This is a genomic window from Devosia rhodophyticola (genome assembly GCF_028816475.1).
GTDB classification, from domain to species: domain Bacteria; phylum Pseudomonadota; class Alphaproteobacteria; order Rhizobiales; family Devosiaceae; genus Devosia; species Devosia rhodophyticola.
The window spans coordinates 1028119-1258804 of record NZ_CP118247.1; the positions used below are offsets into that span (position 1 = coordinate 1028119).

192 protein-coding genes, 3 tRNA genes and 11 pseudogenes (2 of these 206 running past the window's edge) are annotated in these 230686 nt (G+C 57.6%); 105 read left to right on the forward strand and 101 right to left on the reverse strand.

Going from position 1 to position 230686, the window contains the following annotated elements:
* Window positions 1-173 carry the 5' portion of an ABC transporter substrate-binding protein gene (locus PSQ90_RS05035; protein ID WP_282212329.1) on the reverse strand. The gene continues 1126 nt to the left of window position 1, outside the view, so only the first 173 of its 1299 coding nucleotides appear in the window; it begins with the start codon at window positions 171-173; its stop codon lies off the left edge, out of view.
* Between the two features lie 199 nt (window positions 174-372).
* Between PSQ90_RS05035 and PSQ90_RS05040 the strand changes: the two genes are divergently transcribed.
* Together PSQ90_RS05040 and PSQ90_RS05045 are read left to right on the forward strand one after the other, a co-directional pair.
* Window positions 373-1377 (forward strand): Gfo/Idh/MocA family protein, encoded by a 1005-nt coding sequence (locus PSQ90_RS05040; RefSeq protein WP_282212330.1) that lies wholly within the window; start codon window positions 373-375, stop codon window positions 1375-1377.
* Window positions 1378-1400: 23 nt separating this feature from the next.
* Window positions 1401-2411: a LacI family DNA-binding transcriptional regulator gene (locus PSQ90_RS05045; protein WP_282212331.1), complete on the forward strand. Its 1011-nt coding sequence runs from the start codon at window positions 1401-1403 to the stop codon at window positions 2409-2411.
* A gap of 6 nt (window positions 2412-2417) precedes the next feature.
* Here PSQ90_RS05045 and PSQ90_RS05050 read toward each other — a convergent pair.
* The 8 genes and pseudogenes from PSQ90_RS05050 to PSQ90_RS05085 form a co-directional block, all read right to left on the reverse strand.
* Window positions 2418-2855 (reverse strand): annotated as a pseudogene (locus PSQ90_RS05050) (IS3 family transposase); the annotation flags it as partial.
* A gap of 151 nt (window positions 2856-3006) precedes the next feature.
* Window positions 3007-4083 carry an ABC transporter ATP-binding protein gene (locus tag PSQ90_RS05055; RefSeq protein WP_282212332.1) on the reverse strand — a complete coding sequence of 359 codons (1077 nt, stop codon included), beginning with the start codon at window positions 4081-4083 and terminating at the stop codon, window positions 3007-3009.
* A 19-nt stretch (window positions 4084-4102) separates the two neighbouring features.
* The gene (locus PSQ90_RS05060; protein ID WP_282212333.1) at window positions 4103-4939 is read right to left on the reverse strand and encodes a carbohydrate ABC transporter permease; all 837 of its coding nucleotides are present in this window, start codon (window positions 4937-4939) and stop codon (window positions 4103-4105) included.
* Entirely contained in the window at window positions 4932-5822 is an 891-nt protein-coding gene (locus tag PSQ90_RS05065; protein WP_282212334.1) for a carbohydrate ABC transporter permease, read from the reverse strand. Before PSQ90_RS05065 ends, PSQ90_RS05060 begins: the two co-directional genes overlap by 8 nt.
* Window positions 5822-6700, reverse strand: a complete 879-nt coding sequence (locus PSQ90_RS05070) for an amidohydrolase family protein (protein ID WP_282212335.1) — start codon at window positions 6698-6700, stop codon at window positions 5822-5824. The genes PSQ90_RS05065 and PSQ90_RS05070 overlap by 1 nt, the downstream gene beginning before the upstream one ends.
* Window positions 6701-6786: 86 nt before the next feature.
* Window positions 6787-8025 (reverse strand): ABC transporter substrate-binding protein, encoded by a 1239-nt coding sequence (locus PSQ90_RS05075; protein ID WP_282212336.1) that lies wholly within the window; start codon window positions 8023-8025, stop codon window positions 6787-6789.
* A 5-nt stretch (window positions 8026-8030) separates the two neighbouring features.
* Entirely contained in the window at window positions 8031-9035 is a 1005-nt protein-coding gene (locus PSQ90_RS05080; RefSeq protein WP_282212337.1) for a carbohydrate kinase family protein, read from the reverse strand.
* 3 nt (window positions 9036-9038) lie between these two features.
* Window positions 9039-10397, reverse strand: coding sequence for a family 4 glycosyl hydrolase (locus PSQ90_RS05085; protein ID WP_282212338.1), 1359 nt, complete (start codon window positions 10395-10397; stop codon window positions 9039-9041).
* An 83-nt stretch (window positions 10398-10480) separates the two neighbouring features.
* Here PSQ90_RS05085 and PSQ90_RS05090 point away from each other — a divergent pair, with 83 nt between their 5' ends.
* A complete protein-coding gene (locus PSQ90_RS05090) occupies window positions 10481-11320 on the forward strand; it encodes a GntR family transcriptional regulator (protein ID WP_282212339.1) in 840 nt (279 codons plus the stop codon).
* A gap of 100 nt (window positions 11321-11420) precedes the next feature.
* Here PSQ90_RS05090 and PSQ90_RS05095 read toward each other — a convergent pair whose 3' ends face one another.
* On the reverse strand, window positions 11421-12365 hold the full coding sequence (locus PSQ90_RS05095; protein ID WP_282212340.1) for a MurR/RpiR family transcriptional regulator: 945 nt from the start codon (window positions 12363-12365) through the stop codon (window positions 11421-11423).
* A gap of 244 nt (window positions 12366-12609) precedes the next feature.
* Here PSQ90_RS05095 and PSQ90_RS05100 point away from each other — a divergent pair, with 244 nt between their 5' ends.
* Genes PSQ90_RS05100 through PSQ90_RS05115 form a run of 4 tightly spaced genes read left to right on the forward strand, consistent with a single transcriptional unit; the run spans window position 12610 to window position 15918 of the window.
* Complete coding sequence (locus PSQ90_RS05100; protein ID WP_282212341.1) at window positions 12610-12957, forward strand: hypothetical protein; 348 nt, start codon at window positions 12610-12612, stop codon at window positions 12955-12957.
* Window positions 12954-14132: a hypothetical protein gene (locus PSQ90_RS05105; protein ID WP_282212342.1), complete on the forward strand. Its 1179-nt coding sequence runs from the start codon at window positions 12954-12956 to the stop codon at window positions 14130-14132. The genes PSQ90_RS05100 and PSQ90_RS05105 overlap by 4 nt, the downstream gene beginning before the upstream one ends.
* The gene (locus PSQ90_RS05110) at window positions 14129-14908 is read left to right on the forward strand and encodes an SDR family oxidoreductase (RefSeq protein ID WP_282212343.1); all 780 of its coding nucleotides are present in this window, start codon (window positions 14129-14131) and stop codon (window positions 14906-14908) included. Before PSQ90_RS05105 ends, PSQ90_RS05110 begins: the two co-directional genes overlap by 4 nt.
* Before the next feature lie 11 nt (window positions 14909-14919).
* Complete coding sequence (locus PSQ90_RS05115; protein WP_282212344.1) at window positions 14920-15918, forward strand: Gfo/Idh/MocA family protein; 999 nt, start codon at window positions 14920-14922, stop codon at window positions 15916-15918.
* A 19-nt stretch (window positions 15919-15937) separates the two neighbouring features.
* Here PSQ90_RS05115 and PSQ90_RS05120 read toward each other — a convergent pair whose 3' ends face one another.
* From PSQ90_RS05120 to PSQ90_RS05140, 5 genes are all read right to left on the reverse strand, one after another.
* The gene (locus tag PSQ90_RS05120; protein ID WP_282212345.1) at window positions 15938-17146 is read right to left on the reverse strand and encodes an amidohydrolase/deacetylase family metallohydrolase; all 1209 of its coding nucleotides are present in this window, start codon (window positions 17144-17146) and stop codon (window positions 15938-15940) included.
* A 74-nt stretch (window positions 17147-17220) separates the two neighbouring features.
* Window positions 17221-18306 (reverse strand): Gfo/Idh/MocA family protein, encoded by a 1086-nt coding sequence (locus PSQ90_RS05125; RefSeq protein ID WP_282212346.1) that lies wholly within the window; start codon window positions 18304-18306, stop codon window positions 17221-17223.
* A gap of 65 nt (window positions 18307-18371) precedes the next feature.
* On the reverse strand, window positions 18372-19532 hold the full coding sequence (locus tag PSQ90_RS05130; RefSeq protein ID WP_282212347.1) for an ABC transporter substrate-binding protein: 1161 nt from the start codon (window positions 19530-19532) through the stop codon (window positions 18372-18374).
* A gap of 63 nt (window positions 19533-19595) precedes the next feature.
* Window positions 19596-20441, reverse strand: coding sequence for an ABC transporter permease (locus PSQ90_RS05135; RefSeq protein WP_282212348.1), 846 nt, complete (start codon window positions 20439-20441; stop codon window positions 19596-19598).
* Between the two features lie 9 nt (window positions 20442-20450).
* Window positions 20451-21269, reverse strand: coding sequence for an ABC transporter ATP-binding protein (locus tag PSQ90_RS05140; protein ID WP_282212349.1), 819 nt, complete (start codon window positions 21267-21269; stop codon window positions 20451-20453).
* A 282-nt stretch (window positions 21270-21551) separates the two neighbouring features.
* On the opposite strand from PSQ90_RS05140, the gene PSQ90_RS05145 reads away from it, so the two are divergent.
* On the forward strand, window positions 21552-22472 hold the full coding sequence (locus PSQ90_RS05145) for a MurR/RpiR family transcriptional regulator (RefSeq protein WP_282212350.1): 921 nt from the start codon (window positions 21552-21554) through the stop codon (window positions 22470-22472).
* Window positions 22473-22603: 131 nt separating this feature from the next.
* Here PSQ90_RS05145 and PSQ90_RS05150 read toward each other — a convergent pair whose 3' ends face one another.
* The 5 genes from PSQ90_RS05150 to PSQ90_RS05170 all read right to left on the reverse strand — a co-directional run bounded on the left by PSQ90_RS05150 (window position 22604) and on the right by PSQ90_RS05170 (window position 29281).
* On the reverse strand, window positions 22604-24217 hold the full coding sequence (locus PSQ90_RS05150) for an ABC transporter permease (RefSeq protein WP_282212351.1): 1614 nt from the start codon (window positions 24215-24217) through the stop codon (window positions 22604-22606).
* 35 nt (window positions 24218-24252) lie between these two features.
* Complete coding sequence (locus PSQ90_RS05155; RefSeq protein WP_282212352.1) at window positions 24253-25338, reverse strand: ABC transporter ATP-binding protein; 1086 nt, start codon at window positions 25336-25338, stop codon at window positions 24253-24255.
* Window positions 25339-25369: 31 nt separating this feature from the next.
* Window positions 25370-26404 carry an extracellular solute-binding protein gene (locus PSQ90_RS05160; protein WP_282212353.1) on the reverse strand — a complete coding sequence of 345 codons (1035 nt, stop codon included), beginning with the start codon at window positions 26402-26404 and terminating at the stop codon, window positions 25370-25372.
* Window positions 26405-26573: 169 nt separating this feature from the next.
* Window positions 26574-28214, reverse strand: coding sequence for an ABC transporter permease (locus tag PSQ90_RS05165; protein ID WP_282212354.1), 1641 nt, complete (start codon window positions 28212-28214; stop codon window positions 26574-26576).
* Between the two features lie 5 nt (window positions 28215-28219).
* Window positions 28220-29281 carry an ABC transporter ATP-binding protein gene (locus PSQ90_RS05170; RefSeq protein WP_282212355.1) on the reverse strand — a complete coding sequence of 354 codons (1062 nt, stop codon included), beginning with the start codon at window positions 29279-29281 and terminating at the stop codon, window positions 28220-28222.
* Between the two features lie 128 nt (window positions 29282-29409).
* On the opposite strand from PSQ90_RS05170, the gene PSQ90_RS05175 reads away from it, so the two are divergent.
* Genes PSQ90_RS05175 through PSQ90_RS05185 form a run of 3 tightly spaced genes read left to right on the forward strand, consistent with a single transcriptional unit; the run spans window position 29410 to window position 32272 of the window.
* Window positions 29410-30402 (forward strand): extracellular solute-binding protein, encoded by a 993-nt coding sequence (locus PSQ90_RS05175; RefSeq protein ID WP_282212356.1) that lies wholly within the window; start codon window positions 29410-29412, stop codon window positions 30400-30402.
* Between the two features lie 38 nt (window positions 30403-30440).
* Window positions 30441-31457, forward strand: coding sequence for a hypothetical protein (locus PSQ90_RS05180; RefSeq protein ID WP_282212357.1), 1017 nt, complete (start codon window positions 30441-30443; stop codon window positions 31455-31457).
* Window positions 31454-32272: a DeoR/GlpR family DNA-binding transcription regulator gene (locus tag PSQ90_RS05185; RefSeq protein WP_282212358.1), complete on the forward strand. Its 819-nt coding sequence runs from the start codon at window positions 31454-31456 to the stop codon at window positions 32270-32272. The genes PSQ90_RS05180 and PSQ90_RS05185 overlap by 4 nt, the downstream gene beginning before the upstream one ends.
* Before the next feature lie 96 nt (window positions 32273-32368).
* Here PSQ90_RS05185 and PSQ90_RS05190 read toward each other — a convergent pair whose 3' ends face one another.
* The 10 genes from PSQ90_RS05190 to PSQ90_RS05235 form a co-directional block, all read right to left on the reverse strand.
* On the reverse strand, window positions 32369-33106 hold the full coding sequence (locus PSQ90_RS05190; RefSeq protein ID WP_282212359.1) for a glucosamine-6-phosphate deaminase: 738 nt from the start codon (window positions 33104-33106) through the stop codon (window positions 32369-32371).
* 103 nt (window positions 33107-33209) lie between these two features.
* Window positions 33210-34229 carry an aldo/keto reductase gene (locus tag PSQ90_RS05195; protein ID WP_282212360.1) on the reverse strand — a complete coding sequence of 340 codons (1020 nt, stop codon included), beginning with the start codon at window positions 34227-34229 and terminating at the stop codon, window positions 33210-33212.
* 33 nt (window positions 34230-34262) lie between these two features.
* Window positions 34263-35276 carry an ABC transporter ATP-binding protein gene (locus PSQ90_RS05200; protein ID WP_282212361.1) on the reverse strand — a complete coding sequence of 338 codons (1014 nt, stop codon included), beginning with the start codon at window positions 35274-35276 and terminating at the stop codon, window positions 34263-34265.
* Window positions 35273-36304, reverse strand: coding sequence for an ABC transporter ATP-binding protein (locus PSQ90_RS05205; protein WP_282212362.1), 1032 nt, complete (start codon window positions 36302-36304; stop codon window positions 35273-35275). The genes PSQ90_RS05200 and PSQ90_RS05205 overlap by 4 nt, the downstream gene beginning before the upstream one ends.
* Window positions 36304-37167: an ABC transporter permease gene (locus PSQ90_RS05210; RefSeq protein WP_282212363.1), complete on the reverse strand. Its 864-nt coding sequence runs from the start codon at window positions 37165-37167 to the stop codon at window positions 36304-36306. Before PSQ90_RS05210 ends, PSQ90_RS05205 begins: the two co-directional genes overlap by 1 nt.
* Complete coding sequence (locus tag PSQ90_RS05215) at window positions 37164-38168, reverse strand: ABC transporter permease (RefSeq protein WP_282212364.1); 1005 nt, start codon at window positions 38166-38168, stop codon at window positions 37164-37166. The genes PSQ90_RS05210 and PSQ90_RS05215 overlap by 4 nt, the downstream gene beginning before the upstream one ends.
* Before the next feature lie 77 nt (window positions 38169-38245).
* Window positions 38246-40027 (reverse strand): ABC transporter substrate-binding protein, encoded by a 1782-nt coding sequence (locus PSQ90_RS05220; protein WP_282212365.1) that lies wholly within the window; start codon window positions 40025-40027, stop codon window positions 38246-38248.
* Between the two features lie 42 nt (window positions 40028-40069).
* A complete protein-coding gene (locus PSQ90_RS05225) occupies window positions 40070-41254 on the reverse strand; it encodes an enolase C-terminal domain-like protein (protein WP_282212366.1) in 1185 nt (394 codons plus the stop codon).
* Window positions 41255-41312: 58 nt separating this feature from the next.
* Window positions 41313-41681 carry an L-rhamnose mutarotase gene (locus tag PSQ90_RS05230; protein WP_328517525.1) on the reverse strand — a complete coding sequence of 123 codons (369 nt, stop codon included), beginning with the start codon at window positions 41679-41681 and terminating at the stop codon, window positions 41313-41315.
* Window positions 41633-42421 (reverse strand): IclR family transcriptional regulator, encoded by a 789-nt coding sequence (locus tag PSQ90_RS05235; protein ID WP_282212368.1) that lies wholly within the window; start codon window positions 42419-42421, stop codon window positions 41633-41635. Before PSQ90_RS05235 ends, PSQ90_RS05230 begins: the two co-directional genes overlap by 49 nt.
* 474 nt (window positions 42422-42895) lie before the next feature.
* On the opposite strand from PSQ90_RS05235, the gene PSQ90_RS05240 reads away from it, so the two are divergent.
* From PSQ90_RS05240 to PSQ90_RS05265, 5 genes are all read left to right on the forward strand, one after another.
* Window positions 42896-43363 carry a GbsR/MarR family transcriptional regulator gene (locus PSQ90_RS05240; protein WP_282212369.1) on the forward strand — a complete coding sequence of 156 codons (468 nt, stop codon included), beginning with the start codon at window positions 42896-42898 and terminating at the stop codon, window positions 43361-43363.
* A gap of 138 nt (window positions 43364-43501) precedes the next feature.
* Window positions 43502-43825: an ArsR/SmtB family transcription factor gene (locus tag PSQ90_RS05245; RefSeq protein WP_282212370.1), complete on the forward strand. Its 324-nt coding sequence runs from the start codon at window positions 43502-43504 to the stop codon at window positions 43823-43825.
* Entirely contained in the window at window positions 43822-44232 is a 411-nt protein-coding gene (locus tag PSQ90_RS05250; protein ID WP_282212371.1) for an SRPBCC family protein, read from the forward strand. Before PSQ90_RS05245 ends, PSQ90_RS05250 begins: the two co-directional genes overlap by 4 nt.
* Before the next feature lie 35 nt (window positions 44233-44267).
* On the forward strand, window positions 44268-44507 hold the full coding sequence (locus tag PSQ90_RS05255; protein WP_282212372.1) for a hypothetical protein: 240 nt from the start codon (window positions 44268-44270) through the stop codon (window positions 44505-44507).
* Between the two features lie 544 nt (window positions 44508-45051).
* Window positions 45052-46149, forward strand: coding sequence for a Gfo/Idh/MocA family protein (locus PSQ90_RS05265; RefSeq protein WP_282212373.1), 1098 nt, complete (start codon window positions 45052-45054; stop codon window positions 46147-46149).
* An 11-nt stretch (window positions 46150-46160) separates the two neighbouring features.
* Here the strand turns inward: PSQ90_RS05265 and PSQ90_RS05270 are convergent, their stop codons facing one another.
* From PSQ90_RS05270 to PSQ90_RS05300, 7 genes are all read right to left on the reverse strand, one after another.
* Window positions 46161-46919: a GntR family transcriptional regulator gene (locus PSQ90_RS05270; RefSeq protein WP_282212374.1), complete on the reverse strand. Its 759-nt coding sequence runs from the start codon at window positions 46917-46919 to the stop codon at window positions 46161-46163.
* Window positions 46916-47803: a carbohydrate ABC transporter permease gene (locus tag PSQ90_RS05275; protein WP_282212375.1), complete on the reverse strand. Its 888-nt coding sequence runs from the start codon at window positions 47801-47803 to the stop codon at window positions 46916-46918. Before PSQ90_RS05275 ends, PSQ90_RS05270 begins: the two co-directional genes overlap by 4 nt.
* 9 nt (window positions 47804-47812) lie before the next feature.
* Window positions 47813-48757, reverse strand: a complete 945-nt coding sequence (locus PSQ90_RS05280; RefSeq protein WP_282212376.1) for a carbohydrate ABC transporter permease — start codon at window positions 48755-48757, stop codon at window positions 47813-47815.
* 62 nt (window positions 48758-48819) lie between these two features.
* Window positions 48820-50058 (reverse strand): ABC transporter substrate-binding protein, encoded by a 1239-nt coding sequence (locus PSQ90_RS05285; protein ID WP_282212377.1) that lies wholly within the window; start codon window positions 50056-50058, stop codon window positions 48820-48822.
* Window positions 50059-50095: 37 nt separating this feature from the next.
* The gene (locus PSQ90_RS05290; protein ID WP_282212378.1) at window positions 50096-51193 is read right to left on the reverse strand and encodes an ABC transporter ATP-binding protein; all 1098 of its coding nucleotides are present in this window, start codon (window positions 51191-51193) and stop codon (window positions 50096-50098) included.
* Window positions 51194-51204: 11 nt separating this feature from the next.
* A complete protein-coding gene (locus PSQ90_RS05295) occupies window positions 51205-52428 on the reverse strand; it encodes an enolase C-terminal domain-like protein (RefSeq protein ID WP_282212379.1) in 1224 nt (407 codons plus the stop codon).
* A 3-nt stretch (window positions 52429-52431) separates the two neighbouring features.
* Entirely contained in the window at window positions 52432-53211 is a 780-nt protein-coding gene (locus tag PSQ90_RS05300) for an SDR family NAD(P)-dependent oxidoreductase (protein ID WP_282212380.1), read from the reverse strand.
* Between the two features lie 136 nt (window positions 53212-53347).
* Between PSQ90_RS05300 and PSQ90_RS05305 the strand changes: the two genes are divergently transcribed.
* Genes PSQ90_RS05305 through PSQ90_RS05315 form a run of 3 tightly spaced genes read left to right on the forward strand, consistent with a single transcriptional unit; the run spans window position 53348 to window position 59771 of the window.
* Window positions 53348-54451 (forward strand): lactonase family protein, encoded by a 1104-nt coding sequence (locus PSQ90_RS05305; RefSeq protein WP_282212381.1) that lies wholly within the window; start codon window positions 53348-53350, stop codon window positions 54449-54451.
* 45 nt (window positions 54452-54496) lie between these two features.
* Window positions 54497-57124, forward strand: a complete 2628-nt coding sequence (locus tag PSQ90_RS05310; RefSeq protein ID WP_282212382.1) for a glycoside hydrolase family 38 N-terminal domain-containing protein — start codon at window positions 54497-54499, stop codon at window positions 57122-57124.
* Window positions 57125-57140: 16 nt separating this feature from the next.
* Window positions 57141-59771 (forward strand): glycoside hydrolase family 38 N-terminal domain-containing protein, encoded by a 2631-nt coding sequence (locus tag PSQ90_RS05315; RefSeq protein WP_282212383.1) that lies wholly within the window; start codon window positions 57141-57143, stop codon window positions 59769-59771.
* An 18-nt stretch (window positions 59772-59789) separates the two neighbouring features.
* Here PSQ90_RS05315 and PSQ90_RS05320 read toward each other — a convergent pair whose 3' ends face one another.
* Together PSQ90_RS05320 and PSQ90_RS05325 are read right to left on the reverse strand one after the other, a co-directional pair.
* The gene (locus PSQ90_RS05320) at window positions 59790-60803 is read right to left on the reverse strand and encodes a hypothetical protein (protein ID WP_282212384.1); all 1014 of its coding nucleotides are present in this window, start codon (window positions 60801-60803) and stop codon (window positions 59790-59792) included.
* 93 nt (window positions 60804-60896) lie between these two features.
* Complete coding sequence (locus PSQ90_RS05325) at window positions 60897-61481, reverse strand: MarR family winged helix-turn-helix transcriptional regulator (RefSeq protein ID WP_282212385.1); 585 nt, start codon at window positions 61479-61481, stop codon at window positions 60897-60899.
* A gap of 62 nt (window positions 61482-61543) precedes the next feature.
* On the opposite strand from PSQ90_RS05325, the gene PSQ90_RS05330 reads away from it, so the two are divergent.
* Complete coding sequence (locus PSQ90_RS05330) at window positions 61544-62293, forward strand: hypothetical protein (RefSeq protein WP_282212386.1); 750 nt, start codon at window positions 61544-61546, stop codon at window positions 62291-62293.
* Between the two features lie 28 nt (window positions 62294-62321).
* On the opposite strand, the gene PSQ90_RS05335 is transcribed toward PSQ90_RS05330, so the two are convergent.
* The 3 genes from PSQ90_RS05335 to PSQ90_RS05345 are packed head-to-tail and all read right to left on the reverse strand — an operon-like array spanning window position 62322 to window position 65152.
* Complete coding sequence (locus tag PSQ90_RS05335; RefSeq protein WP_282212387.1) at window positions 62322-63623, reverse strand: TRAP transporter large permease; 1302 nt, start codon at window positions 63621-63623, stop codon at window positions 62322-62324.
* Window positions 63624-63637: 14 nt separating this feature from the next.
* A complete protein-coding gene (locus tag PSQ90_RS05340; protein ID WP_282212388.1) occupies window positions 63638-64141 on the reverse strand; it encodes a TRAP transporter small permease in 504 nt (167 codons plus the stop codon).
* 6 nt (window positions 64142-64147) lie between these two features.
* Window positions 64148-65152, reverse strand: a complete 1005-nt coding sequence (locus PSQ90_RS05345; RefSeq protein ID WP_282212389.1) for a sialic acid TRAP transporter substrate-binding protein SiaP — start codon at window positions 65150-65152, stop codon at window positions 64148-64150.
* A 191-nt stretch (window positions 65153-65343) separates the two neighbouring features.
* Here PSQ90_RS05345 and PSQ90_RS05350 point away from each other — a divergent pair, with 191 nt between their 5' ends.
* The 5 genes and pseudogenes from PSQ90_RS05350 to PSQ90_RS05370 all read left to right on the forward strand — a co-directional run.
* Window positions 65344-66258, forward strand: a complete 915-nt coding sequence (locus tag PSQ90_RS05350) for a dihydrodipicolinate synthase family protein (RefSeq protein ID WP_282212390.1) — start codon at window positions 65344-65346, stop codon at window positions 66256-66258.
* Window positions 66259-66293: 35 nt separating this feature from the next.
* Window positions 66294-66983, forward strand: a complete 690-nt coding sequence (locus tag PSQ90_RS05355; RefSeq protein ID WP_282212391.1) for a GntR family transcriptional regulator — start codon at window positions 66294-66296, stop codon at window positions 66981-66983.
* A gap of 50 nt (window positions 66984-67033) precedes the next feature.
* On the forward strand, window positions 67034-69130 hold the full coding sequence (locus PSQ90_RS05360) for a glycoside hydrolase family 38 N-terminal domain-containing protein (RefSeq protein ID WP_282212392.1): 2097 nt from the start codon (window positions 67034-67036) through the stop codon (window positions 69128-69130).
* A complete protein-coding gene (locus PSQ90_RS05365; protein ID WP_282212393.1) occupies window positions 69076-69438 on the forward strand; it encodes a hypothetical protein in 363 nt (120 codons plus the stop codon). The genes PSQ90_RS05360 and PSQ90_RS05365 overlap by 55 nt, the downstream gene beginning before the upstream one ends.
* A 176-nt stretch (window positions 69439-69614) precedes the next feature.
* Window positions 69615-70031: pseudogene (locus tag PSQ90_RS05370) on the forward strand (transglycosylase SLT domain-containing protein); the annotation flags it as partial.
* A 96-nt stretch (window positions 70032-70127) separates the two neighbouring features.
* Here the strand turns inward: PSQ90_RS05370 and PSQ90_RS05375 are convergent.
* The 3 genes from PSQ90_RS05375 to PSQ90_RS05385 are packed head-to-tail and all read right to left on the reverse strand — an operon-like array spanning window position 70128 to window position 71766.
* Complete coding sequence (locus tag PSQ90_RS05375) at window positions 70128-71114, reverse strand: NAD(P)-dependent alcohol dehydrogenase (RefSeq protein WP_282212394.1); 987 nt, start codon at window positions 71112-71114, stop codon at window positions 70128-70130.
* On the reverse strand, window positions 71111-71344 hold the full coding sequence (locus PSQ90_RS05380) for a helix-turn-helix transcriptional regulator (protein ID WP_282212395.1): 234 nt from the start codon (window positions 71342-71344) through the stop codon (window positions 71111-71113). The genes PSQ90_RS05375 and PSQ90_RS05380 overlap by 4 nt, the downstream gene beginning before the upstream one ends.
* Window positions 71338-71766, reverse strand: a complete 429-nt coding sequence (locus PSQ90_RS05385) for a hypothetical protein (RefSeq protein ID WP_282212396.1) — start codon at window positions 71764-71766, stop codon at window positions 71338-71340. The genes PSQ90_RS05380 and PSQ90_RS05385 overlap by 7 nt, the downstream gene beginning before the upstream one ends.
* A gap of 183 nt (window positions 71767-71949) precedes the next feature.
* On the opposite strand from PSQ90_RS05385, the gene polA reads away from it, so the two are divergent.
* Window positions 71950-74841, forward strand: coding sequence for a DNA polymerase I (gene polA / locus PSQ90_RS05390; protein ID WP_282212397.1), 2892 nt, complete (start codon window positions 71950-71952; stop codon window positions 74839-74841).
* 279 nt (window positions 74842-75120) lie between these two features.
* Here polA and PSQ90_RS05395 read toward each other — a convergent pair whose 3' ends face one another.
* From PSQ90_RS05395 to PSQ90_RS05420, 6 genes are all read right to left on the reverse strand, one after another.
* Window positions 75121-75420, reverse strand: coding sequence for a GIY-YIG nuclease family protein (locus tag PSQ90_RS05395; RefSeq protein WP_282212398.1), 300 nt, complete (start codon window positions 75418-75420; stop codon window positions 75121-75123).
* Window positions 75421-76243: 823 nt separating this feature from the next.
* Window positions 76244-77005, reverse strand: coding sequence for an ABC transporter ATP-binding protein (locus PSQ90_RS05400; protein WP_282212399.1), 762 nt, complete (start codon window positions 77003-77005; stop codon window positions 76244-76246).
* Window positions 77005-77793, reverse strand: coding sequence for an ABC transporter ATP-binding protein (locus PSQ90_RS05405; RefSeq protein WP_282212400.1), 789 nt, complete (start codon window positions 77791-77793; stop codon window positions 77005-77007). The genes PSQ90_RS05400 and PSQ90_RS05405 overlap by 1 nt, the downstream gene beginning before the upstream one ends.
* 4 nt (window positions 77794-77797) lie before the next feature.
* The gene (locus PSQ90_RS05410; RefSeq protein WP_282212401.1) at window positions 77798-78958 is read right to left on the reverse strand and encodes a branched-chain amino acid ABC transporter permease; all 1161 of its coding nucleotides are present in this window, start codon (window positions 78956-78958) and stop codon (window positions 77798-77800) included.
* Window positions 78959-78961: 3 nt separating this feature from the next.
* Entirely contained in the window at window positions 78962-79990 is a 1029-nt protein-coding gene (locus PSQ90_RS05415) for a branched-chain amino acid ABC transporter permease (protein ID WP_282212402.1), read from the reverse strand.
* 72 nt (window positions 79991-80062) lie between these two features.
* Window positions 80063-81415 carry a substrate-binding protein gene (locus PSQ90_RS05420; protein WP_282212403.1) on the reverse strand — a complete coding sequence of 451 codons (1353 nt, stop codon included), beginning with the start codon at window positions 81413-81415 and terminating at the stop codon, window positions 80063-80065.
* A 173-nt stretch (window positions 81416-81588) separates the two neighbouring features.
* On the opposite strand from PSQ90_RS05420, the gene PSQ90_RS05425 reads away from it, so the two are divergent.
* From PSQ90_RS05425 to PSQ90_RS05445, 5 genes are all read left to right on the forward strand, one after another.
* Window positions 81589-83208: a helix-turn-helix domain-containing protein gene (locus tag PSQ90_RS05425; protein ID WP_282212404.1), complete on the forward strand. Its 1620-nt coding sequence runs from the start codon at window positions 81589-81591 to the stop codon at window positions 83206-83208.
* 58 nt (window positions 83209-83266) lie between these two features.
* Window positions 83267-83647, forward strand: coding sequence for a response regulator transcription factor (locus PSQ90_RS05430; RefSeq protein ID WP_282212405.1), 381 nt, complete (start codon window positions 83267-83269; stop codon window positions 83645-83647).
* Window positions 83644-83880, forward strand: a complete 237-nt coding sequence (locus PSQ90_RS05435; protein WP_282212406.1) for a hypothetical protein — start codon at window positions 83644-83646, stop codon at window positions 83878-83880. The genes PSQ90_RS05430 and PSQ90_RS05435 overlap by 4 nt, the downstream gene beginning before the upstream one ends.
* Window positions 83880-84002 (forward strand): hypothetical protein, encoded by a 123-nt coding sequence (locus PSQ90_RS05440; RefSeq protein ID WP_282212407.1) that lies wholly within the window; start codon window positions 83880-83882, stop codon window positions 84000-84002. The genes PSQ90_RS05435 and PSQ90_RS05440 overlap by 1 nt, the downstream gene beginning before the upstream one ends.
* 77 nt (window positions 84003-84079) lie before the next feature.
* The gene (locus PSQ90_RS05445; protein WP_282212408.1) at window positions 84080-86596 is read left to right on the forward strand and encodes an ATP-binding protein; all 2517 of its coding nucleotides are present in this window, start codon (window positions 84080-84082) and stop codon (window positions 86594-86596) included.
* Here PSQ90_RS05445 and PSQ90_RS05450 read toward each other — a convergent pair.
* On the reverse strand, window positions 86574-87881 hold the full coding sequence (locus PSQ90_RS05450; protein WP_282212409.1) for an NAD(P)/FAD-dependent oxidoreductase: 1308 nt from the start codon (window positions 87879-87881) through the stop codon (window positions 86574-86576). The genes PSQ90_RS05445 and PSQ90_RS05450 overlap by 23 nt on opposite strands.
* Window positions 87881-89245 (reverse strand): glutamine synthetase family protein, encoded by a 1365-nt coding sequence (locus tag PSQ90_RS05455; RefSeq protein WP_282212410.1) that lies wholly within the window; start codon window positions 89243-89245, stop codon window positions 87881-87883. Before PSQ90_RS05455 ends, PSQ90_RS05450 begins: the two co-directional genes overlap by 1 nt.
* A 143-nt stretch (window positions 89246-89388) precedes the next feature.
* On the opposite strand from PSQ90_RS05455, the gene PSQ90_RS05460 reads away from it, so the two are divergent.
* Together PSQ90_RS05460 and PSQ90_RS05465 are read left to right on the forward strand one after the other, a co-directional pair.
* A complete protein-coding gene (locus PSQ90_RS05460; protein ID WP_282212411.1) occupies window positions 89389-90144 on the forward strand; it encodes a gamma-glutamyl-gamma-aminobutyrate hydrolase family protein in 756 nt (251 codons plus the stop codon).
* A gap of 29 nt (window positions 90145-90173) precedes the next feature.
* On the forward strand, window positions 90174-91601 hold the full coding sequence (locus tag PSQ90_RS05465; RefSeq protein ID WP_282212412.1) for an aminobutyraldehyde dehydrogenase: 1428 nt from the start codon (window positions 90174-90176) through the stop codon (window positions 91599-91601).
* Between the two features lie 39 nt (window positions 91602-91640).
* On the opposite strand, the gene PSQ90_RS05470 is transcribed toward PSQ90_RS05465, so the two are convergent.
* From PSQ90_RS05470 to PSQ90_RS05480, 3 genes are all read right to left on the reverse strand, one after another.
* Window positions 91641-93197 carry a mechanosensitive ion channel domain-containing protein gene (locus PSQ90_RS05470; RefSeq protein ID WP_282212413.1) on the reverse strand — a complete coding sequence of 519 codons (1557 nt, stop codon included), beginning with the start codon at window positions 93195-93197 and terminating at the stop codon, window positions 91641-91643.
* On the reverse strand, window positions 93191-93976 hold the full coding sequence (locus tag PSQ90_RS05475; RefSeq protein ID WP_282212414.1) for a hypothetical protein: 786 nt from the start codon (window positions 93974-93976) through the stop codon (window positions 93191-93193). The genes PSQ90_RS05470 and PSQ90_RS05475 overlap by 7 nt, the downstream gene beginning before the upstream one ends.
* Before the next feature lie 108 nt (window positions 93977-94084).
* A complete protein-coding gene (locus tag PSQ90_RS05480; RefSeq protein ID WP_282212415.1) occupies window positions 94085-95497 on the reverse strand; it encodes an NAD(P)H-dependent flavin oxidoreductase in 1413 nt (470 codons plus the stop codon).
* Between the two features lie 196 nt (window positions 95498-95693).
* Here PSQ90_RS05480 and chrA point away from each other — a divergent pair, with 196 nt between their 5' ends.
* The gene (gene chrA / locus PSQ90_RS05485; protein ID WP_407648173.1) at window positions 95694-96920 is read left to right on the forward strand and encodes a chromate efflux transporter; all 1227 of its coding nucleotides are present in this window, start codon (window positions 95694-95696) and stop codon (window positions 96918-96920) included.
* Here chrA and PSQ90_RS05490 read toward each other — a convergent pair.
* Window positions 96917-97999, reverse strand: a complete 1083-nt coding sequence (locus PSQ90_RS05490) for a calcium:proton antiporter (protein WP_282212993.1) — start codon at window positions 97997-97999, stop codon at window positions 96917-96919. The genes chrA and PSQ90_RS05490 overlap by 4 nt on opposite strands.
* Before the next feature lie 175 nt (window positions 98000-98174).
* Between PSQ90_RS05490 and PSQ90_RS05495 the strand changes: the two genes are divergently transcribed.
* Window positions 98175-98837 (forward strand): HAD family hydrolase, encoded by a 663-nt coding sequence (locus tag PSQ90_RS05495; protein ID WP_282212416.1) that lies wholly within the window; start codon window positions 98175-98177, stop codon window positions 98835-98837.
* A 325-nt stretch (window positions 98838-99162) separates the two neighbouring features.
* Entirely contained in the window at window positions 99163-100050 is an 888-nt protein-coding gene (locus PSQ90_RS05500; RefSeq protein ID WP_282212417.1) for a cell wall hydrolase, read from the forward strand.
* A 105-nt stretch (window positions 100051-100155) separates the two neighbouring features.
* Here the strand turns inward: PSQ90_RS05500 and PSQ90_RS05505 are convergent, their stop codons facing one another.
* Together PSQ90_RS05505 and pckA are read right to left on the reverse strand one after the other, a co-directional pair.
* Window positions 100156-100908, reverse strand: coding sequence for a hypothetical protein (locus PSQ90_RS05505; RefSeq protein ID WP_282212418.1), 753 nt, complete (start codon window positions 100906-100908; stop codon window positions 100156-100158).
* A gap of 60 nt (window positions 100909-100968) precedes the next feature.
* Window positions 100969-102561: a phosphoenolpyruvate carboxykinase (ATP) gene (gene pckA / locus PSQ90_RS05510; protein WP_282212419.1), complete on the reverse strand. Its 1593-nt coding sequence runs from the start codon at window positions 102559-102561 to the stop codon at window positions 100969-100971.
* Between the two features lie 251 nt (window positions 102562-102812).
* Between pckA and PSQ90_RS05515 the strand changes: the two genes are divergently transcribed.
* From PSQ90_RS05515 to trxA, 15 genes and pseudogenes are all read left to right on the forward strand, one after another.
* The gene (locus PSQ90_RS05515) at window positions 102813-103526 is read left to right on the forward strand and encodes a response regulator transcription factor (protein WP_282212420.1); all 714 of its coding nucleotides are present in this window, start codon (window positions 102813-102815) and stop codon (window positions 103524-103526) included.
* Between the two features lie 27 nt (window positions 103527-103553).
* On the forward strand, window positions 103554-105320 hold the full coding sequence (locus tag PSQ90_RS05520; RefSeq protein WP_282212421.1) for a sensor histidine kinase: 1767 nt from the start codon (window positions 103554-103556) through the stop codon (window positions 105318-105320).
* A 9-nt stretch (window positions 105321-105329) separates the two neighbouring features.
* Window positions 105330-105800, forward strand: coding sequence for an HPr kinase/phosphorylase (locus PSQ90_RS05525; RefSeq protein ID WP_282212422.1), 471 nt, complete (start codon window positions 105330-105332; stop codon window positions 105798-105800).
* Between the two features lie 177 nt (window positions 105801-105977).
* Window positions 105978-106379: a PTS sugar transporter subunit IIA gene (locus PSQ90_RS05530; protein WP_282212423.1), complete on the forward strand. Its 402-nt coding sequence runs from the start codon at window positions 105978-105980 to the stop codon at window positions 106377-106379.
* 5 nt (window positions 106380-106384) lie between these two features.
* Window positions 106385-106696, forward strand: coding sequence for an HPr family phosphocarrier protein (locus PSQ90_RS05535; RefSeq protein WP_282212424.1), 312 nt, complete (start codon window positions 106385-106387; stop codon window positions 106694-106696).
* A 5-nt stretch (window positions 106697-106701) separates the two neighbouring features.
* Window positions 106702-107235 carry a GrpB family protein gene (locus PSQ90_RS05540; protein WP_282212425.1) on the forward strand — a complete coding sequence of 178 codons (534 nt, stop codon included), beginning with the start codon at window positions 106702-106704 and terminating at the stop codon, window positions 107233-107235.
* Window positions 107236-107280: 45 nt separating this feature from the next.
* The gene (locus PSQ90_RS05545) at window positions 107281-107793 is read left to right on the forward strand and encodes a DUF2937 family protein (RefSeq protein WP_282212426.1); all 513 of its coding nucleotides are present in this window, start codon (window positions 107281-107283) and stop codon (window positions 107791-107793) included.
* A gap of 122 nt (window positions 107794-107915) precedes the next feature.
* Window positions 107916-109319 (forward strand): adenosylhomocysteinase, encoded by a 1404-nt coding sequence (ahcY, locus tag PSQ90_RS05550; protein WP_282212427.1) that lies wholly within the window; start codon window positions 107916-107918, stop codon window positions 109317-109319.
* A gap of 430 nt (window positions 109320-109749) precedes the next feature.
* The gene (locus tag PSQ90_RS05555) at window positions 109750-112098 is read left to right on the forward strand and encodes a sensor histidine kinase (RefSeq protein ID WP_282212428.1); all 2349 of its coding nucleotides are present in this window, start codon (window positions 109750-109752) and stop codon (window positions 112096-112098) included.
* Complete coding sequence (tsaE, locus tag PSQ90_RS05560; protein ID WP_282212429.1) at window positions 112098-112538, forward strand: tRNA (adenosine(37)-N6)-threonylcarbamoyltransferase complex ATPase subunit type 1 TsaE; 441 nt, start codon at window positions 112098-112100, stop codon at window positions 112536-112538. The genes PSQ90_RS05555 and tsaE overlap by 1 nt, the downstream gene beginning before the upstream one ends.
* A gap of 44 nt (window positions 112539-112582) precedes the next feature.
* Window positions 112583-113275 (forward strand): nucleotidyltransferase family protein, encoded by a 693-nt coding sequence (locus PSQ90_RS05565; protein ID WP_282212430.1) that lies wholly within the window; start codon window positions 112583-112585, stop codon window positions 113273-113275.
* A pseudogene (addB, locus tag PSQ90_RS05570) lies at window positions 113272-115419 on the forward strand (double-strand break repair protein AddB); the annotation flags it as partial. The gene PSQ90_RS05565 and the pseudogene addB, both read left to right, overlap by 4 nt.
* The gene (locus tag PSQ90_RS05575; RefSeq protein WP_282212431.1) at window positions 115347-116267 is read left to right on the forward strand and encodes a PD-(D/E)XK nuclease family protein; all 921 of its coding nucleotides are present in this window, start codon (window positions 115347-115349) and stop codon (window positions 116265-116267) included. The pseudogene addB and the gene PSQ90_RS05575, both read left to right, overlap by 73 nt.
* On the forward strand, window positions 116264-119704 hold the full coding sequence (gene addA, locus PSQ90_RS05580; RefSeq protein WP_282212432.1) for a double-strand break repair helicase AddA: 3441 nt from the start codon (window positions 116264-116266) through the stop codon (window positions 119702-119704). The genes PSQ90_RS05575 and addA overlap by 4 nt, the downstream gene beginning before the upstream one ends.
* Window positions 119705-119783: 79 nt before the next feature.
* Window positions 119784-120107 carry a thioredoxin gene (gene trxA / locus PSQ90_RS05585; RefSeq protein WP_282212433.1) on the forward strand — a complete coding sequence of 108 codons (324 nt, stop codon included), beginning with the start codon at window positions 119784-119786 and terminating at the stop codon, window positions 120105-120107.
* A gap of 76 nt (window positions 120108-120183) precedes the next feature.
* On the opposite strand, the gene PSQ90_RS05590 is transcribed toward trxA, so the two are convergent.
* The 6 genes and pseudogenes from PSQ90_RS05590 to ubiE form a co-directional block, all read right to left on the reverse strand.
* Window positions 120184-120921, reverse strand: a complete 738-nt coding sequence (locus tag PSQ90_RS05590; protein WP_282212434.1) for a HesA/MoeB/ThiF family protein — start codon at window positions 120919-120921, stop codon at window positions 120184-120186.
* Complete coding sequence (locus tag PSQ90_RS05595) at window positions 120918-121685, reverse strand: DUF2259 domain-containing protein (protein ID WP_282212435.1); 768 nt, start codon at window positions 121683-121685, stop codon at window positions 120918-120920. Before PSQ90_RS05595 ends, PSQ90_RS05590 begins: the two co-directional genes overlap by 4 nt.
* A pseudogene (gene dut / locus PSQ90_RS05600) lies at window positions 121630-122101 on the reverse strand (dUTP diphosphatase). Before dut ends, PSQ90_RS05595 begins: the two are co-directional and overlap by 56 nt.
* Complete coding sequence (locus tag PSQ90_RS05605; protein ID WP_282212436.1) at window positions 122101-122718, reverse strand: hypothetical protein; 618 nt, start codon at window positions 122716-122718, stop codon at window positions 122101-122103. The pseudogene dut and the gene PSQ90_RS05605 overlap by 1 nt, the downstream one beginning before the upstream one ends.
* Before the next feature lie 89 nt (window positions 122719-122807).
* The gene (ubiB, locus tag PSQ90_RS05610; protein WP_282212437.1) at window positions 122808-124346 is read right to left on the reverse strand and encodes a 2-polyprenylphenol 6-hydroxylase; all 1539 of its coding nucleotides are present in this window, start codon (window positions 124344-124346) and stop codon (window positions 122808-122810) included.
* An 11-nt stretch (window positions 124347-124357) separates the two neighbouring features.
* Window positions 124358-125122, reverse strand: coding sequence for a bifunctional demethylmenaquinone methyltransferase/2-methoxy-6-polyprenyl-1,4-benzoquinol methylase UbiE (gene ubiE / locus PSQ90_RS05615; RefSeq protein WP_282212438.1), 765 nt, complete (start codon window positions 125120-125122; stop codon window positions 124358-124360).
* 96 nt (window positions 125123-125218) lie between these two features.
* Here ubiE and mutM point away from each other — a divergent pair.
* From mutM to PSQ90_RS05695, 16 genes and pseudogenes are all read left to right on the forward strand, one after another.
* Window positions 125219-126102: pseudogene (gene mutM, locus PSQ90_RS05620) on the forward strand (bifunctional DNA-formamidopyrimidine glycosylase/DNA-(apurinic or apyrimidinic site) lyase).
* A 171-nt stretch (window positions 126103-126273) separates the two neighbouring features.
* Entirely contained in the window at window positions 126274-126540 is a 267-nt protein-coding gene (gene rpsT, locus PSQ90_RS05625; RefSeq protein ID WP_282212439.1) for a 30S ribosomal protein S20, read from the forward strand.
* Window positions 126541-127432: 892 nt separating this feature from the next.
* A complete protein-coding gene (gene dnaA / locus PSQ90_RS05630; RefSeq protein WP_282212440.1) occupies window positions 127433-128869 on the forward strand; it encodes a chromosomal replication initiator protein DnaA in 1437 nt (478 codons plus the stop codon).
* 245 nt (window positions 128870-129114) lie between these two features.
* Window positions 129115-130236, forward strand: a complete 1122-nt coding sequence (dnaN, locus tag PSQ90_RS05635; RefSeq protein ID WP_282212441.1) for a DNA polymerase III subunit beta — start codon at window positions 129115-129117, stop codon at window positions 130234-130236.
* 41 nt (window positions 130237-130277) lie between these two features.
* Window positions 130278-131375 (forward strand): DNA replication/repair protein RecF, encoded by a 1098-nt coding sequence (gene recF / locus PSQ90_RS05640; RefSeq protein ID WP_407648201.1) that lies wholly within the window; start codon window positions 130278-130280, stop codon window positions 131373-131375.
* A 109-nt stretch (window positions 131376-131484) separates the two neighbouring features.
* A complete protein-coding gene (gene gyrB / locus PSQ90_RS05645) occupies window positions 131485-133911 on the forward strand; it encodes a DNA topoisomerase (ATP-hydrolyzing) subunit B (protein ID WP_282212442.1) in 2427 nt (808 codons plus the stop codon).
* 65 nt (window positions 133912-133976) lie between these two features.
* Entirely contained in the window at window positions 133977-134936 is a 960-nt protein-coding gene (locus PSQ90_RS05650) for a sugar-binding transcriptional regulator (RefSeq protein ID WP_282212443.1), read from the forward strand.
* A gap of 157 nt (window positions 134937-135093) precedes the next feature.
* Window positions 135094-136401 (forward strand): ABC transporter substrate-binding protein, encoded by a 1308-nt coding sequence (locus PSQ90_RS05655; protein ID WP_282212444.1) that lies wholly within the window; start codon window positions 135094-135096, stop codon window positions 136399-136401.
* Between the two features lie 232 nt (window positions 136402-136633).
* Complete coding sequence (locus PSQ90_RS05660; RefSeq protein ID WP_282212445.1) at window positions 136634-137506, forward strand: carbohydrate ABC transporter permease; 873 nt, start codon at window positions 136634-136636, stop codon at window positions 137504-137506.
* 11 nt (window positions 137507-137517) lie between these two features.
* Complete coding sequence (locus tag PSQ90_RS05665) at window positions 137518-138348, forward strand: carbohydrate ABC transporter permease (RefSeq protein WP_282212446.1); 831 nt, start codon at window positions 137518-137520, stop codon at window positions 138346-138348.
* Between the two features lie 10 nt (window positions 138349-138358).
* Window positions 138359-139363, forward strand: coding sequence for an ABC transporter ATP-binding protein (locus tag PSQ90_RS05670; RefSeq protein WP_282212447.1), 1005 nt, complete (start codon window positions 138359-138361; stop codon window positions 139361-139363).
* Between the two features lie 75 nt (window positions 139364-139438).
* Window positions 139439-140917: a mannitol dehydrogenase family protein gene (locus tag PSQ90_RS05675; RefSeq protein WP_282212448.1), complete on the forward strand. Its 1479-nt coding sequence runs from the start codon at window positions 139439-139441 to the stop codon at window positions 140915-140917.
* 61 nt (window positions 140918-140978) lie between these two features.
* Window positions 140979-141647, forward strand: a complete 669-nt coding sequence (locus PSQ90_RS05680; RefSeq protein WP_282212449.1) for an HAD family hydrolase — start codon at window positions 140979-140981, stop codon at window positions 141645-141647.
* A gap of 23 nt (window positions 141648-141670) precedes the next feature.
* Entirely contained in the window at window positions 141671-143350 is a 1680-nt protein-coding gene (locus PSQ90_RS05685; protein ID WP_282212450.1) for an FGGY-family carbohydrate kinase, read from the forward strand.
* A gap of 199 nt (window positions 143351-143549) precedes the next feature.
* Window positions 143550-144221 carry a TetR/AcrR family transcriptional regulator gene (locus tag PSQ90_RS05690; protein ID WP_282212451.1) on the forward strand — a complete coding sequence of 224 codons (672 nt, stop codon included), beginning with the start codon at window positions 143550-143552 and terminating at the stop codon, window positions 144219-144221.
* A gap of 42 nt (window positions 144222-144263) precedes the next feature.
* A complete protein-coding gene (locus PSQ90_RS05695; protein WP_282212452.1) occupies window positions 144264-146834 on the forward strand; it encodes a PEP/pyruvate-binding domain-containing protein in 2571 nt (856 codons plus the stop codon).
* A gap of 93 nt (window positions 146835-146927) precedes the next feature.
* On the opposite strand, the pseudogene PSQ90_RS05700 reads toward PSQ90_RS05695, so the two are convergent.
* The 5 genes and pseudogenes from PSQ90_RS05700 to PSQ90_RS05720 form a co-directional block, all read right to left on the reverse strand.
* Window positions 146928-148145: pseudogene (locus PSQ90_RS05700) on the reverse strand (ROK family transcriptional regulator); the annotation flags it as partial.
* A 60-nt stretch (window positions 148146-148205) separates the two neighbouring features.
* On the reverse strand, window positions 148206-151229 hold the full coding sequence (locus PSQ90_RS05705; RefSeq protein WP_282212453.1) for an alpha-mannosidase: 3024 nt from the start codon (window positions 151227-151229) through the stop codon (window positions 148206-148208).
* 40 nt (window positions 151230-151269) lie between these two features.
* Entirely contained in the window at window positions 151270-152112 is an 843-nt protein-coding gene (locus tag PSQ90_RS05710; RefSeq protein WP_282212454.1) for a carbohydrate ABC transporter permease, read from the reverse strand.
* On the reverse strand, window positions 152109-153038 hold the full coding sequence (locus PSQ90_RS05715; RefSeq protein WP_282212455.1) for a carbohydrate ABC transporter permease: 930 nt from the start codon (window positions 153036-153038) through the stop codon (window positions 152109-152111). Before PSQ90_RS05715 ends, PSQ90_RS05710 begins: the two co-directional genes overlap by 4 nt.
* An 80-nt stretch (window positions 153039-153118) precedes the next feature.
* Window positions 153119-154422, reverse strand: a pseudogene (locus PSQ90_RS05720) (extracellular solute-binding protein).
* 243 nt (window positions 154423-154665) lie between these two features.
* On the opposite strand from PSQ90_RS05720, the gene PSQ90_RS05725 reads away from it, so the two are divergent.
* Window positions 154666-155712 carry a Gfo/Idh/MocA family protein gene (locus tag PSQ90_RS05725; protein ID WP_282212456.1) on the forward strand — a complete coding sequence of 349 codons (1047 nt, stop codon included), beginning with the start codon at window positions 154666-154668 and terminating at the stop codon, window positions 155710-155712.
* Between the two features lie 15 nt (window positions 155713-155727).
* On the opposite strand, the gene PSQ90_RS05730 is transcribed toward PSQ90_RS05725, so the two are convergent.
* The gene (locus PSQ90_RS05730) at window positions 155728-156843 is read right to left on the reverse strand and encodes an ROK family transcriptional regulator (RefSeq protein WP_282212457.1); all 1116 of its coding nucleotides are present in this window, start codon (window positions 156841-156843) and stop codon (window positions 155728-155730) included.
* Window positions 156844-157235: 392 nt separating this feature from the next.
* Between PSQ90_RS05730 and PSQ90_RS05735 the strand changes: the two genes are divergently transcribed.
* The 3 genes from PSQ90_RS05735 to PSQ90_RS05745 are packed head-to-tail and all read left to right on the forward strand — an operon-like array spanning window position 157236 to window position 159312.
* Window positions 157236-157562 (forward strand): BufA1 family periplasmic bufferin-type metallophore, encoded by a 327-nt coding sequence (locus PSQ90_RS05735; RefSeq protein WP_282212458.1) that lies wholly within the window; start codon window positions 157236-157238, stop codon window positions 157560-157562.
* A 36-nt stretch (window positions 157563-157598) separates the two neighbouring features.
* Window positions 157599-158525 carry an MNIO family bufferin maturase gene (gene bufB, locus PSQ90_RS05740; protein ID WP_282212459.1) on the forward strand — a complete coding sequence of 309 codons (927 nt, stop codon included), beginning with the start codon at window positions 157599-157601 and terminating at the stop codon, window positions 158523-158525.
* Window positions 158512-159312, forward strand: coding sequence for an HvfC/BufC N-terminal domain-containing protein (locus PSQ90_RS05745; RefSeq protein WP_282212460.1), 801 nt, complete (start codon window positions 158512-158514; stop codon window positions 159310-159312). Before bufB ends, PSQ90_RS05745 begins: the two co-directional genes overlap by 14 nt.
* Window positions 159313-159654: 342 nt before the next feature.
* Here the strand turns inward: PSQ90_RS05745 and PSQ90_RS05750 are convergent, their stop codons facing one another.
* From PSQ90_RS05750 to PSQ90_RS05760, 3 genes are read right to left on the reverse strand one after another with little or no spacing between them, the layout of a single operon-like run.
* Window positions 159655-160713, reverse strand: coding sequence for an ABC transporter substrate-binding protein (locus PSQ90_RS05750; RefSeq protein WP_282212461.1), 1059 nt, complete (start codon window positions 160711-160713; stop codon window positions 159655-159657).
* The gene (locus tag PSQ90_RS05755) at window positions 160710-162068 is read right to left on the reverse strand and encodes a sensor histidine kinase (RefSeq protein ID WP_282212462.1); all 1359 of its coding nucleotides are present in this window, start codon (window positions 162066-162068) and stop codon (window positions 160710-160712) included. The genes PSQ90_RS05750 and PSQ90_RS05755 overlap by 4 nt, the downstream gene beginning before the upstream one ends.
* Window positions 162069-162111: 43 nt before the next feature.
* Entirely contained in the window at window positions 162112-162789 is a 678-nt protein-coding gene (locus PSQ90_RS05760; RefSeq protein WP_282212995.1) for a response regulator transcription factor, read from the reverse strand.
* A gap of 168 nt (window positions 162790-162957) precedes the next feature.
* On the opposite strand from PSQ90_RS05760, the gene PSQ90_RS05765 reads away from it, so the two are divergent.
* The 3 genes from PSQ90_RS05765 to PSQ90_RS05775 all read left to right on the forward strand — a co-directional run bounded on the left by PSQ90_RS05765 (window position 162958) and on the right by PSQ90_RS05775 (window position 166033).
* A complete protein-coding gene (locus PSQ90_RS05765) occupies window positions 162958-163950 on the forward strand; it encodes a Bug family tripartite tricarboxylate transporter substrate binding protein (protein ID WP_282212463.1) in 993 nt (330 codons plus the stop codon).
* 76 nt (window positions 163951-164026) lie between these two features.
* A complete protein-coding gene (locus PSQ90_RS05770) occupies window positions 164027-164467 on the forward strand; it encodes a tripartite tricarboxylate transporter TctB family protein (protein ID WP_282212464.1) in 441 nt (146 codons plus the stop codon).
* Between the two features lie 24 nt (window positions 164468-164491).
* Window positions 164492-166033: a tripartite tricarboxylate transporter permease gene (locus PSQ90_RS05775; protein ID WP_282212465.1), complete on the forward strand. Its 1542-nt coding sequence runs from the start codon at window positions 164492-164494 to the stop codon at window positions 166031-166033.
* A 535-nt stretch (window positions 166034-166568) separates the two neighbouring features.
* On the opposite strand, the gene PSQ90_RS05780 is transcribed toward PSQ90_RS05775, so the two are convergent.
* Window positions 166569-167897 (reverse strand): histidine kinase dimerization/phospho-acceptor domain-containing protein, encoded by a 1329-nt coding sequence (locus PSQ90_RS05780; RefSeq protein WP_282212466.1) that lies wholly within the window; start codon window positions 167895-167897, stop codon window positions 166569-166571.
* On the reverse strand, window positions 167894-168550 hold the full coding sequence (locus PSQ90_RS05785; RefSeq protein ID WP_282212996.1) for a response regulator: 657 nt from the start codon (window positions 168548-168550) through the stop codon (window positions 167894-167896). The genes PSQ90_RS05780 and PSQ90_RS05785 overlap by 4 nt, the downstream gene beginning before the upstream one ends.
* A gap of 130 nt (window positions 168551-168680) precedes the next feature.
* Here PSQ90_RS05785 and PSQ90_RS05790 point away from each other — a divergent pair, with 130 nt between their 5' ends.
* The 3 genes from PSQ90_RS05790 to PSQ90_RS05800 all read left to right on the forward strand — a co-directional run bounded on the left by PSQ90_RS05790 (window position 168681) and on the right by PSQ90_RS05800 (window position 172361).
* Window positions 168681-169151 (forward strand): DUF2271 domain-containing protein, encoded by a 471-nt coding sequence (locus PSQ90_RS05790; protein WP_282212467.1) that lies wholly within the window; start codon window positions 168681-168683, stop codon window positions 169149-169151.
* A gap of 12 nt (window positions 169152-169163) precedes the next feature.
* Window positions 169164-171320 (forward strand): PepSY domain-containing protein, encoded by a 2157-nt coding sequence (locus PSQ90_RS05795; protein ID WP_282212468.1) that lies wholly within the window; start codon window positions 169164-169166, stop codon window positions 171318-171320.
* 111 nt (window positions 171321-171431) lie between these two features.
* Complete coding sequence (locus PSQ90_RS05800; RefSeq protein ID WP_282212997.1) at window positions 171432-172361, forward strand: FAD:protein FMN transferase; 930 nt, start codon at window positions 171432-171434, stop codon at window positions 172359-172361.
* Here PSQ90_RS05800 and PSQ90_RS05805 read toward each other — a convergent pair.
* Window positions 172317-173351, reverse strand: coding sequence for a LacI family DNA-binding transcriptional regulator (locus PSQ90_RS05805; RefSeq protein WP_282212469.1), 1035 nt, complete (start codon window positions 173349-173351; stop codon window positions 172317-172319). The two genes, PSQ90_RS05800 and PSQ90_RS05805, sit on opposite strands and share 45 nt — an antisense overlap.
* A 165-nt stretch (window positions 173352-173516) precedes the next feature.
* Here PSQ90_RS05805 and PSQ90_RS05810 point away from each other — a divergent pair, with 165 nt between their 5' ends.
* Window positions 173517-174899 carry a hypothetical protein gene (locus tag PSQ90_RS05810; protein ID WP_282212470.1) on the forward strand — a complete coding sequence of 461 codons (1383 nt, stop codon included), beginning with the start codon at window positions 173517-173519 and terminating at the stop codon, window positions 174897-174899.
* Between the two features lie 131 nt (window positions 174900-175030).
* On the opposite strand, the gene PSQ90_RS05815 is transcribed toward PSQ90_RS05810, so the two are convergent.
* From PSQ90_RS05815 to PSQ90_RS05825, 3 genes and pseudogenes are all read right to left on the reverse strand, one after another.
* Window positions 175031-176980 (reverse strand): GMC family oxidoreductase, encoded by a 1950-nt coding sequence (locus tag PSQ90_RS05815; RefSeq protein WP_282212471.1) that lies wholly within the window; start codon window positions 176978-176980, stop codon window positions 175031-175033.
* A gap of 107 nt (window positions 176981-177087) precedes the next feature.
* Window positions 177088-178172 (reverse strand): annotated as a pseudogene (locus tag PSQ90_RS05820) (ABC transporter ATP-binding protein).
* Window positions 178173-178200: 28 nt separating this feature from the next.
* Window positions 178201-179691: a M81 family metallopeptidase gene (locus PSQ90_RS05825; protein WP_282212472.1), complete on the reverse strand. Its 1491-nt coding sequence runs from the start codon at window positions 179689-179691 to the stop codon at window positions 178201-178203.
* Window positions 179692-180068: 377 nt separating this feature from the next.
* Between PSQ90_RS05825 and PSQ90_RS05830 the strand changes: the two genes are divergently transcribed.
* The 6 genes and pseudogenes from PSQ90_RS05830 to PSQ90_RS05855 all read left to right on the forward strand — a co-directional run bounded on the left by PSQ90_RS05830 (window position 180069) and on the right by PSQ90_RS05855 (window position 185912).
* A complete protein-coding gene (locus PSQ90_RS05830; protein WP_282212473.1) occupies window positions 180069-181340 on the forward strand; it encodes an ABC transporter substrate-binding protein in 1272 nt (423 codons plus the stop codon).
* Window positions 181341-181488: 148 nt separating this feature from the next.
* Window positions 181489-182313, forward strand: coding sequence for a carbohydrate ABC transporter permease (locus PSQ90_RS05835; protein WP_282212474.1), 825 nt, complete (start codon window positions 181489-181491; stop codon window positions 182311-182313).
* A complete protein-coding gene (locus PSQ90_RS05840) occupies window positions 182313-183119 on the forward strand; it encodes a carbohydrate ABC transporter permease (RefSeq protein WP_282212475.1) in 807 nt (268 codons plus the stop codon). The genes PSQ90_RS05835 and PSQ90_RS05840 overlap by 1 nt, the downstream gene beginning before the upstream one ends.
* A gap of 50 nt (window positions 183120-183169) precedes the next feature.
* Window positions 183170-183724: pseudogene (locus PSQ90_RS05845) on the forward strand (TIM barrel protein); the annotation flags it as partial.
* A 206-nt stretch (window positions 183725-183930) separates the two neighbouring features.
* On the forward strand, window positions 183931-184698 hold the full coding sequence (locus tag PSQ90_RS05850) for a sugar phosphate isomerase/epimerase family protein (protein WP_282212476.1): 768 nt from the start codon (window positions 183931-183933) through the stop codon (window positions 184696-184698).
* A gap of 26 nt (window positions 184699-184724) precedes the next feature.
* Window positions 184725-185912, forward strand: coding sequence for an ROK family transcriptional regulator (locus PSQ90_RS05855; RefSeq protein WP_282212477.1), 1188 nt, complete (start codon window positions 184725-184727; stop codon window positions 185910-185912).
* A gap of 206 nt (window positions 185913-186118) precedes the next feature.
* On the opposite strand, the pseudogene PSQ90_RS05860 reads toward PSQ90_RS05855, so the two are convergent.
* Window positions 186119-186265, reverse strand: a pseudogene (locus PSQ90_RS05860) (IS630 family transposase); the annotation flags it as partial.
* A 135-nt stretch (window positions 186266-186400) separates the two neighbouring features.
* Between PSQ90_RS05860 and PSQ90_RS05865 the strand changes: the two are divergent.
* Window positions 186401-186532, forward strand: a complete 132-nt coding sequence (locus PSQ90_RS05865) for a hypothetical protein (protein WP_282212478.1) — start codon at window positions 186401-186403, stop codon at window positions 186530-186532.
* 76 nt (window positions 186533-186608) lie between these two features.
* Window positions 186609-186692 (forward strand) — tRNA-Leu (locus PSQ90_RS05870).
* A gap of 494 nt (window positions 186693-187186) precedes the next feature.
* Here PSQ90_RS05870 and PSQ90_RS05875 read toward each other — a convergent pair.
* The 5 genes from PSQ90_RS05875 to PSQ90_RS05895 form a co-directional block, all read right to left on the reverse strand.
* Complete coding sequence (locus PSQ90_RS05875; protein WP_282212479.1) at window positions 187187-189532, reverse strand: hypothetical protein; 2346 nt, start codon at window positions 189530-189532, stop codon at window positions 187187-187189.
* A gap of 116 nt (window positions 189533-189648) precedes the next feature.
* On the reverse strand, window positions 189649-190959 hold the full coding sequence (locus tag PSQ90_RS05880; protein ID WP_282212480.1) for a hypothetical protein: 1311 nt from the start codon (window positions 190957-190959) through the stop codon (window positions 189649-189651).
* A 121-nt stretch (window positions 190960-191080) separates the two neighbouring features.
* Window positions 191081-193261 carry an RICIN domain-containing protein gene (locus tag PSQ90_RS05885; protein WP_282212481.1) on the reverse strand — a complete coding sequence of 727 codons (2181 nt, stop codon included), beginning with the start codon at window positions 193259-193261 and terminating at the stop codon, window positions 191081-191083.
* 1089 nt (window positions 193262-194350) lie between these two features.
* Window positions 194351-195489, reverse strand: a protein-coding gene (locus PSQ90_RS05890) for an IS3 family transposase (protein WP_282212482.1) whose coding sequence is annotated in 2 segments (ribosomal slippage) — window positions 194351-195222 and window positions 195222-195489 — 1140 coding nt in all. Because the reading frame shifts where the segments join, the coding sequence is not laid out codon by codon here.
* Between the two features lie 209 nt (window positions 195490-195698).
* A tRNA-Ser gene (locus PSQ90_RS05895) sits at window positions 195699-195788 on the reverse strand.
* A 237-nt stretch (window positions 195789-196025) separates the two neighbouring features.
* On the opposite strand from PSQ90_RS05895, the gene PSQ90_RS05900 reads away from it, so the two are divergent.
* The 12 genes from PSQ90_RS05900 (at window position 196026) to PSQ90_RS05955 (ending at window position 207085) form a co-directional block, all read left to right on the forward strand.
* Window positions 196026-196352: a hypothetical protein gene (locus PSQ90_RS05900; protein ID WP_282212483.1), complete on the forward strand. Its 327-nt coding sequence runs from the start codon at window positions 196026-196028 to the stop codon at window positions 196350-196352.
* A gap of 45 nt (window positions 196353-196397) precedes the next feature.
* Window positions 196398-197051: a peptide-methionine (S)-S-oxide reductase MsrA gene (gene msrA / locus PSQ90_RS05905; RefSeq protein WP_282212484.1), complete on the forward strand. Its 654-nt coding sequence runs from the start codon at window positions 196398-196400 to the stop codon at window positions 197049-197051.
* Between the two features lie 3 nt (window positions 197052-197054).
* Window positions 197055-197402 (forward strand): MmcQ/YjbR family DNA-binding protein, encoded by a 348-nt coding sequence (locus PSQ90_RS05910; RefSeq protein WP_282212485.1) that lies wholly within the window; start codon window positions 197055-197057, stop codon window positions 197400-197402.
* Between the two features lie 58 nt (window positions 197403-197460).
* On the forward strand, window positions 197461-197868 hold the full coding sequence (locus PSQ90_RS05915) for a GFA family protein (protein ID WP_282212486.1): 408 nt from the start codon (window positions 197461-197463) through the stop codon (window positions 197866-197868).
* 64 nt (window positions 197869-197932) lie between these two features.
* Window positions 197933-198006 (forward strand) — tRNA-Gly (locus PSQ90_RS05920).
* A 125-nt stretch (window positions 198007-198131) separates the two neighbouring features.
* A complete protein-coding gene (locus tag PSQ90_RS05925; RefSeq protein WP_282212487.1) occupies window positions 198132-199061 on the forward strand; it encodes an ArsR/SmtB family transcription factor in 930 nt (309 codons plus the stop codon).
* 96 nt (window positions 199062-199157) lie between these two features.
* Window positions 199158-200669, forward strand: a complete 1512-nt coding sequence (gene arfA, locus PSQ90_RS05930) for an arabinosylfuranosidase ArfA (protein ID WP_282212488.1) — start codon at window positions 199158-199160, stop codon at window positions 200667-200669.
* A 247-nt stretch (window positions 200670-200916) separates the two neighbouring features.
* Window positions 200917-202836 carry an ABC transporter substrate-binding protein gene (locus tag PSQ90_RS05935; RefSeq protein WP_282212489.1) on the forward strand — a complete coding sequence of 640 codons (1920 nt, stop codon included), beginning with the start codon at window positions 200917-200919 and terminating at the stop codon, window positions 202834-202836.
* A 248-nt stretch (window positions 202837-203084) separates the two neighbouring features.
* Entirely contained in the window at window positions 203085-204089 is a 1005-nt protein-coding gene (locus PSQ90_RS05940) for an ABC transporter permease (RefSeq protein ID WP_282212490.1), read from the forward strand.
* A gap of 5 nt (window positions 204090-204094) precedes the next feature.
* Window positions 204095-204952, forward strand: a complete 858-nt coding sequence (locus tag PSQ90_RS05945; RefSeq protein WP_282212491.1) for an ABC transporter permease — start codon at window positions 204095-204097, stop codon at window positions 204950-204952.
* A 190-nt stretch (window positions 204953-205142) separates the two neighbouring features.
* Window positions 205143-206165, forward strand: a complete 1023-nt coding sequence (locus PSQ90_RS05950; RefSeq protein ID WP_282212492.1) for an ABC transporter ATP-binding protein — start codon at window positions 205143-205145, stop codon at window positions 206163-206165.
* Entirely contained in the window at window positions 206162-207085 is a 924-nt protein-coding gene (locus tag PSQ90_RS05955) for an ABC transporter ATP-binding protein (protein ID WP_282212493.1), read from the forward strand. The genes PSQ90_RS05950 and PSQ90_RS05955 overlap by 4 nt, the downstream gene beginning before the upstream one ends.
* Before the next feature lie 600 nt (window positions 207086-207685).
* Here the strand turns inward: PSQ90_RS05955 and eno are convergent.
* Together eno and PSQ90_RS05965 are read right to left on the reverse strand one after the other, a co-directional pair.
* Complete coding sequence (gene eno / locus PSQ90_RS05960) at window positions 207686-208987, reverse strand: phosphopyruvate hydratase (RefSeq protein WP_282212494.1); 1302 nt, start codon at window positions 208985-208987, stop codon at window positions 207686-207688.
* Window positions 208984-209991, reverse strand: coding sequence for an aminoglycoside phosphotransferase family protein (locus tag PSQ90_RS05965; RefSeq protein WP_282212495.1), 1008 nt, complete (start codon window positions 209989-209991; stop codon window positions 208984-208986). The genes eno and PSQ90_RS05965 overlap by 4 nt, the downstream gene beginning before the upstream one ends.
* 101 nt (window positions 209992-210092) lie before the next feature.
* Between PSQ90_RS05965 and PSQ90_RS05970 the strand changes: the two genes are divergently transcribed.
* Window positions 210093-211073, forward strand: a complete 981-nt coding sequence (locus PSQ90_RS05970; protein ID WP_282212496.1) for a LacI family DNA-binding transcriptional regulator — start codon at window positions 210093-210095, stop codon at window positions 211071-211073.
* Between the two features lie 89 nt (window positions 211074-211162).
* On the opposite strand, the gene PSQ90_RS05975 is transcribed toward PSQ90_RS05970, so the two are convergent.
* Complete coding sequence (locus tag PSQ90_RS05975; RefSeq protein WP_282212497.1) at window positions 211163-212578, reverse strand: helix-turn-helix domain-containing protein; 1416 nt, start codon at window positions 212576-212578, stop codon at window positions 211163-211165.
* Between the two features lie 146 nt (window positions 212579-212724).
* Between PSQ90_RS05975 and PSQ90_RS05980 the strand changes: the two genes are divergently transcribed.
* Both PSQ90_RS05980 and aceA read left to right on the forward strand, forming a co-directional pair.
* Entirely contained in the window at window positions 212725-212952 is a 228-nt protein-coding gene (locus PSQ90_RS05980) for a hypothetical protein (protein WP_282212498.1), read from the forward strand.
* Between the two features lie 77 nt (window positions 212953-213029).
* Window positions 213030-214313, forward strand: coding sequence for an isocitrate lyase (gene aceA, locus PSQ90_RS05985; protein ID WP_282212499.1), 1284 nt, complete (start codon window positions 213030-213032; stop codon window positions 214311-214313).
* 136 nt (window positions 214314-214449) lie between these two features.
* On the opposite strand, the gene PSQ90_RS05990 is transcribed toward aceA, so the two are convergent.
* Window positions 214450-215130, reverse strand: a complete 681-nt coding sequence (locus PSQ90_RS05990; protein ID WP_282212500.1) for a haloacid dehalogenase type II — start codon at window positions 215128-215130, stop codon at window positions 214450-214452.
* Window positions 215131-215239: 109 nt separating this feature from the next.
* Window positions 215240-215833 carry a PAS and helix-turn-helix domain-containing protein gene (locus PSQ90_RS05995; protein WP_282212501.1) on the reverse strand — a complete coding sequence of 198 codons (594 nt, stop codon included), beginning with the start codon at window positions 215831-215833 and terminating at the stop codon, window positions 215240-215242.
* Window positions 215834-215946: 113 nt separating this feature from the next.
* On the opposite strand from PSQ90_RS05995, the gene PSQ90_RS06000 reads away from it, so the two are divergent.
* The 3 genes from PSQ90_RS06000 to PSQ90_RS06010 are packed head-to-tail and all read left to right on the forward strand — an operon-like array spanning window position 215947 to window position 218491.
* Window positions 215947-216663: a CoA transferase subunit A gene (locus PSQ90_RS06000; protein WP_282212502.1), complete on the forward strand. Its 717-nt coding sequence runs from the start codon at window positions 215947-215949 to the stop codon at window positions 216661-216663.
* Entirely contained in the window at window positions 216663-217319 is a 657-nt protein-coding gene (locus tag PSQ90_RS06005; protein WP_282212503.1) for a 3-oxoacid CoA-transferase subunit B, read from the forward strand. The genes PSQ90_RS06000 and PSQ90_RS06005 overlap by 1 nt, the downstream gene beginning before the upstream one ends.
* Window positions 217316-218491: an acetyl-CoA C-acetyltransferase gene (locus tag PSQ90_RS06010; RefSeq protein ID WP_282212504.1), complete on the forward strand. Its 1176-nt coding sequence runs from the start codon at window positions 217316-217318 to the stop codon at window positions 218489-218491. The genes PSQ90_RS06005 and PSQ90_RS06010 overlap by 4 nt, the downstream gene beginning before the upstream one ends.
* A 42-nt stretch (window positions 218492-218533) precedes the next feature.
* Here PSQ90_RS06010 and PSQ90_RS06015 read toward each other — a convergent pair whose 3' ends face one another.
* The 9 genes and pseudogenes from PSQ90_RS06015 to PSQ90_RS06055 form a co-directional block, all read right to left on the reverse strand.
* Entirely contained in the window at window positions 218534-218950 is a 417-nt protein-coding gene (locus PSQ90_RS06015; RefSeq protein ID WP_282212505.1) for a curlin, read from the reverse strand.
* Window positions 218951-219135: 185 nt separating this feature from the next.
* Window positions 219136-219528, reverse strand: coding sequence for a curli-like amyloid fiber formation chaperone CsgH (csgH, locus tag PSQ90_RS06020; protein ID WP_282212506.1), 393 nt, complete (start codon window positions 219526-219528; stop codon window positions 219136-219138).
* A gap of 84 nt (window positions 219529-219612) precedes the next feature.
* Window positions 219613-220047: a curlin gene (locus PSQ90_RS06025; RefSeq protein ID WP_282212507.1), complete on the reverse strand. Its 435-nt coding sequence runs from the start codon at window positions 220045-220047 to the stop codon at window positions 219613-219615.
* A gap of 144 nt (window positions 220048-220191) precedes the next feature.
* Window positions 220192-221788: pseudogene (locus PSQ90_RS06030) on the reverse strand (TRAP transporter large permease).
* A gap of 4 nt (window positions 221789-221792) precedes the next feature.
* On the reverse strand, window positions 221793-222467 hold the full coding sequence (locus PSQ90_RS06035; RefSeq protein WP_282212508.1) for a TRAP transporter small permease: 675 nt from the start codon (window positions 222465-222467) through the stop codon (window positions 221793-221795).
* Between the two features lie 66 nt (window positions 222468-222533).
* Window positions 222534-223535, reverse strand: coding sequence for a DctP family TRAP transporter solute-binding subunit (locus PSQ90_RS06040; RefSeq protein ID WP_282212509.1), 1002 nt, complete (start codon window positions 223533-223535; stop codon window positions 222534-222536).
* Between the two features lie 200 nt (window positions 223536-223735).
* Window positions 223736-225079, reverse strand: coding sequence for a sigma-54-dependent transcriptional regulator (locus tag PSQ90_RS06045; RefSeq protein ID WP_282212510.1), 1344 nt, complete (start codon window positions 225077-225079; stop codon window positions 223736-223738).
* Entirely contained in the window at window positions 225076-226806 is a 1731-nt protein-coding gene (locus tag PSQ90_RS06050) for a sensor histidine kinase (protein ID WP_282212511.1), read from the reverse strand. Before PSQ90_RS06050 ends, PSQ90_RS06045 begins: the two co-directional genes overlap by 4 nt.
* A gap of 51 nt (window positions 226807-226857) precedes the next feature.
* Window positions 226858-227292, reverse strand: a complete 435-nt coding sequence (locus PSQ90_RS06055) for a MerR family transcriptional regulator (RefSeq protein WP_282212512.1) — start codon at window positions 227290-227292, stop codon at window positions 226858-226860.
* Between the two features lie 65 nt (window positions 227293-227357).
* Between PSQ90_RS06055 and PSQ90_RS06060 the strand changes: the two genes are divergently transcribed.
* Window positions 227358-229553, forward strand: a complete 2196-nt coding sequence (locus tag PSQ90_RS06060) for a heavy metal translocating P-type ATPase (protein ID WP_282212513.1) — start codon at window positions 227358-227360, stop codon at window positions 229551-229553.
* A gap of 19 nt (window positions 229554-229572) precedes the next feature.
* Here the strand turns inward: PSQ90_RS06060 and PSQ90_RS06065 are convergent, their stop codons facing one another.
* Window positions 229573-230686: the 3' portion of an Nramp family divalent metal transporter gene (locus PSQ90_RS06065; RefSeq protein WP_282212514.1), read on the reverse strand. It continues 230 nt past the right edge of the window; 1114 of the gene's 1344 nt are visible here — the last part of the coding sequence; the start codon falls outside the window, past its right edge; it ends in the stop codon at window positions 229573-229575.

The following is a 230686-nucleotide window of genomic DNA, read 5'->3' on the forward strand; positions in this document are numbered from 1 at the left end:
ACGACTTCGATATCGACGCCCAGCTTGGCTTCAATCGCAGGAATTGAAGCATTGAGGGCGTCGATCCTCGCCTGGCGGTGTTCAGCAATCCGGATCGTTGCAGCCGAGGCGCTGCCTATGGCGAGCGCGAGAATGGCAAGGCTGCAGCCTGTGCGCAACATGGCGAATTTCATGGCATTCCTCCCTGTGGCAGCATTGGTGCCGCCAATTTGTTTATATCACGAACATAAATGTACACGTTTACATTCCAAGAGCAAGATTGAATCGAACATTTCTTCCATTTTGTGAGGAATTGGCATTTTTAGATCGTTTTAGCATTTACGGCGTAATTCTTCATCGTGTACACGTTACCGCAAACTGGAGGAGACCAAGATGGTTTTGCGTTTGGGTGTGATCGGTGCCGGCCTCAAGGCGGCGGACTACGCGCGCGGCTGGGCGGCGATGGATGAGGTCAAAATCGTCGCTACAGCGGAAGTCAGCGCGGTGTCACGGCAGCGCTTCGGCGACGCCTGCGCGGCAGCGGGCGCGGCGCGGCCGATAGAATATCAGGATGCCGAAAGCATGCTGGGGGCCATGGCGGGCCAGATGGACGCGGTCTATGTGTCCACCCCGCACGTATTTCACGGCGCCAATGCGTTGGCGGTGATCGAGGCCGGTTATGACCTGCTGCTGGAAAAGCCAATGGTCACCACCGTCGAGGAGGCGCTGGTACTGGTCGAAGCTGAAAAACGCACTGGCCGCACTGTCGTTATCGCATTCCAAGGCGGGCTGTCACCCCTGGTCCACGACACCAAGGAGCGGGCGCGGCGCGGCGACTTTGGAGACCTGGTAAGCGTTAACGCCTCGATCTGGGAAGGCTGGGCCAAGAATTATGCCGGCCAGTGGAAGCAGGATCCAGAAATTTCCGGAGGCGGCTTCATGTTCGATACCGGTGCCCACATGATGAACACCGTCTGCGTGCTGGCCGATAGCGAGTTCGTGCGCCTCTCGGCGTTCACCAGCAATCGTGGGCTCAGGGTGGACCTTGCCAGCGCGGTGGCAGCGCGCCTCGCCAATGGTGCCCTGGTAACCTTCAACGCTGCGGGCGAAGGCCCTCCAGGATGCGCTTCGGCGATCACCTTCTTTTATTCGAGGGCCATCGTGCGCATCGATGCTTGGGGGAAATGGCGCGAAATCATGGTTGATGGCGTTTCCGAACCGCGCGAAGAGAGCGAAATTACCGATACCCCGATGCACACTTTCCGGGCAGTGCGGGACGGCCAAATGCCCAATCCCTCCACTGTCGCCAATGGGCTGCGGTTTGCCCGGCTTTGGGATGCCATCAAACTTTCTGCGTCTCGCGATGGCGAGGCAATTGGGATAGAGGACGCGCGCTGATCGGGGCGCAAGGAGGTACTGGCATGCGGCGCAAGGGGCTCACATCGGTTGAACTGGCAAAGCTTGCCGGTGTGTCCACGGCAACAGTGTCGCGCGCGTTTGCGCAAGGCTCGCGCATCAAGGCGCAAACCCGTGAGCGCATCCTGACTCTCGCCGACGAGCATGGCTTTCGCCCCAATGCCATGGCGCGTTCACTGCACAGCAACCAGTCGCGTCTGGTTGCGCTGGTAGTCAACACTATCGCCAACCCCGCTGAAGGCGAGGGTCTCACACCACTGATACACCGATTGCAGGCCATGGAACGGCTCCCCCTGCTGCTGTGCTGTGCCGACCACGAAGATCGCGCCCAACTCATGCGTGTCGTTTCGACCTATCAGGTCGACCATGTGGTGCTCTATTCTGACGCGGTTTCAATCGATGATGTGACCAACATCTTTCGTTCTGCCGTGCCGATCATTGCATCGTGTGAGCCGCTTAACGGCCGGGCGGTTTCCGAGGTGCGGATCGACTCTGCGGCCGCATCCCGCGAAGTCACCACCTATCTGGTCGAACAGGGGCACCGGCATTTCGCCTATCTGTCGGGGCGCAGCGCCAGCCATATCGATATCCAGCGCAAGGGCTGGTTCGCCGTTGCCCTCAAGGATTACAACCTGGCAATCGACAGCGCCGGACAGGGCGATTATACTTATGAATCGGGATTTCGGGAAGCGATACTGATGCTGCGCCATATGCGGCCCGACGTGATTGTCTGCGCCAACGATCTGATGGCAGTGGGGGTCAAGGACGCAGCAACCCGGCTCGGCATCCAGGTGCCTGAACAGTTGGCCATTGTCGGCCATGATGGGGTGGAACTCTCGCGTTGGGATTGCAATTCCATCACCACTATCATGCCTCCACCTGGATTGGTCAGCGATGCGTTGATCGAAGTGATTGCGCAGAGCCCAAACGCGCCGCCATTGCGGCGGACCATTACTTGCGAGGTCCGCTGGGGCCACAGCACTGGCGAAATCCCCCGCCGCGACTTGGCCCGGTAGCGGGAGGAGCCGGTCCAGCGTGCGTTTTGCAGGCAGGTGCGACTGCTCGACGAGATTGATGATCTTGAGTTTTTCAAATGCGGGATACCTCATTTGATATCTTCCCCATCCGCGATCAGACATTTTTTGAGCAGGTGTTTTCCAGCCCAGATCAGCAACGCATTCCTTCAACACACCGGGCCCAGATCCTTGACCTCATCACTGGTGGCAACGCGCGCAGAGTCGCCTGCCAGGTGCCACTTGCCGGTTTCCAGGAACTCCTCGACCAAGTGTAATAAGGTCCTGCGCGATGCCGTGCTTTGCAGCGCAGCTCGGCAATGCCGTCTTCGCCGCGCAGACCCCCGGATCTTGTCTTCGGCTGCAAAAAGTGCCGTCGGGTTGCACGGCGAATGACTCCAACACCTACTTGGCGGGCTTTTTGGTGTTCGAGGATTTGATGGTCATCTTGGTTGCTTCGTCATAGCGACGAGACCAAAACCCTCCTTAAATCTCAACCACAAATCTGGGACACAGGTGCTGACGGGAACGGCATGTAGCCTAGTATTCTTGACCGATGGCAATCGCTCCGGCGGGGTTGCAAAAATCGAAAATACGCCTAGCGGAGGCGATTGCCATCGGCATCAAAGACGCGGATGTCGTCCGTGAGAAAGCGAGCGGTGACCGTTTTAGTTTCCGGGTCGCGCTGGCCGCGCTGCTCAACGATCACCTGTTCGCCGGAGGGGCCGCGGGCATAGACGTACCGGGTTCCGCCAAGCTCCTCAACAACATCGACCGGCAATTCCATGGTTGTGGCATTGCCTTCCTGTCGCTCCATGTGTTCAGGACGAATGCCAATGGTGATCTGCTGATCGTTGCCGGAAAATTCGCTAATTTCAGGCAGTGGCATGCTGATGTCGCCGGCAAGCTCGGCCTGAAGCGTGCCATTGCGTCGGACAAGTTGGGCGGACAGCATGTTCATTTTAGGCGATCCCAAAAATCCTGCCACGAAGATATTGTTGGGATCGCTATAAAGATCAATCGGGCGACCGACTTGCTCGATACGTCCAGCGCGCATGACGACGATCTTGTCGGCAAGGGTCATGGCTTCGGTCTGGTCGTGGGTAACGTAGATCATCGTGTTGCCCAAACGCTCATGGAGCTTGGCAATTTCAACACGCATCTGCACGCGAAGTTCGGCATCCAGATTGGAAAGTGGTTCATCGAACAGGAAGACCTTGGGATTGCGCACGATCGCACGACCAATTGCAACGCGTTGTCGCTGCCCGCCAGACAGTTGGGCGGGTCTGCGCGCAAGTAATTCTTCGATCTGCAGAATCTCGGCGGCCTCGTGGACGCGCCTGACAATATCTGGTTTGGGGACCCCCGTCATACGTAGCCCAAACCCCATGTTCTGTTCTACCGACATATGCGGATAAAGGGCGTAGGACTGGAACACCATGGCCACACCGCGTTCGGCCGGGTCGACATCGTTCACGACACTGCCATCGATGGAGATATTGCCATCGCTGATTTCCTCAAGCCCGGCGATCATGCGTAGCAGAGTAGATTTGCCACAGCCGGACGGGCCGACGAAAACGCAGAATTCGCCATCGTCAACACTGAGGTTCGCACCATGCAAAACTTCCAGTTCGCCATAGGATTTGCGAGCATTTTCGAGTTTGATGATCGACACATGAGCCTCCCGATCTTGTCTAGCGTCCGCCGAAACCGCCGCCGGTGAGGCCGGCGATAAAGGCACGATTGCCGAGGATGAACACGATCAGAACCGGCGCAACAGCCAGGACGCTGCCGGTCATCAACAGTGGCCAGTCGGTGTTATATTGCCCTTGCAACGTGCTTAGCGCGACAGTCACGGTTTGCATTTCGGGCCGGGTCGTCACGATCAACGGCCACAGGAAATTGTTCCATTGCGAGACGAAGGCGAAAATAGCGAGCGCACCAAGTGCAGGGCGGGACAGCGGTAGCACAATCCAGAGGTAGATCCGCCAGTGCTTGCACCCGTCGAGCCGAGCCGCCTCGAGCAGTTCGCGCGGGATTGTCATGAAATATTGTCGCAAAAGGAACGTACCGAAACTGGAGAAGGCGAAGGGCAAAATCATGCCCTGATAGGTGTCGATCCATCCCAGGTTCCGCACCAGAATAAAATTTGGAATGAGCGTCACCTGTGATGGCACCATCAGGGCTGCCAGATAGACCAGGAACAGTGCTTCCCGTCCCCGGAATGTGAGACATGCAAACGCGTAAGCGGCCATCGAACATACGACCAGCTGGGCAAGCGTTATCGAGAGGCACACGATCAGCGAATTGACCAGGGACCGTCCAAATGGAATGGTGTCGAATATTCGCATAAAATTGTTTAACTGGGGTTGGCCAGTCAGCAGTGTCGGTGGGAAAACGAAGACTTCGTTCCCCGGCTTGATTGATGTTGCCAGCATCCAGGCAAATGGTCCGCACGTGGCGAACGTACCAACCAACAGCACAACAAACAGTACCCAGTCGGTCCGTGTCTTGCGTGCGTGCCTAGCCATAATGCACCCATCGGTCCTGCATACGATACTGTATGAGCGTCGCTACAAGTACGATGGCGAAAAGAACCATCGCCGCCGCACTGGCGTAGCCCATCTGATAAAATTGGAAACCATTCTGGTAGATGTAATACACCAGCGTGTTGGTCGCGTTTGCCGGCCCGGCCTTGGTCATGATGAATACGAGTTCAAAGACCTGAAAACTGCCGATGATCGAGATGATCAGAACAAAGAATGTGGTGGGCGACAGCATTGGAAGGGTAATGAACCAAAGGCGTTTCCAGCCCCGGGCGCTGTCAAGTGCCGCTGCGTCGTAGATGTCGGTTCGGATGTTTTGGAGGCCGGCCAGAAACAACACCATTGCATAACCTACATTTTGCCAGACGGAGACCACGATCACCGCTGGCATGGCCCACTTGGTCGACCCTAGCCATTTTGGCGGATCGGTGACGCCAAACGATAGCAATAGAGCGTTGATGATGCCGAAATTGCTGTTGAACAACCACGACCAGACCAGAGCCGCCGCCACAGTGCTCGTCACAACTGGCAGGAAATAGGCGATCCGGAAGAAGGTCTGGCCCTTGATATTTCGATTGAGCACCAGCGCGATTGCCAGTCCAAATGCCATTTGCAATGGGACTGACGCCAGCACGAAATAGGCAGTGTTGCCCATGACCTTCTTGAATATGTCATCGTTGAACAATTCTGTGTAATTGCCGAAACCGACGAACTTCATCGGATTGAAAAGGTCCCACTCTGTAAACGAGATCATGAACGCCGCGATCACCGGGATCGCGATGAACATTGTGAACAGGACGAGGCTCGGCAGTAGAAATAGCCATGCGGCCTGTGTGTCACGCTTCCAGAGTTTGGACCCTGCTGCCATTATGTCGCGTCCAGCCCGAAAATATGGGCCGCGTTGCGGTAAAAAATCATGTCCTGCTCGTCTTCCGAAAGACCCATTTTTTGAAAGGCCGCCTTCCAGCGCAGCAGATCCGGCTTCATGCGCTTGAGATCGCAGTCGGAGCCGTAAAGAAGTTTTCTCGGGCCAATTTCCTTGCCGATATAGCCGCCCTCAACAATGTGGTTATGAACGACATCACCGCCCGAAATATCGAAATATAGCCGCGGCCGCCACCGGGCGACGGCGCAAGATGTGCGGTAGTCCGGCCATCCCAGATGGGCCCCGATGATGAAAAGTTCCGGAAAATAAAACGCGATGGTGTCGAGATAGATCGGCTGCATGCGGGCGCTCGAAAACCCGTACCTTTCGCGGCGTATCTGCTTGCCAAGCCGCGCGACCAGTGCTTCTTCGTCCTTGCCTTGGGGGATCGCCTTCCATTCGTCTTCGGCGCCGCCCGCCAGATAATCGATCGGACCTCCCTGAATGCCGGTGTGGAACAGGATGCGTAGACCACGCGCCACCGCCGCCTCGTAATAGGGATAATAGTCAGGGTCGTCATAATTTTTCGAGACACCGATTATTTTGATGCCATGGAACCCGCGCTGGTAGAAATCTTCGACCAGTGACACCGGATCCCTGTCGAGTTCCAGCCGACCCATCGCGATGACAAGATCAGGTCTTTCCTCAAGGGCGCGGGCAAGCTTGTCATTTCCTCGTCCGGGATTGGCCAGAAGTGCAATCTTTTCAATTCCCGCGTCTGCACAGGTATCCGAAAGAGCTTCGAGAAACCCCCGCTCAGCTTCGCGTGTGAACAACTTGTCCCAAAATCCATAGTGAACGTGTGTGTCGATGACCCGCATTTGTAGCTGTCCTGATTACTTTGGTGTGCACAAGAGAAATTGTCTGCGCGGTGGCAAGCGCAACCGCGCAGACAGGAGGAACGGCGTTAGTTGCTCTCTGCAAGACGCTTGGTGACATTTTCCTCGATCGACGAAATAGCAGTCTTTGCATCCTCTTCACCGCTCCAGACCAGATCAAGAGCAGGCTGAATGTAAAGATTGGTTATGTCCACATATCCCGGGAAGTTCGGGTAGTTGCGCCCGTTTTTGCTTTCATCAAGGAATATGTCGCCGAATGGCGCTTGGAAGGCGGCGCGCACGTTGGCATTGCCAACCATGGCCGGTACAGCCGCCGCCTTGGCTGATGCGAAGATGGTCTGGCCTGCCTCTCCGCAGAGAAACTGCATGAATTTCCATGCGGCGTCCTTATTGCCGGAAAAGGCATTCATGCCGAACCCAGCACCACCACTACGATTGACTCGAGTGCCGTCGCGGCCGTGGGGAAGCGGTGCCACCGCCCAATTGAAATTGGCATCGCCAAAACTGCCCAGTCGGGCGGCATTGGTGATCGCCATGGCCGCTTGGCCGCTGACAAACATTTGCGTCGTGCCGCCGCTCTGATCAAGTTCCTGAAAACTTGGCATCACCTTGTCCTTGTTGATCAGATCGCCAAGAAACTGCACCGCCTCGGTCGCCGCTGGTTCGTCCATAATGAATTTTGTCGGCGTGATTGGATCATCGAAGATATTGCCACCGTTCTGCATGATCCAGGTGGGCCAGTCATTGGACTCCATCACTAGGCCATAACGGCTCGTGCGTCCGTTGTTGGCTTCAGTCAGCTTCACAGCGGCGTCGCGCATGTCATCCCAATCCCAGGATGCGTCTGGATAAGCGAGACCGGCGGCGTCGAATGCGTCCTTGTTGTAATATAGCGCTTCTGGCGCATCATCCCGTGGGATCGAAAACAGTTGTCCCTTCAGCGAATGAATCTGAAGCGCCCCCTTGTTGTATTCGTCAATTGGGAAGTCGCTTTTCGTGATGTAGTCGTCCAACGGTTCCAATTGGTTGCGCGCGGCATAGGCAGGAACATTGGTGATAAAGAACACGTCGGGTCCGGCATGGGCCGCGAGTTGCGCATCGAGCCGGGTGAAATATCCCGACCATGGTGCGTGTTGAACTTGAATTTGCACATCGGGATTGGCGGCTTCATAGTCCGAGACAATCTGCTCGAACGGCGGCAACTCGGCCGGATCGCCCCAATACGCAAACACCAGATTTGACTGTGCGTGTGCTGGTCCCATCATCATCAAGGCACTGACCAGGCTCAACGAAAGTAGCTTTTTCATTTGACCTATCCCTCCTCTGGATAGTTGTACTCGTTAGAATGGGTTGTGCGGACGCTCTGGGCAGTCAGGATGTCAGCGATTTCTGGAGCGTACCGCAGGCTGCGGGATTGGGCGAACAGCATGAGATCCCTTGTTTGGGGACTTGAACTGCCACCGGCAACGGTCGCCGAATAGGCGCCGCATAGATTGCCCGCCTCGGCAGCAAGGGCGGGAGAAAGGTTGCGCAGGACACCATATAAATATCCCGCATTGAAGGCGTCGCCGGCACCAACGGTGTCAGCCACATCGACAGGAATGCCCTGAACCCGGCTGACCTCGCCGTTGGCTGAGAGCAGCACACCGTTCCTGCCGTCCTTCAGCGCCACCACGGGGGTAAATTGCGCCAATATCTTTATTGCGTCTTCCGCTGTGTCGGCGCCGGTGAGCATCTTTGCTTCATCAGCGTTGGGAGAGAACACGTCGGTCATCTTCAGGAAGGTCCGGATGGCCGGTGTATCGAGTGAAAACCTACCGCCACGGCAATCGGCGAAGACTTTCGCGCCAGCCGATTTCACCCCTTCGATGAAGTCCAGCCATGCTGGCTCAAACCGAAAGGTTTGCAACAGCCACTTGGGCCGGATTTGGCAGGCGTCGACGCGATCCGGCGGCATGACGGGCGGATCGCAATAGCTGATGAAACCGCGATCCCCTGCCGCCGAGAACGCCGCTGTAAGACGACTGACAGGGTGATCCCTCAGTGTGAATGCGGATGGATCTATCCGGTCAAGTTTCGCGCGTTCAAGCACGTGCTGGCTAAACATGTCCGTGCCGAAATCGCAGACCCATCGCGTATCCACGCCAAGCCGGGTCAGCCCCAGCGCCATGTTGTAAGTGCCGCCCGGCGCAATCATCAGACTAGATGCGAATTTTTCGGTGCCGAGCTGCGGAACGCCATCCAGACCTGCGAAAAGCAGATCGCAGTAATATTCGCCAGCAATAAGAACGTCGCAATTGTGCGAGCCAATCTGCATCACTCAACTCCATCCCTTGGTGTAAGCGGAATGGGCATCGAGATAATCTGCAACCAAGAGCTTGGCGCGTGAATAGGTTTGCACCAACGGATGAGCAACCAGCGCCTCAACGGCGAGCGTGCGGCTGCGGGTGGCAACCGCCTCTACGGTCAGTCGTTCGTAGCGTTTGACGCTTTGTACGAGACAGGACTGGCCCTCCGGCATGGTGCCGACAGGCTTCGGGTGAATGCCATTGCGGTCGATGCGGCACATAACCTCCACCACATCGTCCGGCCTCAGATCGGTGATGGTGTCGCCGTTGGGCACGTTCAGGCCGGTGTAGAATTCCGGTCCACCGGATAGCGCGGCGATAATGTCAAGCGCCACCCCGGCATAGCCCTCTCCGTCGGGTTCGGCTTTTGCCGCGTGCGCCGCCAAGTTCGAGCGGTCCTGCCAGGCACTTTTCATATATGACCCGCTACGTCGGTTCTCGTAGTTGAAATATACCTGCAAGGCACCATCAGGGTCCGATTCGAGGTCGATCGCCGCCAGCTGCTGGTCCAACTCGGCGTTAAGAGCCTTGATTTCCCGTCCGCGCGCGCCGCCTGACCGCTGCGCCGTGAGAGCCTTGTCGGCATAATAGTAGTAGTAGAGATATTCGTTGATCCACATATTATGGATACGCACAACATCAGGCTCAAAGACATTGAGGCTCGACGTGTTGAGGAAGTCGTCATTTGCCAGGAGTTCGGAAAGTACATTTCGACCTTCAATCATGACAGTGCGCGAGAACGACAGGTGATTAAGTCCAAACAGATCGGCGGCGACAGACTGTGGATCGACACCGAACCACGCCGCTACCGCATTTTGGGCACCATTGGCGCTATCGCAAATGCCGACACTGTGTGAATAACCCGCATTCCTCAATGCTTGGGTGACAAGGCCCGCAGGATTGGTAAAGTTCAATAACCAGGCGTCGGGGCAGATTTGAGCCATTATTTCGGCATATTGCAAAATGACCGGAATCGAGCGCAGAGCCATTGCAAATCCACCGGCTCCAGTGGTTTCCTGACCGAGCACGCCGTGCTTTAACGCGATATCCTCATCAGTGATGCGTCCATCAATGCCGCCGGGACGAATTGTCGTGACGACGAATTGAGCGCCTTGAAGGGCCACATTCACGTCGGTGGTTGTGGATATGGTGACCGGTGAACCGCCGCGGCGCGCCAAGTGGCGACAAAGACTACCGAATGTGTCGAGCTGTGCCTGATCGGTATCCATCAGGCAGATTTCGTTCAGGCCGATTTTTTGGGCCCGCCGCAACGCTGATTGCACAAACAGCGGCGCCCTGACACCACCGCCTCCAATCAAGGTAAGTTTCACGAGATCCTCCCAGCAACTCGTTTCCAATCTGGTTATAACCAGTTATACTAGGATTGAAAAGAGGGTATCGCAGTAGACTTCAGATGGGAAAGGGCAGCGGACGCGGCTATGCCAGCGGGCAGTTTGGCGGTATGAGCGTCCTTGAGAACAGTATCTGGCAAACGAAAAAAGGCACAATGAGCACATTGCGGCGTGATGATCCGGAGCCTCTGTACAAACAGGTGAAGCATCACCTGCTTGAGGCATTGCGCAGCGGCAAAATTCCGCCCAACACCAAGCTCGCTTCCGAACGCGAACTCACCAACAGCTTCCGCGTCAGCCGGATAACCGTCCGGCAGGCAATGCGGGAACTGGTGATGGAAGGATATCTGCAAAGTCAGCCGGGTAAGGGCTTCTATGCGACTGGGCGGTCCAATGCCGGGTTCGAAATCGAACTGCTCCGCAGCTTCACCGAAACGGCGCGCTCGCACGGTAAAAAGCCAGGCAGCGTGCTACTATCCGCCGAAACCACAACACCCCCGGCGCCCGTTGCGCTCTTGCTCGAACTTGGTGCTGCTCAACCAGCTATGCTGCTGCACCGGCTCAGACTTCTGGACGATGTCCCCGTGATGATTAGCCGGGACTGGGTGCCGGTCGAACTGGCACCTGATTTGCTGACCCTTAACTGGAATTTGGAGAACCGCTCGCTGTACGATGAACTGACCACTCGCTACGGTATTGTACCCGCCCAGGGACAGACGATGTTGAGTGCACGTCTGGCCACGCCTGATGAATGCCAACTCCTTGTTCTAAAGGCACCAGCCGCACTGCTAATGGTCGAACAGGTCGCTTATAGCGCAGTGGGGCACCCTATCAACGTAACCTACTCGGCACAAAATCCATCTCTATACCCCTTGCGTCTGGAACAGGCGCCAAGGAGTTGAGCATCTGGTTTGTCGCCGCTTGAGCCTCGTTGCCGTTTCAGGTTCGCGTTTCGGGCTCCGGTGGCAGGTCACCATCGACTTCTAGAAGTCTCGTTCCTGTTTATTCGCGATCCCCCATTGCATCCATTACCAGGGCGGGATCAGTGGAGGGAGTAGGAATGGCAATGCCGATTGTCGACAGCGTGTAGCGCACCCGGCGCAGCGCTTGTCGTCCGTGCTCGCCAAGACGGTTGGCGACGCCGGTAGCGAGCGTATCTATGACAGCCATGTGTGCGTAGCGCGACGGTGTGGGCGCCAGCACGTCATCGTCCTCGGCGATGACGATAGGTATGGTGATGGCGACAGCGCTGGCCAATGGCGTATCGGGTCGCGTCAGCCCGATGGTCGTAGCCCCAAAGGAGGCCGCGATCTTCGCCGCCTCAACGACTGCCTTGGAGCGGCCGCTGTTGGAAATGGCGAACACGACATCGCCCGGCTGCAACGTCGCTGCCGACATGCGTTGTTGATGCCCGTCCGTGTATGCAGCAACAGGGATACCCAGCCGAAACAGGCGAAGTTTGCTATCCTCTGCCATAACGGCCGACCCACCCCCTTGACCATAAATATCTATGCGTCGCGCCGCGGCCATAGCGTTTATCGCTTGACCGACTGCCACTGTGTCGAGTTGTTCGAGACAATCGCGCACGGCATTGGCGGCACGCTGCATAACCCTCTTGGCGAGTTGACCAACGTCGTCTTCGAAAACCCGGTCTGAATTGAGGTAGGCGGAGGCCACGGCTAATGTGGTCGCGAGACTGATCTTGAAATCGTTGAACGAGGCACATCCCAATGAGCGCGCAAATCGGGTGACGGTGGGTTGGCTTACGCCGGCGCGCGAGGCTAGTTCGGCAATCGTCAATCGCATTGCGGCGTCGTAGTCCTGACGAACAGCGGCGGCGACCCGAGTTTCAGCGGGTGACAGCAGGTCCTCTGCCCGCTGCATGCGCGAAATTACATCAATCGCGGCGTCGGGAAGGGCCCGTTCGACCGTCGGTTTATTGATCATACACCCTCTCCATTGATGATGAAATATAATTACAGAAATCTTCTGTAACAGCAACGGATCTTGAAAGTGTCGTGGGACGCGCATGGCGTCTTGCTCGAAAATGCCGCAGGGTTTCTGTAAATTTGGCTCTGTGGGCAGGCTTGGCCGATTGCCCCTTGCGAGTCGTGAGAATGTGTAACATGATTTCAAAAATGCTCCGGCTCGGTTATGCAGTCCAAGCGGATTGCTGTTTTGGAGGTACGCCATGTCTGCCTTTGTGTTCGATCATGTGGGGATTACCACCACGGAACCGCAACCGCAGGAAAACTGGGTTGAGCAAAGTCGGATCTGGGTCACCAATCCCAGGGATCATCCCGAGCATATCGAGTTTTTGCGCTATGCACCCGACAGCACCGTACCAGCCGCTGTCCGCGATAATCCGCATGTAGCTTATCGCGTGGATGACTTGGCGGTGCATTTGGCTGAACCCGGAGTTGAAATCCTTATTCCGCCATTCATCGTTGGCGATTTTCTGGAAGTGGCCTTCGTGCGCAAGTACGGAGCGATCTTTGAGTATATGCGCTATCTCAAGGAAGGGTGGTTCGACAATTGAGCTACAAGGCAATCTACACCTATGCATGGGATCTGGCTGAAGTCGGCGTGCCCGAAGCTATTGCCGAATTCAAAGGGCTAGGGCTCGACACCATCACGATTGCGGGCAGCTACCACGCCGGCAAGTTCCTGCGGCCGCATGGAAAGGCTGGAAAGGTATACTTTCCCGAGGATGGCACGGTCTATTTCAACGCCGATCCAGCCCGATATGGCGCGATCAAGCCGGTGGTCAACGGCATGCTCGGGCAGACCGATATCCTGCGTGTCCTGACCAATGCCGGAGATATGCAGATCAACGTGTGGCTGGTGTTGTTGCACAACACAAGATTGGGCATGGCCCATCCTGATGCCGTGGTCCGCAACGCTTTTGGCGACCCATACTATTACAGTTTGTGCCCATCGGCACCCGAATCGCGCGCCTATGCCGTCGGCCTTGCCAAGGACGTGACGGAGAATTATCCGGTGGCAGGGATATCCCTTGAGGCGCCGGGTTTTACGCCTTATTCGCATGGCTATCATCACGAATTCGCACTATTGCAAACCAATCCATGGCTCGAGAACATGCTGGGATTGTGTTTTTGTGAGCATTGTTTGGCGGGGGCCGAGCAAGCAGGCATTGATGCCCGACGGCTCAAGGCGCAGGTTGCAGGCGACGTCGCACACTATCTTGATAGCGACTTGGATTTTCCGGCCGATATGGCGGAGGCCTTCTGGCGCGCCGACATCGTGGCCAATGGCGACCTGCGCCGCCTGCTCGACTATCGCAATGCAATTGTGACGTCGCTCGCGACGGAGATACGCGCGGCAGTTCGCGCCGATGCAACCGTTGCGGTGATACCGTCGGTGGCGCGGCCGACGGGGGGCGCGTGGTATGAGGGCAGCGATCTCAAAGCGCTGGCCGACGCAACCGGCATTATCGAAGCATGCTTTTATGAACCAAGCGCTGAACGCGTCGCGGCTGATCTTTTCGACATCAGGCGTCGGTTGCGCGGCAGTGGTACGGTGCGCGCGATACTGCGTCCATCCCATCCAGACCTTGCCAGCAAAGCCGAATTCCTCGATGCCGTCGCCGCACTTCGGGCGGGGGGCGTTGACGAACTCGCCTTTTACAATTGGGGCCATTTGCGGCGGCGGAATCTGGCCTGGATTGGCGAAGCCTTCAAGGACATCGCATGAGCGCCGATTTTGCCGGAAAAACCATTGCCATAACTGGCGCGGCCGGAGGTATCGGACAGGGGCTGTGCCGCTTCTTTGGCCAACAGGGAGCCACGATCGGGGCGCTTGATCGCAGTGAAGCAGTGTTGGCATTCGCGAAATCTTTGAAAGACGATGGGATCGCTATCCAGGCCGCTGTGGCGGACATCGCGAAACCGGACGCGGTGCGGGCGGCGATGACAGCATTCGGCGACGTTCATATTTTGATCAATAACGCAGGGCTATCGCGCCATCCAACCGTCGCGTCGACTGACCCGGCGGGGTGGGAAGAAGACATCGCCGCCAATCTTAACGGCGCCTATAATTGCGCCCATGCCGTTTTACCTCAGATGGTCGAGCGCCGGGGAGGTGCCATCGTCAATGTCGGTTCGGTCAATGGCCTGCATGCACTGGGGGATCCCGCCTATAGCGCAGCAAAAGCTGGAATGATCGCCATGACCAAGGCGCTGGCCATGGAATATGGACGCTACAGTATCCGCGCCAATATCGTTCTGCCGGGCACGGTGCGAACGCCCCTCTGGGATGCGCGCAAAGTCAAGAATCCCGACGTCCTCAAGAGGCTGGAGCGCTGGTACCCCTTGGGCCGCATCGTTGAACCCGACGAGGTGGCCCGGGTCATTGCCTTTCTTGCCTCGGACGCTGCTAGCGCGGTTACGGGTGCTGCCATTCCTGTCGACTGTGGGTTGATGGCGGGCAACATCGTGATGGCGCGAGAAATAACGCTGGAAGAGTTTTGAAAGGACAGGGAATGGACAAACTGCGCATCGGCGTCATCGGCCTTGGCTGGTTCGGTGAAATCCACTGTGAAACCATCATCGGCCTGCCGAACCTGGAACTGGCAGCCCTGTGCACACGCACCGAGGATCGCCTGGCGACCATGGCCGACAGGTTCGGCGTGGCCAAACGCTACCGGGATTACAACGATATGCTGGCCGACCCGGACATCGACGCGGTATCGATCTGCACCATGTGGGACCAGCACACCGAACCCGCGATTGCGGCGCTTAAAGCGGGCAAGCATGTGTTTCTGGAAAAGCCCATAGCGTCAACGGTTGAAGACGCGCAGAAGATTGTAGCAGCATCTAAGGGTGCCAAGGGCATCTTGTTCATCGGCCATATTGTGCGGTTCAATCCGCGGTATCGCGCCGCCAAGCAGGCTATCGAAGCCGGGCGGATCGGCAAAATCGTCGCCATGAGCTCGCGCCGCAATATCCCTGCGGCCTGGACACCGACTATCCTCAACAAGATTGGCCCGATTGTTGGTGACGCCATCCACGATACCGACATCATGCTTTGGCTGACAGGTGATCGGATCGTGTCGGTCTATGCGCAGACTGTTGATGTGCGCGGCCTCAAATACCCGGACATTGGACAGACAATGTACCGGTTCACCGGCGGCGCCACGGCGACGCTGGAAACGGTCTGGTGCATGCCCGAAAAGACGCCGTTCGATATTGATGAGCGGATGTCAATCATCGGCACCGAAGGCATCATCCATATTCAGGACACTTTTCCCAATCTGGGGATCGTCGATGCCGACCGGCTGCATTCGCCCGACATCACCTACTGGCCAATGTTCGAGGGTGTTCGGGGCGGGGCGTTGCGAGACGAATTTGGCTATTTCACAAACTGTGCATTGACCGGCACCACACCGACGATCGGCAGGCCGCAAGATGCAGCGGCGGCACTGGCGGCGACACTGGCGGCTGAGGAATCGGCGCGCACCGGCGCTGTCGTTCGGCTTTAAGCGGCCGTTCCCGACGGCGTCAATCGTGGTGGTGGTGACCACCGAGAATGAACGGTTCTTCGAACGGACGGCGCGATATCTCCATGCGCTTACCGGCCAGATAAACCTGTTCGGGCTGGAGTAATGTCGAACCCTGGCGCCTTGTGCCCACAACATCCTCAAACACGTAATTTGTGTCCATCTGGCGCAGAACAGTGATGTCCGCAGTGGCGCCTATGCCGAGATTGCCGAGTTCGGGGCGGCGAATGGCAAGGGCCGGCCGGTTGGTCGACATGCCGATGACGACTTGTAACGACAGGCCACAGTTGAGCAACTTGCTCATGGTGTGCAGCAGATCAAAGCCGGGGCCTTCAACGGCAATAACATGCACATCGCTAGAAATAAGGTCAGGCGGAAAATCGGCTGCGAGGGCCGATTCGGCGGTGGCATAACCAAATGCGCCCATGCCGTGGGCAATGTCGAACAGGACACCACGCTCGCGCGCGGCCCGAACCTGGGGAAGGATTTGACCATTGCCGTCCAAGGCAGAGTTGGGATCGGGGCGATAACAATGGGTCAGGATATCGCCTGGCCGCAGCATGGACACCACATCGGCGTAGCTGGGCGGCGGCCCGCCGATATGTGTCATCAGCGGTAAGCCGACCGCGTCGGCGGCTTCGAGAGCAAGTTCCAATGCGCCCAGGCCAAGCTTGCCGGTCACGGGTCCACCAATACGCACTTTGACGCCAATTATGCGATCCCGATTGGCCTCGATCTTGGCGACGCAGCGGTCCACTGGCAGCATTTCGCGCAAAGTCGCTTCGCCAATTGACACGCCCTTGTCGAAGCCAAAAATGCCGGGAAACGAAACGTTGAGGAAAGCCAATATGCGGTAGGGTGAGTGGGCCATGATATAGTCACGGAAACCGTCGTAATTGCCCGCGCCCGCACTGCCAGCATCAACCAGCGTTGTCACGGCAGAACGGCGCGCGATCATGCCCGGATCGACGCTAAGCGAGGTCGCCTTGTGATAGACGTGGGTGTGAATGTCTATCAGTCCGGGCGCAACGACGTGGCCGCCAAGGTTTTCGACCTGCGCGCCTGCTGTCGGTAGGTCGCGGCCGACCGCTGCAATTTTGCCGCCGCTGATGGCGACATCGCACACTTCGTCAACACCGTTCCGTTCGTCTATGACGTGGCCGCCACGAAGGACGACGTCGAAGATCTTGTCCGCTCCTGATTCAGTCATCGCGATTCTCCCTGTGCGTCGTTCAGCGTGACTGGCCGCTTGAGCAGACTGCGCCAAAATTGAAAAAAGGGGCGTCAGGTCAAATCAATTGTACGCCCTTCATTGATGCTTTGCTCTGCCGCCAGCACGATGCGCAGGCTGTTGACCGCAGCATCCATCTGTTCGGTCAAGTCTATGTCCTCAAGGATAGATTTCAGGAAAAACGCCTGCTCGCGATCGCAAAGATCCTGGTGACCGGGCTCGTCCGACATGGTGAAAAGCTCATCGCCTTTGACGAAATTCTTATCGGGCCCGACTTCTGCGTGGTGGTAGCGAATGGCGTCCGTCTTGGTGTGTTGATCTATGTCGGCGGAGTCCGATATTTCGTGCAACTGGTCTTTGCCATCCGTTGGCGCCGGGACAATGGAAACAGCTCCCTTTGGGCCGACAACGTCCTTCACGAAATAGGCGACCTCGCTCATCATCGGTCCCCAGCCCGCTTCATACCACCCGACTGAACCATCATCGAAGGTCACGTGCAGGTGCCCGTAGTTTGGCTTGTCTGCCTCTTCCCATAATTTGGCGCCGATGCCATGAACCCGCACCGGCTTGGCGCCCGTCAGTTGGCACATCACGTCAACATAGTGCACGCCGCAATCAACAATCGGTATCAGCGAGTCGATGAGGTTCTTGTGCCAGGCCCATGCCGGGCCATTGCTCTGCTGATTGAGATTGAGGCGCATGACCAATGGCTTGCCCAGTGTGCGGCCCAATTCAATGAATTTGATCCAACTGGGGTGGACGCGAAGAATGTAGCCAAGCACGAGCTTTTTGTTCTTCTCGTGGGCCAGCTTTACCACCGCTTCGGCATCGGCGATGTTGGTCGCCAACGGCTTTTCCATGAACACATGGGCGCCAGCGTTGATTGCCTTGATCGCATAATCGGCATGGCTGTTTGGCCATGAATTGATCGACACCGCGTCAGGCCTGGTTTCGGCCAGAGCTGCGTCAAAATCCTCAAACAGCGGATAGCCTGATAATTCGTCAGGGATCTGTTTGCCCTTGATCGAACGGCTCATCAACCCCACGATCTCAAAGCCGTCATTGCGGTGATAGGCGCTTGCATGAGACTTACCCATGTTGCCAAGACCGACGACGAGAACCCTAACCTTGTTGGGCATGCCGCCCTCCCCATTTGAATTGCGATTGATCGCGGGCGGCCAAGCCGCCCGCGGCAGTTTTGATGTCAGGAAACAGCCTGATCAAACAGGTGAGACCGCACCGCCTCGATGTCGACAGCCGCCAGTTCGGCAGGCAGCTCATAGGCAGCGGCATCAGCTTTGACCTTGTCGTGGTCAAACTCGTTTGCCGGCCCGATCAATTCGTTGGTGCAGACGTCCTCGGCCTTGATCGGATTGCTGATCTGCTCGAGCTTGTAGATCTCGTCAAAGAATGTCTGCCAGGCGGCCATGTCGTGGTCGCCCCAGCCCTTGCGCTTGGACATGTCGCCGCGCACAACGTTGATCTGTTGCAGGATCGAGGTTGCACCCAGTTCCGGCCCGATATTGGAAGCCAGCGATGGGAATTGCTCGAACACGGCATCAACCGCAGCCATGGGATTATGGGTGGCGAATTCGAGACCCATTGACCAGGCGCGCAGGTATCTGGCCAGAAAGTCCTTCTTGTCCGGGTCTTCAAGGTCTTCGGCCCGAACGACATAGGTATTGGCGAAAAGCGGCGAACGCTGCACGCCCAGCCAGTACTCGAAGTCGAGGCCTGAGCCGATCCACTCTGCACGCAGGCCCTCCCATGCAAGGGCAGCATCGCCCTGCCCTGCGGCCAGCGCTGTGCCCCAGGTGGGCCAACCGGCTTCGACATATTTGATCTTGGTTATGTCGACGCCATGAACCGCTAGCATGGGGTCAACAATAGACTGCCAGGCCGCAGAACCGAGAAGAATAGTCTTGCCTTCAAGGGTCTTAAGGTCATTGGTGCCTTCGCCCTTACGGAAGGCGAGGCTGAATGTATCAAGCGCGCCCCAATGGTAGGCAGACTTGAGTTTCATGCCGTTTTCGAGGGCGAAAGAGAAAATGCCCGGAGATGGAAAGCCCATGTCGGCTTGACCGACATCGACGAACTTGACTGTTGCCGTGCCGTCCGACGGGCCGGGCTGCATTTCGGCCTCGACACCCAGATCGTCGAAATAGCCCATCTTCTTGCCGATCCAATAGCCGAAATCGTCAAGCACCTCGAGCGTGCCACGCGGCGAAATCCAGGTGAATTTCGAGTACGGCTCCGCCTGGGCGCGGCCTACGCCTCCCAGCGCGGTGGCGGTAACAACGCCAGCGGCGGAAACTTGCAGAAAGGTGCGGCGGTTCAGGCCGCCGAGCAGCGAAAATCTGTCCATGTTATTCCCCTGTTGATGGTCGATTCGTAGTCCCTTCCTGCCGTTCGGCGGCAGGCCTTTGCCTCAGGTCTCCCAACTCGCAAACTTCTTCCCAAGCAGGAAAAAGAGCACGTAAATAAGGATACCCAGGATTGAGAGGATCAGCACCACAGCGAAGAACTGCGGCATCTGGATCATTGAAGAATAGGAGGTGAGACGATTGCCAAGACCAAAGCCGCCGCCAACCATTTCGGCACCGACAGCCGTCAGAAGGCCAAAAATCGAGCCGACCATAAGTCCAACAAAGATCATTGGCAGCGCCATGGGGGCCCGGATTTTCCAGAAAATCTGCAGTGTCGAGGCGCCGTACGAACGGGCGAGCGCGATCTTGCCGCTATCAACCCGGCGAAAACCTGTTGCAGCGTTGATCATCACCATCGGCCCAGCCGCCAGTGCAACGGCGATGATCCGGGGCGTGTAGCCGAAACCGAAGCGCAGGATCAGCAATGGAACCAGAGCCAGCATTGGCGTCGTCACCAGCATCAGAATGTAAGGTGCGATGATTTTTTCAGCGAATGGAAACTGGGTTATCACGGCTGCAAGAATGAGCCCCACCAGTGCGCCGATGGTAAAGCCCGACGACAGCTCCACCAGCGTATGGCCGAGATGGGGCAGGATGAACCAGAAATCGGTGACCAACGCGTAGGCAATCTCGCTTGGTTTGGGCATCACATATTGTGGGACGGAAAAGAGGTTGAGCAGCAATTCCAGCCCCCCTACGACAATCACTGCCACTATTACGATAATGGCGACGTCGCGCACTGACTGGATGCCTGGCCCCGCCGCAAGCGCGGACATGTTGGCGACACCCACGCCACCGCTGCCTGCATCGGATTTGGAAAATTGGGGGATGGCGTCAGTGCTTTCCATGTTGCATTCCTAGCCGGCGGCCCTGGCCGTGGAACGGGGTCTGCCCGCCATGCTCTTTTGGTCGCCGACGATCTCCTTTTTTATGATGTTGGTGAGATCGAAAACTTCCTTGGTGGACATGATTTCCATCGAGCGCGGCCGCGCGAACGGCACGAGATGTTCGCTGGCGATCCGCCCGGGTCGCGCACTCATCACAATCACCCGGTCCGCCAGGAAGATCGCCTCCTCGATTGAATGGGTGATGAGCAGGATCGTGGTGCGGGTATCGAGATAAATTTCTTCGACGAGGTGGTTCATTTCCTCGCGCGTAAACGCGTCAAGCGCTCCAAATGGCTCGTCCATCAACAGCACCGAGGGCTTGAACGAAAGCGCCCGGACCAGCGCCACGCGCTGCTGCATGCCACCCGAAAGTTCTCGCGGCATGCGGTTTTCAAAGCCCTCCAGACCCACGCGATGCATAAGTTGGGCAATCCAGGCCTTGTCAGGCTGTTGCCCCATGATTTCGAAAGGAAAGGCGATGTTGGCCTGCACGTTACGCCAGGGCAGCAGATTGGCATCCTGGAACACCATGCCGATATCCCGACTGGGCGCTGTGATCGGCTTGCCATCGAGCTGAACCTCGCCCGAACTCAGGCTGTGCAACCCTGACATTGTCCACAACAGGGTCGTCTTGCCACTGCCCGACGGCCCCACGATGGAAACAATCTCGCCAGCCCGTACATCGAGATCACATCGGTCAATGGCCAGCAAGTCGCCAGAGGCGGTCGGGTAAATCTTCGACGCCTGTCGCACCCTCAGTTTCACACCATCCGACATCTGCTCGACCATTGTCCCCCGCGTGTCGTTCAAAGTTGAGACGGACCTTATTCAACCGTCGAATGGCAGTCTGTAACTATCCTACCTCATGAGTCAAGCCAGCGCCTAAAAAAGTGTAGCATCCTCCTAAAATCTCTTAGTACCTTGCAATATTCGCACTTGTTTGTGATGTAAGTTTCCTACATTATTGGCTCTCAAGACAACTTTGACCCCATGGAACGGGCACCATCTGAGGGAGGATTGGAACCAAATATGGTAGACAAATCACCTGAGCAGCCTTTGACGAGCGGGTACATGAGCAAGCCTGGAAGCACAGGCCGTGATATTGTGCATGCGCCTATTCCGGACATTATTTCACAAATCAGAGACAATTATGCTGAGTTGCGACCAGCGGAGCGGCGTGTCGCCGATATTGTTCTCGCCGATGTTGCCTTCTGTGTCGCCGCTTCCAACGCCGAGATCGCGTTACGAGCCGATGTTAGCGAACCGACGGTCACCCGCTTCTGCCGCGCAATCGGGTGCGACGGTGTCCGCGATTTCAAGGTAAAGCTGGCCCAGAGCGTCGTTGTGGGCCGAATTTATCTGGCGGCCAGTCAGCCGCCCGAACCGACCGAGAACGGCTCTCCCCTCTGGAACACCGTCTTCGGAGAGGCGCGCAATGCGCTCAATGCGGTGGAACGACAAGTGGACCCTGCCGAAGTGGTGCGCGCTTCGGACCTCATTGCAACAGCCCATCAAGTGGCCGTATTCGGACTGGGGGGCAGTTCATCAGCGCTGGCGCAGGAAACCCAGAACCGCCTGTTCCGCTATGGTGTCATGGTCTCGGCCCATTCCGACCCCTATGTCATGCGCATGATTGCCTCGACGCTCAAACCCAACGATGTGGTGATTGCTATATCCGCAACCGGGCGCTCGCGCGAAGTGGTCGAGGCGGTAACGCTCGCCAAGCACTATCGCGCCAAAACCATTTGCATCACCGCACCCAACACCGAGTTGTCCCAAGAGTGCAATGTTCGACTGACAGTCGCCATTCCCGAATTCCCCGACACGATGAAACCAACCGCTTCGCGCTTTGCTTTTCTCGCCATTATCGATCTGATTTCCGTTGCGACCGGATACAGGCTCGGCGCCTCGGCCCTCGAGACGTTGCGCCGCGTTAAATATAACGTCCTGTCACATCGCAAGGGAACCGAGCTCGAACCACTTGGAGACTGATCAGACCAATAGTGAATTGGGCCCAATTTCTCTGTGTCGGCACCGGTTCCGGAAGTCGTTCTGGGCCTTCACGCCGCCGGCATCCTCAATCTTGTTGAGTTCCCTAGTGATGTTCAGGAAGGTCGATCCTCTCAAACCCGTAGTTCTTTTTGACCTCCCGGTAGCTTCATCAGCAATATGAGCGATAGCATGGTGAGTACCAGCAGCACGGTCGACAGTGCCGCAGCAGTCCCGAGTTGACCGCGGATTACTTCTGCATAGATTCCCAGCGACAATGTTTGCGTTGACGTGTTGTAGAGGAACAGCGTGGTGCTCAGTTCGGTAATGATGGTGACCCAGCTCAAGATCGCGCCGGACAAAATTCCAGGTGCCAGCGCCGGAATGATAATCCGCACCAGCGTTCGAAATTTCGACGCCCCGAGGCTGGTGGCGGCTTCTTCGATGCTGGGATTGAGTTGATACATCAGCGCTGTAGTGGAACGCACCGAGTATGGCAGGCGCCGGATCGCCAGCGCAATCACCATGATTGCAAACGTCCCGGTGAGCATGAACGGCCCCTGACTGAACGCCGTCACCAGGGCGATGCCTATCACAAGACCGGGTACGACGTATGGCACCATGGTCATGGTGTCGAGCGTGCCGCTGAGCGCTCCCTTGCGTCGAACAGTGAGGTAGGCGACGAGCACGGCAATGACCACCAGGATGATCAGCGCGGTAATTCCAATCCCAAAAGTGTTGCCGACATAGCGGAGGATGTCGCGCTGGGAATCCACATAGCTATCGAGGGAAAATCCATCGACCAGCTGGCCATATAGCGTCTTTCTAAAGGAACTAAAGACAACGACAACGAGCGGCGCCAAAGCAAGCGTCAGGAAGCCGTACACATAAATATGCACAGCCACGCCTCGCCATCCCGGCAAACGACGAGGCTCGATAGAGCGCAACGCCGTCATCGAGAAGGTCCGACGGCTGACAAGATATCTCTGCAGCAGAAAAACGGCCAGGGTGACCGCGATGACAATCACCGATACTGCGGCTGCAAAGCTCTTGTCGATACTCACTTCACCCACAAAAGAACTATAGATGAGGACTGGCACCGTGCGGAAGCCCTGACCAATAAGCATCGGTGTACCGAAGTCAGCGAAGGCGCGAACAAACACCAGCAGGCTCCCTGCAAGTACAGTGGGCCACAGCAGGGGAGAGATCACCTGGACGGCACGGCGCCAACCAGTGATACCCATGCTTTCGGACGCTTCCAGAAGGGAGACATCAATCGTACGCCATGCGCCCATGAGATAGGTGAATATCAGTGGCACCAACTGCAGGGTCAGCACCAGAACGATCCCGGCGAAACCGTAGATACTTGGCGGTTTGAAACCCAGTGTGTCTTCGATAAATTTGGTGATCATCCCGTTATTGCCCAGCAACAGGATCCACGAGTATGCCCCGATGAAGGGTGGGGACATCATCGAGGCGAGGATCAGCATCTGTATGGAGCGACTACCGCCGATACGGAACATCGTCATAAAATATGCCAACGGAAATGCCACCACCAGCGCCAGCACTGTGACGCAAACAGTGACAAGAATGCTGTTAGTCAGTGTCCCATAGTACAATCGGGAGGAGAAAAATTTCTCAAACCCGGCAAGTGAAAACTCACCGCCGCCGGCAAAACTGTTGATCAGCACCATCACCAACGGCCAGATCACCAACAATAGATAGCCGCCAGTGAGCGCGACGGCCACAGATGTCCAACCGTCAAAGCGGTCCCCTGGACCCTTCACAGTTTTGCCCCTTGCATGATGGATGCGCCTGTCTCGGCATCGAAATAAGTCAGCATCTCGGTGTCAAGTTGAAGCACAACCTTTTCGCCACGCTCCCAAAGTGAAGCGCGACGGGAGAACTCAAGGAACTCAATGGTCTCGCCCGTACTCAATCGTGCTCGAATTTGCGAATGCGAGCCGAGAAAGGTCTCTTCCACCACTTCGGCCTGGAGGCCGCTGCCGCCAGCCCGCACGGCTTCGGGGCGCACCGACACCTGAACCCGTCCGCTCACGCCGGGCGCAATGGTCGATGTCACATCGACCGAAACTCCTTCTCCCAGATCGAGCGTAGTGACGCCATCTCGCTGGTGCAGGTCTCGCACGATCAAATTGGTCTTGCCGATGAATTCAGCGACGAAGCGGTTCGCGGGATTGCGATAGATCTCCGCTGGCGAGCCGACCTGCTGGACCACCCCCATGCTCATGACCGCGATACGGTCCGACACCGCCATGGCCTCTTCCTGGTCGTGCGTCACGTAAACCGTGGTGATGCCCGCTTCGCGCTGTGCCTCGCGGATGGTGTCGCGCATTTCGACACGGAGCTTGGCGTCCAGATTGGAGAGCGGCTCATCCATCAGCAGCACGGCGGGCTGGATCACCAGGGCTCGCGCCAGGGCGACACGTTGCTGTTGGCCACCCGACATCTCGCCGGGCAATCGGTCCTTGAGATGTGCCATGTGGACTGACTCGAGTGCCGCCTCCACACGACGGATACTCTCTGCCCGCTCGATATTGCGGGTCTGCAGCCCAAACGCGACATTCTTTGCTGCGGTCATCTGGGGGAACAGCGCATAGCTTTGAAAAACCATGCCGATATTCCGTGCGGCCGGCGACCGGTCGTTGATCACAACGTCATCAAATGAAATCGTGCCGGCTTCAATTGAATTGAAGCCGGCGATCATGCGCAGCAAGGTCGTCTTCCCGCAGCCTGATGGGCCCAGCAGCGTGAAGAACTCACCGTCATGAATGTCCAGGTCGAGATTGGGAATCGCGACCTGACCATTGTACTCCTTGCGCAGCGAGCGCAGCGTTATGCTAGTCAATGTGCTGCTCCGACATTAGTCAATTTTACGATCAAAACTGCGCCTCAAGGATCGAGCGGTATTTCGCCACGAGCTCATCGCGATGCTCAGAGACATAGGTGCCGTCTTCCTCGATGGTTGGAATTTCGGCGAGCGTTGGTAGCCCAGGCTTGGCCACGCCATCACGCAGGGGTCGGCCGGCAGTCTTTTCGGCGATAATGGTCTGCCCCTCTTCGGAGATCACAAAGTCAATGAAAGCCTGTGCTGCTGCCGTATTCGGGCCGCCCTTGATGACCTGGATCGTCGCTGGCAGAAATGCGGCCCCTTCCTTGGGATAGACGATTTCGACCGGTGCGCCGCTCAGCACATAATTGAGAGAAAGCGGTTCGTAGGTAAGTCCGACGATATACTCTCCGGCGGCCACGTCTTTGGCCACCTGGCTCGACGAGCCGATCGAGATGCCGTCAAGCTGAGTGACCAGGGCACTTACATAACCCCAGGACGCTTCGGACTCATAATCACCGCCAACGGCCTTGAGCATGTTTGTCAGCTGTGCGAACGCGGACGAAGACGCTGTGGGATCGCCGAAAGCGATCTTGCCCTTGAGCTCTGGAGCCAGCAAATCGGCATAGCTGGTGATTTCAACGCCGGCCGCTGCCGCCGCCTCGGTGTTAACCAGCAGGTTTGAGCCGTCGGCCTGGTAAGGCGTAAAAAAGCCAGTCTTGTTCTTGCCGGCGGCGACCATAGCGCCGTCCTCAGGAGAAACATATTCTCCCCAAAGTTCGATATTCGCGTTCGCCTGCGCCGCGCCGCCGCCAAACATCACGTCACCCTGAGGGCTTCCGGCCTCACTGCGAATGCGTTGATAGAGTTCGCCAGTGCCAGCGGTGATCAGTTGAACCGTAGCGCCGGTGCCGCTTTCAAAGACCGGGATGAGGTTGTCAAGCATCCCCTCCTCGTTCGGTGTGTAGACGACCAAAGTCGACCCCGCAATGCTGCTATCTTGAGCATGCGCGGCGACAATGGGTTGCAGTGCCAGAGCAATTACAGCGAAGGCGGTGAAGCCGAGTAGGGAAGTGCGGGGCATGGAAGTTCCTCTCTGTTGGGACAGTTTAGTGTCGAATTGTTGCACTCTTTTACCGAGGCTCGCCAACTCGTAAATCGGTTGAGCGAGGTCTGATATCCAAGGATTTCTGTCGGGCAGGGATCCGACGTTTGATGATGGCGGCAAACTCAATTTTTGAATGTAGTTCCTCCTAAAGCAGGGCTTGTTCGTTGCGCCCCATGAACCGGAAGGCGATGTAGACGGCGCCGCCGCTTAGTACCAGCAACACCGTCGACAGCGCCGCCGCCGTACCGAAATCTCCATCCAGAATAAGCAGATATATGCGAACCGGCATGGTCATCGTACTACCGACATAGAGCACCAGAGACGAGGAAAGCTCGTTGATGGCGGTGACAAAACTCAACATGCCGCCGGCAATAATACCGGGCACAATCAAGGGCACTGTGATGCGCAGGAAGGCCTGGAAAGGGCTATAGCCCAACGATATCGCAGCCTCCTCCATGCTGGGAGAAATCTGCCGAAGCGACGACGCCGTGGTCCGTACAGTGTAGGGTAGACGGCGGATAAATACTGAGAGAATGATAATCGTAGCCGTGCCGGTCAACACAATCGGACCGGTATTAAAGGCGGCAATGAACGCGATACCGATAACAATGCCGGGCATCACATAGGGCACCATGAACGCGCCATCGAGCAACGCTGTGTTGAAGTTGGTGCGCCGGGCGACAAGAACGCCGACGACCGTCCCAACGATCACGATCAATGCAACAGCGGTGAGCGAAAACGTCAGCGAGTTGCGGACCACATCGCCCAGATTGAACAGAATGCGTTCGTAGCTTTGCAGCGCAAAGCCACTCTGAAACACCGGGCCACTGGTTTTGCGAAAAGAGTAGATCACCGAAATGATAACCGGCATGGCGCCCGACAGACCAATGAAATAGACCGCAACATGCGCCAACACGTTCCGCCAGCCCTTGAGCTTGATGCGGACTGGCTTGTTGATCATGTTCCCGTGGTAGACATTGCGGCGCGACATGTAGCGCTGCAACAGAACGAACACCATGGAAACCAGAATGAGCACCACGCTGATGGTGGTTGCCATGGACATGTTCGAGCCCACTTCTGCCGAATAGAGCGTGAAGGCTTCGGTCGCCAGCACATTGTACCCGCGCCCCAAAAGACGCGGTGTGCCAAAATCTGCAATGGCATGGATTAGCGCCAGCAGGCCACCTGCAGTAAGTGCAGGAAAAACCATCGGAAACGAGATCTTGAACGTGCGCTGGAGGGGCGTCAGGCCAAGCCCTTCGGCAGCCTCTTCCAGCGAACGATTGACGTTGCTGAGAGCGCCCGAGACCATCAGATAGACATAGGGATAGAACTTGAGCGAAAACACGATGAGAATACCGCCGACCCCGTAGATCGGTGGCATGTTGACGCCCATATCGCGCAAAAATCCACGAACCACCCCGCCTGCTCCGAACAGGACGATCCAGGAATAGGCACCGATGAATGGCGGCGAAACCAGCGCAAGAATGGCCAGCAAGGACACGAACCTGCCGCCACCGATGACAAAGCGCGACACGCAGAACGCCATGATCGAGCCCAACAGCAGCGCTCCGATCAGTCCGCCAAAGCCAACCACCAGGGTATTGATGAACGCTTGATGGAAGCGCGGCTCTCCCAGGAACTTCAGGTAATTGGCAATGGTCGGGTTGCCGCTTTGATCATAGAGGCTGGAGACCAGGACTGAGCCAACGGGGATAAATAGAAGCACGAAGAGCATAACCCAGGTGAGGATCATGACCACGGTCCAGAAATTGAAGCGTGGCATGGCAATCATCCTTTGGAACTGATGCGACGACCTTCGGCATCAAATGCCATAGGCGCGCTTGGCTGCACATTGATGGAAACAGTCTCCCCAACTGCCTTTGTTGCCGCCATTCCCGGATTGGCGAGCTGGACTACGAGGCGTCCGACCTCGGTTTCAACCTGCAAATGCGCTTCGCGGCCAAGATAGGTAAACTTGCTCACCATCCCGCTCAATGTCGCGCCATCCGAAGTCGGAGCGCCGTCAACCAGCAGATCGAGATGTTCGGGACGGACCGCCCAGGACTTGGCGGCGGCCGCCGACAGGTTCAACTGTCCCAGCATGGCGTCGAGGGCGGCTCCAGCGTTGAGAAAATTCAGCGTGCCAACAAAAGTCGCGACAAACTGGGTCTGCGGATTGCCGTAGATTTCCTGCGGCGTCCCGATCTGCTCGATCCTCCCGGCGTTCATCACACAAATGCGGTCAGAAATGGCCAAAGCCTCTTCCTGATCATGTGTCACATAAATCGTGGCAATATTGACCTGCTTCTGGATGTCACGGATTTCTTCACGCAATTCGATGCGCAGCTTTGCATCAAGATTGCTGAGCGGCTCATCCATGAGCAACAATTGCGGATTGATCACCATGGCGCGGGCCAGGCCGATACGCTGTTGCTGTCCGCCTGACATCGCCGCTGGAAGCCGATCCGCCATGGCATCAAGGCGAACGGCGGCAAGCGCCTCAGCCACACGAGCCTTGATCGCCTCCGCAGACACTTTGCGCGGCTTAAGCCCGAAGGCGACATTGTCGAAAACGCTAAGGTGAGGAAACACAGCATAGTCCTGAAAGACCATGCCGATGTCGCGCTGATGGGGCGGCACAACACGCAAGTTGGCCCCGCCCAGCGTAATTTCTCCTGAGGTCAGGTCATTGAAGCCGGCGATTGAACGCAACAGCGTGGTCTTGCCACAGCCGCTTGGCCCCAAGAGCGTGAAAAACTCGCCACGCTCAACAGCGACCGAGATACCGTTCAGCGCCTTGAAGCTTTCGCCAAACTGCTTGGTCGCGTTATTGACCGACAAATAGCTCATGCGATCCTACCTCCCCCGTCAGTGTCGCAACACATTGACGCTTACAAAATTTCGTATTGCAACAATTTTCGGCGTAGTTCAGGATGAATTTTGCCTTGCATTGATCGAAAACGAACGGGAGGACTACAATGAATATTCGCAAACGTACATTTCTGACGCTATCTGCTGCTGCATTGATCGCCTCGACCAGCTTGACCTCGCTGGCGCTGGCCCAGGAAGGTTCCGTGGTCATCTATACGGCTCACAAATCGTCAATCGTTGACACGCTGCTACCAATTTTCGAGCAGGAAACCGGCCTTAAGGCAGAAGTGGTCAAGCTTGGTTCGGGCGATGTTGCCAAACGCGCACAGGCCGAATCCGCTGCCCCGGCGGCCGATGTCATCTGGTCGATTTCGGGCAGCCAGCTCACAGAACTCAAGGATCTGCTCGAACCCTATACACCACCAGAGTTTGACCAGATCGATCCGCAGTTCATAAAGGACGCGTCCTGGACCCCATACACAGCTGTAGTCTATGTGTTGGCGGTGAATACCGATCTGCAGCCGCTCGAGAGCGCTCCCAAGACCTGGGCTGAGCTGTCGGATCCGAAATGGAAGGGGCAAATCGCCAGCGCCAGGGCCGATGGTTCCGGCTCCGCGATGCAGCAGTTGCAGACGGTTCTGACGGTGTTTGGCGATGACGGCTGGGACAAATACGCCGCGATTGCCAAGAATTTCGTCTTTACGGATTCCTCTGGCGCCGTGCCGCGCTTTGTGGCTGATGGCGAAACATCGATGGGTTTGACGCTGGAAGACAATGCGCTCGAATATGTCCAAGGGGGCGCACCCATCTCGATCGTGCATATGTCGGATGGTACTGCGGCAACGCCGGATGGGGTTGCCTTGGTCAAGGGTGGCCCCAATCCTGAAGGCGGTAAAGCCTTCATCGACTGGGCAATGTCCAAGTCTACCCAGGAAAAACTGGCAATGGATATCGGGCGCCGGTCCGTCAGGATGGATGTGGCCGGTCCGGCTGGAACACCCAATCTTCCTGATCTGACGCTCGTCAACGTCAAGCCGCTCAGCGATTTTGGTGGCGCCGAGGCCGTCCTGGAAAAATGGCGCGCCGCCATCGGCGGGTAGGCCAACAGGTCAGCCGAACATTATTGGAGCACGATTAAATGAGGCAGCTTCAGGCGTTTACGCTGGGCAAGAAATTTGGCCAACCTGAGGCCAATGAAGATAGCCTCGTTGTCATGCCAAACTTGGGTTACGCCGTCATTGACGGCGTAACCGATCGCAATGGCACCCGCTATGACGGCATGCTGTCGGGGCAATTTGCCTCCCGCACAGCCAAGCGAGCCGTAGAATATTTCCTGCTGGCGCAGGGTCATGCTGACCAGCCCGAACTGCAATTCCAGGGCGGCGAACACTTCGTCGATTATCTCGGCAAGGCGATCCATACCGGATATGCTGCCAACAATGCTCTGGCTGCGGTCGAAGCCGATTGGAAACTGCGCGGTGGTTGTACTGTTATGGCAGTACTACTGATGGGCGACAGGCTTGAAGTGGTCGCGGTCGGCGATAGCGGTCTGCGGGTAAATGGCAACGATATCCTGCAAGTCCTCAAGCCGCTTGACGATGTGACCGCCATTCTGCGTCGCCAGACCTGGCAGTATTTTGCCGCCCGGCATCATTCTGCCGAGGAATGCGACAGGCTCTCCACCAGCGTTACCTGGCAGGGCACACAGAACCAGATTGACGGAACCCCGACCGCAGATCCAGAGTTTGTCCGACTGATCGAGGCCGACACCTTGGCGGCCTGCCGGTCCCACTTGCCGGGGGCGCCGGAACACGAGCTGTTGCTGCTAATCCAGCAGGGTATCGCTCACGGTCAGGGCGATTTTCAGAACGTGACAGAGCCAGTGCTTGGCTATGGCGCGATTGATGGCTTCCCTGTTCCTTCACGCTATATCGAAACGCGCAGCTACGCGCTGGCTGATGTCGAGACAATCGAGCTATTTTCGGATGGTTACTTCAAACCCGGCATTGATTTTGGTATCGCCTCCTGGGAAGCAGCCTTCGCGGCCGTGGAAGCGGAAGATTTACACAAGATTGGTCGATACATGAGCACCAAGGGTACCACCGCCACACAACTGACCGATGATCGCAGCTATTTGGGTGTGCGCTTTAGATGAGTGGCCGGATAGCGCCAGGTTCACCGCCCGCATCTGATACAGCGCTCCGCGCGACGGGTCGTGCCGGTGATCGTCGGCACGCCATTCTTGAGGCTGTGCGCGCCAATGGCGCTGCCTCGGTTGCCGAATTGGCAATCCGATTTGGTGTTACCCACCAAACCATCCGACGCGACCTACGGACCCTTGAAACGCAGGGCATGCTCCAAAAGGGTTTTGGCGGCGCGTTCGCCTCGCCCGGCGTAGCCCACCATACTCGCGACCAACGTCACGCGATAAGGGTCGCTGCAAAACGCCAACTGGTTGCGGCGCTCGAAGAATTCCTGATGCCCGGTGCGACGATATTCGTGGGGTTGGGGACGACATTTGATTCACTGCATGAGGTGCTGGGTCGCCGCCCCGGGGTTCTGATCGCGACACCGAACCTGGAAGTGGCCCATTCCTGCGCGTTGAAGACGGACGCCACCGTGTATGTCTATGGGGGCTATGTGCGGAACAAGGATTCCTCAGTTCTCACACTTGCCGATGACAGTCGCCAACGCTTCAAGTTCGATATAGCTGTTATCGGCGCCAGTGCGATAGATCGGGACGGCACTGTCCAGGAGTTTGATCCTATGGAAGTGGATCTGGTGCGCTCGATTTTGCCCCATTCCCGACAGGTGATCCTGGTTGCCCACGACGAGAAATTTGGCTGTCATGCGCCCCACGTGGTCACACAACTGTCCCAGATCGATGTGTTGATTACCAATGGCGCAGCCGAGGGCCGGTTCGATGATCCATCGCTGCTCACCAAACTGCGCGTCATTTCGACTTCTTAGCTGGCTTGCAGTGATGGCTGCAAAGCATCGCTCTATAGCACCACCCCAGGATCAACACGGACCCCATGGGCGGAAAAGGCACGCTTGATCGCATCCCTATCGGGCCAGTCGGCTGGCAGAAGCGGGATCAAGGTGCAGGCTCGCATTTTGATGATGCTGCAGGATCGAGGCAGGAAACAAATTGCTGACCGTGCCGTCGACGGCGTTGTGTACTGCATCGGCCTTGCGCTCGTCAGGCACGGACAAGATGATTTCACGCGATTTCATGATCTGGCGGATACTCATCGAAATGGCGCGCTCCGGCACGGCATCTAAACTTTCAAACCAACCTTCACCCATCTGTTGGCGTCGACACGCTTCATCCAGGTCCACAACAATGTAGGGGGTTTCAACCGTAAAATTGGCTGGCGGGTCGTTGAAAGCGAGGTGACAGTTTTCGCCGATCCCCGCAAAACAGACATCTACGGTCTCGTTGGCAATTCGCGCGTTGAGGCGCGCCAATTCTGCTTCCAGGTCAGCGGCATCGCCAGCCACTTTTACAAATGCGCCTAATGCAGGCAAATGGGCGATGAAGCGCTCTTCCAGATACCGCCTGAAACTGGCCGGGTGCGCTTCTGGCAAGCCAACATATTCGTCGAGATGGAACGCGGTCACGCGGCTCCAGTCGATGTCAGCCTGCACGAGTCGGTCAAGGGTAGAAAACTGGCTGGCACCGGTAGCGACGATTATCGCGGCGCGGCCGTTCGCTTCGATCGCTTTGGCAACTGATGCCGCCCCCTGGGCAGCTGCAGCCGCACCCAGTTCGTTAGCCGATTCATGTGCAATAATGTTCATGGCGAGTCCAGGTCAGTTCGGCGCAGTTTGACAATGCAAGCAGCCATGGAGAGAGCGTTGCCAACAAGGGTACGCGATTGCGGCAAGCATGGCCGCTATCAGATCATGCCGGCACGGGCGCGTCGAGGTCTATCAACGCCTGGGCCCGCAGTTCGTCCCACATCTGGTCCGGTATCTGCTCTCTTAGGAAGACCACGTTTGAATTTACCTCCGTCGGACTTGCACCGCCCGGGATGACCGAAACCACGGCCGGATGCCCGAGAGGAAATTGCAGCGCTGCCGCCTGCAACGAAACGCCGAAATGAGTACACACCAATTGGATGCGGCGTGTTTTTTCTTGAATGTCAGGCTCTGCAATCTGGTAGCGATAGCGAGCTTTGGGTCCGGGGCCTGTCGCCAAAATGCCCGAAGCATAGGGGGCCCCCACAATAACTGAAATATTGTTGTCGAGGCAGTAGCGCATGCCCGACGGCAACGCGACCTGATCCAGCAATGTGTAGGGCATCGCGACAACGCAGAAATCGAGCGGTATGCGACGGGCCGTCGTATCAAGCGTTTCGGACGCATTGAGCCCCATGCCGATGGCCTTGATGTGGCCATTACGCTTGAGCTCCTCAAGCGCTTTCATGCCGCTGTCGAACAAGTCTTCCAGCCTGGGGCCCCCCTCATTTTGGGCAGCTTCCGGGTCGTGGATCAGCAACGCGTCAATTGTATCGAGCCCCAGACGCAGCAGGCTCTGTTCGTAGGAACGCATGATGCCGTCGTAGGAATAGTCCCAGACAATCTCCATGTTCAGCCCACCGCCCCATGGTGTCCGGTCGAAATTGCGTGGATCATCGGGCCGTCGGAAATAGCGACCGACCTTGGTTGTCAGTACGAATTGATCGCGCGGCTGGTCAATGAGGAAATCGCCGACACGATGCTCACTAAGACCGCGACCATAAAAAGGCGCGGTATCAAATAAGCGCACCCCGCTATCCCAGGCCGCCTTGAGTGTCGCGTGGGCCGTTTCGCTCGAAACCCGGTTGTACATGCCCCCGAGATGCGCCGCGCCAAATCCGAAGGGTGGTATTTCGAGTGAGGTTGCGCCGAGCGGGCGCCGGTCGGTCAACTGAAAGGACATATTGATAAACCTTGGTCAATTCGTTGGCACTTGCTAGCCGAGGCGAGCCGTTTCGGGTGGGCGGAATACGGAGGCCACATCGTCATCGGGCGCCACCGCAGACCCGTCGTAGAGAAAGCAGGTTGCCAGACGCTGCGTATCGGGCACGAATTTGGGTGGTGGCGCGCGCCAGCACTGCTCCATGACGCTGGGGCATCGCGGCGCAAACTGACAGCCATTGTTGAGGCGGGCGGCATTGGCTTCCGTGACCGGAATTTCGTCGGCGCCCCAAACCTTGTCCAGATCTGGCAATGGAATCGAGGACACCAGAAGCTGCGAATAGGGATGTTTTGGATCCCCTATGACGCGTTCAACTGCCCCGGCTTCGGCGACCGTGCCCCGGTAGAGCACAACAATGTTGTCACAGATCTGAAAGGCAGTCGTCAGGTCATGCGTGATATAGACAATCGATATGCCCAGATCGCGATTAAGGGTGCGCAACTCATCCAGAATTGTGGCGCGCAGCGACGCATCGACCATGGAGACCGGTTCATCAGCGACAATCAATCGCGGCCGGAGCAACACCGCTCGCGCCACCATCACGCGTTGGCGTTGACCGCCGGAAAGCTCGTGCGGGAACCGGCCAAGCGTATCCTGCGGCCTTAGGCCGACGCGCTTGAGCGCATCTTCGATCAGGCTCTGCGCCTTGGCGTCAGTATCGGCCAGCCGGTAACGCTTGACCGGCGTCGTCAGCACATGATCGATCCGATAGAAGGGATTAAATACTTCAAACGGGTCCTGGAAGACCGGCTGCACCTCGCGGCGAAACTGCCGCTTTTCCGAGGCGCTCATCTTGGCAACGTCCTTGCCCCCATAGAGCACAGCGCCTTGTGTTGGCTCTATAAACCCCAGCATCATGCGTGCAAGGGTGGTCTTGCCGCTGCCGCTTTCCCCTGCGACAGCTGTCATCGATGGCGCGTCGTCCGAGAGTGACAGCGTTACATTATCAAGGGCGGTGAACCCACCATAGCGCTTGGTCAGTCCCTGCACTTCCATCAAGGCCTTCATGGTTGCGCCTCCGTGTCGTTAGGGCCTACGGGCATGGGCGGCAACGCACTATGCTCGGGATAAAGGTGGCAGGCCGCCTGTTGACGGTCCCCAACCTCTTGAGGCTGCGGGACTTCGTTCTTGCACCTTTCAAAGGCGAAGGGACAACGTGGGCTAAAACTGCAACCCGGCGGCAAATTGACAAGCGGTGGCGGCAGGCCGGGAATACCGATGAGTGCCTGCTTGACCTTGATCCCAGGCAGGCTGTCGACCAACAGGCGCGTATATGGGTGCCGCGGTGCCTCGATCATCTGGCGTACCGGTCCTATTTCGACAATTTTTCCAGCATACATCACGCCGACTCTGTCGGCGAATTGGGCCACAAGTCCCATATCATGGCCGATCAGCACGACAGCGGCCCCCAATCCGTCCTGCAATCGGCCCAGCGTTTGCATGACCTGTCGTTGCACCACAACGTCCAGCGCGCTGGTTGGCTCGTCGGCGACAATGACCTTGGGGCTCAGCGAGGTGGCTATGGCCATGGCGGCCCGCTGCTTCATCCCTCCCGACAGCTCATGGGGAAAGCGGCGCGCGACTTCGGCGGCGAGCCCAACATTGGTCAGCAACTCTTCGACGCGGGCATTGAGTGCCGCACGTTTCATGCCTGATGTGTGCGCTACAATGGCGTCAATGATCTGCTCCTCAAGCCGCATTACCGGATTGAGCGAACTCATGGCCCCCTGAGGAATAAGGGCAATATCGCGCAATCGAGTTTCGCGCAGCTCGCGGGCCGACATTGCCATGATGTCTTTGCCATCCAGCATGACGCTACCCGAGGCGATCCGACCGGGTGGTCGAGTCAACCGCATCAGCGCAGTTGCCATCGTCGTCTTTCCGGACCCCGACTCGCCAATCAAACCAAGACGCTCACCCGGCTTCAGCGAGATGGAAACGTCGTTGACCGCTTTGGCCGGACCATGGCCGGTATCATAATGCACGTTAAGGTTGGTGACTTCGAGCACGGGGTCGACTTCTTTGGGAGCACTCATCAGCGTCTGGCCAGTCTTGGATTGGCAAAACGATCAAAACCGACCGAGGTCAGGAACAAGCCGATAAAGATCAGCGCGATTACCACAATCGGCGGCCCCCACCACCACCAATAGCCGCGCAGCACCGCCGAGGACTGTTGCGACCAGTAGATCGTATTGCCCAGCGTCATTTCTTCGAGGGCACCAAGCCCCAAAGCCTCGAGGCCGATAACGGCAAGGATCGAACCGGAAACCGTGCCAACAAAGCTGGCAACGATATAGGGCATGATGTTGGGCATGATCTCGGCAAACAGGATTTCCCATGGCCCCTCGCCGTTGACCCGCGCGACCTCAATATAGGCTTTTTCGCGAACGCTTAATACCTGCGCGCGCACCGTGCGCGTGGTGAACATCCAACCAAGCGATGCCACGACCATCGCCATGATCAGGGTGCTCATGCGATCAATATTGCCCGCGATAACCACGAGAACCGCGATAGCTGGCACCGTGAGCAAGGCATCCGAGATAACCCGGATGATTGCGTCGGCTACGCCACCAAAATGACCGGCAATCAGGCCAAGCACGGCGCCGAACCCAACGCCGATAAAACCAGCAATCAGGCCCATTTTCAGGGTGTTTGGCGTGGCGTAAATCAACAAAGTCCACATGTCGCGGCCCTGGGAATCTGTCCCCAGGAAGTAATCAGCCCCCGGCGGTCTGCGTGGACGCACCGCCCCCACGGTTGCGTTGATTGGATCGACGAACAGCGAGCCGACGACACCAAACAGCACCACGGCGATCAGGATTGTGAGGCCCAGCACCAGTATTGCGCTGATCCGGCCCTGTTCATAATTGCGGCGGAGGGAAGCGAAGAACCGGTTCATCGGCGGATCCTGGGGTCAAGCAGTGGATATATGAGGTCGACGATGAACAAAAGCACCGCCAGCGAAACGATGAGCATCAGCACCACGCCCTGAATGACAAAATAGTCCTGACCGCGGATTGCCACATAGAGTAGCGACCCCAGGCCCGGATAATTGAAGATGACTTCAACAAGAATAGCGCCCGAGACAACATGGCCGAGCGACAGGGCCAGGGCAGTGATTTGCGCCAGCAAGGCATTGCGCATGCCGTACCACACGAAAATGCGCCGGGGCGGCAACCCCTTGGCTTCGGCGAAGGTGATGTAATCCTCGCCCAACACATTGATCATCTGGCTTCGCATCCCCAGTGCCCAAAAACCGATATTACCCAGAATAATAGAAAGCGCTGGCAACAGGGCGTGGTTGAGAATATCTCGGGTCGTCTCCCAATCAAATCGCATGATGCGGGTTGTATCAACGCCCCCCGCCGGCGGGAACCATCGCAGCACCACTGCAAAAAAGTAGATCAGAATAATCGCCAGCAGGTAAAACGGGATCGAGGTGAGAACCATCATCATGGGCACCAGCGTCTTGATCCCGCGCCCGGCACCGGGCCAGGCCAGGCGTGCGCCGAGCAGCGAACCGGTCAGGAACGCGATCAGTGTTGCCGTTGCCAGCAGGCCTACCGACCACGGCAATGCGTTGCCGATCATGGTGGAGACTTTTTCGGGGAAATTGGCGAATGAGACCCCAAGATCAAGCCGGAACAAATCCATCCAATAATTGAAATATTGCTCGATCAACGGTGCATCAAGGCCGTATTTGGCGCGATAGGAGGCCGAAACGGCTTGAATATCAACGTTTTGTGCGCCGCCAGCGGTTTGCAACCGGGCTAGCGCTGTTTGCACCGGATCCCCGGGTAAAAGCCTTGGAATAATGAAATTGATACTCACCGCAACAAAGATGATCAGCAAGAACTGACCAAAGCGGGTCAATAGGTAGCGCTGGAGTTCCTTCGACATTTAGCCTCGCTGCCGGTCTGTTCGAGCAGGTGGGACAGACAGGCGAACCCGCCTGCCCCAATGTTGGAAAGCCAAATTTACTCGGCGCCGCTCGGCTTCAGATTGTGGATCACCACGTTAAATGCTTCCCACGGGGTGTAGGGAGCCACATAGGGATCCTCGGCTGACGGCCATCCGGTCCAGTAGGTGTTGTTGAAGGTCACCACGTGGAATTCCTCGAGCATGTCGATCTGCGGCAAGTCACGCAGGGCAATGTCGAGCGCTGCGGCCGCATCCTTCATGTAGCCCGAATCAGGACTGGTGTCGGCGGTCACAGCATCCATCCGGTCGATGATCGCGTCATATTCCGGGTTGGAGTACCGTGATGCAGCAATTGGAGTCGGGATCGTCTCGCCCAGTGGGCGGGAGAACTTGCTGTGATAGTGCTGCAAGGTTTCCAGCGGTTCACTGAGACTGCCACAATGCACGAACACCATGGTATCAAAGTTGCCGGACTGGATATCGGGCAACCAGGTATCGTCCACCGGCGCTTGTACCGCGTCAAAACCGGCATTTTTCAGTTGCTGGGTAAGCGGGGCGAGTATCGGCTGGATGAACGCCGGTGTGCGAACGGTCACGCGGATCGGCGCACCATCCTTGGCCCACAGACCATTGCCATCCTTGGCATAGCCCCCGTTGGCCATGTACTCGTCGACCTTGTCCTGGGACGGATCATCGAGGTTGTACTTGTCGAGTACTGCCTGCAAGGGGCTACCCTCGCCAAGCCATGTGCCCGCCATATAGCCCGAAAAGGCATAGGTTACGGGCTTTTGCGACCCTTCATAACCAATGTCGTTGAGCGCATCGCGATCGATGGCATAGTTGATCGCATAGCGCAGGTTCACATCGTTCCATGGCTCTTTCATCATGTTGAAAACGAGTGAATAGTCACACCCGTCTGGCGCACCCCAGTTGGGGCCCTCGGTATTCCATGATTGCAATTTGTCATTTTGGGCGCGTGCCGCCTCGAATGTACCAATCAATAGCTGCCGACCGCCATCAACCTGGTTGGCGATATGCAATTGGCCCATGGCATCGTCGCTGGAAACCGGCACAAGAATGATGCGCTTTGGCGCGGGCATATCCTGGAACCCCGCATTGGCGCCCCACCAGTCATCACGGCGATCGAAAATCTCCTGCTGATTGGTGGTGAGCACCAGCTTGTAGGGTCCAGTGCCAACCGGCCAGCCCTTATCCGGATCATAGTTGGTGAAGGTCGCAAAATCCTGCCCCTCCCAGATGTGCTTCGGCAGGATGGTATGGTGGTTCTCGTGGCCAAGCGCCAGATAGTCACGGATAAAGCGCGGTGCAGCTTTGTTGAAGTTGATCGTCACATTCAACGGGTCGTTGATGGTAACGTCCTTGATCCACTCATTATAGGCAGCGGCACCACGCGATTCCGGAGGCGCGTCCCGAACCGCTTCCAAAGTGAATTTTACGTCCTCGGCGGTGAATTTTTCACCGTCGGACCATTCAACGCCGTCTCGAAGCTTGATCGTCGCCGTCATGAAGTCAGGCGCGTATTCGTAGCTTTCTGCCTGCCACGGGATCAGCTCGCCCGTATTCAGATTTGTATAGAACAGCATTTCATTGACGGTGAATTGCATCACATCGCGCTGATGGGTGACAGAAGTAAGGTATGGGTGCCAGTTCTCCACATTGGCAAACTGGGCTGGCTGATCGCCCCAGGGCGTCAGCACCAATGTTTCATTGCGCGGCATATCTTCTACCTGGGCAATCGCCGTCGACGCCAGCAGCGGCAGGGTTGCCAGCGCCAGCGCGCCAGCAAGGAGGTATCGTCTCGGCAGGGGCAGTCTCATGATATCTCTCCATCTCTTGTTGGCCATTGCTTGGCCGTTGGTCTAGAGCGCCATCTTTTCGATGGCATTCATGGACAAGCCGTGGCCGAAGCCGGGCTCATCACTGACATCCACATGGCCATTTTCAGGAACAGCCATGCCGGGATAGTTATTGGTTTGCTTGAGCGGCACACCAGGCGCACCGCCGACAAAGAACTCGCCCCAACGACTGTTGGGTGCCGAGATATTGAAGTGCTGACCAAACGGGGTGTTCATGCCCGCGTGACAGATCACCTCCAGACCAGAGGCCTCTGCAATCGCGGTGATTTTCTGCACCGCAGTAAAGCCACCGACCCAGTTGATGTCGGGTTGGAAGATATCGACCACCCGATCCTTTGCCGCCTCAAAGAATGTGTAGGGCGTGTACCAGTGTTCGCCCGTTGCCAGCGTTTGCCATGGCAACCGTTCCCGCAGGGCCTTGTGCGAGGTGTGATCCTCGGGAATGAGGCAGTCCTCAATCCATTTCAGATTGAACGGCTTCAAGCGATGGGCCAGTCGAACCGCGAATTCGACGTCAAACGCCATCCAGCAATCCAACATCAACTCGACATGGGGCCCGATCAGATCTCGGGCCTTGCCGACGAATGCCTCGTTCTTGTCGAGCGCCTCAAGGCCATCGGCCGTGCCATATGGGCAGGCCAGTTTGGTCGCCTTGAAGCCGAGCTCCATGTGCCAGTCGGTATCGTTGCCGGTCGCGTAACAAAATTGCTTTTCGCGCGCCTTGCCGCCGGCAAGTTCATACACTGGAAGCTTCAGGACACGGCCCTTGAGGTCCCAAAGCGCCAGATCGATGCCACTGATTGCGTATGATGCCAACCCCGAGGAGGAATATGGTGATGTGATGCGCATCATCATGTCCCAGAGCTTTTCTGTTGCCAGCGCACTCTCATCGACCAGCAGCGGGCCGATGTGGTCATTGATCAATGAGATTGTCGGTTGACCGTATCCCGTCGTGCCAAAACCCCAAGATCCGTCGTCCGCCGTAACGATCACACCAACGGCGGGGAATGCCGAATTCCAGCTGGCGCGCAGCGCCTTGTATTTTGGGTAACGCGACATCGGGTTGGCCACTTCCGCGCCCTTGGTCCATGGCGGCCGTCGAGCGACCCCGCTGGCTTGAGCCTCCTCATAATTGCCGCCCGCAATGGGGTTGGTTATGGCGAACGCCTTGATACTCTTGATCTTCACAGACTTCTCCTCAGTATGCCGTTCCGGCCCTCCAGCCGGTTGAAACAGGGTGGTCGCTTCAGTCCAGTCGAAATACCTCCTCGACGGGTTCGACCACCGGTCGCGCGTCAGGGTGGGTTTCCATATGTGGCTCCATCCACTTCCACCATTTCTGGATCACCAGATCGACGCCGCCGGTTTGAGACGGCGCGTCCTCGGGCTTTTCGAGATAGGCGAACAACAAGAGGCCATGGCGATAAATCGAATAATTATAGACGCCCTGACTTTTGAGCAGCGCGACCATTTCCGGCCATATCTCGTCATGCTTGCGCTTATATTCGGCCTCTTGGCCCGCCTTCAGTTTCATTACCCACGCAGAACGCACGAACCCCCCCCCAATTACCCAACGGCATGAACGCCACGGGACACAGCAACCAACGGCGGCCACTCCCCCGAAAAACCAAGTCTACGGCTTATTTCCTCGGCCGCCGCGCCAAGGCGAGAGGCAAGAGGCTGAACACTGCTCCCAGCTGCCTTTGGAGACGGACCTGAAATACTGATGGCGCCAACGGGACGCCCTGTGCGATCCACAATCGGCACGGCAACACAAAAAACTCCCAGCACCACTTCCTGGGCGTCAATCGAATAACCGCGCTCGCGAATGCGCGCCAACTCCGCCCGCAATACCGTCGCGGATGTGATGGTGTTGGGGGTAAATTGCTTTAGCGGTCCATTGACGATGCGTTGTTGGTCGGCGTCGGCGAGGAACGCCAATATGGCTTTTGCGGCACCGCCACAATGCAGCGGGCCACGCGAGCCAACCCGCCAGTCCAGCTGCATATTTTCATTGCCACGCACTTTGTCGATGCAGACGCAGCCATCCCCACTCGTCACATTGACATTGACTGTTTCACCAACCTCGGCGGCAATTGCCTCGCAGAACGGGCGGGCCAGTCGTTGGAACCCCAGCCCATCGAGCTGCAGTTCAACAATATCAAGGAGGCGATAGCCAAGCTGCCAGGCGCCCTGACCATCGCGTTCTACGGCCGATTCTTCATCGAGTTCGCTGAGCAGGCGATGGACGGAACCGACTGGCAGGGCCAGTTGCTCGGCAACGGCGCGAACGCCGAGCGGACCCTTGCGCGCCAAAAGGTCAAGCACCTGAATCGTGCGTCGAACGCTCGACATTGATCATGCCTTCCCTCTGCAAATCCTGGCGGGCGAATGGCCCGCAGGGCGCACGAATGCGTGGCGTAAAACGCGACCACGCTACAGCGTGCATACTGAGTGACTTCCTCCAACGTCCCAATCCCGTGGTGTTCCACATTTGGATCAGTCTGTTCCAAAAAGGCTAGTTTACATCCACCAGTGAGTCAACGACGCATCAATCTGGCCGCGACAATATCCGCACCCCAACCAGCAATTTGGCCGAACGGAAAACGATTAAGTGGGCGACGGCAGGGATATCGGTAGATTGATCTGATCAGCCACCAAAGATCACCGCATCGCGTCGGCGCTGGCGATAGGCCAGGTCGACAATACAATCGTGCACCGGCCCGATTGACCTCCATCCCGTGTTCCGACCCAGGGAACGCCCTGCGGTTGATTTTGTTCACTTTGTTCAGCATGTCTTAAACACATTGAGCTGATAATGGTGATCTCATGAATCAAGCACCAACACCGATCCCGGAAGACCATTTCATCGAGCAGATGGGCCTGATATCGCAGGGCGAAGGCGGCACGCGCATCGCCGGCAGAATTCTGGGTTTGCTGATTGTTGAGGGGCGTGCCTTGTCGTTGCAGGAAATGGCAGGGCGACTGCAAATCAGCAAAGCCAGCGCCAGTACAAATTCGCGAAATTTGGCGAACCGTGAAATCATCAGGATGGCGACCTCGGCATCATCGCGTCAGGACTACTACGAATTCGTGCCCGGTTCGTACACCCAGATGGTCGCCGCGATCGGCCTGACCATGCGCCGCACCGCAGCCAAGGTTAGCGAGTCCGTTGCCCGGCTTGAGGCAGGTTCTGCCCGCGACCGCGTGCAGGAACTTGCAGATTTCTATCAGGTGTCCGCCGAGTTTGTAGACGATTGGGCTGAGCGCCTTGCCAGCCGATCTAAATCGGTTTGACCTAAAAGTCCGGCCTGTCCGCGTCAAACTTTCACCGGTAAAACGGTTAGTCTTTTCGCTCTTGCAATGCCCCCCTTGACACACCCATATCCCGGCGGTTATGAATTGAATTCATAATCCACCAGTTATCGGTTTGAGATGTCAGAACCTTACGAAATTCTTTTCAAGACCCTTGCCGATCCGACGCGGCGGGCTATTTTTGAACGGCTTTGCCGCGAGGGGGATTTGACGGTTGGCGGGCTAACGGCGCAGGCGGGGGTTTCCCAGCCGGCTATTTCAAAACATCTCAAGGTGCTCAAGGAGGCAGGCCTGGTGCTGGATCGGCATGAGGGGCGGCAAACGCATTATAGCGCCCAGCTTGAAAGGCTCGCTCCGCTGAACGATTGGACACGAGAAATGACCGGGTTCTGGGAAAATCGGATCAACCGGCTCGAAGATCTGCTCAAAAGGATGGACCAATGACTGACCAAACGACCACGACGCGCTCCGTTGTCATTGAACGCGAGATCGCTTGTCCGCCAGAAAAACTATGGCGTGCACTGACGCAACCGCTCCTGATTTCCGAATGGCTCATGAGCAATGACTTTCAGCCAGATGTGGGGCATCGGTTCAAATTCTCAGCAGATTGGGGGTCTGTCGATTGTGCGGTGACTGAAGTCGAACCGCAAAAAAAGCTGGCTTACAAATGGGACGCGATGGGGCTTGAAAGCACCGTCACCTGGACGTTGACGGCGACCATTGAGGGCACCCACTTGCGAATGGAGCAGGCAGGTTTCCGTGCCGACCAGAACCAAGCTTACAACGGTGCCAAATTCGGATGGCAGCAATTCTTCGGGAAGCTCGAGGAGGTGCTCGCAAAGCTGGACTAAAAGTCCGGTTGGGCACGTGAAAACAGGAGGTCCAAATGAACTTGAGCTTAAGTATCCGAAAGGTCCACCGCTGGCTGTCCATTATTTTTACGACGACCGTTATCGCCAATTTTGCGGTTATGGCAGTTGGAACGCCGCCTTCGTGGGTAGTCTATTCACCGCTGCCGCCGCTCTTTTTGATGTTGTTCAGCGGCCTCCACATGTTCTTCTTGCCCTACATCAACGAATGGCGCGGTCGACCTGGCAAGGGCCCAACGACGCGCCATCACACTTGAAACACGATCAGAATACGAGGGCACTGACCCCATGACAGCAACCGAACAAATAGACCAATATATCAACAATCTGGAAGACTGGCGCGGCAAGATGCTGGCTACTGTTCGCAAGGTCATATTGGAAACTGATCCAGACATTACCGAGGAGTGGAAATGGATGGGTAGCCCAGTCTGGGCGCGCTTTGGCAATCTGGTGGTTGGCAACGCGCATAGGGACAAGGTGAAGCTGACCTCGCCCAGGGGGCCGCCCTGCCCGACCCAAACACGATCTTCAATAATGGATTTGGCGGCAAGGTCTGGCGATCCATTGATATTTTCGAAGGCGACAAGGTCAACGAGCCTGCGCTCCAGAACCTTGTCCGCGCCGCCATTGCGCATAATCAGGCCAAATCAAAGAAGAAATAGCACGCGAAATGATCCTACATTGGCGGTGCACAGGCGGGGTGTCTTGTCGCGCCCAATATCAAGTTGTGAGTATGCCACACCGGTGTTATGCGCTTGGGGCAAATGATCCGGCGAACCGGGCCGGCAGTGAGGAAAGTTTATGGACAAGATTGGTATTGGCATTGTCGGATTGGGCAATATTTCGGCGGCTTACCTGAAAGCCAGTAAGGAATTCCCGGTCCTCGACATTCGCGGCGTTGCCGATATGAACCCTGATGCAGCCAGGGCGCGCGCCGATGAGTTTGGCCTTAATGCGGTTGGGCTGGACGCGCTGTTTGTCGACCCTTCGATTGATATCATTCTTAACCTGACCATCCCCAAAGCCCACGTTGAGGTTGGCCTGCGCGCCATTGATGCGGGCAAGCATGTCTATTCGGAAAAGCCATTGGGGATCGTCTTTTCCGAAGCGCAAAAACTGGCCGCAGCGGCCAAAGCAAAGGGGCTGCGGGTAGGCTCGGCGCCTGACACGTTCTTAGGCGGCGCGCATCAAACCGCGCGGCGACTTGTCGATGAAGGCGGTTTGGGTCAAATGATTGGCGGCTCAGCCTATTTCATGTGCCCGGGCCACGAGCGTTGGCACCCTAACCCGGCGTTCTATTATGAGATCGGCGGCGGGCCAATGCTCGATATGGGCCCCTATTATATTACCGATCTGGTCAATCTTTTGGGACCGGTGGCCAAGGTTATTGGCATTGGCACCATGACGCGCTCGACCCGCACGATTACCGCCAGTGAGCGGGCCGGCGAGGTCATTCCTGTTGACGTGCCCACCCATGTGTCGGGCACGCTGATTTTCGAGAACGGCGCGGTCGTGCAGGTGACGATGAGTTTTGATGTGGCGGGCCACAAGCATGTGCCGATTGAAATCTATGGCACAGAGGGATCGCTCATTGTCCCCGACCCCAACAATTTTGGCGGGCAGATCGAAATGCTGAGCAAGGGCGGCGAGTGGGCCAATGTCGATACGGACATGCCCTACGCCGATGGCAATTATCGCTCGATCGGACTGGCCGACATGGCCCATGCCATTTTGAGCGACCGGCCCCATCGGGCCAGCGGCGATCTTGCCCTTCATGTGCTTGAGGTCATGGAGGCCTTTGAAACCTCATCACGTTCGGGTGCCGTGGTCGACATCACCACACCAGTCGTTCGCCCTGCCCCGCTATCGAAAAACATCACCAACGGGCGCCTCGACTAAGGCGACAGCAATCAGCGGTTTGGGGCACTGTCCCCAACAAAATACTGCGGCGTACGTGAGCGGATCAGATCCAGTTCGTGCATGACTGAAGTCAAATGGCTGGCAATGCTCTTGTCAGCGCCATCGACATCATGGGCCAGCATTTTTTCAAGAATATCTTCATGCTCGGCCACCAGGTCGAGCATGTGCTGCTGGCTCAAGAGCGAAAGGCGGCGCACACGGTCCATGTGAAACTTGGCTTCACGCACCTCGTCCCAGATCGACTCAAACCCTGCGGCTCTGCCAATCAGGGCATGGAACTGATCATCTGAATCAAGAAACCCCTGATCATCATTGAGCGTGGCGTAAGTCTTTTGCAGGGCTATTTCGCGGTTCATCAGCGCCGCAATCTCCGAGGTCAGCTTTTCGGCTGCCAAGCGAACCAATGGTCGTTCCAGCGCTTCGCGGATAAAGCGGGATTTTGCGATCAACTCCTCGCTCAGCGGCGAAACGCGAGTGCCGCGCTGGGGCAGGATGTCGACAAGTCCGCGACGGGCCAATCGCGCAAGCGCCTCACGCACCGGGGTGCGACTGACACCGAACTCGGTTGCCAGGCGCGCCTCAGACAATTCCTGAAATGGTTCAAGTTCCATGTCCAGAATGCGCTGCATCAGATGATCATATACCTGCGAGGCAATCGATCCACCGGCGCGCTGAAACAGATAGGTTTCATCGCCGCTGCGCGCGTCGGCACTGTCGTCCGCAGATCTGGGAATGTCTTTGCTTTTCATTTTGAACCGAGTTGCAAACCGGCCATGAAATATCTCCGCAGAACGATGAACATGAGAACGGTTGGGATACTCGAAATCAGCGTGGCTGTTATCACCACATTTGGGCCCGTCGTGGAATAGGTTCCCTGTAACGATTGCAGCGCCACCATGATCGAGCGCACTTCAATGCCATTGGCCAGGATGGATGAGAACAGCAAGTCGTTCCAGATAAAGGTGAATTGCAACAAAAACAATGCAATCAACGGTCCGGTCGCATTGGGGATGATCATTGAGATGAACACCCGCCATTCACTGGCGCCTTCAATGCGGGCCGCTTCATCGACTTCGTGGGTGATACCCGAAAATGAATTGCGCAGCACCAGCAGTGGAAACGGGATGCAAATCGCCACATAGATCAGCAACATGCCCAGCCAGGAATTGACCAGTCCCAACCGCTGATAGCCGAACAGCAGCGGCACCAGATACATCTGAAATGGAAATAGCGTGCCGGTGAAAATCAGCATGAACCAGCCATTGGCGCCGATCAGCTTGAGCCGGGTCATGCCGTAAGCAGCGGCTGCGGCAAACGCCACGGCCAAGGCGGCCCCAATACCGGCGTAGGTCAGGGAATTGATCGCGGCCTCACCAAGGTTGGCCAAGGTCCACGCCTGAACCACATTATCAACGATCGGTGCCAACGAATTGGGCAGATCCAGAACCCCGCTGGTTGCGTACTCCTCGGTTGTCTTGAAGATCGTGACAAACAAATAATAGAATGGGGTCAGATAAGCGACGGTCAAGGCGATGATGGGCACAACCAACCAGCGCCCACCGCTCTTTTGGGCGCGTCGTTCTTTTTCAATCAACGCGTTGATAAAGTTCTGGTCGGTAATGTCTACTGCCATGACCGGCTCCTATCTGATGCTTTTTTCGACGCGCGACTGCACCACAGCCAGGGCGGCACTCACCGTGATCACCATGCCGCCGAGCACTACCGCGACCGCCGAACCATAGGCCCAGGCGCCGTTGGAGAAGGATTCGTAATACATGTAGACCGCCAGCGATAAGGTGCGCTTGCCGGGATAGCTGCTGGCCATGACCCACAACAGATCAAAAGTGGTAAAGCCTGCGGCGACATTCAAAATTGTCACCACCAGTACCGTGGGCATCAGCAACGGCCAGATAATGTGCCGGAAAATCTGCCATTGAGAGGCGCCATCAACCCGGGCTGCCTCAAGTGGATCGCGCGGAATCGCCGCCAACCCCAGCAGCAGCAGCACCATGGTGATGCCGACGGTTTGCCAGACAAAGGTGAAGATGATCGAAAGCGTTACGGTTTCGGGAACGAAAATCCAGCCGAAATCGAACTCGCTGCCCGTTAGCCCCGAAACCGCCGAATTGATCACACCGTGGGGGGCGTAGACATAATACCAGATGGCACCGACCGCCGTGGGCGCCAGCACCTTGGGCAGAAAATAAAGACTTTTGAACGTTTCCTGAAACGGGATATTGCGCAGCAAAAGTGCCAGCCCCAACCCCAGAGCCAGGGGAAAAATGATCGCGCCCACCACCCATAGGGCGGTATTGCCCAACGCTTCGGAAAAATAGGGAACAACGAACAGGCGTTGATAGTTGGCGAACCCGGCGAACTGATCAAGACCGGTAAACTTGCGCCATTTGGTAAAGCTCAAAATGACGTTGAAAACCACCGGCGTCAGCAGAAAGATTGTGACCATGATCACGGCGGGGGCAATGAAAATCCAGGCGACGCGCGTCTGTTGCCAGGCAGAACTCCGCTCGCGAGCCTGCGCCATCCGCATCACTTCGGGGCTGAGCATCTGGGTAGCATTGGAGGCCATGATCGCATTCCCATTATTGGTCGCGCGGCTGCCCGATTCGGGGCAGCCGCGCAGTGCAAAGGCTAGAGATTGGCCCAATAGTCGGCATTGATAGCCTGCATTTCGGCCATGGATTTTTGAGCCTGATCAGGGGTCGGGTTGAACATGAATGCCCCCATGGACGCCACGAGATCACCCTGGATCTGGGACGGCACGGCTTCCCACCAACGAACCAGTGCCCGTGGATTGGCAGAAGCGACCATTTCCTTGTTGGCTTCGATGGTGGCGTTGGGTGCAGGCGCCTTGAGGTTACCGTTATAGACCTGGATCTCGGTGCCAAGGTCGGTTGATGCTTGTTCACCCATCATGGACTGCACGGCCTTGCCCAGATCGGCGTTAGCCGACAGCGCCTGGGCCGAAACAACGATAGGCGATGCTTCAACGATAACCGACTGTTCGACGTCGGGTGAAAGCGCGGGCATCAGGAAGGTCTTGAAATCGACGCCTGGCTCCATGCCTGCTGCGGCGAACGTGCCTGAATGCCAGTCACCGACCAGGAACATGGCCGCTGAACTGTCCACGAAGAATTTCTGATCGTCCTGTTCACGCGGGTCGGTAAAGTAGCCCTTGTCATACATTTCGCCCCAGACCTTGAAGGCGTTCTGAACGGTTGCCCCGTCATAGGGCACTGTGCCATCGGTCAGCCCGACAAAGTCGTCGGGGCTAGTCCCTAACACGAGTTGGCTGAACCAGATGAACGGCATCCACCCGCCGGTAGTCGGCGCATTGATCGGGGTGTAACCGGCAGCCTTCAGCTTGTCGCAGGCGGCGATAAATTCATCCCACGTTGTGGGCGGCGCGGCGATCCCGGCTTCCTCAAACGCCTTGGTATTGTAGAACACAACCCAGTTGGCCACATTGAGCAGGACGCCATAGGGCTTGCCATCGACGCTGACCAGTTCGCGCTGGGCCGCCGAAAAATCACCATCTGCGATGGCCTGGTCCCAATAGGGGGACAAGTCCGCCGCAACGCCGGTGGCGACAAGGTCACTAAGCTGGTTACCGTTCCACCAGGTAAAGAAGGCCGGCACATTGTTGCTGGCAATCGAAGTTTGCATAAAGGCCTGATATTTGTCGGTCGGGGTCAGGTCCTGCACATTAATCGTCGTCCCGGCCGCCGCCCCTGCGGCATCGGTCACCGCAGCAATGCCCGGGTGCCATTCGGCCTTGTCGGAATAGAGTTTTAGCTCCTGTGCCTGAACACTCCCCGCCGTCAGAAACGCGGTCAGTGTCAGCCCAGACAGTATCTTGGATAGTGACATGGTACTTCTCTCCCTTTGACAGTTTTCAGGACCGGCCTCACCTGAGAACCGTGTCCTGCGTTTGCTTGTCGAAAACGTGCACACGCGATCCGTCGATGCGAAAATTCAATGTTTCATCTGGATCTACGGCTCGCGGGTGCTGCATGCGTGCCACGATCTCGGTGTCGCCGAGATGGGCAAACAGCAGACTTTCATTGCCAAGCATTTCGGCAAAATTGACTTTTGCGGCAAAGTCGGCCCCCAGGGTCGGCCGCGAGCCATGCCCCTCGGGGACAATGTCTTCGGGGCGCACCCCCAAAACAACGGGCGTGCCCTCAGGTGGCAGATCAAAGCGATCTGGTGGAACAGCAACATCAATGCCCCCTGCCCTGATCAAGGGTCCATTGGCGTCGGAACCTACCGTTGCATCCAGCAAGTTCATCGACGGTGCGCCGATGAACCCGGCAACAAACTGGTTACGTGGGCGCTCGAACACGTCCAGAGGCGAGCCGATCTGGGCGACCCGTCCATCCTGCAATACGACGATTTTGTCTGCCAATGTCATGGCTTCGACCTGATCGTGGGTCACAAATATGACCGTCGCCTTGAGTTCGCGCTGCAGGCGCTTGATTTCGATACGGGTCTGGTTGCGCAGTTTGGCGTCCAGATTGCTCAAAGGCTCGTCAAACAGGAAGACTTCAGGATCGCGCACCATGGCGCGGCCAATGGCGACGCGCTGACGCTGACCTCCCGAGAGTTGAGAGGGACGCCGATCCATATAGGGATCAAGGCCCAGCATGGCAGCGGCTTCATCGCGACGCCTGTCGATTTCGCCAGCATTGACACCGCTGATCTTGAGGCCAAACCCCAGATTGTCGGAAACGCTCATATGCGGATAGAGGGCGTACGACTGAAATACCATGGCAATGCCACGGTCGCGCGACGGCAGATCATTGACCAGCTTGTCGTCGATCCTGAGTTCACCATGAGATATGGTTTCAAGTCCGGCGATCATGCGCAGCAATGTTGATTTGCCGCAGCCGGATGGGCCCACCAGCACCACAAAGCTGCCGTCCTCGACGTCAATATCGACGCCTTTTATGGCGACGAATTCGCCATAGATCTTGATGATATTTCGCATGGTCACAGTGGCCACCCGCGGTCCTCCTAACGTTGTGCCGGATCGGCATAGCGGCTCTCAGGCTGGATCGAATACCAGCCTGGCCGATGCGGATCGCGGTCATAGGTGTAGCCGCCGACATCGCGAAAATGGCCGGCGTAATGAGCGAGTTTGTCGCGGTCGACTTCGACGCCGAGCCCCGGCCCTTGTGGCAGCGCGATCTCGCCGTCGACATATTTCATCTTGCCCCCGACAATGATGTCGTCGAGCAGGTGATGATAGTGAGCATCCGCCGCAAAACTCATATTGGGTAGCGCGGCGCCCAGATGCAGCATCGAGGCTAGTTGAATACCCGCCTCACCCGAGGAGTGCACGCTGGTGCCAAACTGGAAAGTTTCAAGGATCTGCCCGGCGCGATAGGCCTGTCTCAGTCCACCCCAGAAGGTGGTATCGAGCAGGATGACATCAACCGCTTCGAGCCGCACGCAGGTGGCGAGCTGTTCGAAATTGACAACCACCGTATTGGTGGCGGTCGGGATGGAAATGCGGTCGCGCAGCCGCCGCATGCCCTCAAGGCCAAAACAGGGGTCTTCAAAATAGTCATTGCGAATATGGGCAATCTGCCCGGCAACGCGGATCGAATCTTCGACCGACCAGACGCTGTTGGGATCGAGCCGGAAGCTATCGCCGGGCAAAGCATCGGCTAAAGCTGAAAAGACTTCCACATCGTGATCAGGGCTAAACACGCCGCCTTTTAGTTTGTGGGTCTTAAAGCCATTGATCTGCTTTTGTCGCTTGGCCTCGGCAACGATCTCATCGGCAGAAAACTCATTGCCAAAGCCGTTCTCGGCGTTGGCATAGCGATAGAACAGATAGCTGGCGAACGGGATCGATTCCCGAAGCGCACCGCCAATCAGATCGCAGGCCCGTATCCCCAGCGCCTTACCCGCCACATCCATGCAAGCCATTTCAATGGCGGCATGCACCTGCATTCGGGAGTTATAGAGACTGGCCACTGGATTCATGATTTTCCAGCGCAATTGCTCCAGTTGCAGCGGATCGTGGCCCTTGAGATAGGGCAAGAGGCTGCGGACGGAATTTTCGGCAGCTTCCCCGCCGCCGCCCAATTCGCCCCAGCCGGACAGGCCTTCATCGGTCACGACTTCAACCATGGTGCGGACAAATCGTCCCCAGTGGGCCCCTGCAGCGTGGCGCAGCGGTGCCTCAAGTGGCAAAGCGATCGTCGTTGCTTTGATATCAACGATCTTCATAGGTTATTTTCCCGCTTCCTTGGGCGCGCCACCGAGCTGGGCCAGAAGTCCACCATCAACACGGACGGTTTCGCCCGTAATGAAGGACGCTTTTTCCGAGAGCAAAAAGGCAATGACGCTGGCAATTTCGGCGGCTTCGGCGCGACGGCCCAGCGGATGCATGGCGTCGATTACGGCGCTCAATGCTTCGGGATCAGGATCAAGTGCGATAGCGGCGCGCAATAACGGGGTATCGACCGAGCCAGGCGCAACGCCCACCACGCGCACGCCATTGGCTGCTTCATCGACGGCCATGGCCGTCACCAAACCAACCAGCGCGTGTTTTGAAACCACATAGGCCAGCGCGCCTTTTTGCGCGGCCATCCCCTGAACCGAAGCGGTCAGGACGATAGCGCCGCGGTTGCGCCGCAACTCGGGCATCGCGGCCTTGGCAACCAGAAATGCCCCGGTCAGATTGACATCGAGCACTTCGGCCCACAGCTCTTCGCTGGTTTCCAAAACATCGCCGTAGCGCTGGATGCCAGCGTTGTGGGAAACCCCGGACAGGCCGCCAAATTTTTCCCTGGCCAGAGCAACGGCGGCTTCGCAATCGGCAAGATTGCTCACCGAGCCAATATGAGCAAGCACCGGCCCGCCGATCTCGGCAACCGTAGTTTTTAGCGCCGCCGCGTCCCGATCGAATAGTACGAGGTTTTTGCCCTCGGCTGCCAACGCTTCGGCAGCGGCGCGGCCAATTCCCATCGCCGCACCCGTTACCAGCACCGTCTTGCCTGCCTCATTCACTTCGCATTTCCTCCTCTTGCCAAACCAATGTAGAGCTACCATACTAGTCGTGTCAATCAGCTATTGGTGGCGATCCGGCTGATGTCAAATCGCCTGCGTGCGTGCAGCGGGACGTTGGTATTGCGGAGGAATAGTCATGTCGATCTACGCGTTCGCGGGAAGTTTGACGCGGTCGATGCCGCAGTATGGCGCGGCAAACGGGGTAGGAATTACCCAGTTTGAACTCAACGAAAACACTGGCCAACTGGTGCCCAGGTCAGTCTTTGGCGACATTGAGGACAGTTCCTGGCTCGTGACCAACGGCACCAGCAACCGGCTTTATGCAACGTGCGAGATTACCGGCACCGACCAAAGCGCTGTTGCCGCATTTTCAATTGATCCCACAACGGGGCAGCTGTCGCCACTTGGATCGCAGCCAACCCAAGGCAGCGAGGTTTGTCATGCCGCGCTGACGCGCGACGAGCGGTTCTTGTTGGTTGCCAACTACAATGGCGCGCCCACCAAGGGGTGGCCGGACAAGTCGGTCGCCGTTTTTCCGCTGGCACCCGACGGCAAATTGCTGCCCGCCGTGTGCATCATTGCTCATTCGGGCAACGGCCCGAATTCGGAACGGCAAACGCGGGCGCACGCCCATTGCATCATTCCCGCGCCGGACGGCAGCCACGTCTATGTCGCCGATCTGGGGGCAGACCGGCTAGCCGCCTACCGGCTTGGCGATGATGGAATTCTGACCGCACTCCCCGAACGAGACATTCGCGTGCCTGCGGGGCTTGGGCCGCGCCATATTGTATTTCATCCAGATGGGCAGCAATTGTTCATGGTCAGCGAACTGACACCCACTGTCATGCGCTTTGGGTTCGACAAGCCGAGCGATGCGCTCCGCCTTGAACAGTCGATCCCGATTACCGCCGGAAGAACGGCAATCACCCAGCCCGCAGGGATCGTTCTGTCCCCCGACAATCGGCATCTGCTGGTTTCATTGCGGGTATCAGACGACATTATTGGCTTCTCGATTGATGCCGACAATGGCGCACTGGTCGAGACGGGGCGTTGGCCGTGTGGCGGCAAAACTCCGCGCGCACTGGCTTTCACCCCATCAGGAAAGCATGTCGTCGTCGCCAATCAGGATTCCGACAATATCAGCGTTTTCGCCTTTGATCCGCAAAGCGGCGAACTCCGCACGCTAGTTCATCAGCAACCTACCGGCAGCCCGATGACGGTTGCCTTTGCCAGCGTCTAGGCGCCCAACCGCACAATTTCAACACACGTTCAAACCGAGCCAGTCATGATCAAAGAAATCCTGTTCGTCCATCATAGCCACACCGATATCGGCTATACCCACCCCCAACCAGTGGTGATGGAACTGCATCGCCGTTTCATCGACGAGGCGCTCGATATTGCCGAACGCACCGCCGACTATCCCGACGACAGCCGCTTCCGTTGGACCTGCGAAGTTACCGGCATCACCAAGGACTGGTGGGATTGTGCGTCCAACACCGACCGGGACCGTTTTTTGGCGGCGGTCAAGCGCGGTCAGTTCGAGGTCGCCGGCATGGGCTGGCACATGACCCCGCTGATGGACCACGCCATGGTGGTTGACGTGCTCAAGTCGATCCAGTTCTTCCGCGACCTGGGCATTCCGGTGCGCTCGGCAATGAACACCGACGTCAATGGTTTGCCATGGGGCGTTGTCGATGCCCTGCTCGATCATGGCATCACCGGCATTTCCATGGCCATCAACGAACACTATGGGCATGCGCTCAAACCATGGCCGCGCGCCTTTAACTGGGAGGCACCGGGCGGTCGCACCATCACCGCCTATAATGGCTTCATCTATGGCGTCACCTCGGACCGGAGCCTGCGCATACCGCTCGATATGGACGAAGCGCGCACCCGCGTGCCGCAATGGGCACAACGCTGGGAAGCCACCGGCTATCCCCACCCGTTTCTGATGATGCAGATCACCAATATCCGCTACCACGATAATGGTGCGCCACAAGCCGCCCTTCCCGATTTCATCCGCCGATTCAACGAGGGTAACGCCGCCAGCCAGGGCGTAAAACTGCGTTTTGGCACCCTCTCGGAGTTCTTTGACCGGCTACGCGCCGAACCGGCGGAAACCTTGCCGACCCTGCGCGGCGACTGGACTGACTGGTGGAATTTTGGCGCCGGCAGCACGGCCCATGAAACCGCCCAGGTCCTGCGCGGTCAGCGCGATCTTGACGATGCATTGGCGCTTGAAAGCTGGCATGGGGGTGAAACGCCGCGCCGTCGCGCCATGTTGCACGACACCGCCCGCGCCGGGCTTGCCCTTTACGCCGAGCACACCTGGGGCGCTGATCGCTCCATCAGTCATCCCCATTCGCCCGAAACCCGTACCCAGCAGTTGCTGAAGCTGGCAACGGTTGCTGAGGGTGCCAGTGTGGCACGCATGTTGCGGCGTGACGGGCTTGAACGATTGGCGATTGAAGCAGGCGGCGACGAACCGCGCGTTCTGGTGTTTAATCCGCATCCATTTGCCGTGCGCCAGTCGGTGCGTCTACCTTATCTGCCACCGCTAGCGGGCGCTGCAGATCAGGAACGCGGCATGGGGCTTGAGGACATCGTGCCTACCGGCCCCTCTTCGCATCGCATCCAGCGCCAAGACGTGGTCAATTCCGACTTGATTGACGAGCGCGCCTTCTGGAGCGCCCCGATTTCGGTGCCACCCCTTTCCTATCTGACCATGCCGGCAAAGGATGTGCGTCCCGCTGACACAAAGACCCTCTCGTGTCAGGACGGCATCCTGTCCAACGGGCGGATCACGCTTCAACTTGATCAAAAGGCGGGCGGCGTGCGTTCGCTCAAACTCGATGGCGTCGAATTTGCCGGTCCGGTGGCGGAAAATCTCAGGTTCGGCGTGCCAGTGCTGGAACAGATCGAAAGCGGTGTTCGCACCGATATGTTTGATCAGGTCGAACTCGATTCCCCCGACTGGCATAAGGCCTGGCACACCGACTGGAAGGCGCGCCGCCACACGCCAACCACGGTTATCGAAACCCGCGCCACAACGTCGCGCGGCAGCGCTGAACTGGCGCAGGTTTTCTCCCTGTCCAATGGCGAGCAGGTCGAGGTGATCTATCGCCTGTTGCCCGACGATCCCAGCGTGCAAATCGAAGCCGTGGTCAACAAACTGCCGCGCGCCGAGGCCGAAGCACTTTATCTGCCAATGATGGCAGCGCTCGGTCCCGATTGGTCGACCGACTATGAAACCGGTGGCGCCACCGTCGCGCTCGACGACGAGCAGTTGCCCTATGCCAGCCGCCATTACATCACCACCCAGCGCTTCATCCGCATTGCCGACGCCGACAATGAATTGATGGTGGCCTGCCCCGATGCGCCGCTCTGGCAGATTGGCGGGTTTACCTATGGCCGGTTCGGCGAGCCCGATGGCCGCGTCGAGCGCCCGCACCCGGTTCTTCTGGCGTGGCTGACCAACAATTACTGGAGTACCAATTTCCAGGCCGACCAAAACGGCAAACTCCGCTTCCGCTTTACGCTGTTGCCGGCGCCAAAACAGGCACTTGGTGCTTCAATACAGGGTGCACTGGCCCACACCCATCCGCTGGCAACCCACGTCTATGCCGAACGCGGCGCCCTCAAACGCGAGGCAGCATCGCTTCTGACCACCGATCTCGGGCCGTTGGTACTGACCCGGCTCGAAACCGATGGGGCAGGCGTTGCGATGAGCCTGCTTAATCCCGGCGATGAAACCGTCGAGGCTAAAATCGACTCTGGCCTTCTCAAACTTGCCGACGCCGCCAGAACCTCGCTTTCCGGCGAGACGCTCGAAACCCTTTCATGTTCGGAGGGTACGGCCCGCTTCACTGTTGGCCCCCGTGCCTGGACCCGCATCAGATTAGTGACCCATTAGCCCAAAGGAGCCCCCGATGAGCAAGATCAAGACCATCTATATCTGCAACCACGCCCACACCGATATCGGCTTTACCGACTATCAGCCGGTCGCCCTTCGCCAGCATGGCGAGTTCGTTGGTCAGGCGCTCGATCTGATCGAGGCCACCGACGGTTTTCCGGCCGAAGCGCAGTATCGCTGGACTATCGAGACCACCGGGCCGTTCCTCAAATATCTGCGCAGCGCCAGCAAGGCCGAGATCGCGCGGTTCCGCCATTGGCATGAGCAGGGCCGCATCGACATTGCCGCCATGCAATATAACATGACGCCCCTGCTCAATGTCGAGCAGATGCATCGCAGCCTTTATCCATTGCGGGCGCTGCGCGACGAATTCGGCTTTCATGTCGAAGCCGCGATGCAGGATGACGTCAATGGCGTCTCCTGGCTCTATGCCGATCTTTTGGCTGAGCTGGGCATCAAATTCTATACCGCTGCCATCAACCCGATCCGGGGGGCACGGCCAAAACCGTTCCCCGGCGCCTTTCGCTGGGAAGGCCCTAGCGGCAACAAAATTCTGGCCTGGAATGGCTATCATTATCTGTTCGGTCGCAGTCAGGCGGGGCTGGGCAATTGGGATCTGGTGGACCGGTTATTGCCGCGCTGGATCGATGAGCTTGAAAACGACAAATCCTATCCCTTCGATTTCCTTTATTGCGAATCCACTCACCCGGTGCGCGTCGATAATGGCCCACCGGACGCGCGCATACCCGACTTCGTCAAACGCTGGAACGCGGACGGTCGCCCCTATAAAATGGAGTTTATCACCGTCACCGATTTCGGTCGGCTACTCGAAGAAAAACACGCCAAATCAATTGCCACCCAGCGCGGCGACTGGACCGACCATTGGGCCGATGGGGTTGGCTCTTCGGCTTTCGAGGTTGGCGTCAATCGTGCCGCCCACGAAATTGTCGGCATCGGTGAAGCGCTTGAAGCCTGGCGCCGCAGCAAGGGGCAAAGCGCCTGGGACGCTGACAAGGCTGCCGATATCTATGAATCGATGACCCTGTTTGATGAACACACCTGGGGTGCCTATTCCTCGGTGGAGGCCCCTCATTCGCTGTTCAGCCAGGCCCAGTGGAACCACAAGGCCGGCTTTGCCTATCGCGCGGCGATGGAAGGGCACTCCAGCGTTGCCAACGCCGCCAATGCACTGGCAGCACCACTCGGCACCAAGGGGCCGGAGGGCATTTTCAATCTGGGCAATCTTGACCCCAGCGAAGCCTTCAAGGCCTCGGGCATTGATCAGTTACTGGTGTTCAACACCCTGCCTTGGGAGCGCAAGGTGATTGTCGAAGAGCCTGAACCACGCGGCGGTGCCGCCCCGGTCGGGGTGCTCGACACCTTCTTTAATCGACGCAGCACCTGGGGTGGCCCGCGCCCCTATCCAGAAATTCGCCGGGTCGCAGGCACCGTGCCTGCCATGGGTTATGCCTTTCTCGATCTCGCGCAAGGCGTTCCGGCCAGCGATCTCAAGGCCGATGGCGACACCATCGAAAACAAGCATTATCGCCTCAAGATCGACCCCAAGACCGGTGCCATCGTCGAGTTGTTCGACAAGGCGCAAAACCATGATTTCGCCGCCAAATATCAGGGCTGGGGACCGGGCGAGTATATCTACGAAACGGTGGATTCGCCCGATGACCGCTTGGCCATCGCCGATATCAGCTTTGACAAGCCTGAGTTTTTCACCGGCCACAAGGACACCCCCTGGCGTCGCCAGACTGCGACAAAGGTCACCCTCAAAAAAGCCGAAATATTCGAGGGCCGCGCCTCAATTACCGTGGACATCGAGGCCCCCGGGGTCTCCAGCGCCAACGTCGTCTACGCCCTTGATGCGAACACCAAATGCGTGATGGTGGACTGGATGATCAACAAGTTGGACCACCCCGAGGCAGAGGCGGTGTTCATCGCCTTTCCGTTCAATCTCGATAGTGCCAATTTCGAGTTGGATCTCAACGGCATTGCCGCCACCCCCAACGATGATCAACTCGATGGCGCGGCCAAGGACTGGTACCCGACCGGCCGCTGGATCAATGTCAGCGACAAACGTCGCGGTGTAACGCTTGTGCCGCTCGATACCCCGCTCGCCCATCTTGGTGGCATCACCACCGGCAAGTGGGATCGCACCCTGCACCCCGAAGGGCCAACGATCATGAGCTGGGCGCTCAATAATCATTGGCTGGTCAACTTCAAATCATCGCAAAGTGGACCGATCCCGCTGCGCTATCGTCTGGTAACCCATGATGGTCCTGCCGACGCGGCGGCGTCGGCGCGCTTTGCCGCCGAAATGGCCGTGCCGCCAGTAACTGTGCGCGACGTTGCCCCGACCGGCAAAACCTTTGACAGCTTTTATGCGCTGGATGAAAAATCGCCGGTACTGGTCACGGCAAAACCTGGTGAAGACAGCGGCTGGGTCGCGCTTCGGCTGCAAAACCTGTCGAGCAAACCTGCCTCACCCACTTTGACCTTTACCCAGGCGCCATCGGCGGCCCGCGCCGCCGATCCAATCGAGCATCCCGGCGAGGTGCTACCGCTAGAGGGCAACACGCTCAGCCTTGCACTCGGTGCCAGGGAAATCCGCACGATCCTTGTTCGGTTCGCGTCCTGATCCAATGGCCGCAGGAACTCAGATGGTTTCTGCGGGCTCCACCTCGATGCGGTAGCGGGTGACAAACTGCTCCCCCGCCCGGAACTGACGAACAGTTGGCGTGCCCCGCCGGGCAATGGGATTATCCGCCGCCGAAATCTGTGGGCCCAGGTCAAACGCTCCACAGATCGGCTCCATCCCCAGGGCCAGATGGCGCCCATTCCAGGGCGTTGCCTGTCGGCCGCGATTGCTGATCCACAAGAGCGTGCTGGGGAAATGATTTTGGTCCCAACTGAACCGCACCCGGTAGCCCTCGGCGGTGTTCCACAGAGCTGCCTTTCCGGGCATTTCAAACAGCTGCAATAGCTCCTCGGTTTGCTGGACCAGTGGCAGGCGACTGGCATCGATCTGCCCCCCATTGCGCAAGGGAACTTCGTTCCAGTGCGCCAGCATTTGCCCGGTGGAAAAAATGGATGTGCCATCAACATCAATGGGATAAGTCGCCCCAGCAATCTCGCTACCAATCTCGACGCGCATGGCACCCGGATGATGCGGTAACCGAAAACACGGGTGCAACCCAATGGGCAGTACACAGTCTGCGCGCGCATTGATCCTTAATTCAAAATCTATGGCGGCGCCGTCGGCATCAGGGCGAACGACCCGATCGAGCGAGGCGATGGGGTGGGTTTGTGGATAGGTGATTGACAGCCCGATCTGGTCCGGCTCGGCTTCATCAAAACGCCAATGATTATTGGCGCCAAAACCATGGGCAAAAGCATCAATCCGCCCATTCGTCGTTGAGCCGGGCCAGCCATCATGGGCCGGGCGATCCTCGTCCGAGCCGAACGGTACGCACGGCCATTCGCCACGCAAACGGCGCAAAATTCCAGGCAATTGCGCGCTATTGGGTTCATTGGCCCAAGGTGCGATCTGGAAGGGGGAAATCTGACGTCCGTCGGGCAAAACAAACAAGGTCGGCCCCAACATGGCGCCCAGAGTTTGGACACTTAAAACGCCATGATCCCACGTCAGCGCCCGCTGCAGATTATCCATTGCCGGTCCACCCTTGATGTCTTTTTTTAATCTTGTTGAGCCTTGGCATTGCTAGCACAAAACCCGTGGTTCGACGACGCCATAACCCTGATTTTACTGCTGTTCAGGGGTGGGCACCTGCTCGTGGCAGATTTTCTCGCTGTCGATAGGGTTCAGCGGCATATGCAGCAGCGCGCAATGGGCGGCGGCGCCGGATTTGGTAAAATAAATGCAGTTCCTGCACACGCCGAACGCACGGCCACGATTTTGTGCCAGCACATTTGTGAGCAGTCCGGTCAGCGACTGGGCCAGCTTTGCACGTACATCGGGGTCGAGACCATCCAGCGCCTGCTCCATCGGGTTCGGGGTGGCAGCAAGTTTTTGCCCTGACGCTGTCAGATCAAAGGAAATCGACCGCTTATCGAACGCTGAACGCAATTCCTTGAGATAGCCCTTGCGCTCAAGCGCCTTGAGGGTTTGCGACATCGTGCCCCTAGTGGTGCCAAGATAGTCGGCAACATGGGACGGAGAGCGCGAAAACCTGTTGGCTTGGGCCAGATAGCCCAGCGCTGCCAATTGCGTTGGATTGAGGTCCTCAACCCAATTTTCTGCCGCGTCGAGCCGCGACAACCGGTTGATCAGGGCGCGAATGTGGTGTGTCGGTTTCATGCCCCACATATAGCGAGTCGAAACTATCATTGCAATAATAGCGACTCGCTACTATAAAGATGGCGTCGATGATGAAAAACCGGAGAACCGCGATGAGATCCATTCTAATTGTGCCGACCAGCCTGCTGCTGATGGTGGGGGCTGCAACCGCTGATGAAAACCACGCGGTCAACCAGGACGGGGCGGTAATTTCACCCGCTGATACGGCCAAAGTTGCCGCTTTTGACATTCTGGCCGCCCATGCCCATCGCGATGGCCGCCGTGTGACGTTCCATATGACAACAAATGGCACCGCCGGATCGGATACGCCCACCCCGGTTGGCGATCTGGCCGGCGCACCGGTTCTGTCTTATGTATGGCCAACCTCGCTTGATCCGTCCAGCGTCGGCTTTGAGGGCGAGACCGGCATATTGGCACTGGCCGCGACCAGCCATCCCGATTTTGACGATACCCCATTGTTTGACGAGGATGGCGATGGCGACCCGGCCAATGACGGCACTAAATGGCATAGCCATTGGGTTGTGCTGACGCCAACGCCCGCTTGCGGGGAAGGGGCGCTTGGGGTTCGCGACATCGAAGAGGGTACAACGCCACGGATGCCCGCGACGTGGCCCGGTCTGCCGATATTCATCGACAGCCCCGGATTTACCCCGCTGTTTGACGGCCCCGAGATTACCCTCAATGTGGCCTTTTCCGACGAGAGCATCCTCGCCGACGCTGCTTATGACGGGGTCACTGCCGCCCTGCAGGTTAATGCCAACATTCACGCGCCGCTATTATGCGTCACCGATGTGTTCGACATTGCCTCGGGTGATCTGAGCCTGCCGGGCAAGCTCAACTGAGCCATCCCGCGTCGCCAAACAGGCGGGCTTACCCCAATAGCCCCGCATAGCGCGGCAGCCACAGGCTGAGGTCTGGCCAATAGGTGATGACCATTAACAGGGCAATCAAGACCCCGACAAACAGCCAGATCTCCCGGATCATCTCGCCCAAGGGTATGCCGTTCAACGCCTTGATAATGAACAGCAATATGCCATAGGGCGGGGTGATCAACCCGATCATCATATTAAACACCACCACGATGCCGAAATGGTGCAGATCAATGCCCAGCGCCGCTGCCGTTGGGATAAACAGCGGCGTAATCACCAGCATGATGGTGGAGACGTCCAGAAAACAGCCCAGCACCAGATAGAGAATGTTGATGACGAGGAAAAACATCGCCGCATTCATCTCGAACTGGTCAAAGAACAGGAACACTTCCTGCGGGATGCGCTCGATCGTCACCACATAATTGAAGATGAAAGCACCGCACAAAACCAGCGTGACCACGGCGGTGGTCTTGACCGTCGACACCACGACATCCCAGAACTGGCGCAGGCTCAGCGCCCGATAGGCAAAGATGGCGAGTAACAGCGCATAAAACGCCGATACCGCCGCCGCTTCGGTGGGCGTAAAGGCACCCGAATAGATCCCGCCCAGCAGGATGATTGGCATCATCAGAGGCGGCAGCGCCTGAAGGATGATCATTGGAAAGGCCCGGAAGGGAATGGCCTCTTCGACCGGGAAGCCGCGTAGTTTGGCCATGATCATGACCACAATGCCGAGCACCACAACGATCAGTAGCGCCGGCACGATACCGCCCAGAAACAGCGCGCCGACCGAGGTTGAGGAGATCAGCGCGTAAAACACCATCGGAATTGAGGGCGGGAAAATCGGCCCGACCACCGAGGAAGTCGCCGTGATCGCGCCGGCAAAGCCGCGCGGATAGCGATTGTCCTTGATCATCATGTTGGTCAAAACCTTGCCAACGCCTGCCACATCCGACACGGCGCTGCCGCTCATGCCCGAAAAGATCAGGCTGGTCAGAATATTGACCTGCGCCAGCCCGCCCGGCAACCGTCCGACCATGGCCAGCGCGAACTTGAGCAATCGGTCCGAAATCTGGCCTGCATTCATCACATTGGCGGCGAAGATGAACAGCGGCACCGCCAAGGCAACGAAATTGCCGAAGACGCCATTGAGCACCTGCTCGGCAGCCAGCCCGACATCGCGCCCCGCCAGCAGCAGGTAAAAGATCGAGGACACAATCATGGCGATGCCCATGGGCATGCCAGCCACTGTTGAGGAGATGAGCAGGATCAGCATCACCGGCAGCGCGAGAGCCACTAACATTCAAACACTCCGGATCAGATCTGGTCGCGCCAGTTGGGCCGCAACAGATTATAAATGCGCCAGATGCCCTGTATGGCAAAAGCGACGATAAACAACAGATAGCACCCGTAAATCCAGGTCATCTGGAAGCGCAGTACATTGGACTTCTTGCGCATCAGGAATTGCAGATAGTCGAGCGTATAGGGCACCAGAATGACAAAGGCGATGACCAGCAACACCATGGTGCAGAGCGAAAAAATGCGCCTTATATGTTCGGGCGCCAGATCATAGACCACATCAAAAGTGACGTGCTCGCGCACCGGCACCATGAAGGCGGCAGCCCAGAAGACTGTCCAGATGAAGGCGATCATCGTGGCTTCTTCGGTCCACGCCAGCGGCTGGTTGAGCACATAGCGGAAGAATATCTGCACGATAAAACCGCTAAAGGCGGTCATGAACAACAGGACGCCGACAGCGTCGGCGCCCCGTTTCAGCCAGAGCAGGCCCGTATGGACCCTATGGGCGGTAGCAGGCGACATTCAGTGTCAGTCTGCCAGGGCGTTGATACGATCGACCCAGCCTTCAGGCCACTGCTTGGCGCGGTCCGAGGTCAGGTAAAACTCCTGCACATGGCTGCGGAACGCAGCAACGTCAGGCGTCGTGACCTTAAGACCCTTTTCCTCAAAGAATTTTACCAGCCGGTCTTCTTCGGCATAGCGCTTTTCATTGTTGAAATCGCAGGCCACGTGAGCCGCCTCAACCATATGGGCCTGCTGGGTTTCATCGAGTTGATCCCAGGTCTGGTTGTTGACCGCCATTGGCAATCCATCGACCAGATGGTCGGTCAGAACGATCTGCTGGGTGACTTCATAGAATTTGGCCGCATCAACAGTTGGCAGGGGATTGTCCTGCGCGTCGATCGTGCCGGTCTGCAGGCCAAGATAAACTTCCGAGAATGGCAATGGCGTCGGGTTTGCACCAAGCGCCTCGCCGAGGAACAGCCACGCGTCCGAACCGGGCATGCGCAGCTTGATGCCTTCCAGATCAGCCGGCGTCTGCACATCGCGCTCACGGCGCAGGTTCAATTCGCGCGTGCCCAGATAACACACGTCGAGCAGTTGGATGCCCATCTCGTCCGATACTGTCTGCTTGAATTCAGCACCCAGATCAGACTCCATTACCTTGCGATAGTGGTCAGCGTTCTGGAACAGATAGCCAGCGGTAAACAGGCCGAATTCTGGAATGGCGTCGGCAATCAGCTGGAACGACACATAGGCCATTTCAGCATTGCCGCGCTGCAACGCATCAAGGTCGCCATTCTGCGAGAAAAGCGAGCCGGAATCATAAAGCTGGATATCGAACAGATTGGGTTCAAGCTCATTCAGCTTGTCGGCAAACACCTTCATCGCCTGGGTGTGCAGATCGGTTGGCACGGAAACGGTGGTGAATTTCAGCTCGATCGGATCCTGAGCCTGAGCCGCGCCGATTGCCATGGCGGCAAAGGACACTGCTGAAAGTGCGACAAGCGCACTGCGCATTAGAGTTTTCATATTCCTCCCTTTCCGGGGTTATTCGTCTGTCCAGGCCAAAGTGATCGAGGATTGGAACGACCGGGCCGAGACAGCTCAATTTGACAAACGGACTTTGCAACATCATTCGACTGATGTAAACACTCATATGACTGTTGATTGCATAACTGATTGTATCAGTTTTATAACGTATTGATTTTTCGGAGGAAAATGTGTCAAATTCGGATCTACGCGGTGTAATCAGCGCCGTGACCACGCCGCTGACCCAGAGCTTTGACGTCGACGCGGAGCGCCTTGCAGGCCATTGCGAGCGCCTGTTGAACACAGGGTGCAGCTTTGTTTCGACCTTTGGCACCACGGGGGAAGGTGCCTCGCTTTCCAGCCAGCAAAAAATGGTTGCGCTTGAACAACTCAAGGCTGGGGGTGCCGACCTCAAGCGGCACATTCCCTCGATTATGACGCCGAGCGCCGATGAAGCCGGGCGGATGATTGCCAAGGCGGCATCGCTGGGGTGTCGCGGTGTGCTGGTGCTGCCCCCGTTTTACTATGACGCCCCGTCCGATGAGGGCATCGTTGCCTTCATCAATGATGCCATGACCCGCGCGGGCCGCCCCGACATCGACATCCTGCTCTATAACATCCCGCGCTTTAGCCGCATCACCTATACGCCCGAACTGATCGACAGGCTGATTGCCAAATTCGGCAGCGCCATTGTCGGGCTCAAGGATTCCACCGGGGTGGCCGCCAACGCCGTCATGCTGGCGGAACGCTATCCGAACCTCTCGATCTTTACCGGGGATGACCGGGTAATGCCCGGACTGGTCGCCGCTGGTGGTGCCGGCATGATCGGGGGCATGCCCAATGTGTTTTGCGCCGATCTTGCCAAAATCTATGCCGCCCCCACAGCGCCCGAAACCGCACAATTGCGCCAATATGCGGGCGAGCGCATCGCCATTGTCGATAGCAACGGCGGCATGCTGGCGCTCAAGGCGGCCCTTGCCGCCATCCATGATGATCCGGCCTGGCTGCGCGCCGTACCGCCCTTGCAGGGACTGGACAGTGCACAAGCCACCTCGGTACTAACAGCCTTGGGTAAAACCGGTTTTGTGCCGAGCAAGGCTGCCTGACCACCGCACCGGCGGCTGCATAATAGGAGTGTCACATGGCCCATACCGAGCCCAAAGAAGCCAGTCCCCGGGCCGGCCGCATCGTCACCTCGGTTAAAAAACTCGCCTATGACAAATTCCAGAAGGCGCTGCTCGAAGGCAAACTGCGGCCTGGACAGGTGCTTTCCCAAAAGGACCTGGTGGAACTACTCGGTCTTTCGATCGGCGCCCTGCGCGAATTGCTGCCCCGGCTGGAGGCCGAGGGGCTATTGCATGTCATGCCCCAGCGCGGCATCCAGATCACCGTCATTGACCTGCCGATGATCCGCGACGCCTTCCAGATGCGTATGGCGCTGGAGCGCGAAGTTGTGCTGGCGGCGGTCAAATCCATGCCCGACGAGATCTTGCTGGAGCAGCGCCGCCTGCACACCGACATCATCGAACGGCTTGGTGCCAATCCCAGCGCGCAACTGCTGGCCGAGGGGCAGGACGTCGACACAAACTTCCACGATGTTCTGGTCACCGCCACCGACAATGAATTGCTGATCCAGGCCTACAATGCCAATTCGATCCGCATCCGGCTGATCAAGCTGGACCGCATCAAGTTGAGCGAAACCACGTTGCCCGCCGCCTTTGGCGATCATCTGGCGGTGATCGACGCCATCCTGTCGCGCGACCGACTACGCGCCGCCGAAGCGATTGAAGCCCATATTCGCAACGCCCGCGAACGGGCCATGGCGCTTTAGCCAGCGTTCCCGTTCACTGATAATCCGCGACCATCAATGAGACCGCGCCCATGAACACGCCGCCATCACACAACACGCCTCCCCTGCATCTGATCGGCAACGCCCATCTTGACCCGGTGTGGTTGTGGCGTTGGCAGGAAGGGTGCGCCGAAGCCATTGGCACTTGCTGGGCCGCCATTGATCGGCTCGATGAGGGCGAAGGCTTCATTTTCACCAAGGGCGAGGCCCATATATACGACTGGATCGAACGGTTCGAACCAAGTCTGTTCGCACGCATCAAGCACTATATCGCGGTAGGCCGCTGGGTCGTCGTCAATGGCTGGTGGATACAGCCCGATTGCAACGTGCCCTCCGGGGAAAGCGTCATTCGTCAGGCGCTTTATGGCAAACGCTATTTCGCCCGGAAATTCGGCGTCGAGGTGCCCACCGGCTACAATGTCGATAGTTTTGGCCATCCCGGCACGTTCCCGATGCTGCTTCAGCACACCGGCTCCACCAGCTACACCTTCATGCGCCCCGGCCCGCACGAAATGGATTTACCGGCCGAATTGTTCACCTGGGCTTCCCCCGATGGGTCGAGCGTTGCCGCCTTTCGCATCCAGGGCGCCTACAACACCTCCAAGCGCGAACTGCCGTTGCCCGAAAAAATCGACAAGCATCAGCAATACATTGCCAAAAGCGGTCATGCCTTCATGTGTTTTTACGGCGTTGGCAATCATGGCGGCGCGCCGACAATCGAGAATATCACCGAGATTGAAGCGCGGTTGGCGCGCGGCGATAATCTGAAATTCTCCGATCCCGAAGCGTTTTTCGACGCGGTCGACACCACCAGTCTGCCGCGCGTTGATGGTGAACTACAGTTTCACGCCATCGGCTGTTATGCGGTCGCTTCTGCACTGAAAACTCTCAATCGAAGGGCCGAAAACCTCCTCGAACAGGCCGAAGCCGGCGCTACCATTGTGCATCGCCAATTGGGCCTGCCCTATCCCCACGAGGCCTTTGAAACTCTATGGCGCAAACTGTTGTTCAACCAGTTTCACGACACCTTGGGCGGCACCAGCCTTGAAAGTGCCTGCATCGATTCAGAGCGCGACCTCAGTATGGTAATCGCCGGCGCCGAGGATCTGCTCAACGATGCGGTGCGCCAGCTTGACCGCACCATCGCCCGCCCGCTGGACCCGACCGACGCCACATTCGTTGTGATGAATTTTAATGGCACCCCCGCCAACGGTCTGGTCGAAGCCGAGCCATGGGTTGACAAGGACAACGTGTCGCGTCGGGTGCTGCTGGACGAGACTGGCCAGTCGATCCCCTTCCAATATATTGATCCCCACGGCAAGACCACCGGCCTGCAACGTATCGGCTTTGCCTTGGAAGTGCCCGCCTATGGCTATCGCGTCCTGCGCTTTGCCGTCGATGCGGCGCGCGGCGTTGCTGCCCCTGGCGTTGGCTTTGGAGCGCCCAGTCAGGCGCTGCGCTACGAAACCTCCGGCTATGCGCTCACTATTGATCCTGACACCGGCGCCATTGCCAGCCTTACCAACAAACAGACCGGCATCGAGCTGTTTTCCGGCATTGGCCATCAGGCCATCGTGGTCGAAGACAATACCGATACCTGGAGCCATGGCACCGATCGGTTCGGTTTTTCGGGCGCGCCAATGCAATTGGTTTCGATCAGCACCATTGATAGCGGCCCGGTCCGCACCACGATCAAACTGGTCAGCGCCCACGGCAAATCGAGCCTTACCACTTTGATCGTCTTGCCCGACGACGCCAACCTGCCGGTTGAGCTGCGCCTCCATCTTGATTGGCACGAGCAGCGCCATTTGCTGCGCCTGGCCTATCCGCTTGGGGCCGAGCGGTTTGAATATGAAGTGGCGGGGGTTGGGACGCGCGCCCCGACAATGGGCGCGAAGTGCCGGGCCAGCGCTGGGTGCGTGCCGTCACCCCGACCCATATTGTCGGTCTGGTCAATGACGCCAAATATTCTTACGCCGCGCTCGACGGTACGCTTTTCATCACCGCTGTCCGTTCCCCGGTCTTTGCCCACCATGATCCCATCGCGCTCGAGCCGGGCGCGCATTATCGCTATATGGATCAAGGCGAACAGGCCTTTACCCTGCGCCTGTTCGGCGCACCTGCGCTAACACGCAAACAGGTGGCAGCCGCTGCCGATGCGCTCAACAAGCCGGTGATCACCACACCGCATGTCTCGCGCGATGGCACCGCGCCCCATGCCGGCCAATGGCTGGATGTTACCACTGACACCAGCGCCATCGGCACGCTCAAAATGGCCGAGGATGGCGGCGAAGCGATCATCCGGGCGGTTGAACTTGATGGGATATCCGACACCATCAATCATGACGGGACGAGCCTGCCGATCCCGGCGCGCGGCATCATATCGGCCCGATTGAGCGCAAAGGGACTGAAGCTTTCGGACGGACTGGAACGCTAAGCCTCAACATTGCCACGAAGCTGCCCCTTTTCGGGCCTATTGGCGCAAATGGTGCCGCATGGGGTCGGCCCTTGGTGGAGCGTGTGATTTTGGTGGTTTGGCAACAAAAAGCAGTTTTGGCGAGCGCGGCGCTGTTGACGGCGGTGCTGCTAGCAGGCTGTTCAAGCACCAAGACCGCCAGCGCTGGCGCTTCACCCAAAGCCGTGGCCGCACTGTCCGCCTTTGCCCCACCGCCCGGCGCGCCCGCCGAACTTGATCATTTGATCCTCAAATATGCCGACGAGTATCAGGTGCCCGAGCGCCTGATCCGTCGCGTTATTGTGCGCGAAAGCAATTACAATCCCGGCGCCCGCAATGGTCCCTATTGGGGCCTGATGCAGATCCGGCACGATACCGCCCGGGGCATGGGCTATTCGGGCACCGCCACCGGCCTGCTCAATGCCGACAATAATTTGCGCTACGCCGTCAAATATCTGCGCGGCGCCTATATCACGGCCGATGGCAATGAGGATCAGGCGGTCAGGTTCTATGCGCGGGGCTATTATTATGATGCCAAGCGCAAGGGCCTGCTCAAGGAAACCGGCTTGCGTTAGAGCATCGTGCGAAAAAGTGGGAACCAGTTTTCCGCAAAATGCGATGCGACACCAAGAACAAGCGCAAGTTCGGATTCAAGCGGAACGCCCGGCGCACTAGGCCGCAATGGCCAGTTTCGGGATCATGGACAAAACCACATTGCCGCGCTTGCGCTTGCTATCGACGCGGTGGTGCGCCTCAACGATCTGATCGAACCGATATTCGTGATCGATGACCGCCACATAGTCACCCGCCGCCGCCATGTCGCGCAGTGCTTCAATGTCTTCAAGTGTTTCGGGATAGCTCCCGGCGATCAGGCGCTGTTTTGAGTTGAATTTTGCCTTGAAGCCCGCGCCCGTATCGCCTTTCCCCGCAATAGCAGCCATGAACACACCATCTGGCGTCAACGCCTTGCGGCCCTCTGCAAAAGAGACTGCGCCCACCGTATCAAAGATGATGTCGTAGCGGTCGCTGCCTTTGGTAAAGTCCTCGCTGTTATAGTCGATCACATGGTCGGCGCCGAGACGGCTCACCAGTTCCGCATTGGCGGCGCTGCACACAGCAGTGACGTGGGCACCTGCATTGTGTGCCAGCTGCACCGCCGCAGACCCCACCGCGCCAGACGCGCCAATTACCAAAACCTTGTGTCCGGCTTCCAATTTGCCCTGACGCCAAAAACTGCGGGCGGTCAGTCCGCCAAACGGGATCGCAGCTGCTTCTTCAAACCGCATCCCCTCTGGCATGTGGGTGATCGCCTTTTTTTCGGGTACGCACTTATATTCGGCGTGACTGCCAAAACCGTGACTGCCAAAAACCGCGTCGCCGACCTTGAACCGGGTGGCCCCGGCGCCCAGTGCCGCAACGGTTCCGGCAAAATCATATCCGAGAACTGGCTTGCGCGGCCTGGTGATGCCAAAAATCAGGCGACCGATCAGCCGATAGGGCTTGGGAATATCAAAGGCACGCAACCGCGCATCGCCGCTGCTGACGGTTGCTGCGTGGATCTTGACCAGCACCTCACCCGCCTTGGGTTCGGGGCGGTCCACGTCGATGATCTTGATGACTTCGGGGGCGCCATAGGCGTTGTGGACTGCGGCTTTCATATCATTTCTCCTGCGTCGTCTGGATATTGAAAAACATCTTCAAGTGGTACGGCAAAGATGCGAGCGATCTGGAAGGCCATCTCAAGGGTTGGCGAATAGCGCCCCTGCTCGATGGCGATGATGGTCTGGCGCGTCACGCCAACCCGGCGGGCCAGTTCGGCCTGGGTCATTTCGTCGGCGGTAAAGCGCAAGGTACGAATATCGTTGGTGAGCCTGGTGGGTTTCACCATGGATGAAATCCCCGATACATGGCGATCTTGGCAATGGTGCTCAGGACTCCCGAGAGCACAAAGCAGAGGTAGACCGCATTGGCGATCCAGAACTGGTCCATATCAAGCATGGCCAGGATCATCGCCGACAGCGCGCCGATAACCACGAACGACTGCCCGATATATTCGCCGGCCCGATAGATTTCGCGGTCGCGCTGATCCTTGGTGTTGGCGTCCTGGGGCGAAATCACCGCCGCCAGGATATGCAGGATGATCGAGGCAATGATGGCCCCACCAATGGTCCATAGCATGCTGGCGACGTAGGGCGCGTCAGCCAGCCCACCTGCGCTGGGCACCGCTGGCAGCACCAGGCTCAGATAGACGGCATAGCCCACGACCGAGACAACCCCCATGATCCAGGTGCTTTTTTCTTCCCACGACATTGATGTCTCCGATGTAAAGTTTGTTTGACAATGCCGATGTAAGACAAAGCCAACATGGTGTCAACAATATTTTACATCGCCAATGACGAGACTGGAAAACCCCACCCAGTGGCCGCGCGCAAATAGGCAACGCCGCGCGCATGCACTAAACTCGCTGTCACTGCCCAACGGGGATTCGCCTTCATGCATTTGCTGCTCGTCGATGGTTCGACCTATATTTTCCGCGCCTACCACGCCTTGCCGCCACTGACGCGCAAGTCGGACGGGCTGCCTGTGGGGTGCGTTTCGGGCTTTTGCAACATGCTGTTCAAGCTGACCGAGGATATGAAGGGCGATGACGCGCCCACCCATATGGCGGTGATCTTTGATCATAAGGGCAAGACGTTTCGCGACGATCTCTTTCCGGCCTATAAAGCACAACGTCCGCCGGCGCCCGAAGATCTGGTGCCCCAGTTCCCTCTGACCCGGGCCGCGACCAAGGCGTTTTCGATTGCCTGCATCGAGCAGGAAGGCTGGGAGGCGGATGACATCATCGCCACCTATGCCTGCCAGATGAGAGCGGCGGGCGGCAAGGTCACCATCGTCTCGACCGACAAGGATCTGATGCAGCTGGTCGAACCCGATGGCTCGATCAAGATGCTCGATACTCTCAAGAACCGTTGGATCGGGGTTGATGAGGTCATTGAAAAATTTGGCGTCGGCCCTGACAAGGTGATCGAGGTGCAATCGCTGGCTGGCGACAGTGTCGACAATGTCCCCGGCGTGCCCGGCATTGGCTACAAGACCGCCGCCGAACTGATCACCACCTATGGCGATCTCGAAAATCTTTTGGCCCATGCCCACGAGATCAAGCAGAACAAGCGGCGCGAAAAGCTGATTGAGAACGCCGAAAATGCCCGCATTTCCAAACGCCTGGTGACGCTCGAGCAACAAGTGCCGGTCGAATTGACCCTTGATGCCTTGCTGCGCGAGCCGATCAGCGGCGCCAAGCTGGTGCCGTTCCTCAAGGCGATGGAATTCAACACCATCCTCAAACGTATTGCCGGGCTCGAGGATTTTGATCCCGAAGCCTTTGAGGCCGATTCTGAATTGCGCGCCGGTGGGCTTGAGGGGATCAAATCCACCTCGCTGTCGGTCGCCAAGGCAAAGCTGTCGGCCCCCGCCACCGCTGGAGAAGGGGCAACGCTGCATGCCCAGCGCATGCACGAAAAGATCAAGGCCATTCCGGTTGATTACGACGCCTATGAAACCATCACCACGATGGATCAGCTCAATCGCTGGATCGGCATGATCGTGGCCAAGGGCCATGTCGCCATCGACACCGAAACCTCGGGACTCGACAATCAGGCCGCCGATCTGGTTGGCGTGTCGCTGTCCACCGAGCCGGGCAATGGCGCCTATATTCCGCTGGGCCATTCCAATGGCGCGGCCAGCCTTCTGGATGAGGGCGGGCTGATGGAGGGGCAATTGCCGATCCGCGATGTCGTGGATGCCCTCAAGTCAGTGCTCGAAAATCCGGGCATTCTCAAGATTGGCCAAAATCTCAAATTCGATATGGGCGTGTTGTTCCGCTATGGCATTACGCTGGCGCCCATTGATGACACAATGCTGCTCTCCTACGCGCTTGACGGAGCGCAATATAACGGCATGGGCGTGCTGGCCGATGCCTGGCTTGGCCACAAATGCATCCCCTTTACCGAGTTGGCAGGGACGGGCAAGGCGCAGAAAACCTTTGATCAGCTCGAAATCGCCCCCGCCGCCCGCTATGCCGCAGAAGATGCCGATATCACCCTGCGCCTCTGGCATGTACTCAAGCCACGGCTGGTGGCTGAGAACGCCACAACACTTTATGAAACTCTGGAGCGCCCGCTGGCCCCGGTTCTGGCCCGCATGGAAGCGCGCGGTATTTCGGTAGATCGTTCGATCCTGTCGCGGCTTTCGGGTGACTTTGCCCAGCGCGCCGCCGCCTTTGAGGCCGAAGCCCATGAGGCGGCCGGCCAAAATTTCAATCTTGGCTCGCCCAAGCAATTGGGGGAAATCCTGTTTGATAAAATGGGTCTGGAGGGCGGTACCAAAACCAAGACTGGTGCCTGGGCCACCGGCGCGGGGCTTCTCGAAGAGCTGGCGCTCAAGGGCGTGCCGCTGGCGCGCACCATTGTTGACTGGCGCCAACTGACCAAACTCAAGGGCACCTATACCGATGCCCTGCCCACCTATATCAATGCCCGCACCAAGCGCGTTCACACCTCCTATTCGCAGGCCTCGGTCCTGACCGGGCGGCTCTCGTCCAATGACCCGAACCTGCAAAACATTCCGGTGCGCACCGCCGACGGGCGCAAGATCCGCACCGCCTTTGTTGCCGCCCCCGACAAGGTTTTGGTGTCAGCCGATTATTCCCAGATCGAATTGCGGGTTCTGGCCCATATCGCCGACATCACCGCCCTTAAGGATGCGTTCGAGGAGGGGTTGGATATTCACGCCATGACCGCCTCGGAAATGTTCAATGTCCCGGTTGAGGGCATGCCCTCCGATATTCGCCGTCGCGCCAAGGCGATCAACTTTGGCATCATTTACGGCATTTCCGCTTTTGGCCTCGCCAATCAATTGGGCATCGGCCGCGCCGAGGCCGGGGACTATATCAAAACCTATTTTGAGCGTTTTCCCGGCATCAAGGACTATATGGAAGAGCAGCGCCGCCGCGTCAAAACCGATGGCTTTGTCACAACCCTGTTTGGTCGCAAAATCCAGTTCCCCAACGCCAATTCCAAAAACCCCGCCGAGCGCAGCTTTGTCGAACGCGCCTCAATCAACGCCCCCATTCAGGGTTCTGCTGCCGATATCATCCGCCGCGCCATGATCCGCATGGAACCGGCGCTCAAAGCGCAAAACATCGAAGCCGATATGCTGTTGCAGGTCCATGACGAACTGATCTTCGAAATCCCCACCGGCACCGAAGAATTGGCGATCCCCGCCATCAAACACATCATGGAATCCGCCGCCGAACCCGCCGTCCGCCTCTCCGTCCCCATCGCCGTGGATGCGCATGCTGCCGGGAATTGGGATGAGGCGCATTGATTGATGTGCCGTAGGCAAAATCGCTCCGGTGGAGCGATTTTAGTTGGCCATGCCCGGAGCGCCATGCGCGCAGGGCGGGGGCTGTGTCCGCATTTTCCACTTCTTCATCCCCACCCACCGGCTGTCACCCCGGGCTTGACCCGGGGCCCATCGTGATATTTGCCCACTCTACCAAATCGCCTGTCGACCCGCGATCTCGTCTTCTCACAATGGGTCCCCGCTTTCGCGGGGATGACACACGGCGGTATCGGGTACATTGCCCTGCGAACATCAGACCCTCTAACCCTGTCCTGTAATCTCCCACCACAAATCGCGCCAATCGGGATTGTTCTCCTCGATTAATTCGACCTTCCAGTCACGCCGCCATTTCTTGATACGTTTTTCGCGCAGGATGGCTTGCTCGATGTCCTCATGCACTTCAAACCAGACAAGCTTTTTCAGGCCGTGCCGCTTGGTAAATCCCGCCGACAACGCTTCGCGATGCTCATGGGTGCGACGGACCAAGTCGTTGGTAACACCGATATAAACCGTGCCGGTATGGTGACTGGCCATTATGTAAACGAAGTACGTATTACTCATTCCTCGATGCAATCACGCGCCATCGATTCTGTCACCACGCGTTACCACTCCACCCTCACCGGCTGTCACCCCGGGCCTGACCCGGGGCCCATCGTGACATTTGCCCACTCGATCAGATCGCCTGTCGACCCTCGATCCCGTCTTCTCACAATGGATCCCCGCTTTCGCGGGGATGACACGCAGAGCTTGTGATGGCGCTTGGGAAGAAGCCTGTGTCGCGACACTCCCCGCCATCCCCCCTCACCAGTTGTCACCCCGGGCCTGACCCGGGGTCCATCGTGACATTTGCCCACTCGACCAGATCGCCTGTCGACCCGCGATCGCGTCTTCTCACAATAGCTCCCTGCCTTCGCGGGGATGACATTCAGAGTTTGGTATGGCCCCGGTGAAAATGCCTCCGCTATGGCGTCAGCACCCAAAAACCAAAAACAAAAGATATCCCCGCCCCCTCAACATTCCCGCATAATCCATCCCAGCCTTGCGCCAGAGCGCGATCATGACGAGTGATGAGTGCGGGGTGGTCGGGGGTCCGAAGTCGTTTGGGCCCAGGTTCTATTTTGGTGCCCCGTTATCTTCCCTCGCCGGGATAACGTTGAGCGCTGCAGCGCCAAGACAGGTGCAGCGACAACGCGGGATCATGGCCGTTACCCGCCAAGCGCCTCTATGGAATAAAAAATCCGGCCGCTGGGGCGAGACCTGGTCTCACTCAAAAAAATGCGAAAGACCCGCGACGAGACAAGGTCTCGCCCTGGCCGCTCAACGCGGCAAAATTTTTGGGGATCAACCGGCGGCCCGCTTGTGGCCAACCGGGGCTTTGGCGCGCCTAGATGGCCAGATATTGCTGGCGCAGTTCGGCGTTGTCGAGCACCTCATTGGCGGTGCCGGTAAAGGCCACTTCGCCGGTATCCAGAATGACCGCCCGGTCGGCCAGTCGGAGTGCCGCTACCGCGTTTTGTTCAACGATGATCGTGGTAATCCCCAGCGCCTTGATCTCGTTCACGATGCCCTCGATTTCGTGCACGATCACTGGTGCCAGCCCCTCATAGGGTTCATCGAGCAACAGTAACTTGATATTGCGCATCATCGCCCGGGCAATCGCCAGCATCTGCTGTTCGCCCCCCGAAAGCGTGGTGCCCTCCTGCCTGCGCCGTTCGGCCAACCGGGGGAAATGGCCAAACACCCGGTCAAGATCCCAGCCGACGCCCGGCGCAACTTGCGCCAGTGTCAGATTTTCCTCGACCGTCAGCCCCTGAATGATGCGGCGATCCTCGGGCACCAGTTGAATACCTGTCCGCGCCGCCTCAAATGATTTCATCGCATGGACCGGTTGCCCATCCAGCCAGATTTCACCGCGCTGCAACGCCGGATTATCAAGCCGGGCAATCGTGCGCAGGGTCGAGGTCTTGCCCGCCCCGTTGCGGCCCAACAATGCCAGCACTTCGCCATGCCGCACCTCAAAATTCACCCCCTGCACCACATAGCTTTCGCCATAATAGGCGTGAATGTCGTGGCAGATGAAAAACGGCTTTTCCGCGCTTTGCCCCGTCGGTTTGGTGGCGGGGTTGTCCATGGCCAGCGTGCTCATCAGTGCGCCTCCCCCGGCTCATAGGTGCCGCCGAGATAGGCCTCCTGCACTCTTGGGTCGCCGCGCACCGCGTCGGGTTCCCCTTCGGCAATTATCCTCCCCCCGGCCAGAACTGATATTCTGTCGGCAAGAGAGAACACCACATGCATGTCGTGTTCAATAATCACCTTGGTCATGCCGCTGGCCTTGATCTTTTGCAGGAGCGCAATGGTGGTATTGGTATCGTGGCGCGACATGCCAGCGGTTGGTTCATCCAGCAGCAACAGTTTTGGATGTTGGATCAGGCACATGGCCAACTCCATCCGCCGCTTGTCGCCCCGGCTCAGAGCGCCGGCATGGGATTGGCGGCGCTCGAACAGGCCGACATCGTTCAAAATGTCCTCGGCCTCCTGCCGAATGGCCTTTTCAGCGTCGAGCGGCATGAAAATATTGGCCTTGAACGCGCCGTCGCGCTTGGCAAAGGCGGGTGCCATGACATTTTGCAAAACCGAGAGTTCGGGGAATATTTCGGGTGTCTGAAACACCCGAACTACGCCCATCTGGTTGATCTCATGGGGCTTTTTTCCGGTCAAAACCTTGCCGTCAAACACCACCGCGCCGCGCGATGGGGCCAGCCGTCCGATGATGACATTCAACAGGGTGGATTTACCCGCCCCGTTCGGCCCGATAATGGCGTGGGTCTTGCCCTCTTCGATCTGCAAATCAATGTCGGACAGTGCATGCAGGCCGCCGAAATTCTTATGCACGTCGGCCACATGCAGCACTATATTGGCGTCGGTCTGGCTCATGGGGTTACTCCGCCGCCTGCGGGCGCGATACGGCGCCGGTTTGTGGGGTTCGACCACTGCCGAACAGGCCGCGAATGCGCCGCACACCCTCCATGATCCCACCGGGCAGGAACATGACGACCAGCACGAACAACAGGCCAAGGGTCAACTGCCAGCCTTCGCCGACAAATTTGGAGCTGATCGCCACCACCACTTCTCGCAGCCCATCGGGCACAAAGCCAAAGAAGTGGGTAAGCGCGGTGTCATTGAAGGCGGAGAAAATGTTCTCGAAATATTTGATCAGCCAGGCCCCGATCACCGGTCCGATCAGCGTGCCGACGCCGCCCAGAATAGTCATCAGCACGACTTCACCCGAGGCGGTCCACTGCATCCGTTCAGCCCCCGCCAGCGGATCGGTTATTGCCAGAAGCGCCCCGGCAAGGCCGGCATACATGCCCGAAATTACAAAGGCGGTCATGGCATAGGAGCGGGTATTGAACCCGGCATAATTCATCCGAGTCTGGTTCGATTTTATCGCCCGCAGCATCATGCCGAAGGGCGACGAAAAGATTTTCTGGGCGATGAAAAAGGCGAGCAACAGCACCACCGCGCAAAAATAGAACGCCTCCAGCCCCGAAAATGTGTGCCCGAAAAGACTGGCACTTGGCAGGCCCGGTTCCCGGGGGCCAAAGGCCAAATCGAGCACCCGCGGGTCACGCAGGCTCAATTGCAGCGAGGTTTCCCCGTTGGTGATCGGGGTCAGTACCGAATAGGCCAGATTGTAGCTCATCTGCGCAAAAGCCAGCGTCAGGATGGAAAAATAGATCCCGGTCCGCCGCAGGCTCAAATAGCCGATGGCTACCGCAAATATCCCCGACAGGATGACAGCGAATATAATGGCGGGAATGACATCCATGCTCAAAAGCTTGAACGACCATACAGCTGTATAAGAGCCGACCCCCAGAAAGGCGGCATGGCCAAAGCTGAGGTAGCCGGTCAGGCCAAACAGGATGTTAAAGCCAAGCGCAAAAATAGCGTAGATGGCAAATTTTTGCATCAGGCCGGGATAGGCCGCGCCCAGCGGGCTTAGCCAGATCGGCATGGCCAGCACTACGAGGGCAAAGATCACAAGGGTGATGAGATCGCGACGGGACATCGAAAAGAGCGTTTTGGCAGTGGCGTTCATGGCCTAGCTCTCCATCACGCCGCGCCGCCCGAACAGCCCGCGTGGCCGCACCAGCAGCACGATCACGGCGGTCAGGTAGACGATGATCTGGTCAATGCCAGGCAGGATCGACTTGATCTCGGTCATCGAGGCAAAGCTTTGCAAAATGCCGAGCAAGAAGCCTGCCGCCACAGCGCCAGGCAGCGATCCCATGCCACCAACGACAACCACGACGAAACTGAGCACGAGGAAATCCATTCCCAGGTGATAATTTGGCGGCACCAGCGGAGTATACATAACCCCGGCCAGCCCCGCGACAACCGCTGCCAGACCAAACATGATGGTAAATCGGCGCGCAATATTGATACCGAGGAGCCCCACGGTTTCGCGATCCGCCATACCCGCGCGCACCACCAACCCAAAGGTCGTGAACCGAAGGAACGCGAACACCCCGCCAATAATGGCGGTGGCAAAAAGGAAGTAGGTCAGACGCCACCAGGGATAGGTCAGAACATTCGGCCCCATCCCCAGCCACATCCCAACGTCCGCCGCCCCGCGCAATACCGACGGCATCGGCTGGGAAATCGGATTGGCGCCAAAAATTGCCTTGACCAGTTCCTGCAGGACGATGGCCAGCCCGAAGGTCACCAGAATCTGCTCGGCGTGGCTGCGCTTGTAGAAATGCTTGATAATGCCGCGTTCCATGGCGATGCCGATAATGGCCATCACCGGAATAGCCAGAAGGATCGACAGCGGCACCGAATATTCGATCAAAACACCGCCAAAATCGCCAAACCAGCTTTGGGCCAGCGGCGTTCGTATTTCGAGCGGCGCGCCCCAGGGGGACAGTTTTTCGGGATCGAGGGTGACCGTCTCCAGCGTGATCAGTTGGCGAAATGCCACGGCACAAAAGGCGCCCAGCATGAACAGGGCGCCGTGGGCGAAATTGACGACGCCGAGCGTGCCAAATACCAGGGTCAGCCCCAGAGCGATCAGCGCGTAGGCGCCGCCCTTGTCCAAACCATTCAAAAGTTGGGCGAGAATTGCGTTCATTCGTCCACCACCGCTGGAGCCACCGAAAATAAAGGTTCCGGCCCGATTCTGGGCCGGAACCGGGTTATGCTGCTAGCACATGGCCGCCGTATCGGGACCAAGTTCACCACCGAAGATCGCGGGGTCGTAGGTGACGCTTTCGCGCGACGCCGTATCGACATGATCGAGCAGGTCGAACGGGTTGGACGGCGTTTCCTTGCCCTGAACGACCAGCACATCCTTGAAGCACTGGTGATCGGCAGCGCGGTAGAGCGTTGGACCGTTGCCCAACCCATCGAACTCGAAGCCTTCAAGCTGCTTGATGACTTCGGGCGGATAAAAGGTTCCGGCGCGCTCGCAGGCATCCGCATAGAGCAGGGTCTGCACATAGGCCGTGTGTGCGGCCTGGCTCGGAGGCTGGCCGTATTTGGCACCAAACGACTTGGTGAACGCCTGCGATGCAGCGTCCTCCAACTGCCAATCCCAGTTCGACGTGCCGTAAATGCCTTTCATGGCAGGGCCGGCGCCCTTGGCCATCAAATCAGAAACCAGTGGCACAACGATTTCGAACTGCTTGCCATTGACCATCTTGTCCTTGAGGCCAAACTGAACAGCCTGGGTCAAGGAATTGACCATGTCGAAGCCATAGTGGTTGAGGATCAGAACGTCTGCGCCCGAATTGAGCACTGGCGTGATGTATTGGCTGAAATCGCCAGCGCCAACTGGAGTGCGAACCGGGGTTATCGTCTTCCAGCCGAGCTTTTCGGTGGAGGCAATCATCGATTCTTCAGTGGTCCAGCCCCAAGTGTAATCCGAGGTCAGGTGATAGGCGACGCGGTCATTGCCATAGGCCTTGCCCAGCGACGGGCCGATGGCCACACCGGTTTGATAGGCATTAAAGAAGTGGCGGAAACCGTAGCGTTTCTTATCCTTGCCGGTGGTATCGTTGGAGTGGGTCAGCGCTGCCATGAAGATGACGCCCATTTCCTGGCACAGCCCCTGCACGGCAATGGCCACGCCCGAGGACGAGCCGCCCGAGACCATGACGACGCCGTCGCGTTCAATCATGCGCCGGGCCGAGTCGCGAGCCGCATCGGCCTTGGTCTGGGTATCGCCGGTCACGAAGGCAACTTTTTTGCCCAAAACACCCTGGCCGGTCAAAACGCTGGGCGTATAGGTCGGCAGCATGCCGCCATCGCCTTCGCCGTTGAGATGTTCAACCGCCAATTCAAAAGCGCGTTGTTCGTCGGCGCCTTCATCGGCATAGGGGCCGGTCAGCGGCACGTTGAACCCCAAGGTAACCGTGTCACCGGTGGGGGCATTGCAATATTCCTGGGCATAGGTGCCACGGGTCAGAACGAGCGGGGCAACGCCGGTGGCCAAAATGCCGGCGAGCCCGGATTTGACCAAAGTGCGGCGCTTGATACCTTTCAGGGATTTCGTCATAAACTCCTCCATTATCGCGAGAGGCCGGTACATTGCCGACGCATCTTCCGCTGGGGATTATTCGCGTCTCCTGTAATGATTTCAATAGAAGCCTGAAATCATTGTGATATTTTGTAAATCATTGCACTTGATTGCGGAATTATTTGTCAATAAATTGACAATCAGGAGGTAACATGCGGGCACCAATCGGGATCAGGATCACCAGCAAGCGCAAAGCACTGGCGATTTCCCAGGTTGAACTGGCGCGGCGTGTCGAGATTTCGCCAAGCTATCTCAATCTGATCGAGCGCAACAAGCGCGATGTCGGCGGGGCGTTACTGTTGCGTATTGCGGGCGCGCTTGGGGTTGAAATCGGGACCTTGACCGGTGAAAGCGAGCATCGCCTGATGGCCGATGTCGAAGAGGCCTTTGCCGATCCAGCCCTGCTGCACCTTGATGGCCGGACGCCCGACATTCGGCAGTTGGTAGCCGAACAGCCTGCTGCAGCCGAAGCTATTGCCCGGCTGCATCGTGCCTACACCGAAGCGACCGCGAACGCGGACCATTATGCGGATCGCCTGCGCAACGACCCCCTCTTCAGCCAGCTTCTACACCAGATCCTGTCGAGCATTACCGCGGTTCGGTCGAGCGCGGAAATTCTTGAGGACGTTCCTGATCTTGACGAGCAGCAGCGGCGGCGGTTTCGCGGTTCCATTGGCCGCGAAGCGCGCAGCCTGAGCGAGGTCGCCCACACGCTGATCGGCCATTTCGATCAGGAAGCGAGCACGCGCCGTTCAGCATCACCAGTGCGCGAACTGGATGACCTGATATATCAGCGGGACAATTATTTCCCCGCCCTTGAGACCAAAGCGCATGATTTGCGCGCTCGGATCGAACAGCACGGCGCGTTTGGAGAACCGACATTGGTTGACCTCCTATCGCGCGAACATGGTGTGCAGGTTGTGCGCAGCGCCGGTCGCGAGGTCGATGCCTTCGGGTTTCCTGGCCAATATCATTTCAATGCGGCAACGCGGATAATGTGGTTTCAAACCAGCGCTATGGCGTCGACGCGGCAGTTTCAGTTGACGCGGCTACTGGTCGAACTGAGCGCTGCCGAAAGTCTTGAGTGCGAAATTGCCAGCCCGATCCTGCATTCAGAAACGGCAAAACGGCTCGGTTACCGCGCCCTGGCATCCTATCTTGCGGGCGCGGTGGTCTTTCCTTACGAACCGTTCCTCGCCGATGCCGAAGCGGTGCGTTATGATATTGAGGCGTTGCGCCAATCCTACACTGCCAGTTTTGAGCAGGTTGCTCATCGGCTGACAACGCTACGTCGTCCGGGCGCTGCCGGCGTTCCTTTCGGCTTCCTGCGCGCTGATCCAGCGGGGCGGCTGACCAAGCATTTCCCTTTGCCCGGCCTGTTACTGCCCAATACCGGACACGCCTGCCCGCTCTGGGCAATCTACACCGCCTTTCGTACCCCCGACGCCGCCGTTCGGCAGATTGTGCGGTTTACAGACGGATCACGCTATCTGTTCCTGGCCAAGACTGCGGCGCGGCGCGCCGCCAGCTTTCGGGACCGCGCCATCCACACCTCGGTCATGTTGGCCTGCGATGTCCTGCACGCTGATCGAACGGTTTATACTGCGGGGCTCGATTTAGCCGACGAACAGAGTGATTTGCCCGTTGGCCCATCGTGCCGCCTATGCACACGCCGCGATTGCCCCGATCGGCAAGAGGAGGCGCTGGCGCCCGGCGGCGGGCAGGCGGCGGTGCGTGCGCCATTGGTGCCGCGCGAAGCTTTTGACCAATGATGGAATTTGCGATTAAGTGCACGCGTTCCTGATGGGAGAGCAGGAGCAAGGGGGGAAATTGGCAGTCGATGTACTCATTGCAGAAGATGAGCCGAGCATTCTGGAATCGCTCGACTTCATCCTGAGCCGGGCCGGCTGGACGATCAGTTCGGTTACCGATGGACTGGCTGCACTGGCAGCAGTGCACGCCTCACCGCCGCGCCTTTTGGTGCTGGATCTGATGCTGCCCAAGCGCTCTGGTTTTGAGGTGCTCAAACAATTGCGCGCCGAAGCCTTAACGCGAGACCTGCCAATCCTGATCCTGACCGCCAAGGGCCAGCAACAGGACCGGCGCACCGCCGAGGAGTTGGGGGCCAGTGGCTTTGTGACCAAGCCCTATGCCAATGCCGATGTTGTGGGGGCGGTTCGGGCGCTATTGGGAGAAGAGACCGGGCAATGATGAGCGAGCGCAAGCTGCAAAGCGCGGCGCTGTTTTTAACCCTGTTTGGCGCCATGTTGTTCATGCCGCCACTGGTATTGCTGTTCAATCTGCGCCAGCGCCTGTTTGGCATTCCTGCCGAGGTCATTTATCTCTTTCTGGTCTGGCTGGGACTGGTACTGGCAACCGCCTGGTTCTCCCGTCGCCTGCCCGCGTCGGGCACGGAAACCCCGCCCTCGGGACCTGAAAGCTGATGCTCTCGACCGATTTCGTCATTGCGACGGCCGTTGGCTATGTGGGGCTACTTTTCCTCATCGCTTATATCGGCGACCGGCGCGCCCGGGCCAATCCCGGCGGCCTGCTGCGCTCCCCCTGATCTACACCCTTTCGATATCGGTCTATTGCACCAGCTGGACTTTTTATGGTGCGGTCGGATCGGCGGCGCGCAACGGCTTGGAATATCTCGCCATCTATCTCGGACCGACGCTGATTTTTGTGGGCTGGTGGTTTGTGCTGCGCAAGCTGGTCCGCATCGCCCATGACCAGCGCATCACTTCGGTTGCCGATCTGTTGTCGTCTCGGTTTGGCAAATCCAGTCGGCTGGCTGTGCTGGTTACCATCATCGCCGTCATCGGCATCGCGCCCTATATTGCGCTCCAACTCAAGGCCGTTACCTCGTCGATCCAGGCGATCGGCGGGGCGTCGAGTACGGGGCGCGGCAGCTTTGCCGGCATTGACGATGTGGGGTTGGCCCTGGGTGTCGCGGCAGCGATGGCGCTCTTTACCATCCTGTTCGGGACCCGCAATGTCGATGCCAAGGAACAGCACCACGGCGTTGTTGCAGCCATTGCCTTTGAAGCCGTGGTCAAGCTTTGCGCCCTGATCGCGGTGGGTGGCTTTGTCATTTATGCCGGCGGTGGGTTTGAAGCAATTTTTGCACGGGCTGAAACCCAGGGGCTCGATATCTATTCGCACGAGATTTTTGGTAATCGCTGGATCGCGATGAACGTGCTGTCGGTTGCCGCTATCATCTGCCTGCCCCGACAGTTCCAGATAACCGTGGTCGAGAATTCCGATGAGAACCATCTGCGCACCGCCAGCTGGGCCTTTCCCGCCTATTTGATGCTGATGAGTCTGTTTACCCTGCCAATTGCATTGTTCGGCATGACAACAATGCCGGCGGGGTCCAATCCAGACATGTTCGTTTTGACCCTGCCGCTGGCCGCCGGCCAGCAGGGGCTGGCGCTCCTCGCCTTTGTTGGTGGCTTTTCCTCAGCGACGTCGATGATTATTGTCGAGGCTATTGCGCTGTCGATCATGGTCTCCAATCACATTGTCATGCCCATCGTCTTGCGCACCACCACCGGGCTGGGCGAAACCGATGGACAAGGCGTCAGTCGCCTGCTGCTCAATTCGCGGCGCCTCTCGATCGGGTTGATCCTGTTTTTGGGATTTTTCTATTTTTACCTGACCCGGGACAGTGACGCCCTGGCGCCCATCGGGCTGATATCCTTTGCCGGGGTTGCCCAGTTCCTGCCCGCCATTGTTGCGGCCCTGTTCTGGCGCGAAGCCACGGTCAAGGGGGCCATCACAGGGGTCAGCATCGGCTTTGTCATCTGGGCCTGGTCGATGTTCATGCCCAGTTTTGAAACCTCCTCGCCTCTGGTTGAACAGATGATGGCGCAGGGGCCATGGGGCATTGACTGGCTCCGTCCCCAGGCCCTGTTCGGGCTGTCCGGGCTTGATCCGCTGGTTCATTCAGTGTTCTGGAGCCTGTTTCTCAACACCACAACGCTGGTGCTGGTTTCGCTGATCACCAGCCAATCGGCGCTGGAGCGATTGCAGGCGACACTGTTTGTCGATGCCTTTCGCCGACAGGGACGCAGCGAGCCTCATTTCATGCGTGGTTCGGCCACGTCCAATGACCTGTTCTTTGTTGCGCAGCGCGTTCTGGGTGCTGAGCGGGCGACAATTTTGTTTGCAGGCCTGCCACGTGCCGGGGGCGATACCAGTCCCGAATTCATCGCCCGGCTGGAACGCGAGCTGGCGGGCTCAATCGGGGCCGCCTCCGCCCATGTCATGCTTTCAAAGGTTGTTTCGGGTGAAGCCATTTCGCTTGAGGAGGTCATGCAAATGGCGGACGAAACCCAGCAGGTCATCGAATATTCCCAACAGCTTGAACGCACTTCGGCGGCGCTGCGCTCGACCGCCGACCAACTCGAGGTTGCCAATCTGCAGTTGCGCGAAGTGGATCAGCAGAAGGATGATTTTCTGAGCCAGGTCAGCCACGAAGTGCGCACCCCAATGACCGCCATACGCTCCTTCGCCGAGATTCTTCTCGAAGGCGACAAGCTGGATACGATGGACCGTCAGCGGTTCGTCGCCACCATTCATGAGGAAAGCCTGCGCTTGACAGATCTGCTCGATGAAATTCTTGATCTGTCGGCGCTCGAGAGTGGCAAGCGGGATTGGGTCAATCGTCCGGTAGATGCTGAAATTGCGCTCGATCGCGCAGTGCGGGTGTGCGATGCGCTGGCGCGTCAGCGGGGCATCGCCATCACTGTCGGGCCGCGCGCGGCAACGGCAATTGTCGCTGGCGAGCCGCACCGGCTGTCTCAGGTGCTGATCAATCTGATCTCCAATGCCATCAAATATAATGATGCAAAACACCCCGAAATCGGGGTGCAGTCACGCATTTCTGGCGCCGATTACATCATCGAAGTGCGCGACAATGGACCGGGCATTGCCGAGGCGGATCGCGCCAAGGTCTTTCACAAATTCTATCGTGGCGGCAGGAGCGCTGGAGCGCGCGAGGCGGGCGCGGGTCTGGGGTTACCGATCAGTCGCGAGATCATCGCCAGCATGAATGGCACGCTTGACCTGATTGAACACGAAGAGGCGGGTGCGCTTTTTGCCGTCACCCTGCCCCTTGTTGGTGCCCAGGCGACTAAAGCCCCATCCGATCCTTGAAGGCATACCACCAAGACCCAAGCGTTGAATATTGCGCCCTGAAGGTGCGCCCGCCCGGAAACGGTATCCAGGGCAGGCTGGCAAACGTGTCGAACCGGGTCAGATCGCCGTTGACCGCCTCGGCCAAAATACGGCCAAACAGGTGCGAGCCTGTTATGCCGTGACCCGAATAGCCATGGGCGAAATAGACATTGTCGCCCAGCCGCCCCAATTGCGGCACCCGCGAAAACGATAGTGCGAAATTCCCACTCCAGGCGTAGTCGATCTTGACGTCGGCAAGTTGGGGAAACACCTTGTCCATATTGGGCCGCAGCTTGGCAATGACATCGGCAGGATCGGTGCCGCCATAGACCACGCCGCCGCCAAATATCAACCGATTATCACCACTCAGGCGGAAGTAATCGAGAATATAGCGCACATCCTCAACGCACATGCCTGAGGGCAGCAATTGGTGGGCGCGCTCCTCTCCCAGCGGCTCGGTCGCCATCATCTGGGTTGAAACTGGCATCACCCGAGCAGTCAATTCGGGCACAACATTGCCGAGATAGGCGTTGCCACACACCAGTACCGCCTTGGCCGAAACCTTTCCATTTGCGGTCAGGACTTCTGCGCCATTTGCGCTCTGATCGACCTTGGTGACCGGCGAATGCTCATAAACAACGCTGCCCAGCTTTTCGAGCGCTTTGGCTTCACCCAGCGCCAGATTGAGCGGGTGCATGTGGCCGCCAGAATGATCAATCATGCCGCCGCAATAGACATCGCTGCCAATATGGCTGCGGATGGCTTTGGTATCGAGCATTTCATGGTCGTCCATGCCATAGCGCCGCCAGAGCGCCTGTTTGGCTTCAAGTTCACTGACATGCTTTGGGGTATAGGCGGCATAGATATTGCCTCGACGCAGATCGCAGTCGATCTTGTACCGATCGACCCAATCATAAATGATGCCAGCACCTTCCTGGACCAGACCGCCGACAAATTTGGCAGTATTGGCGCCATAGCGGCTTTCGATGGTGCCAAGGCTGGCATTGAGCCCATTGACCACCTGCCCGCCATTGCGACCGGACGCGCCCCAACCAACAGCGGCCCCTTCGACCACGGCAACCTTGTAGCCGCGCTCGGCCAGATGCAGCGCCGATGACAGGCCCGAATATCCGGCGCCAACGACGCAAATATCGACCTCAACATCGCCTTCCAGCCTGATCGGTTGCCGCTCGATGGTTTTGGAGGCGGCATAATAGCTTGGCGGATATTCGCCATTACCAGCATAGCTTTGGGAGTTTGCCATCAGACGATTTCCAGATAGGCGCTGAATTCAAGGTCCGTGACCTGCGAGGCAAAGCCTGCGATTTCCTGGCGCTTACAGGCCACGAACATTGACTGCAACGTCGGTTCGAAAATACGCGGGATCATTTCGCCATCTTCAAAGGCGTTGACCGCCGAGGCCCAGTCAGCGGGCAGCTTTGGCAGCCGTTCGGAATAGGCGCGACCGGCAAAGGGTTTGGGTGGCTTCAATTCATCCTGAATACCGACCAGCGCCGCGCCCAAAATACCGGCCAACACCAGATAAGGATTGGCGTCGGCCCCCGAGACGCGATGTTCAATGCGCCGGGCCGCCGGATTGCCGCCGGGGATACGTACGGCAGTGGTGCGATTTTCATAACCCCAGGATATGGCGCTTGGGGCGTGGGTGTCGGGACGCAGCCGGCGATAGGAATTGAAATGGGGCGCGAACAGCAGGGTTGATTCAGCCATACCGCTCAGAAGCCCTGCCACGGCGTGATGCATGACCGGCGAGCCGGTATCGGTACCGTCGTTAAAGACATTGTTGCCCGATGCGTCATTGACGCTGAAATGGACGTGAAAACCATTGCCGGAGCGGGTGCCATAAGGCTTGGCCATGAAGGTGGCGACCAGCTTGTGCTTGCGCGCCACGCCTTTGACGATACGCTTGAACAGCACCGCATCGTCGGCTGCTTTGAGCAGATCGGCGGTGTGAAGCATATTGATTTCAAACTGCCCGATGCCGTTTTCGGCGACTGCCGTATCGGCAGGCACATTCTGGGCCTGGCATTCAGCATAGACGTCGCGGAAAAACTCGCCAAAATCCTCTAGCTCGTCCAGCGACAGGATAGCGTCTGAATCGAGACGCTTGCCGGTATAGGGAGAAATCGGCGGCACGGCAGAATCGGCGTTGGGATCGACCAGATAAAATTCGAGTTCGGTCGCAACTACCGGGGTCAACCCCAGTTCGGCATAACGCCGCCCGATCAGCGCCAGCGACTGGCGCGGATCACCATAAAATGGTTCGCCGGTTTCCTGAAACAACCACAGCGGGATCATCGCACTGGGGCGCGAGGTCCAGTTGATCGGCAGCGCGCCGCGCCCGGTCGGCGTACAGATACCATCGCTGTCGCCACCGACAAAGACCAGCGGATTGCCCACAATATCCTCGCCCCACACGTCAACGCCAACGATGGAAAGCGGCATGCGGATGCCGCCATCGGCTATTCGTCGGGCCTGCTCGATGGGAATGCGCTTGCCGCGCATAATGCCGTTAAGGTCGCACACGCCGACGTGCATGACCTCGATCTCGGGTTTGTCGGCCAACCAGCTTACAAAATCTTCGTTGGTGTTCGAGTCTGCGCTCATCAGGGATATTCTCGATTGCTCTTGTTTGGCCGGGGCGGGATACATAGCTAGAATTGAGAGAAAAAGGCGATAAATAAATCATGCGTAATCAGGCGGATCAGTGCACAGTGCAGCCGTTTCCTTGTTCCGGTAGAATCTAGACCATGCCCATCAATAAGCCAATCATCGGCGTCATCGCCTGTACACGCTCCATTGAGGGGGAGCCAGCGCAGACGGTCAAGCTCCGCTATCTTGAAGGGGTGGCGCACCTTGCCGATGCCATTCCGCTGATTATTCCCAGCAACCAGCCTCAGGAAAATGCGACCAGCATTGTTGAACGGCTCGACGCGGTTTTGTTGACGGGTTCAAATTCCAACATTGATCCAACCCATTATGGCAGCCCGGTTCCCGGCCAGGTCCCGATCGACAAAGAACGCGACAGCTATTCGATTGCCCTGATCAAGGCCGCCATGGCGGCGGGCAAGCCGGTTTTTGGCATTTGTCGCGGATTGCAGGAAATAAATGTGGCCATGGGCGGAACGCTCACGGATCTGCGTGTTACGGGCACAAACGCACCGCGCCACCATGCCCCGGATGGCGTCAGCATCGGCGAAATGTTCGGCCATTCCCATGAAATTGCCGTACGTCCCGACACGCCGCTTTTTGCGGCCACTGGCGCCGAAGCGCTCAAGGTCAATAGTGTGCATTTCCAGACCATTGATCGGCTGGGCGACAATCTTGAAGTCAACGCAACCGGTCCCGACGGGGTGATCGAGGCGATTTCGGGAACCGACACGAGAGCGCCGGTATTTGCGGTACAATGGCACCCCGAATGGCAGCCCGCCAACCGCCCCCATGATGTCGCGTTCTGGCGTTATGTCGGGGAGACCGCCCGTAACCACGCGCCTGCGCGGGCATAAATTTTACGACTATGATCAGGAACTCGGCAATGAATGAATTTGGCACGCAGCTATTTATCGACGGCAAGTTTGTCGATGGGCAAGGCGGCATCGAAAAAGCCTATGAGCCGGCGCGCGGCAGCGTTTTGGCCGAAGTTGCCTCGGCTAGCGCCGACCAGATCGAACTGGCGGTCAATGCCGCCCAACGCGCTTACCAAAGTTGGTCGCGCACGACGCCACGCGAGCGCTCGGCAGCGCTTTTGGCCATCGCCTCTGCGATTGAAGCCAATGCCGATACGCTGGCCGCCGTTGAATCGCGCAATGCCGGCAAACCATTGCGTTTCGTCAAAGCGGGCGAGTTGGCCAATGTTGCCGACGTCTTCCGTTTTTACGCCACTGCCGTGCGCAACATGCCCGCCACGGCTTCGGGAAATTATCGCGCCGGTCTGACCAGCATGATGCGGCGCGATGGCATTGGTGTTGTCGCCCAGATTGCGCCCTGGAATTACCCATTGCTGATGGCCGCCTGGAAAATCGCCCCTGCGATTGCGGCAGGCAATGCCATTGTGATCAAACCCTCCGAATATACCCCGCTCAGCCTGTTGGCGCTGGCGCGAATATTTGCCGAAATATTGCCGCCCGGCGTCATCAATGTCGTGTGCGGCAGTGGCCTCGATGTTGGTCAGCCGCTGATCAGCCACGATCTGGTGCGCATGATTTCGCTGACCGGCGATGTGCGCACCGGGCGGGCGGTGCTGGCAGCCGCCGCGGGGCCTATGATCAAGCGCACTCACCTCGAACTGGGCGGCAAGGCCCCGGTTATCGTGTGTGCCGATGCCGATCTCGACAAGCTCGTGGCGACGCTGCGCGAAGCCAGTTTTTATAACGCCGGTCAGGACTGCACGGCGGCCTGTCGGATTTTTGCCGACAAGGCCATTGCCCAGAAATTGACGGACAAGCTGGAAACCATGGTCAAGAGTCTGGTCTATGGCGCGCCGGAGCGCGACGATGTGGAATTCGGGCCGTTGATCAGCGCGCGGCAATTGGAGCGGGTGACCGGGTTTGTTGATCGTGCCCGCAGCGCTGGCGGCGATGTCATGCAGGGCACCGCGACCGATGGCGACGGCTATTTCTTTGCCCCAACTTTGGTGGCCGCACCATTTGAAGCGGAGATCGTGCAAAAAGAAGTGTTCGGACCCGTGGTTTCGATTACCCCGTTCGATACGCCCGAAACCGCTCTGAGCTGGGCCAATAGTTCCGAATATGGGCTTGGATCGTCGGTCTGGTCAGCGGATAGTCAACGCGCCATTCAATTGGCAAACAGCCTTGAATATGGTGTTACCTGGGTCAACACTCATGGCAATATGGCCACAGAAATGCCCCACGGCGGCATGAAAAATTCTGGCTATGGGTCGGATCTGTCGATGCAGTCGCTGCTTGATTACACTCAGGTGCGCCATGTGATGTTGGCCTCCTGATATTGATGCCCCGGCTCTCTGCGGCTGGGGCTTTCCCGATCAATTATTGGGATTGTCGAAATCGTCACCATCGGGCACGTCCGGTCCCCGATCCGCCGGTTTGCTGGCGGTGGCGGTGCGCTTTTTCCGTTTGGGCTTGGCAATGGCCGCCTGCGTCTCGTCGGTTGTTTCCGATTCGGCAACAATGCGCATCGGCGGTGCCTTGCCCTTCTTGTCCTCACCAAAGTAGATGGTCTGGTGCGGGAACGGAATTTCGATGCCGCGCGCATCAAACACCGTTTTGAGAATGTCGTTGTAAGCGCGACGGGTTGCCCATTGCTTGCCCGGCAGCGTCATGATGCGGGTCCGCGCGACAACGGCATTGTCGCCAAACTCATTGATGCCCATCCATTCGAGTTCCGCCGACGCCAGATTAGGTGCGACCTCGGGATTGGTTTTGAGTTCTTCGAAGGCATCAAACATGGCTTTTTTGACCTCGCTCATATCCTCGCGATAGGCGACGCCCATGTCGCAAAGTGCATAGGCGAAGCCGCGCATGAAGTTTGAGACCGTATCGACCGAGGAGAATGGCACGATATGATAGACCCCTTCGACATCGCGCAGGCTCGCTGAACGAATGGTCAGGCGTTCGACGCTGCCCGAAATGCCCGCGATACTGACCACATCACCTACGTCGATAGCCCCTTCGAGCTGGATGAAAATGCCTGTGATAATGTCCTGCACCAGCTTTTGCGCGCCAAAGCCGATGGCCAAGCCAATGACACCGGCAGACGCCAGAAGCGGGGCGATATCGATGCCGATTTCGGAGAGAATGAACATGGACGACATCACCACGATGGTGATCGAAAGGGCATTGCGCAACAATACGAGGAGTGTGCGTTCGCGCGCCTTGACCTTGGACGCGGGCCCGTCCTGCAGCCGATAATCGACCCAGGAGCTGATGGTCAGCCAAGCGCCAAAGGCAATCAGTGCCATGATGATGACTGTCACTAGCGATCTGGCAAATCCCGCACCAACGTCGGTTTCAAGCCAGGCGCCAAGACTAAAGACACCGATGGCATCTAGCGCCGCGGCGGTCACCGCAACCAATACCAGCAACCGCAAGAATGTCAGGGCGCGCGGTACAAAGGCGTTGAGACGCTTTTCAAGCAGCGGCACCCGCTCCGACAAATTGGGCGGCAGCTTGACCCCACTCAGAATAAGGCGGTTGAGCAGACTGGCAACGATCAGGCCAAGCACTACTGCAACGATGATTTTGGCAGTCGCCAACAACATCGCCATCATGACGGCAGCGGGCCAAAGCATGACCACGGCAAATAATATGATCAGATAGGTCAAGACCGGCACGTGCCAGCTGCGCACCATCAAGCGCTGGAAATCGCTGTCGAGCGCCTTGGTGTGGCGGGTCAACCAATCGGTAACGGATTCGCGCACCCGCAGCACCAGATTAAACAGCAGCGCCAGAACGATCAGATAACCCAGCGCCGAAACCGCCTGCCCGGCAACCCCTGATACTTCGCGCGTAAAAATCGGCACCAGCAGCAGTTGGCAAAATACAACGATGGAAACGGTTACCCGCAACCAGCCGGTCAGCATGCGGGCCTGATTATCGTTGAGGGAAAGCGTGCGCAGGCCAGGTTGGCGGGGGCGAGTACGGCGCGCACAATCGCCTGAAATACCTCGACCACCAAAAAGGCATTGAGAAACAGGGAATGGGCAAATACCACCTGCCCCGCCTCGCCCAAAAGGCTGACCGCCACCACCGTGCCGCCGCCCCAGGCCAGCGCCACAAGCGCTATATTGGTCACCAGCAGGGTCACGACCGCAACAATCTTGGCGATCCAGCCGCCCGCAGCGGCGCGCCGCCCCAGCATGGCGCGAAAACCGTCGGTCAGATAACGCAGCACGAAAAACAGGCCATAGGTCAAGACGATCAGCACGCCGACCTGCAACAATTGGGCGCCAAGCGAAACATAATCACCGCCCGCCAGGGCACCGAAAAACTGCGGTGCCTGGGCTATTTCTTCCCAAAGACTGCGCACGGATTGAGCCGCAGACTCGGCGGTGGACTGGGTAAATTCGGCAATCTGAGTGCCCAATCCTGCGCCAGGGGCGCTGGCAGCAGGTTCAGCTGTTTCGGCGGCGCCATTCGCATTGGCTTCCAACTCGTCGATGAGTTTCTGGCGCGCCGTGTCATCCTTGAGCACCTCAATCAAAAGCTTGAGCGAGCTTGGATCAGTGGCGGCTTCGGTTGAACTGGTACTGGGCAGACCGGGAATGATTTGGGCCTGTGCCTGGGCGGGCGCATAAAGCGCCAACGCCCCTATCAATGCCATTAGCAACAACAGGGGGCGAAACTTGAAAAGCTCGAGCATAGGGCAATCTGGTCCAGTTCAAAGCGGGCGCAAAACAGCGGCGCCAGAATCGACGCCCCGGAGGCAAACGTCAACAGCGGAGAAGGGATGCATAAAAATACCCATCACCTAAATGGGCCGCAACGGATGCATGGTCTCGATGAACCCTGCAAGCGGGGACAGATCACGGCGCAACTGGCTTTCCGGCAGCCGTGGCACCAGCCGACCCAGACGGTCCAGAACCTGATGGGCTAGTTGGCCAGTGTCCGTATCGGACCGCTCACAATCCTGCGCCGGCTTTACGCGATCAACTCCCGCGTTGGCGGCCAGCCGGTCCAGCAGCAAAACCCATCGGGCATAGTCGCCTGCCCGCTCAAAAAACGGAGGGCGATCCTGCTGGCCCCCAATATTGTCGGCGAGGACACACTGGAACAGATTGCGCAAGAGCGGGGCCAGCTGTGCCAATATCTCGGCGACTTCGGCGCTGTCGGCCTGCCCCATATAGGCGCCGGACATTTCATCGGCATAGCAGGCGGGTGAGCTCATTTCGACAATATCAGCGTCGCTGACCAACATCTGGCCGGCCACTTCAATGCAACTTTCCAGCCGCTCAGCTGCGGTGGGAATGTCAGAGATCGACCCGACGCCGGTTCCAGCGTAAAGCGCCATTTCCGCGAATTGTCCGCTCATATTGCGTAGCGGCGAGTCGGTGCTGAAGCGATGGATCGGCCGGTCGCCTTCGGCGCCAATAATGCCATAGCCGGGATTATCCTGCTCGCTACGCGCTGCCGCTTCCAGCGCCGATTTGAGCACCCGCACCGCGGCTCCCGGCGGCCAGTTGACGTGGAACCGGGTGGTCAAACGCGTGTCGCCTGCCGCAGCGTCAAGCAGTGCCTGCTTGTGAAATGGATGGGCAAAGGATTCGCGGGTCGCCATGAGCGCTGTCCCCATCACCATGCCCTGCGCGCCGAGCGCCATTGCGCAGATCAGATCACGCCCCGTTGCCATTCCACCGGCCGCCGCCACAGGTACGTTTACTGCCTCGACCACCTCGGACAGCAACCGGTGCAGATGTTGGGTGCCGCGCACGTGGCCCCCGGCTTCCTGTCCCTGGGCGATAATGATATCGGCGCCGGCCTCTGCGGCTGCAATGGCCTCGGCTGTTGATCCGATTTGGTAGACCACCTTTATCCCGGCCTTCTTGCAGCGCTCGATGACAGCGCGATCAATGTCCCAGAACAGGCCCACGGTCGGCACACCCAACCTGATGCAGGCATCGACCTGCGCCGTCAAAAGTCTCGGTTCGGTAGCTGCGGGGATGAGATTGACGCCAAAATTGTTCACTCCCCGCTGGCGCAGATCGGCAATTTCCTGCTCGATCAGCGCCACCGGTTCGCGCACCATGCCCAAAAAACCAAAACCACCTGCTGCTGTTACGGCTGCAACCAGTTCTGAACGCGACACCCCGCCCATACCCGCCAGCACAATCGGCCACTGACAGCCAAGTGTTTGACATAAAAGATTATTGTGAAGTTGGGCCATGAGCTGTTCAGCGTTGTTGTGAATGATGCGAAATGAAGTGAACCTACTCCAGCCCCGCCCCTTGGACAATCAGTGTGTCCTGTGACGCGTTAGGCGGTTCCCGACAGTTAGGCAGTGCCCTTAGGCGTGACAGTGTCGTTGCATGGCAATAAGAATCCATGCGGGGGAATCAATCACCACGCGGAAAGTTCGACAATTGAGCACCACTCAAAGCGAAGCATCAGCGCAATCCATCAGGGTCTCAGCATTGGACGTGTTGCTGGCATTTTTTCGTTTGGGGCTGACCTCATTTGGCGGGCCGGTGGCACATCTGGGCTATTTTCGGCAGGAGTTTGTCGTCAAGCGCGGCTGGATTGATGAGCCAGGCTATGCCGACATCGTGGCGCTGTGCCAATTCTTGCCCGGTCCTGCCAGTTCGCAGGTCGGCTTTGCGCTTGGTTTGCGGCGCGCCGGGGCTTGGGGCGGGCTTGCGGCATGGGTGGGTTTTACCCTGCCGTCGGCCATCGCGCTGATCGCCTTTGCCTATGCCGCGTCTTTATTTGACGGCCCGGTTGGCGCCGCCATTCTGCACGGCCTCAAGCTTGTTGCGGTTGCCGTGGTGGCCCAAGCCGTCTGGGGCATGGCCAAAACGCTTTGCCCTGATCGGACGCGCGGCACGATTGGCGCTTTGGCGGCCATGTTGGTGCTGCTGGTCGGCGGTGCCTTTGGCCAGATTGCCGCAATCGTTCTCGGGGGCGCTGCCGGACTGGCGTTTCTGTCAAATCTCAAGGCCCCCGAAACCGGACATTTGGCGTTCCCGATTTCGCGCACCGTCGGTATCGTCGCGTTGGTGTTGTTTGCCATCCTGCTGCTCGGCTTGCCCCTTTTGGCCAGTATTGGCAGCGGTGGCGTCGGCCTTGCGCTTTTTGACGGGTTCTATCGATCCGGCGCGCTGGTTTTCGGCGGCGGCCATGTCGTGCTGCCGCTCTTGCAGGAGCAAGTGGTACCCCAATTCATAGGGGCAGACTCCTTCCTGGCCGGTTATGGCGCGGCCCAAGCCGTTCCGGGTCCCCTGTTCACCTTCGCTGCCTATCTCGGGACGGTTATTGGCAGCAACACGATTGGTCCGATCGCTGCCATTATCTGCCTGATCGCGATTTTCCTGCCCGGCCTGTTGCTGGTGGTGGGCGCGATGCCATTTTGGGAACAGTTCCGCACTCTGCCCAAGGGCCGCGCCATCATGGCAGGCGCCAACGCCGCTGTTGTGGGCATTCTGGGGGCTGCGCTCTACGATCCGGTCTGGACCAGTGCTGTTATCGCGCCGGTTGATGTTGCGATTGCACTGGCTGGATTTGGCCTGCTGGTTCTTTGGAAAGCGCCGCCAACGCTGGTCGTGGGCGTCGTTCTTGTCATCAGCGTCCTCAGCGGGTTGATGCTGGGCTAAAGCCCGATAAAACTCAGCATCAGGAAGGTCGCGAACAGGACGAAATGGGTCATGCCTTCAATGGCATTGGTTTCCCCGTCACTCAGATTGATCGCGGCCACGAGCAATGTCACCGCCACCATCACGGTTTGTACTGGCGTCATCGCCATGACAAAGGGCTGACCGGTAAACAGCGCAATCGCCTCCATCACCGGCACCGTCAGGATCACGGTGGAGAGCGATGCGCCCAGTGCAATATTGATGACGTTTTGCATGCGGTTACGGAGTGCGGCGCGCAAGGCGGTCAGGATTTCGGGTGCCGCAGACAGCGCCGCAACGACGATGGCCACCAGCACAATCGGCGCCCCCAACCCTTCGATCCCCGCATTGAGAAACTGCGACATGACTTCGGCAATCACCCCGATCAGGGCAACGCCGGCGATCAACAGGACAATGGAGGCGGTGACTGACTCTGACGTCCCGGGCTCTGAGGGTTCGGCGGCGTGGCGGTCCCGAACTGCCGTTTTGGCCTTGGGGTAGCTGTAGGAAAAGAAATAGGAGTGTTCGCCCACCTGCCGCCGCAGGAACAGCGCGTAAAGCACGATCATGGCGCCAATGGTAAAGGCAGAATAGGCGTGCCAACGATCATCGGGAACGAATTCGGGCACGATCATTGAAATGCTCATGGCTGTCGCGATCATCACCAGATAGGTGCGGCCGCTATCGTCGTTATAGGGCTGTTCGCCGTGCTTGAGCCCGCCGACCAGCGCCGCCAGACCCAAAATTCCGTTAATGTCGATCATGACAGCTGCATAAATGGTGTCACGTACCAGCGTTTCCCCGGCCCCGTTGGCCATCAGTATGGCCAGGATCAAGACCTCGACCAGCACTGCCGACAGCGTCAGGATCATGGTGCCATAGGGTTCGCCGACTTTATGGGCCAGTATCTCGGCATGGTGGGCCACCCGCATCGATACCCCACCAATCACGGCGATCAGCACCACGGCGGCAACAAGCGCCGACACACGCCCAGCTTCGATCAAGGTATGTTCAAGGGCAAAGCCGATGATGGCGGCCAAGACCCCCAAAATCATCAACATTTCTGCATGCAGATAGAACAGGAATGACCGGGGGCGAAATGGCATCAAACTATCCTTGCTCGGGCTTGTCGGGCCTCTGTTGGCCATGTGTGTGCAACGCTGCCCTGACGCAATTGGGCTGGCAAATCAACGGCGCTGCGCCTATATCGATCCGATGCAGAACGATATAAACGAATTGACGTTGCGTCCATTCGAGGCCGCAATTTTTGATATGGACGGCACCGTCCTTGATACTGAATCGGTTTTCCGGGGCATCGTCTTTGATGTGTGTGCCGATCTTGGCTTTGAAATGACCGATGCCGTGCATCATTCGATGGTCGGCTCGAGCCACGAGCGCACTAACCAGTTGCTGGTGGAAGCTTACGGCGTGGCGTTTCCCTATTCGGTTTTCGATGACATGTGCCGCCGTACAATGCGTGAGCGCCTGACCTTGGGCGTGCCGGTCAAGCCGGGCGCACGTGAAATCCTGCTCGAATTGCGCTCGCGCAAAATCCCGACCGCCATTGCCACGTCGTCGCGCCGCCCCCATGCCCAGTTGCATCTGGAAGTGGCGGGCCTGATCGAAATGTTTGACACCATCGTAACCCGCGATGATGTGGTCAATCCCAAGCCGCACCCCGAGCCCTATTTGATGGCGGCCGGGCGGCTGGGGGTCGAACCCGGCGTTTGCCTTGCCTTTGAAGATAGCCATTCGGGCGTACACGCCGCCCATGGGGCCGGCATGCAAACCATCATGGTGCCCGATCTTGTGCATCCCAGCGAAGAAATCCGCGCCCTGGGGATTGCCATTGTCGAGAGCCTTGAGCACGTCCATCGGGCCGCCTTTCCGACGCGCTGACCCCAAAGCGTTCCCCGAAAGCCACAGTCAAACGTTAACAAGCATTCCTCAACAGGATGCATAAAATTACGTGTTTTGACGTAATATCCGGTTCTTCCTAAACCAACCTATTGAAATTCATGGGTTTTCATGTCGCCCGTGCTGGGTTAACCCTGTTTTAAGATGCTAAGCGGCATAGTTAATCAGCGGTAAATTTTGGGTTTCCAGCGTCGACTGGCTCGGATAGTGTGCCGCCCGGGCAAGGCTGCTGATGCAGAGGCAGCCTGACGTGACGGAATCGGACCCGTGTGGCGAGGCCACGGGGTTCAGGGGAAGGGACGCCATTTTGACGCCAACACAGCTCACCACAGCTGCGCGCGCGCTAACGACCGTGTTGGTTGCCGGGGCTTTTGCCTTGGCGCTTGGGATTGGTGTGGGCACCGCTCAGGCAGAATCCACGCAATCAAACTATGTCACCCCCCTACCCGTGCCTGAAAATATTGCCGCGTTACGCACGCAACCGGCGCTGGGTGTAACCATTGTGCCAATGGCCCCAGGCGAGCAGCCGCTTTCATCCGCATTGCTCAAGAATTACATCGCCCGGCAGGCGGCGCTTCGCGCTTTTACCGCATTTGACGAGGCCAATCCGTCCCCGATCAGTTCCAACCTGGTTTTGGGCTATATTTCGCGCACCACCGAGAATAACCGGGCACTGGATGCCATTGCGGGCGCATCCAACGAAGAAAGTTCCCCGCTCAACAGCGATATTCTGGCTAATTATGTGCAGGATCGGTTCCAGCCGACAGCCAAGCGCATTACGCAGGCCAACAAGGAACGCGACTGCCTGACACAGGCAATCTATCATGAGGCTCGCGGGGAAAGCCTGCAGGGCCAGTGGGCAGTGGCCAATGTCATTGTAAACCGCGCCCTGTCGAAAAGGTTCCCGTCAACATTGTGCGGCGTGATTTATCAGAACGCCGACAAGGGCCGTTACAAGTGCCAGTTCACCTTTGCCTGTGATGGCAAGTCCGATGCACCGGGCGAGCGGTCGGCCTGGCGTCGGTCGGCGGGCATTGCCTCCAAGGTCTATGGCGAATTTGCTCGCGGCATCAAGGTTCCAACGTTGCCGCGCACCGCGCTTTATTATCATACGACGGCGGTTAATCCGTCCTGGTCCAATGTTTATACCCAAGTCGCCCAGATCGGCTCGCACCTGTTCTACGCGCCGAACTAGCCGCCGGTTCCATATCAGAATGAGTGCTTTGACATTGTGCACCTTGCACGGTCGACGTGATGGCCTGTTTGTAGCCGTGACCGGGGCAGCATCTGCCCAAGGCTGTCAATAGCGCCGTGGAACGCTGATCGGCTCCAGTGTCATTGCAGCTTTCCGATGAACATGCACATTGCGATATTGCTGCTGACCATCGGGCGAGGCCACATGGATCAGATCGCGATTGCGCTGATCCGCGGGCAGGAACCAGAAGGTCCATTCAGCACTCGCCCAGAATGCCGGATCAATCGAACGCAGCATGCGCCCATCAGCATCTGCCTTGCCCCAGGCGCGCAAGCGACCATCGGCCAAGGCGCGGGCAATATGGGCCCCCACCTTTTGAGCCCGCGCCTTGGACCCGGCCGAAGCCTCCAGATCGGGATCAAGCAGCAGAAACAGTTCGCGGATCGCCATATCAGGCTGCCCGACATTTGCAGGGGCAACACGGGGCTGAGCGATAGCATGGGGCGCCGCTGCAGCCACAATAGTCTCGGCCGCCGTATTCCGGGCCACCCCTGGTGGTTGAGCAGCCGTTGCCTCAACCGTGTTTGGCCGCATTTCGAGGTTGGCAGGCGTTGCGGCAATTGCATCTTTGCGGCGCGGCGCAAACGTCCACCAGAAAATCAGGGCCGAGAGCAACAGCAGCGCGCCCCCGCCCACCCAATTGTCGGACGCCGGCAGTTGCAGCGCCGGCAGGTCGAGACCATAATCGGCGAAAAACCGGGCAATATTGGAGACTTCGCCGGTGTGGGGGCGCTGGCTAATCACCGCGACACCAAGGCCAGCGGCAAGGACGAGAAGTTTGAAAAGACGAGCAATCATGCCGCCCCCAATAGCATTAGTTCGATGATTTGGGAGCGGCTTTTACGTCCTAAATGTTCACTATTCGGCGGCGTGTGCCAATTTAGGGCCAGCCGCAGCGTCGGCATCTGTCCCGAATTTGACAAAGTTCTGCTGGAACAGTCCGGCCAAATGTTCGGCCTGTTGATCATAGGCGCTGGTATCGGCCCAGGTCTGGCGCGGATTAAGCAGTTTGGGCGCTATTCCCTTTACGGCCTTGGGCACTGCAAAGCCGAAGAGTTCGTCCTCGCGCATTTCAGCCCCGTCCAATTCGCCATTAAGAGCGGCATTGAGCAGCCGACGGGTTGAGGCCAGATCAATGCGCCGCCCAACCCCATAGCCGCCGCCGGTCCAGCCGGTATTGATCAGCCAGGCACCCGCACCGCTGCTGCGCAGGCGTTCAGCCAGCATTTCCCCATAAACCCCGGGATGCAACGGCATGAACGGGGCGCCAAAGCAGGCCGAGAATGTCGCTTGAGGCTCGGTGACACCGCGCTCGGTACCTGCCACTTTTGCCGTGTAGCCGGATAGAAAATGATAAACCGCCTGCTCGGGCGTTAGCCGGGCAATCGGCGGCAGCACGCCAAAGGCATCGGCGGTCAGGAACACCACCGTATTGGGCACGCCACCAATGCTGCCCTTGGCAATGCTGGGCAAAACTTCAATTGAATAGGCGGCGCGGGTATTTTCAGTCAGGCTGGTGTCGTTGAAATCGGGCACATGGGTTGTGGGATCAAGCACGACATTTTCCAGGACCGTGCCAAATTTCCGGGTGGCGGCAAAAATTTCGGGCTCGGCATTGGCACTGAGCTTGACGGTTTTGGCATAACACCCACCCTCAAGGTTAAACACGCCATCGGTACTCCAGCCGTGCTCATCATCGCCAATTAGCGGGCGGGCGGGATCGTTGGAGAGCGTGGTCTTGCCGGTACCCGACAGGCCGAAAAACAGCGCCGTTTCACCTTTTTCATTGAGGTTGGCCGAACAATGCATCGGCAGCACGTCATTGAGCGGGGCGTGGAAATTGAACAGCGAAAAGACGCTCTTCTTGATTTCACCAGCATAGAGCGTGCCTGCAATCACCACGATATTGCGGCTCATGTCGAGTGCAATGACTGTTTCGGTGCGGCTGCCATGGCGGGCCGGATCGGCCTTGAAATGGGGCGCGTGCAGAATAGTCACTTCTGCCGGACTGGTGCCGCGCTCGATATCGCCGGGCCGGATCAACAGGTTGGCGATGAACAGCGCATGCCATGCCGACGGCGTTAGAACGGTCACGGCAAACTGGTGGCGTGGATCGGCCCCCGCCAACAGATCCTGACGAAACAGATCCTTGTCGGCCAGCGAAGCACTGGCGTCGGCCAGCAATAGCTCAAATTGGTTGGGCGACATGGCGGCAGTATTGTCCCACCACACCTTATCCTTTGTCAGAGCATCCCTGACGATAAACTTGTCCTTGGGAGAACGGCCCGTAAACGCTCCCGTGGTTACCGACAGCGCGCCATCTGCGGTCAACGTCGCGCCACCAGCCGAAAGTGCCTTGGCAACCAGTGCGGGTGCAACCTCGTTAGCACTGCAATAGGTGGCCCGCGTCTCGATGGCGGCGCGAAGGGTTGGATGGCTGAAATCACGCATGAGAAACTCCCGATGGCGTCAGGGACAGATTGCCGACGCTATGGCGCAATTGTGGGGGATGGGAGGCGGCTCAACCATCCCGAAATCGGTCGTAAGACGGAAGTCGGATACGGGCGTGGCAGATGGCCTCACTGTTATCGCCCTTGGCCGCGCCTTATTTAACGCGTAATTATCAAGTGCTAACGGGCAAATGAACCGATTTTGCAGCGGGTTTTACTTTGCAGCGTTACAACGAACAAGAAAGGCACTTCATGCCAAAGATCGCTCTGGTTGATGACGACCGCAATATTTTGACCTCGGTGTCCCTGACACTGGAGGCAGAAGGCTATCAGGTTGCCACCTATACAGACGGCGCGTCAGGTCTTGAAGGCTTGACCACCGACAAGCCGGACCTGGCCATTCTCGATATCAAGATGCCGCGCATGGATGGCATGGAACTCCTGCGCCGCCTGCGGCAGAAATCAGACGTGCCTGTCATTTTTCTCACGTCCAAGGACGAAGAGATCGACGAGTTGTTCGGCCTCAAGATGGGGGCTGACGATTTCATCACCAAGCCGTTTTCACAGCGCCTGCTGGTCGAGCGGGTCAAGGCGATCCTGCGCCGGTCGGCACCGCGCGATCCATCGGCACCTGCAGGCGCTCCCGGTGATAACGGTAGCGGCGCGCTGATCGAGCGCGGTTCGCTGGTAATGGACGAGGAACGTCACACCTGCACCTGGAAAGGGCAGCGCGTGACATTGACGGTCACCGAGTTCCTGATCCTGCAGGCACTGGCCCTGCGGCCGGGCGTCGTCAAATCGCGCAACGCGCTCATGGATGCGGCCTATGATGATCAGGTCTATGTCGATGATCGCACCATCGACAGCCACATCAAGCGGCTGCGCAAGAAATTCAAGGCGACCGACGATGACTTTGAAATGATCGAGACGCTCTATGGCGTGGGATATCGCTTCAAGGAACAATAGGCGGGGGTGGTAAGCCTTCATCCAGACATGGACAAGTTGATCAAGCCAGATGCAGCCGAAAAGTCCCGACGCGGGCGGCGTGACGGGGCATGGCATCGGCTGGTCGTCGCGCCAGTCTATCGACTTGGCCACAATATCCGGCGGTTCCTCGATTTTACCATATTTTCGAGCCTGACCCGCCGGATCATCGTGCTTAATCTGGCGGGCCTTTTGGTGCTGGTGGTGGGCATTCTTTATCTCAACCAGTGGCGCGCCGGGCTGATCGACGCGCGGGTGCAATCGCTGCGGGTGCAAGGCGAAATCATTGCCGCCGCCATCGCCGCCTCGGCAACGGTTGATAGCGATGTTATCTCGATCAACCCTGATCGCCTGCTTGATCTCAAGAACGATAGCACCCTGTCCCCCTTGTCCTACTTTGATCCCACGCTGGAATTTCCCATCAGCCCTGAGCGGGTGGCGCCATTATTGCGCAATCTCGTCACGCCAACCAAAACCCGCGCCCGCATTTATGATCAGGGTGGGCTGATGATCTTGGACAGCGACAATATCTATAGTCGTGGCGAAGTGATGCGGCAGATCAATCAGGCCGACGATCAGCCAATCTCGTTCCTGCAGGACTGGTGGAACACCGTGCTCAATTGGGTGCCGGGGGAAAATTTCCCGCTTTATCAGGAATATGACGAGGACGAAGGGCGCCGCTATCCCGAAGTCACCTCGGCGCTTTCCGGTGCCCCTGCCGATTTTGTGCGGGTTGACGCCAAGCACCAACTGGTCGTCTCGGTGGCCGTGCCCGTGCAACGCCTGCGCGCCATCGTCGGGGTGTTGCTGCTCTCGACCGCGCCGGGTGATATTGATTCCATCGTTGCAACCGAGCGCTGGAGCATTTTACGCATTGCGCTGATCGCAGCAGCGGTGACCATTTCCCTGTCACTGCTGCTTGCTGGCACCATTGCCGGGCCGATGCGGCGGCTGTCGGCGGCGGCCGAACGGGTACAAACGGCCGGCAACGCTCGTACCGAAATCCCCGATTTTACTGATCGCCCTGATGAGATCGGCCACCTCTCCGGTGCGCTGCGACAAATGACTGACGCGCTCTATAATCGTATCGAGGCCATCGAACGGTTCGCCGCCGACGTCGCCCATGAACTTAAAAACCCACTCACCTCGTTGCGCTCGGCAGTCGAAACACTGCCACGCGCCAAGCGTCCCGAGGATCAGGCACGGCTCAACGCCATCATCCAGCACGATGTGCGGCGGCTTGACCGGCTGATCTCCGATATTTCCAATGCCAGTCGGCTTGATGCGGAGCTGGCGCGCGAAAGTGCGGATCGGGTCGATATCGAACAGTTGGCCCAGGCCATGGTCGAGATGCAGGCCGAACTTGCTGCCGAGCACAAGGTTAAGGTGGTAATGAGCAAGCGTCAGGGCCGCAACCCCGCCATTGCCATCGGCCACGAAAGCCGCCTGGCACAGGTTTTTGCCAATCTGATCGACAATGCCATTTCATTCTCACCGCCAGGGGGCACCGTCGGCGTTACGCTGGTGACCGATGCAGAAAATCTGACGATCACGATAAGTGATGAAGGCTCGGGAATAACCGGCGACGCCAGCCGGATTTTCCAGCGCTTTTATACAGATCGCCCGGAGCGGGACGGGTTTGGCGACCATTCGGGGCTGGGCCTGTCGATCTCGCGTCAGATCGTTGTGGCGCACAAGGGCACGATCCGGGCGCAAAATCGTGACGACCGGTCGGGTGCCCTGTTCAGCGTTGTATTGCCGCGCGCCCGCAAATAGACTGGCCCGATGAGCAATCCGCAAAATGTGCATGGCACAGGGCTGATGCTGGGACAAACCGGCATTCTGGTGCGCGGTCCGTCCGGCTCGGGAAAGTCAGTCCTGGCACTGGCGCTGCTTGAGCGCTGGGAAATGATGGGAAAATTGGCGCTGCTCATCAGTGATGATCAGGTTCTGCTCAATGCCGGGCACGGGCACCTGCAAATGCAGGCACCCGCCAGCATTGCCGGTAAAATGGAATTGCGTGGTCGTGGCATCGTCTCGCGCCCTATGCTGGAGAGTGCTCCGCTGCATCTGGTCATAGACCTGGTCGAGACGCTCGAACGCATGCCGCCTGAGGAGGCTTTTGCCGTCGAATTGCTGGGCGTTGGGGTTGCGCGTGCTCCTGTGGCACGTGCCGGGGTCATCGAATTGAGCCATCAAACGCTTCTGGTGGTTGAAGCGATCCGGGCGCTGGCGCCGCGCCCCTCGGAACTGTGAAAATTTATTACTTGATACATCGTGCCCCGAAGCGGTCTATTACCGGCGAAACTGCCTGCATGCCGTCTTGGCGGTGGAATGGTGTGCGCAAACTGTGGACGAAGTGCCCCGGCTCGATATAGTAGGGCGCGGCGGCCGAAACTTTGCGGGCGTATATTCGCCCTGTGGGGAAAGTGCATGATCGGTATGGTTCTGGTGACGCATGGCGCGCTCGCCGTCGAGTTCAAGTCAGCGCTGGAGCATGTCGTGGGGCCGCAGGAATTCTGCGAAACCATCTGCATCGGTCCGGAAGACAATATGGATAATCGGCGTGACGATATCCTGAGCGCGCTTGAGCGGGCCAATGATGGGCAAGGCGTCGTCATCCTGACCGACATGTTTGGCGGCACCCCTTCCAATCTGGCGATTTCGGTCATGCAGAACGGCATGGTGGAAGTAATCGCCGGGGTCAATCTGCCCATGCTGGTCAAGCTGGCGCGCATCCGGGGCGAGATGCCGATCAAGGAAGCGGTCGACAAGGCCCAGGAGGCGGGCCGCAAATATATCAATGTCGCCAATTCGATTTTGGGCGGGAGCTGATCGCGATGGAGGGGACAGCCAGTGCCGGCCGAGCGGTCGCCCAGCAACTGACCATCGTTAATCGCAAGGGCCTGCACGCCCGCGCTTCGGCCCGCTTCGTGCGCACCGCTGAATGTTTTGATGCAACGGTGCATGTGGTCAAGGACGGTACGTCCGTTGATGGCAATTCGATCATGGGCCTGATGATGCTGGGTGCCGGGCCCGGATCCACCATTCTGGTCCAGGCCAGTGGCAAGCAGGCCCGAGAAGCGCTAGAGGCGCTGGTTGAACTGGTCAATAACGGTTTTGACGAGGACAGCGACGGGGCGGCGGTCTGATCGCGATGGAGCAGATCCATCTTTTTCCTTACGATCCTGCGTGGCCCAATATCTATCGCACCGAAGAAGCATTGGTCCGCTCATGCCTGATACGGCCGCCCTTACTGATCGAGCATATGGGATCGACTGCCGTTCCCGGCCTTGCAGCCAAACCGATCGTCGATATTATCGTTTTGGTTGATGAGCTTGAGCACGGGCGCGCGGCGATCCCGGCTCTTGAGACCACGGGCTATTCCTATTGGTCAGCCAATCCCGATACGACCAAGCTGTATCTTGTCAAAGGACTGCCGCCAGCACCACGGCGCACCCACCATCTGCACATTTACCACCATGCTGGCGAGGTGGCACGCCACCTACTGTTTCGTGACCATTTGCGCGCTAACCCCGAGGCGGTCAAAGCCTATCTGGCGCTCAAGCAAGATTTGGCCACGCGGTTTCGCGATGATCGCGAAGCCTATTCAAAACACAAGACTGCCTTTATCGATGCCTTGGTGCTGTCGTTGGGCGGACCACCGCGCCGTACCGACTGGAACCCTTGAATCACGCCACGGCGCCAAACCAAAATCTGCCAGGGAGACTGTTTCATGCGCAGAATTGTCGCCAGCATCGCAGGGGTTGGCATGGCTATCGGGCTCAGCCAGTTTCCCGAATATGCCCAGCAATATACCCAGCGCCTTGGCGGGGCGGTGGATGAGCTGGCCGGAATTGTTGCCGAATTTGATCGTGCCGCCGCTGAAGGTGGGCTTGATCGCGCCCAGGCGCTGGAGCGCTTTGAGCAATCCGATGACAGTTTTCTGGCCGGGCGCGGCAATGCCATGGTGGCAACCCTTGATCGCTATCAGCAATTGAGCCAGACGCTGGTTCGCATCGAAAACGCCAGTGCCTTTGAACGCCTGCAGTTGCTACCCGACTTCATGGATAGCGATATTGGCGGGCGTACGCTGGAGGTCTTCAAGCCCGCTGTGCCGGTAACGTTTGAAGGTTTTGCCTACGCCGGGGGTGGTTTGGTTGCAGGCTACGGCCTGTTTTCGGGCCTGCTGGCCCTTTTGAGTCTGCCGTTCCGGCGGCGCCATCGCATCCGCCCCACCCGGCTCTAATCGAGATCGATCTGCGCCATCGCTTAAAGATATAAACTTATCTTTATATGCCATGTTGATCCGCGCCGCGCCTGCCGCTATAAGGCGGGCCACACTTAAGGACAGCGCCCGGAGCGACAAGCATGAGCAAGACCCCAACCGACTATGCGGTCAAAGATATTTCCCTGGCCGATTATGGCCGCAAGGAAATTCAGATCGCTGAAATCGAAATGCCCGGCCTGATGGCGATCCGCGAAGAATATGCCGCCGCCCAACCGCTCAAGGGCGCGCGTATTGCCGGTTCGCTCCACATGACCATCCAGACAGCGGTTCTGATCGAAACGCTGGTTGCGCTGGGCGCCGATGTGCGTTGGGTTTCGTGCAACATTTTTTCAACGCAGGATCACGCTGCTGCGGCCATTGCAGCGTCGGGCGTACCGGTTTTTGCTCACAAGGGTGAATCGCTGAAAGAATACTGGGCCTTTACGGACCGGATGATGGATTGGGGCAACGGCGAAGCGCCAAACATGATCCTTGATGATGGTGGCGACGCCACCATGTATGTGCTCAATGGCGCCAGGGCCGAAACCGATCCGGCATTTCTTGAAAAGCCCGGCAATGAAGAAGAAGAAATCTTTTTCGCCACGATCAAAAAGCGCCTTGCCTCGAGCCCTGGCTTTTTCTCAAAGATCCGCGACAGCATCCGTGGCGTTTCGGAAGAAACCACCACTGGTGTCATGCGTCTTTATCAGCTTCATGCCAAGGGCGAGCTGCCGTTCCCCGCGATCAACGTCAATGACTCGGTCACCAAGTCCAAATTCGATAATAAATACGGCACGCGTGAATCGCTGGTCGATGCCATCCGTCGCGGCACCGATGTCATGCTGGCCGGCAAGGTTGCCATCGTTTGCGGCTATGGCGATGTGGGCAAGGGTTCGGCTGAATCGCTGCGCGGCGCTGGTGCGCGCGTATTGGTGACCGAAGTTGACCCGATCTGTGCGCTGCAGGCCGCCATGGAAGGCTTCGAAGTGGTCACGCTTGAAGACGCCATCCATCGCGCCGACGTCGTGGTCACCGCCACCGGCAATCGCGACGTGCTGATGGTCGATGACATGCGCAACCTCAAGGACATGGCAATTGTCTGCAATATCGGCCATTTCGACAATGAGATCGATGTCGCGGGCCTGCGCAATTTCAAATGGACGAACGTCAAGCCTCAGGTCGATCTGATCGAACAGCCCAATGGCAACCGCATGATCCTCCTGTCGGAGGGCCGTCTGGTCAATCTGGGCAATGCCACCGGACACCCCAGCTTTGTGATGAGCGCTTCGTTCGCCAACCAGACACTCGCCCAGATTGAGCTGTGGACCAACAGCAAGAACCTTGAAACCAAAGTTCATGTTCTGCCCAAGCATCTGGACGAGAAAGTTGCACAATTGCACCTGGCCAAGCTCGGCGCCAAATTGACCACGCTGACCAAGTCACAGGCCGATTATATTGGCGTGCCGCAGCACGGCCCGTTCAAATCGGGCGAATATCGCTACTAATCGTTCCTCGCTCAATGCGAGAGCAAATTGATCTTGGGCCTGTCCATTTCTGGACAGGCCTTTTTTCTTGAACAACTGCGGCATTTGTTGCTGTTTCGTTCTCAGGTCAAGCCGCTATATCCGCCTTTTGCCCACTAAGCACAGTCATTAAGACTCTTTTAGCAGAATCGACAGACAGCTATGTTGGAGTGATTCGGTGGTTGGGGGTTCATGCCAACGAATGCGCCTGCTGGCATCTGGCCGCAGCGCTTTGCAAGTACTTGCGTAGCGTTTCGTCTTACACGGGCGCAGTTGGCGGCAACAAAACACGAGGCAGGGTATGGCGCCGGAAAAATTCCGGAAACGTTGGGGATTCGCAGGCATAGTTGCGGCCCCTCTAACCTTGATTTCAGCCGTTCCAGCGCTGGCACAAGGCGTCAGCACCAGCAGCATGGTCAGTAGCGCCCCCTTGGCCTTCGCGGTCGGTGCCGGTGGCTTTGCGCTTCTCGCCATGGTGATCGTGCGCTCGCTCAAGGCGCAGTCCCAAGCAGATCGCGAGCGCTCCAGCGAACAGATTTCAAGTTTGCGGGCTCTACTCGATATTTATGAAGCGCTGATGTCGGGCAGCCAGGAAGTCACTGTCCTGTGGGCTGAAAATTCCCAGGCGCCGCGGTTTCTGGGCCAGGTCTCCTCGGTCTTGCCCGTTGGGCGCAAACCCGAAAGCCTGATGAATTTTGATAGCTGGTTGACTGGCACCAGTGCGGAGGCGCTGGCCGAAAATCTCAGCCAATTGCGCGTCAATGGCCATGGCTTTGCCATCAGCCTGCAGGGTCGCGATGGCCGGGTTATCCGAGCCAATGGTTGGGTATTGGGGGGCGTTGCCATGCGCCTGCGCCCGGCATTCACACAGGCCGAGTCCGCGCCCGAACCCGCCAATGCACTGACCGGAACCGACCCCGACGGGGCGCGCGCCGTATTGGCGCTGTTGAGCAAGCCTTCCTTCATGCGCAACGCCGAAGGGCATCTGGTTTATGCCAACGCTGCCTATCTCACGCTGGCGCAGGCGCTGGGCAAGTCCGGCAAGGCCGAAGCGCCCGTCGAACTGCTTGACCCAGCGCAGTTGAAGTCGCGTCTGGCGCGGCGCGCTAGCGAGGCGACCCCCATCCGGCTGCGGGTCAATTTTCCCGACCAGGGTGATTTTGAGCTGGTCGAATTTGCCATTCCGGGCGGGGCAGCGGGTTATTATCGGCCACTCGAAGAAGCCAAGAGCGAGCAGCGCGACGTCAGCCTTGCCCATATCAGCGGCATCATTGATGCGCTGACGACCCCGATCGCGATTTTCAATGCCAATCGCGAGCTGGTTCAATTCAACCGCGCCTATGCGGCGTTGTGGAATCTGGACCCCAAGTTTCTTGTGCCGGGCCTTGATGAACGGGCCATTCTTGACAAGCTGCGCACAGAAAACATGCTGCCAGCAGAGGTCAATTATCAGACATGGCGCGCCCAGCACCTGACCTCCTACAGCCAGAAGGTTCCACGCGAAAATTCGCCGTGGCACCTGCCGGATGGTCGCTCGATCAAGGTCATTTCCGCCCCCGCCGGTCCGCGCGGCGGCGTCATTTATGTCTTTGACGACATAACCGAACGGCTCAAGCTCGAAAGCACCAACAAGGCGTTTTCCAACGTACAGCGCGAGTCGCTCAATGCCTTGTCGGAAGCTGTTGCGGTGTTCGGCACCAATGGGCGGCTAACGCTTTCCAACCCGCGCCTTTTGGCCCTGTGGAAGCTCCCCGACAATACGTTGGGTCAGCACCCCCATATCGACAAGATTACCGAAGCCTGCGGCAAGGCGATGCCCGAAGATGGTGCCACCATCTGGCGCGATCTCAAGCGCGGCATCATTGATCTTAATCCGACGCGCGCTGATACGACCGGGCGGATCAATCGCGCCGATGGGCGTCTGCTCGACTATACAATTACCCGCCTGCCGGACGGGCAGACAATGATGACCTTCCTTGATGTCACCGAAAGCGCCAGCTACAGCCGGGTCCTCAAGGAGCGCAACGACGCGCTGGTCGCTGCCGACGTTCTCAAGGATGCGTTCGTTGAAAACGTCTCCTATGAACTCCGCTCGCCCCTGACCAATATCATCGGTTTTGCCGATCTCCTGGCCTCCGCCGAGGTTGGCACGCTCAACGAAAAACAACGTGCCTATACCGACTATATCCGCGCCTCTAGTGTCACCCTTGGGGTTTTGATCGACAATATTCTGGATCTGGCTTCGGTCGACGCCGGCATTGCCGAATTGCGGCCCGAGCTGCAAAACATCACCAATCTGGTGGAAAAGGCGCGGGCCGGGCTTTCGGCCACCTTCCCCGAAGTCAGTGGCGAGCAGCCGATCAATCTGGTCATCGATATTTCCGATCATTTGCCCCCCTTCATTGCCGATGGCACCCGTATTGTTCAGATCCTCTACAACCTGCTCTCGAACGCCGCGCGTTTCTCGCCGCCGGGCGGGGAAATCCGCCTGACCGTTTCGGCCAGGGCCGAGCGCATGCTGTTCGTTATCGAGGATGAGGGGCCGGGGCTGACCGATGAAATGCGCGAGGCCATCCTCACCCGGATCGACACACCATCAGACAGCGGCCGTCAGCGCGGCGCAGGACTGGGTCTGGCTATCGTCAAGACGTTCGTTAATCTGCATGGCGGCGTGATTTCGGCGGAAAAGCGCGAGCCGCGTGGAAGCCGGATCACCGTCAATCTGCCGCGTGACAGCGCCATGGTGGGCGCCGCCGAATAATGAGCGCCGCCGCCCAAACCCTGTTCCTGCCCGACGATGCCGCCACTGCCGCTCTTGGGGCAACACTGGCCGGACAATTGGCGCCCGGCGACCTTGTAGTGCTCGAGGGTGATCTGGGCGCGGGCAAGACTGCCCTGGCCCGGGCGATTATTCGGGCGTTGGTCAAGGATCCGCATCACGAAGTGCCCTCCCCAACCTTTGCGCTGGTCCAACCCTATCAAGCAGGCACGACCCCGATTTTACACGCCGATCTCTATCGGTTGGGCGACCCCGACGAAATTGCCGAATTGGGGCTTTTGGATAATCCTGCTGCAATAGTTCTTGTGGAATGGGCGGCGCGAGCGCCAGAATTGCTCGAACTGGCGACTCACACCATCGCTTTGACGATTCCCACTGGTGGGGTGGGTCGAAACGTTAACGTTGTGCTAACCAGACGCTAACGCCGCGTGCGGAAATGAGAGCCGATGCTACCCAAGATATTGCCATGACCGACACCGGCGCTTTTCCAGATGTCATGCTGCTCGCCGCAGGGCTTGGCACCAGAATGCGGCCGCTGACACTTGAGCAGCCCAAGCCGCTGATCGGTGTTGCCGGCACCCCGCTGATCGAACGCATCATGATCAATGCCCGGGCAGAAGGGGCGCGGCATTTCGTTGCCAACGCCCACTACCTGGCCGATCAACTGCTGGCCCATTTTGCCGGTGGCCTCAGGATTTCGCGCGAAGAACAATTGCTGGGCACCGGCGGCGGAGTCCGAAATGCCCTGCCAATGCTGGGGTCTGACCCGTTTTTTGTCATGAATACCGACGCGTTCTGGCCCAAGGGCAGCGATGCACCGCTGGGGCGGATGGTGGCCAAAATGGCTGACAGCGCCAGCGACATTGTGCTGCTCTGCGTACACCCCGTCCGTGCCAGCGGCTTTGATCGCAGCCACGATTTCTGCCTCGACCCGCGCGGCAACATTACCAATGATTACGGCGCCCCGGTGATTTACGCGGGCGTGGCGCTGGTGCGCAAATCCCTGTTCAACGATATGCCCGATGGGGCTTTTTCGCTAACCCGTCTGTTTGACCGGGCCCTGGCCAACGAGACGCTACAGGGGGTCGCGCTCAATGCGCCCTGGTATCATGTGGGGGACCCGGAAGCCCTCAAAACGGCAGAGGCGGCGCTGGCATGAACTCCGTCTATACCATTGCCCCACATGCCAAATTTCTTCCAACCCTGGCGGACCGGATCATTGATGGCACCTTGCTGGGCGGGTGGGATCCAACGGGCCCGTTTGGCCTGAGCGATATTACAATCGTCTTGCCGACCCGGCGCGCGCGCCTGTCGCTGGCCGAAATATTTGCTGATCGCGGAATCGGTTTGCTGCCCGACATCCGCACCTTTGGTGGCGAGGACAAGGAAGAAGAACCCTTCCTGCCGCCGATTGATGTCAGCGTGCTGCCCGCGCCGGTATCGCTGCTGGAACGGCGACTGATCCTGTCGCGACTGGTCAAGGTTTGGGCCAATTCCGACGAAGGCGCCAAGGCTCTCGCTTCGCCCCCCAACGCAGCCGAAATTCTCAAGTTGGCTGAATCGCTGGGCGGTTTGATCGATGATCTTGCCGCCGAAGGCTGCACGCCCCAGCAACTCGACGCCATCGTTCCAGCCGATCTGGCCGAAAACTGGCAGCAGACGCTTAAGTTCCTGCAGATTGTCTTTACGACCTGGCCACAGATCATGGCGGAGCGTCACAAGGCCGACAGATCGGTTTTGCGCAATGCACGCCTAGAGCGACAGGCCATGGCAGCGCCGCTGGTTTATGGCGAAAGGCCTATCATTGCCGCAGGCTCCACAGGATCGATCCCGGCAACGGCGGCCCTGCTCAAGGCGATTGCCGGTCTGCCGTGCGGTGCCGTGGTGCTGCCGGGCGTCGATATATCGCTCTCCCCAAACGCGCATGAAGCACTGCTCGATCCGATCAATAATCCCCACGGTCACCCCCAATATGGCCTCGCCAGGCTGTTGCGCATATTGAGCCAGACAATGGGCAGCGTGGTTGAACTGGCGGACGCCGATCATGCGCGCACCACCTTGGTGCGACGCGCGCTGGCGCTCAGCCCCGACACAGCCTTTTGGGCGCAAAACCGGCTGACACCAGATCGACTGGAATCGGCAGGCGAAGGTTTGACCTTATTGAGCGCCCGCACCGAAGATGAGGAAGCGCGCGCCATTGCGCTTGCAGCGCGCGACGGTCTGGTTGGCGGCAAGAGTGTTGGCATTGTAACGCCGGATCAAAATCTTGCTCGCCGGATCGCGGCGGAACTCGGTCGGTTCGAAATCAAGGTCGATGATGCGGCGGGTGCACCCCTGTTCCAGTCGGCTGCCGGTCGCTTGCTGCGCCAGATATTGGTGCTGGGTGTCAACAATATCGCGCCGGTCGATCTGATGGCGGTCCTGCGCAATCGCGCCTGCACATTCGGAACTAGCCGGGCCGATGTCGGCCCGATTGCCGATCAGATCGAACTGGGTTTATTGCGCGGCCAGCGCCCCAATCCAGGATTTGCGGGCCTGAGGACGCTGTTGGCGGCCAACATTGAAGGGCTGACAAAATATCCGGCCTTGCGCCTCAAGCAAGCGGATACCGACGCCATTGAAACCATTCTGGCCCGGCTCGAGGCAGCGATGGCGCCTGTGATGGCCGCATTGGCAAGTCCGAGCCTGACGGCTGGCAGTTTCGTGAGCGCTTTATTGGCTGGCTTTGCGGCCATTGCCAATGACGAGACCACGGGTGGTGCGGAGCTGGCGCAATGGGGTCGGGAGATATTGGCCCAGGGAACTGAGGGCATCGCGTTTGAGCCGGTCGGGCTTGAAGGGGTGCTTCAGGCGCTGATGCAGGGCTTTGAGGTGCGCAATGTTGCGGCCCGACGCGACGACATTGCGATCTGGGGGCAGTTGGAAGCGCGGCTGCAAAATCCCGATATATTGATCATCGCAGCTCTCAACGAAGATATCTGGCCTGAAGCCGCTGACCCCGGCCCGTGGTTGAGCCGCGGCATGCGGTTAGCCGCCGGAATGGAGCCGCCTGAGCGCAAGGCCGGGCTCGCAGCGCATGACTTTGCGATGGCTCTGGGAAACGCTGAAGTCATTGTGGCTTTTTCAGAACGATTGGGTGCCAGCCCGGCGATTGCTTCGCGTCTGGTACAACGGCTTGAGGCCTTTGCCGGAGAAGAGGCCGCAAATACCTGGCGTCAACGCGGCGAAAAGTGGCTGGCCCAATCGCGCGCGCTCGATGCGTCGACGATGCTGCAGGCAGCGGCCATGCCGCAGCCCAACCCCCTGCTGACCTGCGGCCCCGACGCCTGTCGATCACCGAAATCGAAACCCTGTTCCGCTCGCCCTATGATCTTTATGCCAAATATATCCTTGGGCTCAAACCGATGGATGCGTTGGGCGAAGAGGCGGGTGGGCGCGAGCGCGGCAGCATCATTCATGAAATATTCGGCCGCTTTATCGAGGAAGGCCACGATGTCATGGCCGAAAATGCCCTAAGCATCCTCAACGAATTGGCGATTAAGGGGTTTTCCGGGCTCGACGCGATCAGTCAACGCCGCGACATCTGGATGCGCCGGTTCACCACTGCGGCACAATTGTTCCTCGAATTTGAGCGGGACCGTAATCATCTGGTTCGGCAGCGGCATGCGGAAATTTCAGGGAAGTGGGACCTGCCCTTGCCCTTCTTGCTTTCGGGCCGCGCAGACCGGATTGACGAGATGGTTGATGGCAGCCTGCAGATCATCGATTTCAAGACCGGATCCCCGCCGAGTGCGGGCGAAATGAAACGGTTTGAAGCGCCGCAACTGTTGCTGGAAGCGGCAATGGCGGGTGACGGGGCGTTCGCCGATATTGCTGCGGCAAAAACCAGCGCCCTGACCTATATCAAGATTGGCCTGGGGCCCGAGGCCTTTGTCGAAAAGCCATTCTCGCTCGATGATGGATTTGATCTGATGGACGCAGCCGAGGAATCATCTCTCAGGATGCAACGCCACATCAACGAGTTCCTGTTCAGGGAGCGCCCGATGGTTCCCCGGCTATTTCCGTCGGCACGACAGCGATTTGCTGGCGCTTACGAGCATCTGGCCCGCACCGACGAATGGAGCCTGATCGGCGGGGAGGACGAAGAATGAACCGTTCATTCCTCATTCCGCCCGACACCGCCGAGAACCAGCGGCTGGCCGCTGACCCTGATTATTCGATCTGGGTGGCCGCAAATGCCGGGTCGGGCAAGACCCACGTTTTGACACAGCGGGTGCTACGCCTTTTGCTTTCAGGGGTGCCGCCCCAGTCAATCCTTTGCCTCACCTATACCAAGGCAGCGGCGGCCGAGATGCGACGCCGGGTTTCCGGGGTGCTGGCCAAATGGGCGGTAATGACCCAGCGCGCGCTGGACGTGGCACTGTTCGGGCTTGATGGGCAGAGCGTTGACGCCGAAAAGCGTGCCTTGGCGCGCACCCTGTTTGCGCGGGCGCTGGAAACACCGGGCGGGCTCAAAATTGTTACCATTCATGCCTTTTGCGAAAGCGTTTTGCATCGCTTTCCGCTCGAAGCCAAAGTGCCGTTCGACTTCAGTGTCGTTGAGGAGGACGAACAGGGCCAGATGATTCTGGAGGCGCGCGAAGCTGTGCTTGCCGTTGGGCTGGCGGGTGAAGAACACGCCGAAGCGGTTGCCGTCCTGTTTGATCTGCTCAGCGATGATCAAATTGGCAAAGCGATCATGGCGGCGTTAGCCGATGGACGTAAATTGCGCGCCATATTGGCCAATCGCGAAACGGCCAAGGCCAATCTGCGCAAACTGGTCAGGCTGGAAAACGGCCCCAGCGTATCCGCCATCGAGGCCAAAATGCTCAATGAACGGCTGATCGGGCCGGCCGAGATCGTCCGGTTGCTCGAAATTTGCCCTCCCAACGGCAAGGGGATTTCATTTGAATCTAAGCTAGCGCGGCTCGATCCCCGCACGCCCCGGCTAGGCGATTGGCTCAAGGCGTTCCTGAAAGCTGATGGTGAAATTCCCAGCAAATTTCCTAAAAAAGCCTTTGTTGATGCCGATCCCGAACTGGCAGCGCTGGTGCGGGAAGAGGCTGAACGGTTGGCAATGCTGGTGGATCTTCGCAATAGCGCCCAACTGTTGGAGCGCAGCGAAGCACTGCTTGAAGTTGTCGGGGCGATTTCAGACCGCTTCGAACGGCGCAAGCGCGCCCGATCATTGCTCGATTTTGACGATCTGATTGAAAAGCTGGCGGCTCTATTTGCCGACAAAGAACTTGGCGCCTGGGTGCAATACAAACTTGATGCGGGCATTACCCATATTCTGGTCGATGAAAGTCAGGATACCAATCCGCGCCAATGGCGGGTGGTCGAAGCGATTGCACGCGAGTTTTTTACCGGCGACAGTGCGGTCGAACGGCCACGTTCGGTATTTGCCGTGGGTGACCAAAAACAGTCGATCTATTCGTTTCAGGGTGCCGACCCAACGCTTTTCGGCAAGACCGGGGACGACTTCAGGCAGCGCGCCGAAAATGCCAACCGTCCCTTCAAATTGTTGCCGCTCAACACCAGTTTTCGCACTTTGAAGGGCGTGTTGGAGGCGGTCGATCTGGTCACAAAACGCCCCGATGTTCGGGCCGCATTGCTGGCCACTCATGAGATAGAGCATCAGACCGCGCGCGCTGAAGAAGGCGGCACGGTAACGCTCTGGCCTCCGGTGCATCAGCCCAACGATGAGAATGCCGACGATCAGTGGCCGCTTGAAGCACAGGCGATAGAAAGATCGGCACCCCGTCAGGTTGCCGAGCGTATCGCGGGCGAAATTGCTGGCTGGGTCAAATCCGGGCGCACCCACGGCCCCCATGGGCAAGTGGTCACCCCCAATGATGTACTGATCCTGGTGCAGGCGCGAAATGGGCTGTTTCACGAAATCATCCGGGCGCTGATCAAGGCTGGCCTACCGACGCCCGGTGCTGATCGGTTGGCCGTGACCAGCCATATTGGTGTGCTGGACCTGCTGGCGCTTTGTGATGTGTTGCTCAATCCAACCGACGATTTGCAACTGGCGGCCCTGTTGCGCTCTCCCCTTTTCGATATCAGCGAAGAGCATCTGTTCGATTTGGCTCATGGTCGCGGCCCGCAAACCTTATGGCGACGTCTTGGGTCCTCCGGTCTCCAACCAGCCCGGGATGCGGCCGAGCGTTTGCAGCGCTGGCGGGCTCAACTCGATTTTGAGCGGCCCTTCGAGTTTTTTGCGGCGGTGCTTTATGGCGAAGGCGGACTCAAGCGTTTTCACGCCCGTTTCGGCGGCGAGATCGATGATGTATTTGCCGAGTTCCTGACGCTGGCGCTCGAACATGAACAGACCGAACAGCCGTCCTTGCAGGGATTTGTTACCGCGATGCGCGCGCGCCAGGTTTCGATCAAGCGCGATCTGGCCGAGACAGGCTCGGGGGTTCGGGTGATGACGGTGCACGGGGCCAAAGGTCTTGAAGCCCCGATTGTCATTCTGGCTGACGCGGCGACGACGCCCACGGCGCAAAAACTCGGTAAGCCGGTCTATCTGGTAGAAGACAGCCCCGGTCCCCTATTGATCCACGCCTCCAAGAACGCTCAGCACACAGAAGAAACGCGCCCCTTCCGCATCGTCGATGAGGACAATCAGAAGGCGGAATACTGGCGAAAGCTTTATGTCGGCATGACCCGGGCCGAGGATGAGCTGTATGTCACCGGCGCACTGACCCCCGGCACAAAACCCCAATCCCAACTCAAGGGCTCCTGGTATGAGGCCATTGAAACGGCGTTACGGCCTGACGCAGATACCATATGCGATGATAATGGCGTGGAACTGGCCGTTATCTATCCCGCCACTCGGCCTGCCCCGTCGCTACCCGTCACGGCAACAGTGAATGGGCCAACCAGTGTTGAGCCTCTGGTGCTGGCAGACCTGCCCGCTCACAGCAACATCTCGATCGTCCGGCCTTCCTCTGCCTTTGAGGAAGTTGGTGACGAGCGGGTTCTCGACACCATGCTTGAAAGGCTTGAGCGGCTTGATCCGGCGCTGGCACGCCAGCAAGGCATTGCGCTGCATGCGCTGTTGCAGCATTTGGGCCGGGTTCCGCGCGCCGATTGGCCGGTTGTGCTGGATCGGGCAATGCCCGTGCTGCTGCCCGAGGCGCCGCAGTTGCGCGATCCTGTGCGCGCCAAGGCGATTTCGATTCTGACGCGCCCGGCGCTTGGCGAAATTTTCGGACCCAACAGCCGCGCCGAGGTGCCGTTTCTGGTCAATGGGATACGCCGTGGCAAGGCGATAAAGCTTGCGGGTCGCATTGATCGGCTGGTGATTACGCCCGACTCTGTTAGTGTGGTGGATTATAAGTCGGACGCACAGGTTCCGAGTTCGGCTGAGGCGGTTCCGCGCCAATATCTGACGCAATTGGGCCTTTATGCGCTGGTTGCAGGGCAGCTTTTCCCCGGCAAAACGATCAAGGCCCAAATCCTATGGACTGAGCTGGAATCATTGATGAATTTACCCCACGAATTGCTGCGGCACATGGTCTCTGACTTCACCTTGGGGTGATTGTGCTTGCAGTGTGACTGGACTCTCCCCAATTTTTGGATCACACAGACCACCGCTTTCAACCCTAAAGGCAAATCAGATGACCACACATGTTTCCGATGCCAATTTCGGCGAGGAAGTCCTCAATTCTCAGGAACCCGTTCTGGTAGATTTTTGGGCAGAGTGGTGCGGGCCATGTCGCGCGATCGCACCCGTACTTGACGAACTCTCGAGCGAACTGGCCGGCAAGGTCAAAATCGTCAAGCTCAACATTGATGAAAATCCTTCGACCACCGTCAAATATGGCGTTCGGTCGATTCCGACCATGATCCTGTTCAAGGGTGGTGAAGCGGCTGATATGAAGGTTGGCGCTGGTACACCCAAGGCTGGGCTGACCAAATGGCTTGAGGGCCACGCTGCCTGATCAACCCACTGCGAATTTTTGCAAACGCCGCCAGTCACCGCTGGCGGCGTTTGTTTTTTGGGCGGGTTAGGCCGATCTAGTAGTTAAGTTCGACCGTGCGCCCGTCGCGCCCGTTGTAAAGCATCAGTCGCCCCAGGAGCGGCGTGCCGATGTCAGTAATGAGCTTGACCGCTTCCATGGCCATCAGACTGCCAATGACGCCTGTCAGCGGTCCCAGAACGCCATTGAGTTCGCATGAAGGCAGATCGGCGTCGTCGGGGCTTTCGGGATAAAGATCGGCAAAGGCTGGATAAGCGCTCCCGTCAGGGCGCAGGATATGCGGTGCGATGACGCTGATCTGCCCATCAAACCCGGACACGGCGCCGGAAACCAGCGGGATGCGTGCCCGCTCGGCGGCCGCCGCAACGATGGCGCGGGTCGCAAAATTGTCGCTTCCGTCCAGCACCAGACCATACTGGGCCAATAGGGCATCAGCGTTGGCGGCGTCGAGACGCATTTGGTGGGCAATAGCCTTGACGTGCGGATTGAGCGCGCTGGCAAAGTCGGCGCCGCTTTGCGCCTTGGGGGCACCGACAGCGGCGGTGGTGTGAACAATCTGGCGCTGCAGATTGGAGATGGCAACTCTATCGTCATCGACTATGCCCAGCGTGCCGACACCGGCGGCGGCAAGATAGGCCAGTGCGGGGCTCCCCAGCCCGCCGGCACCGATTACCAGGACGCTCGCCCCCTTGAGCGCTTGTTGGCCATGCCCGCCCATGCCCTTGAGCACGAGGTGGCGGGCATAGCGGCTGGTTTCCTCAGGTGTAAAATTCATTTCTTGCGCAGCGGCACCACCAAAAAGCGACGATCCGGCCCTTCAAAGCCATGGGGGAACATAGAAACTATCGCAATCCCGTCGTCCATGTCACTGGAATCAAACGGCAGGGCGACGCCATATATTCGGTAGGCCAGCGGACATCCGCGCGACATCGGCAACACACCATCCTGATGCAACACGCGCGTCGCACCATTTTCATAATAGTCGAGTTGATAACCTTTTGGATCGTCGCCGAACCAGGCTTTGCAGGGAGCCGAGGTAGTTGCCGGAAAACTTTTCAGGTCCAGTCTGAAATCACCATTGACTGCACCGGGTTCGACATAGCCGGGCAACCCGAAGTGCAAATGGGTGCCCTGGGTGTCAACGGCCCCATCGCCGATCATGGCGATCATCTGGATGGGGCGTTTAAGCCCCAGATCATTGAGTTGGGTTGAAGCGGCGACAAGATTTTTGCTGCGGATCGCTTCGAGCGGGATTTGTTCGTTTTGCGCTTCAAGCCTGATGGGGGTGCCAACGACCCATATATCGCGTGTCAAATCAACGATATAGATGTTGGAATAGGCAAAACCGCTGCCATCGCCAATCCCGAATTCCTCATAGGCAAAGAAATTGGCGCGCGGCGAATAGCCCAAGGCTTGGAACTGGGCCCGGTCCCCGGCAAGGGCGGGAACAACGCCGAACAAGGCTGCGGCAACAACTAAAATTCTAAGTGGCCTGATGCCCCGTCGAGCCAAAACCTTTATTGCCGCGTTCAGTATCATTCAAACTAGCTCTCAAAATAAAATCTGGCCGGGTGACGGGCGCAATGACCATTTGCGCAATGCGGTCGCCTCGGTTGATGGAAAAATCGGATTGGCCAAAATTGATCAATATAACCTGCACCTCGCCGCGATAGTCGGCGTCAATGGTGCCGGGTGCGTTCAAAAGGGTAATACCATGCCGGATTGCCAAACCGGATCGGGGGCGGACTTGCGCCTCGTAACCGTGGGGCAGCGCCATGGCAAAGCCACAGGGGACTTGCGCGCGCTGGCCGGGCGTCAGCGTGATTGGCGAGATCGGCGGCAACCGCCGCCATGAGATCGACACCAGCCGCACCATCGGTCTGGGCCGCAGGCATGGCAAATCCCTTGCCGTGCTCGAGCCAGCTCAGTCCAATTTCAACGGTTTCAATCGGCATTATTTTACCCTGACAACTGCGTATAGAGTGGCGGGAAGGCCAGCCGTTCCATTGATTAGATCAAGGAAATGAACAACTTGTTCGGCTGAACGCTTATCTGGTGACAATGACATGTTGGTGTCAACCACTTCCAGACCGCCAAAACGCAACGTGCAGGTGTGGCCACTGAACAGGGATTGGTTCATCTGGCGGGTTTTTTCGTCGTCCCAACGATGGGCGCCAACTTCCTCGGCGATACCGACCAGCGATAATTCAACCCGCACAAGCCCATCACCGAGAGGGGTGAACCTGACCCGCTGCTGGTCACGCCCCAGCAATATTGTGGCAAAATCGCCCTTTTGGGAAAAATAGCAGGCGGCGCTTCCATCGGCATTTTCGACCAGCTCGCCCTTGGCGCAAAAGCGCTCCATGCGATGTTTACCGTCGGCAGTCCCTGCCATGGGCTTGTCGAGGTCGGGCTTGATCAGGGAATAGAACTCGGCCCCCATCACCTGTGTCATGCTGGCTCGAGCGGTCGTGGGGCTGATGACATCTATGTCCACCGTTGCGTCGACACAGCCCGCCAGAAACAGCAGAGATCCGGCGGTCGCCACTATTCTGGCAGGTAAAAACGTCATAGAAGCAGCCCCTATGCGGCGAATGGCTTGCACTCACGTGCAGGCAATTTGCGGCCAAAATAGCCCTTAAGAGGCCGTCGCGCCGCACACTAAACCGTGACGACACGCCAGATCAATGCGAGCAACAAGACCATCAGGCCCCAAAAAAGCGATTTTCCCATCCATGGGGCGATCGTCGGTCGTGCCTGCCTTTGGGCATGATAGTCGAGCATGACCGCCTCGGCCTGGCGCAGCAAGACCGGCACGCGGCGAGCGGAATCAGCGATGATTTCGAGCGCCGCCCGTGCGTCTTCGATCTTGCCGATCGGCCCCTCTTCGTGCCGCAACCAGGCGCCCACGACCGGCTCGGCGGTTGTCCATATGTTGAGGTCAGGGTCAAGCGCGCGCGCCACTCCTTCAACCAGGACCATGGATTTTTGCAGCAGCACCAGTTCGGGGCGGGTCTGCATGTCGAACAGGTCGGTAATGGCGAAGAGCTGGCCCAGTACCCTGGCCATCGAAATGTCGCTGGCCTTGCGTCCGTGCAGCGGTTCGCCGATGGAGCGGATTGCCAGGGCAAAATCTTCGATGGACTGATTGTCAGGCACATAGCCGATGTCAAAATGGCGGCGGGCGACCATTTGGTAGTCGCGCGAGATAAAGCCATAGAGAATGTCGGCGAGGAACCGACGTTCAGCCTTGTTTATGCGGCCCATGATACCAAAATCGACGGCAACAATATTGCCGGTTATCGGATCGATAAACAGATTGCCCGGATGCATGTCGGCGTGAAAAAAGCCATCGCGAATGGCGTGCTTCAAAAAACTTTGCAGCAGATTGGTCGCAAGCGTCTTTCTATCAAGCCCTGCCGCATCGAGCGCTGCCAGGTTGCGGATGGGTATGCCCTCGATCCAGGCCGTGGTCAGCACATTCTGGGCGGTGTGTTCCCAATGGATTTCGGGAATGACGAAGCCCTCGTCATTTTCGATGTTTTCGGCAAATTCCGATATCGAGGCGGCTTCGAGGCGCAGGTCAAGCTCAAGGCGTGCCGAATGATCAAGGGTCGCAACGATTTCCGTCGGCTTGAGACGCCGGGTCGCGCTGACGAGTTTTTCGACCAGCCGCGCGCCGGCATAATAGCTCTCAATATCGGCCATGAAGCGATGAGCCACGCCGGGTCGGAGCATTTTTACCGCAACCTTGCGAGACTGGCCGTTGGCAACGGTGAGTTGGGCCTGATGCACCTGGGCAATCGATGCGGCGGCAATCGGCGCTGAAAGATCACGCAGGCCCTCGGCCTTATTGCCAAGCGCTTCGCTTAATAGGACAGGCACCAAGGCTGGATCAAATGGATCCATCCGGTCCTGCAGTGCCGACAGATCCTCCGCAATATCGGCGCCGACAATGTCAGGCCGTGTCGCTAGCGTCTGGCCAAATTTGACATAGGTTGGCCCGAGCCGGTTGAGCGCGCGGGTCAAGCGTTCGACCCGGCCGGTACGGCGCACTGCACGGCGTTCGATCAGCCGCGCCGCTGCAACGCCAAAGCGCATGCCGGGAGGCAGATCATGGGTATTGATGATGGAAAATGCCCCTTCGCGCGCCAGAACATAACCAGCGCGCACAAGGCGAAAATAGGCAGAGAGGCCCAATACAATAAACCTTATATCTTCCAGGCGCTGAACAACGCCGCGATATTGCCAGAATAGGGCGTGTGTGTGACACGTTTGAAACCGGCATCGGCGATCATGGTCGTGAAGGCCGATGGCGCGGGAAATTTGCGGATGGATTCTACCAGATATTGATAGGGCTGGGCATCGCCGGTGACCAGACGCCCCATGGGTGGAATAAGACTATCGGAAAATGCGCGGTAGATCGTATCAAGGCCGGGGACATCGACTTGAGAAAATTCAAGTACCATCAAACGGCCACCGCGCTTGAGCACCCGATGGGCTTCACCAAGGGCCTTTTCAATTCGAGGCACGTTGCGAATGCCAAAGGCAATCGTATAGGCGTCGAACGATTTGTTCTCAAAGGGCAGTTCTTCAGCATTGGCTTCAACAAAACTGGCCTGCGCCGGAAAACGCCAGGATTTGGCGCGCTCGGCGCCAACCCGCAGCATGTCCGAATTGATGTCAGAGACAACAACTTCGGCGTATCCCACCGATGCATTGATGATGCGCTCGGCAATATCGCCAGTACCACCGGCCATATCGAGAACGCGCCATGGGCGGGTGCCCTGTTTGGGCGGCGCGAGATCCGCGACCATGGCATCTTTCCAGACGCGATGGATGCCACCGCTCATCAAATCGTTCATCAGGTCGTAGCGATCAGCCACACCATGAAACACCGCGTTGACAAGGCCCTGCTTGTCCTCTAGCGCAACCTCTTGCTCGCCGAAATGCGTGGTTTGCCGGGGCTGGCTCATGGCTTCGATCTCAATCGTGTTGCGTTAAACCCACCATAGCGGAGGGCTGCCCGGTTTGCCATGGCGCAAAGCGGCGCAGGGATGCGGAGGTAAACCATGCCTGAATTGCCAGAAGTGGAAACGGTAAGACGGGGCCTTGAGCCCTATCTGGTCAACGCTCGGATTGAAAGCGTGGCGCTTTATCGAAAGAACCTCCGGTTCGATTTTCCCGACGATCTGGTCCAATCGCTTGAGGGGCAGAGCATCACCGCGGTCGAGCGGCGGGCTAAATATTTGTTGATGCGCCTATCCAATGGCAAAACCGTTCTGAGCCATCTCGGTATGACCGGGGTCTACCGGTTTGCCGACAGGGAGATTGAGGCGGCGCGCTACCATGCGAAGCCCCCGCAGCCAAACATGACCATATGATATGGTCGATAGATCATCCCGATCACGGCCCCATGGATCTGATCTATGCCGATCCGCGCCGTTTTGGCTTTATCGATCTACTCGATCAGATCGAGGACAGCCCTTATCTAAAAGGACTGGGGCCAGAGCCTTTGGGCAACCAGTTCAATGCCCAGATGCTGGCCGACGCCTTCAGAAGCAAAAAAGCACCGGTCAAGGCGGCGCTACTGGATCAGCGCGTGGTGGCGGGACTGGGCAATATATATGTGGCCGAAGCGCTTTTCCGCGCCCACATTCTGCCCACCGTTATGGCCCTTAGCCTTGTGACCAAGGATGGGCACCCCAAACCGGCGCTCGAGGCATTGGCGCGTGCGGTTGTTGCCGTCCTGACCGAGGCGATCCAGGTTGGCGGTTCAACGCTCAAGGATTTCCGCAATGCTGAGGGCGGCTCGGGCTATTTCCAGCATAGTTTTGCTGTATATGATCGGGCAGACCAACGCTGCCCGACGCCCGAGTGCACCGGCACCATCAGCCGGATCGTGCAATCGGGACGCTCAAGTTTTTTCTGCCCGGTCTGTCAGAAGCAGCCATGAAGCTATTGCATGGCGGCATAAACCCTGAATCCTGTTGACGCCAGCGGGCCGCGCTAGTATAGACCGGCCAACTTGGCGGCTACACATGGGCCGCCGCTTCCATTTTGATCCCGGACGCTTGCGACGCAACAGCGCGCGAATTGCCGGGCGTACGCGCCAAGAGGACTTATCATGGCCAATACCAGTTCAGCCAAAAAGGCTACCCGCAAGATTGAAGCCCGCACTGCGGTCAACAAGGCTCGCCGTTCGCGCATCCGCACTTTCATCCGCAAGGTTGAAGAAGCCATTGTTGCAGGCGACCACAAGGTTGCCGTGGAAGCGCTACGTGCTGCCGAGCCAGAAATCCACCGTGCCGCCAGCAAGGGCATCCTTCATGCCAACCTGGCATCGCGCAAGGTTTCGCGCCTCAATGGCCGGGTCAAGGCACTGGCAGTTTAAGCGCTACGCACGATTATTGTCGGCCCTTCGGGTCGAGATTTCAAAGGGCTCCTCGCGGAGCCCTTTTTTGTTGCCGGCTTTGACCGCCAGCCACTTGACTGATGTGCATCGTGATCCAACTGCGACATTTTTACCGCACAGAACCAATTTGAGAAATATCGCTCCAGGGCAAGCGTTTATCAGTAATTGTCAAGGAAAAATCGGGTCGGGAAAACACGATTATAAACATTGCGCACGACACGACAGAACAAAAAATTTTTGCCGAGTCGCGTACTCCCGGTTTGATTCTACATTGAGTCACAAGCGGTTGGTTCAAGTTGCGGAGTGGCAGCGGGGAACTGTTTTTTACCTTCGCAGAGTCAAGCCCCTATTTCAGCGATTCACGTGTTGCGAGGGCAAAGGGACCCCTCTAATATAGTTTGGCGAGCTTGAGAAAAGACGGCAACAAGACCCGACTTCACAAGCTTTCAGGTACGATTTTGGGGCAAATGGAATAAGGCAGAAAGCATTGTGCTTTCCTGGTTTGGCAACCAATGTCACTTGTGCATTTTGAGTTTGGCGCTGCTCGGCGGCGCTGGGTAAGTTTGGGCGTAGATTAGAGTTTCCGGCCAGATCTGGTTGGGTTCAGAACACAATTCAAACCGACAGTCGGCGGCATTGCCGCGGCACGATGAAGCACGCCCAGAATTTGGACGTGATGGCGGAGCAACGGGTCAATTTTCCGGCAGGGTCGGATCCGTTGTCAAAACAGAAAACAGGCGTGGCCATTGCGGAACCGCGTTGAACGATTGGGGCACAGACGATGAAGCTACAGACGACAGCCGGACAGGTAGATTGGGGGCAGACCGCCCAATCTTTGAAATTGACAACAACAAGGGGCAACACGTCTGCAATGACTTCCATCTCAACGCCGTCTGAAGCTGAACGTGACCTTTGGAACCGGGCACGGGCCCGTTTAAAAGTGGCGGTGGGTGAGGATGTGTTTACCAGCTGGTTTGCCCGGCTGGATCTTGAGGAAATCGTTGACGATCTATGCCATCTATCAGCGCCGACACGCTTTTTATGCTCGTGGGTGCAGTCAAATTATGCCGATCGAATTCTGGAGGCGCTGAAACAGGACGCGCCCGATCTGGCCCGGTTGCAGGTGACCCTTCGCGTCAATGGTCAGGCCCGCCCCCGCATTGCTTCCCAGAACGAGGCGCCGTCACGTGAGGCGCCCGTTGCACCCTCCGCGCCTGCCATGCCCCGGTTAGTGCGAGACAATACCGCTCAGAAGGGCGATGCGCTTTCGGGCAGCGCGATTGACCAGCGCATGACCTTTGATAGTTTTGTGGCTGGCGGCCCCAATGAGATGGCTTTTGGCGTGGCGCGGCAGATTGCCCAGGCGACGGTCAATAATACAGTCAGCTTCAATCCGGTCTATATTCATGCCACGGTTGGCCTGGGTAAATCCCATCTGCTCAACGCTATTGCCCATGAGACGGCGGCGGCTGATGCGAGCAAGAATATCGTTTATCTGACCGCCGACCACTTCATGTACCATTTCATCACTGCCGTGCAGCGTCAGTCGGCGCTGGCCTTCAAGGAATGGCTGCGTAAGGTCGACCTTTTGCTGATCGATGACATGCAGTTCCTGCAGGGTAAGTCAGCGACCGAATTCGGCCATACGCTTGGTACGCTTTTGACCGGGGCCAAGCAGGTTGTGGTCGCGGGCGATGCACCGCCGCGTGATCTCGAAATGCTTGATGAACGGGTCCGCTCGCGCCTTTCGGGCGGGCTGGTCGTACCCATTACCCAGTTTGACGTTGAATTGCGCCGCGCCATCGTTCAGCGCCGGGCGGATCAGTCCAGTACACGGTTTGGCATGCACTTCCCGACCGCGGTGGTGGATTATATCGCGCGCGTGGTGGTCAGCCATGGCCGTGATCTTGATGGGGCCGTCAACCGGTTGGTAGCTGCCAATCAATTGACCGGTGAATTGATCACCGTGCCCTTGGCGGAAAAAACGCTGGGCGATCTCATTCGCAGCCAGGAAGCGCGCCGCGTCCGGATCGAAGACATCCTGCGCATTGTATCGCGGCATTTCAAAGTGCCGCGCAATGAATTGCTTTCGGCGCGTCGATCGCGCGATGTTGTCCGGCCGCGCCAGATCGCCATGTTCCTGGCCAAGGCGCTGACCTCGCGGTCGCTGCCTGAAATCGGTCGCCGCTTTGGCGGCCGCGATCACACCACCGTGCTGCATTCGGTGCGCAAGGTGGAGCAGATGATGAAGGACGATGGCGAATTGTGCCAGGAAATCGAACTGCTCAAGCGCATGATCGAAGAGTAGTCAATAATGTAGCCGGGCCATCGTGCCCGGCTCCCTAAAACCACATCGCCTTGAGGCCATTCAATCGGTAAAAAGCAGGCGGCAAACGACCTGCCCCCGCCTGATTGGCTGGTTGCGACCAAATGCTCTGGGCAAACCCCAACGGGCTCTTGCGTTTTCACAGCCAAATTGCCATGGTCTGCGCCCCGGCTTGCCGGGGATTTTATTGCCGGAATGGCAGTGCGTGAATTGAGGATGTCGGACCGATGAAAGTTACGCTCGAACGCAACCATTTGCTGAAGTCACTGGGGCATGTGCACCGGGTGGTGGAGCGGCGCAACACTTATCCGATCCTGGCCAATGTCTTGTTCAAGGCCAGCGACGACAAGGTGGAGCTGCGCGCCACGGACCTCGATATCGAAGTCACCGAAAGCGTTCCAGCGATGGTCTCAACGCCCGGCACGACGACTGTACCGGCCCATACGCTTTATGAAATCGTGCGCAAACTGGCCGACGGGGCCGAGGTAAAACTTGAGACCGACGGGGGTGAACAAATGGTTCTGACCTCGGGGCGCTCGCGCTTCAATCTGCAATGCCTGTCGCCTGACAGCTTCCCTGATCTCAAATCGGGCAGCTTCACCCATGAATTTGCCGTACCGGCACCGGCGATGCGCGAACTGATCGAACGCACGCAGTTTGCCATTTCCAACGAAGAGACGCGTTATTATCTCAACGGCATCTATTTGCACACGATTGAGGTTTCGACTGGTGAAACGGTGCTGCGCGCTGTGGCAACGGACGGCCACCGCATGGCACGGGCCGATACTGATGCGCCGAGCGGTTCGGCGGGGATGACCGGCATCATCGTGCCGAAAAAGACCGTCAGTGAAGTGCAAAAGCTTCTGGACGGGGCCGAAGGCGATGTCGCGGTTGAAGTGTCGGATACCAAGATCCGTTTTTCGCTGGGCAGCGTTGTATTGCTGTCCAAGCTGATTGAAGGCACCTTCCCTGACTATGAGCGGGTGACGCCCAAGAATAACGACAAGTCGATGCGGGTGGATCGCGCCACCTTTGCAACGGCTGTGGATCGCGTTTCAACCATTGCCTCGGAGCGCGGCGGCAAGGCCGTCAAACTATCAGCCACCGACGGCCAGCTGGAATTGTCCGTTACCAATCCAGACCACGGTACGGCTAGTGAGGAGTTGGCGGTCGAGTTTGAAACCGACGGCTTTGAAATCGGGTTCAACGCGCGCTATCTGCTCGATATCGTGGGCCAGATCCGCTCGGAGAACGCCATTTTCACGTTCAATGATGCAGGTTCACCCACATTGGTGCGCGAAGACGGGGACGCCAAGGCACAATATGTGCTGATGCCGATGCGCGTTTAGGAGCAATTCTGAACACTTCCGCCAATCGTTCAGTCTCGCGGCTGCGCCTGAGCGCCTTTCGCAATTATACAGCGGCCGCGTTGGATCTGGACGCACGCCATGTGGTGCTGACCGGCCCGAACGGGGCGGGCAAGACCAATCTCTTGGAAGCCATTTCATTGCTGTCGCCGGGACGCGGCCTGCGGCGTGCCAGTTTTGACATGGTCCAGGCACAGGGCGCTGAGGCATCATGGGCAGTCGCTGCAACGATTGAGACCTACAGCGGCCCGGTCGACATCGGCACGGGCGGAAACGCAGGTGATGGCGCACGACGGGTGCGTATCAATGGCGCCAATGCCCGTTCAGTTGAAGCGATGAGCGATTATTTGCGCGTTCTGTGGCTGACGCCTGCCATGGACGGACTGTTTTCCGGCCCGGCAGGGGATCGGCGCCGGTTTCTGGACCGGCTGGTCACAACGCTCATTCCGGGTCATTCGGCCACGGTCAATGATTTTGACAAGATCATGCGGCAGCGCAATCGCCTGCTTGAGGACAATGGTGACGCCCACTGGCTGGCAGCTATTGAAACGCAAATGGCAGAAACTGCCGCCGCTATCCATCTAGCGCGCACCGACAGCCTGACCCATTTGCAGGCCCTGATCGCCCAAAGTCTTAGCGATGGCAGTTTTCCAGCTGCCCAGTTGGCGCTAACACCATTGTTTGAGGATCGGCACGAGCCTGTTTCGTCGGCGGATCTGGAGACGGCGCTGATCGACATCTGGCGGCAAACCAGAGCACTGGATCGTGCGGCGGGGCGCACCACCGTGGGGCCGCACAGGGTCGATCTCGAGGTGGTCCATGCCCAAAAGGCCATGCCTGCAATGCTGGGCTCAACGGGTGAACAGAAGGCGTTACTGATCGGCTTGGTGCTGGCCCATGCCCGGTTGGTCAAACAGCGTACCGGCATTACGCCGTTTCTGCTGTTGGACGAGATTGCAGCACATCTTGATCCCGACCGGCGGCGGGCGCTTTTTGATGCGTTGGATGGCCTTGGCGGGCAGTGTTTCCTGACCGGTACAGACCCAATGCTTTTTGAAGCCCTTGCAGATCGCAGTCAGGCGATCCTCGTACGTGGTGGACGGCTTCACCCAAGCGACTAAGCCTTTTGGGAATTGCCAGGCAAATGAGCCCGAAACGGCCATTTTGCTTGGGATTTTTGGCTCAATCGACTACAACTAATTCATCTTAACGAGCCTGATTCGGACCCTCATGACCGACGACATTATTCCTGATCCCGCTGAATATGGTGCCGACAGCATTCGCGTGCTCAAAGGCCTTGATGCCGTGCGCAAGCGTCCCGGCATGTATATCGGTGACACGGACGACGGATCAGGCCTGCACCACATGGTCTATGAGGTGGTTGACAACGCCATTGATGAGGCGCTGGCGGGGCATGCCGACCGAGTAACAGTGACGCTCAATCCCGATGGCTCGGTGACGGTAACCGATAATGGGCGCGGCATTCCAACCGATATTCACAAGGAAGAAGGGGTATCGGCTGCTGAGGTGATCATGACCCAGCTGCATGCCGGGGGCAAGTTCGACCAGAATTCCTATAAGGTTTCGGGCGGCCTGCACGGTGTGGGTGTATCGGTGGTGAACGCGCTTTCGGTGTGGCTACGTTTGACCATTCGCCGAAATGGTAAAATCCATCAAATGACTTTCACCCATGGCGACGCCGATGGTCCGCTTGAGGTCATAGGGGTTAATGAAGGCAGGAACGGGACTGAAGTCAGCTTCATGCCCTCCACTGAAACCTTCACTATGGTGGAGTTCGATTTCAAAACGCTCGAGCATCGGCTGCGCGAGTTGGCGTTCCTCAATTCGGGCGTTCGCATCCTGTTGGCAGATCGCCGCCATCCAGAACCTGTTGATGTCGAGCTTTTTTACGAAGGCGGCCTTGAGGCATTCGTCAATTATCTGGACAAATCCAAGAGTCCGGTGATCGACAAACCGATCACCATTCTGCACGAAAAGGACGGCATTACCGTCGAAGTAGCGCTGCAGTGGAACGATAGCTACCACGAGAACGTGTTGTGCTTTACCAACAACATTCCCCAGCGCGACGGCGGCACCCATCTGGCGGGTCTGCGCGGCGCCCTGACCCGGCAGGTCACGAGTTACGCCGACGTTTCGGGTATTTCCAAGAAGGAAAAAGTTTCCCTAACGGGTGACGATACGCGTGAAGGGCTGACCTGCGTCTTGTCTGTCAAGGTGCCGGACCCGAAGTTTTCGAGCCAGACCAAGGACAAGCTGGTTTCCTCCGAAGTGCGGCCGGTGGTCGAAAATGTGGTCAATGAAAAACTTGGCCAATGGTTTGAAGAGCACCCCGTCGAAGCGCGCACCATTGCCAGCAAAGTGGCTGAAGCTGCCGCCGCCCGCGAGGCCGCCCGCAAGGCACGCGAGCTAACCCGCCGCAAGGGGGCGCTGGAAATTTCCTCCCTGCCTGGCAAACTTGCCGATTGCCAGGAACGCGACCCGGCAAAATCAGAAATCTTTATCGTGGAAGGTGACTCTGCTGGTGGTTCCGCCAAGCAGGGACGCGACCGCGCAACGCAGGCCGTCTTGCCGCTCCGTGGCAAGATCCTTAATGTCGAACGCGCCCGGTTTGACCGCATGATCGGCTCGGACCAGGTGGGTACGCTGATTACAGCGCTAGGGACGGGCATCGGTCGCGAGGAATTCAACGCCGACAAGTTGCGCTACCACAAGATCATCATCATGACCGATGCTGATGTCGACGGCGCCCATATCCGCACGCTGCTTTTGACGTTCTTTTATCGCCAGACCCCTGAACTTATTGAGCGCGGACACATCTATATCGCCCAACCGCCGCTTTATAAAATCAAGCGCGGGCAGTCCGAGCAATATCTCAAGGACGAGAGGGCGCTTGAAGATTATTTGCTATCGACGGGCACCGAAGACGCCGTGCTGACGACCCGCGATGGCCTGACCCACGCCGGTGCCGATTTGTTGTCGATCCTGCAGCAGTCACGCGACATCGTGAACGCCATCGAAAACCTCAATACCCGGTACGATCGGAGCCTGGTTGAACAGGCGGCCATCGTTGGCGCGCTTGATCCCGAAGGGTTGTCCGATCCCGCCAAGGCACAGGTAACGCTTGATCGCATCGCCAACCGGCTCGACCGGATTTCAGATGAGCTAGAGCGCGGCTGGACCGGGGAAATTACCGACGACGACGGGTTGGCCTTTACCCGCGTGGTCAGGGGTGTTTCGGAAACTCACGGCATTGATCCTGCGCTGCTCAATAGCGCTGATGCGCGCAAACTGCGCCAGATTGCCGGTCGTTTGGATGAATTGTTTGGTGGCGTCGCCACCCTTTCGCGCAAAGGCGAAACAACATCGATTCACGGGCCATCGTCACTGTTCAAGGCTGTGACTGCGGCTGGCCGCAAGGGCGTTACCCTGCAGCGCTATAAGGGCCTGGGCGAAATGAACCCAAGCCAGTTGTGGGAAACAACGCTGGATCCGAACGTACGGACCCTGCTCAAGGTGGAAATTCGCGAGAGCGACGATGCCGATTCAATCTTTACAGCGCTCATGGGTGACCTCGTTGAACCACGGCGCGAATTCATTCAGGACAACGCCTTGAGCGTCAGCAATCTCGACGTCTGATCGGATTTCGGTTGCGGGCAAACGCTCAATAAACGAGTATTCGCTCGCAAGGGAGTGTTTCAGGGATGGTTCAGCGACAGGAAACGTCTGGAAACAGGCTTGACGATGCGGCCCGTGCCGGATGGCTTTACTATGTTGCCGGCAACAATCAGGAGCAGATTGCCCAAACGCTTGGGGTGTCGCGACAGACTGCGCAACGCCTTGTTTCCCTGTCGATTTCCGAGGGTTTGATTCGCGTTCGCCTCGATCATCCGATCGGGCGTTGCATGGAACTTGGCGAAAAACTGCGCCAACGGTATGCACTCGATTTTGTCGAAATTGTCCCCACTGATCCAACGGCACCCGACTCGATCAATGGCGTTGCGATTGCCACGGCCGGGCAAATCGAACGCTGGCTCAAGCACGATGAACCGGTAATCATGGCGCTGGGGACGGGGCGAACGCTCAAGGCGGCAATCGAGCAAATGAGCCCGATCGACGCGTCCCAGCACAAGATTGTTTCCCTAACCGGCTCCATCGCGCCTGATGGGGCAGCGGCCTATTACAATGTCATTTTCGACATCGCGCAAACCGTCAAGGCGCGCAGCTTTCCCATGCCGCTACCGGTCATTGCCTCCTCGTCCCGGGAGCGCGAATTGCTGCACGCCCAACCGATGATTCAGGAAACACTGACCCTGGCCAGACAGGCCAATGTGACGTTTGTCGGCATCGGCGAGATCGACCCGGACGCACCACTCTATGTCGACGGCTTTATCACCAGTGATGAACTGAGATCCCTGCAAAAGGCGGGTGCGGTGGGCGAGATCTGCGGCTGGAGTTTTGACGCCGATGGCAAGCTGATCGAAGGATTGACCAATGACCGCGTCGCGTCGGCCCCAGTGCCTTCGCGTGAAACCTCGCTGGTCGTGGCAATTGCCGCAGGCAATAAAAAATTGCCCGGCCTCAGGGCATCGCTTTCCCGCCGTTTGGTTAACGGTTTGATAACTGACGAGCGTACCGCAGAAAATCTGCTGAACACGCCCTAGCCCTTAGAAAATAAACATTAATATTCAGTTTTTTGCCGTTGCATTCGCTAACGAACCATTCGCTGTGCGCATACCCCTCTTGACTTCGTCGCATAAATAATGAGTATTTGCTCATTGCCGGAATAAATGCCCGGCTCGATTGTTGGGAGAACAACCGATGAAACTGACACCCATTCTCATGGGCGCGTTTACTCTAGCGCTTGCTGGCACCGCCTCTGCGCAGACGCTCACCATAGCCACTGTCAATAATGGCGACATGATCCGTATGCAGGGTCTGTCGTCCGCCTTTACCGACGAAACCGGTATCGATCTCAATTGGGTCGTGCTCGAGGAAAACACGCTTCGCCAGAACGTCACCACCGATATTGCCACCAATGGTGGACAGTACGACGTCATGACCATTGGCACCTACGAAGCCCCAATCTGGGCAAAGCAGGGTTGGCTGGTGCCGCTCGATGGCCTCAGCGCTGACGCCGCCTATGACGTCGATGACCTGCTGCCCGCAATCCGCGGTGGTCTCTCGCTCGATGGCAAGCTTTATGCTGCGCCGTTCTACGGCGAAAGCTCGATGGTCATGTACCGCAAGGACCTGATGGAAAAGGCTGGTCTGACCATGCCGGATGCCCCCACCTGGGAGTTCATCGGAGAAGCTGCGCGCGCCATGACTGATCGCGACAATGACATCAACGGCATTTGCCTGCGCGGCAAGGCTGGTTGGGGCGAGAACATGGCGTTCCTGACGGCGATGTCAAATTCGTTCGGCGCACGCTGGTTTGATGAAGACTGGAAGCCCCAGTTCGATCAGCCGGAATGGAAGGCGACACTGGATACCTATTTGTCGCTGATGAATGATGCGGGCCCAGCTGGTGCCTCGTCCAACGGCTTTAATGAAAACCTGACCTTGTTCCAACAGGGCAAGTGCGGCATGTGGATCGATGCAACCGTTGCAGCTTCGTTTGTAACGGGTCCCGACTCCACCGTTGCCGATCAGGTCGGTTTCGCTCTGGCACCGGACAATGGTCTGGGCAAGCGCGGCAACTGGCTCTGGGCATGGTCACTGGCCATTCCGACCAGCAGTCAGAATACTGAAGCAGCCGAAAAGTTCATCAACTGGGCAACCAACAAGGACTATCTGGCAACAGTTGCGGCTGAGGAAGGTTGGGCAAGCGTCCCCCCTGGCACACGCACCTCGCTTTATGAAAATGCCGACTATCAGGCAGCAGCGCCCTTCGCCAAGATGACGCTTGAATCGATCAATTCGGCGGATCCGACCAATCCAACTGTCAAGCCGGTGCCCTATGTCGGCGTGCAGTTTGTCGCCATTCCGGAATTTGCCGGTATCGCGACCAACATTGGCCAGCTGTTCTCAGCGGCACTGGCCGGTCAGATGTCAGCAGACGATGCCCTGGCCCAGGCTCAGGACGCCGCCACGCGTGATATGACCCGCGCAGGCTATATCAAGTAGGTCTGCTTCCGAGGAAGACAACGCGGCCGGAGTGTTCCGGCACCCCGGCCGCAGATATTTTCCGAACCGGATGCTGCCTCAAAAACCAGTCTCTCGAGGCAGCATCCAAATGAACCGCCCGGCTAACGGTACCCTCTTGAGGTCGGGCGGTTTTAATCAAACGATTTTTGCGGCACGCCCGTAGCGGCCGCCAAGGCGCACCGGCAAAAGTCCGGGTATTTGGGAGGACGAAATGGCTACAGCACAGACGCGAACGCTTGCTCGCACCATGATGGCGCCGGCCGTCATCGTGCTGCTGCTCTGGATGGCCGTACCATTGGCGATGACCATATGGTTTTCGTTCCAGAATTACAGCCTGATCAATCCCTTGATGACCGGGTTCGCCGGATGGGCGAACTATGAATATGTCATCGGTGATCCCTCGTTTACCCAATCGCTGATCAACACGTTGATCCTTGTGGGTGGGGTTTTGCTGATCACCGTGATTGGCGGCATCTTTCTGGCGCTATTGCTCGATCAGCCGCTCTGGGGTCAGGGCCTGCTGCGCATTGTCGTCATCTCACCCTTCTTCGTCATGCCGCCCGTTGCGGCGCTGATCTGGAAAAACGGCTTCATGCATCCCGGCTACGGCATGCTGGGGCATCTCTGGAAATTCTTTGGCCTGCAACCGGTGGACTGGTTCAACCAGTACCCGTTGTTTTCGGTCGTCGTCATCGTGGCCTGGCAGTGGTTGCCATTTGCGACCCTGATCTTTCTGACCGCCCTGCAGTCGCTCTCGGAAGAGCAGCGCGAGGCCGCCGAAATGGACGGTGCCAATGCAATCAACCGGTTCTGGTACATTATCATGCCGCACATGGCGCGCTCGGTCACCATCGTAATCCTGATCCAGACCATCTTCCTTTTGGGCATTTTTGCTGAAATCCGCGTCACAACCGGGGGCGGGCCGGGCTATGCCTCGACAAACATCGCCTTCCTGGTGTTCCGCACTGGTATTTTGAGCAACGACATCGGGGCCGGGTCGGCCGGGGGTGTGGTCGCTGTCATCATCGCCAATATCGTTGCCATCTTCCTGATGCGCGCCGTTGGCAAGAACCTGGACGCTTGAGGGAGCTGGAAATGGCACGCAACGTCTCAACCCCCACCAAAGTCGGCTTCACTATCGCCGCCTGGGCCGTCGCCTTACTACTATTCGCGCCGATCCTGTGGACCTTATTGACGGCATTCAAAACGGAGTCCGAGGCCATTGCCTCGAGCCCCACTTTCTTGCCGCAGAACTTCACATTGGAAAATTTTGCCGCCGTGCAGGAACGCTCGGACTATTTCAAACATGCGTTCAATTCCATTGTGGTGTCGGTCGGCTCGACCCTTCTGGGGCTGATCATCGGGGTTCCGGCTGCGTGGGCCATGGCCTTTGCGCCAACCAAGCGCACCAAGGATATCCTGATGTGGATGCTCTCCACCAAGATGATGCCGGCGGTCGGCGTCTTGATCCCGATCTATCTGATCTTTCGCGACCTGCGGCTGCTCGACACTGTGCACGGGCTCACCATCATCATGACGCTGATCAATCTGCCGATCATCATCTGGATGCTCTACACCTATTTCAAGGAAATCCCGGTTGATATCCTTGAGGCTGCCCGCATGGATGGGGCCGAACTATGGAACGAAATCGTCCATGTGCTGGTGCCAATGGCCGTTCCAGGCATTGCCTCAACGCTGCTGCTCAATGTCATTCTGGCGTGGAACGAAGCGTTCTGGACCATCACCCTGACTTCGGGCCGCGCTGGTACATTGACGGCCTTCATCTCCTCATTCTCAAGCCCGCAGGGACTATTCCTGGCCAAGCTTTCGGCCGCATCCCTCCTGGCTATCGCCCCGATACTTCTCTTGGGCTGGTTCAGCCAGAAACAACTCGTCCGTGGTCTCACCTTCGGCGCTGTAAAGTAAGGACAGAAAAATGGGTTCCATCTCACTCGAACACGTCAAGAAGTCCTTCGGCGAAGTTCAGATCATTCCCGATATCACGCTTGATATCAAAGACGGCGAGTTCGTCGTCTTTGTCGGCCCCTCGGGGTGCGGTAAATCCACCCTGCTGCGCTTGATCGCAGGGCTGGAAGACACATCGGGCGGCACCATCCTGCTCGATGGCGAGGACATGACCAAGGCACCACCTGCCCGTCGCGGCCTGGCCATGGTGTTCCAGTCCTATGCGCTGTATCCGCATATGAGCGTGCGCGACAATATCGCTTTTCCGCTCAAGATGGCCAAAGCGCCCAAGGAAGTGATCGACCAGAAGGTCGAATACGCTGCACGAACGCTCAATCTTGGTTCCTATCTCGACCGCCGGCCGCGCGCCCTTTCGGGCGGCCAGCGCCAGCGTGTCGCCATCGGTCGCGCCATCGTGCGCGAACCCAAGGCATTTCTGTTTGACGAGCCTCTGTCTAATCTGGATGCTGCCTTGCGCGTCAACATGCGCCTTGAGATCACCGAATTGCACCAGCAACTCAAGACGACGATGATCTATGTCACCCATGATCAGGTCGAAGCCATGACCATGGCCGACCGGATCGTTGTGCTCAACGCTGGCAATGTGGAGCAGTTCGGCAGCCCGCTTGAACTATATAAGAAACCTGCCAATCGCTTCGTTGCCGGCTTTATCGGATCGCCCAAGATGAATTTTGTCGATGGGCAGGAAGCGGCCAAGCACAACGCTCATTCCATCGGCGTGCGCCCTGAGCATTTCGCCCTTAACCGAACTGCCACCCCCGGGGTCTGGAAAGGCAAGGTCACCGTAGCCGAATTGCTGGGATCGGACACCTTCCTGCATGTTCAGGTCGAGGGCCTCGGGTTGATGACCATCCGTGCCGACGGCGATGAGACTTATACCCATGGCGATGATGTCTACTTGACCCCCGATGCCACGCGCATCTACAGGTTCGACGCGGCAGGAAAGGCTATTTAGGCGGTCAATCATCGCGACCACCTGCCAGGGCGGGTGCTCGCAATGGACACGCAATGCCACACCAGGGACAATCTTATGAGCACGAAACTCTCAGCGAAAACCCTTGACGCCATTTCCGTGACTGCATCCGTGCCGGGATACCGCCGGGATGATTTGCGCGCAGGCATCGTGCATTTTGGCATTGGCAATTTTCATCGCGCCCATCAGGCGGTCTATCTCGACGATCTTTTTGCCACCGGGTCTGACCATGATTGGGCGCTGGTTGGTGCCGGTGTTCGCGACGCCGATGAGGCAATGCGTCAGAAGCTGATGGAGCAGGACTGGCTGACAACCGTGGTTGAACGGGAGGCCGACACAAGTTCGGCCCGTGTCACCGGGGCGATGATCGACTACCTCAAGCCCGGCGAGTGTGCCGCGATAATCGAGCGCCTCACCGATCCGGCTATTCGCATCGTATCACTGACCATTACCGAGGGTGGCTATTTTATCGATCCGGCCAGCCAGGAATTCGATCCAACCCACCCCGAGATTGCCTATGACGCTGCCCATATCGAGGCACCGCGCACGGCGTTCGGCCTGATCCTGGCAGGACTTTTGCACCGTCGTCAGGCGGGGATCGTGCCTTTTACCGTTATGAGCTGCGACAATATTCCGGGCAATGGCCATGTTACCCAAAATGCCGTTGTGGGGATGGCCCGGCTCATTGATCCAGTGCTTGCGGAGTGGGTCAACGCCAATGTTGCCTTTCCCAACGGCATGGTTGACCGCATTACCCCGGCGACCTCAGAACGCGAAAAGGCGTTATTGGCCGAAAATTTCGGCATCGACGACAATTGGCCGGTGTTCTGCGAGAGCTTCAAACAATGGGTTCTTGAAGACAATTTCCCAGCGGGCCGCCCGGCGCTCGAAAAGGTCGGCGTGCAGTTCGTTTCCGACGTCGCGCCCTACGAGCACATGAAAATCCGCATCCTCAACGGAGGCCACGCCACGATTGCCTACCCGGCAGCTTTGATGGATATCCATTTCGTGCACGAGGCCATGGAAAACCAGCTTGTTGCCAATTTCCTGGCCACGGTCGAAAATGACGAGATCATTCCAGTCGTCCCTCCGGTTCCTGATACGGACCTCAACCAATATCTGGCCCTTTGCCAGCGTCGATTTGCCAATCCCACGATCGGCGACACGACCCGGCGCATTGCCCTGGATGGATCGAACCGGCAACCCAAATTTATCATTCCTTCGGCGCTGGATCGGGTCAAGGCCAACCAATCAGTGACCGGCCTGGCTCTGGTTTCAGCCCTGTGGTGCCGATACTGTTTTGGCACCACCGAAAGCGGTGCGGTAATCGAGCCGAACGATCCTAGTTGGGACCGTCTTACCACTCAGGCCAGGCGCGCCAAAAACGATCCAGTGGCGTGGCTCGCCATGACCGATATTTATGGCGAACTGGCGCACGATGTCTTTTTCGTCAGCGCTTTTAGCGATGCGTTGAGTGCGCTTTGGGCCGATGGGGCTGAAAAGACGCTTCAACGTTACCTTGAGGGTAACATGTGAGCACACATTTCCCTCGCATTTTCACCTGCCGTTCACGCCCATCCGGGTCGCGGACAGCGCCATGAGCGCTGCTTTCGATCTGGTCATATTCGACTGTGATGGCGTCCTGGTCGATAGCGAACCGCTGGCCATGCGGGTCCTGTTGGCAGCCATCGCGGCGCAGGGGGCAACCGTAACGCTTGAAACCGCCTATTCAAATTATCTCGGCCGGTCGCTGGCCTCGATTTCGGCCAGCCTGCTCAACAGTCACGGGGCACCGCTGGGCGCCGCCGCGCTCGAGGCCATGCGGGGCGATCTTTATGCGCTCTATCGCCGAGAGTTGCGCGCCAATCGCGGGCTTCCCGAGGTATTGTCAGCGCTGGGTGCCCCGTTCTGCGTCGCCTCCTCCAGTACACTCGAGCGCATCCGCCTTAGCCTTGACCTGACCGGCTTGCTGCCCCGGTTCGAGCCCAATATTTTCTCGGCCAGCATGGTGGAAAACGGCAAACCCGCGCCGGACCTGTTTTTGCACGCAGCCGAAAAAATGGGAGCAGACCCAAAGCGTTGCGTCGTGATCGAGGATAGCCCGGCAGGCATCGCGGCGGCGAAAAGCGCGGGGATGAAAGCCTTTGCCTATTTGGGGGGCAGTCACATTGCACCCAGCGGATTGCGCCCCAAGGTTGAGGCCCTCAACCCCGATGTGATGTTCAGCGATATGCACGCCCTGCCCGATCTGGTAGGCTCGGTCTGAACCAAGAACGAGGCGTTGCAACCTTGACAAAAAGTCTCCTGGTCGCTGTGGACGTGGGCACGGGGAGCGCCCGGGCCGGTGTACTCACCCCCCAAGGCGCACTGCTTGGCCGGGCCGAACAACCCATCCTGATGAACCGCAGCGACGCCAACCATGCCGAGCATGACAGCGAGCAAATCTGGCAGGCGGTCTGCGCAGCCGTCAGCGCGGCCATGACACTGGCTGCCGCCGATCCAAGCGAAATTGTCGGCATCAGCTTTGATGCGACCTGCTCATTGGTCGTTCGCGACGCCGGGGGGGCGCCGCTCAGCGTATCGCGTTCGGGCGAAACGCAATGGGACACCATTGTCTGGCTGGATCATCGCGCCCTTGCAGAGGCCGAGCAATGCACGGGCACCGGGCATGAAGTACTCAATTATGTCGGTGGCGTCATGTCACCTGAGATGGAGGTGCCAAAGCTGATGTGGCTCAAGCGCCACCTGCCTGACACCTGGGAAAAGGCGGGATATTTCTTCGATCTTACCGATTTTCTCACTTGGAAAGCTTCAGGCTCACTAGCGCGAAGCCAATGTACTCTCACCTGCAAATGGACCTATCTGGCCCATGAAAAGGCCGGATGGCGGCATGATTTTCTTGATGCCGTCGATCTTGCAGACATGCCTCAAAAGGGCCGATTGCCCGAGAGTGCCGCCGCGATAGGGCAGGACCTTGGGTCTCTCACCTCGGCAGCTGCCACAGCGCTGGGGTTAACGCAACGCTGCCGGGTTGGTGCCGGACTCATTGACGCTCACGCGGGCGCGCTGGGTTCGCTGGGTGCCTTTGCCGGACAAAGTGCGAACATTCATCGGCATTTGGCACTGATTGCAGGGACATCCAGTTGCGTAATGGCGCTTTCGCCGGAAAGTCGGCCGACCGCCGGCCTCTGGGGTCCTTATTTTGGGGCGGTGCTGCCCGATTGTTGGCTCAACGAGGCTGGCCAGTCGGCGACGGGCGCGCTGCTCGATCATATCCTGCGTTGGCACGGCGCTGGCGGCGAGCCAACACCGGCGCTACATGAACGGGTGGTGGCGCGAATAATGGAATTGCGTTCGGTCGAAGGGCGTAGGCTTGGTTCGCGCATCCATGTCCTGCCAGACTTTCATGGCAATCGGTCCCCACTTGCCGATCCCAATGCCCTCGGCGTTATTTCCGGGCTGACGCTGGATAGTGATTTTGACAGCTTGTGTCGGCTGTACTGGCGCACAGCGGTTTCAATTGTTCTGGGTGTCCGTCACATCCTGGAAGCGCTGAACCAAAAGGGCTATGCCATTGATACGCTTCATATAACGGGCGGGCATACCCGCAACCCCCTTCTGATGGAGCTTTATGCAGATGCCACGGGTTGCACGGTAATCGAACCCGCGACGCCCGATGCTACCCTGCTTGGTGTGGGCATGGTCGCTGCAACCGCCGCAGGGCTCTATCCCACCTTGAACGCTGCCGCCGCAGCGATGGCCCAAGGCGGTTTGACCCGCCCGCCAAATCCCGAAGCTCGAACGCAGTTTGATTTTGATTATCGTATATTCACCCGGATGCTGGCGCACCGAAGCGAAATCGATGAGGCACAAGACAAGGCCATCACTCAAACCAAGGCTTTTGACGTTCATCTACAACGCAATTCGCAGCCCGTTGATGGGCCTCCCGGACCTGCACATCCACAATAGGATACGGCGCTGGGTGCATCGTGCACGCGCCATGTTGCCCACTTGGATGCAGATTTTGGTCGCTAATTTCGATTGACCATTTGGGTCCAGCCAGAACCATTTTGGAATTTGTGTCGCAAAAACACACCTCGAGAATGGGTTGCAGGTTGTCAAACTGACCAATTATGCTTATTCAGTCATTATGACTTGGACACGCGAAATGACCAACGCCCTGCTGCGCAGGTTCATGATCGAGGATGACAAGGTTGATGCCAGGGAGCGCAAGCGACGAACGATCCTCGTCGCCGCCGCGAAACTGTTCGTGCGCTTTGGCTATCGCAAGACCAGTATTGACGATGTGGCACGGGACGCCAACGTCGCAAAGGGTACGATCTACCTGTATTTTGCGACAAAGCCCGAGCTTCTCCTACATACCGTTGTTGCGGAAAAGGCGCCTCTTGTCGCGACCTTTCTCGATGTCATGGAAGTTGCCGAACCGCGCGAACGCCTCTGGCGATACCTCTTTGAGACGGCGCGGGCATTTCCCCGGATGCCATTGACCACACAATTCACAGTGCCGGGCAATGATCTGGAACCGGCAGTGGCCGAACTCGGTCCGGACATCGCTGCTGCCCTTACCGAACATCGTACTGAGGCACTTGTGCACCTGGTAAGACCGTTCGCTGCTCGCGATTATGCCGGGCAACAGGACATTAAGGCCCGCGCCGCCGCCCTGCTTGGACTGATCTATGCGATGCCCGCCGCTCTGGAAAAGTCGATGGCTATTGGCCTCAGTGCCGACCGTGCGGCAGAGGTCTACGCCGATATGCTGGTCGGCGGATTTGCAGCAGAACCCTCATCAGCCGCCAAGATTACGCGCGGGCGAGCATAAGATCACCCGCGCCGGGTCAGACCAGAATTCAAAAGGTGAAACATGACAACGCTCATCTACGCGTTCGATGCCAGCGAAACGCCGACGCTGTCCGATGTCGGCGGCAAGGCACTGAGCCTGATCAGCACGACCGCAGCCGGTCTGCCAGTTCCCGCAGGATTCGCGCTGAGCGTAGCGTTCTTCGGGCCTTGGACGAAGGCAGTCAAACAAACTCCACAATGGTCGGCGCTCCTCAAAGCGCCAACCAAGAAGAATTGCGATCTGGTCAAGGGTCTGGCGTCGAAAATGGTCCTGACCGACGATCAGCGCGCGGCGCTTGAAACCCATCTCGATCAGATTGACGGCACGGGACCGTTTGCCGTGCGTTCATCCTCGCCAGAAGAAGACCTGTCCGGCACCAGTTTTGCCGGCATGTACGAGACATTTCTCGGCACAACCCGCGCAATGCTTGAAGGTGCGATCGCCAATGCCTTCAGCTCAATGTTTGATACGCGCGTCATGGAATACAAAGCGCAGCACAGACTTGCGCTCGAAGGTGCCAACATCAGCATTATCGTGCAGCGCCAAATTGCCAGTGACGTCAGCGGCGTGGCGTTTTCGCTCAATCCCATGAACAATTGCTTTGATGAAGCCGTCATTGACGCCAGTTTTGGTCTGGGTGAGGCGATCGTCTCCGGGATTGTCACACCCGACAATTACATCGTTGAGAAAGTCACGATGGAAGTGCTGGAAAAGCGGGTTTCGGAAAAATCTCTTGCCCTGCAACTGAACCCGGATGGTGGCATCTCGCAAACGGTTCCTCTGCAGCCGAAAGCGCAGGCGTTGACCGAAACGCAAATCCTCGAACTCACAGAACTGATCAAAGCGACCGAAGACCACTATGGTTTTCCGGTCGATATTGAATGGGCCTATGAGAGCGGCACGCTGTACCTGTTGCAGGCGCGCCCGATCACAACATTCTTCCCGCTGTTCCCCGAACTGATCACCGCGCCCGACGAACGCAAGAAGCTCTACATGGACATCATGCCGCTGTCCCAAGGGTTTAGCGACAATCTGTCAATCCTGGGCGGCGAAGTCTGGGATATCGTTCTGGACAAGCTGAAGATGGGGGCGGTTCCCCTGGGTGAGGACGGATACATTGTTGGCCTCCACGGGCGTCAGTACTTCCAGCTCAACAATGTATTCAAGGGGCTGGGGAAGCGCGGCATGCAGATGGCCTCGTCCCTCGATAATGCATTCGAGGGCCGGGAAGACGAAATATTCAAAGAGTATATCAGCGCGGAAATGACGCCTCTGATGAAGAAAGGGCGGCGGGCCCAAATCGCCATGTTGCTCACGCTGGGGCCGGGCATGGTTGGTAGCTTCTTCAACCCGGAAAAGGCCGCAAAGACCGTTGAAACCGCGGTCGACAACCTTCTGACCTTTTTCAAGGGCATGAAAAACGACCGGCCATTTGACGAAGTGGTGGAGTCTGCATTTGTCGCGTTTGACGAGAACTTCAAAGGGATGGTCGGCTTCATCGCCGGGGTTCTTGCCGAGGGTGGGTTGAAGAAAATCTTGAAAGGTACCGAAGCAGAGGCGTTGACCCAAGCCATAATGATGGATGTGCCGTCGAACCCCTCCAGCGCCATGGGGCACGAGATGCTGGCCCTCGCCAGCGCTCGAGAAATACGCAAAACCGAAGATGCCGCGATCTTCGAGGACAGGATCACCAACCGGACTTACTCGCCAGAGTTCATGGCGGCGTTCGACGACTACCTGTATAAATTTGGCGACCGTGGATTCAAAGAAATCGACGTGGCATCGCCTCGAGTGAGCGAGCGGCTTGGCGAGTTCTTCGTCCAACTCAAGGCGTTCAATCTGGACGACAATCAGATGATGAAAGTCGCGGCCCGCAAGCACGAAGCGATTGAGAAAATGCGTGTTGTCGCGCGCGAAAGGGGCAAGCTGAAAAAGTTCGACAAATCCTTGCGTACTATTGAACTGTTGTTCGGCCATCGCGAGACCCCCAAATATATGGTGGTGGTGATGAACGGGTGCCTGCATCGTTTGGCCCTCGAAATAGCTGATGGGTTTGTGGCGCAGGGGCGGCTTGAAAACCGCAACCAGATATTTGATTTGACGATTGAGCAGGTCAGCCAGGCGCAGAAAAACGCGGGATTAGACCTTTTGCCGCTTGTAGCGGCGAACACCGAGCCGCAGAAATTGTACGAAGGCGTAAAGGACTTCCCCGTCTTCATCGACAGCCGCGGCAAGATTTTCCGTAAGCAATTGGTGGCAGGTGATGGCGATCTGGCCGGCATGGCGGTGTCAAACGGCACCTATACCGGCCGCGCCAGGGTGCTTTTGAGCCCCTATGAAAAACCGCTGCTTCCCGGCGAAATCCTGGTCACAGTGGCGACCGAGCCGTCATGGACACCGATCTTTGTCAATGCCTCGGCGGTAGTTCTGGAAGTGGGCGGGGGCCTTCAGCACGGCGCCATCATTGCCCGCGAATATGGCCTGCCCTGCGTCAGTGGCTTGCCCGGCGTGACCAAGATCATCAAGGACGGCGATTTGCTCGAAGTCGACGGCACCAACGGCATCGTCAAATTTCTTGAAAAAGCCGTATGAATTGCGAATTGGCGAGGAAGACGCCGATTTCCCGCCGAACATTCTATCCTCGATTGTTGGACCAGGGAGATTGCAGGGCTTCGGGCATCTGGGGGGGACCCGGGTGAGCTGGGCGGGATCGTGCGAGCCGAGCATCAGTGCGGCAGCTAGGCACATTGAAGCAGCGCCGAGCGCTGCTGCATCTTCGATAGATGCGCGGTGGATTGAAGGGGTATCAGGATCGGCGTCGGACAAATGCTCGTTGGTGTAGCGGAGCAATTCATCGAGCAGACGAGTTGGCAACCGGCCGCCAACAACCACTGCGTCAGGGTCGACAATCAGACCGATATGGGCAACTGCTTCAGCAATATGGATGCTGACATGTTTCAGCCAGCCTGAAACCAGATCGCGGGCCCGTTTGTCCAGCGTCATCAAGTCATGCGGATTGGTAACAATGACGTCGTGCTCGCGCAAATACTCGTATAGGACAAACAGCGAAAATAGCTCACCCAAAGGCTGCACCTGACCCGGCGCAGGCCCGGCGTCTTCATCAGTCATGGGCAGCCAGCCGATTTCGCCACTGATCCCCATGGCACCCTCGTGGATCAATCCATCAAGAACCAGACTACCGCCAGCGCAGGCCGTAATATAGATATAGAAAAAATTATGACTTTCCGCGCCGAGTCCGAAATCGAGTTCGGCCATGGCGGCCGCGTTGGACTCATTATCAATGTAAACCGGGTGCGGCGTCAGCGCCGCCAAAGCGGCGCGCACGTCGAACCTGGTCCACTGCGTGTAATTTGCAGGCTTGCCTGCGATTGGCAGTTCACCGAGCCAATAGGGAATAGCGACGCCAATGCCCGACAGTCGAGCACTATCAATCAGCCGACTGCGCTCGAAATAGGAAATGGCTTCGCCGGTCAGTTCGACAAATTCATTGGGCAGAATAAAGCGTTTCTCGTGGTGCACCCGTCCGCGAACAGTCCCCGTGGCGTCTACCGCAACGATGGTCAGATGGTCGCGATCAATATCGACGCCAACCGAGAAACATCCCTTTGGATCCAACTCAAGCTCGATTGCGGGTTGTCCGCGAAGGCCGTGGCGGCGCCGCGCCTCCATCACCAGCCCTTCATCAAGCAACCGATCGACAATGCGAGCGATTGCCTTTTTCGTCAGCCCCGATTGACGGGCAATCTCGGCCCGGGAAATCGGGGCATGTCGATGGATGGCGCGCAAGACCAAACCGCGATTATGTTCGCCGGCTTGTCCCACGTTCGAACCGGTCAGATCAGCGCTATGGCCCCGCAAGGCTGACTTACTTCTGGCGGTCATTGTGACAGATCCATGTCCGTGGTGCGGAAACCGCCTTGAGCAAGTCGAACAATTGTCATTTCACCGCGTCAAAATCCAGCTCCGAATTTCAAATGGCCGCAACTCTGCGCCGGCGCCGCGTTCCATCGGCTCCTCCATGATGGAGACGGGACCAGTCGCACGCCAACCATTCTCAAGACCAAGTGCGAAGTTGCCGCGACGCCCGGCTGGTTCGTAGACCCGCAACACGATGCCGTCCTGATCCTCTGCCGGTTTCAGCGCCGACAGAGCGGCTGGAATGCCCGCAACGGAAACCGGTGTGACCACGTTCGCCTGGAGGCCGCTACCGGCGATGGACAAGAGCGGTTGGTTCAGATCGTCAGCTTCCTCTCGAACGCCACCGTCGAACCAGTCTCCCTCATGCGGCATAAGCGCATATGTGAAGCTTTGTTTGCCCTCGTCGGCCAGCGGATCGGGATAAATCGGCGAGCGTAACAGGCTAAGGCCAAGCACGTTGCCTTTTGCACTGTGCCCGTATTTGGCGTTGTTGAGCAGCGCCAATCCAAATCCTGGTTCGGAAAGGTCGACAAAGCGATGCGCGGGAGCCTCAAACATCGCCTCGTCCCACGAGGTGTTGGTATGGGTTGTGCGTCGGGTAACGCCATAGGCGCTCTCAAAACTTGCACCTGGGGAACGGACTGCCGCCGGGGTCAGTGTTCGCAGAAAGACGCGGCGGTCGTGCCAGTCGAGGTCCGTTTCAATATCAAGCCGTCGACTGTTGGCGGCGAGTGCGATGGTTTGGGCAATGCTCGAGTTGCGGAAATGCCGTGTGATTCGAACGGCTGCGCGGTGCGGGGTATTTTCGACAATTTCGATTTTGTCTATTGTGGTAATTTCTTCGCCGCGCTCGGCATAATCGGTCTCTACATCCCAGGCATCCCAGTTGCGCGGCTTGTCGACGGGATAGGCCCAAAGCTGGTTGCCGCGTCCTGCAAGGGCCTCGCGCCCCGTGGCTTTGTGAACCAGACTTGTGATGGTGCCATCCGAACCGATCGTCGCGCATAGATGCGCATTTTCAATTTTTGTCGTGCTGACGTTCAGTCCGGCAACGGGGGTCTGCGCCTTGGTATCAATGACCGCGATTCCAAGCGGCGGTATTGTTTTCGATGTCGCAATGGTTGAGCCGTCCGCAAGCCTTACGCGCATGGACCGGTCGGAAAGCGTCGGGTTAACGACTATCAGCCCATCCTCGATTTCTCCCTTGACCATCTGGCCGGCAATAGTTGAAAGGCCTTTTTGCTGAGCTGTCTGCCCTGCGTCGATCACGCCGTCCAACTCGCGCTCGGCGTCCTGATAGACCTCACTGATCGAGGAGCCGGGCAAAATGTCGTGAAACTCGTTCTTGAGCACCATGTGCCAATGGGGTTCGAGGCTTTCGGGTTTGTTGGCGCCCAGCATATGGGCGAGCGAAGCCAGCGTTTCAGCGGTTATCAGCGCGCGCTCAGCCTGCCGGTGTTTGCGCTTCACCCCACTCTGAGTGGTAAGGGTCGCCCGATGCAATTCGAGATAGATTTCGCCCTGCCAAACCGGCAGTGTCTGACTTGCAGCGGTTTTATGGGCGTCATCAAAGAATGATCGCACCGTGGTCCATCTGGCTTTGGGAAGCACGGGGAAGTCGCGCAATTGAACTTCGCGCTCGACCATTTCAGGGGTCACGCCGCCGCCCCCATCGCCATAACCGACTGCCAGCAATGTCGTGGGATGATCGACCTTGCCACGGAAGTTCTTCCAGGTGGGCACAAAGCAGTCGGGCCGGACAAAGCCGTTATATCCCTGCATTGGATTGTCGAACGTATGGGTCAGGACACGGCTGCCGTCCAGTCCTTCCCACCAGAACAGATCAGCCGGAATCTTGTTGGTTTCGTTCCAGTTGACCTTGATGGTAAAGAAGTTGTCGATCCCGCCCTGCTTGAGGATTTGCGGCAATGCGCCCGAAAAGCCAAAGCAATCGGGCAGCCAGCAGATAGTGTGACGGGTGCCGAATTTTTTCTCGAAATAGCGCTGGCCGTAAAGCACCTGCCGCACAAGGCTTTCCCCGGTCGGCATGTTGGTGTCGGGTTCAACCCACATTCCCCCCAGTGTTTCCCACTGACCTGATTTTACCTTTTGGGTAATCCGGTCGAACAGGGCTGGATCGTCGGCCTCGATCTGAGCGTAATAATGGGCCGTCGACTGGTTGAAACGGAAGTCGGTTGATTGGTCCATAAGCGAAAGTGCTGTGTGGAAGGTGCGGCGCATTTTTCGGCGCGTCTCGGCATAAGGCCATAACCAGGCCAGATCAATATGGGCATGGCCTGTCAGGGCAATCTCACCCTGCGGGGGAAAGCGCTTCGACAATGTTTGCAATGTTGCAACGAGCGCCTCATGGGCGCTTGCAACGCTTGCGCGCTCACCCTGGTTGAGGGCCTCTGGATGGTCGGTTGTTTCGGGCAACTGCCAGATACGCTGCTGCTGGGGCGATGGCGCCATCCGGGCGATATAATCGTGCGTAGCCGAAGGCCAGTCGAGCCCGCGCATGCCTGTTTCGGCGGCATCGAGCAGGTGAGGAACGACGTCATGCCCTTCGAGCACCGAGATGGCCTCGGCGATCTGGGTCAGCAAAAGCTGGAGACGATGGACGGGCAAGTCCAGCCAAATCAGTTCGGCGCGCATTAATTGCGGTTCGCGCACCGGTTGGCCAAACGGCAGTCGCGGTACGCTGTCGGTTGAGATGGCAAAGTTTTTCCCCTTGAGCGGGAATTCCTCGTGGTAGGGATCAAGGCCAAATTGGTCGGTATGGCCCTCTGGATAGTCCAACGACACCAGACTTTCACCACCCACATTAAGGGACAGACGCGTTTGCTCGATCGGCCAGCCATCTGGCACAGCGGCATGGGCTGCGAAATGCTGGACGCCGTCCTTGCCAGGCCAGAACTCACCCAGCGCGATGGGCGTTCCGTTAAATGTCCAATCAGAAATCGGGCAGGTTTGGCGCGCACGCCAGAAACCCAGTTCGTCGATCCGTACTTTGACGCGATCGAGGCGCTGCGCGAGGGTCAGGGACATTTTTGATATTCCGTCTATTGGTCGGTTGGTGGTGGTGTGATCAACCCTTGACTGCGCCGGCTGTCATGGCGCCAAGGATCATCCGTTGCAGGAGCAGGAATGCAATAATAGCGGGAACGACAGAGATCAAACAGGCCGCCGCCAGCAATTGCATCGAGGAGTCGTTCTGCATGCCCTGGAACTGGAAAATACCAACCCCGATTGGCATCAGTTTGGTTTTGGTCAACAGCAGGAACGGCACAAGGAACTGCGACCAGCCCGCAATGACGGTGATGATGAAGACCGAAGCCACTCCGGGTCCTGACAGGGGCAGAACAATGCGCCAAAATACTGCGAACCGGCTGCAGCCATCGATCATGGCCGCCTCGTCCAGGCTGCGCGGAATGCTATCCACAGTGCCTTTGAGCAGCCATGCGGCCAAGGGCACGCCCAGCGCGATATAGACCATGATCGCACCAAAATGAGTGTCGAGCAGGCCTAACCAGGCAAAATAGCGATAGAGCGGAACCATAATGACGAGCGGAGAAATCATCTGGAAGGCCAATAGCCCCATCATCCACGCGCTCTTGCCGCGGAAATTGAACCGGGAAAACGCATAGGCGGCAGGCAGAGCAACAATCAACACGCCAATTCCGCTCAGAACCGCCAGTAAAAGCCCGTTCCAAAGGTAGGTGGGAAAGAAATTGTTGGTCAGCACAGAAATGAAATTATCAATCGTCGGGTATTTGGGAATTAGTCGGGATACGCCGAGATAGATTTCGCGCTTGGTGCGCAATGCCAAAGAGAGTAGCCAAAACAGGGGGCCTGCGAAAAAGACGAACATGATCAGCATGAAGACATAGCTGAATACATCGCCCAATCTGGATATGGCTCTGGAGTTCATGACTTGGACTCCCTTGGCAGGAACATCGCGTAAATGAATGCGAGCGTCAGGCTCATGAACAGCATCAACACAGAGATAACACTCCCTCCGGACAAGTCGTAGTTTCGGAAGACAATGTTGAAGGTATAGAGCGAAATCACTTCAGTTGCCCGACCTGGCCCGCCACCGGTCAGCGAAATAATGGAGTCAAATGTGTTCATGGTCTGAATGGTAATCAGGATCATGTTGACGAGAATGACGGTGCGCATCTGGGGAAGCGTGATGAAACGCAAACGCTGGGTCGCCGAGGCGCCGTCGATATCGGCGGCCTCATACAGGGTTGGATCAATACCCTTGAGACCGGCATACATGACAACCATCGAAAAGGCTGTGCCGCGCCAGACATTGGAGATGACCACCGACCATGGTGCAATATTGGGATTTGAAAGCCATTCGACCGGTTGCAAATGAACCATGCGCAGCAGGGAATTCAGGCCACCGAACGGTGCCTCGGAAAACAGCATTTGCCAAACGATACCGCCGGCAATTCCGGGTACCACCCAAGCGACCAGCGCGGTTGTGCGCAGAATTGTTGTTCCAAACAGGCGACGTTTTTCGCCCCGAATGACAATCAGGGCGATGATGATCCCCAAGAGCTGTTGGCCCACGATACTGCCGCCGACAAAAATGATCGTCGTCAACAGGATGCCACCCAGGTCAGGCGATCCAAACGCATGGATGATCGAGGCAAACGTATAGGTGTGTTCATTGCCGATCAACGTCGCGTCGGTGAATGACAGGCGGATCACATCAAACACAGGGTAGAGGTAGAATAGTCCGATTACCAATATGACCGGCAGCATCCATGGCAGTGGGGCTCCGGCGAAGCGCCGGTTAAACCTGGTGCCAAAGCCTTTGCGTGGAACATCCATGGCTGTCGCTGTCATCTATCCATTCTTTCTATTGGAACAGGCGGGGCGGCATTTCCCAACCAGGAATTTGCCGCCACGCCCACATCTGGATAGGTCTAAAGCCGATTATAAGCCTCGAGTGAGGCATTATATGCGGCACTAAGAGCGTCTTCCGGTGTCTTGGAACCCGAGAGCACATCCCCCATCATGATTTGAATCTGATTGGAGATTTCTGGATAGATTGGAGCACCGGGACGAGCCTGCCCGTCGGCAAGATCAGCTGCGAACTCTTTGTTGACCGGGGTCGAGAATACCGGATATTTGTCATAGAGCGCGGCGCTCGTTGGCAATTGCTGTTGCAATGCGTTGGCTGGTCCCATGTAAATATCGCGCACCAGATCTGCACACATCTCGACTTTTTGTGGGTCCTTGGAGAAGGACGCTATGGTCCAGCCCCCGTGCCCGTCTTATGGTCATCAGCTGTTGGCCCGGGAATGTGCGAGAAGGTCCAGTCAGCGAACACATCGGGGTCGAGCGTCGATTCCAGTTGGGCATTTTGCCAGCTGCCACCAATGAACAGGGCAGTTGTTCCCGCAGCAGCAGCGGCGGCCAGATCGTCGTAGGTTACGATGGTTGCGACACGTTTTGGCGCTGCACCTGAATCCACCAGATCCTTGAAGTAATTTACAGCTTCAAGGAACTTGGCCCTGTTCTCGTCATCGCCAAATGTGGGTTTACCCGCATCATCGACCAGCTTGCCGCCGAGGGACCAATAGTTGGCCAGCCAGTCAAAGGTTGTGCCTTCCCAGCGACCACCGTTGAAGAGCACGCCTTCCATGCCCTGATCCTTGGATGCCAGAGCTGCTTTTTTCAGATCCTCCCAGGTTTGGGGAGCGTCAGGCACGATTGACTTGTTGCGATAGAGAACGCGCAAATCCGTGTCCCACCACCAAGCGTAAATCTTGCCATCGGCGCCCGAAATGCCCTCGCGAACGAAGGGGAACAGATCAGCAATTTCTTCCTTGCTGAAGTATGGGGTGAAATCGGAAAGGACATCATTGGCCTTGAACTGCCCAAGCACAAATGAGTCAACAGCGGCACAATCGGGGGCATTGCCGCTCTTGGCCTGTTCGAGCATTTTTGCCTGTTCGGTGCCGATATCCTGGGTCTGAATCTGCAGCTGAAGTTGCCATTCGGGATGCTTCTTGATGAAGGCCACGAACAGATCCTTGTACCCCGCCGCAATGTCGGGATCGGTGTTGCCGGGGCTGTCGCCGGTCAAGCGCACCACCAACTTGTTGGGTGCGCTGGCAAGGCCAATGCGATCAGGCGCAGAAAGGTCCTGATCTTGCGCAAATGTCGGCAATGATGCGCATAGAGCAGTGCTCAGCGCCAAAGCGCCGACGAGTCGGGTTATCATGGTGGGTCTCCTCCCGTTTGCTTTCATTGCAGCAAAGTTTTGGCAGGCTCAGTTGACCTGAGTTCATATTGGTGCTGCATTGTCGAGATTAAGTGACATTAGTTTTATGTCAAGAGAACTAAAGGGAAAATTTAGCTTCGAGCTTCCGACCCAACCACCGCGACGCCAAGGACGCCACCCATTGACCGGCTCGCATGCCGGGCCAAATTGACAGCCCTCACCCTTCAGACAGGATTCACTTCAATGCGCATTCTCATACTGGGCACAGGCGGCATGGCAAATCAACATGCCGCCAACTTCTCAATGATCGAGGGGGTATCCCTTGTCGGGGGCGTCGATGTTGTTCCCGAACGACTTGCCGCATTTTGCTCGGAGCACGGTATCGCCAGGCAGTTTTCCAGTTTCGAGGACGCTCTGAAATGGGGAGAGTTTGACGCGGTCGCTAATGTTACGCCGGATAGCATCCACCACCCCACCACGATGCAGGCGATTGCCGCCGGTAAGCATGTATTTTGCGAAAAGCCCCTGGCCACCGATGCAACACTGGCAATGGAAATGACCGACGCTATCGAAAAATCCGGAAAAGTCGGGATGGTCAATTTCACCTATCGCAATTCCCCTGCCCTGCAGAAAGGACGCGCGATGGTGCTGGCAGGAGAAATCGGTTCGGTGCGGCACGTTGAGGCGTCACACCTGCAAAGCTGGCTGGTCAGCACCGCATGGGGCGACTGGAAAAGCGAGAGCAAATGGCTTTGGCGCTTGAGCACCAAACACGGATCAAATGGGGCGCTGGGCGACATTGGAATTCATATCGTGGATTTTGCCTCTTACGGATCCGGTTTGGATGTCGCGCACGTATTTGCCCGGCTCAAGACTTTTGACAAGGCACCGGGCAATGTGATCGGGGACTATGTTCTTGATGCCAACGACAGCTTCACGATGAATGTAGATTATTCCAACGGGGCGGTTGGAACAATTCAGGCCAGCCGAACTGCGGCAGGCCAGTTCGATCAACTGCGACTGCGCGTTTATGGCGACCTCGGCTCTATCGAAGTTATCTATGATACGGGCAAATCAACCCTGCGCGCCTGCGTTGGCAGTGATGTAAACCAGGCTACATGGCGCGAAATTGCCTGCGATTTGGTGGAAACTAATTTCCAGCGTTTTGCCGCTGCGGTAAAGGCGGGTGAAACTCAGGAACCCTCATTCCGGCGGGCGGCCAATATCCAGAAAATACTTGATGGTGCCGTCGTTTCCGATCGTGAACACAAGGATGTGCCAACTGCGTGACAGCCGCTGAATTACCTAGGTGGGTGGGGGTAGTGGCGATGGTAACAATCGGTCAAAAAACGGCAATAGGGCCGCACCTAGAGCGATGCCACCCCGGTTGAAACTGGCAGGTTGAACAGACGATAGCCACGGGGTGGTAAACGGACGGATGGCGGTATCGTTTCGTTCAACGGTCAGTTGAGCAATCAACGCATTGATGAGGTGGGGAGGCAGATCCCCGCCGATCATGATGGCACCCGGTGCCAGAAATCCGGCTGCCGCAATGATTGCATCCAGCAGGTGGCTGGCTGCATCCTTGATCCAGCCATGCATTGCAGGCGATATCGGTATATCGACACCGCTCGCCAGGGCCGCGCGTTCTTTTGCATCCAGCCGGGCCCGAAGTGCTTCAAGTCCAACGACACTTTCGAGCGGCACCCGATCTACGCCTGTCAGCATGGAGCCAAGCTCGCCAGCGCGACCATGGACACCACCGAACGGGACACCGCGAACCATCAGACCGGCGCGCACTGTGTCGCCAATGATAATATAAATGAGCCCGCCCCCGACCGCACCGATGCCGAGAGTGCGCTCAGCGAGAACGGCCGCAACTGGTTCACGCTGAACGAATACCGGCAGTGGTGCCAGTGCAGCTGCCAATGTTGTCCGATCCAACCGATCGTGCGTGTCCATGCCAATGCCAACGCCAACAATTCTGGGGGTGGTCGTCAGCCCCGCATGCAAACGCTGGGGTAACTCGGGAAGCGCGGTGCCGATCTGTGCGTCCACACAAAATTCAATGGCGTTTCGCTCCCTGCCACTCAGGTCGAGCAATACCGCCTCGCCAATATTGGCGCGCAGCCGAATGCCGATCGAAAAGGCGCCGTCCGGATTGATGGCGAACTCCGTAGACGATGGGCGCGCGCCGGTATTGGGCCGCTTACGTTCCTTAATCAGGCCGTCCTTCTTGAGACGACTTACAATATTGGACACGCCGGGCTGGCTAAGGCCGCTGCGGTGGCCAAGTTCGAGCCGCGTCAAGGCCCCGTCGCGCCGAATAGCTTCCAACGTCACCCGCACATTGTGGTCGGCGATCTGCTCGGCAGCGCGACCGGCTTCCCGGATGACGGGTCCCTTAGGTGCGTTATCCAAAGTGCGCGGGGGAAGGTCAGAATGCTGCAAAGCCAATATCGCCGTTAAGGGTCGTCAGGAAAGAAAGACCATTCGCCGGGGCTGTTCCGGTCAGACCGAACTCTGATCACGACGCTCAGGAGCGCGAAAATCTCATGAATTTTTTGTCTGCCACGCCCTGAGGTCCGCAACGGACGTTTTTCTCATTCATCACCATGCCCGACATTGCACGAAGTTGTATAGGCTCGGTCCCTCCAATTATGGCCTGTGGGGTTGTGGCTTGATAGACGCGGTGCCGAAGGACCGCGATCACGAAGTCGTGTCCCCAATCCTGTAACATTGGAGCCCGTTGAACGAACTGACAGACGCGCGTCCAAAAAAGGGCGGGCCATTTCACCAAGGGAGAAACGAGCATGTCTACAAAAACAACCGTGAGCACGGCCATATTGGCTGGCGCAGTTTTGACAGCGCTTTCGTCGTTCGCCGCATACGCGGCACCGATGACGGAGGGAGAAATGTCGGCGGCGATGGATGCTGGCAAGGAAAAATGCTACGGTGTTTCCCTCGCTGGTCTCAATGATTGCGCAGCCGGACCCGGCACCACCTGCCAGGGGACGTCGACCATCGACTTCCAGGGCAATGCCTGGTCTCTGGTCCCCTCCGGGACTTGCGCAACCATCGCGGTGCCCGGCGACCGTATGGGATCGCTGGAGCCTCTGACCCGTGATCTTCCTGCCTAAGCAACAGATATGATCCGCCGGAAAGTGGAGGCTTCGATGAACGAACTGGCCCAATCCCTACACCCTCGATTGTCGGTTGCCTCGCGCTTTCCGGCGCATCCTGTCGCCGGTCTGGCGGGAACCAGCCTCAAGCATACGCATCTTCCCTCGATATTGGCCGATGATCCTCAACGTGCCTTTTTCGAGGTGCACGCGGAGAACTATATGGGCGCTGGCGGCCCCCCGCATGACGCATTGACGCGTATCCGCCGCGATTATCCGGTCTCGCTACACGGGGTGTGCATGTCAATTGGCGGACCGCAGCCGCTCGACCAGACCCATCTTGCTCGCTTCAAGGCGCTGGTGGATCGATATGAGCCGGCTCTGGTTTCAGAGCATCTCGCCTGGTCGACCCATGAGATGACCTATTTCAACGATCTGCTCCCGCTGCCCTACACCCCTGCGACGCTTGCGCGCGTCGCCGAACATATTGACAAGGTGCAAAACACGATAGGCCGTCCATTCCTGCTCGAAAACCCCTCGACCTATGTCCTGTTTGAGCAGTCAACGATAAGCGAAACCGAGTTTTTACGCGAACTTGTCCGGCGCACCGGCTGCGGTTTGCTCCTCGATGTCAATAATGTCTTTGTCTCAGCCACCAACCAGGGCCATTCCGCGCTTGATTATCTTGCCGATTTTCCGCTCGAGCATGTTGGCGAAATCCATTTGGCTGGACACGCGGAACAAACAGATGACGAAGGTGATCTACTGCTCATCGATAGCCATGACGGTCCCGTCGCCGACGCGGTGTGGAAGCTCTATGACATCGTGATCGGTCGAGCCGGGCCCATTCCGACTCTTGTTGAATGGGACAGCGATATTCCCGACTGGCCTATCCTCAAAGCAGAAGCGACGGCCGCGCAGTTAATGCTCGATCGTCATGCGCATGGCCTCATGCCTGGAATAGCTCATGCGGTCCGTTGATCCAGAAGTCGGGCGCATCGACCACCATCCCGGCTATGCCGTCGACTTCGTTGCGGGATTGCTCAATCCTGAACGCGCGGTACCCTCGATTGTCGCAGGGCCCGACGGCAAGGCTGCCGCCAGGCGTTATGCGGTCTATCGCAACAATGTCACCGTCAGCCTCATCGACGCGCTCGCCGCAACATTTCCGGCAACGATGCGCATAACTGGCGTCGATTTCTTCCGGGCCATGGCCCGGGACCATGTGCGCGCCACGCCCCCTAACTCACCACTCATGTTCGAATATGGCTACGATTTTGCGGGGTTCATCGAGCAATATGAGCACGCCCGCTTGATGCCATGGCTGGCCGATGTGGCACGGCTGGAAAGGGCATGGCTCGACGCCTATCATGCCGCCGACGCAAAGCCGCTGATGGGTGCATCGCTGGCCCTGATCCCGCCGGATCAACTGACCGACGCTATTCTTGCGCCCCATCCCGCAACGCGGGTAGTTCGCTCGCGCTACTCTGTGGTCGCCATTTTCGCGGCCAATCGAGGCGACGCGCCGATAAGTCAGATCGACGCGAGCGCGCCCGAGGATGCGCTGGTGACCCGACCGGGGCTTGAGGTCATGGTCCGACGGCTTCCACCGGGTGGGGCCGACTTCGTCTTGCATCTGAGCGCTGGTGAACCGCTGGGCGCCGCGGCTGCCGCAGTGCTTGCCGAGTATCCGACGTTCGACCTCTCCGCCAATATTGCCGGCATGATCGATGCTGGCGTCTTCAATGAGATCTGTGTCGGAGGCTGAACGAATAGGCGTTGGCGCGGGAATCGACAGAAGGGTGAACAGCGCGATCCGTACCACCGCACAACCGTCGCTCACCCAGCTTGCACTTCGGGTTACACTCGACGGAGGCTCTTTGGCGCTCGAGTGTAAACAAATGGGACAGGTTTCTGTAGTTGAATGAAGCCGCTGTACAGCTCTCTAGCTCGGATTTCAAACTGCATTTACCGAGTGCCTTATTCATTTCCCGCCCCAGAGATTTTTGCGTTCGCCGCGGATTCCGGGCAAATTGCGCTACTCATTCTTCTGGTTTTGGATTTTGCAACCAAACTGCCAGGATTTAGACTTCGGCCAAAGTCGGCGCATCTACTTCTGCCGCAAGTTTTGGCGCCATTGGCTTAAAAAAATCTTGCGCTTGTGCTGGTCCAAACCTGCCAACAGAATTGGCGACAGGGCGATGGGCCGCAGGCTTGATGGGCCGCCGCCGGGCAGGTCGAAATCGGAGCCGTCGGCACCTCCTATTTTCACCACCAGCCGAGCCTGACCCAATGCTGTTTGGCCAGCACCGGACAGCAGGAAGTCGATAAAGGCGCCCGCCGCGCCGACATTATTCGAGTGCTTGGGAATTAGCGCGGTTCTTGATAGAACGAGGGTGTAATCGCTGGGCGCTCGTACGCCAATGCGGGCGTCTTTGTCGGCACGCGCAAGGGCGTAAGATCCTAGCACGTTGTAGGCGATCAGATAGCGGCCGTCGGCCACCGCGTCGATCAGTTCCGCCGAACAGCAGGTGGCCACCGCGCCCGAGCGGCCGAATGCTTCGAGCAGCCGGCCAAAGGTGTTGGCCTGCAACGAATCCATGAACGCAAACAGATAGCCCAAGCCTGAGGCTTCGATGTCGTAGGTAGCAACGCGCCCGACAAAGCGGGAGTCGGCGGGACGTAGCAGGTCGATCAAGTCAAAGCGCGACAGGGGTACCTCGTCTGGTGCCACTAGCTCGGTGTTGTAGATCAACACCGCCGGCTCCTCGGTAATGCCAAATATCTCGTTCCGCCAATTGCGCGAGGTCGGCAAGGCTTCAGTGGCCGGCGATTTGTACGCGATGGCGCAGCCATCATTTACTAGTTGCACCTGCAAATCGGCCGCCGAGCTGATGATCAGATCGGCACTGTCAGCCCCTGATGCGCAATGGCGGGCCGAAAGCGCGGCCAGATCATTTGAGCCCCACTGCTCGTAGGCAATGGCCATGTTGGGGCGGGTCGCCAAGAAATCCTGCATAACCGGCGCGAACACGTTGATATCGGTTGTACTTCGCACTACCAGCGTGTCGGTGGCTGTTGGCGGACCAAAGACTGCTGAGTCTTCCTGCGCAATGCAGGCCGAGCAAGTCATCACAGCGGCGAGCATAACGATCACTTGCCGGATCATGGTGAATGCTCTTGAAGCTGTAGCGGGATCACCAAGCTGATGGTGAACCCGGAATTGGAGGCGATATCGACCTCAATGGTCGCACCGTGGGCATTGGCAACGGCATGCGCAATGGACAGGCCAATTCCCGTGCCGTTGGTGCGGTGCTGGTCCGAAGAGAGAAAGCGCTGGCCAAGCTGACGCGCTTCCTTTGCCGTCATTCCCTTACCCTCATCGTGCACATGCAGCAACGCTTCATCTGGTTGTCGAATAACCGAGACAGTCACAACGCCGTCTCCATGCTGTAGCGCATTACTGATCAAATTTTTGACGGCCTCCTCAAGTGAGAGGGCATCCCCGGCAATCCACACCGGGGTTTCGGACAAGTCGAGGCGCAGTCGGCCGACCTCGAAAATTGCCCCGTCGTCAAAGACCTCTGCTGCCGCCATGGCAGTCCGGCGCAAGTCAATTCTGGTATGGACTGCGCTGTCGCCGCGATGAATAACCAATGCCCTGTTCAACATCTGGTCGGTCAGGCGGCTCAAGCCGACGGCGCGCGCCAGAATCCGGCCAACGATCTCGGACTGTCGCGCTGGATCCTGCTCCTCGCTTGCCAATTGCGCCTGCGCTCGCAGAGCCGCAATGGGCGTACGTAGCTGGTGCGCCGAATCCGAAATCAAGTTTTGCATGCCGTCGATCTGCTGGTGCAGTCGGGTGATGAAGCGATTGATTGCATCGACAACGGCGCGCAGCTCACGCGGCACCACTATGTCCAGCGGAGTCAGGTCCTTGGGGTCACGACGGAGCAGGTCCTGGCCAATACGTTTGAGGGGGACGAGTGCCGAACGGATCGAAAAAGCCGCAAGGGCGACCATGCCAATCCCCGCGACCGCCAACATCATCCAGGCATTACGTGCAATGTCCCAGGCCAATGCTTGTCGGGCGATGGTCGTGTGAGCGACGATCGTCGTCACGGTGCCACTAAAGCCGCGCTCGGCGAAGTGCCGACGGACCGCAACCAGCCTGACGGGGGCTCCGGCGAACGTGCCATCAAAAAAGCTGACATCCTGCTGGGTGGGGGGAAGCGCAAGCTCATCGTATCCGGTTAGCGTGACGCCTTCGGGGTCGATAACACGATAGGCGATCCGGTCCTCCCTGGCCAAAGCCAGCAATTCCAATGCCGTCACGGGCAAATCCACCAGCGGAGTGCCATCAACGATCGAAATCGATGCCGAGATCTGGTTCGCCGCGCCGACCAGCAGTCGGTCAAACGCGTCACGCGCCGCCTGGTGCCCGTAAGCCAAAGCGGCAGATGTGACTATAATCCCTCCGGCCAGTAATATCAGACCAATGGCCAGGAAAAGACGAGAGGCCAACGATAGAGGTTGCCCGTTGCCGTGCCCAAAACGATTTAGTGCCCTATTGTCTTGCAATGAGTTGGTATCCCAGTCCGCGCAGTGTCTTGATGGCCACAGTGCCCCCTTCCAGCTTCTTGCGCAGCCGGGCGACATAAATCTCGACAGCATTCAATCCGACATCGTCCTCATCAAACGAAAACATTCGCTCAAAAATCTGCTCTTTGGAAATGACACGGCCGCGGTTGATCAATAGCGCCTCAAGCACGCCGAACTCACGCCGTGTCAGATTGACCGGATGCCCTCCAAGGTTGGCTGTGTGCCCGGCTATATCAACTTCTAGATCGGCATAGCTGATCACCGAGCCTTCAGAGGGGTCCCGCTGCGCACGTCTGGCAAGCGCGCGAACACGTGCCTCAAGTTCGCGCAGATCAAACGGTTTGACCAGATAATCGTCGGCACCTTGGTCGAGGGCGGCTACTCGGTCATCGATCTTTAACCGGGCGGTCAGCATCAGGATTGGCGTTGTGTTGCCTTGCCGTCTTTGATCCGCGAGCAGCGAAAGTCCGTCGCCATCCGGCAAATTGATATCAAGAATTATCACGTCATAGCGCTGCAGGGCGAGCAGCTCGTTGGCTTCGGCCCGCGTAATCGCATGATCAACAGCATCGCCACGGCGGCCAAAGCTGGCAACAATTGCCCCCGCGACATCGTGGGTATCCTCTACAAGCAAGATGCGAATGACAGGCGCCCTCCCGTGCGTGCTCGCAATTGAGCGCTTAAGCTCAGGGCTTGCAAGTGCAATGTCCGTGGTTGGCGATGACAGCTTGATGACAGGTTGGTCTGCTAGATAGCCTCGAGGCCTGCAAGACCAGCAATTGGCGGCAGGCAAACAATTGAGGAGAATCCAATGAAATTGCTTTCCGTGGCAAAAGTCACTTTTCTTGCCGCTGCGCTCAGCGTGACCGCGTACGCCCCAAACGCTGTTGCGTTCGAGCCAAGCAATACCGAGTGCATCGCGCCGGCTGGTGCGGGCGGTGGTTGGGACTTTACCTGCCGTCAGGTTGGCAAAGCCTTGCAGGATCTCAAATTGATCCCCGGTACAATGCAGGTCACCAATCTTGCCGGCGGCGGCGGCGGGGTGGCATTCGCCGAAGTGGTCAACAAGCGCGATGCAGAGAACGACCTGATCGTTGCAGCTTCTTCGGCAACATCGACGCGTCTGGCACAGGGCGCTTATCCTGGAAATGATATGAGCCAGGTTCGCTGGCTGGCCTCGGTCGGCGCCGACTACGGCATCATTGCCGTCGCCAGGGACTCAGCGATCAACACACTCCCTGAGCTACTGGAAAAGATCAAGGCCGACCCGACGAGCGTGTCTGTTGCCGGCGGCTCCGCTGTTGGCGGATGGGACCACCTCAAGGTGCTCATTGCAGCCAAAAAGTTCGGCATTGACGACGTCCGTAGCGTCAAATACGTGGCCTTCGACGGTGGCGGCGAGGCCGTAACTCAGCTGCTGGCGGGAAGCGTGCAGGCTTTTACCGGCGACGCGTCGGAAGCAAAGGGCTTCGTGGATTCGGGCGACATAAAGGTGATCGCCGTACTGGCTCCAGAGCGTCTTGAAGGCGATTTTGCCTCCTACCCGACTGCCAAGGAGCAGGGTATCAATGTGATTGGCGCAAACTGGCGCGGATTTTATGCCCCTGGCAACATGTCTGACGAAGCCTACGATTTTTGGGTTGCACAGATCGGGGCCGTTTATGACTCGGCGGAGTGGAAGGCCACGATGGCGTCAAACGGTTTGGCTCCACTTGACCTGCGCGGCGCTGACTTCCAGGCCTTCGTCTCAGACTCCGTGGACAGCATCGCCGCTTTGTCCAAGGAAATAGGCCTCATCGAGTAGACCGCGCAACGTTCTTGGGGCCCGCACGCACCATATTGTGGGCCTCGCCTGGTTTCATGCGGCAAGGGGAAATCCGATGAAGAATTCCAGCGATCGTCTGCTCGGAATTGCCGGCTTGGTGCTTTCAGGTCTCATGATCTGGGGAGCATTCCTGATCAAGGAAAGCTTCATCCAGGACCCGCTGGGCCCGCGCGTGTTTCCGATTGTCATTGCGACAGTCATTGCCATCGCATCTGCGACCATACTGTGGCGCCCCGACGATGAACCGTTATGGCCGGCATTTCCGCGATTGCTAGAAATCGGCGTCGCCGTGCTTGCGTTAATTGCCTACGCCCAGTTTTTGCCCATCGCCGGCTTTGTACTGACCACCGCACTTTGCGGGGGCTTCCTGTCATGGAGACTGGGCACGCCGCCGCTGAAGGCAGCTGCTGCCGGCCTGATAATTTCGGGTGGCATCTTCCTGGTCTTCCGTATCGTCCTTGGACTTTCCCTCGCCAGAGGGCCCTGGGGGTTCTGATCCCGGCTTGAGAGACATTAAGACATGGATTCGCTTCAATCACTCGCCGACGGATTTCTGATTGCCTTGACCTGGCAGAACCTGGGACTGGCCTTGATCGGCTGTCTTCTTGGCACGATTATTGGTGCTTTGCCGGGGCTGGGACCCTCAAATGGCGTCGCAATTCTGATTCCATTGGTCTTCACCCTTGGACTGCCTGCCACGCCCGCACTTATTCTTCTGACAAGCGTCTACTATGGGGCCATGTATGGGGGACGCATTTCCTCGATCCTGCTCAACATACCCGGAGATGAGCCAGCCCTGATGACCACGCTTGATGGCTATCCCATGGCTCGCAAAGGCCAGGCCGGCGAGGCGTTGTCGATTTCGGGCATTTCTTCATTTGTCGGCTCATTCTTTGCGACTTGGGGGCTGGTGTTTCTGGCACCACAATTGGTCAAGGTGGCCCTGTTGTTCGGCCCCGCCGAGTATTTTGCCCTATTTACCCTAGCCTTTGCGACCTTGGGCGGCCTTGCCAGTCGCAACCAGGCAAAGGCCGCATTCGCCGCCGCGCTTGGACTTGGCATCGCCATGATCGGCGTTGACGGACAGACGGGTGTACCACGCTTCACATTTGGCGAAGTACATTTATATGACGGCATCGATTTTCTGGTCGCCATCGTGGGCATGTTTGCGCTCTCCGAAGTGTTCACTTTCCTTGAACATCGCGGCACCACTCAGGCGACGGGCGGCGACGGAACGGTTAAGCTGGGCCGCATTACCCCGCCCGTTTCAATGCTCAAGCAGACATCGGGATCAATGGCGCGTGGTACAATTTTAGGGTTTCTTGCCGGCGTGCTCCCCGGTGCTGGTGCCTCGCTAGGCTCATTTATCGCCTACTCCTTTGAAAAGCGGCTCAAGGACAAGGAAGGCACATTCGGCAAAGGTGATCCGCGGGGCGTGGCTGCACCAGAAGCAGGCAACAATGCTGCAGCCGGCGGCGCATTGGTGCCGATGCTAGCCCTCGGCGTCCCCGGCTCAGGCACGACAGCCGTCTTGCTGGCCATGCTACTGGCGCTCAACATAACGCCCGGTCCGTTGCTGTTCCAGAACAACCCAGATGTGGTATGGGGTCTTGTTGCTGCATTGTTCATTGCCAATTTCATGTTGCTGGCCCTCAACATTCCAATGGTCGGCTTCTTCGTACGCCTGTTGATGATTCCGCCACGTTACCTTATGCCCGGCGTGGCGATGATCTCGTTCGTCGGCATTTATGGCGTATCTGGCTCAACATTCGATCTGATGGTCATGATTGCGTTCGGCGTTCTTGGCTGGGTGCTGCGCAAACTCGATATACCTTTGGTGCCCATTATCCTGGGCGTCCTGCTGGGCGACCAGATGGAAAAGAACCTGCGCCGAGCCATGACGATTTCGGACGGTGATGTGATGACCCTTGTCGCCTCGCCCCTGTCAATTGCACTATGGACCATGGCAATTGTTGGATTCATCCTTCCCATGCTCGTGGGCCGCTATCTGCGTCCAAAAATCGCCGACACCGATGCTGTCGAGGGCGCAGACCCAGACTAATGGAATGGAAAGACTGAATGCCCGCAACAAGGAAGACTACACCATTTCCCGACGGTCGAGGCGCGTCAATGAACTTGCCCGGATTTAGTGGAGAGGCATACGCTCAATAACTGCCACCATGGCCTCCGTAAATGGATCGGCTATGGCCCATTTCCGCGGCTGTGCGGTTTGGAAGATCGTTTTTCCAGACCATTTTGGCGTTCATCGAATTGAACACGGTCGAACCAAGGCGTTGTCAAGACAATTACCCTTGCCGCTCAACGTAGCAGTCTTAATAAGGGCACTGCCTCGATGTGCAACAGTTTAACCGTGCAATCACACCGTCGCGCCTCGGCAGTCTGACCGGCTGCTGCTCCAATCAGGCGGCGCAACGCACAAACGAAAACGAACACGGCTATTGAGCGTGATCACGTTGACCGGAACGTCACAACGGTAGCATAGCAACGAGACCAAAACCCTCCCTAAATCTTAACCACAGTCCGAGACACAGGTGCTGACGGAGCACAGGCGCATCTGAAGCGAATTCGGGACACCCTCACGACGGCAACCAAAGTTGCGCCTCAAAGCCATCGTCCGCCCCGATTGCCGGAGAAAGCAACGCCAATCGCCCACCTGACTGCGCCATGATCGCACTGACAATCGCAAGGCCGAGTCCCGAACCGCGCGTCGCAGTTTCACCTCGGATGAATCGTTGGCTGAGTCTTGCCAATAGCTCCGCACCAACAATTTGGCCGCGGCTGCGCACGCGCAAAATAGCTCCCGGTCCAGCAACGACATCAACCATTGCCCCTGGCGTGCCGTGACCGAGACCGTTCTGGATCAGGTTTCTGAGCGCAATCGCAAAAGCATCCGGATCAATCGGGCTAACGAGTTTGGCATCATCAAGTATCGTCAGGTTCACGCGGTCCGATACCTCGTGCGCGGCGTGAAAGTCGCGGACGACTAATGTAATGACAGGACGCAGGTCGATAGGCACCTCTGATCGAGCAAATCCTGCGTCAAGGCGAGCGAGTTGCAAAAGCTTTTCCGATAAATGGGACAGATTGCGCAGCGCGCTTTCTATGTCCCTGATCCGCGATTGTGCCGGATGCTCGCCGAGCTCGTAGGCGAGGCGTTGGGTCTGGGCCAGCGCACCGGCGATTGGGGTGCGCAGTTCGTGCGCGCTATTGGCGGCAAATTCGCGCTCGATATCCATGGCTGACTTGAGCCGCACAAGCAGTGCGGCAACTTCCTGGGCGATCGGCGCCAATTCCACGGGATGTTCATTGTTGCTCAGCGGTGACAGGTTTGCGCCACCGCGTTCAGCAATTTCGCGCCGCAGACGCTCAAGTGGGCGCATCGCCAGCCGCACGGCAAACCATATGCCTGCCGCCCCTAAGGGCAATAGACCTGCAAGCGGCCAGAACAGAGCGCCAATCGCGTCGCGAAGGGCTTCGCCGCGATAGTTAGAGGTTTCCAACACGACAATACCAAATCCAGAGCGATGGTCACTCGCGGCAAAGGCGCGACGATTTCCGATAAGTAAAAATCCATCGCCCGACGGAATGCTGGATAGGACCTGGGGGGCATCGTCCGCCCGGATAACGACTTTGCCGGTGCTATCATAAACCAGGTAGGTGAACGAACCTGCCGCCGCCCCATCGGTGGCAGCAATGGGCAGGGCATGTTCCGAAGGTTCCCGCAAATCATGGAGGGCGAGTGGCAGCAACCGGTAAGCACTTTGACGCAATCCTTCGTCAAAGGATTCCGCCAACTCATGCTGCAGAACACTTGTGGAAATTGCGGCGGCACCCAACCAGAGTAAGCAAGTGCCGACACTTAGCCAAATGGCAAGACGCAGGGCAATCGAGTAGGGCCACTTCATTTATCGACCCGATAGCCAAGGCCGCGTTGGGTAGTTATCGTTTCGCGCCCCAGTTTTTTGCGCAGCCTGCTGATATAGACTTCAACCGCATTACTTTCGATCTCAGCGCCAAATTCATACAAAGAATCCTCGAGCTCCGATCTGCTCACGACTGATCCGCGTCGACTGATCAGGCGTTCGAACACGGCCCATTCTCGCTGTGTAAGGGTAACAGACTCCTCGCCCTGCATTATCAATTTGGTCGCCAGGTTCACCTGCGCAGCGCCTACGGTTACAAGCGGCGCTGGATTGCCAGAATATCGACGCGCCACCGCCGCAACACGCGCACTCATTTCACTCAAGTCGAAAGGTTTGACCAGATAATCGTCGGCGCCGGCATTTAAACCTTCGATGCGAACGTTAATTTGGTCCTGCGCCGTGGTGATGATAACCGGCACCGAACTGCCGCGGGCACGTAGGTGCCGCAGTAAGTCCAGGCCCCGGCCGTCTGGTAAATTAAGATCGAGCAGGACCAGTTCATACCCAACGCTGTCCAAGGCGGCCTCAGCATCATCCACCCGCGTCAACCAGTCGACGCTGTGGCCTGTGGCTGCAACATGGTCGCGGATCGCGCCGCCGAGCACCTGGTCATCCTCAACCAGCAATATGCGCAATTTCTGCTCCTTTTGGGCCATCCCTATAATCGCAACCTTACATCAACCTGAATAGTGAGCCTGGTTTGCTTCAGGCTGCTGTCAGGTTGGTCTGCGATATGGGGACAATTACCAACCATGGAGTGCCCTCATGAAAAAGCTGATCACGGTCCTGATGCTTGCAACGGCGCTTGGAACGCCCACTCTCGCGTTCGCCAAGGATACCAAGCTATCCATCCAGATGTCTAACTATTGGGGTCCACCTGCCTATCTTGCCGTTTATCTGAACAAGCTTGATGGTTCCTTTGATTCCACCGTCTGGGTGGCCGGAGGCCAATCGCGCTACCAGAGGGATCTGCGTAGCTGGTTTCGCGCTGCCTCATCCAGCAACCAACGCATTGACGGCATCACCGGCGCCAGCATTGGCAGTGGACGGACCATGCAGGTCGACGTCAATATCGCGGATTCCCTGATTGATGCAGGCTATACACTTCATGTGGACAGCGCGGTTCAGGATGGCGGATTAGTTCGCGACGACGCGGTGTTGAAATTGACCCAGGCCAATTCGGGCACTGTTGTCGCCGGCCGAGGCTATGTGGGCGCTCTGAGCGTCAGCTTTTAAGGGGCTGGGGTGATGTTGCGCCGTTTACATTCCGCCCCCGGGCTTGTCGCCGGTCTGATCGTGGCTTTCATGGCAATCACGGGCTCGGTTCTGTCAGTGCAACCCGTGATGGATCATTTTGCGGTGCGTTCAACTACCGTCGCCATGAACGTCGCTGCATTGGCCAATGCGGTCAGCACCCATCTCACCGGCGTGGAGCGTATTGTCCACGCCGCTTCGGGTGCCGTTACGGCCTATTATGACGGCGGCAAAGGTGTGGCGGCGGCCCTCATCGACCCTGCGACCGGTGCTGTGCTTGGCGATTATTCTCCGTCGCCAATTTTTGTGTTTTTCACAGAATTGCATCGTTCTCTGTTCCTTGGCATGAACGGGCGTTTCGCCTCGGGTATGAGCGCCTTGGCGTTAGCTGTGCTTGCCGTCGGTGGGATGCTGCTTCTGGTCAAACGGCTTGGCGGTTGGCGCAAAATTTTTGTCACCGTCAAAGGAACGATATCGCAGCGCCTGCACGTCGAACTGGCGCGCATTGCAATTGTCGGTCTTTTGGTGTCGAGCCTGACCGGAGGCTATATGTCGTTGACCAGCTTTGGTGTGATTGCCAGCACCAGCCCGGTTGGCCAATTCCCCGCCAGTGTTGATGGGGGAACGCCCGCCCTTATCTCCTCGCTAAGCGCGTTACAGGCGGTGCCGTTGGCCGATCTGCGCGAACTAGTCTTTCCCTATGCTGGTGATCCTACCGACGTTTTCACTCTGACGACCGCGTCGGGACAGGGATACGTTGATCAGGCAACGGGTGCGTTGCTCAATTTTACGCCGAAAAGCGTTGGCCAGTCGATTTACGAAACGCTTTACATGCTTCACACCGGCCAAGGCTTATGGTGGTTCGGTGCGCTGTTGGGATTGGCCGCGCTTTGTGTCCCCGTTCTGGCTGTCACCGGCACATCTATCTGGTGGTTGCGTCGACGCAATCAAATCAAGGTCGCCAACAATGCCGGGGCACGCCACGCTGATACGGTTATCCTTGTTGGCAGTGAAGGAAATTCGACCTGGGGATTTGCCCAAGTGCTCCATCGGGCCCTGGTCAATCAAGGCCATCAAGTCCACACGGGGGCGATGAACGATTTAGCCACCGCGTATCCTGCCGCCCGCCATCTTCTCGTGCTGGCCGCAACTTATGGTGACGGCTCGGCACCCACCTCGGCAAACCGCTTTTTAAGCCGGATGGCGCGCTTCAAACCACATCCCAATCTGTCCTTTGCAGTGCTGGGTTTTGGGGATCGAAGCTTTTCGCACTACTGCCGCTTCGCACAAGTGAGCGCCGCCGCATTGGCTGAAAAGGGTATGGATCAGATTTTGCCCATGGCAACAGTCGATAGACAGTCGCCTCAAGCTTTTGCCCAATGGGGGCAGGATCTTGGTGGCAAGCTTGGCAACGCGCTGGCGCTCGAACATGTCCCGACTTTTCCACCTACGATATCGTTGAGCTTGGCGAGCCGGACCGATTTCGGCATGGAAGTCCAGGCACCCACAGTCGTTATGCGCTTTACATTGCCCAAACGCGAAATTTCCCATTGGTGGGAGCATCTGGCCTTTGGCAAAACCATGTCATTTCAACCCGGTGATCTCGTCGGCATACTCCCCCCGGGCAGCCCCGTGCCGCGCTTTTATTCGTTGGCGTCGGCTTCTGGCGATGGCGAACTTGAAATTTGCGTGCGCAAACAGACGGGTGGGTTATGCTCGGAATTCTTGCATAATTTACAGCCTGGCGAGCGAATACAGGCCTTCGTTAAGGCAAATCCCGATTTCCGGCCCCGCAAAGGAATATCGCCGATCGTGCTCATCGGCGCGGGCACCGGCATCGCCCCTCTCGTTGGTTTCGTGCGTCACAACGATCGTCATCGTCCCTTGCATCTTTACTTTGGCGGGCGTGATCCCGCCTCAGATTTCCTCTATGCGCCAATCCTTGGTGAGGCAATTGCGGACAATCGGCTAGCAGGTCTGGTGACTGCATTCTCGCGCATTGTTGGTGGGGGCTACGTGCAAGACCGCATACGCGAGGATGGTGCAGCGATCCGTGATTTGGTGTCGAGCGGCGCGCAAATCATGGTGTGTGGGGGCGACAAATGGCCGAGGGCGTTGTCGAAAGCCTCAATCTGGCGTTGGCCCCCATAGGTGAAAACGTCACCTCGCTCAAAGCAAGTGGAAGGTATCTCGAAGATGTTTATTGAGAGACTAAAAACCATGCCCGCACCAACCACCCGACACACTCTCAACGGTCCAACCATGGGCACACGCTGGTCAGCAATTTTTATGGCGCATCAAGATTTTCTGCTGGCATCAGTCCAATCCGATCTGCAAAGCGCAGTGGATCTGGTGGATCACCAAATGTCGACTTGGAAACCCGATAGCGATCTGATGCACTTTAATCGAACCCCAATTGGCGAGTGGGTAACATTGCCGCGCCAACTTTTTGACGTGCTGGCGCTCGGTCTGCAGATTGGGGAGGATTCCGGCGGCGCTTTTAGCGTCGGCGTGGGCGCGCAAGTCCAAGCTTGGGGTTTCGGACCGACATCGACGAACCCCGACACTGAGGCCATTTATGCAGCGCGGGCACGACGGCAAGACCTTGACCCCGAGGCACCAGAGTTGCAACTCGATCTGGCAACTTGTCGGGTGCGGCGCAACGGCGAACTGCAATTGGACTTGTCGGGAATAGCCAAGGGCTACGGCGTAGACTGCCTCGCTAATTGCCTTGGTGCGCATGGCATCGATAATTTTCTCGTCAGCATTGACGGCGAAATCCGGGCCGGCGGGCCGGGCCCAACCGATACGGGCTGGACCATCGGCCTTGAACGCCCAGTGCGCGACAAACGTGAGTTGGTAAAATCCATCGACGTCAGCAATGTCGCCTTGGCGACTTCGGGGAATTACCGTCACTGGCGTGAGTACGGTGGCGCCATTGTGTCCCACACGATTGACCCTCGTATAGGCGAACCGCTCGCTAACGCTATTGCCTCGGTGACGGTTGCGGCCGCCACCTGCGCCGCTGCCGATGCGTGGGCAACCGCGCTGATGGTTTTGGGCGAAGAGGCCGGACCTGCCATGGCGCGAAAATTCGGACTAGACGCGGTCTTTATGCTGCAAGGCCAACAACGCCTTGCCGCCGCATTACCGTTGCGACGTCACCGATCCCCTGATCTCAAGATTGGCTGAGATCATCACAGTTTCCGAGGGCCTGTCGGCTCCAGCCATGCGCGCTCGCAGTAGTGTTATTGCGGTAGTCGATATTTCGGCGAGTGGGGTTCGCACCGTCGTCAGGTGGGGGAGGACTAGCCGCGCCTCGGGGATGTCGTCGAATCCGACGAGGGAAATTTCTGAGGGGATACTGATACCAAAACTCGCTGCGGCACTGATAACGCCGAGCGCGATCACATCGCTTGCTGCGAAAATGGCGGTAGGGCGGTCTTCGGCGGCAATGGCGCGAGCAAATGCTGCAGCACCGAACGCTTCGGTGAACGAACCCTGCATCATAAATTGGTCCGAGGGCTGCACGCCGTGCCGCGTCAACACGTCACCATAAGCTCGCCTACGTTCGCGACTGGACCGTAGTTCCTCCGGTCCAGTCAGCAGTGCGATCGATCGGTGACCCTGACTGCACAGATAGGTAACAGCCTGATAAGCGCCCGCATAATCATCGATCAGTACTTTGTCGGTTGGCGGTATGCCATCGACGTCCTCATCGATCAAGACCGTGGGAATGCCACTTGCCACGACTTTGGCCAGCGCGTCATTTGTGCGGTAATTTCCTGCATAGACCAAGCCCCCGAGTCCCAGCGATGTGGCAAGCTCTAAATAGTCCACCTGACGGGTAGGGTTGCTCAGTGTGCTTAGCAAGATCACATAGAGCCCTTGCTCGTCGGCGGCCCGCACCACCGCATCGGCCAGTCGGCCATAGTATGAGTTCGCTGTGTGAGGAATAAGGAGGCCGATAGTAGCGGTCAGTCGATTTACCGAGGGCAAAGGATTGCTTCGTCCATCACGGTAACCTGCATCCAGCAAGGCGGACTTAACCCGTTTCTGGGTGTCATCCTTCAGCGTGAGTTGTCCGCTAAGATATCGAGAGACGGTGGATACCGAGACATTGGCGGCCTTGGCGATGTCCCGAAGGCTTGCCTTTACCCGCCTAGATTCCAAGTCGCCCATTCCCACCTGCCTCTGATCAGCTTTTGTTGGTGCCGCACGCTTTAGCTTAACACAGTGCTGTGCGACAAAGAAACGTGTTGCGCAACGTTGCGCAACATGTTTCTAGTGTGTACCGATCTCTTGCGCAACACCGTCGCGCGTTCTCGCATCAAGGAGTTTAATCCAATGTCTGTGATCAGAGCCATACCAAAGCCCCTTATCGAATTGCCGACGGATCGGCCATTCGTACCCACCGACGAATTTGCGGCGCGCATCGAAACGGCCATCGCCCTGCTCAAAAAAGTGGGTCTGGACTTCTTCGTGGTTTACGGGGACCGCGAACGCGCGGGCGATTTGCACTTTCTGTCCGGTGTTGATCCCCGTTTTGAGGAAGGGTTGCTGGTCCTTTCGAGCACTGGCGATCGTACAATTATTCTCGGCAATGAGAACCTTGGCTACGCGCCCGACAAGGCTTTGGGTATCAGTGTTGAGCTCTATCAGGAGTTTAGTCCACAAGGTCAGCTCCGGGATCAGTCCACGCAAATATCCGGGCTGCTCAAACGTCTCGGGCTGTCCACGGGCAGTAAAGTCGGCGTCGTTGGGGGTAAGTATCTTAGTTCAGGCTTCGTAACTGCACCTGAAAAAGCATTTGGCGTACCTTCCTATCTCGTTGACGAGCTACGCGCTATTGTGGGGGAGGGCAATATCTCTAATGCTCAAAAATTGTTCGTTTCGCCTGACGGCGGGCTTCGTAACACCAACACCGCTCATCAGATCGCCGAGTTCGAATATGCCGCCGCCCACAGTAGTATGAGCGTCCATGCAGCGTCTGCAGCCATAACTGTCGGGGCGAGGGCAGACCACGTCGCCGATCACCTTTTCAACGTTGGCCTGCAGCTTTCTACCCATCCCATGGTCAATTTTGGCGATAAGGTAGCTCGCGCGCTCAGTAGTCCCACTCCGCAGGTCATTGCCATGGGCGATGCCTTCCAGATCGCTTATGGCCTCAAGGGTACACTCACTTGTCGTTCGGGCATGGTCGCCCGCAACAAGACGGACCTGTCGTCTGACGCAGGCGATTTCTTCGAAGCCATTACGCTCAACTATTTCGACACCGTCATTGCCTGGTACAAGGCACTGCGACTCGGTGCGGCGGCTGGCGATGTGTATGCGGCGGCTGATGCCGTCCGCGACGCCGATTTGTTTAAATTCGCCCTCAATCCAGGCCACACACTCCACTATGAAGAGTGGCTCGATACACCCTTCAATCCTGGCAGTAAAACTAAGCTGGTCAGCGGAATGGTCCTGCAAGCCGACATCATTCCCGACTACCAGGGGCCGCAGATTGGTTTGAACATTGAGGATGGGCTCGTTCTCGCGGACGCGACACTCCAAAAGTCCTTAGCGGACCTTTACCCACGCGTGTTCGAACGTATGCAGAAACGACGGAATTATGTCCGCGAGGTTATCGGGGTGGAACTTGACCCAAGCGTCCTTCTTCTCTCCAACACGCCGCTTTGGCACGCGCCGTATGTACTCGATATGAACCTTGCGCTTACCGCAAGCTAACGCGATTGATTGCACGATAGCGCTCGACGACCGATCACTAGCACTTCGTCAATAAAGTAAACAGCCGGGTCGCAGAACATGGCGACCCGGCTTTGCATTGATCAATTTTTGGAATTCCGGCGCGACCACTATTACCGAGACTGACGCAGGAGATGGTCAGCACAACGTAGCGCCAGCGCCATGATGGTAAGAACGGGATTGAAGGCGCCATTAGTGGGATGAACGGAAGCGTCGGCAACATACAGATTATCATGCCCCCAAACGCGCCCATGCTGATCTGTCACGGAGTTTTCGGGATGGGTGCCCATCCGACAAGTTCCGGCTTGATGCTGGTAGGAGGAGAGCCGAGGGGGTGGCACATCGCCCCAGACCTGAAGTGCCCCGGCTTCATTTAGCCACTCTTTTGCCTTTGACAGAATGGCATCGGCCGTTCGCATTGTTTCAGGATGCACAATTCCGGACAGCTTTGCGACGGGGCGTCCCCATTTGTCTTTGATGCTTGGATCCAACGCGACACGACAGTCAGGGCTAGGAACCTCGTGCACCGGCCCCTTGACTTGGGTAACGTGCCGGAAGTGGTTCCGCATGAATTCGTGCGGCGCTCGGCCCCAACGTGGCATATCCGGGGGGAGCGCAAGGTCCCAAAAAATAATGGGCAACATGACGAAGTCATCCGCCAGCATAGCGCCGCCGATAACACCTTGAACGTCGTGGACATAGTCCGTCGTTGCGATGGTGACACCCGGGCCCTTGCGCGCATAAACGGTCTGCTCGAAAAGGCCGTACGCCGTCGAATAGGTATGACCTTGTAAATGCCGACCCACCTGATCGGTGTTGTTCCCCAAACCAGATAGTTCGAATTCGTTTGCCGACAAAAGCAATAATCTGGCGGATTCTATGGCCCCGGCAGCAAGAACCACCATGTCCGCTCGCGCCGATATGTTTTGTCGAGCACCTAACTCATCTTCCCATATCAATCGCACTCCCGTGACATGACCAACCGAACTCGTCTCGACATGATCGACAACAGTTTCAGTGGCAAGATGTAAATTTCCAGTCGCCATGGCCATTGGTATGAGAGTGTTTTGGGTGCCATTTTTCCCATCAACCGGGCACGCAAACCCGACGCAACTACCACATTCGATACAGGCTCGACGACCGTCATGGGAGACAGAATTCACAAGGAGCGGAGGTTGCGTAGTCGCAAGTCGCAGCTTCATTGCCGCAGCTTCAAGAAGCGAGGCTGTCTCATAGCGCGGCATCGGTGGCATCGGCAGCGCGGCGCTTCTAAATGGTTCGTGAGGGAGTCTGCGGGTTGGTCCGGAAACGCCGATAAGGTGCTCGGCCCTCGAATACCAAGGCTCCAGGTCGGCATACCCGATTGGCCAATCGACCAAACTGGATCCGGTCGGCACACCATAGCGACTAGCCATCCGAAAATCGTCGGGATGGAACCGCCATGCCTGCCCGCCATATATCAATGTACCGCTACCAACACAGGCGGCGTTGTTGCCATAAGCGACGGTGTGGGGCGCAACCTGATGCTCGCTGCCATCCTGAGCCACGACAACGCGAGTGCCGTCGTCAGGGGTTGGCCCGGTATTGTGTCCATAGACCGGATTGCGGTGATTGCGGAGATGATCTCGGTTGCCACTATTTTCGTAGGTGAGCCATTGGCCACGTTCAATTAGCAAAACCTGGCGTCCGCCCAGTGCCAACTGGCTCGCTACGACGCCGCCGCCGGCACCGGCGCCTACGACTATCACGTCATATCGCTTGCTGAAATCGGGTTTCGGATGCCCGCCGACGGTCGCGTTGACAGGGCCATCAGCCCCCTCAGGAAGACCGTGTTCATATCCGATTTCAACCCATGATATCGCGTCTGGATTACCGCCATTGCCCGGATTGGCGTAAATCGCTTCTGCTGCCCATTTTGCAAGTCTGGTGAACCAGGGATCATCCTGGACCGCGGCAAGCTGTGCGTCGAGTGTAGCATCATCGCAGGTTGTCGGATCAAACACAGAGCTTAGAGTGGCAAGGCCTTGCTCTAGGTCATGACGGGCGCCGCTGTCCAACGACATCCGACGTGCTACGTATTGCGGCACACCCATTGCGCGGCTGTTAAGAACCGCATCCGGCGCGATACGGTCCAGTATGCGCAGGAGAACTGGCTCGCACGCGCTCATTGTCAGCCTAGAACCTGGTCGGATTCCGCATCAAGCAGGTGGACCTTCTCCATGTCCACCGATAGCCGCAAACTGGCGCCACCGCGCAGTGACGATTGCGGCAGTAGCCGCGCCACGCATGCCTCTCCAGCGAGATTGAAATGGACAAGAGTTTCCATTCCCAACGGTTCAACCAGACCGGCCGTGATTTCAAGTGTCGCGGGCCCGTCCGAGAGCATGAAATGCTCGGGCCGAATGCCCAGTACAGCGGGTCGACTTACTACTTGGCTAAAGAGTGCTTGACGGCTTGCCGGAACCCCAAGCACTTGCCCATCGGGCATGCGAAGTTTTAACGCATTTCCGTCTGTTTCCGTGGTGACATTGAAAAAATTCATCCCTGGGGAACCAATGAAACCGGCAACGAAGCGAGTGGTTGGATGCTGATATAATTCTTCGGGCGGAGCGATTTGTTCTATTCGTCCCTTGTTCATGACAACGACACGGTCGGCCAATGTCATGGCTTCGACCTGGTCGTGAGTAACGTAAATCGTTGTGGTGGGAATGCGCGCGTGCAGCGCCTTTATCTCGGTCCGCATCTGCACGCGTAATTTTGCATCAAGGTTTGAAAGAGGCTCATCGAAGAGAAATACAGCGGGGTTCCGGATAAGTGCACGCCCCATCGCGACGCGCTGGCGCTGTCCACCCGACAGCTGCCGGGGCTTTCGTTCTAGCAATTCACTGATACCCAAAATATCCGCCGTGCGTTGCAGCCGGTCGGCGATTTCAGCCTTGGGCACCTTCCGAAGCTTGAGTCCGAAAATAATGTTATCGGCAACGCTCAAATGCGGATAAAGCGCGTAATTTTGAAACACCATGGCAATGTCGCGCTCGCCAGGGGGAGCTCGTTTACCCGCTGCCCATCGATCAGAACCTCGCCGTCGGTTATTACCTCAAGGCCCGCGACCATACGCAGCGTCGTGGATTTTCCACATCCGGAGGGGCCAACCAGCACAATGAATTCACCTTCTGCAACCTCCAAATCGATGCCATGAACGGTGATTAGTTTGCTGTATGCCTTAACGAGTTTATCAAGTTTAACGACCGCCATTATAGTCGACCTCCGAACAGAATTTGTGCTACGCGTCGCCGTAAGTGTTGCCCGCTGGCGTCCACTCGAATTCACGCTCCAACGGCCACGCGGGGCGCACCAAATGCTGCCACTCGAGACGCGTCATGTCCAAGTGTGAGGTCCCGTCGCTGAGGAGAAGAATGTGTCGATCGGCGATATCTTCGAGCCGCGGATGTAGGTAGCCCAACTTGACGACATAGGCTTTGTGCGCCGTTGGATTTATGCCCATGGCGATAAAGTGTTCCGGGGTAGTTATCCCGATCGGCTGCTTGTGAAAAGTCGCAATAGTCGAGCCAATCTTGACTTTGACCCATGCCGCTTCGCGCGACCGGTAAGGCTGGAACCCGCCGAGTTCAAGCCATTCTCCACAATCAATTATTTCGGCAGTCACGCTCCTTAGCTGCTTGGGTCGCGAAACATGCTCATCACCAAGCACAATCTCGACTTTGGCCCCTTCACCCGCGTCGCGTAAGCGCTCAACCAGGCGCGGCGCGGTGATTCCGACGACCACCACGTCCTCATTGGGTATATGGTCAAGTACGGTTTGCAACACCGTTGTCAGGTCGCCAGCCGCACCTGCCGTAGTGTTGTCGCCGGAGTCCGAAACGAAAACCGTGCCCTCGGCTGCGTTGATGGCTCGTTTGAGCCCTTCAACCACTTCAGCAGTTTCCATACGAAGAACGAATTGGTCATGAACTTTCCATATCTGCTCAGCAAGTTTTAGCGCCTGCTCTTTGGCGAGGGACGCATCGTTCTCACTTATCGCGAAGGCCGTAACCTTTGTCCAAGGTCGATCATTCCAAGCGAAGCCCAAGAGAATATTGGCCTCCATCATACCTGGAACGGCATCGAAGCTGGGGAGGTCACCATAAAGCCGGTCTGCGGGGGCCAACGCCGTCACTGCTGTTTCGCCGGGAACGAGAATGGGCAGACTAACAGCTACTTTTTTGGGTGCGAGCCCATTCCTGATTACGCGAATCAACTGATCCGCCGCGCGATAACCTGTGGTCTTGTCGTCTCGATGCGGTGCGGTTCGAAGAACCGAGAATACCGTACCAGCGTCGAGCAGTTCTGGCGTCATGTCGCCGTGCAAATCCAATGCCACGCCTATAGGGCACTCAGGTCCCACGAGCGCCCGGATCGCGGAAACGAAATCACTATCGGCGTCACCCTCTAGCCCCTCCACTTCCAGTGCACCATGATTGGCAACCAGAATCCCGTCTATGTCAGTTTCCCTTGCCAGCAATTCCAGTGTTTTCGATTTGACTTTGTCATAGGCGTCGATCGTCATTACGCCGCCTGGCAGCGCCGTGGCCCAGTACAGTGGTCGCGCTTCGACATCAGGATCTTCCGCAATCCTGGCCAGCATGCCTCTGATCATCCAAACGTCGTCATCTCGCATCGCTTGCGAAGAATACTCCTGCAGCGACGACACACCGGTTTTAACCGGTGAGGCCAACATGATCTCTATAGAAAGTCCGACGATCGCTAAGCGCATTTTGTCTCCAAACGCCTGGATTTAACTGACAACGCGTCTGGTCGGGACGGCGCACGGTCAACAAATTAGCAGCTTTTCTTCTCTTAACAAGAGCAAATTAGCAGGGAGGCCGCAAAAATGACGTTTTCCAAGTTGGATAACATCACAGATTCAATAGAATTGACATTACAAAATAAGGATTCAATATCAATTGGTTATAACTTTTATCGCTACTTTTTCGATGCATATCCTGCCTATTTCCGCTGACGAGAAACCGCTCCCCCGTTGACAAATATTACTGATCGGTGCACAAATTTTCTAGCGACAAGAATTTTTCAGATGTGCTGGTCGCGTGTCACCAAAAAAGGCAGGAAAAGCACATTGAGTGGGAGAGAGAAATGAGTAAACGTACGGGTTTTCTGGGCGCCTTATTGCTGGGCACTGCTCTGACATTCGGTAGCACGGCGATGGCTGAAGAGGCCGAGTTGTGGCACTTCTTTTCGTCAGGATCCGAGGCTGAGGGCCTTGAGGCCCTGATGGCGGTCACCAACGGTATCAATTCCGACCAACCGATTACGTCACGGGTGTTTCCGGGCAACATTCTGGAAATGCGCCGCGCGATTCAAACATCGCTGATGGGCGGCAATCCCCCGGCAGCTTACGGTTCCGGCTTCGGGTATGAACTTAAGATATTTGCGGACGCAGGCCACCTGCGCCCACTTGACGATGTCTGGGAGCGAATCCGAGGAGATGAGATATTTCCCGAAGGCGTGAAACGCGTAACGATGGTTGATGGACATCCAATGGGAATTCCGTTCGATCTCTCACTGATCAACAATATCTTCTTTAACAAAAAGGTTTTAGAAGACAATGGAGTCGAAGTGCCTACGGATTGGGACAGTCTAGTCGCCGCTTGTGACGCGCTGCGGGATGCCGGTGTACAACCATTGGCCAATGCGGGCGGACCTTATTGGAGCATGTACAACTTCTACCCCGCTCTTATCAGCACCGTTGGCGTTGATGGCTATTACGCTCTCGCTGATGGCAGCATGTCGTTTGACTCACCAGAGTTTCGTGAGGCGTTAGATCTGTTCCGGAACACCCTGGTCAGTTGCTACGCGGAAAATTGGAGCGGCAAATCCTGGACACAGTCAGGCGATGACCTGGTCAACGGTGACGTGGGTATGTTCATGATGGGCATGTGGCTCGGTGGTTACATGCGGCAGGCAGGCTTTGAGCCAGAGGTTGACTTCGACTTCTTCCCCGCCCCTGGCACTGAAAACTTGGCCATTTTCCAAATGGACCTTTTCGCAATTCCTGCCGGTACGGGGCCAGCCACCGAGGCTGGCGTGGCATTCGCTGAAGCGGCGGCCAGCACTGCGGCGCAGGCAGCCTTCACTGTCCCCAAGGGGTCCATCGCGCCTAACCTGGAAGTCGATCCCTCGATCTACGACGCGGTGGGGGCCAAGGCCTCCGCCGAGCTAAAAAATGCAGAAGCCGTGCTCCCTAACCTCGTGTTTATGTTGCCCACCAATTTGGGAACAGAGCTCGGCGTACAGCTCGAACGCTTTGCTATCGATCCTTCCGAGGAAACCGAAAATGAAATGATTACGACGCTTGAAGCTCTTCGCGTTGAACTCCAAGCGGAAAACGCGTTCGTCAAATGGTGAAAGTGACTGCGCCACCTAACTGGTGGCGCAGTCTCCCTGTCCACACAACGATGGCCCCCATATGACTTCAACTCTGAATTCACTCAAAAATATTCGAAACAATATGGGGCACTGGATTTATCTCATTGTCCCTATATGCCTGTATCTCATGTTCTTTGTGGTGCCAATCGTGTGGACGTTTTGGTTGTCATTGCACAGCTGGAACGGCATATCGCGGGACATGAAGTGGGTCGGTGGTGGCAACTTCATGACTCTGTTCTTACAGCCCCGGTTCCACCATGCTGTTGTCAACAACATCGCCTGGTTGATTTTCTATTTGCTCGCGCCGAGTGGCCTGGGGCTTCTCCTGGCAGTCATTCTGGATCGCGGAATTAGGTTTGAGGGGTTTTTCCGGATTGTATTCTTCCTGCCATTCACAGTGCCGGCCGTTGCGGTCGCGGCGATCTGGCGTTGGATGTATGAGCCCACCAACGGTTTGATCACCACGGTCTTAAATACTGTCGGCCTTGGCGGTTGGGCACAAAACTGGCTCGGTGATCCCAACATCGTCACCTTCTCGCTCATGGGGTCGGTCCTGTGGTGGACCACGGGCTTTGCATTCCTGGTTTTCTTCGCGGGACTTCGGAATATTCCGGTGGAGTGTATCGAGGCGGCCCAGATCGAAGGTGCCACACCTTGGCAGATTTTCTGGCGCGTCACCTTTCCGCTTCTTTGGCCGTCAACGATTATTGTTCTCGGTCTTGCCGCCATCGACGCAATGAGAGTGTTCGACATCATCTGGGCAACCACGATGGGCGGGCCGGCCTATGCGTCAGAAGTCATGGCCACACAGATGTATGAAATCGCTTTCGGGCGCCTAGAAATGGGACGCGCCAGCGCCATCGCGGTGTACCTTTTGGTGATCGCAGGCGTGCTTATCATGCCGTACATCACATACATGTCGCGCCGAGTCGCCGACAGCGAGGACTCGTGATGACGCGGACGCCCATACTTCCCTATATTATAGCCATTTTCATGGTTGTTCTGTTTATGGCGCCGTTGGTCGTGGCCGCAATGACTTCACTAAAGTCGCCCTCTGAGTTAACTCAGGTATTGCACCTTCCAACAGAATTATATTTCGAAAACTACGTGCGTGCCTGGCAGCAGATGGGTCGGACCTTCATCAACTCGTTGCTCATAACGGGACCGGCGGTGCTGTTTTCGATCCTGGTAGGAACGATGGCCGCTTATCCCTTGGCCTATATGCGTGGGCGGGGCGGCAAGCTTGTATATTTCCTCCTGCTTACTGGCATGCTGGTGCCATTCCAAATTGTTCAGATCCCGCTATTTCTGATCATCCGATGGCTCGGACTCTACGATACTATCCCTGGAATGTGGCTGGTTCATACCGCCTACGCCGTACCGTTTTGCACGTTTTTCATGCGCAACTTCTTCGCAACCGTTCCACAATCCATGTATGAGGCGGCTCTAATTGATGGGTGTAGTAAGTTCGGCTTCTTGTGGCGCTTGCTAATTCCTGCATCGACCGCGGGATTATCGGCGCTTGCCATCATCCAGAGCAGATATATCTGGAACGACCTGCTATTTGCTATCACACTGACCAACTCTGATCAGGCGCGTCCCGCGACAGCTGCGATCGCTGGCTTTGCCAGTGGCCTACAGGTGGAGTACGGACCTCTTATGGCCGCAACCCTAATATCTGTTGTTCCCGTAATGCTTGCCTTTTTGCTGTTCCAAAAGGCATTTGTCAGGGGCTTGCTCGGGGGTGCCGGCAAATGAACAAGGGGATCAACGTACTCGATTTTTCTCGTTTCACGGCCTGTCTTGAGATGCTTTTTGTGAAGGAGACCGCAAACGTTGCGGATCGCATTCACCTGGCGAGCAATGCGGGGTTTAGCGCGGTCGAGTTCTGGGCATGGACGACCAAAGATGTTCTCGCAATTCGCCGTGCGTTAACGACCACCGGCGTCAAGCTCGCGGGGATGGTCGCTGAACCGATGATCTGGCTGACCGAGAAATCCAATCATAAGGCATTTTTGGAAGGATTGAACAGAAGTGCTGAGTGCGCCCACTCCCTTGGGGCGCCTACTCTGATTGCGCAGGCGGGCAATGAAGTGCTCGATATGGATCGAGGCAGGCAACGTGACAACATCGTTTCGTGTCTCGCGCTTGGTGCCGACATATTGCGTGGTAGCGGCGTGACATTGGCGCTTGAACCTTTGAATACCCTGGTTGATCACCCAGGGTATTTTCTGTCATCGACCGTCGAGGGGCTCGACATCATCGACGCCGTCGATCGTGCTGAGATCAAGATTTTATACGATGTCTACCATTCCATGGCGATGGGTGAGGAACCCGAAATGGTTCTGGCCGGCAGGGTAGACAGGATCGCTCATGTTCACCTAGCCGATCATCCCGGTCGCCGTGAGCCGGGTTCGGGTCGGCTCCCCTCAAATCGGCCGCGACGTGGCTTCTCGCCAACGGCTATGGCGGTTTGTTTGGTCTGGAGTTTAATCCGACGGCGTCCACGAATGAAAGCTTGGCCGCGGTGGCCGAGCAACTCCTGCCTGTGTAATAGGAATACCCCGAAATGGCTAAGTCACTATTATCCTATCAGCTTTGGTCGTCGCGAAAGGAACCCTCCATCCGCAAGCAGCTCGAAGTATTGGCGGCGGCCGGGTACACCGACGTGCAGCCGCACCACGAGCAGTACGACAATCCTCGTGAATTGCGCCGCATGCTCGATAATTTCAATCTGTCCGCTCGCTCTGCTCACATTCAGTATGACATGCTTGCTCCTAACCAGATGGATCGAACCCTCGAGGCGATGGCAGTGCTTGGCGTGGAGCTAGTGATAATGCCATGGCTACCCAAGCTTTTGATACCAACCGACCGCGCTGGCTGGCAGGGGATAGGAGAGGAAATGCATGGCCATATTTCGACCTTCGAAACTTCCGGTATGCGGTTCGCCTGGCACAATCACGGCGAGGAGTTGTTGCCGCTGACTGACGGATCCTACCCAATCGATCATGTCCTGGGTGATCACCTCCTGTGGGAGATCGACATAGGTTGGGTTCTTTCGGTTGGAGAAACTCCAGACCGATGGCTTGAGCGATATTCGGGACGCATCCCAGCGGTGCACGTCAAAGACGTACCGGAAGAGGGGACCAATCTCGAAGAAGATGGTCAAATCACCATCGGGCGCGGTATTGTCGATTGGAACAGCCTCTGGCCCAAATGCATCGCAGCGGGCGCAGAGATTATGGTGGCAGAGCACGATCAACCGCTTGACTATGCCGCCTTTGCACGTGATAGCATCCCGACGATGAAGACGCTCCAAATGCGCGAAACCGAATAGAAACTGATGATTGAAGCGACATCGTTTTGACTTTCCGACAGCATTCATTGAGCCTTGATCGGCACGCGATCCGGCGCTTTCACGCGAACACCATCTTCCACCGGATCAGGATCGAGCCGAACACCTCGCAAGCCGAAATCATTGCCCGAACTGGCATTGATAAATCGTCAGTATCCTCAATCGTAAACAACTTTGTCGATTTAGGATTGGTTGAACGCAGCGCCAAGAAAGCCAGCAACGGTCGCGGGCGGCCGTCCGAAGGCCTTGTCATTGCCCCGACTGCAGGGATCCTGGTGGGGGCGCAGGTCGAGGCCAATAAGATCGAGTTCGTAGCGTGTTTATTGAATGGCACACTACTTTCAAGCGTTGAACAAGGTTTCGATGGCACGCTGGCGGGACTGGATTCTTCGATCCGCGATGGTTTCAACGCTGTCATCAAGGCAACTCAGTCGTCGGCTAAGGTTCTGGGAATGGGGGTCTGTTTACCTGGCTTGGTAGACAATGCGGGCCTACTCGTTCATGTGCCGGTTCTTGGCTGGCACGATGTAGAGGTTACCGCGCGTCTCAGTACGATCACTGGCGTACCCGTTTTTGTCGGGAATGACGGAAACGCAGCAGCAATGGCTGAACACACATTTGGCTCATGTATCGATCTTAACGATTTCCTTTTTCTCTTCTCCGGATCAGGGGTCGGCGGTGGACTGTTTTTGGATGGCGCCATCTATCGGGGCGCTGGAGGTCTGGCCGGTGAATTGGGGCACGTCAAAGTTGTACCCCAAGGCCGTTTCTGCACATGCGGCTCGTCGGGATGCCTTGCCGCCTATCTGGTGGAGTCGGCAATTATTGAGGAAATTTACAAACTAAGCGGACAGCAACTGTCCCACTTCAAGGATATTCTAGACATTGCAGAGCGCGGTGACCCGATGGTACTCAACGTTCTTGACCATGCGGGAGTAGTACTCGGCTCTGCCGTATCCAGCCTTATCAATATCTTCAACCCACCGTTGGTTGTGCTAAGCGGTAACCTGTCATCGGGGCGCAAATTCATCGAGAACGGACTCGACCGGGCAGTCCAAAGGCTGGCGCACCCCGCAATGCTGTCTAGGACAACCATTCGATTTGCCGAAAATCCAAACGACATGCTCAAGATGGGAGGCGTGGCGCTCGCGCTAGACGGCGTAACCAGCCTGGATGGCATGAGGGTCGCCGTCTGAGCGTCAAAGATTATTGTTCGTATTAGCTTACCAGAGCAAGAGCTTGACCGCCGAAACCTGACTACCTTTGGTACCGACTTCTTCGGTTGGAATGGTCGTAGCTGTGACCTTCGAATGGATGTCTCGCAACTGGCTCGCTACATCGATAGGCCGCAGCTGCTCAGGCTGACCAACGGAACGCCACGGTCACGCCTTACCTCGCGTTCCTTGCTTTGCAGCCCTTCCGCGCAAAGCAGGATCATCCGGCACCGGTCCGAAAGCGATCGCGCCGCCTTGTGCCGTCGAACTTGTACCTCCAGAAAGGTCCGTTCCTCATCGCTCAGAACCACCTCGTCCGCCACACGCCCCACCATCGCATCATCTCCTGAATTCCCTCAGAAAATGATACGAATTATAGTTCCGGGTGACTAGGATCAGGGGGCCGACGCCGTGAGGTGCGGTCGCAACGACAATTAAGTGTACAAGCCATTTTCGATCAGGCCGGTCGGGTGGATCTCAATGAAAAGCGCGCCCAGTTCGAAACCACGGGCTGGGAGCGCTTTGATCCAGACGCCCCCGCCTTCGTTCAGGATCCGCTTCTGGGCGGCCGCGACCTGCGCAATTTTCCCCGTCGGCACTAAAAACCAGCCCGCGAACGATCAAACAAGCCATTCTGCCTGCTGCAGCCAGCAAAAACCTGCGCTAGAGAAGCCTTGTGCCCTCCTGACGGAATGGTAGACGCACCTGACTCAAAATCAGGCGGGGAAACTCGTGCCAGTTCGAGTCTGGCGGAGGGCACCACATTTTCTTATATTACATTGTAATTTCAACGAATTAGGAGATTTATTGATCTTGCATCCCCCCTATGTCCACCTTTGAGTCCGAGCTAGAAGCAACGCAAATCTTGGCAGCGATGTCCTTGACCGCGATGGCGGTGACTAAAAGGCTTGCCGAGATTGAAGATTGAGCTTTTTCTGGCACCTGCCAGCGAAGCCAGATCGATCAAAACACGTTCGGATTGTCACCGGTGTTGCATCGAAGTTGGTGACGAGGTCGAATGCGAGCCCGAAGTGGCCCCATTCGTTAATGCCGCATCATCGCCTTGTCGCACGCGATTGCTGTGTTCGGAGTCTCGATCACCCTCTTGACGAGGCGGTCGGGGTTACCCAAAAACAAGCCGACGATGCCCCCGTCCACAAACCTACCCTGCCAGTGCCCGACATCCGCGCGAACATGCCAAACGCCTGTTCCCAAGCCGGGATTTTCACTAAACCAATTCCAACAAGCGCCAGCTACTAGTTAGCGCGACAGGACACAGCAATACCAGGCGCCGACAGTGTCAGGTTGCCCGCATTTACAGTCAGGTTGGCGGTGCCATCGGTATACCGTTCACCAAATGGGGCGGGGGCGCTATCCAGTTGAAATGCTGCTCCACCATTCCGGCTGACGCTGGCCACTTTTCCGGGTCCAGCCTGAGCGATAGAGACGCGCATGGTTGTCCCGTCGTCGCATGTAAAGGCCATCGATTGTCCGGTCGGCGTCTGGCCGGATGGTGGTTGGTTTGAACCAATTCGATTGGCGGAACGCTGGGATGGCGGCTGATTGGTCATGGCGGGATTAGGTTGGCCTGAAGGCGCTACCGACAAGCAAGCAGGTAGAAATTTTCCAATCGCGTCGGCCAAACCTTGGCTTGATCCTACCAACCGTCCACCACCAATCATGCCGAATGTGGCCGAGGGTCGCGCGCGCGACAGTGCCTGCCACATCGGATCATTCGGGGCAGTGCGGATCAATACCCCTGCGGACTCCTCACTCTGAATGAGCACTTGTCCCTGATATTGAAATGTCTGGCCCAATGCTTGCACATAGGCAGAGGTCTGGGCACCATTCTGCAAATTTCCGAAATCAACACTCATAATGGCCTCGATCCGGTCGCTGCCAGGAAGACACAATGCACTGAACCCGATCGCATCGGTTTCGGGAATGCCATAGGTCAATGAGTGGACCAAACGACCCGATCCGTCAGTATATTGTCCGGCGAACCAGATCGGGTTCGGTTCTGCGGGCTGAGGGGAGGCGGGGCTGACATTGGCGATGTTGTTCCAGCCGCAATGAGCCTTGAATATATCGAGCGCCGCGCGTGAGCCTTTCAGGCCAATATCGGCCTCAGCACCGTCAAACGAGACGTGGGCGTTGGTGCCGGCCTGGAGAGCACCAACAAAGGGATCGTTTGGATTGACGGTGAAACTGGGAATGTGGCCAACCAATCCGTAGTCGCCGATATGGGCGTTATATTGAAACCTCTGACCGTCGACATTGAACGTGACCGGACCGGTGCGGCCCGCGGGCCCCTGTTCGGTGCTGACCAAGGGGACATCAACCGAGGCCGGAAGCCCCAAGCCCGTACACATGAAAATAATGCCTATGTCTTCCTCGCAATCATCACGGCAATCGAGTGCAGTAACGGTTTCGTATGCGCCGCCATTTGACCAGACGCGGTTCGCTGCGGGCGCGAGTGCCGGTGATGCGGGCTGTCCGCTCGCGGCCGCACCCTGGGCGACGCGCACGTCATAGGTCACCAGGTAATCCGCGCCATCGCCGGTCAACGTCTGGGTAAAGCGCCCCGTTCCCTGGCTGGCATTGATGGCGATATTTCCGATGAGATCACTGGCCCCGATGGAGTCCCATTCGCGCAGGTCCACCGACAAGGCCCCATATCCGTCGACGTGGGCATTGGGAGCCCATTCCTCGCCCCGATTTATGTCCTGTGCTGCGCCTGGATCATTGGGGAAACGGGCACCATTGCTGAACAGCAAGAAGACCTCGTCGCCACCAAAGCCGAAAGTGGTATCGTTGGCCCGCACCGAAATAATGTCGACGCCAAGCATACCCTGTTCTCCAACGGCATTGGCGCCTGGTGCCGGTGCTTCAGTGAATAATTGATCAACCACTTCATTGGCAATAACTGCCGCGCCAGCCAACCCCGCTCCAACAGCGAGACCTTGAACAAACAATGAATCCTGATCGTTCGCGACTCCGATCAATTTGCCCTGATCCTGTGCCGGGACGTCGTTATTGACCAATGCGTTGGCTTGGGCGGGCTGAGTGTCCCGGTCCGGTGGAGCAGTGGGCACAACAGCCTGTGCGGTATGGCCTGCAGCGGGTGTGCAGTCGGCCAGAAAACTGGTCACCGCAACGGTGTCTACATTGCTCAATACTGCAAGCACCGCGCCCTTGGCGGATATTACGATATGATTGCTCCCGGCAAGGATCTTCCACGCGGGGTCGCTTGCAGATGTTCGCACGAACATGCCCGGCGCCCGGCTCCTGTCAATTTTTTGCGCGCTGATCACGGCGGTGCCGGACGCGCCCTGCAAGCGTATGGACACTGTTTCGTTCATTGCTATGCCCGACAGGTCGCCGTAGAACTCGGCAGATATTTGCTCAGGCAGTTCAGGCTGACACCAGGCCAGAAACCGATCCAACTGGTCGCTACCAAGGCCATGGAGCGAGGCGTTCAATGCCTCTCCGTTCTTGAGCCATGAAACAGTGCCAACCTGGGCCTGACTGACGCTGGTCAACGCCAAAGCAAACAGAGCACCGGTTGCCAAGCATTTGGTGAATTTTGAAATGTTCATCATACGCCCGATCATATTGGATTGGTTTTGAGAAACTGGGCCATCAGATCCAGTCATCGTTCAGCCGATTGGCGCGCGAGCGCTCAACATCATGATGTTGTGAGCGCCCGGGTGCGATGTCAATTTTGCTGGCCCGCCAGTGGTGGCGGTAATGGATAGGTGCCCACGGCCGCAGGTTGAGAGTTGACTTGGCTATTTTGATTGATCGGGATGGCAGCCGGTGGAGGCGGCAGGAAGACACCACCGCCGGGCAAGGCATCACCGAACCGGTACTGGGGCTGAATCAGTTGTGTATCGGATTGGAGCGGGCCAAACGCTCGCGTTCCGTTGGGGTTTCCTGTCGGAATGGCGCCATAGATGGGACCCTGGTTTCCAGAGGGGACAGCGCCATATTGTCCATTTTGCGTCGCAGCAGGTGGCGGGGCGACGCCGTAGTTACCGGCCGCACCACCATTATTGCCATCTTGGCGAATAGGTGCTGCGCCATAAATGGAGTTATCAGGGCCCGCCGCTCCATTTGGCTGCAGCGCAGGCGCAGAGCCGTAAATCTGCCGCCGCTGTGGCTGTTGCAGTATCGGGGCGGCGCCATAAATCTGTTCGCGCTGCGGTCCCGGGACGGATGGCAGAAGGTTGGTTTGTCCATATCCACGTCTCAAACTTGGCCTCGGCGCATTGCTAACCGTCACACTTTGTTGCAAGGGCACGCGCCCGTAACCGCCAGTGGGCGAGCCGAGATTTGTAAAATTCTGTGTTCCGCCGACAGTTCCATAAGGCTGTGCGGCGGGGGGCGCCGCGCCATATTGATTTGCTGGTGCAGGCAGAACGGCATAGTTGCTCGGCGGCGCTGCATTTGCGTTATATCCGGGTTGACCAGGCGCGGGTGGCGGCAACTGTCCGTAGTTGCCATTGCCGTTGAGCAGAACGTTGGTCGGGGTTGGGTCGGGAGGTGGCGCGTTCAAAAAACTCGCATTGCTGTCAAGCGTTGAATAAGTGCTGGACTGGGTGCCATAATTGTTTGCTGGAGCGGGTATGCGATCATAGATCCCGTTGCCGCCACCTTGGTCCGCGCCATTGTTCAGATCCGGCACACGATCATATATGCGGTTGACCGCAGGCGCCTGCTGACTGTTGTTGTTCAAAAGTGAAGCATTGCCTAGTTGGCTGCCAAGTCCGTTGCCATTGGGAATGGCGCCATAAGGGCTACCGTTCTGGTTATTGTTCGTGCCCTGGTTGGCGTTGTTGGAGCCGCTGGAACTACTGTTGTCATCCCCTCGGCTGCGACGGCGTGCTAGCTCAAGTGGCGTAGTGCCTGCTGCCAATCGTACAACGAGGTCGTCAGTTGGCCTTGTGTGATTGAGCCCTTGTTGCCCGGGATTATACAACCCATCAAGCGACGCGTGGGCAGGGGTGGTACTAGCTGGCACGAACATGAATGCCGCCACCATACTGGTTCCAAGCAGTGCCGCTCGAGCTTTTTCTGCCGTCCGGGAAACTGACCTAAACATTTTCGTCCCCTTTGCATTTCAAGGATCGGGATATGCACGTCGGTGACTAAGACTTCAGTTGTGAAATATCGAGTTCAATCACGAACTGGAAGCCGCGCGTCTGTGTTGACTCAACCACTTCGGTCGAGGCACGGGAAATTGTGGTATCACTGGACTCAAACATTCGTTCCCACGCTTCAGCAGAATAAAACAGCTTGAAGCCTTCCGCGCTGCCAAATGGCATGCTTTGGCGTCGCAGTTCCTCCTCGGACTTCGGCCGAATGGCAACCGCGCCAAGATTGGCACCGATATAGGTCGTCAGATTGAGTTTGTCGGGCAGATTTTCGACGGGACCGAGTTTGAACAATGTATCGGTCTGCATCAATGTCATGGAGGTCGCAATCGGCTTGATCGCTTTCAATGCAACAGTGTCATCGTCGTAAAGATCAATTGGCGAGCGATAGAGGCAGTAGTCGACGACCGCAGTCGTTTCAGCGAGGCCGCAACCTTGCCAATCATATTTCGCGCCACTACGATCGGATACACCCGTGACCTGATAGTCATCGATTTGCCGATCGAGAGATGAGCCCTCGCTCTTTGAATAATCGCCGCCAAATTCGCCAAGTGACAGGTTCAGCCCCGTGGTCGAGTCTGAGTTCGATCCGGAATTTGTTGAAGTATTGGCATTGACCGGCCACCATCTTTCGACAGTCCCGAACTGTAGCCATGACTGCATGGTTGCAGCGGCGAGGAAATATGTGCCGTCGGTTGAGGATCGCTCGGTGTCGGTCCAACTGGAACTAGGCATACCATTCGACTGCAGCTCAATCCCGGTCACGCCCTCGGTTTTCATGCGCACATAGGCGACGCCGTTATTCACAAACGCATATACTTCGGGTTTGAAATTGAGGTGCACGCTTTGTGTGCGGTTGGTATCGAAATCGAGAAGTGTCTGCATGATGTCCGGCATGCTGACCCGATCGAAACTGTAGGTGATGCCCATGCCCGCCGGATTGCTCGCATCGACCGGACCCTGGGCGGGGTGAACCCAGAAATAGCCGGGATCATTAGGGTCTGTTGCCGAATAGGGATGGGCCAGCAAGGCAATGCGGTCTGCCTCCTCGCGTGCTGCCTGTTCAGCATCATGCTGCGCTTGCAGCGCAACATAATCCTGATCGGCCTGTGCGATGTTATCGTTGAGCGCCGATACTATGCCACGAAGGCTCAGCCAGTCGGCCACGGTGTCCACATACCAGATGTCGTTGACCGTCGCTGCCCGAGCGGTTTTAGTGGGTCGCATTTCCACGGTGCCACTATTTTCAAACATCATCAGGTCTGGTCGCGCCACGCTGACGATAAGGTTTGCGCCGATATCGGCGTCGCTGACGCGCCAGTGAGCCGTTGGCGCATTCAAATCTGTCTCGCCAAACAGAACCGGCGATCCGCTTACAGAATCGGGATCAATGTACAAATATTTTTTGGTTTCACGGGCGCTGCGGAATAGGTACTCGTCCTTGTTGCCCGTCGGCTCAAGATACCAATTTGCCGCGCTGGTTGCGGTGTCCAGTCCGCTCGCACCTACCTGCCCATTCTGATCGGTAAATAATGACCTGCCGGATTTGAGCGTGGAGATGAGACGCATGTCCTTTTGACCCAGTTCCCAGGTGTCGCGCACCCAATCGGGCCGGAAGGGTACCAGAGCTTGGCCTTGATTGGTCGATTGGGGAATTGGTACATCCGCGCGTGGACCAGCGGGTAACATTGTAGGGTCGGAGACAGTCGGCGCCGTCGGCAATGGTCGTTGCAACTGCGCTTGCTGGGCCTGCTGGGCTTGTTGAACAGCATTTGTCTGCGCCGCAGGCACCCCAGGTGCGGTTTGCATAGCGGCGTTGATCAGATTTTCGTCCAGCACGAAATACTGATCCGGCTGCTGGGTCGTTTGATATTGACCGACGATGGTCTGCCCGCCGACGCCGAAATACCAAATGAACCCAGCCTGGCTTGGCAATATCAAGCGATTTCCGCTGGTTAGGAGCTGATAGGGCACAAAATTACCAGATTGGTCGACGTAGAGCACGTCGACATCAACGCCGGTCGTGTTGTCGACGGTAAGCTGGGGCTCGATCGCCTGTTGCTGCGCGGGTGCTGATTGAGGGGGTTGGGCTGCTTGAGTCTGCGCGCCACTGATACCAGCCTGAGCCACGGCATTTACATCAAGAAGCAAATATTGCGCGGGATCTGCGCTCATCGGGCGGTTGCCAATAATCACGCTATTGCCGATACCAAAATACCAGACAAAGTTGGTCTGAGCCTGTAACAGAAGCCGAGTGCCGGTCTGCATTGTCTGATAGAGGACGTAATTTCCCCCTGATCAGTGTAAAGTACATCAACCGGATACCCGGTCGTATTGTCGACGGTCAGCGTTGGCTGTTGGGCACTTTGAGCGACCAATAAGCGGGCAGCAGTCGAACCAACCTGTGGGGTCAACAGGGTTGGCGATGCTGCGGTGGAGTAAAGAGTATTAGGTGATAGGTGTTCGAATATGTTGGCGGCGGAGGCTGGGGCGATTTGAGATATCGCCAATGCTGAAGCCACTAAAATTGGTTCCGGCGCCAACTGCAAAAAGGCGGATTTCAGGGCAACCATCTGTGTGTCCTTGTCAATAGGATCGCCAAAAATAATAGGTGCACGCCCAGAATTAATGGGCCCAGATGATTGAAACTACGCTCTGATAACTTCAGAGTCGAGCGTTTTGAAATAGATAGCTGATAGGGGCAGTCGATGACTTCCAGTATCCGTGCGAACCGTTAGTATGTCAGCGACATCGGACTATCTATGTAGTATATGTTTGGCGACACGACTGGCCATATTGATCAGCCGGTCAAGACAGTTCTGCGTTCTCCCGGAATAAGGGCTCGCGTTTATTCGGCCTCGGACCCTAATCTTACTCTCGTATCATCGCTATCCAGCACTGCAGCAAGGGCAAGAAACCATTGATGCGCGGTTGGCGGCGATGAAGCGCCACCACGGCATCAAACAGAACCTGCCCTTCGCTTACCTTGGCGAACTCCCCGATCTCGACAAGTCAAAGGTGAAGCGATCATTGTCGACCTCCTGAAACGGCTCAATGCCGAGTTTCAAAAGGATTTTCGAGTGCCGTTGGGTGCCATATTTATCGACACACTAGCGGCCACTTTCAACATCGAGGACCAAAACGACAATAGCGAGGCTGCCAAGCACATCAAGACGCTCAGGCGCATCCGTGATGCCGTTGACAGAAGTGGTTCGGTTTGTCTGAACAGCTATCGGGGCTTCGCTAAGTGGATTTTGGCCTTGGTTATGCCGCTGCCAGGATTGGCATCAGCGCATTAAAGTAGGCTTCGTCCGGGGTCATCCGGTCAAGGCTCGAGTGCGGTCGCCGGCCATTGTAGAAGGCCAGATATTTGCCGATCGAGGTTCGCGCGTCCGAGACGGTGTCATAGGCGCGCAGGTAAACTTCCTCGTATTTGATGGACCGCCAGAGCCGCTCGACGAAGACATTGTCGCGCCATGCCCCTCTGCCGTCCATGCTGATGGCGATGCCATTGTCGCGCAGCAGGCCGGTGAAGGCCATGCTGGTAAATTGGCTGCCCTGGTCGCTGTTTAAGATTTCGGGGGCGCCGTATTTACCCAGGGCATCCTCAACCGCCTCGATGCAGAAGCGCACGTCCGTGCTGATCGAGAGCCGCCAGGCCAAAACTCGACGGCTAAACCAGTCCACGACGGCCGCCAGGTAGGCGAAGCCGCGCGCCATGGGGATATAGGTGATGTCGATTGCCCAGACCTGATTGGGCCGGGTCACCGCCAACTTGCGCAGCAGATAGGGATAGATCTTGTGGCCTGGCGCCCGCTTGCTGGTATTGGGCCGGCGATAGATCGCCTCGATGCCCATCCGCTTCATCAGCGTGCTCACGTGCAGCCGGCCAACAGCGAACCCTTCCCGACCCAGCAGATCGCGCAACATGCGGGCGCCGGCGAACGGGTAATCCAGATGCAGTTCATCGATCCGGCGCATCAGTGCCAGATCGCCGGGCGATGCAGGGCGTGGCAGGTAATAGACGCTGCTCCGGCTGATATTGAGCACTCGCGCCTGACTGGTCACTGACAGATCATGATCCCGATCGATCATCGCTTTGCGCTCAGCAGGCCGGCTTTGCTGAGCGCTCCTTCCAAAAAATCATTCTCCAGCGTCAGCTGACCGATCTTGGCGTGCAGTGTCTTGACGTCCACCGTCGGCGCGGTCGGTTCAGGGCGGGCCTCGCCGCCAAAAACATCGGCAGCCCCTTCCGGAAGCTGGCTGCGCCATTGCGTAATCTGGTTTGCATGCACGTCAAACTGCTGGGCCAGTTCCGCCAGGGTCTTCTCGCCCTTGATGGCAGCCAGCGCTACTTTGGCCTTGAACACCGGCGTGTGGTTGCGGCGGGGTCGTCTCGTCATGATTGCTCCTGTTCGCGGCCATACTGGCCGCCATCAGGCACAAAATCTACTTATCCCGACGTCCAGATTTCCCGAGCCATCTCTCATGATGTAGCCCGCGCAAAACACGCGAGAACGAGTGCACCTCGGTTTCAAAGTGGGGATCGTAGTGGGGAAAGACAATGAACGTCGTAATTTTACGTTCAAAATCAACCACTAAGGAAAAGTTATGGCGGAGAGAAAGGGATTCGAACCCTTGAGACGGTTCCCCGCCTACACACTTTCCAGGCGTGCGCCTTCGACCACTCGGCCACCTCTCCGCATCGTGTTTGGGCCGGTGGAAGCGTCCGGTCCGTATCGGCGAAGCCGGTCACGAGCGGGCGCACTATAACCATCGCGCGTGGGTTCGCAAGGGATCACAGCAAAGAGATTTGTATTGTTTTTTCAATCGTCCTTACCCATCGTATACGAAGACCGATCATTGCGCTGAGACAATGGGCGCAGCTGCGCTATAATGGCCCAACGGAATTTGACGCACCCCGGACCACAGAGGAAAGATGATGCGGCTATTTTTGCGAATATTGGGTACCTGGCTCCTTGGCCTGACGCTGGTACTGCTCGTCATCGACGGCACCAAATCTTTGGCAGCAAACGATATTGTTTTTACGTCGTTTGGCGCGATCTGGTCGGGTGTGCATTCGCCCAGCCTTGCTGCAGTCATCGCATTCCTTGACGGTCGATTTTTTGCCGATTTGCTGGAACGTTTATTTGTCATCATTCTGGGTTACCCAGCCTTTGCTGTTTTGGGCGTTCCCGGAATGGTGCTGGCAATATTGGGGCGGTCGCGCAAGCCGACGCGCTATGTGGTTCAGGACCAGTTCTGATTTCGTGCCGACGCGCCGAAAAAATGCTGGAAAAAGGAGACTGCGATGTTTTTCAAGTCGAAACCTGAGGCCGTGCCCGCCCCTCAGGACGCGCTGCCGGGACGAAATGTTGAACTGGACGTCGCGCCGGACCATTACGTCAGTTCCCATTCTTTGAAAGGGCCATATCCGGAAGGTTCCGAAACTATTTATTTGGGTCTGGGCTGCTTTTGGGGTGCGGAGCGGCTTTTCTGGCAATTGGACGGCGTATTTGTGACTGCCGTTGGATATCAGGGCGGCTCGACACCCAATCCAAGTTATGAAGAGGTCTGTTCAGGCCGAACTGGTCACACTGAAAGCGTCAAGGTCGTGTTTGATCCCAATAAGATTTCGCTTGAGAGCCTGCTCAAGACCTTTTGGGAGGAGCACGATCCAACCCAAGGCATGCGCCAGGGCAATGACGTGGGCACCCAGTATCGATCCGCGATTTATACGACTTCTACCGAGCAGGCGGAGCGCGTCAATGCCAGTCGCGCCGCCTACGAGCAAGCGCTCAAGGCAAAGGGGCTCGGCAGCATAACCACGGAGATTGCGCCCGCCGGTCCATTTTATTATGCTGAAACCTATCATCAACAATATCTTGCAAAAAACCCGGCTGGCTATTGTGGATTGCAGGGCACGGGCGTTGCCTGTCAGATCGAAACCGGGACTGCGGCCTGAACCATGCTGACGCGCGCCGAATTTGAACAGATCTGCTCGCAATGGGCGGGCGTCAGCTTTGTCGAGCAGTGGGACAGCTATGTCGCCAAAGTGGGTGGCAAGGTATTTGGGCTCAAATCGGAAAATGGGCATGGTGCCCTTAGCTTCAAGGTTCGTGAAACCAGCTTTGAAATATTGACGGCTATGCCCAAAATTGCTCAGGCGCCATATTTTGCCAAACGTCGTTGGGTGAGCGCTGCCTCAGACGCGTTGTCGGTTGAGGAATTCAATGATTACCTCAAGGCATCATATGATCTGGTGGGGGCGGGTTTGACCAAAAAACTGCAACGCACTTTGGGTCTAATTGTCTGATGGGCAGGTTAAGGCGAAATGAGATGGTTACACCCCTGAGATTATTGGTGGACGCCTCATGCCTCTAACGTCCATCGGTTCCTGTCTGTGCGGCTCTGTCAAATTTAGCATATCGGGAGAATTCGAGAGTTTTTGGCTCTGCCACTGCGCGCGCTGCCAGAAAGATACCGGTTCAGCGCACGCGGCCAATCTGTTTTCTTCCATCGCCAAGATCAACTGGCTGTCGGGCGGCGACGATATCAGGACATATCGCGTTCCCAAGACGCGACACCAACGAAGCTTCTGCGGTATGTGCGGTTCGGCTCTTCCCAGTGTTCAATTCGAAGGTGCGCTGCTGGTTGTGCCGGCTGGATGTCTTGACAGCCCAATAACGATCCGACCGAACGCACATATCTGTTGCGCCAATAGAGCCACTTGGGATGCGCAATTGGAAAACGTAACTAAGATGGACGATCTCCCGGGATAGGAGCGTTGACCTGCCCCGATCCTGCTTGACGCCCCGTGCTTTTTCGCGCATCTAGTGGCGCGCGGCGGGTGTAGCTCAATGGTAGAGCTTTTGCTTCCCAAGCAAGTGACGAGGGTTCGATTCCCTTCACCCGCTCCAATCCGCAACTTTCATTCTGATGTTGGCGACGGTGCGATTCAAAATTGTGGTCGGAGTGCTTGGTTGACTACATCATCTTTCATGATAGATATGGCAGAACGAGTTTTTGCCCTGAGAGAACCCTGATGAGCCGTAATTTTCTGGTCGTTGATCCTGAAGAGGACATTGAAGTTCTCAAGGGGCTGGCGTCGCCTATCCGGGTCAAAGTCCTCAAGTTGCTGCATGTGGAAGGGGCGATGAACGGCAATGACATTGCCGAAAAGCTCAGCCTGCCGCAGTCGACCGTATCGACCAATATCCAGATCCTGGAAAGCGCAGGGCTGATCCGAACCGAGACACAGAAGGCGCGCAAGGGCAATCAGAAGATTTGCCACTCGATGTTTGACGAAGTTATGGTGATGTTCAAGGAAGACATCAGGCCATTGGCCGCCAATACCATCGAAGTGGCCATGCCGCTGGGACTTTATACCAGTTGCGACGTGTCAGCACCGTGTGGGCTATGTTCAGGTGAAGGCATTATCGGGTTACTGGATGTGCCCGACACTTTTCTCGACCCGGACCGAATGAAGGCTGGGCTGCTTTGGTTTACCCGAGGTTATCTCGAATACCAGTTCCCCAACAATGCCAAGCTAAGCCAGCACCGGGTAGTGGCCGCGGAGTTTTCTATGGAGCTCAGCTCGGAAGTGCCGGGCACCTCGGCGGACTGGCCAAGTGACATCACGCTATCAGTCAACGGTACGGAAATTGGCACATGGATGAGCCCTGGCGATTTCGGCGACAAACGCGGGGTTTATACCCCCGACTGGTGGAAACTGAAGGGCAGCCAGTATGGCAAGCTCAAGAGTTTTCGGGTGACGACGGATGGCAGTTATGTTGACGGGATGAAGATTTCTCCGGTTTCGCTGAGCGATCTGGACTTGTCCAATCACCACTCAATTCGTCTGCGCATCGCTGTTAAACCTGATGCTAAACATCCGGGTGGTATTAATATTTTTGGTCGCGGCTTCGGCAATTATGACCAGGACATCATCATGCGGCTACAAACCGAACGCTAGATTCAATTCGCACACGCCTCTTGCGCAATCCCCTCATACCCGTTTACAACTGATTATCTGATACAAATCAGACAAACGGGATTTCAGGAGGGTAACGTGAAGGCGTCAGTCGTCGCAAATAAGGATTTCACGGTCGGCAAGATCGATAATCGTGTTTACGGGGCGTTCCTCGAGCATCTCGGACGCGCCATTTATGAAGGCATTTACGAACCCGATCATGCAAGTGCCGACCAAAATGGCATGCGGGGTGATGTTGCCAAACTGGTCAAGGACCTCAATGTACCCGTCGTGCGCTATCCCGGGGGTAACTTTGTTTCCGCCTATAATTGGGAAGACGGGGTAGGTCCACGCGAGGAGCGCCCTACCCGGCTCGACCTGGCCTGGCACACGTCGGACAGCAATGCGGTGGGTGTCCACGAGTTCGCCGACTGGTGCGACAGTGTCGGCACCGAGATGATGCTGGCGGTAAACCTTGGATCACGCGGGGTCGACGATGCCCGTAACTTCTTGGAATATGTCAATCATCCGGGCGGCAGCTATTGGAGCGATTTACGTATCAAGAATGGCCGCAAAGAGCCGTTCAACGTAAAAATGTGGTGCCTGGGCAATGAGATGGATGGCCCCTGGCAGGTCGGGCACAAGGATGCTGACGAGTATGGCAAGCTAGCGGCCAACACCGCCCGCGCGATGCGCATGTTCGACAGCGAACTTGAGTTGATCGTGTGTGGCTCCTCCAACGCGGACATGGCGAGTTATCCCGATTGGGAACGCATTGTGCTCGAACATACCTACGAGCATGTTGATCATATTTCGCTGCATATGTACTTTGCCAATCGCGACAAGGATACTCCTAACTATCTGGCGCTAAATCATAAACTTGAACGCTACATCGAAACAGTTGCGGCGACGATCAAGCAGGTAAAGAGCAAGAAGCGCACAAAGCACGATGTCTATATCTCGTTTGATGAATGGAACGTCTGGTATCATTCCAACAAGCAGGACCGCGAAATTCTTGATGGTGGCAATGGCTGGCCGCATGCACCGGGGCTGCTGGAAGACATCTACAATTTTGAGGACGTGCTGCAGGTTGGTCTGGTTCTCAACAGCTTCATTCGCCATTCCGATGTGGTCAAGATCGCCTGTATCGCCCAATTGGTGAATGTGATCGCACCGATCATGACCGAAAAGGGCGGACCGGCCTGGAAACAGACGATCTATTATCCCTATTATTTCGCATCTGTGTACGGTCGTGGTACTGCTTTGAATTTGCTTGTCAATTCTCCGGGATATGAGAGCAACCATGAGGACAATACACCCTTTGTGGACCTGTCGAGTGTGCACAATGAAGATGATGGAACACTTAGTTTCTTCCTGGTCAACCGACATGGGACGGAATCGATTGAGGTCGATATCGACTTACAGGGTTTTGCCGCGGGTGAAGTGATCGATCACCAGGTGATGACCCATAGCCGTCTCGACGCCGTCAATACCGCCAAAAATCAAAGCGAAGTGGCTCCGCGCAAGGGTGAAGGCGCCAAGGTGGCGGACGGTTCGCTGCGCCTGACGCTGCCGCCTTACTCCTACCAAATGGTGCGGGTAAAGCTTTAGCACCAAACCAACACATCGCATCGCCGACAGCTCACTTCTACTAGCAAACCGTTAGCGTTAAGCGTGACAGATCAAGGCAATAGGGCACATCGGGGGCGATGTGCCCTATTCATTTGTATATCATGATATTAGATTTACATCATGATCTCTGTTGACAAACAAAATCAACTGATCAAATATGAATCCAGGTTGCTGGAGAGCGCTCGCGAACAGAGTGCGGATGGCATCCCACAGGGAGGAGCGAGAGATGGATAGACGCAGTTTTATGGTAGGCACTGCCGTCGGTGCGCTGATGCTCGGCGCCAAGGGACTGGCTTTTGCGCAGGATGCTGAAGGCTCGGCACCGCCGCTGAACGATTTTGCCCGGAACGAAACAGTTATCGTGCACAACCCCGAAGGGGTCATCCGCAATCCGGGCTGGTTCAATATCTGGGTCAATGGCGGCGGCGGAACAAGCAATGGCCTGCACCAACTAACGATGGACACGCTCTGGTACATCGACCCCGATGGCGGTGTGCCGGGCAAGAGCGAGAACGCGATCTACAACGCGCTGGCAGCAGAGCCGTGGCAATATAATGATGACTTCACCGAAATGACGGTGAAACTGCGCCAAGGCATCCTGTGGAGCGATGGGGTCGAGTTTACAGCCGATGACGTCGTTTACACTGTGACCAAACAAATGGAGACACCCGGCATGCAGTGGAGCGGCGCGTTCTCCACGCAGGTAGCCGAGGTTACCGCGCCCGATCCGTATACAGTTCATTTCACACTTCAGGCGCCAAACTCACGCTTTCACGCCATTTTCTCGGTACGCTGGAATGCGGCCTGGATCATGCCCAAGCATGTGTTTGAAAAGGTCGATGACGTCCTGACCTTTGACTATAACCCTCCACTCAGCCTCGGCGCCTATACACTCAATTCGTTCGATCCGAACGGTACATGGTACATTTGGGACAAGCGCGAGGACTGGGACAAGACAACGCTGGGCCTGGTGGGCCAACCCACGCCCAAGCACATTATCTATCGCAACAACATCTCAACCGACAATCGCCTGATCGAGATGCGCAACGGCAATCTGGACATGATCCATGATCTGTCGCCTGAAGGCACATTCTCGATCGTCAAGGAAGACCCGAATGTGCATGGCTGGTTTACCGGCTTCCCCTATGCCCATCCCGATCCGACGCTGCCAATGGCCATCTTCAACCACCAAAAACCAATGTTCCAGGACAAGCGTGTGCGCTGGGCGCTGGCTCTGATGCTGGACGCGCGCGCCATGTCGATGGCGTCCTATCGCGGTGCAGCGACCCTGTCGGCCATCTCCATACCGCCAACGGGGACGCATCCGCGCGACTATCATGGACCGCTCCAGCAATTCATGATCGACTATGAGCTAGACACCGGAACCTCCAAGGTCAAACCTTACGACCCCACCATCGGTCAGCAAATCGCCGACATGGTGCGCCCACAGTTTGGCGAAGACGTGCCGACCGATCCCGAGGCAATAAACAAAAGCTTCGGTTTTGGCTGGTGGAAACAGAATCTGCAGGCAGCCGAAGAGTTGCTGACGGCAGCAGGGTTCACCAAGAACGGCAATCAATGGATGACCGATACCGGCGAACCGTTCGCCTTTAGTGTGCAGATTCCCCAAGAAGGCGTCATCAACCGCCTCGGCACCATCATTGCTCAACTCTGGTCACAAGCCGGGGTGCAGGCAAGCGCCGAAGTGGCGCCCGATATATGGGACCGCGTGGGCGCGGGCGACTATGAAGTCAATATTGGCTGGGCGGTCGAGACTTGGGGCGGTCATCCCGATCTCAGCTTCTTCCTCGACAGCTATCATTCCGAATATGTTGTCGAGCCGGGTCAGATCCAGCCAGCCCGTAACTGGATGCGCTGGACCAACCCTAAACTGGACGAGATCATCGAGAAAATCCGTGGGGTCGATTTCAACGATCCCAAGGGACTGGAATACGGCATCGAGTTCGTCAAGTTGCATCTCGAAGAAATGCCGAACATTCCGATCATGTCCTACAATGTGTTCTCGGTGCAATCGAACAAATACTGGACCGGCTGGCCCAATATCGAGAATAATTATGCCAATCCGGTCACCAACTGGTCGAACGGGAAGTATATCTTCACGCAGATCGAACCGACCAACGCCTGAGTTCTCCCCGGCAGCCCGGTATTGTCCGGGCTGCTGCCCAGAGGGACGCGGCTGGCGCCCTGCCCCTCAATTGCACCTTTTCTGACCCGCAAATCCTTGCTCGTTGGAACAAATAACGGTGGCGCGTCCGCCGGTAGCGCTGCGACACGCAACGTTTTTGGCGCCCCGTAAATGGACTTGGCCGTCATTGGTCCGGTTTCGGTTGCAGTTCTAAAAAGACCTGTGACCGCCGAGGTTGAGGAGCTCAAATGCAAGGCTATTTCTGGTTTGCCGCCAAGCGCGCAGCGCAGTTGTTGGCCGTAGTCTTTTGCGGCATTTCCGCGACGTTTATGGTGACGCACCTGTCACCGATCAGTCCGGTGGAATCGGCACTGGGACGGATGACCGCCCGCTCCAATTTCGCACCAGAGGCCGTGGAGTCGATGCGCGCGGCGTTGACCGAAATGTATGGGGTAAACGAACCCCTGATCAATCAATATTTCAATTTCTGGGCGCGACTGGTGCATGGTGACCTTGGACCATCGCTGATTGCATTTCCGACCCCGGCCATGGAATTGGTGATGCGCGCCTTGCCCTGGACCGTGTGCCTGCTGCTGACGTCGATCCTGATTACCTTTTTTGTCGGCAATGTGATGGGCGCCCTGGCAGGTTACAATCAAAACAACCGGTTCCTGAAAGCCTTCGGCGTCGTGGCCATGGGCATTCAGCCGATCCCCTACTATATCGTTGCCTTCATCCTGCTGGTGGTTTTCGGCTTTATCTGGCCGGTGCTGCCCATTTCCGGCGGCTTTGCGATGAATGTGACGCCGGGCTGGAACCTGGCTTATATTGGGTCGGTGCTGCAGCACGCCATCCTGCCAGCCTCGTCGCTGGTGCTCGTTGGTTTCGGCAGCTGGTTCCTGGGGATGCGGGCGCTAGTTTCCAACATTGTCACCGAAGACTATGTGACCTACGCCGAACTGGCGGGCGTCAAGCGCCGGACCATTGTGGGCAGCTATGTGATCCGCAACGCAGCCGTGCCGCAGCTGACGGCGCTGGCAATGACACTGGGTGGGGTATTTTCAGGCACAGTGATCACCGAACAGGTGTTCAATTATCCCGGTCTCGGGTCGCTACTGGTCGACGCAGTCAATGGCGGCGATTTTTCGCTGGTACTGGCGGTATCCACGGTGTCGGTGGCAGCGGTGGCGATGGCCATTTTCATCGTTGACCTGCTCCATCCCCTGCTCGATCCACGCGTAAGGACGGATTAGCCGCCATGTTTGCTGTTCTCCGCGACCTTGTTCGCTACAATATCGAGTTTGCCATCGGCGTAACGCTGGTGGGGTTCATCCTGATCTTTGCCGCGGCAAGCTATTTTGCTCCGACAGACCCGAACCTGATCTATGTGGTCATTCCCGACCAACCGCCATCGGCGCAATATTGGTTTGGCACCAATTCGCGCGGGCAAGACCTGTTCTGGCAGCTTTCAACGGCCTTTCGAAATTCGGTCATCTTTGGGGTAACAGTCGCGGTGCTCTCGCGCATCATCTCGCTGGCGGTGGGGCTGACCAGCGGCTATGTCGGGGGATGGGTGGATCGCGGGCTGATGCTCGTCAACGATATTTTCGTAGCGGTTCCGATCTTTCCGGTGCTGGTGTTGTTTTACTTTGTGCTGCGCAGCGATCTCAATTCATGGACGCTGGCGCTTATCATGGCCTGTTTTGGCTGGCCATTCGATGCGCGGCTGATCCGGTCGGTGGCGCTGGGGCTGCGACATCGCGAGTTTACCCGCCATGCGGTGTTCGCGGGGATGAGCACGCCCAAGATATTGCTGCAGGAGCACCTGCCCTATGTGATGCCAATCGTGTTCTCGACCTTCATGGCCAACATGTTGTGGTCGATCGGGCTGGAAGTCACGCTGGCGGTGCTGGGCTTCACCAATATCAACCAGGCAACGATCGGCACGGTGCTATATTGGGCCAATAGCCACTCGGCGATGGTGGTGGGTGTGTGGTGGTGGATTCTCATCCCGGTGATTTTTATCGTCATCCTGTTCGTTGGCCTGTTCCTGCTTGCCGTCTCGCTCAATGAATATATCGACCCGCGCAGCAGGCTGCGGAGGATGGGGGCATGAAGGCCGACCAGCGGTGCCTTTTACTCCTTGCGCGAGATGGTGCCCCGGAGGGGCAGACGAAGGATCTCTTGTTCGCCTCCCGTATGGGATGGGGAAGCACCCCTCACCCCGGCCATTCTGCTAAACGCAGACATGTCGTCCCTCTCCTGCAAGGGGAGAGGTGTGGGTTCGACAAACGGGGAGAGAACACATGACCCAGGATCTACTCGAGGTCGACGGCCTCAAGGCCTATTACCAGATGAACTATTTCGGCGTGGAACGCGAAGTGCGGGCGGTCGATGACATCACCATGACCATCCGCAAGAACGAGATCTACGGCATTGCCGGGGAGAGCTCGTCAGGCAAGACCAGCCTCATCCGCGTGCTGGCGGCAGCGATCCGGCCGCCGATGCGCATCGTGGCCGGCAGCGTGAAATATGACTTCAAAAACGGCCCGATGGACGTGGCCACGGCAAGCGAGGCGCAGATCGAGTCAGTGCGCTGGAAGCATCTGAGCTACATCATGCAAGGCTCGATGAGCGTGCTCAACCCGGTGCGGCGCATCGGCAAGACCTTTGAGGATTTTGCCAAACGCCCGCTGGGGCTATCGGGCGAAGCTTATCGGGCGCGGGTGCTGAACCATCTGGAACGGCTGAAGCTTCCGGCCAGCCTGCTCAACGCTTATCCACATGAGTTGAGCGGCGGCATGCGGCAACGCGTGACCATCGGGCTGGCCACGGTATGTCACCCCGAATTCGTTATTGCCGACGAGCCGACGACGGCGCTCGACGTGGTGGTGCAAAAGGAAGTCCTGGGGCTGATCCGCGAAATCCAGCAGGATATGGGCAGCTCGGTCGTGTTCGTAACCCATGACATGAGCGTGCATGCCAACATGGCCGACCGGGTGGGCATCATCTATGCCGGCCGGCTGGTGGAGGAAGGCCCGACGCGGCAAATGTTTTATGCGCCCAAGCACCCCTACACGGCCCATCTGGTGGCGAGCCTGCCGCGAATCGGGGATACGGCGCAGCGACCGGCGCTGGAGGGGCGACCGCCGAGTCTTGCCAACCCGCCGAGCGGCTGCCGGTTTCACCCGCGCTGCCCGCTGGCCATCGACAAGTGCAAGACTGAGGTACCGCCGCTGAACAATGTGGCTAACGACCACCGCAGCGCGTGCTGGCGCTGGGAGGATGTGAAACCACTGGTGGCACCGCAACAGCCGGTGATGGCATGACGACCCTGCTCGACGTGCGCAATGTGTCCAAGCGCTTTACCATGGGCGGACTGCTGAGCCGCCGGAGCGTGGAGGCGGTGCAGGACGCCAGCCTGTCGCTAAGCAGCGAGAGGCCTGAGATCTTTACCATTATCGGGGAAAGCGGCTCGGGCAAAACGACGCTGGCGCGGATGATCCTGGGGCTGGAACGGCCGAGCGGCGGCGAAATTAGCTTTCGCGGCAAAATGGTGAGCCAGAGGGTCAGCCGACAGGAACGGCTGGAGTTCATGGCCAATGTGCAGCCGGTGTTCCAGAACCCGTTCGAGGCGTTCAACCCGCTCAAGGAAATCGACCGCTACTTGGAATCGACGGCGAAGCGGTTTTTGAAGCTGCATCGGCAGGACGATATCGATGGCGCGATGGATGGCGCGTTGCAGAAAGTGGGGCTGAGCCTGGCCGAGGTGAAGGGGCGCTATCCCCATGAGATGAGCGGCGGGCAGTTGCAGCGGGCCGCCATTGCTCGGGCGCTGATCCCCAATCCGCCGCTGCTGGTGGCCGATGAGCCGGTGTCGATGGTGGATGCCTCGTTGCGCATGAGCATCGTCAACCTGCTGCGCAGCCTGCGCGACGATTTCGGAGTGTCGGTGGTTTACATTACCCATGATCTGGCGACGGCATACTACATTTCCAACCGCCTGATCATCATGCAGCGCGGCCGGATCGTGGAAATGGGCGATGCCCGTACGGTATTGGACAATCCCGAGCACCCCTATTCGCGCCTGCTCAAGGCCAGCGTCCTGAGCACGGAAGATGCCGGTGCAGGCAAGCTGATGACCGATCCCGGCATGGCAGCATTGGCGAGCGAACGGATGGAGCGGCCAGGCAGTCTGCAGAGTCGGCCCGACGGGCGGCTAGTGCGAGTATGTGAGGAGGCCCGATAGCGAACCGATCACGATCAGATCAAGGACGGATCGGCCGATCCGACGGTGATCGTGCGCGAGGGGACCAAAGAATACTGGATGTTATACACCAATCAGCAAGCCAATGCCGGCGGCCCAGGCGTGGACAACTGCTTGCCCTGGCGTCATCGACTTTGAGGTTTGCGCCCTCAGATACACACAGACCGGCACCATAAGTGATACCGAGCGCGGCCTTGTACTTTGCGGATTGCTTGGCGTGCGCCAAGCGAGTTGCGCTGCTGCTACGTGCAACGCGGACTTGCTTCCGTGCGATCTGTGCATTTCCTGCCCTGCAGAATGGTGACGTCTTGTCCCTGGATATCAAAAACCTTGAACTCTTCGTCCGCGTCGACAAGCTTGGCGCCGTGGTACGGCCCGAACCATGCTCTCGCGCACGGCACAGTCAATTGCCGGGCATTTGAGGTTGGGCAGCCCTCTGGCACGTTGGCAAGGATTTGCAGGCAGGCACCTACAGGCGACAAATCAGGCTCAGTACGGCGCCCTGCTCTAGTCTAGAGACGACAACGTCGACGGGCCAATATCTGGCACCAGGCATGAAACATCTTTGAGGTGGCAGTTCTTCTACTTCTGTGCCCACCAAGTGTCTGCCAACGGCGCTCCGCCTACAAAAGCGTTTCCACCCAGCGTTTCGCCAATGCGCAGACATTCATTCCACTTCGCCATGCGTTCAGACCGTGCGAACGAGCCAACCTTGAGCTGACCGGCGTTAAGACCAACCGAGAGATGACTGATCGATACATCCTCGGTTTCGCCCGATCTGGCCGATACGACGCCACGGAACCCCTTGGCTCGCGCCATCTCAAGGCAGTCAAACGATTGCGTCACTGTACTGGCCTGATTGACCTTGATGAGTACCGAATTGCAGGCTCCTGCCGCTGCAGCCTCTTCCACCAGGGCCGCGTTGGTTACCAGGTAGTCGTCACCGATAATCTGCACGCGATCACCAAACTCGGCGGTAAATGCCGCCATACCAACGGCGTCATCTTCGGCCAGCGGATCCTCGATGGAGGCAATCGGATAGTCATTGAGCCAGCGCCCCAGCAGCGCGATCATTTCATCGCGTCCCAGTTCACGATCTTCCAACGCAAGGCGATAACGCCCGTCTTTGCCGAACTCGGACGCGGCGATATCGAGCGAGATGACCACGCGATCACCAGGTTTTTCACCGGCCAGTTCGATAGCACGCACCAGGGTTTCAAGGGCTTCTTCATTGTGATCAAATACCGGCCACCAACCACCCTCATCAGCAACGCCTACCGAACGACCGCGATCCTTCATGAGCGCACCAGCGGCTCGATATATTTCAGCGGTTACCTCGAGCGCTTCATCAAAACTGGCCGCGCCCGGCACCATCACCATGAAGTCTTGGACGTCAACGCGACGTCCAGCATGAGCACCGCCCCCGAAAATCTGAATTTCGGGCAAAGGCAAAGTCGGCGTTTGGCTCGAAATATCGGCAACATGCCGCCAAAGTGGCACTTGCTTGGCGGAAGCAGCCACGTGAAGCGCCGCAAGCGAAGTTGCAACGAGCGCATTGCCGCCTAGTTCCGAGCGCAGCGGGCTTGGATCCAGCGCCAGCATGGCAAGATCAACCGCCCGCTGATCCGTTGCGTCAAGCCCCTTGAGCGCGGGGGCTATGACGTCATTGATGTTGGCAACTGCGCGCCGCACATCCATGCCGCCCAAGGCACTGCCCCCATCGCGCAGGTCGATTGCCTCGCGGGTACCGCGCGACGCGCCGGCGGGTGCCATGGCGCGACCGACGGCACCGCTCTGAGTGGCGATCTCAACTTCGACTGTGGGATTACCCCGGCTATCCCAGACGCGGCGCGCGTGCAAATTGCTTATGATGGCTTGCGTCACTGGGCGCGCTCCTGTTCGAGATGTTGTACAAATTTCTTTAGATTGGTGGGCGGTGCCGCCACCAGCGGCATCGCGAGATTGCGAACGCGCTGCTGTTCGTCCTGGGTGAGATATTCGACGGGCGACTTGCCATCCACCCGCGCCAACATCAGTGCAGGCAAAAGTGCGGCCACCCGACGTTCGCACACGGCTGAGGCTTCCCACCTAATTGATGACTTATAGGCCGCCCAGAATGCCCCGATTGCAGCCCGCAGGCTTGCCGCGATGGCTGGCACATGGATCGATTTGAGCACGAGATGATTGAGACAAAAAGCGACATCAAATGCCGGATCGCCCATGCTCGCGCATTCTGCATCAAGAATGATCGGCTGCCCGTCGCTGAGTAGAATGTTTTTAGGACTGATGTCCCCGTGAACCAGCGCAAGGCGCGAATTTGCGAGCCCCTCAGCCAGCGATAAGAGGGGAGCAGCAAGGTTGGGGTGCCGGTTGGCAGTATAACGCAGATACGGCTCAACGCGGAGCGCTTCGAAATCTGCGGCGTTTTGAAAAAGTGTCGTGTCAAAACCGGGGGCACTGGAGGCGGCATGAATGCGGCCAAGCACTGAGGCGACGGCCGCAGCTTCGCCCTGCTCCTGGCGCCCTGCCAACAAGTCGGCTTTCCAAAGACTGACCCCGGGACCTGCCACAAACTCCATGGCAAAGCCGTGTTCGCCTTCGGACCAACCCAGCACCTTGGGCACGCACCCGGGCGCCGCCGCGCCAGCGGTCGTCAACCACGCATATTCGGCACGGCTACGATGGATCGGCGCATACCAGTCAGCAGCCACATTCAATTTGCCCAGCGCGAACTTGACGCAAACGGTTCGATCCCGAAATGACACCGCCGCAATATCGGAAGCCACACCGCCCGTAAGACGGCGAACTTCGGTTATCTCGTCGCGCGCGCACAACCCCAGTTCGAGTACCAGAGATTTGCACCGATCACTAAAATCTGTCTCCGCCATGCAACGTTCCTATGTTCACGTGAACATAAATGACTTTGACACATTGACATGTCAAGCCAAAAACCAGAAGTATCCGGCCGAAACAGCAGAACGGCAAGTAGATGCGTGTATCGATAAAATCGATAGCCAAAGATCTGAACATCTCTCACATGACCGTCTCGCGGGCGCTGTCCGCCCACCCGAATGTCAATGCCAAAACCCGGGAAATGGTGCTCAGGCGCGCGCAAGAGGTTGGATATGTCAAGAACCGGGCAGCCAACACCATGCGCGGCGAGTCCACAGGAATTGTCGGCCTGCTACTGCCCAATATCGTCAACGACTTTTACGCCCGCTTTGCCAATGAACTGGGTCTATTATGCTCGGATTCCGGTTTGGATTTGTTGGTCAACTTGACCAATGACGACCCGGCGCGCGAACAGGCCGGGCTTGATAAGCTGCTGACATTGCAGGCATCAAGCGTAATATTTGTTCCGACCCCGGGCGATGAAACAAGACCCGTTTCCCCGCGAGACAGTACTCACTTCATTGAACTGATCCGCACGCGGTCTGCCGAGCGCAGATGCCTTTTGGTAGAGGACGAACAGGCGCTGCGTGCCGCCATAGCCCATTTGGCAGCACGCGGCTGCCGCAGGATTGGGTATATCGGGGCAGCCCCCGGCCTTTCTTCGGGCCAACGTCGGCAACAGGCTTACCTCGAAGCCCTTAACGAAGCTGGGTTCGTGCCCGATCAGACCCTGACCCGTCTGGGTGACCCGGGACGTAATTTCGGTATGGCGAGCATGATTGATCTGCTCGACAATCCCAATGCGCCCGATGGCGTGCTTTGTGGCGGCTTTGAAATTTCCAATGGCGCCCTTGAGGGATGTCTGACGCGCGGCGTCCAATTCCCTAACCAATTGGCCTTTGTTGGCTATGGGGATCCCGAACTCTATCGCTGGCTGGCTGGCGGCATTTCGACCGTCAGCGTTGACGCTGAAAGCCTGGCGCGCCAAGCGATTTTGATGGTTCTGGCCGGGCCCGATCTCGCCGATCCAATTCTGCCGCAAGTACAGGCTCATTTGGTTTTACGACAATCAGCTTAGGCATGGAATTGCCCGAACCAATGCTCTGATGGGAGACATTCTAGCCTCTCCACCGGCGTCACTTTCCCGCCGCCTCTTTTGCCTCGACCCTAGTCCATCCGCGCATATAGACTTTCAGCGCGACTGGAGTCGTCGAGCCGAAACCGGTGGTCGGCAGGTGGGTGGGCCCGCTGACCGCATTCCAATCTCGGGCAAATACGGCAACCGACACCGATGGGAACGACCTGACCGTTGCCATCCAGGTCAATGCCGTCCGAATATATCATGTCCCGGGCATGATGCAGGGCGCAACCCAGCCCGATAGACATATAGCGTCGCGGCGCATTGTAGCGATGATCACCCTTGGCGATGGTTCGGGCGATGCAAAAATAGCGCTGGCCGTCCGGCATTTGCGATACCTGAATATTGATCCGATCCGGACTGAGAAATGCCGAATAGATATTCCAGCGCGGACATGCCCCTGAATGGCGTGGGATGTGAATGCCCGAGAGCGAAAACCGCTTGGAAATATTGCCGGCAATGTCGGTCCGTACCAAATGTAGCGGAATACCGAGTGCCCCTTTTCGTTGAAGGGTAGTCATGCGGTGACACACCTGCTCAAAGCTCGCGCCGAACCGTCGCCCGATGCGCTCTATATCATAGCGATAGTCGCGGCATGCCTTGCGAAACGGCTCATAAGGCATCACCAGGGCCGCCGCAAAATATGCCGACAAGACATTGCGCGCCAAAACAGGGGCATCACCCTCAGGCAGGTTCGATCGGGTGATGATGTTTTCAATTTCCGTGTTGGCCGCGAGTTGGCCCAATTGATGCCCAACCAGAAACAGCGCCGACTCCGCCGGAAGGATGTCCGAAATCAGCAAATGGTTGCGCCGTTCGTCCCGTTGACGGGCAACACCCAGCGGAAGAGAGGCCAACCGCACCTCAAGTCCGAAGACGTTAAACAGATAGGTGCGAAGCCCCGATTCAAACGTGTCGGCAGACCGATCAATATCGAGTCTGATCCGTTCGGCCTCTGCTTCAAGGGTAGGGAAATAGTTTGAATTTTCCTGCAGAAAGTCCGAAATGGCATCTGTCGCCAGATGAAATGGCTCCACCTCCGAACGCGGCGCTGGTGTCGGCCCGGTTTGCGTTGTGATGATGCGATAGCGGTCATAAAGTTTGACGATAGCTTTGGCCGCCGCCGGATTGGAATGGGCCAGATCGCGAATTTCGAAGTTGGTCAGATCGCTGTCGGCAAACAGGTCATCCCCGAATGCCTCCATCAGATCGCCAAGCAATCGCCCCTCGTCGCCATCGACCAATTCGCCGGGCTCCACACCAAAATAGCCAGATATTGAGAACAGCAGCGCCACAGTAACCTTGCGGCGATTGTGCTCGATCAGGTTTAGGTAACTCGCCGAAATGCCCAGCGCCTGCGCCAGATCTGCCTGCGCCAGCCCACGAAGTCGCCGCAATCGCTTTATGCGTCCCCCAATCTGGGTATCGGCTGTTTCCTTCATCATATGCTCCCAATTATTTACATCATTTACAAAAATGACAACCGATTTTGACACTGACTTTACAGCTTTACTTGGGAATTTTCGCTATTATCTTGCAATGAGACGGCACTTGTCAAATATTTACACAAATAGGATGAGGAGACTTTCGGATGAGCCCGACAACCAGTGAACGAGAAGAATATCTGACCATCATCGCCCCTACCGCCATTGAGGCGATGGAACAGTTCAAGACGCGCGGGCTTGGCGCCCAAGGCTACTCAATCGCTGGCAAGATCGGTCGGCACCAGTTTTCTCTGGTCGGCGCAGGTTCGGCCACTGAATTGTTCACCGGTGTCGGCATGATTGCCGCCACGTTCAGCCGACGCGTAATCGACTAGCCACTTCACCCCATCGCCGGAAACAACAATCGCGTCAAGCGACCGGCGAAGCCATGCCCAAAAAAGAGGAGAATTCAATGCTCGACAAACCCCAGTTTCCCGTCCCCGATTGGGCGCCCGATCGCTGGCGCAATATTTCTCGGACCTATGCGCCATCCGACGTGGCGCGACTTTCCGGCTCCATGCCATGCCGCCACACCTTGGCCGAAAATGGCGCCAGACGCCTGTGGGAGTTGCTGCATAGCCAGGACTTTGTGCCAACCCTGGGCACATTCACCGGCAATCAGGCGGTGCAGCAGGTCAAGGCCGGGCTGAAGGCAATTTATCTCTCTGGCTGGCAGGTGGCGGCCGATGCCAATACTTCGGGCAATATGTATCCCGATCAGAGCCTTTATCCGGTCGATAGCGTCCCTTCGGTGGTCAAGCGCATCAACAAGGCCCTGCAGCGCGCCGATCAAATTCAGACGATGGAGCAGGCCGACGGAATAACCACCACTGATCATGATTTCTTCGTCCCCGTCATCGCCGATGCCGAGGCCGGGTTCGGCGGCGCGTTGAACGTTTTCGAGCTCATGAAGGCCATGATCGAGGCTGGCGCCGCCGCCGTTCACTTTGAGGATCAACTGGCATCGGAAAAGAAGTGCGGCCATTTGGGTGGCAAGGTGCTGGTGCCGACCAGCCAGTTCATTCGCACGCTAAACGCGGCCCGCCTAGCGGCCGACGTCATGGGCGTGCCCACGCTGATCATGGCACGCACCGACGCAGAAGCGGCCCGCCTGATCACCTCGGATATCGACCCCTACGACGCTCCCTTCGTCATCAAGGAACGTACGGCCGAAGGGTTTTACCAGCTCAAGGGTGGTATGGATGCTGCCATTGCCCGAGGCATCGCTTATGCGCCCTATGCCGACTTGATCTGGTGCGAGACCAGCAAGCCCGATCTGGCTGAAGCGCGCCGGTTCGCCGAGGCGGTGCGCAAGGCGCATCCTGACCAGATGCTGGCCTATAATTGCTCGCCCAGCTTCAATTGGGCCAAGCATATGGACGAGGCGGCAATGGCCTCTTTCCAGCGCGAAATCGCCGCCATGGGATATAAATACCAGTTCATTACCTTGGCTGGGTTCCATAATCTAAGCCTGAGTACGTTCGAATTGGCGCGTGCCTACAAGACCGAAGGCATGGCTGGATATTCACGCCTGCAGCAAGCTGAATTTGCCGCCGAGGAGCATGGTTTTTCGGCAGTCCGGCACCAGCGCGAAGTCGGCACCAGCTATTTCGATGCCGTCGCGATGGCCGTGAGCGAAGGCAAGAGTGCCACGACCGCCATGGAACAAAGTACTGAACAGGCCCAGTTCCGCTGATCAGTCCGGCAGGAAGCGCTTCGACCATATCGGCCGCGGCGCTTCTTTTTGGGCGTCGAATGCGGGCGTTTAGGCCGCCGCCGGGACCGCCCAGTAAATCCAAGCCGCGATCCATGGTGGTCGTTCGATTCAGCCGCTATGCAGCTAGTTGCAGCGCAAAATCGGCAACATCGTTAAGCGACTTGCCGATGCGATGCGGGGAGACGCCAAGGCGTTCGAGTGGCAGACCATGGCGGTTCAGCCAGATCGTGCGATGGCCAAACCATGTCGCCCCGCAGATATCCCAGCAGTTGGACGAAACGAACAATATATCACCCGCTTCGCACGCAAACGCGTCTGGGCCCAATTGATAGGCCTCGGGTGCCGTCTTGAAGCGACGCACACTATCAACGCTCAGCAAATGATCGAAAAACCCGCCAAGACCCGAGGCGGTTACTGCCTGCGTCAGCATTGCAGGGGTACCATTGGACAGGATCGCCAGCGGAATATTTGCTGCCTTGAGGCGTTGCAGGGCAGCTCGGTTCTCCGGAAAGGCGGTCAACTCGGCATACGCACCCATCAGGCGATCGCGCGCGGTTGGCGTCAGGGTCAGGCCCAGCATTTCGCAGGCATACGCAAGTGCATCCCCGGTTACCTGCCAGAAATCGACATAGCGGTCACACAGGGTGCGCAATCGTGTGTATTCTATCTGCTTTTCGCGCCAGATGCTGGCCAATTGCGTTCCATTTCCAGGGAACAGTTCCTCGGCCAACGCTCCAACCGAATAGACATCGAACAAGGTGCCATATGCGTCAAAAATGATTGCTTTGATGGCCATGAATTCTCCCTGCGCTGGTCATTTGGAACGCATCCGATGTGGCCGCCCCATACTTTGGCCAGCCTAACCCCAGCTCTGCCGATTAACACCCGCTTTTACGGGCGCCGCACTAACTTTCGTGGTTGAGCGAAAACCATGCGGTTAACTCGGCGCTGTTACGGACGCCAGTGGTGCGGATGAGGCGAGCGCGGTGCGCTTCGATGGTGCGGCGCGACAGGCCCATTTCTGTGGCGATGACGGCATTTGTCTTGCCCTGCGCCACCAGCGTCAATATCTGGCGCTGGCGTCCTGTCAAGCTCATGCTGGTGGCGGTGACCGGCCGAGCCATGGGTTCAAAGCAATAGAGCGCTTCGGCGAACGGATCGGCAAGGTTCTGGCTGCGGCCGTTGACGCGGCACCAAAACCGCCGTCCCCCGGCCCCACTCATGATACGCTCATCATAATAGACCTGCCCGCCCGGCAAATGGTGGCGCCACATTTCGCCGGTGCGCACAAAATCGGCAATTTCGGGATACAGCCTCGAAAAACTCTGGCCGATCAAATCCTGACGCATCAGGCCAAACAGAAACGCAAACTCGGCGTTGCAATCTCGGATGATACGGTGCGATGCATACACCATTGGGACAGGGATATCAGCGAGCGAGAATTGGAGAACGGTGGCTGACGGGGCGTTCTGATCGTGGGGAGAGCCAGATAAAATCATAGGGTATAAATACTACTAACCCCTCTTCTCAAACAAGGCTTAACCTCACGGAAAATACCGCTCCGCACCGACCGGAAGCAGAGGTGCGGCAAACAATTCAGGGAGGTCGCATTTTGCGCAAGGTTTATGAAAACGCGGGCGAGGCGATGGCAGGACTGCTGTCGGATGGCATGGTAATCATGTCTGGTGGCTTTGGCCTTTGCGGCATTCCAGAAGCTCTGATTGAGGCGATAAAGCTTTCTGGGGCCAAGGATCTGACGGTGATATCGAACAATGCCGGGGTCGATGGCATTGGCTTGGGAAGACTGCTCGAAACACGGCAGATCAAGAAAATGATTTCGTCCTATGTGGGCGAGAACAAGCTGTTTGCCCAACAATATCTGTCGGGTGACCTTGAGCTTGAATTTAATCCCCAAGGCACATTGGCCGAACGCATCCGTGCAGGCGGCGCTGGTATTCCGGCATTTTTTACCAAGACCGGGGTTGGGACGCTGATTGCCGAGGGCAAGGAAGTGCGCGAATTTGATGGCGAAAATTATGTCATGGAGCGAGGACTGATTGCCGATGTGGCACTGGTTCACGCATGGAAGGGCGACCACGAAGGCAACCTGATCTATCGGAAGACCGCGCGCAACTTCAACCCGATGATGGCGACAGCGGGCAACGTAACGATTGCCGAAGTCGAGCATCTGGTGCCAACCGGTACGCTGGAGCCGGATCAGATCCACACGCCCGGCATTTTTGTTTCGCGCATTGTTGAAATTGCCAATCCAACCAAACATATCGAGCAACGCACCGTGCGGGCACGGCAATCGGCGGAGGCGCAATAATGTCTTGGACACGCGAAAAGATGGCGGCGCGCGCCGCCCAGGAACTCCAGGACGGCTATTACGTCAATCTGGGCATCGGCATTCCAACGCTTGTGGCCAACTTCATCCCTGAGGGGATGGATGTTCGCCTGCAAAGCGAAAACGGCATGATGGGAATGGGGGCTTTCCCCTTCGAGGGAGAAGAAGACGCCGATCTGATCAATGCGGGCAAGCAGACCGTGACCGAATTGGACATGACGAGCTTTTTTTCCAGTGCCGACAGTTTTGGCATGATCCGCGGCGGGCATATCGATCTATCCATTCTGGGGGCGATGCAGGTTGCGGAAAATGGTGATCTTGCCAACTGGATGATCCCGGGCAAAATGGTCAAGGGCATGGGCGGGGCCATGGATCTGGTGGCTGGTGTCAAACGCGTCGTGGTGGTCATGGAGCATGAGGCCAAAGGCGCGCCCAAACTTCTCAAGACCTGCACCCTGCCGCTGACCGGACAGCGCGTTGCCGATCTGGTGATTACCGATCTTGGCGTTTTCACGGTGGAACGTCGCGAGGCGCCAAAAATGGTTTTGATCGAGTGTGCCGAAGGGGTTGGCGTAGACGAAATTACCGCCAAGACCGAGGCGCATTTCGAGATTGCTCTGGATCGGGAAAAGCCATGAGCGACATTGTCATCGTCAGTGCGGCGCGAACGCCCGTCGGCTCCTTCATGGGGAGCCTTTCCACCATTTCGGCCGTGTCGCTGGGCAGCACGGCCATCCGGGCAGCAATGGAACGCGCCGAAGTAGACGGCAACGAAATCGACGAGATCATCATGGGTCAGGTGCTCGCTGCGGGTCTCGGACAAAACCCGGCGCGGCAAGCGGCAGTTGGCGCCGGCATTGATCAGGGTGCGACCGCTTGGGGCGTCAATCAGGTTTGTGGGTCCGGTTTGCGGGCTGTAGCGCTAGGCATGCAGCAAATTGCCATGGGTGATGCGAAAATCATTGTGGCGGGCGGTCAGGAATCCATGTCCCTGGCGCCGCACTGCCAGCAGTTACGGGCACCGGCAAAAATGGGGCCGGTGACATTGGTCGACACGATGATGGTCGACGGACTGGTCGATGCCTTTGGTGGTTACCATATGGGCATCACCGCCGAAAATGTCGCCCGGCAGTTCGGCATTGATCGTGACACGCAGGACAGTTTTGCGCTGGCGTCCCAGCAAAAGGCGGCCACCGCACAGAGGGCAGGGCATTTCGACAGCGAGATCACCCCGGTCATCGTCAAATCCCGCAAGGGCGATATTGTGGTCGACAAGGATGAATATATCCGCGCCGATGCCAGTGCAGACGCACTGGCGCGCTTGCGCCCGGCCTTTAACAAGGAAGGCACTGTAACTGCGGGCAATGCTTCGGGGATCAATGACGGGGCTGCTGCATTGGTTTTGATGCATGCTGATGAAGCGGCGCGGCGCAATCTGAGGCCGTTGGCCCGCATCGCCTCCTGGGCAACCGCAGGCGTTGACCCGTCGATCATGGGCACCGGACCAATCCCCGCCTCGACAAAGGCGCTGGCCAAGGCTGGCTGGCGCGTTCAAGAACTTGACCTGATCGAGGCCAACGAAGCCTTTGCGGCACAGGCATGCGCTGTCAATCAGGCGATGGGCTGGGATCTGGACAAGGTCAATGTCAATGGCGGCGCCATTGCCATCGGGCATCCGATCGGTGCTTCGGGTGCGCGGGTGCTGATAACATTGCTGCATGAAATGATGCGGCGCGACGTCACCAAGGGTCTGGCTACGTTGTGCATTGGTGGTGGGATGGGCGTAGCGCTCTGCGTTGAGCGAGGATGAAGCGGGCGGGGCCAAGTCGGCCCCGCGCAAACTGGTTCTTAATCAGAAACCAAAGACCGTGGTAACGCTGGACTGGTTGTTGCCGGTCTGGGCACATTGAGCGTTGGTATTTTCACCAAACTGGAACAGACCGCAGCTGTTGTTGTTGCCGTCCTGATTGATGGTACCGGTGTGCCCGTCCCCTTCCTGCACGACTAACCCATGATTGCCAGAGCCATTCTGGGCGATACCAGCGGCGTTGAAATTGCCATTCTGGCTGACATCAGCGCCCTGCCCCGAAAGGCCTTTGACGATCGAAAACATCTGCAATCCCATGCCCAATGCCTCTGCCTGTTCTGGATCGCTCGGTGCAAAGCTGATGGATACCTGGCCACCAGCGGTGGCGGGTGCGATTGTGGCGAGGCCCGCGGTCCCTATGGTGAGGGCGAGAACGGCGGCGGTGGCAAATTTCTTGATCATGATATTTCTCCTGGCTGTCTGGTTTGGCGCTGGAGTGTTCCAGCCGATAAAAGGAGATTGCGCTTTCAGGCCTGAACCAAATCGGAGCCATATATTCATCTTTGGTTCAGTGTTTGAGCGAGGGCGGGCGCGCAGTAAAAAGGGCCCCGCAAGGGAGCCCCGTTCAGTTGTTGGTCTGGCCGATGTCAGCGCAGTTTATTGGCGTCGGCGGTGCAATCGATTGTGGCGCCGTTGGCCGAAATCTCGAAGTCGACCTTGGTGCTGGCATTGGCATTTAGGCTGACTCGGCCGAGCACCACATCCTCGTTGGCGCGAACGGAAAAGCCGCCGCCCTGATTGATATTGGAGCGACCCGATGGTCCCGAACTGACGATACTGAGACGATAGGTCCCTGAAAGATCGGTCGGCGACAACAGCCGCGCTTCCATGGCAACGGAACCGTTGTTGGCATCACTGATCAGCCCACAGCGCAGGTGATCGGCATTGGCGGTATCGGCCTGCCCGCTGGTAACCGCAAAGCCAAGGATGGCCATTCCGGCAAGGGCGGGCAAGGCGAGACGCGTATTGAATTTGGTCATCGTATTATCTCCTGACTTGGATGGCCGGGCGATGAGCCGAGAGGCCAGGCCTCCCGGCTGATGGATATTCATTGCTATTGCGGATCAAGGGCAAGCCTGAACGAACGCCGAGACATTACCAACGCCGTGCTGCTCGACATCGGCGCTACAGCCGTTACCGACCTGAACGCCGGCTGCAACATTGCCGTTCCCATCCTGGCTCAGAACCGAGGTGTGGTTGTCACCAAACTGGCCAACGCCGGCCTGGTTGAAATTACCATTCTGGTTGGTTTCGCCATAGTTGTTAAATCCGTCCTGGCCGATAGCACCAGTATTATGATTGCCATTCTGTTGGCCAACTGCCTGATTGAAGGCGCCGTTCTGGAAGATGCCGAGTTGGTTGTCTACACCGATCTGGGCACCGCCAGCGGCATTGCCGAAGCCGGACTGATTGAGGAAGACGCTGTTCGCCATGGCGGGGGCGGCGCTGATGGCCAAGATGGCGGCGAGGGCGGTGGTGATGATGATATTGCGGGTCATTTTTCTCTCCTGATTGCGGCTGGGTCCCAGTGACCTTTGTTGCCGATGTCAGGAGGAATAGCGCAGCTCGTCAGAACCGGGCCTGAACCCGAAATTCAGACTCCGTTCACCAACCGGGCGGCGCCATGTCCGCCCGGCAAGAGATTAGCGTCCGATGATGATTTCGGGGCCCATGAGCGCATAGGGGACCATGGTCGAGAGCGCGGGCAAATAAGTGACCAGCACAAGAAAGGCCATCAGAACAACCACGAATGGCAGCGCCGCCTTGACTACCTGGGCAAGGCTCATGCCGGTTATCCCTGAAGTCACGAACAGGTTGAGCCCGATCGGCGGAGTGACCATGCCGATCTCCATATTGACCACCATAATGATGCCCAGATGTATGGGATCAATCCCCAGTTCCATGGCTATCGGAAACACGACCGGCGCGACGATCAACAAGAGGCCTGACGGTTCCATGAACTGACCGCCGATCAGCAGGAGAACATTGACCGCAATCAGGAAAGTAAACCAGTTGAAACCGGCGCCCAGCATCCATTCGGTAATGGTCTGGGGTATGCGTTCTGCGGTGAGGGTATGAGCAAACAGCAGTGCGTTGACGATGATGAACATCAGCATCACCGTGGTCTTGGCGCTATCGACCATGACCTTCTTGGTGTCGCGGTGGAACAGGGCGGGCGCAAATCGACGCACGATCAGGCCGAGATTGTAGCGCCATACCGAAAGGCCAGCGACAAACGTCAAAGGGCTGGGTTGATTGCGCAGATAGGGGTAACCGATCAGTACGACAAGCGCCATCAGGCCGCCGATCTGGCCGCGGGTTTCATTGCCGAGACCACCGAGGAAAAAAACGAGGATATCGTCCAGACGAAAAAAGCCGCCAGCGCATAAACCGAGGCCTTGAAGCCAACAATTGTGCGCTCGGGGCTGCCCTCGGGCACCCAGGCCAGACCTTTTAGTGGCCCCATGTCGCGATAGACAAACAGCGCTACGAAGGCCGAATAGACGGCGGCAACCGAGGCCGCTTCGGTCGGCGTAAATGCACCACCATAGATGCCGCCGATGATGATGAATATCAAGAACAGGCCCCAACCAGCGTCTTTACCCGCCGCAACGACTTCACCAAATCCCTGCCAGGGCTCAGACGGCAGATTGCGACGACGTGCCACCACATAGATCGCAATCATCAGCATCAGGCCAGCGACCAGACCTGGCACGATGCCGGCAAGGAACATGCGGCCGACCGAGACATTTGTGGCGGCGGCGTAGACGACCATGACGATGGAGGGGGGATAAGAATGCCCAGGGTTCCCGCGTTGGCGATGATGCCGGCGGAAAATTCGCGCGAATAGCCGACCTGGCGCATGGCCGCGATGGCGATGGTGCCGATGGCGACGACCGTGGCGGGGGACGAACCTGAAAGCGCAGCAAACAGCATGCACGCCAGCACTGACGCCATGGCCAGACCACCGCGAAAGTGGCCGACGCTGGCCACTGCCAGCCGGATGATGCGTCGCGCCACCCCACCGGTCGACATGAAGGTGGAAGCCAGCACGAAAAAGGGGATAGCCAGGAGGGTATAATTTTGTGAAGCCGAGAAAAGCTGCAGGGCAACCGAGGACATGCTGTCGCTGGAAAACAGTGCAATTGTGAGCACACTCGACAGCCCAAGTGCTACCGCGATGGGCACGCCGAGGAACAGAAGAGTTAACACCATGATGAAGAGAATGATGGATTCCATGGTGTCAGTCCTTCACCGCGTTCTTGTTTTCAGCGACGAGGTCTTCAGCTTCATGGCTGGCAATGATGTATTGCCGATTGCCGCGGGCGATATTGATGGCGGCTTGCAGGCTGCGATACATAAAGAGGGCCAGACCAATCGGCAGGATCAGGTAGGCAATCCATCGCTGCACACGCTCCTGCAGGCCAAAACTGTTCTGGGCCCAATCTGGATAGCGCAGATCATCCAGACCAATTCCGACCTTGAACATCTTGGACCAGTAATCGAGAGCGCCGCCTCTGGCGTTGATGCCGAAGAGCTGCAGCCAGTCGGCATAGAGCAGGATGAGTGCATAGAGAACGCAGGCCAGCGCCGCGACCACGGCGAGAATGCGCGAGGTGCGTTGGGGTACCAGTTGCAAAACGATATCGACGCCGAGGTGCGAATTGATCTTGATGGCGTAGCTCATGCCAAAAAGAATCAGCCAGGCAAACAGGATGCGGGTAAATTCGAGCGCGCCGCCCCAGCCACCCGAAAAGCCATAGCGCATTACGACCTGGGTAAATGAAACCAGCGTCAATGCGGCCATCAAGATGGCCAGCATACCCTCCTCAAAGCGGGTGACAGCCGATGGCCAGCGGCGCTCGATCAGGAACAGTGCCACAAGCAGCACGGCAATGATAATCAGCATCTGCGTCATTGGTGCCCCCAACGCCCGTATTGGCCAGTCGAAAACCCGGCGCCGCTAAGGCGCCGGGAACAGGGCTTATTTGGTGTTGGCGGCAACCGCTGCAGCGATATTGTCGGCGCCGATGTCATCCTCGAACTGGGTCCAGACGGGCTTCATTGCATCGACCCATGCCTGACGCTGTTCGGGGGTCAGTTCGCGAATGGTACCGCCGGCATCAAGAATATTCTGGCGGTTCCTGGCTTCCTGCTCGGCCACCGAAGCGTTGGCGGTCACTGTCACTTCTTGGGCGATCTTGAGGAACTGATCGCGCACGGCAGGATCGAGTCCATCAAGCCATTCGGTCGAGGTGACCAGAAGATAGGCCAGCAGCTGATGATTGGTTTCGGTAATGCCGTCCTGAACTTCAAAGAACTTTTGGGTGTAGATGTTGGACCAGGAGTTTTCCTGACCATCGACAACCTTGGTCTGCAGAGCGCCATAAACTTCAGAGAATGCCAATTTCTGAGCTGAACCACCCATGGCATTGATCATGGCTTCAGCCACATCGGAAGTCTGGATGCGGAATTTCAGACCCGCCCCATCCGAGGGCAACAGCAATGGCTTGTTGGCAGAAAACTGCTTGAGCCCTGAGGACCAGTATCCCAGCCCGGTGTAGCCAACATCCTGAGTGGCCAACAGCAGATCCTTGGCTTCAGGGGTGTCAAAGAAGCGGGAAACCGAATCGAGATCGGCGAACAGGAATGGTAGATCAAACAGGCGATATTTGAGGGTATAGGCTTCAAACTTGGCCAATGACGGAGCCGCCAGTTGCACGTCACCCAGCAATAGGGCTTCCATTACCTTGTCGTCGTCGAACAGAGTGGAATTGGGGAACACTTCCATGCAGGCGATGCCGTTCATTTCCTTATTGACGCGCTCGGCAAACAAGGTTGCCGCGTCACCCTTTGGATGACCGCTGGCGGCAACCACATGGCTGAACTTGATGACCATTTCGCCATCGTCGCACTGGGCCATTGCCGCTGGTGCGCTCAGGGCCATGGCACCGATGGCGATGGCGGTTGCGATGATCTTTTTCATTGTCTCTCTCCCAAATGATTGCCGGCACCATTTTTCGGCACCTTTAACCCAAGCGCTTGCCGCCTCGCGCCGCCGATAACAACAGGCAAACTGCTGCAATGCGCCAAAAAGCAGCTGTAATCACGAATTGATGGGTGGAAAAGGGTACATTACTGCCCAGTGGCGGGTAGAAATGGGTGCAAAGTCACCCACACCGCCGATCAGCTCTGCCGGAAGTCGTTGCGATCGAGCCCGAGTTTTTGCATTTTTTCATAGAGCGATTTTCGCGACAGACCCAACGTCTCGTAAACCGATTTCAAATTGCCCTGCCGCAACTGCAATTCAGCTGCGATGGTTTGGCGCTCGAAATCATTGACCCGGTCGCGGAGTGTGGTGCTTGGCCTGTCGCCGACCCGCTCATCCAAACCGTCAATGCCCAAAACAAAGCGTTCTGCGGCATTGCGCAGTTCGCGCACATTGCCGGGCCAGGGGCGACTGCTGATTATCGAAAGCATCTGGTCCGACGGTGAGGGCGCGGGCACCCGCAACTGCGTTGCAACGATATGGACCAGATGTACGAAAAGGGATGGAATGTCTTCAGCTCGATCAGCCAGAGGCGGCAGACGGAGGGTGGCGATATTGAGCCGGTAGAGCAGGTCCTTGCGGAACAGTTCGGCATCGGCGGCCCGCTCCAGATCAACGCTGGAGGTGGCGATAAACCGGGCGTTGAGCGGGACGGGATCGTTTGAGCCCAAGCGCGTTACGGCGCGCTCCTGAACGACGCGCAATAATTTCGCCTGCAAATAGAGCGGCATGTTTTCGATGTCATCCAGAAAAATCGTGCCATTGCGGGCGTGCTCAAATTTGCCAAAACGGGCGCGCATCGCCCCGGCAAAAGCCCCTGCCTCATAACCGAATAGTTCGGCTTCCATCATTTCGGCCGGTATGGCAGCGCAATTTATGGCAACAAATGGTCGGTCACCCGGCAATGTCAGATCGTGGATGGCACGCGCCGCCAGTTCTTTGCCGGTGCCGGTTTCACCGACGATCAGCACATCCGCATGGGTAGGCGCAATGGCACGGATCTGCTTACGCACGGCCATCATCAGTTTTGAGCGACCGGCAATCCGAGTTTCCAGATCGTCAGACCGATTGGCAACACTGGAACGCAGTTCGCGGTTTTCCAGCGTGAGCTGTCGCTTTTCGAGAGCGCGGGTGACCGATTCCAGCAGGCGTTCGACCGAGAACGGCTTTTCGATGAAATCATAGGCCCCGGCCCGCATGGCATCGACCGCCAGATTAACGTCGCCATGACCAGTCACAAGGACCACGGGCAAGTCTTCGTCAATGGAAATTGCACGATGGAGCAGCTGCATGCCATCCATGCCCGGCATGCGAATGTCAGTGACCAATACGCCACGCCATGTGCGCGAAACATAGGCCAGTGCATCTTCGGCCGAACTGGCAGTGCGGACCGGAAGCCCGGCAAGATCCAGCGTCTGGCTGGCGGCGCGGCGCAGATCTTCCTCGTCGTCAACAAACAGCACTTCAATGGGCGCATTCATGCGGCAACGCCCTCGCTTTCCTGACCCGCCTCAAGCTTGACCACAAACGTTGCTCCCCCTTCAACCTCCGCATTGTCGTGCACCGACAATTGGCCGCCGAAATCCTTGACGATATTATAGGAAATCGACAAGCCCAGCCCAAGTCCCTGCCCAACGCCCTTGGTTGTGAAAAATGGATCAAAGATCTGATCGCGGACGGCTGGATCTATACCGGGCCCGCAATCGGTGATGGCAATGCTAACGGACTTTTCCGTGCTCGAAACGTTTATGACCAGGCGCGGGGCCGGCTGGCCCTCCATGGCGTCCAGGCCATTGAGCACCAGATTGACAATAACCTGCTGCAACCGCACATGGCCGCCGCGCACCAGCAAGGCAGGGTCGCCCAGTTCGGTGACGATTTCGGCCCTGTCGTTGCGAATGCGAGAGACGAGTACCTTGAGCGCGTCCTCGATGACCGCCGCGATGGGCACAGCACCGAAGGTGGGGTTGGGTTTACGGGCAAAATTGCGCAGGTGGCGCGAAATTTCAGCCATTCGGTCGGCGAGCTCGGAAATGCGCTTGATGTTGTCGCGCGCCTCCGGTTCGCGGCCACGCTGCAAAAAGGTCAACGCATTGTCGGCGTAGGATTTGACCGCCGACAGCGGCTGGTTGAGTTCATGGGAAAGCGCCGTCGACATCTGCCCAAGCGCTGCCATCTTGCCGGTCTGGATCAATTCGGTATGGGTGCGATGCAACTGTTCGACCGCAGCCTCAAGGGCGGTGTTGGATTGCAAGAGTTCGCGGGTCCGGTCGCGCACGATGCGCTCCAGACGCAGTGATGTCGTGCGGTCCCGTCGCTCCCGGCGCAGGGCAGCAAAATGGCGGTTGATCAATAGCTGTACGGCCAGAGCGATAGCCGCGCAAACTGCGACGGCCAGTCCGCCCCAAAGCGTTGCGGCATTGCGGGCGGGGGTGGCATCAACCAGAACCGTAAGGGTCCAATTCAGCGGCGCCAGTACGCGTGAATTCGAGAAATAGTCGGATGGCGGGGCATCAGGGGCGGCGTCAATTTCAGCATTAAAAGCCGGGGGCGGCAGCAGACGCCAGTGCGCCCGATTGGACATGACGACGATGCCCGCCTGATCAACCGCCAGAATCGGGTGGGTGATCAAGCTCCAGTTGTCTTCGATATTTTCGAGATCGACATAGATGGCGACGGCCCCGAGGTGCCCACCAACTGCCGAAACGCGCGCGGTAAATACGTAGGCACGGCGCCCCTTTTGCAGGACGCGGACGGCCCGGCCCAGCCGTCCCTGCATGGCCGTTTGCAGCAGGACTGAATCGGGACCAAAACCATCAACAAATTTATCGGCTGCCCGTGCCAGAATTGAGCCGTCAGGACGCACAAAGGCAACCTCAAGCGCACCCGAGAGACCAATGGTTGTAAGGCCAACAAGTCTGGCTGCCTCGCGGGCGCGGTTTTGATCGGGATCGAGAAACAGGCTGCGCACTTCGGCACGCTGACCCAACATCACCGCCAGCATGCGATATTTGTCCAGCGCGCCATTGAGCGCTTCGGCCTGCACATTAACCGCCTCACGACCGGTGGCACGCAGCCGCGTTTCCTGAATGTCTGAAGCGCTATGGGCGACGAAATAGGCCGCTATGACGCCGATCAGGATGGCGACGGCGGCATTAAGAAAACTCAGTTCGCGATAGCGGCGATTGATCGATGCCCCGTTTGCCACCCACGTCTCCCGGCCCGTTTTCCATCACTATGAGTGAGCGCCGTCAAAATGTCATGCGGCGGCGTGCTGGTGGTGGCGGCATTGGCCATGGTCAGCAAGAATTTCAATAACGCGGCAATCTTCAACGCGGCCATGCGAACATCCCAAAACCATACGCTCGAGTTCGGCCTTCAGGGCATTCAAGCTGGCGATGCGCTGTTCAACATCGATGAGGCGCGCCTTGGCGATGGTATCGGCCTGCTGGCAGGAACGCTGCGGCTGGTCCTGCAGAGCCAGCAATGTGCGGATGGCGTCGACCTCAAAACCCAGTTCGCGGGCGTGACGAATGAACGTCAGCCGGTTGAGATCGTCCTGGTCATAGATGCGACGATTGTTGGTGGTGCGGGCTGGGGTCGGCAGAAGTCCGATCTGTTCGTAATAGCGGATGGTGGGCACTTTGACCCCGCTCTGGCGGGCCACTTCGCCGATGGCAAAATCAATCTGCATTTTCTGCTTGCTCCTATAGTGGCTATAGGATGTAGCGTTTTGCTTGATAATTCAAGGAGCCTGAGATGAGCGCAGCCATAACCACCCGTTTTCGTATCGAAGGCATGGATTGCGCCGGCTGCGCCAAAAAGATCGACACCGCGACCCGCCGGATCGCCGGGGTCAATGAAGTCAATATTTCCGTGGTTTCCGGCACGATGACGGTTGAGCATGCCAATGAAACCGCGCCATCGGACATTGTCAACAAGGTCAAAAGTCTCGGGTATGGTGCCGCCGAAGTTTCGGCACCCGTGGCAACGGGCGGGGCGGACGACAAATCTGCGGCGGCCGATGAACATGGGTTTTCCGCCATGCACGGCCAAGACCAAGACCATGATGGCGGAGACACTCCCTGGTGGCGCACCGGCAAGGCCCGACTAACGGCGTTGAGCGGACTGGCGGTCATTGTCGCCTTTACAACCGGGCAATTGGCACCCCAGCTGGATCAATGGGCGTTCATCATTGCGATGCTGGTGGGGCTTGTGCCCATCGCACGGCGCGCTTATTCCAGCGCGATCAACGGCAGCCCATTTTCAATTGAAACACTGATGAGCGTTGCTGCGATTGGCGCGGTTTTCATCAATGCCGCGCAGGAAGCGGCGATTGTGGTGCTGTTGTTCCTGATCGGAGAATTGCTTGAAGGCGTTGCAACCGGCCGGGCCCGGGCCAGCATCAAGGCCCTGGCAACGCTGGTGCCCAAGGTTGCCTTGCGCGAAGTTGACGGCGAGACCCGCCAGGTGCCGGCCGAAGTGCTGGGGCTCGACGATGTCATTCTGGTGCGGCCCGGCGACCGGATCGCGGCCGACGGCATCATCATTTCGGGCCAAAGCGCAATCGATGAGGCCCCAGTGACCGGGGAGTCGGTGCCGCAGCAAAAGCAGGTCGATGACAAGGTGTTTGCCGGTACGGTCAATCAAAATGGCGCTTTGCGCATTCGAGTGACGGCGGCGGCGGCCGACAATACCATTGCCCGGATCATTGCACTGGTTGAGGAAGCGCAGGAATCCAAGGCGCCGACCGAGCGGTTCATTGACCGGTTTTCGCGCTATTACACGCCGGGCGTCATGGTCGTGGCGGTGTTGATTGCCATTGTGCCGCCGCTGGTGACGGGTGCGGCGTGGGACGAGTGGATTTACAAGGGATTGGCGATCCTCTTGATCGGGTGTCCCTGTGCGCTGGTCATCTCAACACCCGCTGCCATTGCGGCGGCATTGTCAGCGGGGGCACGGCAGGGCCTCTTGATGAAGGGTGGTGCCGTGCTCGAGCAATTGGGCAAGATCAACATGGTGGCACTGGACAAGACCGGTACCCTGACGGCGGGTAAGCCTCAGGTGACCGATATTATTGCCGGGTCGCGAAGCGCCAAGGAGGTTCTGGCGCTGGCGGCGGCGCTGGAGATGGGCTCCAACCATCCGCTGGCAAGCGCTATTCTGGCCGAGGCGACCCGGGAGGGGCTGACCCCTGCCCCGGTTAGCGATGCGGGCGCGGTTGGCGGCAAGGGCGTTGTGGGTTCGGTTGACGGGATTGAACTGTTTCTGGGTTCGCCGCGCGCCGCCAAGGAATTGGCCGAATTGAGCGCCGAACTGGCGCAGCAGATCGCCAGCTTTAATGATGCGGGGAAATCGGTTTCGGTGCTGGTGGCTTCTGGCCAAATTGCCGGGATCATCGCCATGCGCGACGAACCGCGTGCCGATGCGGCGGAAGGGTTGTTGGCTATCCGGGAGATGGGCGCCGAAGTTGTGATGCTCACCGGCGACAATGCCCGGACCGCCAGCGCCATTGGTGCTCAGTTGGGTATTGAAGCGCGCGCCGAACTGATGCCAGAGGACAAGCAGGCAATTGTAGGTTCGTTGCGAGCCAGCGGAAAAATGGTCGCCAAGGTCGGGGACGGCATTAATGACGCACCGGCGCTGGCGGCGGCAGACATCGGGATCGCCATGGGTGGTGGCACGGACGTTGCGCTTGAAACGGCCGATGCTGCGGTGTTGCACGGTCGGGTGACCGACATTGCCAACATGATGGGGCTGTCGCGCGCCACCATGGCCAATATTTCGCAGAACATCACCATTGCGCTGGGTCTTAAGGGATTGTTTCTGGTGACGACTATCCTGGGAATTACAGGGCTGTGGCCGGCCATTCTGGCCGATACCGGAGCCACAGTGCTGGTGACGGCCAATGCCATGCGGCTATTGGGCTGGAAAGGGCGCGGCGCCGGGCATTGACCTGGCGCGCAACGGTTGGTCAGCCAATCGTAAAGAAATCATACATAAGTTTGAGGTTGAGCACGGCGATGATAATCGCAATGGCGACCGAGAAGGCTATCAGCCATTTGGGCGCGACCATTGCGCCCATTTTCTTTTTGTCAGCGGTAAACATGACCAGCGGAAACACCGCGAACGAGAGTTGCAAGCTGAGTACCACCTGAGTCAGGATCAGCAAATGTGCGGTGCCGGACTGGCCATACCAGATGGTGACGGCGGCAGCGGGCACGATGGCAATGGCGCGGGTGATCAGACGCCGCAGCCATGGCGCCAGTTTGATATCGAGAAATCCTTCCATCACGATCTGACCGGCAAGCGTTGCGGTAACCGTCGAATTGATGCCGCAGGCCAGCAAAGCGACACCAAACAGGGTCGGCGCGATTGCCAAACCGAGGGCCGGTGCCAATAGCGAATGAACCTGCTCAAGCTCGGCGATATCAGTTTGCCCGGCGACGTGGAAGGTCGCCGCCGCCAAAATCAGGATGGAGGCATTGATGCAAAGTGCGAACATCAGCGCCACCGTTGAATCGATGGTGGCGAATTTGAGTGCTTCGCGCTTTTCGGGCAAGCTATTGCCATAATCACGGGTCTGCACGATGCCGGAGTGCAAATATAGATTATGTGGCATGACCGTGGCGCCCAATATGCCGAGCGCCAGATAGAGCATTTCGGGATTGGTAACGATTTCCGTGGTCGGGGCAAAGCCGCGGATCACCTCACCCCAATTGGGATCGGCCAAAGCAATCTGGACGAAAAAGCAGGCGGCGGTGATGGCCAATAGCGCCACGACCAGCGCTTCAACCCAGCGAAAGCCGAGCTTTTGCAGGTAAAGGATCAGAAACACATCAAGTGCGGTGATCAGAACGCCCAATTCGAGCGGAATGCCAAACAGCAGGTTGAGCCCGATGGCGGTACCAATGACCTCAGCAATGTCGGTAGCAATAATGGCAATTTCGGCGAGAAACCACAGTGCATAGGCCACGGGCTTGGGAAAGGCATCGCGGCAGGCTTGCGCCAGGTCACGACCCGAAGCGATGGCCAGACGCGCGCACAGGGCCTGCAGCACGATGGCCATGATGTTGGAAATTAACGCG

Excerpts from the sequence above, each read along its gene's own strand:
- PSQ90_RS05040 (WP_282212330.1), top strand. The coding sequence starts at position 373 with ATGGTTTTGCGTTTGGGTGTGATCGGTGCCGGCCTCAAGGCGGCGGAC.
- PSQ90_RS05045 (WP_282212331.1), top strand. The coding sequence starts at position 1,401 with ATGCGGCGCAAGGGGCTCACATCGGTTGAACTGGCAAAGCTTGCCGGT.
- PSQ90_RS05060 (WP_282212333.1), bottom strand. The coding sequence starts at position 4,939 with ATGGCTAGGCACGCACGCAAGACACGGACCGACTGGGTACTGTTTGTT.
- PSQ90_RS05065 (WP_282212334.1), bottom strand. The coding sequence starts at position 5,822 with ATGGCAGCAGGGTCCAAACTCTGGAAGCGTGACACACAGGCCGCATGG.
- PSQ90_RS05070 (WP_282212335.1), bottom strand. The coding sequence starts at position 6,700 with ATGCGGGTCATCGACACACACGTTCACTATGGATTTTGGGACAAGTTG.
- PSQ90_RS05075 (WP_282212336.1), bottom strand. The coding sequence starts at position 8,025 with ATGAAAAAGCTACTTTCGTTGAGCCTGGTCAGTGCCTTGATGATGATG.
- PSQ90_RS05080 (WP_282212337.1), bottom strand. The coding sequence starts at position 9,035 with ATGCAGATTGGCTCGCACAATTGCGACGTTCTTATTGCTGGCGAATAT.
- PSQ90_RS05090 (WP_282212339.1), top strand. The coding sequence starts at position 10,481 with ATGGGAAAGGGCAGCGGACGCGGCTATGCCAGCGGGCAGTTTGGCGGT.
- PSQ90_RS05095 (WP_282212340.1), bottom strand. The coding sequence starts at position 12,365 with ATGATCAATAAACCGACGGTCGAACGGGCCCTTCCCGACGCCGCGATT.
- PSQ90_RS05100 (WP_282212341.1), top strand. The coding sequence starts at position 12,610 with ATGTCTGCCTTTGTGTTCGATCATGTGGGGATTACCACCACGGAACCG.
- PSQ90_RS05110 (WP_282212343.1), top strand. The coding sequence starts at position 14,129 with ATGAGCGCCGATTTTGCCGGAAAAACCATTGCCATAACTGGCGCGGCC.
- PSQ90_RS05115 (WP_282212344.1), top strand. The coding sequence starts at position 14,920 with ATGGACAAACTGCGCATCGGCGTCATCGGCCTTGGCTGGTTCGGTGAA.
- PSQ90_RS05120 (WP_282212345.1), bottom strand. The coding sequence starts at position 17,146 with ATGACTGAATCAGGAGCGGACAAGATCTTCGACGTCGTCCTTCGTGGC.
- PSQ90_RS05125 (WP_282212346.1), bottom strand. The coding sequence starts at position 18,306 with ATGCCCAACAAGGTTAGGGTTCTCGTCGTCGGTCTTGGCAACATGGGT.
- PSQ90_RS05130 (WP_282212347.1), bottom strand. The coding sequence starts at position 19,532 with ATGGACAGATTTTCGCTGCTCGGCGGCCTGAACCGCCGCACCTTTCTG.
- PSQ90_RS05135 (WP_282212348.1), bottom strand. The coding sequence starts at position 20,441 with ATGGAAAGCACTGACGCCATCCCCCAATTTTCCAAATCCGATGCAGGC.
- PSQ90_RS05140 (WP_282212349.1), bottom strand. The coding sequence starts at position 21,269 with ATGGTCGAGCAGATGTCGGATGGTGTGAAACTGAGGGTGCGACAGGCG.
- PSQ90_RS05145 (WP_282212350.1), top strand. The coding sequence starts at position 21,552 with ATGAGCAAGCCTGGAAGCACAGGCCGTGATATTGTGCATGCGCCTATT.
- PSQ90_RS05160 (WP_282212353.1), bottom strand. The coding sequence starts at position 26,404 with ATGCCCCGCACTTCCCTACTCGGCTTCACCGCCTTCGCTGTAATTGCT.
- PSQ90_RS05165 (WP_282212354.1), bottom strand. The coding sequence starts at position 28,214 with ATGCCACGCTTCAATTTCTGGACCGTGGTCATGATCCTCACCTGGGTT.
- PSQ90_RS05170 (WP_282212355.1), bottom strand. The coding sequence starts at position 29,281 with ATGAGCTATTTGTCGGTCAATAACGCGACCAAGCAGTTTGGCGAAAGC.
- PSQ90_RS05175 (WP_282212356.1), top strand. The coding sequence starts at position 29,410 with ATGAATATTCGCAAACGTACATTTCTGACGCTATCTGCTGCTGCATTG.
- PSQ90_RS05180 (WP_282212357.1), top strand. The coding sequence starts at position 30,441 with ATGAGGCAGCTTCAGGCGTTTACGCTGGGCAAGAAATTTGGCCAACCT.
- PSQ90_RS05185 (WP_282212358.1), top strand. The coding sequence starts at position 31,454 with ATGAGTGGCCGGATAGCGCCAGGTTCACCGCCCGCATCTGATACAGCG.
- PSQ90_RS05190 (WP_282212359.1), bottom strand. The coding sequence starts at position 33,106 with ATGAACATTATTGCACATGAATCGGCTAACGAACTGGGTGCGGCTGCA.
- PSQ90_RS05195 (WP_282212360.1), bottom strand. The coding sequence starts at position 34,229 with ATGTCCTTTCAGTTGACCGACCGGCGCCCGCTCGGCGCAACCTCACTC.
- PSQ90_RS05200 (WP_282212361.1), bottom strand. The coding sequence starts at position 35,276 with ATGAAGGCCTTGATGGAAGTGCAGGGACTGACCAAGCGCTATGGTGGG.
- PSQ90_RS05205 (WP_282212362.1), bottom strand. The coding sequence starts at position 36,304 with ATGAGTGCTCCCAAAGAAGTCGACCCCGTGCTCGAAGTCACCAACCTT.
- PSQ90_RS05210 (WP_282212363.1), bottom strand. The coding sequence starts at position 37,167 with ATGAACCGGTTCTTCGCTTCCCTCCGCCGCAATTATGAACAGGGCCGG.
- PSQ90_RS05215 (WP_282212364.1), bottom strand. The coding sequence starts at position 38,168 with ATGTCGAAGGAACTCCAGCGCTACCTATTGACCCGCTTTGGTCAGTTC.
- PSQ90_RS05220 (WP_282212365.1), bottom strand. The coding sequence starts at position 40,027 with ATGAGACTGCCCCTGCCGAGACGATACCTCCTTGCTGGCGCGCTGGCG.
- PSQ90_RS05235 (WP_282212368.1), bottom strand. The coding sequence starts at position 42,421 with ATGTCGAGCGTTCGACGCACGATTCAGGTGCTTGACCTTTTGGCGCGC.
- PSQ90_RS05240 (WP_282212369.1), top strand. The coding sequence starts at position 42,896 with ATGAATCAAGCACCAACACCGATCCCGGAAGACCATTTCATCGAGCAG.
- PSQ90_RS05245 (WP_282212370.1), top strand. The coding sequence starts at position 43,502 with ATGTCAGAACCTTACGAAATTCTTTTCAAGACCCTTGCCGATCCGACG.
- PSQ90_RS05250 (WP_282212371.1), top strand. The coding sequence starts at position 43,822 with ATGACTGACCAAACGACCACGACGCGCTCCGTTGTCATTGAACGCGAG.
- PSQ90_RS05255 (WP_282212372.1), top strand. The coding sequence starts at position 44,268 with ATGAACTTGAGCTTAAGTATCCGAAAGGTCCACCGCTGGCTGTCCATT.
- PSQ90_RS05265 (WP_282212373.1), top strand. The coding sequence starts at position 45,052 with ATGGACAAGATTGGTATTGGCATTGTCGGATTGGGCAATATTTCGGCG.
- PSQ90_RS05270 (WP_282212374.1), bottom strand. The coding sequence starts at position 46,919 with ATGAAAAGCAAAGACATTCCCAGATCTGCGGACGACAGTGCCGACGCG.
- PSQ90_RS05275 (WP_282212375.1), bottom strand. The coding sequence starts at position 47,803 with ATGGCAGTAGACATTACCGACCAGAACTTTATCAACGCGTTGATTGAA.
- PSQ90_RS05280 (WP_282212376.1), bottom strand. The coding sequence starts at position 48,757 with ATGGCCTCCAATGCTACCCAGATGCTCAGCCCCGAAGTGATGCGGATG.
- PSQ90_RS05285 (WP_282212377.1), bottom strand. The coding sequence starts at position 50,058 with ATGTCACTATCCAAGATACTGTCTGGGCTGACACTGACCGCGTTTCTG.
- PSQ90_RS05295 (WP_282212379.1), bottom strand. The coding sequence starts at position 52,428 with ATGAAGATCGTTGATATCAAAGCAACGACGATCGCTTTGCCACTTGAG.
- PSQ90_RS05305 (WP_282212381.1), top strand. The coding sequence starts at position 53,348 with ATGTCGATCTACGCGTTCGCGGGAAGTTTGACGCGGTCGATGCCGCAG.
- PSQ90_RS05310 (WP_282212382.1), top strand. The coding sequence starts at position 54,497 with ATGATCAAAGAAATCCTGTTCGTCCATCATAGCCACACCGATATCGGC.
- PSQ90_RS05315 (WP_282212383.1), top strand. The coding sequence starts at position 57,141 with ATGAGCAAGATCAAGACCATCTATATCTGCAACCACGCCCACACCGAT.
- PSQ90_RS05320 (WP_282212384.1), bottom strand. The coding sequence starts at position 60,803 with ATGGATAATCTGCAGCGGGCGCTGACGTGGGATCATGGCGTTTTAAGT.
- PSQ90_RS05325 (WP_282212385.1), bottom strand. The coding sequence starts at position 61,481 with ATGATAGTTTCGACTCGCTATATGTGGGGCATGAAACCGACACACCAC.
- PSQ90_RS05330 (WP_282212386.1), top strand. The coding sequence starts at position 61,544 with ATGAGATCCATTCTAATTGTGCCGACCAGCCTGCTGCTGATGGTGGGG.
- PSQ90_RS05335 (WP_282212387.1), bottom strand. The coding sequence starts at position 63,623 with ATGTTAGTGGCTCTCGCGCTGCCGGTGATGCTGATCCTGCTCATCTCC.
- PSQ90_RS05340 (WP_282212388.1), bottom strand. The coding sequence starts at position 64,141 with ATGTCGCCTGCTACCGCCCATAGGGTCCATACGGGCCTGCTCTGGCTG.
- PSQ90_RS05345 (WP_282212389.1), bottom strand. The coding sequence starts at position 65,152 with ATGAAAACTCTAATGCGCAGTGCGCTTGTCGCACTTTCAGCAGTGTCC.
- PSQ90_RS05355 (WP_282212391.1), top strand. The coding sequence starts at position 66,294 with ATGGCCCATACCGAGCCCAAAGAAGCCAGTCCCCGGGCCGGCCGCATC.
- PSQ90_RS05360 (WP_282212392.1), top strand. The coding sequence starts at position 67,034 with ATGAACACGCCGCCATCACACAACACGCCTCCCCTGCATCTGATCGGC.
- PSQ90_RS05365 (WP_282212393.1), top strand. The coding sequence starts at position 69,076 with ATGGATCAAGGCGAACAGGCCTTTACCCTGCGCCTGTTCGGCGCACCT.
- PSQ90_RS05375 (WP_282212394.1), bottom strand. The coding sequence starts at position 71,114 with ATGAAAGCCGCAGTCCACAACGCCTATGGCGCCCCCGAAGTCATCAAG.
- PSQ90_RS05380 (WP_282212395.1), bottom strand. The coding sequence starts at position 71,344 with ATGGTGAAACCCACCAGGCTCACCAACGATATTCGTACCTTGCGCTTT.
- PSQ90_RS05385 (WP_282212396.1), bottom strand. The coding sequence starts at position 71,766 with ATGTCGTGGGAAGAAAAAAGCACCTGGATCATGGGGGTTGTCTCGGTC.
- polA (WP_282212397.1), top strand. The coding sequence starts at position 71,950 with ATGCATTTGCTGCTCGTCGATGGTTCGACCTATATTTTCCGCGCCTAC.
- PSQ90_RS05395 (WP_282212398.1), bottom strand. The coding sequence starts at position 75,420 with ATGAGTAATACGTACTTCGTTTACATAATGGCCAGTCACCATACCGGC.
- PSQ90_RS05400 (WP_282212399.1), bottom strand. The coding sequence starts at position 77,005 with ATGAGCACGCTGGCCATGGACAACCCCGCCACCAAACCGACGGGGCAA.
- PSQ90_RS05405 (WP_282212400.1), bottom strand. The coding sequence starts at position 77,793 with ATGAGCCAGACCGACGCCAATATAGTGCTGCATGTGGCCGACGTGCAT.
- PSQ90_RS05410 (WP_282212401.1), bottom strand. The coding sequence starts at position 78,958 with ATGAACGCCACTGCCAAAACGCTCTTTTCGATGTCCCGTCGCGATCTC.
- PSQ90_RS05415 (WP_282212402.1), bottom strand. The coding sequence starts at position 79,990 with ATGAACGCAATTCTCGCCCAACTTTTGAATGGTTTGGACAAGGGCGGC.
- PSQ90_RS05420 (WP_282212403.1), bottom strand. The coding sequence starts at position 81,415 with ATGACGAAATCCCTGAAAGGTATCAAGCGCCGCACTTTGGTCAAATCC.
- PSQ90_RS05425 (WP_282212404.1), top strand. The coding sequence starts at position 81,589 with ATGCGGGCACCAATCGGGATCAGGATCACCAGCAAGCGCAAAGCACTG.
- PSQ90_RS05435 (WP_282212406.1), top strand. The coding sequence starts at position 83,644 with ATGATGAGCGAGCGCAAGCTGCAAAGCGCGGCGCTGTTTTTAACCCTG.
- PSQ90_RS05440 (WP_282212407.1), top strand. The coding sequence starts at position 83,880 with ATGCTCTCGACCGATTTCGTCATTGCGACGGCCGTTGGCTATGTGGGG.
- PSQ90_RS05450 (WP_282212409.1), bottom strand. The coding sequence starts at position 87,881 with ATGGCAAACTCCCAAAGCTATGCTGGTAATGGCGAATATCCGCCAAGC.
- PSQ90_RS05455 (WP_282212410.1), bottom strand. The coding sequence starts at position 89,245 with ATGAGCGCAGACTCGAACACCAACGAAGATTTTGTAAGCTGGTTGGCC.
- PSQ90_RS05460 (WP_282212411.1), top strand. The coding sequence starts at position 89,389 with ATGCCCATCAATAAGCCAATCATCGGCGTCATCGCCTGTACACGCTCC.
- PSQ90_RS05465 (WP_282212412.1), top strand. The coding sequence starts at position 90,174 with ATGAATGAATTTGGCACGCAGCTATTTATCGACGGCAAGTTTGTCGAT.
- PSQ90_RS05470 (WP_282212413.1), bottom strand. The coding sequence starts at position 93,197 with ATGCTGACCGGCTGGTTGCGGGTAACCGTTTCCATCGTTGTATTTTGC.
- PSQ90_RS05475 (WP_282212414.1), bottom strand. The coding sequence starts at position 93,976 with ATGCTCGAGCTTTTCAAGTTTCGCCCCCTGTTGTTGCTAATGGCATTG.
- PSQ90_RS05480 (WP_282212415.1), bottom strand. The coding sequence starts at position 95,497 with ATGGCCCAACTTCACAATAATCTTTTATGTCAAACACTTGGCTGTCAG.
- PSQ90_RS05490 (WP_282212993.1), bottom strand. The coding sequence starts at position 97,999 with ATGTTGATGATTTTGGGGGTCTTGGCCGCCATCATCGGCTTTGCCCTT.
- PSQ90_RS05505 (WP_282212418.1), bottom strand. The coding sequence starts at position 100,908 with ATGATTGCTCGTCTTTTCAAACTTCTCGTCCTTGCCGCTGGCCTTGGT.
- pckA (WP_282212419.1), bottom strand. The coding sequence starts at position 102,561 with ATGCGTGATTTCAGCCATCCAACCCTTCGCGCCGCCATCGAGACGCGG.
- PSQ90_RS05515 (WP_282212420.1), top strand. The coding sequence starts at position 102,813 with ATGCCAAAGATCGCTCTGGTTGATGACGACCGCAATATTTTGACCTCG.
- PSQ90_RS05520 (WP_282212421.1), top strand. The coding sequence starts at position 103,554 with ATGGACAAGTTGATCAAGCCAGATGCAGCCGAAAAGTCCCGACGCGGG.
- PSQ90_RS05525 (WP_282212422.1), top strand. The coding sequence starts at position 105,330 with ATGAGCAATCCGCAAAATGTGCATGGCACAGGGCTGATGCTGGGACAA.
- PSQ90_RS05530 (WP_282212423.1), top strand. The coding sequence starts at position 105,978 with ATGATCGGTATGGTTCTGGTGACGCATGGCGCGCTCGCCGTCGAGTTC.
- PSQ90_RS05535 (WP_282212424.1), top strand. The coding sequence starts at position 106,385 with ATGGAGGGGACAGCCAGTGCCGGCCGAGCGGTCGCCCAGCAACTGACC.
- PSQ90_RS05540 (WP_282212425.1), top strand. The coding sequence starts at position 106,702 with ATGGAGCAGATCCATCTTTTTCCTTACGATCCTGCGTGGCCCAATATC.
- PSQ90_RS05545 (WP_282212426.1), top strand. The coding sequence starts at position 107,281 with ATGCGCAGAATTGTCGCCAGCATCGCAGGGGTTGGCATGGCTATCGGG.
- ahcY (WP_282212427.1), top strand. The coding sequence starts at position 107,916 with ATGAGCAAGACCCCAACCGACTATGCGGTCAAAGATATTTCCCTGGCC.
- PSQ90_RS05555 (WP_282212428.1), top strand. The coding sequence starts at position 109,750 with ATGGTCAGTAGCGCCCCCTTGGCCTTCGCGGTCGGTGCCGGTGGCTTT.
- tsaE (WP_282212429.1), top strand. The coding sequence starts at position 112,098 with ATGAGCGCCGCCGCCCAAACCCTGTTCCTGCCCGACGATGCCGCCACT.
- PSQ90_RS05565 (WP_282212430.1), top strand. The coding sequence starts at position 112,583 with ATGACCGACACCGGCGCTTTTCCAGATGTCATGCTGCTCGCCGCAGGG.
- addA (WP_282212432.1), top strand. The coding sequence starts at position 116,264 with ATGAACCGTTCATTCCTCATTCCGCCCGACACCGCCGAGAACCAGCGG.
- trxA (WP_282212433.1), top strand. The coding sequence starts at position 119,784 with ATGACCACACATGTTTCCGATGCCAATTTCGGCGAGGAAGTCCTCAAT.
- PSQ90_RS05590 (WP_282212434.1), bottom strand. The coding sequence starts at position 120,921 with ATGAATTTTACACCTGAGGAAACCAGCCGCTATGCCCGCCACCTCGTG.
- PSQ90_RS05595 (WP_282212435.1), bottom strand. The coding sequence starts at position 121,685 with ATGATACTGAACGCGGCAATAAAGGTTTTGGCTCGACGGGGCATCAGG.
- PSQ90_RS05605 (WP_282212436.1), bottom strand. The coding sequence starts at position 122,718 with ATGACGTTTTTACCTGCCAGAATAGTGGCGACCGCCGGATCTCTGCTG.
- ubiE (WP_282212438.1), bottom strand. The coding sequence starts at position 125,122 with ATGAGCCAGCCCCGGCAAACCACGCATTTCGGCGAGCAAGAGGTTGCG.
- rpsT (WP_282212439.1), top strand. The coding sequence starts at position 126,274 with ATGGCCAATACCAGTTCAGCCAAAAAGGCTACCCGCAAGATTGAAGCC.
- dnaA (WP_282212440.1), top strand. The coding sequence starts at position 127,433 with ATGACTTCCATCTCAACGCCGTCTGAAGCTGAACGTGACCTTTGGAAC.
- dnaN (WP_282212441.1), top strand. The coding sequence starts at position 129,115 with ATGAAAGTTACGCTCGAACGCAACCATTTGCTGAAGTCACTGGGGCAT.
- gyrB (WP_282212442.1), top strand. The coding sequence starts at position 131,485 with ATGACCGACGACATTATTCCTGATCCCGCTGAATATGGTGCCGACAGC.
- PSQ90_RS05650 (WP_282212443.1), top strand. The coding sequence starts at position 133,977 with ATGGTTCAGCGACAGGAAACGTCTGGAAACAGGCTTGACGATGCGGCC.
- PSQ90_RS05655 (WP_282212444.1), top strand. The coding sequence starts at position 135,094 with ATGAAACTGACACCCATTCTCATGGGCGCGTTTACTCTAGCGCTTGCT.
- PSQ90_RS05660 (WP_282212445.1), top strand. The coding sequence starts at position 136,634 with ATGGCTACAGCACAGACGCGAACGCTTGCTCGCACCATGATGGCGCCG.
- PSQ90_RS05665 (WP_282212446.1), top strand. The coding sequence starts at position 137,518 with ATGGCACGCAACGTCTCAACCCCCACCAAAGTCGGCTTCACTATCGCC.
- PSQ90_RS05670 (WP_282212447.1), top strand. The coding sequence starts at position 138,359 with ATGGGTTCCATCTCACTCGAACACGTCAAGAAGTCCTTCGGCGAAGTT.
- PSQ90_RS05675 (WP_282212448.1), top strand. The coding sequence starts at position 139,439 with ATGAGCACGAAACTCTCAGCGAAAACCCTTGACGCCATTTCCGTGACT.
- PSQ90_RS05680 (WP_282212449.1), top strand. The coding sequence starts at position 140,979 with ATGAGCGCTGCTTTCGATCTGGTCATATTCGACTGTGATGGCGTCCTG.
- PSQ90_RS05690 (WP_282212451.1), top strand. The coding sequence starts at position 143,550 with ATGACCAACGCCCTGCTGCGCAGGTTCATGATCGAGGATGACAAGGTT.
- PSQ90_RS05695 (WP_282212452.1), top strand. The coding sequence starts at position 144,264 with ATGACAACGCTCATCTACGCGTTCGATGCCAGCGAAACGCCGACGCTG.
- PSQ90_RS05705 (WP_282212453.1), bottom strand. The coding sequence starts at position 151,229 with ATGTCCCTGACCCTCGCGCAGCGCCTCGATCGCGTCAAAGTACGGATC.
- PSQ90_RS05710 (WP_282212454.1), bottom strand. The coding sequence starts at position 152,112 with ATGAACTCCAGAGCCATATCCAGATTGGGCGATGTATTCAGCTATGTC.
- PSQ90_RS05715 (WP_282212455.1), bottom strand. The coding sequence starts at position 153,038 with ATGACAGCGACAGCCATGGATGTTCCACGCAAAGGCTTTGGCACCAGG.
- PSQ90_RS05725 (WP_282212456.1), top strand. The coding sequence starts at position 154,666 with ATGCGCATTCTCATACTGGGCACAGGCGGCATGGCAAATCAACATGCC.
- PSQ90_RS05735 (WP_282212458.1), top strand. The coding sequence starts at position 157,236 with ATGTCTACAAAAACAACCGTGAGCACGGCCATATTGGCTGGCGCAGTT.
- bufB (WP_282212459.1), top strand. The coding sequence starts at position 157,599 with ATGAACGAACTGGCCCAATCCCTACACCCTCGATTGTCGGTTGCCTCG.
- PSQ90_RS05745 (WP_282212460.1), top strand. The coding sequence starts at position 158,512 with ATGCGGTCCGTTGATCCAGAAGTCGGGCGCATCGACCACCATCCCGGC.
- PSQ90_RS05750 (WP_282212461.1), bottom strand. The coding sequence starts at position 160,713 with ATGATCCGGCAAGTGATCGTTATGCTCGCCGCTGTGATGACTTGCTCG.
- PSQ90_RS05765 (WP_282212463.1), top strand. The coding sequence starts at position 162,958 with ATGAAATTGCTTTCCGTGGCAAAAGTCACTTTTCTTGCCGCTGCGCTC.
- PSQ90_RS05770 (WP_282212464.1), top strand. The coding sequence starts at position 164,027 with ATGAAGAATTCCAGCGATCGTCTGCTCGGAATTGCCGGCTTGGTGCTT.
- PSQ90_RS05775 (WP_282212465.1), top strand. The coding sequence starts at position 164,492 with ATGGATTCGCTTCAATCACTCGCCGACGGATTTCTGATTGCCTTGACC.
- PSQ90_RS05780 (WP_282212466.1), bottom strand. The coding sequence starts at position 167,897 with ATGAAGTGGCCCTACTCGATTGCCCTGCGTCTTGCCATTTGGCTAAGT.
- PSQ90_RS05790 (WP_282212467.1), top strand. The coding sequence starts at position 168,681 with ATGAAAAAGCTGATCACGGTCCTGATGCTTGCAACGGCGCTTGGAACG.
- PSQ90_RS05795 (WP_282212468.1), top strand. The coding sequence starts at position 169,164 with ATGTTGCGCCGTTTACATTCCGCCCCCGGGCTTGTCGCCGGTCTGATC.
- PSQ90_RS05800 (WP_282212997.1), top strand. The coding sequence starts at position 171,432 with ATGGGCACACGCTGGTCAGCAATTTTTATGGCGCATCAAGATTTTCTG.
- PSQ90_RS05805 (WP_282212469.1), bottom strand. The coding sequence starts at position 173,351 with ATGGGCGACTTGGAATCTAGGCGGGTAAAGGCAAGCCTTCGGGACATC.
- PSQ90_RS05810 (WP_282212470.1), top strand. The coding sequence starts at position 173,517 with ATGTCTGTGATCAGAGCCATACCAAAGCCCCTTATCGAATTGCCGACG.
- PSQ90_RS05815 (WP_282212471.1), bottom strand. The coding sequence starts at position 176,980 with ATGTCGTTGGACAGCGGCGCCCGTCATGACCTAGAGCAAGGCCTTGCC.
- PSQ90_RS05825 (WP_282212472.1), bottom strand. The coding sequence starts at position 179,691 with ATGCGCTTAGCGATCGTCGGACTTTCTATAGAGATCATGTTGGCCTCA.
- PSQ90_RS05830 (WP_282212473.1), top strand. The coding sequence starts at position 180,069 with ATGAGTAAACGTACGGGTTTTCTGGGCGCCTTATTGCTGGGCACTGCT.
- PSQ90_RS05835 (WP_282212474.1), top strand. The coding sequence starts at position 181,489 with ATGTTCTTTGTGGTGCCAATCGTGTGGACGTTTTGGTTGTCATTGCAC.
- PSQ90_RS05840 (WP_282212475.1), top strand. The coding sequence starts at position 182,313 with ATGACGCGGACGCCCATACTTCCCTATATTATAGCCATTTTCATGGTT.
- PSQ90_RS05850 (WP_282212476.1), top strand. The coding sequence starts at position 183,931 with ATGGCTAAGTCACTATTATCCTATCAGCTTTGGTCGTCGCGAAAGGAA.
- PSQ90_RS05875 (WP_282212479.1), bottom strand. The coding sequence starts at position 189,532 with ATGATGAACATTTCAAAATTCACCAAATGCTTGGCAACCGGTGCTCTG.
- PSQ90_RS05880 (WP_282212480.1), bottom strand. The coding sequence starts at position 190,959 with ATGTTCGTGCCAGCTAGTACCACCCCTGCCCACGCGTCGCTTGATGGG.
- PSQ90_RS05885 (WP_282212481.1), bottom strand. The coding sequence starts at position 193,261 with ATGAGCGCAGATCCCGCGCAATATTTGCTTCTTGATGTAAATGCCGTG.
- PSQ90_RS05900 (WP_282212483.1), top strand. The coding sequence starts at position 196,026 with ATGATGCGGCTATTTTTGCGAATATTGGGTACCTGGCTCCTTGGCCTG.
- msrA (WP_282212484.1), top strand. The coding sequence starts at position 196,398 with ATGTTTTTCAAGTCGAAACCTGAGGCCGTGCCCGCCCCTCAGGACGCG.
- PSQ90_RS05910 (WP_282212485.1), top strand. The coding sequence starts at position 197,055 with ATGCTGACGCGCGCCGAATTTGAACAGATCTGCTCGCAATGGGCGGGC.
- PSQ90_RS05915 (WP_282212486.1), top strand. The coding sequence starts at position 197,461 with ATGCCTCTAACGTCCATCGGTTCCTGTCTGTGCGGCTCTGTCAAATTT.
- PSQ90_RS05925 (WP_282212487.1), top strand. The coding sequence starts at position 198,132 with ATGAGCCGTAATTTTCTGGTCGTTGATCCTGAAGAGGACATTGAAGTT.
- PSQ90_RS05935 (WP_282212489.1), top strand. The coding sequence starts at position 200,917 with ATGGATAGACGCAGTTTTATGGTAGGCACTGCCGTCGGTGCGCTGATG.
- PSQ90_RS05940 (WP_282212490.1), top strand. The coding sequence starts at position 203,085 with ATGCAAGGCTATTTCTGGTTTGCCGCCAAGCGCGCAGCGCAGTTGTTG.
- PSQ90_RS05945 (WP_282212491.1), top strand. The coding sequence starts at position 204,095 with ATGTTTGCTGTTCTCCGCGACCTTGTTCGCTACAATATCGAGTTTGCC.
- PSQ90_RS05950 (WP_282212492.1), top strand. The coding sequence starts at position 205,143 with ATGACCCAGGATCTACTCGAGGTCGACGGCCTCAAGGCCTATTACCAG.
- PSQ90_RS05955 (WP_282212493.1), top strand. The coding sequence starts at position 206,162 with ATGACGACCCTGCTCGACGTGCGCAATGTGTCCAAGCGCTTTACCATG.
- PSQ90_RS05965 (WP_282212495.1), bottom strand. The coding sequence starts at position 209,991 with ATGGCGGAGACAGATTTTAGTGATCGGTGCAAATCTCTGGTACTCGAA.
- PSQ90_RS05970 (WP_282212496.1), top strand. The coding sequence starts at position 210,093 with ATGCGTGTATCGATAAAATCGATAGCCAAAGATCTGAACATCTCTCAC.
- PSQ90_RS05975 (WP_282212497.1), bottom strand. The coding sequence starts at position 212,578 with ATGATGAAGGAAACAGCCGATACCCAGATTGGGGGACGCATAAAGCGA.
- PSQ90_RS05980 (WP_282212498.1), top strand. The coding sequence starts at position 212,725 with ATGAGCCCGACAACCAGTGAACGAGAAGAATATCTGACCATCATCGCC.
- aceA (WP_282212499.1), top strand. The coding sequence starts at position 213,030 with ATGCTCGACAAACCCCAGTTTCCCGTCCCCGATTGGGCGCCCGATCGC.
- PSQ90_RS05990 (WP_282212500.1), bottom strand. The coding sequence starts at position 215,130 with ATGGCCATCAAAGCAATCATTTTTGACGCATATGGCACCTTGTTCGAT.
- PSQ90_RS05995 (WP_282212501.1), bottom strand. The coding sequence starts at position 215,833 with ATGATTTTATCTGGCTCTCCCCACGATCAGAACGCCCCGTCAGCCACC.
- PSQ90_RS06005 (WP_282212503.1), top strand. The coding sequence starts at position 216,663 with ATGTCTTGGACACGCGAAAAGATGGCGGCGCGCGCCGCCCAGGAACTC.
- PSQ90_RS06010 (WP_282212504.1), top strand. The coding sequence starts at position 217,316 with ATGAGCGACATTGTCATCGTCAGTGCGGCGCGAACGCCCGTCGGCTCC.
- PSQ90_RS06015 (WP_282212505.1), bottom strand. The coding sequence starts at position 218,950 with ATGATCAAGAAATTTGCCACCGCCGCCGTTCTCGCCCTCACCATAGGG.
- csgH (WP_282212506.1), bottom strand. The coding sequence starts at position 219,528 with ATGACCAAATTCAATACGCGTCTCGCCTTGCCCGCCCTTGCCGGAATG.
- PSQ90_RS06025 (WP_282212507.1), bottom strand. The coding sequence starts at position 220,047 with ATGACCCGCAATATCATCATCACCACCGCCCTCGCCGCCATCTTGGCC.
- PSQ90_RS06035 (WP_282212508.1), bottom strand. The coding sequence starts at position 222,467 with ATGACGCAGATGCTGATTATCATTGCCGTGCTGCTTGTGGCACTGTTC.
- PSQ90_RS06040 (WP_282212509.1), bottom strand. The coding sequence starts at position 223,535 with ATGAAAAAGATCATCGCAACCGCCATCGCCATCGGTGCCATGGCCCTG.
- PSQ90_RS06045 (WP_282212510.1), bottom strand. The coding sequence starts at position 225,079 with ATGAATGCGCCCATTGAAGTGCTGTTTGTTGACGACGAGGAAGATCTG.
- PSQ90_RS06055 (WP_282212512.1), bottom strand. The coding sequence starts at position 227,292 with ATGCAGATTGATTTTGCCATCGGCGAAGTGGCCCGCCAGAGCGGGGTC.
- PSQ90_RS06060 (WP_282212513.1), top strand. The coding sequence starts at position 227,358 with ATGAGCGCAGCCATAACCACCCGTTTTCGTATCGAAGGCATGGATTGC.